192 protein-coding genes, 1 tRNA gene, 10 pseudogenes, 2 CRISPR repeat arrays and 3 riboswitches (1 of these 208 only partly in view) are annotated in these 225,648 nt (G+C 74.1%); of the genes and pseudogenes, 89 read left to right on the top strand and 114 right to left on the bottom strand.

Translation table 11 applies throughout. The features are described from left to right. Window positions 1-860 carry the 3' portion of a hypothetical protein gene (locus tag ABZW10_RS04060; RefSeq protein ID WP_355359510.1) on the top strand. The gene continues 568 nt to the left of window position 1, outside the view, so 860 of the gene's 1,428 nt are visible here — the last part of the coding sequence; the start codon falls outside the window, past its left edge; its stop codon occupies window positions 858-860. 99 nt (window positions 861-959) lie between these two features. Here the strand turns inward: ABZW10_RS04060 and ABZW10_RS04055 are convergent, their stop codons facing one another. The 9 genes and pseudogenes from ABZW10_RS04055 to ABZW10_RS04015 form a co-directional block, all read right to left on the bottom strand. Continuing rightward, complete coding sequence (locus ABZW10_RS04055; RefSeq protein ID WP_355359507.1) at window positions 960-1,424, bottom strand: flagellar hook-length control protein FliK; 465 nt, start codon at window positions 1,422-1,424, stop codon at window positions 960-962. Between the two features lie 29 nt (window positions 1,425-1,453). Continuing rightward, window positions 1,454-2,515: a prenyltransferase/squalene oxidase repeat-containing protein gene (locus tag ABZW10_RS04050; RefSeq protein WP_355359504.1), complete on the bottom strand. Its 1,062-nt coding sequence runs from the start codon at window positions 2,513-2,515 to the stop codon at window positions 1,454-1,456. Window positions 2,516-2,616: 101 nt separating this feature from the next. Continuing rightward, window positions 2,617-2,761, bottom strand: a riboswitch (cobalamin riboswitch). Window positions 2,762-2,907: 146 nt separating this feature from the next. Beyond that, the gene (locus ABZW10_RS04045) at window positions 2,908-3,636 is read right to left on the bottom strand and encodes an enoyl-CoA hydratase (protein WP_355359917.1); all 729 of its coding nucleotides are present in this window, start codon (window positions 3,634-3,636) and stop codon (window positions 2,908-2,910) included. 44 nt (window positions 3,637-3,680) lie between these two features. Then, entirely contained in the window at window positions 3,681-4,565 is an 885-nt protein-coding gene (mmsB, locus tag ABZW10_RS04040; protein ID WP_355359501.1) for a 3-hydroxyisobutyrate dehydrogenase, read from the bottom strand. Then, window positions 4,562-5,635, bottom strand: coding sequence for an enoyl-CoA hydratase/isomerase family protein (locus tag ABZW10_RS04035; RefSeq protein ID WP_355359498.1), 1,074 nt, complete (start codon window positions 5,633-5,635; stop codon window positions 4,562-4,564). Before ABZW10_RS04035 ends, mmsB begins: the two co-directional genes overlap by 4 nt. Then, window positions 5,635-6,783, bottom strand: a complete 1,149-nt coding sequence (locus ABZW10_RS04030; RefSeq protein WP_355359915.1) for an acyl-CoA dehydrogenase family protein — start codon at window positions 6,781-6,783, stop codon at window positions 5,635-5,637. Before ABZW10_RS04030 ends, ABZW10_RS04035 begins: the two co-directional genes overlap by 1 nt. Beyond that, a complete protein-coding gene (locus ABZW10_RS04025) occupies window positions 6,780-8,279 on the bottom strand; it encodes a CoA-acylating methylmalonate-semialdehyde dehydrogenase (protein WP_355359495.1) in 1,500 nt (499 codons plus the stop codon). Before ABZW10_RS04025 ends, ABZW10_RS04030 begins: the two co-directional genes overlap by 4 nt. 207 nt (window positions 8,280-8,486) lie before the next feature. After that, window positions 8,487-8,658: riboswitch (cobalamin riboswitch) on the bottom strand. A 198-nt stretch (window positions 8,659-8,856) separates the two neighbouring features. Then, window positions 8,857-9,082: pseudogene (locus ABZW10_RS04020) on the bottom strand (CbtA family protein); the annotation flags it as partial. 75 nt (window positions 9,083-9,157) lie between these two features. Continuing rightward, window positions 9,158-9,937, bottom strand: coding sequence for an adenosylcobinamide amidohydrolase (locus tag ABZW10_RS04015; RefSeq protein ID WP_355359492.1), 780 nt, complete (start codon window positions 9,935-9,937; stop codon window positions 9,158-9,160). Between the two features lie 284 nt (window positions 9,938-10,221). On the opposite strand from ABZW10_RS04015, the gene cobF reads away from it, so the two are divergent. Then, a complete protein-coding gene (gene cobF / locus ABZW10_RS04010) occupies window positions 10,222-10,983 on the top strand; it encodes a precorrin-6A synthase (deacetylating) (protein WP_355359489.1) in 762 nt (253 codons plus the stop codon). On the opposite strand, the pseudogene folP reads toward cobF, so the two are convergent. The 3 genes and pseudogenes from folP to ABZW10_RS03995 form a co-directional block, all read right to left on the bottom strand. Then, a pseudogene (gene folP, locus ABZW10_RS04005) lies at window positions 10,956-11,794 on the bottom strand (dihydropteroate synthase). The gene cobF and the pseudogene folP overlap by 28 nt on opposite strands. A gap of 46 nt (window positions 11,795-11,840) precedes the next feature. After that, window positions 11,841-12,524, bottom strand: a pseudogene (locus ABZW10_RS04000) (5-methyltetrahydropteroyltriglutamate--homocysteine S-methyltransferase); the annotation flags it as partial. A gap of 178 nt (window positions 12,525-12,702) precedes the next feature. Beyond that, window positions 12,703-13,533 carry a type II CAAX endopeptidase family protein gene (locus ABZW10_RS03995; RefSeq protein WP_355359486.1) on the bottom strand — a complete coding sequence of 277 codons (831 nt, stop codon included), beginning with the start codon at window positions 13,531-13,533 and terminating at the stop codon, window positions 12,703-12,705. Between the two features lie 447 nt (window positions 13,534-13,980). On the opposite strand from ABZW10_RS03995, the gene ABZW10_RS03990 reads away from it, so the two are divergent. Together ABZW10_RS03990 and ABZW10_RS03985 are read left to right on the top strand one after the other, a co-directional pair. Then, entirely contained in the window at window positions 13,981-14,364 is a 384-nt protein-coding gene (locus ABZW10_RS03990) for a tail fiber domain-containing protein (protein ID WP_355359483.1), read from the top strand. 115 nt (window positions 14,365-14,479) lie between these two features. Further along, complete coding sequence (locus tag ABZW10_RS03985; protein ID WP_355359480.1) at window positions 14,480-14,620, top strand: hypothetical protein; 141 nt, start codon at window positions 14,480-14,482, stop codon at window positions 14,618-14,620. Window positions 14,621-14,856: 236 nt separating this feature from the next. On the opposite strand, the gene ABZW10_RS03980 is transcribed toward ABZW10_RS03985, so the two are convergent. Next, on the bottom strand, window positions 14,857-15,393 hold the full coding sequence (locus ABZW10_RS03980; protein ID WP_355359477.1) for an RICIN domain-containing protein: 537 nt from the start codon (window positions 15,391-15,393) through the stop codon (window positions 14,857-14,859). 932 nt (window positions 15,394-16,325) lie between these two features. Here ABZW10_RS03980 and ABZW10_RS03975 point away from each other — a divergent pair. Then, window positions 16,326-17,276, top strand: coding sequence for an ankyrin repeat domain-containing protein (locus ABZW10_RS03975; RefSeq protein WP_355359474.1), 951 nt, complete (start codon window positions 16,326-16,328; stop codon window positions 17,274-17,276). Between the two features lie 443 nt (window positions 17,277-17,719). On the opposite strand, the gene ABZW10_RS03970 is transcribed toward ABZW10_RS03975, so the two are convergent. Continuing rightward, window positions 17,720-18,568 carry a transposase gene (locus tag ABZW10_RS03970; protein ID WP_355359471.1) on the bottom strand — a complete coding sequence of 283 codons (849 nt, stop codon included), beginning with the start codon at window positions 18,566-18,568 and terminating at the stop codon, window positions 17,720-17,722. Here ABZW10_RS03970 and ABZW10_RS03965 point away from each other — a divergent pair. Beyond that, a pseudogene (locus ABZW10_RS03965) lies at window positions 18,561-18,722 on the top strand (sulfite exporter TauE/SafE family protein); the annotation flags it as partial. The gene ABZW10_RS03970 and the pseudogene ABZW10_RS03965 overlap by 8 nt on opposite strands. A 43-nt stretch (window positions 18,723-18,765) precedes the next feature. Here ABZW10_RS03965 and ABZW10_RS03960 read toward each other — a convergent pair. Together ABZW10_RS03960 and ABZW10_RS03955 are read right to left on the bottom strand one after the other, a co-directional pair. Then, a pseudogene (locus ABZW10_RS03960) lies at window positions 18,766-19,889 on the bottom strand (MFS transporter). A gap of 9 nt (window positions 19,890-19,898) precedes the next feature. Beyond that, window positions 19,899-21,299, bottom strand: a complete 1,401-nt coding sequence (locus tag ABZW10_RS03955) for an NAD(P)-binding domain-containing protein (protein ID WP_355359468.1) — start codon at window positions 21,297-21,299, stop codon at window positions 19,899-19,901. A gap of 268 nt (window positions 21,300-21,567) precedes the next feature. Between ABZW10_RS03955 and ABZW10_RS03950 the strand changes: the two genes are divergently transcribed. Both ABZW10_RS03950 and ABZW10_RS03945 read left to right on the top strand, forming a co-directional pair. Beyond that, the gene (locus ABZW10_RS03950) at window positions 21,568-21,927 is read left to right on the top strand and encodes a metalloregulator ArsR/SmtB family transcription factor (RefSeq protein ID WP_355359465.1); all 360 of its coding nucleotides are present in this window, start codon (window positions 21,568-21,570) and stop codon (window positions 21,925-21,927) included. 61 nt (window positions 21,928-21,988) lie between these two features. After that, a pseudogene (locus ABZW10_RS03945) lies at window positions 21,989-22,293 on the top strand (N-acetyltransferase); the annotation flags it as partial. 100 nt (window positions 22,294-22,393) lie between these two features. Here the strand turns inward: ABZW10_RS03945 and ABZW10_RS03940 are convergent. Beyond that, on the bottom strand, window positions 22,394-23,197 hold the full coding sequence (locus ABZW10_RS03940) for an NAD(P)H-binding protein (RefSeq protein ID WP_355359462.1): 804 nt from the start codon (window positions 23,195-23,197) through the stop codon (window positions 22,394-22,396). Between the two features lie 108 nt (window positions 23,198-23,305). On the opposite strand from ABZW10_RS03940, the gene ABZW10_RS03935 reads away from it, so the two are divergent. Continuing rightward, window positions 23,306-23,992 carry an AraC family transcriptional regulator gene (locus ABZW10_RS03935; RefSeq protein WP_355359459.1) on the top strand — a complete coding sequence of 229 codons (687 nt, stop codon included), beginning with the start codon at window positions 23,306-23,308 and terminating at the stop codon, window positions 23,990-23,992. An 81-nt stretch (window positions 23,993-24,073) separates the two neighbouring features. Here ABZW10_RS03935 and ABZW10_RS03930 read toward each other — a convergent pair whose 3' ends face one another. The 3 genes from ABZW10_RS03930 to ABZW10_RS03920 all read right to left on the bottom strand — a co-directional run bounded on the left by ABZW10_RS03930 (window position 24,074) and on the right by ABZW10_RS03920 (window position 26,611). Beyond that, entirely contained in the window at window positions 24,074-25,051 is a 978-nt protein-coding gene (locus tag ABZW10_RS03930) for an NAD(P)-binding domain-containing protein (protein WP_355359456.1), read from the bottom strand. 121 nt (window positions 25,052-25,172) lie between these two features. Further along, a complete protein-coding gene (arsB, locus tag ABZW10_RS03925) occupies window positions 25,173-26,282 on the bottom strand; it encodes an ACR3 family arsenite efflux transporter (protein ID WP_355359453.1) in 1,110 nt (369 codons plus the stop codon). Next, window positions 26,279-26,611, bottom strand: coding sequence for a metalloregulator ArsR/SmtB family transcription factor (locus tag ABZW10_RS03920; protein WP_355359450.1), 333 nt, complete (start codon window positions 26,609-26,611; stop codon window positions 26,279-26,281). The genes arsB and ABZW10_RS03920 overlap by 4 nt, the downstream gene beginning before the upstream one ends. Window positions 26,612-26,769: 158 nt before the next feature. Here ABZW10_RS03920 and ABZW10_RS03915 point away from each other — a divergent pair, with 158 nt between their 5' ends. The 4 genes and pseudogenes from ABZW10_RS03915 to ABZW10_RS03900 all read left to right on the top strand — a co-directional run. Continuing rightward, on the top strand, window positions 26,770-27,198 hold the full coding sequence (locus ABZW10_RS03915; RefSeq protein WP_355359447.1) for an arsenate reductase ArsC: 429 nt from the start codon (window positions 26,770-26,772) through the stop codon (window positions 27,196-27,198). Between the two features lie 8 nt (window positions 27,199-27,206). Then, window positions 27,207-27,514: pseudogene (locus ABZW10_RS03910) on the top strand (FAD-dependent oxidoreductase); the annotation flags it as partial. A gap of 41 nt (window positions 27,515-27,555) precedes the next feature. Continuing rightward, window positions 27,556-27,666 (top strand): annotated as a pseudogene (locus ABZW10_RS03905) (thioredoxin-disulfide reductase); the annotation flags it as partial. After that, window positions 27,659-27,778, top strand: a pseudogene (locus ABZW10_RS03900) (thioredoxin-disulfide reductase); the annotation flags it as partial. The pseudogenes ABZW10_RS03905 and ABZW10_RS03900, both read left to right, overlap by 8 nt. Before the next feature lie 220 nt (window positions 27,779-27,998). Here ABZW10_RS03900 and ABZW10_RS03895 read toward each other — a convergent pair. After that, entirely contained in the window at window positions 27,999-28,772 is a 774-nt protein-coding gene (locus ABZW10_RS03895; protein WP_355359444.1) for a heavy metal-responsive transcriptional regulator, read from the bottom strand. 85 nt (window positions 28,773-28,857) lie between these two features. Continuing rightward, window positions 28,858-29,667 carry a sulfite exporter TauE/SafE family protein gene (locus ABZW10_RS03890; RefSeq protein ID WP_355359913.1) on the bottom strand — a complete coding sequence of 270 codons (810 nt, stop codon included), beginning with the start codon at window positions 29,665-29,667 and terminating at the stop codon, window positions 28,858-28,860. A gap of 154 nt (window positions 29,668-29,821) precedes the next feature. Here ABZW10_RS03890 and ABZW10_RS03885 point away from each other — a divergent pair, with 154 nt between their 5' ends. Together ABZW10_RS03885 and ABZW10_RS03880 are read left to right on the top strand one after the other, a co-directional pair. Beyond that, window positions 29,822-30,157 carry a metalloregulator ArsR/SmtB family transcription factor gene (locus ABZW10_RS03885; protein WP_355359441.1) on the top strand — a complete coding sequence of 112 codons (336 nt, stop codon included), beginning with the start codon at window positions 29,822-29,824 and terminating at the stop codon, window positions 30,155-30,157. Beyond that, a complete protein-coding gene (locus ABZW10_RS03880) occupies window positions 30,157-30,867 on the top strand; it encodes a cation transporter (RefSeq protein ID WP_355359438.1) in 711 nt (236 codons plus the stop codon). Before ABZW10_RS03885 ends, ABZW10_RS03880 begins: the two co-directional genes overlap by 1 nt. A 318-nt stretch (window positions 30,868-31,185) precedes the next feature. Here ABZW10_RS03880 and ABZW10_RS03875 read toward each other — a convergent pair whose 3' ends face one another. Further along, a complete protein-coding gene (locus tag ABZW10_RS03875) occupies window positions 31,186-32,154 on the bottom strand; it encodes a hypothetical protein (protein ID WP_355359911.1) in 969 nt (322 codons plus the stop codon). A 67-nt stretch (window positions 32,155-32,221) separates the two neighbouring features. On the opposite strand from ABZW10_RS03875, the gene ABZW10_RS03870 reads away from it, so the two are divergent. Continuing rightward, entirely contained in the window at window positions 32,222-32,944 is a 723-nt protein-coding gene (locus ABZW10_RS03870; RefSeq protein ID WP_355359435.1) for a TetR/AcrR family transcriptional regulator, read from the top strand. 504 nt (window positions 32,945-33,448) lie between these two features. Here ABZW10_RS03870 and ABZW10_RS03865 read toward each other — a convergent pair. The 3 genes from ABZW10_RS03865 to ABZW10_RS03855 are packed head-to-tail and all read right to left on the bottom strand — an operon-like array spanning window position 33,449 to window position 35,189. Then, a complete protein-coding gene (locus ABZW10_RS03865) occupies window positions 33,449-34,411 on the bottom strand; it encodes a pirin family protein (RefSeq protein ID WP_355359432.1) in 963 nt (320 codons plus the stop codon). 23 nt (window positions 34,412-34,434) lie between these two features. Then, window positions 34,435-34,884 carry an OsmC family protein gene (locus tag ABZW10_RS03860; protein ID WP_355359429.1) on the bottom strand — a complete coding sequence of 150 codons (450 nt, stop codon included), beginning with the start codon at window positions 34,882-34,884 and terminating at the stop codon, window positions 34,435-34,437. After that, on the bottom strand, window positions 34,881-35,189 hold the full coding sequence (locus ABZW10_RS03855) for a GNAT family N-acetyltransferase (protein ID WP_355359426.1): 309 nt from the start codon (window positions 35,187-35,189) through the stop codon (window positions 34,881-34,883). Before ABZW10_RS03855 ends, ABZW10_RS03860 begins: the two co-directional genes overlap by 4 nt. Before the next feature lie 587 nt (window positions 35,190-35,776). On the opposite strand from ABZW10_RS03855, the gene ABZW10_RS03850 reads away from it, so the two are divergent. After that, on the top strand, window positions 35,777-36,019 hold the full coding sequence (locus tag ABZW10_RS03850) for a hypothetical protein (RefSeq protein ID WP_355359423.1): 243 nt from the start codon (window positions 35,777-35,779) through the stop codon (window positions 36,017-36,019). 221 nt (window positions 36,020-36,240) lie between these two features. Here ABZW10_RS03850 and pepN read toward each other — a convergent pair whose 3' ends face one another. The 3 genes from pepN to ABZW10_RS03835 form a co-directional block, all read right to left on the bottom strand. Next, window positions 36,241-38,733, bottom strand: a complete 2,493-nt coding sequence (pepN, locus tag ABZW10_RS03845) for an aminopeptidase N (protein ID WP_355359420.1) — start codon at window positions 38,731-38,733, stop codon at window positions 36,241-36,243. Window positions 38,734-38,816: 83 nt separating this feature from the next. Continuing rightward, the gene (locus tag ABZW10_RS03840; protein WP_355359417.1) at window positions 38,817-39,302 is read right to left on the bottom strand and encodes a histidine kinase; all 486 of its coding nucleotides are present in this window, start codon (window positions 39,300-39,302) and stop codon (window positions 38,817-38,819) included. Window positions 39,303-39,512: 210 nt separating this feature from the next. Further along, on the bottom strand, window positions 39,513-41,210 hold the full coding sequence (locus ABZW10_RS03835) for a serine/threonine-protein kinase (protein ID WP_355359414.1): 1,698 nt from the start codon (window positions 41,208-41,210) through the stop codon (window positions 39,513-39,515). Between the two features lie 271 nt (window positions 41,211-41,481). On the opposite strand from ABZW10_RS03835, the gene ABZW10_RS03830 reads away from it, so the two are divergent. The 4 genes from ABZW10_RS03830 (at window position 41,482) to ABZW10_RS03815 (ending at window position 44,465) form a co-directional block, all read left to right on the top strand. Then, a complete protein-coding gene (locus ABZW10_RS03830) occupies window positions 41,482-41,979 on the top strand; it encodes a GNAT family N-acetyltransferase (protein WP_355359411.1) in 498 nt (165 codons plus the stop codon). A 49-nt stretch (window positions 41,980-42,028) separates the two neighbouring features. Continuing rightward, a complete protein-coding gene (locus ABZW10_RS03825) occupies window positions 42,029-43,063 on the top strand; it encodes an NUDIX domain-containing protein (protein ID WP_355359408.1) in 1,035 nt (344 codons plus the stop codon). Between the two features lie 131 nt (window positions 43,064-43,194). Then, a complete protein-coding gene (locus ABZW10_RS03820; protein ID WP_355359908.1) occupies window positions 43,195-43,788 on the top strand; it encodes a histone deacetylase in 594 nt (197 codons plus the stop codon). A gap of 170 nt (window positions 43,789-43,958) precedes the next feature. Further along, window positions 43,959-44,465: an anthrone oxygenase family protein gene (locus ABZW10_RS03815; protein ID WP_355359405.1), complete on the top strand. Its 507-nt coding sequence runs from the start codon at window positions 43,959-43,961 to the stop codon at window positions 44,463-44,465. Window positions 44,466-44,500: 35 nt separating this feature from the next. Here ABZW10_RS03815 and ABZW10_RS03810 read toward each other — a convergent pair whose 3' ends face one another. Then, entirely contained in the window at window positions 44,501-45,598 is a 1,098-nt protein-coding gene (locus ABZW10_RS03810) for an AraC family transcriptional regulator (protein ID WP_355359402.1), read from the bottom strand. A 153-nt stretch (window positions 45,599-45,751) separates the two neighbouring features. Here ABZW10_RS03810 and ABZW10_RS03805 point away from each other — a divergent pair, with 153 nt between their 5' ends. Continuing rightward, window positions 45,752-46,513 carry a CPBP family intramembrane glutamic endopeptidase gene (locus ABZW10_RS03805; RefSeq protein ID WP_355359399.1) on the top strand — a complete coding sequence of 254 codons (762 nt, stop codon included), beginning with the start codon at window positions 45,752-45,754 and terminating at the stop codon, window positions 46,511-46,513. Window positions 46,514-46,603: 90 nt separating this feature from the next. Here the strand turns inward: ABZW10_RS03805 and ABZW10_RS03800 are convergent, their stop codons facing one another. From ABZW10_RS03800 to ABZW10_RS03790, 3 genes are all read right to left on the bottom strand, one after another. Then, window positions 46,604-47,155 (bottom strand): anthrone oxygenase family protein, encoded by a 552-nt coding sequence (locus ABZW10_RS03800; RefSeq protein WP_355359396.1) that lies wholly within the window; start codon window positions 47,153-47,155, stop codon window positions 46,604-46,606. A gap of 100 nt (window positions 47,156-47,255) precedes the next feature. Next, complete coding sequence (locus tag ABZW10_RS03795) at window positions 47,256-48,119, bottom strand: NmrA family transcriptional regulator (protein ID WP_355359393.1); 864 nt, start codon at window positions 48,117-48,119, stop codon at window positions 47,256-47,258. Window positions 48,120-48,187: 68 nt separating this feature from the next. Next, a complete protein-coding gene (locus ABZW10_RS03790) occupies window positions 48,188-48,979 on the bottom strand; it encodes a putative protein N(5)-glutamine methyltransferase (RefSeq protein WP_355359390.1) in 792 nt (263 codons plus the stop codon). 451 nt (window positions 48,980-49,430) lie between these two features. Between ABZW10_RS03790 and ABZW10_RS03785 the strand changes: the two genes are divergently transcribed. After that, a complete protein-coding gene (locus ABZW10_RS03785; RefSeq protein WP_355359387.1) occupies window positions 49,431-49,751 on the top strand; it encodes a hypothetical protein in 321 nt (106 codons plus the stop codon). A 103-nt stretch (window positions 49,752-49,854) separates the two neighbouring features. Here the strand turns inward: ABZW10_RS03785 and ABZW10_RS03780 are convergent, their stop codons facing one another. Both ABZW10_RS03780 and ABZW10_RS03775 read right to left on the bottom strand, forming a co-directional pair. Continuing rightward, window positions 49,855-50,760 (bottom strand): PfkB family carbohydrate kinase, encoded by a 906-nt coding sequence (locus ABZW10_RS03780; protein WP_355359384.1) that lies wholly within the window; start codon window positions 50,758-50,760, stop codon window positions 49,855-49,857. A 3-nt stretch (window positions 50,761-50,763) separates the two neighbouring features. After that, entirely contained in the window at window positions 50,764-51,690 is a 927-nt protein-coding gene (locus ABZW10_RS03775) for a pseudouridine-5'-phosphate glycosidase (RefSeq protein WP_355359381.1), read from the bottom strand. 115 nt (window positions 51,691-51,805) lie between these two features. Between ABZW10_RS03775 and ABZW10_RS03770 the strand changes: the two genes are divergently transcribed. Beyond that, window positions 51,806-52,708 carry a LysR family transcriptional regulator gene (locus ABZW10_RS03770; RefSeq protein ID WP_355359378.1) on the top strand — a complete coding sequence of 301 codons (903 nt, stop codon included), beginning with the start codon at window positions 51,806-51,808 and terminating at the stop codon, window positions 52,706-52,708. Between the two features lie 14 nt (window positions 52,709-52,722). Here ABZW10_RS03770 and ABZW10_RS03765 read toward each other — a convergent pair whose 3' ends face one another. Further along, complete coding sequence (locus tag ABZW10_RS03765) at window positions 52,723-54,297, bottom strand: S8 family serine peptidase (protein ID WP_355359375.1); 1,575 nt, start codon at window positions 54,295-54,297, stop codon at window positions 52,723-52,725. A 220-nt stretch (window positions 54,298-54,517) separates the two neighbouring features. Here ABZW10_RS03765 and ABZW10_RS03760 point away from each other — a divergent pair, with 220 nt between their 5' ends. Together ABZW10_RS03760 and ABZW10_RS03755 are read left to right on the top strand one after the other, a co-directional pair. Next, window positions 54,518-55,282, top strand: coding sequence for a Crp/Fnr family transcriptional regulator (locus tag ABZW10_RS03760; RefSeq protein ID WP_355359372.1), 765 nt, complete (start codon window positions 54,518-54,520; stop codon window positions 55,280-55,282). Then, window positions 55,279-56,349 carry a hypothetical protein gene (locus ABZW10_RS03755; RefSeq protein WP_355359369.1) on the top strand — a complete coding sequence of 357 codons (1,071 nt, stop codon included), beginning with the start codon at window positions 55,279-55,281 and terminating at the stop codon, window positions 56,347-56,349. The genes ABZW10_RS03760 and ABZW10_RS03755 overlap by 4 nt, the downstream gene beginning before the upstream one ends. Window positions 56,350-56,367: 18 nt before the next feature. Here ABZW10_RS03755 and ABZW10_RS03750 read toward each other — a convergent pair whose 3' ends face one another. Both ABZW10_RS03750 and ABZW10_RS03745 read right to left on the bottom strand, forming a co-directional pair. Further along, window positions 56,368-57,006 carry a hypothetical protein gene (locus tag ABZW10_RS03750; protein WP_355359366.1) on the bottom strand — a complete coding sequence of 213 codons (639 nt, stop codon included), beginning with the start codon at window positions 57,004-57,006 and terminating at the stop codon, window positions 56,368-56,370. Between the two features lie 325 nt (window positions 57,007-57,331). Further along, window positions 57,332-58,714: an SMI1/KNR4 family protein gene (locus tag ABZW10_RS03745; protein WP_355359363.1), complete on the bottom strand. Its 1,383-nt coding sequence runs from the start codon at window positions 58,712-58,714 to the stop codon at window positions 57,332-57,334. 393 nt (window positions 58,715-59,107) lie between these two features. Here ABZW10_RS03745 and ABZW10_RS03740 point away from each other — a divergent pair, with 393 nt between their 5' ends. Continuing rightward, on the top strand, window positions 59,108-59,743 hold the full coding sequence (locus tag ABZW10_RS03740) for a hypothetical protein (RefSeq protein ID WP_355359360.1): 636 nt from the start codon (window positions 59,108-59,110) through the stop codon (window positions 59,741-59,743). Window positions 59,744-59,778: 35 nt separating this feature from the next. Next, entirely contained in the window at window positions 59,779-60,444 is a 666-nt protein-coding gene (locus tag ABZW10_RS03735) for a hypothetical protein (RefSeq protein WP_355359357.1), read from the top strand. Window positions 60,445-60,517: 73 nt separating this feature from the next. Here the strand turns inward: ABZW10_RS03735 and ABZW10_RS03730 are convergent, their stop codons facing one another. The 7 genes from ABZW10_RS03730 to ABZW10_RS03700 form a co-directional block, all read right to left on the bottom strand. Next, window positions 60,518-61,993 carry a dynamin family protein gene (locus ABZW10_RS03730; protein WP_355359354.1) on the bottom strand — a complete coding sequence of 492 codons (1,476 nt, stop codon included), beginning with the start codon at window positions 61,991-61,993 and terminating at the stop codon, window positions 60,518-60,520. Next, window positions 61,990-62,934, bottom strand: a complete 945-nt coding sequence (locus tag ABZW10_RS03725; protein WP_355359351.1) for a hypothetical protein — start codon at window positions 62,932-62,934, stop codon at window positions 61,990-61,992. The genes ABZW10_RS03730 and ABZW10_RS03725 overlap by 4 nt, the downstream gene beginning before the upstream one ends. A 4-nt stretch (window positions 62,935-62,938) precedes the next feature. After that, complete coding sequence (locus ABZW10_RS03720; protein WP_355359348.1) at window positions 62,939-65,011, bottom strand: dynamin family protein; 2,073 nt, start codon at window positions 65,009-65,011, stop codon at window positions 62,939-62,941. Further along, window positions 65,008-66,456 carry a hypothetical protein gene (locus ABZW10_RS03715; RefSeq protein ID WP_355359345.1) on the bottom strand — a complete coding sequence of 483 codons (1,449 nt, stop codon included), beginning with the start codon at window positions 66,454-66,456 and terminating at the stop codon, window positions 65,008-65,010. Before ABZW10_RS03715 ends, ABZW10_RS03720 begins: the two co-directional genes overlap by 4 nt. Window positions 66,457-66,531: 75 nt before the next feature. Further along, window positions 66,532-67,587 carry a hypothetical protein gene (locus ABZW10_RS03710; RefSeq protein WP_355359342.1) on the bottom strand — a complete coding sequence of 352 codons (1,056 nt, stop codon included), beginning with the start codon at window positions 67,585-67,587 and terminating at the stop codon, window positions 66,532-66,534. Between the two features lie 89 nt (window positions 67,588-67,676). Beyond that, on the bottom strand, window positions 67,677-68,573 hold the full coding sequence (locus ABZW10_RS03705; RefSeq protein WP_355359339.1) for a hypothetical protein: 897 nt from the start codon (window positions 68,571-68,573) through the stop codon (window positions 67,677-67,679). 156 nt (window positions 68,574-68,729) lie between these two features. Beyond that, window positions 68,730-69,932: an Hsp70 family protein gene (locus tag ABZW10_RS03700; protein WP_355359336.1), complete on the bottom strand. Its 1,203-nt coding sequence runs from the start codon at window positions 69,930-69,932 to the stop codon at window positions 68,730-68,732. A gap of 835 nt (window positions 69,933-70,767) precedes the next feature. Further along, a CRISPR array of direct repeats spans window positions 70,768-71,162; the repeat unit is 29 nt; unit sequence GGGACCATCCCCGCGTGCGCGGGGAGCAG. Window positions 71,163-71,425: 263 nt separating this feature from the next. On the opposite strand from ABZW10_RS03700, the gene ABZW10_RS03695 reads away from it, so the two are divergent. Together ABZW10_RS03695 and ABZW10_RS03690 are read left to right on the top strand one after the other, a co-directional pair. Continuing rightward, window positions 71,426-71,764: a hypothetical protein gene (locus ABZW10_RS03695; protein ID WP_355359333.1), complete on the top strand. Its 339-nt coding sequence runs from the start codon at window positions 71,426-71,428 to the stop codon at window positions 71,762-71,764. A 7-nt stretch (window positions 71,765-71,771) separates the two neighbouring features. Continuing rightward, window positions 71,772-72,008: pseudogene (locus ABZW10_RS03690) on the top strand (IS5/IS1182 family transposase); the annotation flags it as partial. On the opposite strand, the gene ABZW10_RS03685 reads toward ABZW10_RS03690, so the two are convergent. After that, complete coding sequence (locus ABZW10_RS03685; RefSeq protein WP_355359330.1) at window positions 71,995-72,300, bottom strand: ATP-binding protein; 306 nt, start codon at window positions 72,298-72,300, stop codon at window positions 71,995-71,997. The pseudogene ABZW10_RS03690 and the gene ABZW10_RS03685 overlap by 14 nt on opposite strands. A gap of 658 nt (window positions 72,301-72,958) precedes the next feature. Here ABZW10_RS03685 and ABZW10_RS03680 point away from each other — a divergent pair. Further along, entirely contained in the window at window positions 72,959-73,222 is a 264-nt protein-coding gene (locus ABZW10_RS03680; RefSeq protein WP_355359327.1) for a hypothetical protein, read from the top strand. A gap of 301 nt (window positions 73,223-73,523) precedes the next feature. After that, window positions 73,524-73,916: direct repeats of the CRISPR family, unit length 28 nt; unit sequence CTGCTCCCCGCGCGTGCGGGGATGGTCC. 333 nt (window positions 73,917-74,249) lie between these two features. On the opposite strand, the gene ABZW10_RS03675 is transcribed toward ABZW10_RS03680, so the two are convergent. Next, entirely contained in the window at window positions 74,250-75,344 is a 1,095-nt protein-coding gene (locus tag ABZW10_RS03675) for a hypothetical protein (RefSeq protein WP_355359324.1), read from the bottom strand. 212 nt (window positions 75,345-75,556) lie between these two features. Here ABZW10_RS03675 and ABZW10_RS03670 point away from each other — a divergent pair, with 212 nt between their 5' ends. The 3 genes from ABZW10_RS03670 to ABZW10_RS03660 all read left to right on the top strand — a co-directional run bounded on the left by ABZW10_RS03670 (window position 75,557) and on the right by ABZW10_RS03660 (window position 80,352). Further along, window positions 75,557-76,408, top strand: a complete 852-nt coding sequence (locus ABZW10_RS03670) for a hypothetical protein (RefSeq protein ID WP_355359321.1) — start codon at window positions 75,557-75,559, stop codon at window positions 76,406-76,408. Between the two features lie 169 nt (window positions 76,409-76,577). Beyond that, window positions 76,578-77,489, top strand: coding sequence for a hypothetical protein (locus tag ABZW10_RS03665; protein ID WP_355359318.1), 912 nt, complete (start codon window positions 76,578-76,580; stop codon window positions 77,487-77,489). Beyond that, entirely contained in the window at window positions 77,482-80,352 is a 2,871-nt protein-coding gene (locus tag ABZW10_RS03660) for a hypothetical protein (protein WP_355359315.1), read from the top strand. The genes ABZW10_RS03665 and ABZW10_RS03660 overlap by 8 nt, the downstream gene beginning before the upstream one ends. Before the next feature lie 69 nt (window positions 80,353-80,421). On the opposite strand, the gene ABZW10_RS03655 is transcribed toward ABZW10_RS03660, so the two are convergent. Beyond that, entirely contained in the window at window positions 80,422-81,165 is a 744-nt protein-coding gene (locus ABZW10_RS03655; RefSeq protein WP_355359312.1) for a hypothetical protein, read from the bottom strand. 146 nt (window positions 81,166-81,311) lie between these two features. On the opposite strand from ABZW10_RS03655, the gene ABZW10_RS03650 reads away from it, so the two are divergent. After that, window positions 81,312-82,889 (top strand): oxidoreductase, encoded by a 1,578-nt coding sequence (locus tag ABZW10_RS03650; RefSeq protein WP_355359309.1) that lies wholly within the window; start codon window positions 81,312-81,314, stop codon window positions 82,887-82,889. 288 nt (window positions 82,890-83,177) lie between these two features. On the opposite strand, the gene pgm is transcribed toward ABZW10_RS03650, so the two are convergent. The 3 genes from pgm to ABZW10_RS03635 all read right to left on the bottom strand — a co-directional run bounded on the left by pgm (window position 83,178) and on the right by ABZW10_RS03635 (window position 85,491). Further along, window positions 83,178-84,833: a phosphoglucomutase (alpha-D-glucose-1,6-bisphosphate-dependent) gene (pgm, locus tag ABZW10_RS03645; protein WP_355359306.1), complete on the bottom strand. Its 1,656-nt coding sequence runs from the start codon at window positions 84,831-84,833 to the stop codon at window positions 83,178-83,180. A 177-nt stretch (window positions 84,834-85,010) separates the two neighbouring features. Continuing rightward, window positions 85,011-85,310, bottom strand: coding sequence for a YciI family protein (locus tag ABZW10_RS03640; RefSeq protein ID WP_355359303.1), 300 nt, complete (start codon window positions 85,308-85,310; stop codon window positions 85,011-85,013). A gap of 101 nt (window positions 85,311-85,411) precedes the next feature. Continuing rightward, window positions 85,412-85,491 (bottom strand) — tRNA-Tyr (locus tag ABZW10_RS03635). A gap of 319 nt (window positions 85,492-85,810) precedes the next feature. On the opposite strand from ABZW10_RS03635, the gene ABZW10_RS03630 reads away from it, so the two are divergent. Then, window positions 85,811-87,340: an FAD-binding protein gene (locus tag ABZW10_RS03630; RefSeq protein ID WP_355359300.1), complete on the top strand. Its 1,530-nt coding sequence runs from the start codon at window positions 85,811-85,813 to the stop codon at window positions 87,338-87,340. Between the two features lie 132 nt (window positions 87,341-87,472). Continuing rightward, a complete protein-coding gene (locus ABZW10_RS03625) occupies window positions 87,473-87,811 on the top strand; it encodes a helix-turn-helix transcriptional regulator (RefSeq protein WP_355359297.1) in 339 nt (112 codons plus the stop codon). 73 nt (window positions 87,812-87,884) lie between these two features. Here ABZW10_RS03625 and ABZW10_RS03620 read toward each other — a convergent pair whose 3' ends face one another. Next, window positions 87,885-90,431, bottom strand: a complete 2,547-nt coding sequence (locus ABZW10_RS03620; protein ID WP_355359294.1) for a collagenase — start codon at window positions 90,429-90,431, stop codon at window positions 87,885-87,887. A gap of 295 nt (window positions 90,432-90,726) precedes the next feature. Continuing rightward, window positions 90,727-92,175, bottom strand: coding sequence for an MFS transporter (locus ABZW10_RS03615; RefSeq protein WP_355359292.1), 1,449 nt, complete (start codon window positions 92,173-92,175; stop codon window positions 90,727-90,729). 276 nt (window positions 92,176-92,451) lie between these two features. Between ABZW10_RS03615 and ABZW10_RS03610 the strand changes: the two genes are divergently transcribed. Continuing rightward, window positions 92,452-93,756: a serine hydrolase domain-containing protein gene (locus ABZW10_RS03610; RefSeq protein ID WP_355359289.1), complete on the top strand. Its 1,305-nt coding sequence runs from the start codon at window positions 92,452-92,454 to the stop codon at window positions 93,754-93,756. Between the two features lie 3 nt (window positions 93,757-93,759). On the opposite strand, the gene ABZW10_RS03605 is transcribed toward ABZW10_RS03610, so the two are convergent. Both ABZW10_RS03605 and ABZW10_RS03600 read right to left on the bottom strand, forming a co-directional pair. Beyond that, window positions 93,760-93,957, bottom strand: coding sequence for a DUF397 domain-containing protein (locus ABZW10_RS03605; protein WP_355359286.1), 198 nt, complete (start codon window positions 93,955-93,957; stop codon window positions 93,760-93,762). A 13-nt stretch (window positions 93,958-93,970) separates the two neighbouring features. Then, on the bottom strand, window positions 93,971-94,822 hold the full coding sequence (locus ABZW10_RS03600; protein WP_355359283.1) for a helix-turn-helix transcriptional regulator: 852 nt from the start codon (window positions 94,820-94,822) through the stop codon (window positions 93,971-93,973). Between the two features lie 191 nt (window positions 94,823-95,013). Between ABZW10_RS03600 and ABZW10_RS03595 the strand changes: the two genes are divergently transcribed. Then, the gene (locus ABZW10_RS03595) at window positions 95,014-95,340 is read left to right on the top strand and encodes a hypothetical protein (protein ID WP_355359280.1); all 327 of its coding nucleotides are present in this window, start codon (window positions 95,014-95,016) and stop codon (window positions 95,338-95,340) included. Window positions 95,341-95,348: 8 nt separating this feature from the next. On the opposite strand, the gene ABZW10_RS03590 is transcribed toward ABZW10_RS03595, so the two are convergent. From ABZW10_RS03590 to ABZW10_RS03580, 3 genes are read right to left on the bottom strand one after another with little or no spacing between them, the layout of a single operon-like run. After that, window positions 95,349-96,020 (bottom strand): HD domain-containing protein, encoded by a 672-nt coding sequence (locus ABZW10_RS03590; protein WP_355359277.1) that lies wholly within the window; start codon window positions 96,018-96,020, stop codon window positions 95,349-95,351. Beyond that, a complete protein-coding gene (locus ABZW10_RS03585) occupies window positions 96,017-97,237 on the bottom strand; it encodes an MFS transporter (protein ID WP_355359274.1) in 1,221 nt (406 codons plus the stop codon). Before ABZW10_RS03585 ends, ABZW10_RS03590 begins: the two co-directional genes overlap by 4 nt. A 59-nt stretch (window positions 97,238-97,296) precedes the next feature. Beyond that, window positions 97,297-97,770: an Rrf2 family transcriptional regulator gene (locus tag ABZW10_RS03580; protein WP_355359905.1), complete on the bottom strand. Its 474-nt coding sequence runs from the start codon at window positions 97,768-97,770 to the stop codon at window positions 97,297-97,299. Window positions 97,771-97,892: 122 nt separating this feature from the next. On the opposite strand from ABZW10_RS03580, the gene ABZW10_RS03575 reads away from it, so the two are divergent. Then, entirely contained in the window at window positions 97,893-98,735 is an 843-nt protein-coding gene (locus tag ABZW10_RS03575) for a MerR family transcriptional regulator (protein ID WP_355359271.1), read from the top strand. A gap of 84 nt (window positions 98,736-98,819) precedes the next feature. Then, window positions 98,820-100,928: a HEAT repeat domain-containing protein gene (locus ABZW10_RS03570; RefSeq protein WP_355359268.1), complete on the top strand. Its 2,109-nt coding sequence runs from the start codon at window positions 98,820-98,822 to the stop codon at window positions 100,926-100,928. Window positions 100,929-101,025: 97 nt separating this feature from the next. On the opposite strand, the gene ABZW10_RS03565 is transcribed toward ABZW10_RS03570, so the two are convergent. Next, complete coding sequence (locus tag ABZW10_RS03565; RefSeq protein ID WP_355359265.1) at window positions 101,026-101,742, bottom strand: NAD(P)H-binding protein; 717 nt, start codon at window positions 101,740-101,742, stop codon at window positions 101,026-101,028. Between the two features lie 93 nt (window positions 101,743-101,835). Between ABZW10_RS03565 and ABZW10_RS03560 the strand changes: the two genes are divergently transcribed. The 3 genes from ABZW10_RS03560 (at window position 101,836) to ABZW10_RS03550 (ending at window position 104,222) form a co-directional block, all read left to right on the top strand. Then, the gene (locus ABZW10_RS03560) at window positions 101,836-102,519 is read left to right on the top strand and encodes a TetR/AcrR family transcriptional regulator C-terminal domain-containing protein (protein WP_355359262.1); all 684 of its coding nucleotides are present in this window, start codon (window positions 101,836-101,838) and stop codon (window positions 102,517-102,519) included. Between the two features lie 462 nt (window positions 102,520-102,981). Further along, the gene (locus ABZW10_RS03555) at window positions 102,982-103,293 is read left to right on the top strand and encodes a hypothetical protein (RefSeq protein WP_355359259.1); all 312 of its coding nucleotides are present in this window, start codon (window positions 102,982-102,984) and stop codon (window positions 103,291-103,293) included. Between the two features lie 11 nt (window positions 103,294-103,304). Further along, window positions 103,305-104,222: a hypothetical protein gene (locus ABZW10_RS03550; RefSeq protein WP_355359256.1), complete on the top strand. Its 918-nt coding sequence runs from the start codon at window positions 103,305-103,307 to the stop codon at window positions 104,220-104,222. Between the two features lie 286 nt (window positions 104,223-104,508). Here ABZW10_RS03550 and ABZW10_RS03545 read toward each other — a convergent pair whose 3' ends face one another. From ABZW10_RS03545 to ABZW10_RS03520, 6 genes are all read right to left on the bottom strand, one after another. Continuing rightward, window positions 104,509-105,360: a LysR substrate-binding domain-containing protein gene (locus ABZW10_RS03545; RefSeq protein ID WP_355359253.1), complete on the bottom strand. Its 852-nt coding sequence runs from the start codon at window positions 105,358-105,360 to the stop codon at window positions 104,509-104,511. A 14-nt stretch (window positions 105,361-105,374) separates the two neighbouring features. Continuing rightward, window positions 105,375-105,914, bottom strand: coding sequence for a hypothetical protein (locus ABZW10_RS03540; protein ID WP_355359250.1), 540 nt, complete (start codon window positions 105,912-105,914; stop codon window positions 105,375-105,377). A 114-nt stretch (window positions 105,915-106,028) separates the two neighbouring features. Continuing rightward, window positions 106,029-108,866: a bpX6 domain-containing protein gene (locus ABZW10_RS03535; RefSeq protein WP_355359247.1), complete on the bottom strand. Its 2,838-nt coding sequence runs from the start codon at window positions 108,864-108,866 to the stop codon at window positions 106,029-106,031. Then, complete coding sequence (locus ABZW10_RS03530; protein ID WP_355359244.1) at window positions 108,863-110,524, bottom strand: hypothetical protein; 1,662 nt, start codon at window positions 110,522-110,524, stop codon at window positions 108,863-108,865. The genes ABZW10_RS03535 and ABZW10_RS03530 overlap by 4 nt, the downstream gene beginning before the upstream one ends. A 23-nt stretch (window positions 110,525-110,547) precedes the next feature. Beyond that, window positions 110,548-110,982 (bottom strand): hypothetical protein, encoded by a 435-nt coding sequence (locus tag ABZW10_RS03525; protein WP_355359241.1) that lies wholly within the window; start codon window positions 110,980-110,982, stop codon window positions 110,548-110,550. After that, entirely contained in the window at window positions 110,979-112,145 is a 1,167-nt protein-coding gene (locus tag ABZW10_RS03520; protein ID WP_355359238.1) for an AAA family ATPase, read from the bottom strand. Before ABZW10_RS03520 ends, ABZW10_RS03525 begins: the two co-directional genes overlap by 4 nt. Window positions 112,146-112,342: 197 nt before the next feature. On the opposite strand from ABZW10_RS03520, the gene ABZW10_RS03515 reads away from it, so the two are divergent. Beyond that, window positions 112,343-113,281, top strand: coding sequence for a CAP domain-containing protein (locus ABZW10_RS03515; RefSeq protein ID WP_355359235.1), 939 nt, complete (start codon window positions 112,343-112,345; stop codon window positions 113,279-113,281). Window positions 113,282-113,313: 32 nt separating this feature from the next. Here ABZW10_RS03515 and ABZW10_RS03510 read toward each other — a convergent pair whose 3' ends face one another. The 5 genes from ABZW10_RS03510 to ABZW10_RS03490 all read right to left on the bottom strand — a co-directional run bounded on the left by ABZW10_RS03510 (window position 113,314) and on the right by ABZW10_RS03490 (window position 120,614). Continuing rightward, window positions 113,314-113,832, bottom strand: a complete 519-nt coding sequence (locus ABZW10_RS03510) for a DUF4240 domain-containing protein (protein WP_355359232.1) — start codon at window positions 113,830-113,832, stop codon at window positions 113,314-113,316. A 107-nt stretch (window positions 113,833-113,939) separates the two neighbouring features. Further along, a complete protein-coding gene (gene narI, locus ABZW10_RS03505) occupies window positions 113,940-114,665 on the bottom strand; it encodes a respiratory nitrate reductase subunit gamma (protein WP_355359229.1) in 726 nt (241 codons plus the stop codon). Between the two features lie 14 nt (window positions 114,666-114,679). Continuing rightward, the gene (narJ, locus tag ABZW10_RS03500) at window positions 114,680-115,291 is read right to left on the bottom strand and encodes a nitrate reductase molybdenum cofactor assembly chaperone (protein ID WP_355359226.1); all 612 of its coding nucleotides are present in this window, start codon (window positions 115,289-115,291) and stop codon (window positions 114,680-114,682) included. Next, window positions 115,288-116,919, bottom strand: coding sequence for a nitrate reductase subunit beta (gene narH, locus ABZW10_RS03495; RefSeq protein ID WP_355359223.1), 1,632 nt, complete (start codon window positions 116,917-116,919; stop codon window positions 115,288-115,290). The genes narJ and narH overlap by 4 nt, the downstream gene beginning before the upstream one ends. After that, window positions 116,919-120,614, bottom strand: a complete 3,696-nt coding sequence (locus ABZW10_RS03490; protein WP_355359220.1) for a nitrate reductase subunit alpha — start codon at window positions 120,612-120,614, stop codon at window positions 116,919-116,921. Before ABZW10_RS03490 ends, narH begins: the two co-directional genes overlap by 1 nt. A gap of 161 nt (window positions 120,615-120,775) precedes the next feature. Here ABZW10_RS03490 and ABZW10_RS03485 point away from each other — a divergent pair, with 161 nt between their 5' ends. Beyond that, window positions 120,776-121,732, top strand: coding sequence for a tellurite resistance/C4-dicarboxylate transporter family protein (locus tag ABZW10_RS03485; protein WP_355359217.1), 957 nt, complete (start codon window positions 120,776-120,778; stop codon window positions 121,730-121,732). Window positions 121,733-121,766: 34 nt separating this feature from the next. Here ABZW10_RS03485 and ABZW10_RS03480 read toward each other — a convergent pair whose 3' ends face one another. The 3 genes from ABZW10_RS03480 to ABZW10_RS03470 all read right to left on the bottom strand — a co-directional run bounded on the left by ABZW10_RS03480 (window position 121,767) and on the right by ABZW10_RS03470 (window position 125,345). Further along, window positions 121,767-123,407 (bottom strand): MFS transporter, encoded by a 1,641-nt coding sequence (locus ABZW10_RS03480; RefSeq protein WP_355359214.1) that lies wholly within the window; start codon window positions 123,405-123,407, stop codon window positions 121,767-121,769. Between the two features lie 175 nt (window positions 123,408-123,582). Beyond that, complete coding sequence (locus tag ABZW10_RS03475; RefSeq protein WP_355359211.1) at window positions 123,583-124,419, bottom strand: ABC transporter permease; 837 nt, start codon at window positions 124,417-124,419, stop codon at window positions 123,583-123,585. Further along, on the bottom strand, window positions 124,416-125,345 hold the full coding sequence (locus ABZW10_RS03470; protein WP_355359208.1) for an ATP-binding cassette domain-containing protein: 930 nt from the start codon (window positions 125,343-125,345) through the stop codon (window positions 124,416-124,418). The genes ABZW10_RS03475 and ABZW10_RS03470 overlap by 4 nt, the downstream gene beginning before the upstream one ends. A 134-nt stretch (window positions 125,346-125,479) precedes the next feature. On the opposite strand from ABZW10_RS03470, the gene ABZW10_RS03465 reads away from it, so the two are divergent. Together ABZW10_RS03465 and ABZW10_RS03460 are read left to right on the top strand one after the other, a co-directional pair. Further along, complete coding sequence (locus ABZW10_RS03465; protein ID WP_355359205.1) at window positions 125,480-126,748, top strand: sensor histidine kinase; 1,269 nt, start codon at window positions 125,480-125,482, stop codon at window positions 126,746-126,748. Next, window positions 126,745-127,410 carry a response regulator transcription factor gene (locus ABZW10_RS03460; RefSeq protein WP_355359202.1) on the top strand — a complete coding sequence of 222 codons (666 nt, stop codon included), beginning with the start codon at window positions 126,745-126,747 and terminating at the stop codon, window positions 127,408-127,410. The genes ABZW10_RS03465 and ABZW10_RS03460 overlap by 4 nt, the downstream gene beginning before the upstream one ends. Window positions 127,411-127,640: 230 nt before the next feature. On the opposite strand, the gene ABZW10_RS03455 is transcribed toward ABZW10_RS03460, so the two are convergent. Next, window positions 127,641-128,828, bottom strand: coding sequence for a serine hydrolase (locus ABZW10_RS03455; RefSeq protein WP_355359199.1), 1,188 nt, complete (start codon window positions 128,826-128,828; stop codon window positions 127,641-127,643). A gap of 125 nt (window positions 128,829-128,953) precedes the next feature. After that, window positions 128,954-129,586 carry a TetR/AcrR family transcriptional regulator gene (locus ABZW10_RS03450; protein WP_355359196.1) on the bottom strand — a complete coding sequence of 211 codons (633 nt, stop codon included), beginning with the start codon at window positions 129,584-129,586 and terminating at the stop codon, window positions 128,954-128,956. A gap of 111 nt (window positions 129,587-129,697) precedes the next feature. Here ABZW10_RS03450 and ABZW10_RS03445 point away from each other — a divergent pair, with 111 nt between their 5' ends. From ABZW10_RS03445 to ABZW10_RS03430, 4 genes are all read left to right on the top strand, one after another. Next, a complete protein-coding gene (locus ABZW10_RS03445; RefSeq protein ID WP_355359193.1) occupies window positions 129,698-131,254 on the top strand; it encodes a long-chain fatty acid--CoA ligase in 1,557 nt (518 codons plus the stop codon). A 48-nt stretch (window positions 131,255-131,302) separates the two neighbouring features. After that, complete coding sequence (locus tag ABZW10_RS03440) at window positions 131,303-132,472, top strand: acyl-CoA dehydrogenase family protein (RefSeq protein ID WP_355359190.1); 1,170 nt, start codon at window positions 131,303-131,305, stop codon at window positions 132,470-132,472. Between the two features lie 132 nt (window positions 132,473-132,604). Next, window positions 132,605-133,975 (top strand): MFS transporter, encoded by a 1,371-nt coding sequence (locus tag ABZW10_RS03435; RefSeq protein ID WP_355359187.1) that lies wholly within the window; start codon window positions 132,605-132,607, stop codon window positions 133,973-133,975. 180 nt (window positions 133,976-134,155) lie between these two features. Next, the gene (locus ABZW10_RS03430) at window positions 134,156-135,268 is read left to right on the top strand and encodes a LuxR C-terminal-related transcriptional regulator (RefSeq protein WP_355359184.1); all 1,113 of its coding nucleotides are present in this window, start codon (window positions 134,156-134,158) and stop codon (window positions 135,266-135,268) included. Between the two features lie 88 nt (window positions 135,269-135,356). On the opposite strand, the gene ABZW10_RS03425 is transcribed toward ABZW10_RS03430, so the two are convergent. Both ABZW10_RS03425 and ABZW10_RS03420 read right to left on the bottom strand, forming a co-directional pair. Next, complete coding sequence (locus ABZW10_RS03425) at window positions 135,357-135,896, bottom strand: hypothetical protein (protein WP_355359181.1); 540 nt, start codon at window positions 135,894-135,896, stop codon at window positions 135,357-135,359. A 200-nt stretch (window positions 135,897-136,096) separates the two neighbouring features. Further along, window positions 136,097-136,471, bottom strand: a complete 375-nt coding sequence (locus tag ABZW10_RS03420; RefSeq protein ID WP_355359178.1) for a hypothetical protein — start codon at window positions 136,469-136,471, stop codon at window positions 136,097-136,099. A 206-nt stretch (window positions 136,472-136,677) separates the two neighbouring features. On the opposite strand from ABZW10_RS03420, the gene ABZW10_RS03415 reads away from it, so the two are divergent. Beyond that, complete coding sequence (locus ABZW10_RS03415; protein ID WP_355359175.1) at window positions 136,678-136,923, top strand: hypothetical protein; 246 nt, start codon at window positions 136,678-136,680, stop codon at window positions 136,921-136,923. A 12-nt stretch (window positions 136,924-136,935) separates the two neighbouring features. Continuing rightward, the gene (locus tag ABZW10_RS03410; RefSeq protein WP_355359172.1) at window positions 136,936-137,601 is read left to right on the top strand and encodes a transcriptional regulator; all 666 of its coding nucleotides are present in this window, start codon (window positions 136,936-136,938) and stop codon (window positions 137,599-137,601) included. A gap of 32 nt (window positions 137,602-137,633) precedes the next feature. Here ABZW10_RS03410 and ABZW10_RS03405 read toward each other — a convergent pair whose 3' ends face one another. From ABZW10_RS03405 to ABZW10_RS03395, 3 genes are all read right to left on the bottom strand, one after another. Beyond that, window positions 137,634-138,248, bottom strand: coding sequence for a hypothetical protein (locus ABZW10_RS03405; RefSeq protein WP_355359169.1), 615 nt, complete (start codon window positions 138,246-138,248; stop codon window positions 137,634-137,636). A 178-nt stretch (window positions 138,249-138,426) separates the two neighbouring features. Beyond that, complete coding sequence (locus ABZW10_RS03400; protein ID WP_355359166.1) at window positions 138,427-139,020, bottom strand: VTT domain-containing protein; 594 nt, start codon at window positions 139,018-139,020, stop codon at window positions 138,427-138,429. Beyond that, window positions 139,017-139,736: a methyltransferase domain-containing protein gene (locus ABZW10_RS03395; protein ID WP_355359163.1), complete on the bottom strand. Its 720-nt coding sequence runs from the start codon at window positions 139,734-139,736 to the stop codon at window positions 139,017-139,019. The genes ABZW10_RS03400 and ABZW10_RS03395 overlap by 4 nt, the downstream gene beginning before the upstream one ends. A 343-nt stretch (window positions 139,737-140,079) precedes the next feature. Between ABZW10_RS03395 and ABZW10_RS03390 the strand changes: the two genes are divergently transcribed. After that, the gene (locus tag ABZW10_RS03390) at window positions 140,080-140,547 is read left to right on the top strand and encodes a DUF6623 family protein (protein WP_355359160.1); all 468 of its coding nucleotides are present in this window, start codon (window positions 140,080-140,082) and stop codon (window positions 140,545-140,547) included. A gap of 65 nt (window positions 140,548-140,612) precedes the next feature. Here the strand turns inward: ABZW10_RS03390 and ABZW10_RS03385 are convergent, their stop codons facing one another. Then, window positions 140,613-141,830, bottom strand: coding sequence for an ROK family transcriptional regulator (locus ABZW10_RS03385; protein ID WP_355359157.1), 1,218 nt, complete (start codon window positions 141,828-141,830; stop codon window positions 140,613-140,615). Window positions 141,831-142,195: 365 nt separating this feature from the next. On the opposite strand from ABZW10_RS03385, the gene helR reads away from it, so the two are divergent. Beyond that, window positions 142,196-144,418: an RNA polymerase recycling motor ATPase HelR gene (helR, locus tag ABZW10_RS03380; protein ID WP_355359154.1), complete on the top strand. Its 2,223-nt coding sequence runs from the start codon at window positions 142,196-142,198 to the stop codon at window positions 144,416-144,418. A gap of 92 nt (window positions 144,419-144,510) precedes the next feature. Here helR and ABZW10_RS03375 read toward each other — a convergent pair whose 3' ends face one another. Beyond that, on the bottom strand, window positions 144,511-145,737 hold the full coding sequence (locus tag ABZW10_RS03375; RefSeq protein WP_355359151.1) for a C40 family peptidase: 1,227 nt from the start codon (window positions 145,735-145,737) through the stop codon (window positions 144,511-144,513). A gap of 124 nt (window positions 145,738-145,861) precedes the next feature. After that, window positions 145,862-146,707 (bottom strand): SDR family NAD(P)-dependent oxidoreductase, encoded by an 846-nt coding sequence (locus tag ABZW10_RS03370; protein ID WP_355359148.1) that lies wholly within the window; start codon window positions 146,705-146,707, stop codon window positions 145,862-145,864. 93 nt (window positions 146,708-146,800) lie between these two features. On the opposite strand from ABZW10_RS03370, the gene ABZW10_RS03365 reads away from it, so the two are divergent. Together ABZW10_RS03365 and ABZW10_RS03360 are read left to right on the top strand one after the other, a co-directional pair. Next, complete coding sequence (locus tag ABZW10_RS03365) at window positions 146,801-147,265, top strand: MarR family transcriptional regulator (protein ID WP_355359145.1); 465 nt, start codon at window positions 146,801-146,803, stop codon at window positions 147,263-147,265. Between the two features lie 109 nt (window positions 147,266-147,374). Beyond that, window positions 147,375-149,159, top strand: a complete 1,785-nt coding sequence (locus ABZW10_RS03360) for a SpoIIE family protein phosphatase (RefSeq protein ID WP_355359142.1) — start codon at window positions 147,375-147,377, stop codon at window positions 149,157-149,159. 99 nt (window positions 149,160-149,258) lie between these two features. Here the strand turns inward: ABZW10_RS03360 and ABZW10_RS03355 are convergent, their stop codons facing one another. Together ABZW10_RS03355 and ABZW10_RS03350 are read right to left on the bottom strand one after the other, a co-directional pair. Continuing rightward, window positions 149,259-150,452: an aminotransferase class I/II-fold pyridoxal phosphate-dependent enzyme gene (locus ABZW10_RS03355; RefSeq protein WP_355359139.1), complete on the bottom strand. Its 1,194-nt coding sequence runs from the start codon at window positions 150,450-150,452 to the stop codon at window positions 149,259-149,261. 191 nt (window positions 150,453-150,643) lie between these two features. Then, on the bottom strand, window positions 150,644-151,228 hold the full coding sequence (locus ABZW10_RS03350; RefSeq protein WP_355359136.1) for an NADPH-dependent FMN reductase: 585 nt from the start codon (window positions 151,226-151,228) through the stop codon (window positions 150,644-150,646). A 304-nt stretch (window positions 151,229-151,532) separates the two neighbouring features. Between ABZW10_RS03350 and ABZW10_RS03345 the strand changes: the two genes are divergently transcribed. Further along, window positions 151,533-152,225 carry a TetR/AcrR family transcriptional regulator gene (locus tag ABZW10_RS03345; RefSeq protein WP_355359133.1) on the top strand — a complete coding sequence of 231 codons (693 nt, stop codon included), beginning with the start codon at window positions 151,533-151,535 and terminating at the stop codon, window positions 152,223-152,225. A 97-nt stretch (window positions 152,226-152,322) separates the two neighbouring features. Here ABZW10_RS03345 and lepB read toward each other — a convergent pair whose 3' ends face one another. From lepB to ABZW10_RS03325, 4 genes are all read right to left on the bottom strand, one after another. Then, window positions 152,323-153,441, bottom strand: a complete 1,119-nt coding sequence (gene lepB / locus ABZW10_RS03340) for a signal peptidase I (protein ID WP_355359130.1) — start codon at window positions 153,439-153,441, stop codon at window positions 152,323-152,325. Window positions 153,442-153,584: 143 nt separating this feature from the next. Continuing rightward, window positions 153,585-154,664, bottom strand: coding sequence for a helix-turn-helix transcriptional regulator (locus tag ABZW10_RS03335; protein WP_355359127.1), 1,080 nt, complete (start codon window positions 154,662-154,664; stop codon window positions 153,585-153,587). A gap of 377 nt (window positions 154,665-155,041) precedes the next feature. Further along, entirely contained in the window at window positions 155,042-156,211 is a 1,170-nt protein-coding gene (locus tag ABZW10_RS03330; RefSeq protein ID WP_355359124.1) for a magnesium and cobalt transport protein CorA, read from the bottom strand. 360 nt (window positions 156,212-156,571) lie between these two features. Further along, window positions 156,572-156,754, bottom strand: a riboswitch (M-box (ykoK) riboswitch). A 190-nt stretch (window positions 156,755-156,944) separates the two neighbouring features. Beyond that, entirely contained in the window at window positions 156,945-157,871 is a 927-nt protein-coding gene (locus ABZW10_RS03325; protein WP_355359121.1) for an alpha-L-glutamate ligase, read from the bottom strand. 217 nt (window positions 157,872-158,088) lie between these two features. Here ABZW10_RS03325 and ABZW10_RS03320 point away from each other — a divergent pair, with 217 nt between their 5' ends. Beyond that, complete coding sequence (locus tag ABZW10_RS03320) at window positions 158,089-159,690, top strand: ABC-F family ATP-binding cassette domain-containing protein (RefSeq protein ID WP_355359118.1); 1,602 nt, start codon at window positions 158,089-158,091, stop codon at window positions 159,688-159,690. A gap of 82 nt (window positions 159,691-159,772) precedes the next feature. On the opposite strand, the gene ABZW10_RS03315 is transcribed toward ABZW10_RS03320, so the two are convergent. The 3 genes from ABZW10_RS03315 to ABZW10_RS03305 all read right to left on the bottom strand — a co-directional run bounded on the left by ABZW10_RS03315 (window position 159,773) and on the right by ABZW10_RS03305 (window position 162,162). After that, complete coding sequence (locus ABZW10_RS03315) at window positions 159,773-160,531, bottom strand: class I SAM-dependent methyltransferase (RefSeq protein WP_355359115.1); 759 nt, start codon at window positions 160,529-160,531, stop codon at window positions 159,773-159,775. A 245-nt stretch (window positions 160,532-160,776) separates the two neighbouring features. Continuing rightward, on the bottom strand, window positions 160,777-161,316 hold the full coding sequence (locus ABZW10_RS03310; protein WP_355359112.1) for a hypothetical protein: 540 nt from the start codon (window positions 161,314-161,316) through the stop codon (window positions 160,777-160,779). Window positions 161,317-161,439: 123 nt separating this feature from the next. Then, entirely contained in the window at window positions 161,440-162,162 is a 723-nt protein-coding gene (locus ABZW10_RS03305; RefSeq protein WP_355359109.1) for a lysophospholipid acyltransferase family protein, read from the bottom strand. A 170-nt stretch (window positions 162,163-162,332) separates the two neighbouring features. Between ABZW10_RS03305 and ABZW10_RS03300 the strand changes: the two genes are divergently transcribed. Beyond that, window positions 162,333-163,877: a phosphatase PAP2 family protein gene (locus ABZW10_RS03300; RefSeq protein ID WP_355359106.1), complete on the top strand. Its 1,545-nt coding sequence runs from the start codon at window positions 162,333-162,335 to the stop codon at window positions 163,875-163,877. A 9-nt stretch (window positions 163,878-163,886) separates the two neighbouring features. After that, on the top strand, window positions 163,887-164,744 hold the full coding sequence (locus tag ABZW10_RS03295; RefSeq protein ID WP_355359103.1) for a class I SAM-dependent methyltransferase: 858 nt from the start codon (window positions 163,887-163,889) through the stop codon (window positions 164,742-164,744). Window positions 164,745-164,760: 16 nt separating this feature from the next. Here ABZW10_RS03295 and ABZW10_RS03290 read toward each other — a convergent pair whose 3' ends face one another. Beyond that, the gene (locus ABZW10_RS03290; RefSeq protein WP_355359100.1) at window positions 164,761-165,678 is read right to left on the bottom strand and encodes a hypothetical protein; all 918 of its coding nucleotides are present in this window, start codon (window positions 165,676-165,678) and stop codon (window positions 164,761-164,763) included. A gap of 248 nt (window positions 165,679-165,926) precedes the next feature. Between ABZW10_RS03290 and ABZW10_RS03285 the strand changes: the two genes are divergently transcribed. Beyond that, window positions 165,927-166,136 carry a hypothetical protein gene (locus ABZW10_RS03285; protein WP_355359097.1) on the top strand — a complete coding sequence of 70 codons (210 nt, stop codon included), beginning with the start codon at window positions 165,927-165,929 and terminating at the stop codon, window positions 166,134-166,136. 117 nt (window positions 166,137-166,253) lie between these two features. On the opposite strand, the gene ABZW10_RS03280 is transcribed toward ABZW10_RS03285, so the two are convergent. The 3 genes from ABZW10_RS03280 to ABZW10_RS03270 form a co-directional block, all read right to left on the bottom strand. Next, window positions 166,254-166,799, bottom strand: coding sequence for a YciI family protein (locus ABZW10_RS03280; RefSeq protein ID WP_355359094.1), 546 nt, complete (start codon window positions 166,797-166,799; stop codon window positions 166,254-166,256). Between the two features lie 194 nt (window positions 166,800-166,993). Beyond that, window positions 166,994-168,127: a DUF6745 domain-containing protein gene (locus ABZW10_RS03275; protein ID WP_355359091.1), complete on the bottom strand. Its 1,134-nt coding sequence runs from the start codon at window positions 168,125-168,127 to the stop codon at window positions 166,994-166,996. Window positions 168,128-168,236: 109 nt separating this feature from the next. After that, complete coding sequence (locus ABZW10_RS03270) at window positions 168,237-168,563, bottom strand: hypothetical protein (protein ID WP_355359088.1); 327 nt, start codon at window positions 168,561-168,563, stop codon at window positions 168,237-168,239. Window positions 168,564-168,792: 229 nt separating this feature from the next. Here ABZW10_RS03270 and ABZW10_RS03265 point away from each other — a divergent pair, with 229 nt between their 5' ends. From ABZW10_RS03265 to ABZW10_RS03225, 9 genes are all read left to right on the top strand, one after another. Further along, window positions 168,793-169,746 (top strand): STM4015 family protein, encoded by a 954-nt coding sequence (locus tag ABZW10_RS03265; protein ID WP_355359085.1) that lies wholly within the window; start codon window positions 168,793-168,795, stop codon window positions 169,744-169,746. A 96-nt stretch (window positions 169,747-169,842) separates the two neighbouring features. Further along, window positions 169,843-170,799 carry an STM4015 family protein gene (locus ABZW10_RS03260; RefSeq protein ID WP_355359082.1) on the top strand — a complete coding sequence of 319 codons (957 nt, stop codon included), beginning with the start codon at window positions 169,843-169,845 and terminating at the stop codon, window positions 170,797-170,799. A gap of 10 nt (window positions 170,800-170,809) precedes the next feature. Next, window positions 170,810-172,117 (top strand): STM4014 family protein, encoded by a 1,308-nt coding sequence (locus ABZW10_RS03255; RefSeq protein ID WP_355359079.1) that lies wholly within the window; start codon window positions 170,810-170,812, stop codon window positions 172,115-172,117. 53 nt (window positions 172,118-172,170) lie between these two features. Then, a complete protein-coding gene (locus ABZW10_RS03250; protein WP_355359902.1) occupies window positions 172,171-173,013 on the top strand; it encodes an STM4013/SEN3800 family hydrolase in 843 nt (280 codons plus the stop codon). Beyond that, on the top strand, window positions 173,010-174,416 hold the full coding sequence (locus tag ABZW10_RS03245) for an STM4012 family radical SAM protein (RefSeq protein WP_355359076.1): 1,407 nt from the start codon (window positions 173,010-173,012) through the stop codon (window positions 174,414-174,416). The genes ABZW10_RS03250 and ABZW10_RS03245 overlap by 4 nt, the downstream gene beginning before the upstream one ends. A gap of 11 nt (window positions 174,417-174,427) precedes the next feature. Next, window positions 174,428-175,342, top strand: a complete 915-nt coding sequence (locus ABZW10_RS03240) for an STM4011 family radical SAM protein (RefSeq protein WP_355359073.1) — start codon at window positions 174,428-174,430, stop codon at window positions 175,340-175,342. 312 nt (window positions 175,343-175,654) lie between these two features. After that, a complete protein-coding gene (locus ABZW10_RS03235) occupies window positions 175,655-176,785 on the top strand; it encodes a class I SAM-dependent methyltransferase (RefSeq protein ID WP_355359899.1) in 1,131 nt (376 codons plus the stop codon). 108 nt (window positions 176,786-176,893) lie between these two features. After that, window positions 176,894-177,277 carry a VOC family protein gene (locus ABZW10_RS03230; protein ID WP_355359070.1) on the top strand — a complete coding sequence of 128 codons (384 nt, stop codon included), beginning with the start codon at window positions 176,894-176,896 and terminating at the stop codon, window positions 177,275-177,277. A 369-nt stretch (window positions 177,278-177,646) separates the two neighbouring features. Then, window positions 177,647-179,689, top strand: coding sequence for a PIG-L family deacetylase (locus ABZW10_RS03225; protein ID WP_355359067.1), 2,043 nt, complete (start codon window positions 177,647-177,649; stop codon window positions 179,687-179,689). Window positions 179,690-179,704: 15 nt separating this feature from the next. On the opposite strand, the gene ABZW10_RS03220 is transcribed toward ABZW10_RS03225, so the two are convergent. Continuing rightward, window positions 179,705-180,223, bottom strand: a complete 519-nt coding sequence (locus tag ABZW10_RS03220; protein WP_355359064.1) for a MarR family transcriptional regulator — start codon at window positions 180,221-180,223, stop codon at window positions 179,705-179,707. A 135-nt stretch (window positions 180,224-180,358) separates the two neighbouring features. On the opposite strand from ABZW10_RS03220, the gene ABZW10_RS03215 reads away from it, so the two are divergent. Further along, window positions 180,359-180,769 (top strand): organic hydroperoxide resistance protein, encoded by a 411-nt coding sequence (locus tag ABZW10_RS03215; protein ID WP_355359061.1) that lies wholly within the window; start codon window positions 180,359-180,361, stop codon window positions 180,767-180,769. 132 nt (window positions 180,770-180,901) lie between these two features. On the opposite strand, the gene ABZW10_RS03210 is transcribed toward ABZW10_RS03215, so the two are convergent. Next, complete coding sequence (locus tag ABZW10_RS03210; RefSeq protein WP_355359058.1) at window positions 180,902-181,303, bottom strand: SHOCT domain-containing protein; 402 nt, start codon at window positions 181,301-181,303, stop codon at window positions 180,902-180,904. Window positions 181,304-181,563: 260 nt separating this feature from the next. On the opposite strand from ABZW10_RS03210, the gene ABZW10_RS03205 reads away from it, so the two are divergent. Next, window positions 181,564-181,935 carry a hypothetical protein gene (locus tag ABZW10_RS03205; RefSeq protein ID WP_355359055.1) on the top strand — a complete coding sequence of 124 codons (372 nt, stop codon included), beginning with the start codon at window positions 181,564-181,566 and terminating at the stop codon, window positions 181,933-181,935. Window positions 181,936-182,017: 82 nt separating this feature from the next. Here the strand turns inward: ABZW10_RS03205 and ABZW10_RS03200 are convergent, their stop codons facing one another. The 3 genes from ABZW10_RS03200 to ABZW10_RS03190 all read right to left on the bottom strand — a co-directional run bounded on the left by ABZW10_RS03200 (window position 182,018) and on the right by ABZW10_RS03190 (window position 184,771). Continuing rightward, a complete protein-coding gene (locus tag ABZW10_RS03200; protein WP_355359052.1) occupies window positions 182,018-182,707 on the bottom strand; it encodes a beta-glucanase in 690 nt (229 codons plus the stop codon). A 161-nt stretch (window positions 182,708-182,868) separates the two neighbouring features. Then, complete coding sequence (locus ABZW10_RS03195) at window positions 182,869-183,606, bottom strand: CBS domain-containing protein (RefSeq protein ID WP_355359049.1); 738 nt, start codon at window positions 183,604-183,606, stop codon at window positions 182,869-182,871. A gap of 322 nt (window positions 183,607-183,928) precedes the next feature. Beyond that, entirely contained in the window at window positions 183,929-184,771 is an 843-nt protein-coding gene (locus ABZW10_RS03190) for an alpha/beta hydrolase (RefSeq protein WP_355359046.1), read from the bottom strand. A 263-nt stretch (window positions 184,772-185,034) separates the two neighbouring features. Between ABZW10_RS03190 and ABZW10_RS03185 the strand changes: the two genes are divergently transcribed. Next, the gene (locus tag ABZW10_RS03185; RefSeq protein WP_355359042.1) at window positions 185,035-186,573 is read left to right on the top strand and encodes an SDR family oxidoreductase; all 1,539 of its coding nucleotides are present in this window, start codon (window positions 185,035-185,037) and stop codon (window positions 186,571-186,573) included. Here ABZW10_RS03185 and ABZW10_RS03180 read toward each other — a convergent pair. The 5 genes from ABZW10_RS03180 to ABZW10_RS03160 all read right to left on the bottom strand — a co-directional run bounded on the left by ABZW10_RS03180 (window position 186,565) and on the right by ABZW10_RS03160 (window position 193,760). After that, entirely contained in the window at window positions 186,565-186,996 is a 432-nt protein-coding gene (locus ABZW10_RS03180; RefSeq protein WP_355359896.1) for a MarR family winged helix-turn-helix transcriptional regulator, read from the bottom strand. The genes ABZW10_RS03185 and ABZW10_RS03180 overlap by 9 nt on opposite strands. A 185-nt stretch (window positions 186,997-187,181) precedes the next feature. Then, window positions 187,182-189,377 (bottom strand): MMPL family transporter, encoded by a 2,196-nt coding sequence (locus ABZW10_RS03175; RefSeq protein WP_355359039.1) that lies wholly within the window; start codon window positions 189,375-189,377, stop codon window positions 187,182-187,184. A gap of 61 nt (window positions 189,378-189,438) precedes the next feature. After that, window positions 189,439-189,831, bottom strand: coding sequence for a hypothetical protein (locus tag ABZW10_RS03170; protein WP_355359036.1), 393 nt, complete (start codon window positions 189,829-189,831; stop codon window positions 189,439-189,441). A gap of 167 nt (window positions 189,832-189,998) precedes the next feature. Continuing rightward, window positions 189,999-190,373, bottom strand: a complete 375-nt coding sequence (locus ABZW10_RS03165) for a hypothetical protein (protein WP_355359033.1) — start codon at window positions 190,371-190,373, stop codon at window positions 189,999-190,001. A 264-nt stretch (window positions 190,374-190,637) separates the two neighbouring features. Then, window positions 190,638-193,760, bottom strand: coding sequence for a phosphocholine-specific phospholipase C (locus tag ABZW10_RS03160; RefSeq protein WP_355359030.1), 3,123 nt, complete (start codon window positions 193,758-193,760; stop codon window positions 190,638-190,640). A 589-nt stretch (window positions 193,761-194,349) separates the two neighbouring features. Between ABZW10_RS03160 and ABZW10_RS03155 the strand changes: the two genes are divergently transcribed. From ABZW10_RS03155 to ABZW10_RS03145, 3 genes are all read left to right on the top strand, one after another. Next, window positions 194,350-197,484: an amino acid adenylation domain-containing protein gene (locus ABZW10_RS03155; protein ID WP_355359027.1), complete on the top strand. Its 3,135-nt coding sequence runs from the start codon at window positions 194,350-194,352 to the stop codon at window positions 197,482-197,484. A gap of 159 nt (window positions 197,485-197,643) precedes the next feature. Then, complete coding sequence (locus ABZW10_RS03150; protein WP_355359024.1) at window positions 197,644-203,253, top strand: amino acid adenylation domain-containing protein; 5,610 nt, start codon at window positions 197,644-197,646, stop codon at window positions 203,251-203,253. Beyond that, window positions 203,250-206,444, top strand: a complete 3,195-nt coding sequence (locus ABZW10_RS03145) for an amino acid adenylation domain-containing protein (RefSeq protein ID WP_355359021.1) — start codon at window positions 203,250-203,252, stop codon at window positions 206,442-206,444. Before ABZW10_RS03150 ends, ABZW10_RS03145 begins: the two co-directional genes overlap by 4 nt. Here ABZW10_RS03145 and ABZW10_RS03140 read toward each other — a convergent pair whose 3' ends face one another. Continuing rightward, entirely contained in the window at window positions 206,445-207,092 is a 648-nt protein-coding gene (locus ABZW10_RS03140; protein WP_355359018.1) for an SRPBCC family protein, read from the bottom strand. A 68-nt stretch (window positions 207,093-207,160) separates the two neighbouring features. Between ABZW10_RS03140 and ABZW10_RS03135 the strand changes: the two genes are divergently transcribed. Further along, window positions 207,161-207,808, top strand: a complete 648-nt coding sequence (locus tag ABZW10_RS03135; protein WP_355359015.1) for a TetR/AcrR family transcriptional regulator — start codon at window positions 207,161-207,163, stop codon at window positions 207,806-207,808. A gap of 101 nt (window positions 207,809-207,909) precedes the next feature. Further along, window positions 207,910-208,449: a GNAT family protein gene (locus ABZW10_RS03130; protein ID WP_355359893.1), complete on the top strand. Its 540-nt coding sequence runs from the start codon at window positions 207,910-207,912 to the stop codon at window positions 208,447-208,449. 9 nt (window positions 208,450-208,458) lie between these two features. Here ABZW10_RS03130 and ABZW10_RS03125 read toward each other — a convergent pair whose 3' ends face one another. The 3 genes from ABZW10_RS03125 to ABZW10_RS03115 form a co-directional block, all read right to left on the bottom strand. After that, complete coding sequence (locus ABZW10_RS03125; protein WP_355359012.1) at window positions 208,459-209,361, bottom strand: zinc-binding dehydrogenase; 903 nt, start codon at window positions 209,359-209,361, stop codon at window positions 208,459-208,461. 426 nt (window positions 209,362-209,787) lie between these two features. Further along, window positions 209,788-210,231 carry a DUF4259 domain-containing protein gene (locus ABZW10_RS03120; RefSeq protein WP_355359009.1) on the bottom strand — a complete coding sequence of 148 codons (444 nt, stop codon included), beginning with the start codon at window positions 210,229-210,231 and terminating at the stop codon, window positions 209,788-209,790. A gap of 73 nt (window positions 210,232-210,304) precedes the next feature. After that, window positions 210,305-211,042, bottom strand: coding sequence for a helix-turn-helix domain-containing protein (locus tag ABZW10_RS03115; RefSeq protein WP_355359006.1), 738 nt, complete (start codon window positions 211,040-211,042; stop codon window positions 210,305-210,307). 108 nt (window positions 211,043-211,150) lie between these two features. On the opposite strand from ABZW10_RS03115, the gene ABZW10_RS03110 reads away from it, so the two are divergent. Beyond that, window positions 211,151-212,065 carry an NmrA family NAD(P)-binding protein gene (locus ABZW10_RS03110; protein WP_355359003.1) on the top strand — a complete coding sequence of 305 codons (915 nt, stop codon included), beginning with the start codon at window positions 211,151-211,153 and terminating at the stop codon, window positions 212,063-212,065. A gap of 44 nt (window positions 212,066-212,109) precedes the next feature. Here the strand turns inward: ABZW10_RS03110 and ABZW10_RS03105 are convergent, their stop codons facing one another. Then, complete coding sequence (locus ABZW10_RS03105; RefSeq protein WP_355359000.1) at window positions 212,110-215,430, bottom strand: AMP-binding protein; 3,321 nt, start codon at window positions 215,428-215,430, stop codon at window positions 212,110-212,112. Between ABZW10_RS03105 and ABZW10_RS03100 the strand changes: the two genes are divergently transcribed. The 8 genes from ABZW10_RS03100 to ABZW10_RS03065 all read left to right on the top strand — a co-directional run bounded on the left by ABZW10_RS03100 (window position 215,429) and on the right by ABZW10_RS03065 (window position 223,619). Continuing rightward, entirely contained in the window at window positions 215,429-216,688 is a 1,260-nt protein-coding gene (locus ABZW10_RS03100; protein ID WP_355358997.1) for a lipase, read from the top strand. The two genes, ABZW10_RS03105 and ABZW10_RS03100, sit on opposite strands and share 2 nt — an antisense overlap. Window positions 216,689-216,880: 192 nt before the next feature. Further along, window positions 216,881-218,152, top strand: coding sequence for an ABC transporter substrate-binding protein (locus tag ABZW10_RS03095; protein WP_355358995.1), 1,272 nt, complete (start codon window positions 216,881-216,883; stop codon window positions 218,150-218,152). Further along, window positions 218,149-219,069 (top strand): sugar ABC transporter permease, encoded by a 921-nt coding sequence (locus tag ABZW10_RS03090; protein ID WP_355358992.1) that lies wholly within the window; start codon window positions 218,149-218,151, stop codon window positions 219,067-219,069. The genes ABZW10_RS03095 and ABZW10_RS03090 overlap by 4 nt, the downstream gene beginning before the upstream one ends. Further along, window positions 219,066-219,899, top strand: a complete 834-nt coding sequence (locus ABZW10_RS03085) for a carbohydrate ABC transporter permease (RefSeq protein WP_355358990.1) — start codon at window positions 219,066-219,068, stop codon at window positions 219,897-219,899. Before ABZW10_RS03090 ends, ABZW10_RS03085 begins: the two co-directional genes overlap by 4 nt. A 9-nt stretch (window positions 219,900-219,908) precedes the next feature. Then, window positions 219,909-221,108 carry a sn-glycerol-3-phosphate ABC transporter ATP-binding protein UgpC gene (gene ugpC / locus ABZW10_RS03080; RefSeq protein ID WP_355358988.1) on the top strand — a complete coding sequence of 400 codons (1,200 nt, stop codon included), beginning with the start codon at window positions 219,909-219,911 and terminating at the stop codon, window positions 221,106-221,108. Window positions 221,109-221,240: 132 nt separating this feature from the next. Continuing rightward, the gene (locus ABZW10_RS03075; protein WP_355358985.1) at window positions 221,241-221,507 is read left to right on the top strand and encodes a GlsB/YeaQ/YmgE family stress response membrane protein; all 267 of its coding nucleotides are present in this window, start codon (window positions 221,241-221,243) and stop codon (window positions 221,505-221,507) included. A 97-nt stretch (window positions 221,508-221,604) separates the two neighbouring features. Then, window positions 221,605-222,348: a polyprenol monophosphomannose synthase gene (locus ABZW10_RS03070; RefSeq protein WP_355358982.1), complete on the top strand. Its 744-nt coding sequence runs from the start codon at window positions 221,605-221,607 to the stop codon at window positions 222,346-222,348. A gap of 20 nt (window positions 222,349-222,368) precedes the next feature. Next, window positions 222,369-223,619, top strand: coding sequence for an aromatic acid exporter family protein (locus ABZW10_RS03065; protein WP_355359890.1), 1,251 nt, complete (start codon window positions 222,369-222,371; stop codon window positions 223,617-223,619). Between the two features lie 28 nt (window positions 223,620-223,647). On the opposite strand, the gene ABZW10_RS03060 is transcribed toward ABZW10_RS03065, so the two are convergent. From ABZW10_RS03060 to ABZW10_RS03050, 3 genes are all read right to left on the bottom strand, one after another. Continuing rightward, a complete protein-coding gene (locus ABZW10_RS03060) occupies window positions 223,648-224,097 on the bottom strand; it encodes an SRPBCC family protein (protein WP_355358979.1) in 450 nt (149 codons plus the stop codon). 4 nt (window positions 224,098-224,101) lie between these two features. Beyond that, window positions 224,102-224,575 (bottom strand): VOC family protein, encoded by a 474-nt coding sequence (locus tag ABZW10_RS03055; protein WP_355358976.1) that lies wholly within the window; start codon window positions 224,573-224,575, stop codon window positions 224,102-224,104. Between the two features lie 104 nt (window positions 224,576-224,679). Next, the coding region (locus tag ABZW10_RS03050) for a phospholipase domain-containing protein (protein ID WP_355358973.1) at window positions 224,680-225,648 on the bottom strand (969 nt) is incomplete at its 5' end.

Raw genomic sequence — 225,648 nt, 5'->3', positions numbered from 1 at the left:
CGCAGGCCCTGTTGGACGCCTCCGTCACGGCCGTGCGGGCCAACCAGCACACGGACGGTGGCTGGAACTACACCAAGGCCGCCGGTGACCCCACCGAGCTCGGTACGGGCAGCGACATCGACATGACCGGGGCCGCGATGGCTTCCCTGTGCGTCGGCGGCGTCCCCAACACCGACCCGGCGGTCGTCGCCGCCAAGAACTTCCTCAAGGGCAAGCTGCTGGCTTCCGGGGCGTTCAACGCCATGTGGGGCGTCAACACCGACTCCAACGGCTGGGCCGTCTCCGGCCTGAACGCCTGCGGCATCAACCCCCAGGGCGCCGACTTCACCAGCGGCACCGGCAAGACCCCGATCGACTTCCTGATCTCCCAGCAGTTCAAGCCCGGCGGCGGCTTCAAGTACCAGCCCACCGACACCACCCCCTCCCCCTACGCCTCCGTCGACGGCCTGCGCGCCGTCGCCGGCGCCGGCTTCACCGCCGCCCCGCCCGCACCGGCCACCGCCGGCGAGCCGACCTGGTCGGCCACCACCGCGTTCACCTCCGGCACCGCCGCCAGGCTCGCCCTGGTCGTCGACGACGGCACCGGCGCGCTCAAGGTCTGCGCCGTCACCGTCAACCCGACCGGCACCACCGCGACGCTCGGCGACGTCCTCGACGCGGCCGCCACCGCCACCCCGGGCGGTTGCGTCACCGCCGTCACCCCCGCCACCGGCGGCGGGACGATCACCGCGCTCAACGGCACCGCCAACAGCGGCTCCTCCACCTGGAAGGTCAGCCTGGACGGCGCCACCGCCACCGCCGCCACCCGGGCCACCACCGTCCACGTGGGCGACACCGTCTCGCTGCGCTTCGGCAGCTGATCCGGGACCGGCCGCGCCGGACGGCCTGACCACCCCTGGAACCGCCGGTGCCCCGGTCTCCGTCGCGGAGGACCGGGGCACCGGCTGTGCGAACGGGTGTCAGGGCGCCGTGATACCCGGCTGTGCACCCGCGCCGAAGGCCCAGCCCTCGACATCGCCGGGGGCCGGGTTGTAGCTGCCGGCGCCGAGGCTGCTGTACGACCAGGGTCCGCCGTGCTGGGCGTGCCAGTACGACCAGTACGCGCTGCCGGTGGGGTTGGTGCAGGTCGTCGGCAGGGCGTTGATGGTGCAGACGAAGCCGGGGTAGCGCGGGTGGAAGGTGTACGAGAAGCCGGCGCCGGTGAGCGCGGCGAGGCCGCTGGCCGGGTCGCCGGGCGCGCAGCCGGTCTGGATGCCGCCGCCGACGGCGGTGAAGTCGACCACGACGGTGACGCCGGTGGTGCCGGTGCAGGCGGCAGCCCGGGCCTCGGGAGCGTGCACGGCGCCGGCGCCGAGGAGGCTCACGGTCAGCGCTGCGACGGCGGCGAGCGAGCCGAGGGTGCGGCGGGTCAGGTGCTCGGTCATCAGGTCTCTCCTCGTGCGGTCGCGGGTGGTCAGGGGGTGGCGGGCGCGGCGCAGGCCAGGGTGGGCGCGTCCGGGCGCGCCCCGGCGGCGGAGAGGGTGGCCAGCGGGGTGCCGGCCAGGCCGAGGACGGCCTGGCCGGTCGCCCGGGCGGCGTTGCCAGAGTTGAAGCCGGAGGCGTCGTAGGCGACCGCGCCGCGCACGGCCGGGTCGGCGTCGCAGCGCTGCTGGAACGTGACCAGGCGGCTCCAGCCCTTGAGACCGGCGCCGAAGCGGGCGTTGGAGAGCAGCGCCTGGGTCGCGAGACCGGTGGAGTTGGCGTTGGACGTGGTGGACCCGGCGGCTGAGAAGCCGCCGTCGGCGTTCTGGTGGGCGGTCAGCCAGCCGAGCCCGGCGGCCGCCTTGGCCGCGCGGCCGGTGGCGGCGAGCGCCTGGACGGCGAGGGCGGTGGCGTCCGTGTCGCTCGTGCAGGCGGCCTGGCCGAAGGAGACCGGGAAGCCACCGTCCGCGCACTGGCTGCCGGCCAGGAAGTCGACGGCGGCGGCCGGGGCGCCACCGGGGGTGCGGTGCAAGGCGATCAGGGCGAGCGACTGGCCGAAGGCATTGCTGTAGTCGCCCCACTGGGAGCGGTCGGAGAAGCGGCCGCTCGGGGCCTGGAGCGAGCGCAGCCGGGCGGGCAGGTCGACGCCGCCGAACGCGGTCGGGTCCGCGCCGCGCACCTCCGCGGCGAGCAGCAGCTTGGCGGTGGCGCCCGCGTAGGCCTCGGTGGTGCCGTCGCCGAGGTAGCCGGCGAGGACGGCCGACTGCGAAAGCCAGGCGGTCGCCTTGGCGGCGGCGGTGTCCGCGCTGCGGGAGGCCGCGAAGGCCAGGACGGCGTCGATGGTGAGGCCCTGGTCGGGGTAGGCGGTGCCGTCGAAGACGGACTCGAAGTGGTCGCCGTCGACGAGCTGGCGGGCCAGCCATCCAGCTGCGGCGGCGTCCGGACGGATCGTGGGCGAGTCCGCCCCGACCGGTGCGGCGACCGCCGGAAGGGCAGTGGCAAAGGCGATGGCCGGTATCGCGAGGAGTCCGAGGGTCCGGCGGAGCGTGGTCACGAGGTTCCTTTCCGGGCCTGGACGCAGGGGCCCGGAGGGAGCGTCGGCGCGTGCTGGGGCAGCCCTCGGAGCTCCGGCCCGCAGACCACGACGGGAGGAGTGGACGACACATCTCCGCCGACGGGTACTCGGGCTCGCCGCCGACACGGGGTCGACGGCCTACCGTTGCGGGTCAGCGCCGGATTCGGACCGGCTTCCCCCGACGGCGGAGTCGGAACATGACGGACCATCATGACGAGGCGTGAAACGAGGGTCAAGAGCCCAGTACGACCAATCGCGGGAGGACCCGTCAGGTCGTCGACGACCGACCTCCGGGAAAAACCGGACCGGTCCCGGACGTCCCACGACCGTGGTGCGGCGCCCCTCTACCGGGCGCCGCACCACGGCGGGCGTCAGCGGTGGTTGAAGACCGCCGGGCGCTTCTCGGCGAAGGCCGCCATGCCCTCCTCCTGGTCGGCGGTGGCGAACGTGGCGTGGAAGAGCCGGCGTTCGAAGCGGACGCCCTCGGCGAGGGTGGTCTCGAAGGCGCGGTTGACGCTCTCCTTCATCATGATCGCCGCCGGGGCGGACATCGCGGCGACCTTCTCCGCCGTCGCCAGCGCTTCGGCGAGCAGCTCGCCCGCCGGGACGACGCGGGAGACCAGGCCGGCCCGTTCGGCCTCCTCGGCGCCCATCATCCGGCCGGTGAGGCACAGCTCCATCGCCTTCGCCTTGCCGACCGCCCGGGTGAGGCGCTGCGAGCCGCCGATGCCCGGGATGACGCCGAGCTTGATCTCCGGCTGGCCGAACTTCGCGGTGTCGGCGGCGAGCAAGATGTCGCAGAGCATCGCCAGTTCGCAGCCGCCGCCCAGTGCGTAGCCCGCGACGGCGGCGACGACCGGCTTGCGGAGACGGCCGAGCTCGTCCCAGGCGGCGAACCAGTCGCCGAGGTAGGCGTCGACGAACTCCAGCGACCGCATCTCCTTGATGTCCGCGCCGGCCGCAAAGGCCTTCTCGGATCCGGTGATCAGCAGGCAGCCGACCCCCGGGTCGCGGCCGAAGTCCCGTGCCGCAGCGATGACTTCGTTCATCAGCCTGGTGTTGAGCGCGTTCAGTGCCTCCGGGCGGGCGAGCGTAATCATCCCGACCCGACCCTTGCGCTCCACCCGGATCGTTTCGTAGTCGCTCACGCGTGCTTCTCCCTGAGAGTGGTGATGATCGCCGAGAAGTCCAGACCCGCGCCCTCGCCGGCGGCGAAGTCCGAGTACAGCTCCGCGGCCCTACTGGCGAGTTCCACAGGCACGGCGTGCGCGGTGGCGGCGTCGGCGGCGAGGCCGAGGTCCTTGGCCATCAGGGCGGCGGCAAATCCGGCCGCGTAGTCGCGGTTGGCGGGGCTGGCGGGCACCGGGCCCGGGACGGGGCAGTTGCTGGTGAGGGCCCAGCACTGGCCGGAGGCGGTGGAGGCGACGTCGTACAGCGCCTGGTGGCCGAGCCCGAGGCTCTCCCCGAGCACGAACGCCTCGCTGACCGCGATCATCGAGATCCCGAGGATCAGGTTGTTGCAGATCTTCGCAGCCTGCCCGGCGCCGGAGGCGCCGCAGTGCACGACCTTGCGACCCATCGCCGTGAGCACCGGTTCCACCGCGGCGAAGTCGGTGTCGTCGGCACCGACCATGAAGGTCAGGCTCGCGGCCTCGGCACCGGGCACGCCCCCGGACACCGGGGCGTCGACAGCCCGGTGTCCGGCGCTCCGGGCCAGGTCCGCAGCGACGCGCGCGTCCCCGACGGCGATGGTCGAGCAGTCGACGAACAGCGCGTCCCGCTTCGCGGTGACCAACTCCCGGTAGGTTTCCAGGACATGGCGACCGCTCGGCAGCATGGTGAGCACCACCTCCGCGTCCGCGGCGGCCTCGGCTGCCGTGGCGGCGATCCGGACGCCGTGCCCGGCCGCCCGGTCGAGGGCTTCCGGTACCAGGTCGTATCCGGTGACGGTGTGACCTGCCCTGACGAGGTTCGCGGCCATCGGGCCGCCCATGTTGCCGAGTCCGACGAAGGCGATGCGGTGGGTCACCAGCGCTCCAGGGGGGTGAGGTCGGCGAGGCCGAGTTCGCGGTCGCCCAGCGGGGCGAACCAGCTCTCCACGGTGGCGGTTTCGACGGCTTCCAGCGTGGCGGGGCTCCAGTGCGGCGCGCGGTCCTTGTCGATCACCTGGGCCCGGATCCCCTCGGCGAGGTCCGGTGCGCGGAGCGCGGCGCAGGAGGTGCGGTACTCCTGGTCGAGGACGGCCTCCAGCGGGCCGAGCGACCGGGCGCGGCGCAGGGCCGCCAGGGTCGCCTTCACCGCGGTGGGCGAGTTGGCGGTGATCCGGTCGGCGGCCTTCTTCGCCTCCGGCTCGCCGCTGTCGCCGAGCCGGGCGAGGATCTCCTCGACGGTGTCCGCCGCGTAGCAGTGGTCGATCCAGGCGCGCCGGCCCGCGAGCGGGGCGGGCGGAGCGGGTGCGACATGGCGGGTGAGGGCGTCGTGGACGGGCGCCCCGGCGAGGTCGTCGAGCAGGGCGGGCAGCCGCTCGGCGGGGACGAAGTGGTCGGCGAGGCCGCAGAGCAGGGCGTCACCGGCGCCGGCCGACCCCGCCGTGAGGGCCAGGTGGGTGCCGAGTTCGCCGGGCGCGAGGGCGAGCAGGTAGGTGCCGCCGACGTCGGGGACGAAGCCGATGCCGGCCTCCGGCATCGCGACCCGGGTGCTCTCGGTGACGATCCGGACGCTGCCGTGGGCGGAGACGCCGACCCCGCCGCCCATCACGATGCCGTTCATCATCGCCACGTAGGGCTTGGGGTAGCGGGCGATCCGGGCGTTGAGCCGGTACTCGTCGCGCCAGAAGTCCTCGACGGCTGCCGCGTCACCGCCGGTGGCGGCGCGGTGGATGGCGACGATGTCGCCCCCGGCGCAGAACGCCCGCTCGCCCGCACCGGTGATGACGACGGTGGCGACCCGGTCGTCGTGCTCCCACGCGTCCAGGGCGGCGGCGATCCGTCGCACCATGGCGTGGGTGAGGGCGTTGAGGGCTGACGGGCGGTTGAGGACGATCAGCCCGGCCCGCCCCTCGCGCCGGACCAGAACCTCGTCGGTGGTGCTGTCGCTCATCACGCGGCTCCGGTCAGGCCGCGGGCGACGATGACGCGCATGATCTCGTTGGTCCCTTCCAGGATCTGGTGCACCCGCAGGTCGCGGACGATCTTCTCGATGCCGTACTCCGCCAGGTAGCCGTAGCCGCCGTGGAGTTGGAGCGCCTGGTTGGCGACCTCGAAGCCGGTGTCGGTGGCGTGGCGCTTGGCCATCGCGCACAGCTGCGGCGCCCGGGCGTCCCCGCGGTCCAGGGCATCGGCGGCCCGCCGGACCAGGGCCCGGGCGGCCTCCAGTTCGGTGGCCATGTCGGCCAGCCGGAACTGGAGCGCCTGGGCATGGAGCAGTCGGGTGCCGAACGCCTCCCGCTCGGCGAGGAAGGCCACGGTCCGCTCCAGCGCGCTCTGGGCCCCGCCGAGCGAGCAGGCGGCGATGCCGAGCCGGCCGCCGTTGAGCCCGCTCATCGCGATCCGGAAGCCCTCCCCCTCCGCGCCGAGCAGCCGGTCGGCGGGCAGCCGCACCCCGTCCAGCAGCACCTGCCGGGTCGGCTGGGCGTTCCAGCCCATCTTCCGCTCGTTGCCGCCGAACGACAGCCCGGGGTCCTCCCGGTCCACCAGGAACGCCGAGATGCCCTGCGGTCCCGGGCCGCCGGTGCGGGCCATGACCAGGTAGACCTGGGAGGTTCCCGCGCCGGAGATGAACTGCTTGACGCCGTCCAGCACCCAGTTGTCGCCCTCGCGCACCGCGCGGGTGCTGAGCGCCGCCGCGTCGGATCCGGCATCCGGCTCGGTCAGGCAGTAGCTGGCCAGGTGCTCGGCCGAGCAGAGCGGGGGCAGCCGGCGCGAGCGCTGCCCGTCGGTGCCGTAGCGGTCGACCATCCAGACGACCATGTTGTGGATCGACAGGTAGGCCGCGATCGAGGGGCAGCCCGTGGCCAGCGCCTCGAAGGCCACCACCCCGTCCAGGCGGGTGAGTTCGGAACCCCCGGTGTCCTCGCGAGCGTAGACGCCGCCCAGACCGAGGTCCGCGGCCTTGCGCAGCACGTCCACCGGGAAGTGCTTGGCCTGGTCCCACTCCACCGCGTGCGGGGCGAGGTGCTCGTCGGCGAAGGCCCGGACGGCCCGGGCGACGGCTCGCTGTTCGTCGGTGAGATCGTGCACGGCGCTCAGCCCATCGTCGGGATGGTGAAGCTGGCGCCCTCCTTGACCCCGGAGGGCCAGCGCGAGGTCACCGTGCGGGTGCGGGTGTAGAAGCGGATCGAGTCCGGGCCGTGCTGGTTGAGGTCGCCGAACCCGGAGCGCTTCCAGCCGCCGAAGGTGTGGTAGGCGACCGGCACCGGGATGGGGACGTTGACGCCGACCATGCCGGTGTTCACCCGGCGGGTGAAGTCGCGCGCGGTGTCGCCGTCCCGGGTGAAGATGGCCACGCCGTTGCCGAACTCGTGCTCGCTGGGCAGGCGCAGCGCCTCCTCGTAGTCGGCGGCCCGGACGACCGTGAGCACGGGCCCGAAGATCTCCTCCCGGTAGATCCGCATGCCCGGTGTGACCCGGTCGAAGAGCGAGGCGCCGAGGAAGTAGCCGTCCTCGTGGCCCTCCAGCCGGAAGTCCCGTCCGTCGACGACGAGTTCGGCACCTTCCTGGACGCCGGCCTCCAGATAGCCGCGGACCCGATCCAGGGCATCGCGCCCGACCAGCGGTCCGAAGTCCGCCGCCGGGTCGTCGGATCGGCCGACCTTGAGCGCGCCGATCCGCTCCACCAGCTTGGCCACCAGCGCGTCGGCGGTCTCCTCCCCCACCGGCACCGCCACCGAGATGGCCATGCACCGCTCGCCCGCCGACCCGTAGCCGGCGCCGATCAGGGCGTCCGCGGCCTGGTCGAGGTCGGCGTCCGGCATGACGATCATGTGGTTCTTGGCGCCGCCGAAGCACTGCGCGCGCTTGCCGTGCGCGGCGGCCGTCGCGTAGACGTACTGCGCGACCGGGGTGGAGCCGACGAAACCGACCGCCTGGACGCGCGGGTCCTCCAGCAGGGTGTCCACGGCCTCCTTGTCACCGTTGACCACGTTGAGCACGCCCGGCGGCAGTCCCGCCTCCAGGAACAGCTCGGCGAGCCGCAGCGGCACCGAGGGGTCGCGCTCGGAGGGCTTGAGGACGAAGGCGTTGCCGCAGGCCAGCGCGGGCGCGGCCTTCCAGAGCGGGATCATCGCCGGGAAGTTGAACGGGGTGATGCCGGCAACGACGCCGAGCGGCTGGCGCATCGAGTACACGTCGATGCCGGTCCCGGCGTTGTCGGTGAACTCGCCCTTCAGCAGGTGCGGGATCCCGGCGGCGAACTCCACGACCTCCAGGCCGCGTTGGAGGTCGCCGTGGGCGTCGGCGACGGTCTTGCCGTGCTCTGCGGAGAGCAGCCGGGCGAGTTCGTCCTTCTCCCGCTCGACCAGCTGGAGGAAGCGCAGCAGCACCCGGGCGCGGCGCTGCGGGTTCCAGGCCGCCCAGGCGGGCTGGGCCTGCGCCGCGTCGGCGATCACGGCCTCGGCCTCGGCGCGGGACGCCAGCGGAACCCGGGCCTGGACGCGCCCGGTGTTGGGGTCGTACACGTCGCCGAAGCGACCGGAGGTGCCGGCGAGGGGCTTGCCGGCGAAGAAGTGGGTCAGTTCACGGACCATCACGAACCTGCTCTCGTCAGGGCGTCAGGAGGATCCGAGGGAGGGGCGCACGGCGGACGCCCGCACGGCGCCCGGGCGGGCGGGGGCGTGAGGGGCTGCCGGGCGCGGCGGGCCGTCAGGGTGACGGGCGTGCCGCAGCCGTCGCAGGATCACCAGGGTCGGGAAGAGCGCAGACCGGTGCCATGCGTGTTTGCTCCATCCTCGTGGACAACACGGAACACCCGCAGTCGGTATCCTGACTCCCGGATCAGTGCACGTCACCCGGCCTTCCCGGCTGGCTGCCAGTGGCTGGTACTGCGGCGACGCACTCCCCGGTCACAGTGGCGGGACCGTGCCGGAGTCACACCGGCTTCCCTGCACTGCGGGCCTTGTCCACGACCATATAGTTGGACGTCCTAGTAAGTCCAGAGCGCCACTCGCCCGTGAAACGCCCGACCCCTCCGCCGCCCGGCGCGCGGAGCAGGCACCCCCAAGTGACCGGTGCGCGTGCGCAGACCCCGGCGACCTGCCCCACCTCTGGCACCGAACCCACCGAGCGGTGCAGCGGCCCCGCAACGCGACCGCGCACGACGTTGTCCGGCAGGACGAGGGCGAGCACGGCCATCACCACGGCGTAGCCGAGGCCGGCCGCGACGACGGCGTTCCAGGTGCCTCAGACGCGGAGCCAGGCGCTTGCCGAGGATCACCGCGGCGACGCCGATCAGCACGCTGAGCGCGATCATCAGGAAGAACAGCGCGGTGCGCTTCCCGATGGTGTCCGGGTTGCCGACCGCCGGCGGCATCGCCGGGTACTTGAGGAACGGTTTCGACGGCTCCTGGGTCGCGCACCCCGGCCGGTCGTCCTGAGGCTCCTGCGGACGGCTCATCGCCCGCCCCGCTCACCGGCCGACGTGCAGGACGTTCTCGCGGCAGCACTCGGGGCTCGGCCCCTGATGGGGTACGGCAGGTCCACGGTCCCGCCGCCGGCGGTCGCGCTCAGCCCCGTCGAGCACGGCTCGGTGCACGGCACGGGCCAGCCGGGAACCCCACACGGAGCGCGGGCCGCCGAACGGGTCGGCCGCCGCGGGCGTGTCCGGTGTGCGGACGGCCACGCACACCGCGTCGGACGGCGTCCCGGAACAGTCGTACCCGGCCTCCAAAAGGGCTTGCACCTTGGCCTCGGTGGCCGTCGCGAGCAGGTTGACCAGACCGCCGTCGGTCACTGGGGCCGGCACCACCGCGAGGATGTTGATCGTTCCGGGAACGAACGCGCCCGGCGCGAACAGGACGGGCACCGACGCGGCGGGGTCAGCGGCCCACGTCGGGACCCCGATGCCGGTCGTCACCAGGGCAACGACGCCACCGTCCTCGCTCCACGTGCAGTCGTCGACCTCGGCGGCGGTCATCAGGCCGACGCCCGGCCCGCTCAGGCCTTCGGCCGCCGCGAGCTCCGCCAGGTGCCGATCGGGGTCCATGCGGGAGTAGCCGGACCTGACCTGGGCGTTCAGCACCCAAGCGCGCTCGCCGAGTCCCCCGCCCAGGACGGCACTGCTGACCATCCGCCACCCCGGGCCGGCCTCCCACACCAACTGGTGGCGGCACGAGCCGTCCTCCGTCCGGGCGCGCCGCAGGACGACGGGTGGCCGCTGCTCCGGCACGAAGCTGTCCGTGGTACTCACCTCTCGGCAATCGGGATCCGCCCAGCCCTCCCCCGGCTCTCGGGCGCGCGGTGGCTGCCGGCCGGGGCAGCCGGGGCGGCCGGGGATTCCAGCGGCCCGCAGCATCCGCAGCCGTTCCTCCCCCGCCCGTATCCGCGAACGTATCACTGCCTCCGGTTCGCCGAATTCGCCGGAACCCACCCGCTCCCTACGAGGAATCCGCAGGTGGCGCGGCCCGCGGGGCGGTGTCCGGTCGCGGCCGATGCCGGCGGCCGCCGGGTCCGGGATCCGGCAGAATCGCGGTCATGCGGCAGATCATCGTCATCGGCATCGGTGCGGGCGACCCGGACCACCTCACCCTGCAGGCGGTCAAGGCCTTCGCCCGCACCGACGTCTTCCTCCTCCTCGACAAGAACGAGCAGCGCCAGGACCTCATGCGCCTGCGGCGGCGGATGATCGAGGAGCACGCCCGACCCGGTCATCGCGTGGTCGAGGTACCGGACGCCGAGCGCGACCGGAGCACCCCGGCGTACACCGAGGCCGTCGAGGACTGGCGCCGGCGTCGGGCCGAGCTGGTCGGTCGGCTCGTCGCCGAGGAACTCGGCCCGGACGGCACGGGCGCGCTCCTGGTCTGGGGCGACCCGAGCCTGTACGACAGCGTGACCGCCGTCCTCGACGAGGTCCTGACCGCCGACCCGGGCGCGTTCCGCTACGAGGTCGTGCCCGGGATCAGCAGCGTCTCGGTGCTCGCCGCACAGCACCGCACCACCCTCACCCGGGTGGGCCACCCGCTGCGGATCACCACGGGCCGCCGCCTGGCCGAGGACGGCTTCGGCCCTGGGAGCGAGGACACCGTGGTGATGCTCGACGGCCAGGCCGCCTTCGACCGGATCGACCCCGAGGGCGTGCACATCCACTACGGCGCCTACCTCGGCGCCCCGGACGAGATCCTGGTCTCTGGTCCGCTCGACGAGACCGCCGCGGAGATCACCCGCCGGCGCCGGGCAGCCCGCGAGCGCAAGGGCTGGATCATGGACACCTACCTGCTCCGCCGCACCGAGGACTGACCGGCCGGCGCCCGGCGGGCGCGCGGGGCCGCCTCGACGCGGACGGCGTCCGCGGTGGCCCGTCCCTCGTGGACACGCACGGCCCAGGCCCCCTGGGCGGCGGCCAGGACGGCCGCCGCCGCGGTGGCGTCGTCCCGCTCCCGGGCCGGACGTGGCTCTCGGGTGGCCGGGTCGGCCAGAAGTTCGCCGAGGAAGCGTTTGCGGGACGGTCCCACCAGGAGCGGTCGTCCCAGCGCGTGCCAGGAGTCCAGCGCGGCGAGCAGTTCCCAGTCGTGCTCGCGGCCCTTCGCGAAGCCGAGACCGGGATCGACGATCACCTGGGCCGGATCGACCCCGGCCGACACCACGGCGCCCATGTGGCGTGCGACCTCCGCAGCCACCTCCGCCACGACATCCCCGTAGTCGGCCAGACCGTCCATCACGTGCGACTGCCCCCGCCAGTGCATGACGACGAAGGGCACCCCGGACCGGGCGGCGGCCTTCGCCATCTGTTCGTCAGCCAGGCCTCCGCTGACGTCGTTCACGATCCGCGCCCCGGCGTCCACCGCCGACTCCGCCACCTCGGCCCGCATCGTGTCGATGCTCACCAGCACGCCCTCCCGGGCGGGGCCCCGCACCACGAGCAGGACACGGGCGAGTTCCTCCTCGACCGGCACCCTGCGGGCGCCGGGACGCGTCGACTCCCCTCCCACGTCCACGATGTCCGCACCCCGGGCAGCCCTCGTCAGTCCGTGTTCCACCGCGCGGCCGGGGTCCAGCCAGCTGCCCCGTCCGAGAACGAGTCGGGCGTGACGTTGAGAAGCCCCGTCACCGCGCAACGGCTCCAGACCGGAAGGCCTGGGAGGGTGTTCGACTGGTTTTCGTGCCGGGATCGCGGCCAGCCGGGTGCGCAGCAGCTCCACCACCTCCTCCGTGCTCGGCACGCGCGGGGGGCGGATGTCCCAGACGCCGGGGCCGACCTCGCGCGGGTAGCCGGCGGCGGCGAGTTCACCGGCCACCTCCATGTGGGAGCGGGTGGCCTCCAGGGAGATGACGTCGGCGTCGAGGTCGTCGATCGCGGTCATGATCGCGCCGAACTCGGCGTAGCACATGTGGGTGTGGATCTGGGTGTCGGCGCGCACGCCCGAGGTGGCGAGCCGGAAGGCCTCGGTGGCCCACGCCAGGTAGGCCGGGCGGTCGGCGGTGCGCAGGGGCAGGGTCTCGCGCAGCGCGGGTTCGTCGACCTGGACTACGGCGGCGCCGGCGGCCTCCAGGTCGGTCACCTCGTCGCGCAGGGCCAGCGCCACCTGGCGGGCGGTGTCGGCGAGCGGTTGGTCGTCGCGGACGAAGGACCAGGCGAGCATGGTGACCGGGCCGGTGAGCATGCCCTTGACCGGGCGGTCGGTGAGGTCCTGGGCGTAGCGGTACCAGTCGACGGTCATCGGGTGCGGGCGGGAGATGTCGCCGGCGAGGACCGGGGGCCGCACGTAGCGGGTGCCGTAGGACTGCACCCAGCCGTGCCGGGTGGCCAGGTAGCCGGTGAGCTGTTCGGCGAAGTACTGGCTCGGATTCGGTGCCGATGGTGTGCCGGCGCCGGGGTGGGCGGGGCAGATGGCCGACCGCAACGGGGCCTTCGTCGACCTGCTGTTCTCCTCCGGGGTACGGGTGGCGGAGGGCGCCGTGCGAACGAGTGATGCCCCCGCCCGGGTGGGCGGGGGCATCACTGGTGGATCGGCCGTGTCAGTGGCCGGCGGTGCGGTGGGCCGTCGGCGCGGACGGGGCGCCGGCCCCGGTGTAGGCCGGGGGTTCGACGGTGCGGCGCTTGACGATCACGAGGACGATCAGGGCGATCTGGAGCACGATCGGCAGGATCATCCCGGGGGACGCTTTGGGGTCGGTGCCGACGGAGTTGGAGACCAGGCTGAAGTCCCACAGGCCGTGGACGAGCATCGGCAGCAGCAGGACGCCGCCGACGCGCAGGCACAGGTAGAAGAAGTAGCCGGAGGTGGAGACGATCACGGCTTGGAGGATGGCCTGGGCGCCTTCTCCGAAGGCGTTGCTGACGTGGACGACGCCGAAGACCACGGAGGACCACAGGGCGACCTTGCCCTCGCTGAGTCCGGCGCGTTTGAAGACCTGGACGCCGATGCCGCGGAACATCAGCTCCTCGCCGATGCCGACGAGCGCGGTCATCGCGACCAGGGCGAGCACCAGGGAGGCCGGCTGGTCGGCGAGGTTGGGGTAGTTCACCGCCAGGACGGCGACCACCAGCATCGAGACGGGGACGAACCGCACCCAGCGCCGCACCGGCACGCGGTAGTTCAGGACGCTGCCCCACCAGCCGAGCCAGGTCACGACGCCCACGCCGAACAGCACCGACAGACCGATCGGGATCACGCCGTTGCGGACCACGGACTCGGTGGTGGGGAACTGGCTGTCGCCGCTGCCCCGCTCGACGCCGATGAGCGCGCCGAGCCCCTGGAGGATCGCGAGGTAGACGACGACCACGGCCAGGAACCACGGCCAGGTCAGCCTGCGCCCGGTGAGGGCGGGAGACGGTGGTGCGGACACGGGAGAACTCCTCGGAGGTGAGGGGAATGGTTGTTGCCTGAAACGTGAGGGCGGACAAACATTCTCACACGTATGAAATTTCACTAAGAGCACGTGATGTTTTCTCCATGGACACAGTCTGATGACAGGGCCGCTTCGGCCGATTCCGGGGCCTGCCCCAGCGATGAGGTGGCGGGCCGGTTCGTCTGCCTCGCGGGATGCTCGCGATCCGTCGGGATCGGTCAGTTTCGATCTTTCCCCGCGCACGGCCGGGCGGGCTGATGGAATGACCGGCGACCAAGGCCCTTCTCTGCATCGTGGAGTTCCCGTGAACTGGCTGGATGCCGTCCTGAAGATCATCACCCCCCTCGAACCGATCATCGTGCCGCTGATCACCAGCAACCGTGACGTGAAGCACGCCATCAAGCCGATCTCCTGACCCGCCAACCGCGACGAAGCGGAAGGGCCGTGCGCTTCACCGCCCTGCTCCTGCTCCGGGGGATGGCCTCGACGTTCCTTCGGCCCCGGCCGCCCAGGACCGAACGGGACCAGCCCCTCACCCGCGCCCAGATCCTCGCCCTCCTGGACGAGCTGCCCGTCAGCGAATGGCGCTACGACTGGGACCCCGACACCCTGCACATCGGCCCCATGGCCCAGGACTGGCGGGCCGCCTTCGGCTACGGCCGGCGCGAGACCACCATCGACGTCGTCGACTCCCAAGGCGTCCTGATCGCCGCCGTCCAGGAACTCTCCCGCCGCCTGCGCCACCTCGAACAGCAGCACGCCGCACAGCCGCCCTGCCGCTGCGCGCACGCCCACACACCCGAACCCGATCCCGCATCCGCACCGTGAAGGAGCACTCCATGCCGCTGACCCAGGCGATCATCGACCTGATCAACGCCCTCGGCCCCCTCATCACCCCGCTCTGACCACCCGACCACCCACGGCACCGAGAGGACCCGCCCCCGTGAACACCACCCGCCGCGCCGCGACCGCGGCCGCCGCGCTCACCCTGAGCACACTCGCCCTGCTCGGCTCCACCGCCGTGCTGACCTTCGGGACCTCCATCCCCCAGATCTTCCACCTGAGCGTCGGCATCGGCACCTGACCCGGCACACCACCCGGGACCGCTGGCGGACCGGCCGTGACCGTTGATCGGGAACGGCCGGTCCGCCGCTTGCGGGACCGGGCCCGCGGCCGGAAGGCTCCGGAGGAGTCGCGCTCCGGGCACCGGAGTGCAGCACGAGCAAGAGGGGCGGGGCAGAGAACGTGAGGGCTCGGGCAGATCGTCTGCCCGAGCCCTCACGTCGGTTCGGTACAAGATGGCACGGCCGTATCGGCGCGCTACAAAGTGAAAAGGTCGTTGCGTACCCCGGAGCCGGGGTAGTTGCACTTGTGGACGATGACCGGCGCACCGTCATTGAGGCTGGCGTCCTTCACATGCCAGCACTTGTCGGTAATCCTCCCCGATTCCATCGTCAGAAAACTCACGCCCGGATCAAAGGAATGCAGAATCGTGGTCTGGAACTTCTGGCTCCAGCCGCCGTTGCAGGTCTGCTGCTTCAACGGGAACTGAACGGCTCCAGACCCACTGTCGAGACACTTCCCGCTGAACGTCTCGTATCGGTAGACGGGCTCGTACGAGGCCTCCGTCCGGACTGCGGTGAACTTCTGGGACGGACTGCCGTCGCAGGTCGCTTGCACCAGGTCCGCGCCATTGGCGGCAGACTTGCCCGCCACGTCCAGACACTTGCCCGAGTGGGCTGCGGTCAACGTGAGAACCACGACCGCCGGGTACGTCTGAGCATGGGCGGGAGTCGAAGACGCAATCGGCGCGAGAGAAAGTGCAGCAGCCAGCATCGGGTAAATACTCTTACGCACTGGAGAGACTCCCGAGAGATGCACGAAAACAAATCGTCAGATCGATTCCGGATCGAACCGAGAGAATTCTAGGCCGCGATTCTTCTGTCCACAATTCCCCGCATGGATGAAGTTCCCCCTCGAAGATTGACCGTTACATCGCCCTCGGCGGCGGCGGTCCCCCTCACCGACGCCGACTGCACTCTCACCGGCCGACGCGATCTCATCGACCCGTCCCCGGCTGGTCCGTCGACGGGAAACCACAGGCAGGAGCTGGGAACCCCGGTCGACCAGCCCTCGCACTCCGGGCAGTTGTGGCCCGCCGCCGGAGGACTTGAGCCTCACGTTCACCGAATCGATGTTCACGTCGACCGACAGCACCGCGACACCCGCGACCGACGGAACCAGCAGTCCTCCAGCTGGGGCACCGGATAGTCCACGGTCTTGCCCTGTCGGCCACCACGATCCGGCCACAGGCGAATAATGAGACGACTTCTCGACGCCGACCACACCGCCACATCGTCATGCAGCGTGAGTAGGCGACAGAGGTTGAGCCAGAGCCACTTGTGGTTAAAGCCACTCAACACGCTGACTTGACAGACATCCCATGAGCTGGAGAGTCAAACGGCGAGTACGCGGGCCCTGTGATCGGCGAGCGGGGGCGACCGGTTTGAGAGCGGGCCATACGGGCGGGCGGAGAGGCGGTCGTCCTGGACTCCGGACGGTGTTCGGCCGGGTTCCTCGCCGTCTTGGCGCCCGGCCGCCGCCCCGCTGACGCGGATTACCAGGGCCCACACGGCGACTGTCCGGCGCTTCTGACGTCGCAGCAGGCACCCGGCCGACCGGATCGACGCGGACCGGATCGGCTTCGGAACGACGGCTGTCGGACCCGCATGCGATCGTCTGCGGAGGGGCTGACGCCCGCGCTGGTGCGGAGAGGACGGAGAGGCACGATGACGGGCTGGGCCGGTGAGACCTGGGAAAGCTGGCGAGACCACGGCGACATCCGCGCGCGGCTCAACGCGGGCGCTGACCCGGATGCGTGGGATGGGGGGCGCCCTCTGCACCGGGCGGCGGGGTTCGGCTCTCCCGAGGTGGTGGCCGAACTGGCGGGCCGTGTCTCGAACGTGGACGCGCTGGAGTATGGGACGACAGCGCTGTGGGGAGCCGTCATGGAGGACCAACCGGACAATGCCCGGGCCCTCGTGGCCGCCGGTGCCGATCCCTGGCAGCCCCAGCTTGGCGGCTGGTCGCCGGGCCGCCTCGCCCTGGCCGGGCCGGTCCCCGACCTGTTCGCTGTCCCCGACGGAGAACCCGGCCTGACGGCAGCCGAGCAGGCCACCGTCCAGCGCGGTCGGCAACTCGTCGAGGCCCTGGGCCGTTTCCATTACGAGGGCACCGGCCTCGCTTGCATCGCCGGCATCGACGCCGCCGAGGCGATCCGTCGCCTGGACGCGACGCCGGTGGACGAGGAGTCCATGGCGGACTTCCTCGACGACCCGTACGAGTACGACATGGACGAGAGCCTGCTCATCGCCGGCGTCACAACCGTTCCTGGCGGATGCATTGTCACCCAGCCCTGGGGCTACACCCCGTCCACCCCGGGTGCGATGGCCCGCCTGACCATCGGTACGTTCGGCTACGGCCTCTACGCCAACCCTAAGAGCGGCAACCAGGGCCGCATCGTCCGCAACAGCACCGTAGAAGCATGGGACCTCCACCCCGGCGGCGGCCCCCTCCCTGACGACACCCCTGAGGAGGTCCTGGCCAGCTATCTCTACCGCCATCACGCCGTCGCCTACGCCTGCGCCTTCGCGGGTCTCCGACCCACCAGCGCCCGCGCCGTCACCGGCCCCGCCGACACCTGGGTCCGGCTGCCCGACCTCGACTACTGGAAGCACTGACCTACCGCGGGCCCCGGATGGCAGCCACACGGCGGCGGCCCGCAGGATCGAGATGAAGCTCAGCACAATGAACTTGGCAGGGCGACAGCCTCCCACAATCGATGGTCGGGTGCCCGAGCTGTAGCCATGAGCACGCGGCGGCACCGTCAAGCGGCGAGTGCGTGGGCTTGGTGGGACCAGGCGGTCGCCTCGTCGTATGGTGTGCTGGTATTCACGCAACCGTGCAGGATGCCGACGAGTCGGTTGGCGAGTTGGCGCAGGGCGGCGTTGAATTCGATGCCGCGAGCTCGTTGCTTCTCGTAGTAGGCCCTGGCACCGGGGGAGATCCGAAGTGCGGAGAAGGCTTGGGCGATCAGGGCGTCGATGAGCCGGTCGTTGCGGACGTACCGGGCGGTTACGACCTTCTTTCTGCCGGAGGCGCGGGTGATTGGGCTGGTGCCGGCCTAGTTCTTGCGGGCCTTGGCGCTGGCGTAGCGGTGCGGGTCGTCGCCGAATTCTGCGAGGACCCGGGCGCTGAGCGTCGGTCCCAGTCCGGGCTGGGAGCGGATGATCTCAGCGTCGGGGTGCCGGCCGAAGTAGTCCTCGACCTGCCCGTGCAGAAAGTTGACCTGCTCGTTCAAGGTGACCAGCAGCGCGACAACAGCGCGCACCGAGTCGGCGTAGGCCGCGGCCACAGCGGCGGGCTGACCCAGGTGCTTGGCGCGCAGTATTGCCTGGATCCTGGTGGCCTTGTCGGCGATGTTGCGCCGACGGGCGCGCTTGAGGGCCGCACTGATCTGCATGGTCGTCAGCTTCGCTGCGGCCACCGGATCAGGCGCCTTGGCCAGCAGCTCCAAGGCGTCGGGGGCGTCCAGGTCCTCGAACGCCTCCAAGGCGGCGGGGAAGTAGTCGAGCAGAGCGTGCCGCAGCCGCTGCGTGGTGCGGGTCCGCTCCCAGATCAGGGTCTTGTGGATGCGCGTCACCATCTTGACCGCTTCAGCGTCGGCGGTATCCCCGGAGACCGGGCGCAGCTGGTGGGAGTCGGTGCGCACCATGTCGGCGAGCATGTGCGCGTCGGCCGCGTCACTCTTCGCCCCCGACACCGCCAAGCGTTCCCGGTATCGGGAGGCCTGCAGCGGGTTGACCGCGTACACCGTGTAGCCGGCGGCGATCAGCGCCTGCACCCACGGGCCCCGATCGGTCTCGATCCCGACCACCACCTGGGCCTTGCTGTCGTCGCCGAGGCACCGAGTCTGCCGAATGGAGCCTCGGTAGGTCTTATTAGGTCTTATTAGGGAAATCCCCGGCGACATCGCACCGCAGTGGGACCTCGGCCTGGCGTGCGGCCTGCTCGGCGGCTACCTCGGAGCACGCCGGCATCCCCGGATGCCGAAGAGCGCGCTGCGCCTCCTGCTCGGGGCTCTCGCGAGCGCGCTCGGATGCGTGTACGCCGTCCAGGCCCTGCAGCGACCGGCGCGGCCGGCCGATCGCGCCGTGGAGACCGTGCCGTTCAGGGGTGCGGCCCGGCGGGCAGGGCGGCGAGCAGAGCGGCGAGCAGAGCGGCGAGGCCGGTGAGGGCTTCGAGCAGGACGAACAGCTGCGGGTACCCGCCGAGCGGGCCCGCCAGCGCCGCTGCGGCCCAGGGCGCGAGGGCTCCGGCGATGGTGGCGGGGGCGGCGAGCAGGCCGCTGAGCCTGCCGCAGGCGGCACTGCCCCAGCGGTCGGTGACGGCGGTGGCCTGCAGCAGCGTCAGGTTCCCCCGGACGGCCCCGGCCAGGACGGCGATCGCCACCAGCAGGGGCAGCGGACCGGGTACCGCGGCCAACAGAGCGGTGGTCAGCCCGCCCGCCGCGACGAGCGCCACGGTGCGCACGCGCGCGCGGTGGTACGGCGGGCGAAGGACACGAACAGGGTGCGCCCGATGGTCTGCCCGAGCCCGCCGAGCCCCAGCGCCCAGGCCGCCGCCGCTGGGGTGGCGTCGCGTGCGACCAGCAGCGGCATCAGCGAGAACACGACCGCGTACATGGCGAAGCCCGACAGGGTGAAAGCCACCGCCAGCAGCAGGGACGAGGGGGGTCGGGCGGTCGCGCGCGGGTCGGCCACCGGGATCAGGACGGCCGACGGCGCCCGGTAAGCCTCGGGCCAGGGCGCGCGCAGGGAGAGCGCGTGGGCGGGCACGGTCACGACGGCCAGCAGCAGGGCCAGGACGAGGTAGGTGGCACGCCAGCCGAGATGCTGGGACAGCGCCTGCGTCAGCGGCGCGAACACCGTCGAGGCCAGCCCGCCGGCCAGGGTCAGCGTGGTCAACGCCCGCACATGGCCGGGTTGGTGCCACCGGGTGAGCGCGGCGAACGCCGGCTGGTAGAAGGTGGCCGCCATCGCCGTCCCGGCCAGGAGCCGGCCGACGGGGATGCCCATGAGCGCGGAGACGAGCAGGGCCGCCGAGAAGGCGGCCGTGGTCGCTGCGGCGGACCACGCGGTGGTCTCGGTGATGCGGGAGGACAGGACCGGGAAGGCGTAGGAGAGGATGCCCCAGCCGGTGATCTGGGTCAGGCACAGCGCCGGCAGCGCGGCGCGAGGCCGCGACGGGGCCGAGGTCCCGGTCGCGGGCCCGTCGAGGCGGGTGGTGGACACCGGCGCCGGTCAGCAGCCGCCGGTCGAAGGCTGGGTGGGCGCGCCGAGGCCGATGCTCAGGACCTCGGGCGCGGCCGGGACCGAGCAGCAGCCGCCGCCGGCCTGCTCGTCCTCGGGCTGGTCGAAGAGGCCGGCGCCGCCGCACACCCCGGTCTCCGGAAGGGTGAGCTCGACGCGGGCCGCGGCCTCGTGGTCCCCGGCGAGGGCGGCGGCGATCGAGCGGACCTGCTCGTAACCGGTCATCGCGAGGAACGTCGGGGCCCGCCCGTAGGACTTCATGCCCACCAGGTACACGTCGCTCTCCGGGTGGGCGAGCTCGGCGGCGCCGTGCGGGTAGACGGTGCCGCAGGAGTGCTGGTTGGGGTCGATCAGCGGCGCGAGGGCGGCCGGAGCCTGGAGGCGCTCGTCGAGGCCGAGGCGGACTTCGGAGAGGAACGACAGGTCTGGGCGCAGGCCGGTCAGCACCAGCACCTCGTCGACGGGCTCGCTGTGGCGGCCGTCCTCGGCGACCAGCACCAGCTGCTCGCCCTGCGACTCGACGGCTGCGGTGCGGAAGCCGGTGAGCGCGGAGGCGTGCCCGTCGTCGACGGCCTTCTTGGCCCGCAGACCGAGTGCGCCGCGGGCGGGCAGCTCGTCGGCCTCGCCGCCGCCGTAGGTGGAGCCGGTGATGCCGCGCCGCAGCACCCACACGGCGTGCGTGCCGGCCTCCTCCTCGGCGAGGTCGGCCAGGTAGGCGAGGGCGGTGAACGCGGAGGCGCCGGTGCCGACGACCGCGGTGCGCCTGCCCGCGTACCGGGCGCGCACGGCGGGGTCCTTGAGGTCCGGGACGCGGTAGGAGATCCGGCCGCTCGCGGCGCGCTCGCCGAGGGCGGGCAGGCCGTCGGCACCGAGCGGGTTGGGGGTGGACCAGGTTCCGGAGGCGTCGATGACGGCGCGGGCCAGGACGCGCTCCTCGCGGCCGTCGGCGTGCTCGATGTGGACGGTGAAGGGCTGCTCGTCGCGGCCGGAGTCGACGATGCGGTCCCGCCCGGCGCGTGCCACCCCGGTCACCCGGGAGTCGTAGCGCACGCGCTCGCCGAGGACGTCGGCGAGCGGCTGGAGGTGCAGCTCCGCCCAGTCGCCGCCGGACGGGTAGGCGGCGCCGTCGGGGCGGACCCAGCCCGTGGGGGCGAGGAGCTTCTCGGCGGCCGGGTCGACGACCTCGGCCCACGGGGAGAACAGCCGCACATGGGCCCACTCGCGTACCGCCGTCGCGGCCGAGGGCCCGGCTTCCAGGACGAGGGGCTCGATGCCCTGCTCGATCAGGTGCGCGGCGGCGGCCAGGCCGATCGGGCCGGCCCCGATGACGACGACGGGCAGCTCGGACCCGGCAGCGGAGGCATTCACAGCAGTTCTCCCTTGCTTCGACATCTGTCGATGACCTGTTGTGCTGCCAGCATGGCATCTTGCTTCGATGAGCGTCAACATAGGCATTCATCAAATCAAGGGTCGACTCCGGCGGCCGGAAGCCCCGACACCGCCGAAGTCCACCCCGCACGCACGCCGCCACAGCTCATCCGGACGGCGGCGCAACTCCACCCGGGCCGGAGCGCGGTGCGCATCGGACTCTCGCCTCACCGACCGCCCGCCTCGAAGGGCCCCGCTTCCCTCCTGATTCAACAAGTGTCAATATTGATGCATGTCGAATGTGAAGACGCTGCCGCCGGCGGAAGCGGCCGAGGTGGTGCCGTGCTGCCCACCGCTGACCTCCGCCGACCTCTCCGAGGCCGACGCGATCACGATGGCCGCCATGTTCAAGGCTCTCGCCGACCCTGTGCGACTGCGGCTCTTCTCCCGGGTCGCGTCCCATCCGGACGGTGAGGCCTGCGTGTGCGACATCCAGGACGTCGGGGTCTCGCAGCCCACGGTGAGCCACCACCTGAAGAAGCTGCGTGATGCCGGCCTCCTCTCGTCCGAGCGGCGCGGCACGTGGGTGTACTACCGGGTCGAGCCCGGTGTCCTTGCCGCCATGGCCGCCCTGCTCGCCGACCGGCACTGATCCGCAGGGCCCGCCTCCTGGTGCGGGCGGAGGCCTTCGGCACGGCCGCGACCGCCATGCCCTGGGGCGGGTGGTCATGTCGCGCATCTCCGACCGCTGCGCGTACGCCGGCGGCATCGGAGTGCTCCGTCTGTGCGGTGCCCCGGCCGCCCCGCGACCGGGGCACCGCTTCCACCCCCCTCTCGGCACTCATCGCCTCGACCGGGCGGGCCGGGATCTGGACCGTTCAGTCCGCGAGCTTCCCCGAGAACACCACCAGCCTCGCCCTGCACCGGCGCCCACGGTTTCCACTCCATCGGCATCCGCGAACGGTTCGGCCGCCATCGCGGCGTCCGGCGCGATGGCGCTCTCGTCGAACAGCGCAGTGGCTCCGCGGTGTGCACCAGGAGGGCCAGGGGCTCACCAAAGGAGAACGAGCTGTATCCCTTGGACTACCAGAGCCCTGGAGACCGTCGGCGGCGGTCGGTCACGGCATCGCCTCGAATGCCTCCCGATGGTCGCGTGCCCACTGCTCAAACGTGCCCGCCGGCCGGCCGAGCACCCGCGGCACGTGGTCGGTGACGTAGGCCGCACCGCCGGCTCGCGCCCAGCCGACGCCGGTGCGCATCCCGGCCGGCAACTGGTCGAGCGCGTTCGTGTCGGTGATCCTGACCGGCCGTTCCAGCACGCCCTCCAGGATCGCCGCCTGGTCCGCGAACGTCAGCAGCTCCGGCCCGGTCAGGTCGTACCGCTGCCCGTCGTGCGCATCGCCGGTCATGGCGGCGACGGCGACCGCGGCCACGTCCCTCGGGTCGACGATGGCCTGCCGGGAGTCACCGGTCAGGTTCGGGATCGGCTCTCCGGCCTGGATCAGCGCCCGATGCCACAAGACGTTCGAGGCGAAGCTCGGCGGGCGCAGCATCGTCCACACGAGCCCGCTGGCCTCGATCGCCTCCTCCGCGGCGAGGTGCCACGCGCCGACGGTCGCCCCGTCGAACCGCTCGCCGCTGCCGATGGCGGACAGCTTGACGATCTTACGGACGCCTGCCGCCCGGGCGGCCGTGACCAGGGCGATGTCATGGTCCGCTGTTGGTGCGGGGGGCACGGTTACGAGGAAGACCGTGTCGACGTCGGCCACTGCGCGCGCCAGCGACGCCGGGTCGTCGAAGTCGGCCCGCACCCCGCTGGGCTGCTCTCGGCGGGACATCGCCCGGAACGGTAGGCCGCGCTCGGTCAGCAGGCGGACGACGTGACTGCCGATGGTGCCGGTGGCACCGGTAACAAGGATCATGTCCCGACGATGGCAGCGCTCTCACGGCTCCTGATAGGAAGTTTCGGCACTATTGATTTCTCCGGGGTTGATGGATGACCCGACGAAATCAGCACTATCGTGGGCCGCGTGAGTTCTCTCGTCGTGCCGCCCACCCTTCTGCGGTGGGTGGCCGGGATCGATGCCGCTACGGCGGCCGGGTCGGCGGCGGTCGATGTGCCCGACCACGCCACCACACTTCTTCTGCGCACTGACAAGCGCGAGCTGGTCGTCATGGGCCCCCGCACCCGGGCCGCCTATCACGTCGCCGCGCCCGGCCACTCGTGCGTGCGGGTTCGCATGCGGCCGGGGCGTGCCCAGGCCCTGCTCGGACGTTCGCTGAATGGTCTCGCCGACGGTGCCCTTCCGCTCGGCGAACTACCGGGCCTGGACATCGGCCGGCTCGCCGCCGACCCGGTCACCGCTCTCGAAGAAGCATTGGCCGACCGCCCGGAGCCGTCGGAGCGGCTCGAAGAGGCGGCGCGTCTACTGGTCGCCACCACTGTCACCGCGACCGCGGCCCGGTTGCACATCAGTGAGCGCCGCCTGCACGCCCTGTTCACCGACGCCACCGGCTTGTCCCCCAAGCACTTCGCACGCATTGACCGCGTTCGCACCGTGCTCGCGGCCGATGCGGGCCGATGGGCGGACATCGCCGCGACGGCCGGCTACTACGACCAGTCCCACATGACGGCCGAGTTCCGCCACTTCATGGGTGTCCCACCGGCCGCGTTCACCGCTGGTCGGCGCCCCGCCGCGACTTTGTGCACTGCCTGAGTTCCAAGACACGGCACAGAAGCAGGTCTCCCGGTGATCACAGGGCGTCGCAACCCCGTGATCATCACGCCCTGCGCCTCTTCATCTCCCGAGGTGCCCCATCGCACCTATCTGCGCAACCTCTGAGCAAGTTGACGGTTGTGCAACTCTTCGCCCGCAGGGCGGACCACCACGCGATCTGACGGGTTGCCGGGCCGACTGTGGTGTCATGGAAGTCTTCCGGCCGCGTCTGCGGCGTACTGTCCTGGTCGTCTTGCTGTCCTGCAACGGGTGCGTTCTTCTGCAACACGCCGGCGACGGTGAGCCCTGGCAGCCGAGGCGTGTGGAGGTGCCCGCTGCGGATACCTTCCGGTCGCTTCTGAAGCGGTGGCAGGCGGAGAACCTACCGGCCGGAGTTGCGCGCAGGTATCCGGCGACCGGGCGCTTCGGTACGGAGTCGTCGGCCGTCGGCAAGGTCATGCGGGAGGAGCTCCTCCTGATCCTCCCGGCGCTGTCGAGGAGGTCGGCGGCGATCTGGGCGCCGGAGTTGCCTCCGCCCACCACGACGACCCGCTGCCCGGTGAAGTCCTCGGCGCGGTGGTAGTCGCGGGCGTGCAGCTGCCGGCCGGTGAATGTCTCCCGGCCGGGAACGGCGGGGACGAACGGGCGCGGCCAGGAGCCGGTGGCGCTGATCAGGGCCCGCGTGTGCCAGGTGCCGTCGTCGGTGCGGACCAGCAGGCCTCCGTCGCCGGCCTCCCCCACCGTGCGGACGTGGACGGGGCGGTGGACGGGCAGCTCGTACCGCTTCTCGTACTCGGTGAGGTAGTCGACGACGTGCGCGGCGTCCGGGTGTTCCTGCCCGGCCTGGTGGGGCATCGGGCGCCCGGGCAGGGAGGAGTACGCGGCGGGGGAGAACAGCCGCAGGCTCTCCCAGTAGTGCTGCCATGCCCCGCCCGGCGTCCGGGCGGCGTCCAGGATCGCGAAGTCGAGCCCGGCGCGCCGCAGGTAGTAGCCGGCGGCGAGCCCGGCCTGGCCGCCGCCGATCACGAGGACCTGGACGCGCCGTTCGGGGCCGGTCACCGGTCCGCCCCGGCGACCGGCGGGCAGCCGTTGCGCGGTGCTGCGGGTATGCCCGCGCCCTGCTGCCGGCAGGCACCGGCAGCGGGCGCGGGGGTACCCGCGTGTGTGCGGTCGAGGTGGGTCACCGGGAGGTCTCCACGGCCGGGGTGACCCGGGTGGTGAACGTGCGCCGCCAGGCGAGGGAGACGTAGACGAGGCCGATGAGGACCGGGACCTCGATGAGGGGGCCGACAACGCCGGACAGGGCCTGGCCGGAGGTGACGCCGAAGGTGGCGATGGCGACGGCGATGGCGAGTTCGAAGTTGTTGCCCGCGGCCGTGAACGCCAGGGTGGCGGTGCGGTCGTAGGCCATACCCAGCGCCTTGCCGAGGGCGAAGGTGCCGAACCACATCACGGCGAAGTAGACCAGCAGCGGCAGGGCGATGCGGGCGACGTCGCCGGGCTGGTCGGTGATGGTCTTCCCCTGGAGGGCGAAGAGGATCACGATCGTGAACAGCAGCCCGTACAGCGCCCACGGGCCGATCCTCGGCAGGAACGTCCGCTCGTAGGCCTCGCGCCCCATCTTCTGCTCGCCGAGGCGGCGGGTGAGGAAGCCGGCCAGCAGCGGGATGCCGAGGAAGATCAGCACGTTGACGACGATCTTGCCGACCGAGAAGTGCAGGTCGTCCTGGGCAAGGCCCAGCCAGCCGGGCAGGATGTCGAGGTAGAACCAGCCGAGCAGGCCGAACGCGACGACCTGGAACACCGAGTTGAGGGCGACCAGGACAGCGGCGGCCTCAGGGTCTCCACAGGCGAGATCGTTCCAGATGATCACCATGGCGATGCAGCGGGCCAGGCCCACGATGATCAGACCGGTGCGGTACTCAGGGAGGTCCGGCAGGAAGATCCACGCCAACGCGAACATCACCGCCGGACCGACCAGCCAGTTGATCACCAGCGAGGACGCCATCAGCTTCCGGTCACCGGTGACGGTGTGCAGCCGGTCGTAGCGGACCTTCGCGAGCACCGGGTACATCATGATCAGCAGGCCGACGGCGATCGGCAGGGACACTCCCCCGACCTCGACCTTCGCGAGGACGTCGTTCAGGCCCGGGATCAGCCGGCCCAGGCCGATGCCCAGGCCCATGGCGATCAGGATCCACATCGCGAGGAACCGGTCCAGGAAGGAGAGCTTGCCGACCAGCCCGGCCCCAGGGGAGTCCGGAGGGGCGTCGGTCTTGGTGGCGGTCACGGGCAGGACCTTTTCGTGTCGGCGCACGCGGTGGCACGGGCGGCGGAGGCGAGGTCGCCGAGGAAGCCTGCGAGGCTGTCCAGGACATCGGGGCGGAGCTTGTAGTAGGTGAAGCGGCCGCAGGGCTCGGTGTCGACCAGTCCGGCCTCACGCAGGATCTTGAGGTGGTTGGACAGGTTGGTCTGCCGGGCGCCTGTCTCCTCGACCAGGTGCGTGGTGCACAGGGCCTCGCGGGCGAGCAGCGTGAGGATCCGCATCCTCAGCGGGTCGGCGACGGCCTTGAGCACGTCCACCGCGTCTTTTGCATCACTGTCGACTGACATCACCATGCGGTGATACGTTAGCCGACGTCGGCGGAAGAGCCAAGCCCGCCACCGCAGAACAGCACTGCACCGGGCCCGCGCCGCCGATGCTGCGCGCCGCGTCCGAGAGCCGGCCGAGCCGATCGGACGCGCAGTGCGGCAACTCCGTCCCGAGGAAGAGCGAGATGACGACCCCCTCCCCTGCCGCGTCCGTCCTGTTCGTCTGCGTGCACAACGCCGGCCGCTCGCAGATGGCCGCGGGCTTCCTGCGCCACCTCGCCGGCGACCGCGTCGAGGTCCGCTCGGCCGGCTCGATCCCGGGCGACCGGATCAACCCCTCGGCCGTGGCCGCGATGGCCGAACTGGGCATCGACATCTCGGACCAGAAGCCGAAGGTGCTCACCACCGAGGCCGTCCAGGCGTCCGACTACGTGATCACCATGGGCTGCGGCGACGCCTGCCCCTACTTCCCCGGCAAGAAGTACCTCGACTGGAAGCTGGAGGACCCCGCCGGCCAGGGCGTCGAGGCCGTGCGCCCCATCCGCGACGAGATCAAGGGCCTCATCGAGGGCCTCATCGCCGAGATCGACGCCAAGCAGCAGACGGAGAGCTGATCACCTACATGAGTACGAACCAGGATGCCGCCGCCGAGGTGCGGGAGGTCGTCATCATCGGCTCCGGCCCCGCCGGCTACACCGCCGCCCTCTGAACCGCCCGTGCCCAGCTCAAGCCGCTGCTGTTCGGCAGCTCCATCTTCGTCGGCGGCTCGCTCACCACCACGACCGAGGTCGAGAACTTCCCCGGCTCTCCCAACGGCATCGACGGCCCGGAGCTGATGGCCAACATGCGGGCCCGGCCGAGCGGTTCGGCACCGAGATGGTCGACGACGACATCCTGTCGGTCGACCTCACCGGCGACATCAAGCTCCTCGGACTTCCCCGGCTTTCCCGTCGGTGGTGCCCGGCCCGGAGGTGCCCGGCCCGGAACTCTCCGACGACCTGCGGGCGCAGGCGTACCGCTTCGACGCCGAACTCGTCAGCGACGACATTCCCGCCGCCGACCTGGCCGGCACCGTCAAGACCGGGGGTGTTCGCCGCCGGGGACGTGGCCGATCCCAACCATCGGCAGGCGGTCACGGCGGCGGCCGGCGGCGGCCTGGCCGCCCTCGACGCCGAACGCCACCTCGCCACCCTCCGGAGCGCGAACGAGCGCCAAGCCGACCGGCGCTGCGACGGACGATGGGATGCACCGGCCGCCAGGACGGGCATCCACAGCGCGCCGACCGCGAAGGTCACGCCGATGCCGCCGAGGACGGCCAGGACCGGACCCGCACATCACACCGCGCAGGCCGCTGTCACGGCCGCGCCTGCGCCGAGCGTGGCCCGGAGCCGCGACGGCCGGGGAGCGGAGGAGGTCACGGGGTTGCTCCGAAGAGGTCGGCCAGCATCCCGGCGGCGGACTCAGGGGCCCGCACATCGAGCTGGAGAGCGGTCGGGGTCAGGTGCAGGGTGAAGTCGAGGAACGCGCAGCATCCCTGTTCCGCCGCGGCAAGGGCCGTGATCTCACCGGCGAGTTCAGGGTCGGCGGGGAAGGAGAGGCGCAGGCCGTCGGCGATCCCCCCGCGCCGCTCGGCCCGGCCGACCAGCCGTTGCCACTGCCCGGTGCGCTCCCCCAGCTCGGCGCCGCTCAGCGTGCAGGCCACCGGGACGTCCCGCCATGGCTCGCCTTCCCGGTCCGGGCGGGTCGGCGCCAGCGTCACCGGCACGGGTCCGGCCGCCGGCGTGCCGGTGGTCGTGCAGCCGCAGTCCGGACCGCACGCCCCGGCGGGCGTCGGGCCCGCCAACTCGGCGTGGACACCGACCAAGTGAGCGGAGAACGCACGCAGCTCGGCGATCCGGCTGTCGGTCGCCGTGATCCGCTGGGCGACCAGCGGCAGCATCCTCGCCCGGACCGAGGCGCACACCCCCTCCTGCCGGAGGTCCAGCAGCTCGCGGATCTCCTCCAGGGCCAGGCCCAGCAGCTTGGCCGAGGAGATGAAGGCCAGGCGCTCCACCGCGTCCTCGCCGTACACCCGGTACCCGGACGGCGTGCGGTCGGCGGACAGCAGCCCGGCATCCTCGTAGAAGCGCAGTGTCGTGGCCGGCACGCCGGAACGCTCGGCCAACTGCGAGATGCGGTACGTCGTCACACCGCCGACGGTAGACCTTCGACCCGACTCGAAGGTCAAGCACCGGCCCGCACCCAAGGCGCGGCCCCACCCTGCTCTCATGGCGTCAGTCGTGCCGGGCGAGCTTGACCGCGGACACCAGCAGGATCACCGCCAGCACCGGGACCAGCACCAGGTCCGGGAACACCCCGAGCAGCAGCCCGCCCACCACCGCGCCGGTGATCGAGCCCGCGATCATGACCAGCGTGAAGCGACGGTTGACGCCCAGCACCGCGAAGCTTCCGTCACGGCTGTACCGGGCGAAGGCCACGAGCATCGTCGGCAGCGACACCAGCAGGGAGAGGCTGCCCGCCGTCCTGATGTCGACCGCGAACAGCAGCACGATCGTCGGGATCAGCAACTCGCCCCCGGCAACGCCCATGACGGCCGCGACCACGCCGATGCCGAATCCGGCCACCACCCCGATCGGCACCTGGGCCCACAGCGGGAGTGCGAGCGTTCCCAGGGTGGAGATGTGCGTGGCGAGCAGGGCGGCCGCCATGAGCACCATCAGGGCGGCCAGCACCTTGTAGAGGGTGGAGCTGCGCATCCGTACGGCCCAGGTCGCTCCGGCCCAGGCACCGAGCAGGCTTCCGGCGAGCAGATTGACCGCGGCGGGCCAGTGCGCGGCCACGTCGGAGGCGGAGACCGCCGCCAGGCGGGCGGGCAGGGCGATGAGGACGACGACCAGACTCATCGCCTTGTTCAGGATGACCGCGGAGAGCGCGGCGAACCCGAACAGACCTATCAGCAGCGGCAGACGGAACTCCGCGCCGCCGAGTCCGATCATCCCGCCCAGGATCCCGATCGCCGCGCCCGCCCCGAACACCAGGGCTGCCCGATGCTTCGATCGTATGGGAGCCAGGCCCTTCTCCATGGTCACGGCAGGCATCCTCGTGGGTCCCGGCCCCTGCGCGCTACGGCTGAATCCCGGTCGTCCGCCAGGTCGGCAGGCGTCTCCCGTCGCGGGCTGAACACATCGGAAAGAGACAGGATTTCCTGAATTCAGAGTTACCTGTATCGTCATCGACGTGCTGACCCTTGCCTCCGAGGTCGAGGTGCTGGCCCGGTTCGGCCGTGCGCTCGCCGACCCGATCCGCTGCCGCGTCCTGCTCGCCCTGCGCGCCGCCCCCGCCTACCCCTCCGAACTGGCCGAATCCCTCCGCGTCTCCCGGACCCGGCTGTCCAACCACCTGGCGTGCCTCCGTGACTGCGGCCTCGTCGTCACCGTGCCGGACGGCCGCCGCACCCGTTACGAACTCGCCGACCCCCGTCTCGGCCACGCACTGGACGACCTGCGGACCGCGGTCCTCGCCGTGGAGACGGACCGCACCTGCTTGGACGCCGCCGAGAAGGGGTGCTGCTGATGAGCGTCATCTCCCTTGGCCCGACCCCGGCCCGCCGCGACGCGCTCACCAGGCGCATACGCCTGCTGGTCGCCGCCACAATCACCTACAACGCGGTCGAGGCGGTCGTCGCTCTTACGGCCGGTACCGTCGCCTCCTCCACCGCTCTGGTGGGCTTCGGCCTCGACTCCATCATCGAGGTCTCCTCCGCCGCCGCAGTCGCCTGGCAGTTCTCCACCCGCGACCACGCCGTGCGCGAGTCGCGCGAGAAGACCACCCTGCGGATCATCTCCGTCTCGTTCTTCGCACTCGCCGCCTACGTCACCGCCGACTCGATCCGGGCGCTGAGCGGCACCGGTGAGGCCGAACGCTCCCTCCCCGGCATCGTTCTGGCCGCCCTCTCCCTGGCGATCATGCCGTTCCTGTCCACCGCCCAGCGCAAGGCCGGCCGCGAACTCGGCTCCGCCAGCGCCGTCGCCGACTCCAAGCAGACCCTGCTCTGCACCTACCTATCCGCCGTCCTTCTCGTCGGCCTGCTCCTCAACGCCACCCTCGGCTGGTCCTGGGCCGACCCCATCGCCGCCCTCGTCATCGCCGCCATCGCCGTCAAGGAAGGCCGCGACGCCTGGCAAGGCAAGGGCTGCTGCGCGCCCACCGCCGGAACCGCCGTGACTTCGAGCCGGAGCGCCGATTCCTGCGGGTGCCGGCCGGGCTGCGACTGCTGCAACTGAACCGTCGGCGCCCCGGATCGCGAGCCACAACTGACCGCGCTAGGCAGGGATCGACAAGCCCGTATGCCCGTGTCCCTTCGAAGGGACACGGGCATACGGAGGTGCGGGCGTTGCTCCAGGTAGAGCCCGGTGAAGACCCCGTCGAAGCCGAGGGCAGTCCGGGCCTCGGTGGTCAGTACACCTAGTGGTCGTTGTAGAGCGAGGCCGGCACCAGGGTCGGGCAGCCGTGTCAGCGCCGCCGCTACTGCTTGCCGGGCCCAGTCACTGTTCACCAGAACCCCAGAATTGACAGCACCGCGACTCCTGGCAGCCGTGACGTCACGGAGCTGAAGTGACCGGCGGGTTGTCCAGTTCTTTGATGAGTTGCTGGTACGTCGCGAAGGCCGGCTTGGGGGTGTAGTCGTCGCGCAGCAGGCCGAAGTGGTGGAAGAGCCCTTCGGCGTTGCTGTCGGCGTCCCGCAGGGCGAAGAGCGAGTAGCCGTCGATGTTCAGGTCGGGGGCGTGGGCGACGACGGTCCGGATGATGGTGTCGAGGGAGGCGGCCTGTCGCTGTTCGGTGCGGCCGGGGCCGGTGGGCCAGCCGTTCTCGCAGATGCGGATCGGGACGGTGCCGGGGATGCCGGCCTGCGGCAGGCTGGTGCGGCGGAACGCCGTGAGGACCGCGGTGACCGCGTCTGCCAGTTGGTTCTCGGGAACGGGGTGGAACACGTCCGGGAAGAAGTCCAGGCCGACGTAGTCCAGGCTCTGCCGGAAGCGCGCGTCGGCCAGGGCGCCGAGGTTGGACCAGAAGGTGTCGGACGGGTCGAAGGTCGGCGCGGCGTTGAAGCCGACGGCCACGCGGTGGCCGAGGGAGCGGGCCTCCTGCTTGGCGGCGATGACACCTTGGACGAGTGCGTTCAGGACGTTGGGGGTGCTGCCGTCGACGGAGGGGAGGTTGAGGTTGGGCTCCTCGCAGATCTGGACGGACGTCAGCTCGCGTCCGCCTGCCCGGACGGCCTGGCGGACGAACTCCGGCCAGCCGTCCAGCACACCGGACGGCTCGCGGAACTGCAGCACGAGGTCCAGGGTGCGCCCGCGCTGGAGGTAGGCGTGCGGATCGGTGGGTGCGGGCTGCGGCGGTGTCACGGTGGCGGCGAACGAGCGGTAGGCGCGCACCGCCAGCGTGGCCGCGTTGCCCTGGAGTTCATCGAGGGCCTCGTTGATGTGGTCCGGCTCGTCCGGTCGGACCGGATGGATGATGCCCTGGTCGTCGCCCAGGATGCCGCCGGGATAGATGCCGAAGGTCATGGTCACGCCGTCGCCCCCAAAAATTCATGGTGTCACACCAAATTTGTGGTGACACTATCATGTGGGTATGGGCCTTCGAGAGATCAAGAAACAGCAGACCCGCACGGCGATCGCCGACGCGGCTCTGCCCCTCTTCCTGGAACACGGCTTCGACCAGGTCACGGTCGCCGAGGTGGCACGGCACGCGGGCGTCTCCACCAACACCGTGTTCAACTACTTCCCCGCCAAGGAAGACCTGTTCTTCGACCGCCAGGACGAGGTCGAGAACCACCTCGCCACCCTGGTACGCGACCGAACCCCGGGCACCTGCCCCATCGAAGCCGTCCGCGACGACCTGCTCTCCGCCCTACGGCAGGACCACCCCATGCTCGGGCTCCAGCCCGGAGCGCCCCCGTTCTGGCAGGTCATCCAGGACAGCCCGGCCCTACGCGCCCGCGAACGCGAGATCGGCGAACGCATCGAGGCCGCTCTGGCGACCGCGCTGACCGAACATCCTCCGAACGCCGCAGACACACCCGGCGATGCCGGCTACGCGTTGCCCCTGCTCCTCGCGGGCGCCATCGCCGGAACGCACCGCGCCGCCCTACGCGAGCTCCGACGACGCATCATGTCCGGCGAACCGCCCGCACGCGCCCGCGATGCCGTCGCCTCGGCGGCCCTCCAGGCATTCAACCTGCTCTGCTCCGGACATGACGCAGGTGACGAACGGACGTCGCAGGAGCCACAGCTCCCTCAGCAAGAGCCCCCGAAACGCAGTCCCGCTGACAAAGGCGCTGTCGAATACCCGTGAACAGTTCGACTCGCTCCTCGGCGCCAACTGCCTCCCAAACCCTTGAACATGTGCTGTCCATCTCGGACAGAGCCACCCCGCGCACGATGACCGCCGAAAACCTGGCTCAGTACTTCCGGCAGCGGGCCGACAGGGCGTCGAGGTCGGTCTGCATGTTGACGGGGAGCTGGTCGGGGACAGATTCTTGAACGAATCCTGGCGCAGGACACTAGCGGCACCGCGCCTCTGCTAGCCCTAGGGAACGCGACATGCGCGAGCCGGGAGCGGTGGCGGCGTCGCACCGAGAGACCTGACCCACCATCAGAAGAGTCAGCAAAGGGTCAGCATTAAGCTGATCAAACCCTGCGGCAGACAGTGACACGTGAGAATCAGGGCAGCGCCGATTCCGCGCGCTCCTCGAGTCGGGAATCGACGGACCGGTACCTTGCGCCAACGGCTCCAGCCGCCTGAAGTAGCCGACCAGCGGTAGAGCACCGAACGTCATATGCGCCGCGTCTCCGCAGGTCAGCGCACCCGTCCGCGTGCCTTCAGGGGGAGTGCCGGGAGGGCCGGGGCGTGGAGGCGGGCGCCGTCGTAGCCGTGGACCTCGCCGAAGCGGGTGCCCTGCTCCCAGTCGGTGCGGGCCTGGGTGATCTCGTCGCCGGTGCGGCCGATGAAGTTCCACCACATGACGAGTTTTTCGGCGAAGGGTTCGCCGCCGAGGAGGAGGAAGGTGGCGTCGGTGGTGGCGTGGAGGGGGAGGGTGCGGCGGCCGGTGCCGAGGTAGAGCATGGCGCCGGGGTCGAGGGGGACGGTGTCGACGTCGAGGGTGCCGGACATGGTGAGGACGGCGTACTCGAAGTCGGGGTCCAGCGGCAGGCGCAGGTCGGTGCCGGCGGTGAGGGTGAGGTCGGCGCCGACGAGGGGGGTGTGGGTGGTGCCCGGGGAGGTGGCGCCGTCGAGGGTGCCGAGGATGACGGTGGCGGACAGGCCCGGGGCGGTGACGGTGGGCAGGTCGGGGTGGTGTTCGAAGGCGGGTTCGCGGTGGCGGTGGGCGTCGGGCAGGGCGACCCAGAGCTGGGCGCCGTGCAGGAAGCGGGCGTGCGGGCGGGGGGACTCCTCGGAGTGGGAGATCGCCCGCCCGGAGGTCATCAGGCCCAGCTCGCGCGGGCGCACGGTCTGCAGGCTGCCGAGGCTGTCGCGGTGCAGGACCTCGCCGGCGTGCAGCCAGCTGACCGTCTGCAGGCCCATGTGCGGGTGCGGGGGCACCTGCATGCCCGGCTCGTCCGCGATGTCGTCCGGACCGTAGTGGTCCACGAAGCACCACGCCCCCACCATCCGCCGACCCAGGTTCGGCAGGAGACGGCGCACGACGGTGCTGCCGCCGAGGGCCGTCTCGCGCGGGGCCAGGAGTTCGTGGACGGGGCCGCCCGGGGTGTCGGCGCGGCCGCCGCGCACGGTCGGGGTGGCGAGGTCGGGTTCAGCCATGGTGGGCCTCGTTTTCCGGAGGGCTAGCCGCGCGGGGCGGCCGGGACGATGGGGGTGCCGGCGGAGACGGCGCGGGTGACCGGGGTCCGTTCGGCGATGTCGAGCAGGCGGGCGCGCTGGGCGTCGTCGAGGTCGCCGACGAGGTCGATCCGCCGGGTGATGCGGACGGCCTTCTCCGGGCCCTTCTCGTAGCCGAGGTGGACGCGCACGGTGGTCAGCGGCCACTGCTTGCGCTGGGCGTACATCCGCAGGGTGATCGCGGTGCAGGAGCCCAGCGCGGAGAGCAGCAGGCCGACCGGGGTGGTGGCGGTGTCGGCGCCGCCGGCCGACTCGGGCTCGTCGGCGGTCAGCCTGTGGCGGCCGGAGCGGATGTCGACGCGGTAGTCGTCGGTGGTGTTGGTGGCGACGGCGGCTGCGGCGCGGACGAAGCCGGTCTCGGTGTCCGGGACTCCCCCGGTGGCCGCGGCGGTCACAGGCCGAACCGCTCGTGCTGGGCGGCCGGGACGAGGTCGTGGTACTCCGGGTGCTTGGTCAGCCAGCCGCGGATGAACGGGCAGTACGGGAGCACCGCGAGGTCGTTGGCGCGGGCGTCGTCGAGCGCGGCGCGGGCGAGGATGCCGCCGAGGCCCTGACCGCCGAAACGCGGGTCGATCTCGGTGTGGATGAAGGCGATCTCGCCCGCGTGCCGGTGATACTCGGCGAAGCCGGCGAGTTCACCGTCGGCGGTGATCTCGTAGCGGGACTTCTCGGGGTTGTCGGTGACGGTGGGCGTCGTCATCGTGGCCTCCTACGGCTTCGGAGCTTGGCGTCAGAAGTAATTTAGCATTCAACTAAAGGCCGATCAAGGCCGCCCGGCGCGAACCGGGCGGTCGGGGGAAGCCCGAGGGGGACGTCGGGAGGGGACGTCAGGAGAGTGTGATCGGCGGGGGCAGGGGGTGGCAGCCGTCCCAGGAGGCGATCTGGCCGGGCGGGCAGGAGGCCGGGCGAGTCGGCAAGGTGGGTACCGGGCGTGGTGGTACGGTCCACTCCCCCGGGCCGGGGCCCTCGGGCGGGTCGGCGGTCGGCTTGGGCGCCGGCTTGGGGGCCGCGGGCGGGGCAACCGGCGGGGCGGCAGGCGGCTCGACCGGCGGGGGCGCGGGCGCCGCAGGGGGTGCGGGGGGCGCGGGCGCCGCGGGGGGTGCGGTCGGGGCCGCCTTCGGAGGGGCGGTCGGGCGCGGGGACGCCGGGGCCGGCTGAGCCGGTGGGGCGGTCGGGCGCGAGGCGGGTCGGACGGGCGTCGGCTCGGCGGCCGGCGGGGCCGCCGGCTCGGCCGCGGCCGGCGGATCCGGGATCACCGGAGCAGCCGGAACAGCCGGAGCGGAGGGGGTGTCGGACGGCGGGGCTTCGGACGGCGAGGTCTCGGACGGGGCCGGCGCCGCCGCCGTCGGGGACGTCGACACGGTCGGCGGGGCGGTCGGCGAGCCCGTCGGTGACGGCTGCGTGGTGTCCGCCCCGCTCATCGCCCAGCCACCCGCGCCCACCAGCGCCAGCGTGCACACTCCTGCCGCGACGCCGGCGGCGATGCGGCGGCGCCGGGCCGTGGCTCTCCCGTCCGGGTCCTGCGATTGATCGTGCGACTGCTCCTGCGGCTGTTCCTGCTTCTGTAGCTGGTCTTCCTGCACCGTGCCTCGCCCTGTTCGATCTTCGTTCGGAATGCGCGGATGCTAGCAGCGCACACCACCGCTTCCCCACCGTCGGCCGCCCGCTGCAGACGGCAGACGGCAGACGGGGGCCGACGGCGCTGAGCGACCACCCGGGTCGCCCAGCCGCCCGCCCCCGGCCGCCAGGTGCTACCGCTCGGCCAGTGCCCGCGCCCGGACCGCGCGGCGCAGCGTGTCCAGCTGGTCCACCAGGCCGCGCCGGGTCGCCGTCGTGAGGTCCGGGTCGGCCAGGCAGGCCTCGGCCGCCCGCGCCGTCCGGTCGGTCGCGGCGAAGGCGGGGAATCCGGCCCGGGTGAGCACCCGGGCGAGCGCGGGTCCGCGGCGGCCGGACGCCGGTCCCAGCTCCTTGAAGTAGCGCACGGTCAGCTCCTCCAGCAGCTCGGCCTGCTCGGGCTGCCACAGGCCGTCGGCGGTGGCGGTGGCCAGGTAGTTGGAGAGCTCGCCGTGGAACAGCGCCTGCCAGGCGGCCTCCTTGGCCTCCGGGTCGGGCAGCGCGGCGCGGCAGCGGGCGGCGCCCTCCTCGCTGGTGTCGCTGGGGTCGGCGGCGAACTCGGCGGCGATCTCCGGCTCGCCCGCCGCACCGAGCACGCACAGCCGCAGCAGCAGCCGCCAGCGCAGGTCCGGGTCGAGCGCCGGCCCGCCGGGCACCGCGCCGGCCGCCAGCCAGTCGCGCAGTTCGGCGGCCTGCGACGCGTCGGCGGCGGTGGCGATCACGCCGCGCGCGGCCACCAGGCGCAGACCGGTGCGGTCCGGCTCGCCCTCGGTGCGCCGCAGCAGGGTGCGGCAGACCCGGGCCAGCCCGGCCAGTGCCGCCGGGCGGTCGGCCGGCGGCACCGCGCAGTCCACCACGAACCCGTGGGCGAAGGAGAGCACCGCGTCCACCAGGTGCACGGAGGTCTCGCCGGGCAGGTGGTCGGCGACCAGCTCCAGGTACTCGCCGGGCGCCAGCTCCCCGTCGCGCACCTGGTCGCGGGCGGCGCTCCAGAGCACCGCGCGGGCCAGCTCCTCGGGCACGGCGCCGAGCGAGGAGCGCACGGTCCGCCAGGAGTCGGGATCGAGGCGGATCTTGACGAAGCTGAGGTCGGTGTCGTTGAGCAGGGTCAGCTCGGCGGCGGCCACCGGCTGCGGCACGGCGCCGTCCGCCGACAGGTCGAGCGGCACCCGGTCGGCCAGTTCCAGGGTGCCGTCGGCGGTGCGGCGGTAGTGGCCCACGGTCAGCTGGTGCGGGCGCGGGACGCCGTCGGCGGCGGTGTGCTCGATGCGGCCGTCGGCCACCCGCAGGGTGTCCACGCCGGTGGTGCGCAGCCAGCGGTCGGCCCAGCCGTGGACGTCGCGGCCGCTGGCCGCCGTCAGCGCCCGGAGCAGGTCGTCGAGGGTGGCGTTGCCGAAGGCGTGCGCGTCGAAGTGGTCGTTGACTCCGGCCAGGAAGGTCTCCTCGCCGAGCCAGGCCACCAGCTGGCGCAGCGCGGCGGCGCCCTTGGCGTAGGAGATGCCGTCGAAGTTCTGCAGCGCCTGCGCGGTGTCCTCCACCGTGGTGGGTGCCACCGGGTGGGTGGAGGGGCGCTGGTCGGCGTCGTAGCCCCAGGTCTTGCGGTTGGCGGCGAAGCCGGTCCAGGCGGCGCCGAAGCGGGTGGAGGCGGCGGTGACGCTGTAGGCCATGTACTCGGCGAAGGACTCGTTCAGCCAGAGGTCGTCCCACCACTTCATGGTGACCAGGTCGCCGAACCACATGTGCGCCATCTCGTGGATCACCACCAGGGCGCGCTCCTCGCGCTTGGTGTCGTCGACGGCGGAGCGGAAGACGTACTCGTCGCGCAGGGTGACGCAGCCGGGGTTCTCCATCGCGCCGGCGTTGAACTCCGGGACGAAGCACTGGTCGTAGCTGTCGAAGGGGTAGCGGTGCCGGAAGGCCCGGTGGTAGTGGTCGAAGCCCTGCCGGGTGATCTCCAGCAGCTCGGGGGCGTCGGCGTCCAGGTGGGCGGCGAGCGAGCGGCGGCAGTGCAGGCCGAGCGGGATCCCGTCGTGCTCGGCGCGCACCGAGTGCAGCGGGCCGGCCACCACAGAGACCAGGTAGCTGCTGATCGGCGGGGTGGGCGCGAACTCCCAGCGGCCGGGCGCGACCTGGTCGGACACGCCGTTGCCGACCACGGTCCACGGCTGCGGCGCGGTGACGGACACCGTGTACCGCGCCTTGAGGTCGGGCTGGTCGAAGGAGGCGAACACCCGCGGGCCGTCGTCGAGGAAGGACTGGGTGTAGACGTAGTCCTCGCCGTCGGCGGGGTCGGTGTAACGGTGCATGCCCTCGCCGGTGTGCGAGTAGGCCATGTCGGCCTCGACGGTGAGTTCGTTCTCGGCCGCCAGGCCGGTCAGCCGGAAGCGCCCGGCCCGCAGCGCGGCGACGTCGAGCTCACGACCGTTCAGCACGACCCGGTGGAGCACGGACGGCTTGACGTCCACCTGGGTCCCGGCGCCCGGGGCGGTGCAGCCGAAGCGGATCACCGTGGTCGAGCCGAACACCTCCCGACCGCGGGTCAGGTCGAGGTCGACGTGGACCGTGCGGACGTCGAGCAGCTGGTGGCGTTCGACGGCCTCGGCCCGGGTGAGTACTGAGGTATCAGACATATCGAGCATGTTGCTCCCTCCGGCGGCGAACGACACCTGGTTTTCCGTTCCGGGCGCACCGCGGTGCTCAGCGGCGCGGCGGGCTACTCGGCGGCGCGGCGGGCCGCCTTGACACGCTCGGCCAGTTCGGCGGCCGGGATGCGGCGGGGCGTGCTGCCGTGGCGGGCGGCCAGCGCGTCGGCGGGGTCCGGCGAGGTCTCCGCGAGGTCGAGCACCAGCATGCTGTGCCCCTCGTCCACCTCCTCGCTGAGCACGATCAGCCCGGCGCCGCCCTCGTGGTCGCGCCAGCTCTCGGCGGCGTTGCCGATCGCCGTCCCGGCGGCCCAGCCCAGCAGGACGCCGATCGGGCCGCCGAGCAGTCCGGCGAGGCCGCCGACCACGCCCGCGCCCACGGTCGGCGCGCCCGCGCCGCGCACCTGGCTGGCGGGGAAGTCCAGGGTGCCGTCGGCCAGGCGCTCGACGATCGCGGACTGGCGCAGGCCCGGCAGGTGGGCGGCCTCGTCGAAGGCGGCCCGGCAGGCGGCGCGGTCGGTGAAGTCGAGCAGCAGGACGTGGTGGTTCTCGCTCATGGTCGCGACGGCTCCTCGCTCGGCGGTCGGTGGGTCGGTCGGTCGGTGCCGGGGCGCGGCGGCGCGGCACGGGACCAGTCCAGCATCGTCCACCGCCGGGTCGCCCGCCCTGTGCTGGTGCACCGTCCGTGGTTGTCCCGGCCCCTCCCGACGCGTCCCGGTCGGGTGGCCGGCGCGCTGGCGGGCGCGGTGGCCGGCGCGGTGGCGGGCTCAGTCGGCGGCGAAGGTGCGGCGCACGTTCCCCTTGGTGTCCGCCAGCAGGTAGCCGCTGTTGTGGTACTCGTCGGAGAGGTAGACCCGGATGCTCGCCACACCGTCGCCCGGGAAGGTGTCGATGACCAGGTAGCGGCTGGTCGGGTCCTTCACGTTGAGGGTGTCGTTGGCCTTCTTCAGCAGGGCGGGGACGACGTCCCAGTCGTACTGCGCGAGGTCCACCGGCTTGTCCTTGCCCATCGGCCCGCCGGTGCGCTTGGTGACCTTGCCGTCCCGGTAGTCGTACCAGTCGTAGTTACGACCGTCGGCGGTCGGCACCTGGGCGTTGGCGTAGCCCGGGTAGACGTTGAGCGCCTTGACCTTCGTACCGCCGCTCTGCCCGGTGATCGCCGCGACGACGGTTCGGACGCCGTCCGGGGTCATCAGGTCCTTGGAGGTGTTCGCCGACGGCTTGGCGGCCGGGGTGGCGGAGGTGGTGCCCGCCGCGGGCGGCGTGAGGGAGGGCGGGACGGCCGGGCCGGTGAACGCGGTGGTGTCCCCCGGGACCGCCGGGGAGCCGGCCGCACCGGCGGAGGCCGACGACCCGCTCGGGGCGCCGTCCGTGCCGGCCGTGCCGCCGGTCCCGTCGGGGCGCAGCGCCCAGGCGAGCACGCCCGCCAGGGCGACCCCAGTGACGGCGAGGGTGACGGCGGCGCCGGTCCGGCGGCGTCTCGGCGGAGGCGGCATCGCGGCCGGGCCGGTCGGGCCGAGGTACTGGGTCCCGGTCCCGTCGGCGGTCCCGCCCCCGCCGGGCGCGGGGAGGTACGCCGTGCCCGACGGGCCGGCGTACTGGCCCGGGTACGGTCCGGCACCGGCGCCCGTCTCGGCCGCCGCGAGCGCCTGGTCGAGCTGCGCGGCATCCGGCCGCGCCGCCGGGTCACGGGCCAGCAGCGCGGCCAGCACCGGCCCCAGCGGCCCGCAGTGGGTCGGCGGCGGCAGCGGCTCGTCGAGCACGGCGGCGAGCGTGGCCAGCGAGGTGGACCGGCGCAGCGGGTGGTGGCCCTCGACCGCGACGTACAGCAGCATGCCGAGCGACCACAGGTCGGAGGACGGGTTGCCCTCCTCGCCGCGGATCCGCTCCGGCGCGATGTACTCGGGCGAGCCGATCAGCGCACCGGTGGCGGTGAGCGCGGTGGCGTCCTGCATCGCGGCGATGCCGAAGTCGGTGAGGACGGGGGTGCCGTCGGCGCGCAGCAGCACATTGGCGGGTTTGACGTCGCGGTGCTGGATGCCGGCCGCGTGCGCGGCGCGCAGCGCGGCCAGCACGCCGCGGCCGATCCGGGCGGCCTCGGGGACGGTGAGCGGGCCGCGGGCGATCCGGTCGGCGAGGCTGCCGCCGGTGGCCAGCTCCATGACCAGCCACGGGTGGGGGTGGCCGGGCGTGTCGACGATGTGGTGGATCACCGCGACGTTGGGGTGCTGGAGGCGGGCGAGCGCCCGGGCCTCGCGCAGCACGCGCTCGCGCAGTTCGTGGGCGGCGGCGGGGTCGGCCGCGGCCATGGCCGGATCCGGCGGGCGGACCTCCTTGAGCGCGACCTCGCGGTGCAGCATGGTGTCGCGGGCGCGCCAGACCAGGCCCATGCCTCCGCCGCCGAGTCGTTCCAGCAGTTCGAAGCGGTTGTCGACGAGCCGCGTCTCCGGCGCCCCAGTGTTCATGCCGGACATCGTAGGGGCCGCCATGGACAGCGGCGGCGGCCACCCGGACGGCCCGGCGCTCCGTGGACGCCCCGTCCGCGCCCGAGTCTGCGTCACGGCGGGCAAGGGGGGCGGGGCTCGGGGCGTGCAGGCCCGGCGGTCCGTCGGTCCGGGTCCTGCGGTCCCTGCTCAGCCGCCCCGCCCCGCCCGGCCCCCGGGGGTTCCGGGCCGGGTGCGGGCGGGTAGGGGCCACCAGCACCGGGGCAGCGCGCGACGGACGGAGGTGACCGGGTTGGGTCGGGACTCGGCGGGTGGCGGGGTACGGCCGGCCGGGCCCGGGGACGCCGACGAGTTGTTGCGGCTGCGGGTCGCGGTGCTGGACGGCGGACCGCTCGACGAGGCGTGGCGCACCACCTTCCGCGAGGACATGCGCGCCCGGCTGGGCCGCGACCCGGACCTGCTCGCCTACGTGGTGCCGGCCGACGGCGGCGGGCTGGCCGCCTGCGCGATCGGCATCGTCTACCGCGGCTACCGGGGCCCGACCCACCCGACGGGGCGGTGGGGGCGGATCCACACGGTGGTCACCGACCCGGCGCACCGGCGGCGCGGGCACGCCCGGGCCGTGACGGCGGCGCTGGTCGAGGCGCTCGGGGCGTGCGGCTGCGGGTCCATCGAGCTGCGGGCCACCGAGGCCGGGGCCCCGCTGTACCGGACGCTCGGCTTCGGGCCGGTGGACGGGTACATGCGGCTGGACCTCGGTGCCACACGACCACCGCCCGGCGGCCACTGACGCGCCGCCGGCCCGTGGGCCCACCCGTCCCGTCGAAGGAGGCCTCCAGGTGGAACGTTCGTCCCGCCCCTCGCCGCTCACCGCCGAACCCGCCGCAGCCGAACCCGCCGTCAACGTGCCCGCCGTCAACGTGCCCGCCCCCGCCGAGCATGCCGCCGCCGCGCTCGTCGCCGCCGTGCTCGTCACCGACACGCTCGGCCGGGTCCTGCTGCTGCGCCGTCCGGACGGCGGCTGGGAGCTGCCGTCCGCCCCCGTCCGCCCGGCCGAGACGCCGGCGGCGGCGGCCGTTCGCACGCTGGCCGAGGTCTGCGGGGTGACCGCCGAGGCGGTGCGGCCGGCCGGGGTGTTCGAGGACGGACCCGACGACGGCGGGCCCCACCCGGCGCGGCGGCAGGTGTTCGCGCTGTCGGCAAGCGCGCCCGGCGCGTTGCACCGGCTCGTGCTCCCCCGGCACGCCACGCACGCCTGGTTCTTCACGGACAACCTGCCCGGTGTCTCCCCCGCCACCGTCCGGTTCCTGCGGGCGCACGCTCCGGCCCGCCCGCACCTGCCGCGCCCCCAATGGCTGGCCACGACGCCGCGCGCGTGGCTGTGCACGGCCGCCGTGGTGACCGCGCCGGACGGCCGGCTGCTGATGGTCATGCCGCGGGTCCGGGAGCCGGACCGGCGGCCGGACGCCGGACGGTGGAACTTCCCGGGCGGTGTGCTCGACGCCCATGAGGACTCGCCGACCGGGGCGGCCCGTGAACTGCGGGAGGAGACCGGACTCGACCGGCCGCCCGGACCGCTGCTCGCGGTGGTCTGGCAGCATCCGGCCCCGGGCGCGGACCACCCCATCGTGCAGTTCTTCCACGATTTCGGGACCGCCGACCCCAGGGCGGTCCGGCTCCACTGCCCGGACGGGGAGATCACCGACTGGGCCTGGTTCCACCCGGGCGAGGACCTGGACGCCGCGGCCGGTCCGGCCCGGGGGTACGCGGCGCGGAAGGCGCTGGCGGCCCGCGCGGCCGGGCGCGCCGTCACCGCGAGCTACCCGCCCGGGCTCGGGTCTGTCGTCCGCGCTCCCCGCGGGTCGGGCGGGTAGCGTCACCGGCCGTGGAGCAGATCCGACCGCTCGTCGGCCCGCCGTCCGACCCCGTGCCCGCCGAAGCGCCGCCCGCCGACCCGCCCCCGGCCGCGCCGCCGCTGCTCTGGTACGCCGCGTACGGCTCGAACATGCACGCCGGGCGGCTCGCCTGCTACCTGCGCGGCGGGCGGCCCGAGGAGGGCGAACGGGACTACCCCGGCTGCCGCGACGCCCGGCCGCCCCGGCGTTCGGTGCCGGTGCGGCTGCCCGGGCTGCTCTACTTCGCCCTGGAGTCGCGGACCTGGGGCGGCGGCATGGCGCTCCACGACCCGCAGCGCCCCGGCACCGTGCCCGCTCGGGCATACCTGCTGACCGCCGAACAGTTCAGCGACATCGCCGCCCAGGAGATGGGCGGCGGGCCGGGCACCGACCTCGACCTGGCCACCGTGCTGCGGACCGGGCGCGACCCTCAGGGGCCGGGCCGGTACCAGACCCTGGTGTGCCCCGGCACGCTGGACGGCGTCCCCGTGCTGACGTTCACCGCCCCGTGGTCCCTGGCCGAGGCCCCGCTCAACCCCCCGCGCGCCCGCTACCTGCGCAACCTCGCCACCGGACTGGCCGAGGCGCACGGCTGGTCGCCGCGCCGCACCGCCGCCTACCTGAGCACCCGCCCGGGCGCCGCCGGGCACTGGACCGTCGACACGCTGCTCGCCGCGCTCGCCGGGCGGCGCACCGGAGGCTGAGCCTCCGCGGTCGGGTTCCGGCCGCCCGGCCATGACCATTCGTCATCATCATTGCCCTATCGGCCAATTCGGTGGGCAAGCGGCCGTTCGATGACGGATGATCGGCACTCGGGGCCGCTTCGACCGGGCGGCGCCGACCGAGAGGACGGGGGCAGGGCGGCATGGAGGCGATGCGGGTCTTCGCACTGGTGGCGGCGACCGTCACCACCGGAGTGACCTCCGGGCTCTTCTACACCTACGCCTCGCTGACTCCGGGGCTTCGCACGGCTGACAGTCTCACGGTGGTCCAGGTGATGCAACGACTCAACGTGGCCGTCCTCAACGGGTGGTACCTGCTGGGTTTCGTCGGCGCGCTGGTGTTCACGGGCGCGTCCGTCCTGCTGCACCTGCCGAGCGACGCACGCCAGGCGCTGCCGGCGTCGGTCGGCGCGCTGGTCTGCTACACCGGCTCGCTGGTGGCGACCAGGGTGGTCAACCTCCCGCTGAGCCAGGCACTGGCGGACGCCGACCGATCGGGCGGGGCGGGCCGGGAGGACCGGGCGTGGCACGCCGAGTCGTTCGACCGGTGCGGCGCGCGGCGGATGCGGTGGACCGCAGCGCGGGCGCTGCTGTCCACCGCGGCGCTCGGCTTCCTCTGCTGGGCGCTGGTCCTGCACTGCGACATGAGGCCGAACTGAGGCGCCCGGCAATCCGGTTGGACCCTCTTCGGCGCTCAGCCGGCCGCCAGCACCACCGTGGTGGGCCCGGGTCGGGACGATGACGCCCCGGCGCCCGCCGCCGCCCCGGCCGCCCCGGCCGCCCCGGCCGGAGCATCCCCCCGAGCGCTCCCCGGAACGCCGTCCGGGCCGGCGTCCGGAGCTCCGGCGGCAGCTAGCCGGCGGTGTTCCTGCGGGGTCAGCCCCCGCACCCGCTTGAACGCGGTGCTGAGCGCGAACGCGTCGCCGTAGCCGACCCGCCGGGCCACGGCCGCGATGGTGAGCTCCGGGTCGCGCAGCAGGTCGGCGGCCACCGTCAGCCGCCAGTTCGCCAGGTAGGCCATCGGCGGCTCGCCGACCAGCGCCGTGAACCGCCGGGCCAGCCCGGCCCGGGAGACCCCGACCTCGGCGGCGAGCGACGCCACCGTCCACGGCCGGGCCGGGTCGTCGTGCAGCAGCCGCAGCGCGGGACCGACCACCTCGTCGGCCTGGGCCCGCAGCCAGCCGGGCGCATCGGCGTCCGGGGCGGCCAGCCAGCCGCGCAGCACCCCGACCACCAGGAGGTCCAACAGCCGGTCCAGCACCACCTCCTGGCCGGGCTCGGCCCGGGTGACCTCGGTGGCGAGCAGCCGGACCAGGGTGTCCTCGGTGGTGTTCACCCCGGCCGGTCGCACCAGCAGGGTCGGCAGGTGGGCCAGCAGCCGGCGGCCGATCTCGTGCTCGGCCAGGTAGGTGCCGGTCAGCATCACCGACGGGTGCTCGTCGCCCGGCCGGCTCTCGCCCCAGGTCCGCACCCCGAGGGCCATCGAGGTGGCGACACCGACGCCGTCCTTGGAGCAGATCTGCCCGGGTCCGATGACGATCTCCGGCTCGGTCCGCGGATCGTCCGCGACGGTGTAGGCGTCCGGCCCGCGCAGCAGCGCGAGGTCCCCCGGCCGGACCAGCACCGGCTGCCCGCCGTCGGGCAGGATCCACGCCTCGCCGTCCAGCATGGTGAGCAGCGACAGTGGCGCGCGGTCCTCGATCCGCAGCGCCCACGGCGTGCTGAGGACGGAGCGCAGCACGAACGCGCCGCGGGCCTTGGGGCCGTCGAGCAGCCCGGTCAGGGTGTCCATGGCGGGCAAGCCTAGGGGGTCCCGACGTGCCGTGCGCGACAGTTGATCGACTGTCGCGCCCGCCCTGCGGCCCCGCCGCCCGGCCCGACCCCGCACCGTCGGTGCCCGGAATCGCGGGGCTCCGGGACCCGGGGTGTGGCCTATGCTCGCAGCATGGTGACGCGCTGGGGAGAGCACGTGCGCCGTCGCCCGGTGCTCGGGGCGGTGGAACTCGCGTTGGGGTGGCAGGGCGTGGTGGTGCTGGTGGCGAAGGTGCTGCCTGCGCTGACGCCGCACTGGTTCCCGCAGTTGGGTCCGACGGTGGTCAACCTGGTGGCCGCCGCGGCGGCACTGGTACTGCTGCGGGCCTGGGGGATGATGCGGGTCGCGGGGGTGGCGACCTGGGGCGGGCTCGCCCGCTGGCCGGTGCTGCTGCCGGTCGTGGCGGTGTCCGGCCTCGCGGCGCTGCCCAGTCTCGAAGGCGACACGCCGACGCTGATCGGCGGCGTGGTGCTCACCCTCGGCATCGGCCTCAGTGAGGAGCTCGGCTACCGGGCGCTGGTCCTCCAGGTCGCACGACCGCTGGGCGCGGTGCGCTCGGTGGTCCTGAGCGCGGTGCTGTTCGGGGCGGCCCACCTGGACAACTACCTGTTCTTCGGGGCGTCCTGGAACGACACCCGGTGGCAGCTGCTGTCCGCGGGTCTGTTCGGGTTCTGCCTCGGCGCGGCACGCCTCGTCATCGGGAGCGTCTGGCCGCTGGTCCTGGTGCACGCCCAGGCGGACTACCTGGGGATCTACTCGCCCGGCCGAACACCCGACTGGCTGCAGGGACTTGACATGATCGTCAGCCTCGCGCTGGGCCTCGTGCTGCTGCGCCGGCAGGTGCGGGGGCTGCCGGCACCGGAACCGGCCGGCGGTGCTCCGGTCCAGCTGTAGCCACGAGCCTTCCGCCCAGGTGTCGCGAACCACGGGTTCTCACCGGGGACGCCGCTCCACGACGGCGGGCGGGTCGGCGCGGCCGACCGCTCAGCGGCCAGGGCGGCGGTGGACCAGGAGGGCGCGGGTGAGGGCGGCCAGGGCGGCGGTGCAGAGCACGGTGCGGGCGATGTTGGCGGTCGTCCAGGTGGGCACGAAGGCGGCCCGGACGGCGGCGAGGTCGGTGATGGCGGCGGGGTCCCCGGCCGCGGCGAGCCGGTCGTTGAGCGGGATGTTGACGGCGGCGGTGAGGACGAGCGCGGCGAGGTAGAGGACGGTCGCCACGGCCGTCCACAGGGTGGCGGCGCGCCGCCCGGAGCGGTGCAGCAGCCAGGTGCCGACGGCGGGCATGGCGAGGGCGCCCACGAAGACCGCGCCGAAGACGGGGTTGGTGATGGCGGTGTTGATGTTCTGCATCGCGGTCACACAGGTGCGGTCGTCCCCGGCGGCGAGGCCGGGCATCACGGACACGTCGAAGGCGAAGAAGAGGCCGGACATCAGGCCCATCGCGGTGGCGGCGGTGGCGAGCACCGGTCCGGTGGCGGCGAGCTCGCGGGCGGGGGCGGCGACGGCAGCCGTGGCAGCGGCAGCGGTGGCGGGCATGAGCGGGCTCCAGGAGGTGTCGGGGCGGGCGGCGGCCCGGGGACCAGGTGCGGGATCCCCGGGCCGCAGGGTGCTGAACTGCGGGGCTCGGCAGGGGTGTTCAGACCTTCCAGACGCCGGAGGCAGCGGCGTCCCGGGCGAAGTCGGCGAAGTCGCGCGGCTCCCGGCCGAGCGCCCGCCGTACGCCGTCCGCCAGGCTGGCGTTGCGGCCGTCCAGGATCATCGTGAACAGGTCGGCGAAGTCGCCGGGCAGACCGAGGGCCGCCAGCATCGCGCGGCACTCCTCGACGGTGATCGCCGTGAAGCGGATCTCCCGCCCGGTCGCCGCGGAGAGTTCGGCGGCGGCGTCCGCGAAGGAGAGCAGGCGCGGGCCGGTCAGCTCGTAGATCTCGCCGTCGTGGCCGTCCTCGGTGAGCGCCGCCACGGCGACGTCGGCGATGTCGTCCGCGTCGACGAACGGCTCGACGGCGGTGCCGGTCGGCAGCGCCAGCTCACCCGCGAGCACCGCCTCCAGGAAGAAGCTCTCGGAGAAGTTCTGGGCGAACCACGAGCAGCGGACCACCGTCCAGCCGGTACCGGCCGCGGCGACCGCCGCCTCGGCGGCCTGCGCGGCCTCCTCGCCCCGCCCGGAGAGCAGCACCAGGTGGTCGACCCCGGCCTTGGCGGCGTGCCGGGCGAAGGCCCCGACGGTCTCGACCGCGCCGGGGAAGGCGAGGTCGGGGTAGTAGGCGAGGTAGGCGGCGCCGACACCGTCGAGAGCGGCGTCCCAGGTGGTGTCGTCGTCCCAGTCGAACGGGACCGGCGCGGTGCGCGAGCCGATCCGGGCGGTGTGGCCGAGCGCGGTGAGGCGCTCGGCCACGCGTCGGCCGGTCTTGCCGGTCCCGCCGGTGACCAGGACGGTCCGGGCGGCGGTGGTGGAGGTGCTGGGCTGCCGGGTGCTGTTCGCGTTCGCGTTCTCGTTCATGGGCATCAGTCAACTCCGCGCGCCACCGCCCGGACATGGCTGTCGCGCTCAGCCGCATGTGTGCGCGTCTACGGGCGGACGGCGGTGACCACGGTGGCGTCGAGGTCGTCGTCGTGGCCGAGGGCGGCGGTCAGGCCGGCGGCGGTGACCACACCGAGGGCGGTGGCGGCCTGCCGGCCGCTGGTCTCGAAGAGCAGGGCGCCGCCCGGGGCGAGCCAGTGCGGGGCGTCGGCGGCCACCCGGCGCAGCACGTCCAGGCCGTCGGCGCCGCCGTCCAGTGCCGGGCGGGCCTCGAACAGCCGGGCCTCGGCCGGCAGCAGCGCGATGTCGGCGGTGGGCACGTACGGGACGTTGGCGAGCAGCACGTCCACCCGGCCGCGCAGGCCGGAGGGCAGCGCGTCGAAGAGGTCTCCCTCGAACACCTCGGCGCCGCTCGACGCGAGGTTGCGACGGGCGCAGCGGACGGCGGCGGGGTCGAGGTCGGCGGCGTACAGCCGGACAGGGTGGCCCGCGGTGGCGGCGAGCGCCGCGCCGAGGGCGCCGGTGCCGCAGCACAGATCGACCACCAGCGCGTTCTCGCGGGCGAGCGCGCCGGCGGCGCGGGCCAGGAACTCGCTGCGCCGCCTGGGGACGAAGACGCCGGGGTCGACGGCGATCCGCAGACCGGCGAACTCGGCCCAGCCGGCGACGTGTTCGAGCGGTCGGCCGGCGGCCCGGTCATGGACCATGGCGGCGAGTTCGGCGGGCGTCGCGGCGGCGGCCAGCAGGATGCGGGCCTCGTCCTCGGCGAAGACGCAACCGGCGGCGCGAAGCCGGGCGGTGACGGTGGAGCGGAGGTCGGTGGACGGGTGGACAGGCAAGGGAACCCCTCGGAGCACAGGTGGGAGGACGTCGTCCGACCCGGGGCTCCCGCCCCATGCCTGGCCCGATGGCGGACGCTCCCGCGCGCTCCGGACTGCGGCCGGCGCTACGGCCGGGCGTGGTCCCGCACGAGGGTGTCGCCGTCGCGGCCGGGGAGCACCCGTTCCGGCACAGCGGTCATGGGTTCTCACCTCCCCGTCTCTACTCGCTCTCTTGTGGCGCCCGTCACCCTACCGCACCCGCGGCGCGGGTGCGCCCGGTTTTTCGCGGTGCTCGGGCCACCGACTCGGCGGGTGTCCGAAGCTCTTCGGGTGAACCAGCGGTCCCGTGCGGGCGGCCGGTACCGGGCCGGGGTACCCGTCACCGGGAGCGGCGAGGCGCCGACCGCTCGGGCTTCGGGCTTCGGGCTCCCGGTGACGTACCCCCATCGACCCAGTACGGGAGTTCCCCATGCGCATGCGTTTCGGTCCCCGCGCGGCCCTCGTGGCCACCGCCGGCGTCCTCGCCCTGTCCTTCGTCAACATTCCGACCGCCTCGGCGGCGCCCGGCGTCGTGATCCAGGAGAACGGCAGCCAGTTCAAGCAGACCCGGGACCCGCAGGGCGGCCAGTGCTACCCCGGCCTCGGCGCCGACACCGCGATCGCCAACCGGACCGGCGGCACCATCCTGCTGTTCCCCGACGGCAACTGTCAGACCAAGATCCTCAACCCCCTGGGCCCGGGCGAGTTCCGGCCGGACGAGCACGTTGGCAGCTTCCTGGCCCTGGACTGACGGACCGCGCCGCCCCGCCCCCTCGTACCGCCGAGGGGGCGGGGCGGCGTCGTGGGCGGCCGGCACCGGGCCGCTGCGGGTCGGCCCCGGTGGCGCGGGTGACTCAGTCCGGCGGGCAGGACGCACCGGGTGAGGCCAGCACCCGCGCCGCACAGCGGTGCCCCCGCGCTGCGGCCTCGCGCAGCCCGGCCTCGCCGAGCCCGGTGCCCGTCAGCCGGCCGTCCAGGAAGGCGGCGAGGAAGCCCGCCGCGAAGGCGTCGCCCGCGCCGGTGAGGTCGCGGACCTCGCCGGCCGGCGGCACCGGCACGGTGAACGGCCGCTCCCCCGGCACGTCGACGGTGGTCGCCTCGGCGCCGGACTTGGTGACCACCGTGGTGGCCGCCAGCCGGGCGCGCTGCGGCCCGGGGCGCCCGTCGGTGAGCAGCCCCAGGTACGCGGACTCCTCGCGGTTGGCGAACAGCAGGCTGGGCGCGAGGTCGGCGGCGAGGGTCAGGAAGCGCTCGCGGCCGAAGCCCTCCAGCATGCCGGTCGAGGAGGCGTCCAGCGAGGTGGTGCCGCCGGCCGCGCGGACCCGGCGCAGCGCGTCGACGGCCGCCGTGCCGACCGGCTCGCCGTCGAAGGAGTAGGCGGGCACGTGCAGGTGGGTCAGCCCGTCCAGCCAGGCGTCCGGGACGGTCTCCAGCAGGGTGGCCGCGCCCCGGTCGGGGAGCATGGTGCGCTCACCGGCGTCGTCGATGAGGACCACGATGCTGCCGGTCCGCCCGTGCCGCGCGACCCGGACGTCCACGCCGTGGCCGGCCAGTTCGGCGGCCAGGCCGTGCCCGGCCGGGTCGTCGCCGACGCAGCCGAGGAACCTCGTCGGGCACTGTCCGGCGGCGAAGGCGGCGACGTTGGCGGCGCTGCCGCCGCGCTGCCGGAAGACCCGGGCGTCGGAGTCGGTGCCGTGCCGCAGTGGGCCGGCCACCCAGACGACGATGTCCTCCACGAGGTCGCCGAGCACTCCGAGCACGGGTCAGCCCTCGTTTCGGGCGGCGGCCAGCGCGATGGCGATCTCGCCGCCCAGCCGGACGTTGCCCCGGTAGACCTCGACGTTCACCTCCAGGCTGCGCCCCTGGGTGTCGCGCTGGATGAAGTCGAGCAGGAACGGGGTGGAGGCGTTGCCGGTGACGCCCTGGCGCTCGGCCTCGGCCCAGGCGCGGGTGAGCAGCGCGTCCAGTTCCTTCGGCGGGAGCTGCTTGTCCGGGTCGACCGGGTTGGCGATCAGGACGGCCTGCGGCAGGTCCAGTCCGTCGCGGGCCTCGATCACCTTGGCGGCCTGCTCGGGGGAGTCGACCTGGTAGCCGATCCGGTGGCCGGAGTCGGTGACGTAGAAGCCGGGGTAGTTGCGGGTGCGGTAGCCGATGACCGGGATGTTGAGGGTCTCGAAGCGCTCCAGGGTGGCCCGGATGTCGAGGATCGACTTGACGCCGGCGCTGATCACGGTCACCGGGGTGGCGGCCAGGGTGGTCAGGTCCGCGGACTCGTCGAAGCTCTCGGAGGCACCGAAGTGGACGCCGCCGAGGCCGCCGGTGGAGAAGACCCGGATGCCGGCGCGGTGCGCGAGGAAGGCGGTGGCGGCGACCGTGGTGCCGCCGTGACGGCCGAGCGCGGCGACCACCGGGAGGTCGCGCAGGCTGGCCTTGTCGAGGTCGTCGGCCTCGGACAGTTCCTTGATCTGCCCGGTGGACAGGCCGACCGTGGGCACGCCCGCGTAGACGCCGATGGTGGCCGGGACGACGCCGGTGGACCGCAGCCGCTCCTCCGCCTCCAGCGCGACCTCCAGGTTGCGCGGCCGGGGCAGCCCGTGGGTGAAGATCGTCGACTCCAGGGCGACGACGGGGGCGCCGGCGGCGACGGCCCCGGTGACTTCCTCGGAGATGCGGATGGGCAGTCCGGTCATGGTGGCGTGCTCCCTGTGAGGCTGCCACCACGGTGTGGCAGCGGTGGCTTCAGCGTAGGGAGCGATCACATCGGGATCCAGAATGAATACCGGCCCTTCTCATAGACTTCCGGCTATGAGTCTCACCCTGCGCCAGCTGGAGGTCTTCCTCGCGGTGGCCGACACCCTGCACTTCGGCCGGGCCGCCGAGCGGCTGCACATCTCGCAGCCCACGGTCAGCCAGGAGGTCGCCCGGCTGGAGCGGACCGTCGGGGTGGAGTTGTTCGACCGCAGCCGGCGGGCGGTGCGGCTGACCTCCGCCGGGGAGGTGATGGCCGCCGAGTCCGCCGGACTGCTGGCCCGGGCCGACGCGCTGCTCGCCCGGGTTCGGCTGCACGAGGAGGCCCGGCTGGGCACCGCGCGGATCGTCGCCTCCCCCACCGTGGTCAACCGGCTGCTGCCGGCCGTGGTGAGCCGGGCCGAACGGGAGCTGCCGGAGCTGGTGCTGGCCGAGCTGTCGGTGGACACCGGGCGGGTCTCGCCGACGCTGGCCGCCGAACTGGCCGATATCGGCCTCGGCCGATTCCTCGACGACGTCCCCGGCTACCGGCGGGAGCGCATCGCGGACGAGCCGGTGCGGATCGCGCTCAGCCGGGACCACCCGCTGGCCGGGCGGGACGCCGTGCGGCTGGACGAACTGGGCGACCTGCCGCTGCTGTTGTGGCCGCGCGAGCAGAGCCCGCGCTACTACGACCACGTCCTGGCGCTGTGCGCCGAGCGCGGGGTGGAGCCGCCGGTCCTGGTGGGCCCGGCCCGGATCGTCGGCTCCCGGCTCTACCTGCTGGCGCAGAGCCGGGCGTTCTCGCTCGTCCCCGCCTCGATGACCGGCCACCTCACCGGCGACGTGGTCACCGTACGGCTGGCCGGCCGCGCCACCCTGCCGCTGGAGTTGCAGTGGCGCCTGGACGACCGCCGCCCCGCGCTCGCCGCGCTGCGCGAGCTGATCCGCGAGGAGGCGGCCGTCCTGGACCCGTTCTGACCTGCGAAGGACGCTCAGAACCGCAGCGACCAGCCGTTGACCGTGCCGGGGAAGTAGCCGCCGACGTCGGTCACCCGCAGCCGCCAGACCCCGGCCGCGGTGTGCGCGGAGGCGTCCACGCCGTAGACGGCGACGAGGTTCGTGTAGGCCTCTCCGATGTTGGTGTCGTGCAGCAGGAACACCGCGCCGTCCGGGGCGACCAGCTCGACCTTGAGGTCCCCGCGCCACCAGTAGGCGATGTCCACGGAGACGTCGAGGTCGCGGGGCGCCTTGCCGGCGACCCCGGTGACGGTGACGGGCGACTCGACCGTGCCGATCCCGTCGAAGGTCACCGGGCCCGGGGCGGCGAACAGCGGGCCGCGGGGCCGGTTCGCCACGGTGCCGGTGTACAGCAGGCGGTCCGGGGAGCCCGTGCCGAGACCGGTCAGCGAGCCGACGGTCGCCGCCGAGGTCAGCGCCGCGGACACCTGGGCGGGGGTGGCGCCAGGGTGCGACGCCAGGTACAGCGCGACGGCGCCCGCCGCGTGCGGGGCGGCCATCGAGGTGCCCGACATGTCGATGCCCAGACCGCCGATGTCGACCACGTGCCACACCGAGGTGATGTCCACCCCTGGCGCGTAGAGGTCCACCAGGGGACCGTAGTTGGAGAACGAGGCCTGGACGTCGCCCCGGTCGGTCGCGCCGACGGTGATGGCGCTCGGCACCCGGGCCGGGGAGTGCTGGCTCGCGTCCACGCTCTGGTTGCCCGCGGCGACCGTGTAGGTCAGGCCCGCCGCGATGGACCCCGCGACCGCGGCGTCCAGCACCGGGTCCGGGTCGCTGCCCAGGCTCATGTTGACGACGGCCGGGCGGACGGCGTTCCTGGTGACCCAGTCGATGCCCGCGACCACCTGCTCGGTGGTGCCCTCGCCGTCGTCGTTGAGCACCCGCACGGCGACGATCTTCGCAGCCTTGGCGACCCCGAAGGACGCGCTGGCGACCGTCCCCGCGACGTGCGTGCCGTGGCCGTGACCGTCGTCCGCGACGTTGTCGCCGTCGATCGCGTCGTAGCCGTAGGAGGCGCGCCCCTCGAACTCCTCGGCGGTGATCCGCACCCCGGTGTCCACGATGTACGCCGTCACCCCCGCGCCCGCCGTGTCCGGGTAGGCGTAGCGGTCGTCGTACGGGAAGCGGCGCTGGTCGATCCGGTCCAGGCCCCAGGACCCCGGCGCCGTCTGCACGCCGTCGGCCCGCACCCGGCGGTTCTGCGAGACCAGCGCCACCGACGGGTCGGCGGCCAGCCGGCGGGCCTGCTTCCCGGTGAGGCCCGCGGAGAAGCCGCGCAGCGCCGCGTCGTAGCTGCGGCGCACCGTTCCGCCGTAGGCGCGGGCCAGCGCCGCCGCGCCGTCCGCCATCGAACTCCCCTTCGCGGCTTCGGGCTTGAGCACCACCAGATAGCTTCCGGGGACGGCGGAGGGCGAGCCCTCGCCCTGCACCACCCCCTCCGGGGCCGCCGCCGCGGCGGGGAACACCCCGCCCGCCCCGATCGTCAGGACCGCCGCCGTACCGAGCACCGCGCAGACCCTGCGCAGCCGTTGCCCTGGAGTCATCGTCCCGTCCCCCTCCGATGTCGACCTACCGAAAGCCTGATGGATCGTCAGCTCCTAGGCAACCATTGGTCGTTGTCCTTACGCGGATGCGCGGTCCGGTGGAACGGGACGACGGCGGGAGCGCGACGCACCGGGCCTGACACCGCGCCGGGCGGTGCGCTATCTTCCGTACGGAATCGCCCCGTCGGGGCGGGTTGCCGACCGGGTGGGGGCAGGCACCATGCACAGCGCGCGCGACGTCACCGGACCCGACGGGGGGCCGGGCAGACCCGGCGGCGCCCCGGTCGCCCGCTTCGTCCGCGGTCCGTTCAGCGGCCTCGACGCCGCGGACCTGCGGGAACTCGGGCGGCTGGGCACCCGGCGGGTGTACGCCCCGGGCGAGGCCCTGATGATCGAGGGCGACCCGGGCGACCGGGCCGCCCTGCTGCTGACCGGCTGCGTCAAGGTGGTCGCCGCCGCGGAGGACGGCGGCGAGGCCCTGCTCGCCGTCCGCCTGCCGGGTGAACTCCTCGGTGAACTGGCCGTGTTGGACGGCGAACCGCGCTCGGCGAGCGTCCTCGCGGTGCGCACCAGCACCACCCGGGAGATCGGCGGCCCCGCCTTCCTCGACTTCCTCGCCGACCGGCCCGCCGCCGCCCTCGCCGTCCAGCGCTCGGTCACCCGCAAGCTCCGCTCCGCCACCCGCCACCGGGTCGACGCCGGCCACGGCACCGGCCTGGCCCGGCTCGCCCGCACCCTGCACACCCTGCTCGGCTCCTACGGCGCCCCCGGCGAGGACGGCCTGCGGATCGACATCCCGCTCAGCCACGCCGACCTGGCCGCGCTCGCCCGGCTCTCCCCCGCCAGCGTCGAACGCTCGCTGCGCACCCTGCGGGACCAGGGCGCGGTCCGCACCAGCTACCGCGAACTCGTCGTCCGCGACCCGGATCTGCTCGCCCGGGCGGCCGGCGTGCCGCTGCCGGCGGACGGCGGTGGCCGGTCATGAGCGACGCGGTGGCGCCCCGGCTGCGCCGGATCTGCCTGGTCGTCGACATCGAGGCCTACAGCGGCCGGCCGTACCGGGTGCAGCAGAAGGTCCAGGAGCGGCTGGACTGTGCGCTGGACCACGCCTGCGGCCGGGCCGGCGTCGACCGGGCGCGCTGCGACGCCCAGGACCGGGGCGACGGCCAACTGCTCCTGCTGCCGCCTGACGTCGACGAGGCGAAGGCGCTGCCGGGCCTGGTCCTCGGCCTGCGCGACGCGCTGCACACGCTCAACCGGGCACCCGGGACCGCCGGGCGGCTGCGGGTGCGGGCGGCCCTCGCCCAGGGCGGGGTGCAGCGGGCGGCGCTGGGCTTCGTGGCCCGCTCGGTGGAGACGGCCTGCCGGCTGCTGGACTGCCAGGAGGCCCGGGCCGCGCTCAAGGGCGCGCCGGACACCGACCTGGCGGTGGTGATCGCCGACGACCTGTTCACCGACACCGTCGCGGCGGGCGCGGACGGCGTACCGGTCGAGGAGTTCACCGAGATCACCGTGGCGATCCCGGCCAAGCGCTTCGAGGCGCGCGCCTGGGTGGGCACGCCCCGCTCGGGCGCGCTGGTGCCGCTGCCCTCGCCGGCCCCGGCCGGCTCCCGCCGCCGGGCGGCGGGCTCGGCGCTGCTGCGCGGGCTGGGCGACGCGCTGGCCGGCGCCGCCCTGGGCGTCGCCCCGCCGCACCACCACGACGACGGCCACCACGAGCATCACGGCCACCACGAGCCGGACACGCACCACGACCACGACCGGGACCACGACCGGGACCACCACCACGGGCACGACGACGGGCACCACCCGGACCAGCGGACCGACCACCTCCCGGACCACCACGACGACCACTGGCAGCACCACGACGGCTACGACACCGATGCCTGGTCCACCGACCCGCACCACCACCACGACCCGTACCACGAGGACGCCGGAACCCCGTACGACGACCACCACGACCCGCACGGCCACCAGGACCACCACGACCGGCACGGCCATGAGCCGCCCGACGACCCGTCGGCCCCCTGGGGCCACGGGCCGCACCACTGAACCGGTCAGCCGCCCGGGTCAGTGGCCGCCCTTCGGCTCCGAGCAGCCGCCGTCCAGATAGCTCCCGTGCGCCTCGACGGTGACGGCCTTCCCGACCCGACCGACGACGCAGGGGCCGGCGCCCGGGATGGTGAGCTCGAAGGACACCTCGCCGCCGCCCGTGACCACGAACTGGGCGCTGTTGCGCGGATAGCCGAGCGACTCCAGGATGCCCCGCACGGCGTCCTGGGTGAGCGGTGCCGAGCCGGCGCGCGCCTTCACGGCCTCGGAGATGCGCCTGCTGTGCGCCTCGCCCCGGCAGCGGTCCACCGCGTTGAGCGGCGCCATCTGCTTGTACATCGAGTTCTCGGCGTGCTTGGCCGCCCACCAGTCGGGCGTCTGGGACGCGGTGCCCGTACCGCCGGCGGAGGGGCTCGGCGGCACGGACGCGCAGCCCAGCGCCGCCACCGCGGGGAAGAGCCGGTCGTGCTCGGCGACACCCTTCCGCACCTCCTCGGCGTAGCCGGACGCGGCGGGTGCCGCGGATGCCGCCGATGCGGCGGTGGACGCGGCGCTCCCCCCGCCGCCGGTACCGGTGCTGCTGATGCTTCCGCACCCGGTCACCGCCACCGTGCCCGCCAGCACCCCCGCTGCCGCCGCCACCGCCAGTCGCCTCATCAGCCAGCCCTCCCCGGTCCCGACCCGCGCCCCGTCCGGACACTTCGTACGGACGCTTCGTACGGACGCTTCGTACGGACGCTTCGTACGGCGCCCATCATGCCGGACGCCCCGATCCGGCCGCCGGGCCGTCCGTCCACGGTGGCCCCACCGCCCCGGGCCGGCGAAGAACCACGGTCCGGATATCGGAGTGCGGTGGGCGAGGGGCGTCGTACCCGGGCCGCCGTCATCGCCGCCGGTCCGGCCGGTGTCCGCCCGGCCGGACCCGCCGCCGAGCTGGTCCTCACCCTCCGGGGCCCGGACGCGTCACCACCGCCGCCTCCTGCTACGACAGGGGGCCGAGGTCGCCGTTGACGACGGTCTCGGTGATCAGGGGGCGGCCGAAGAGCGCGAGGATCTCGTCCGCCAGCGCCATGACGGGCCGCGTGCCGTTCCTGCCGAACGTCCGGATCGCGGCCGCCGAAAGGCCGCGCGGAACGGCTCCGGCGTCGAGCAGGGCGCGCCAGTCCTCGGGAGCGAGTTCGAGGAACTCCAGCCCGGTCAGCGCGGCGATCTCCAGCGGGTCGGCCAGCGTGCCGGGGTAGGCGCACAGCGTGCGCAGGCGGGGCAGGCCGACGACGGGGGCGAGGCTCAGCGGTGCACCGGTCCACGCCCCGATCTGCAGGACCTCCAGCGCGGGATGGGCGGCGCCCTCGATGCTTCCGATGCTCCGGTCGTGGACGATGGCCGTGACCGGTCGCTTGTTCCCGCGGTATCCCTTGTACCAGCTCCGCTCCGGGCCGAGGACCAGGTCGGTGAGCGATTCGGCCCACAACGACGCGCCGACGCTCTGCTCGTGGTCGAGCACGATGACCTGGCCGAGGTGACCGCGGGGGCCCGGCGTGAGGTCGACGGCGACCTGGTCCCCTCCCCCGGTGACGCCGATGACGATCCATCCCGCAGAACCGACCAGGTCCTGCACCGCGTCGTCGGGCCCGGTGAGAGCCGCCTCCGTCGCCGCGTGCTCCCACTGGAACGACCAACGGTGGGACAGGTGGGCGACGTCGAGGTGTTCCGGAGCGACCGGTTCGAAGCCGAGCGTCGCCACGAGGCGCCGGCCGGCCTCGGGATCGGCCAGCCAGTCCTCCCACCCCGCACGCGTCACCCGGTAGAGCGCCTTGACCTCCTCGGCCAGGGGAAGGCCCAGACGCTGCTCGGCGGCGGCGATCTCCTCCTCGGTCGCGCCGATGGCGTCCGGCAGCCGTTCACGAAGCGCCCGTTCCAGCAGTGCCGCGTCCGCCGACGGGGCCGGGCGGGCCCTGTCCGACGGCGCGGGCAGGCGGCGCCACGGCTCGGGGACGGCGCCCTCGACCAGGGTCAGCGCGCCCACCGCCCTGCCGATGCCGGACACGGCCGCCGGCCCGTGGTCGAACAGCCGCAGCACCGCCGCTCCGTTCGGCGGGATCTCCGCGGTGAACTCGATGTCGCTCACCCCGGCCCCGGCGAGCGTGTCCCGCACCCGCTCGATCGCCTCGTGCTCCGCCCGGTTGTCCGACACCAGCATGGCCCGACCGGGCTGCGGGTAGCGCCACTTCACAGGCACACTGTACGAGCCGCGGCCGATGCTCCCCGCCACCTGGCCGCCCGGTACGGCCAGCGTCTGCGCGTGCGCGGCCCGCAGCAGCCGCAGCAGCGGTTCCCAGGTTCTGAAGTCGTACAGCGAGGACAAACGGGCCTCCGATGAGTGCGGTGTGCGCGATTGTGCCCGCCCCCTACGACAACCCCGTCGACCGGCGGACCCGAGGCGGCGGCCGGTCGGCGGATCGTCGTGGACTCGGGCCTCCCCTTCGAGACGGCCGGATCGGGTGGAAATCCGTCCGCCGCATCCTGGCAGCGACGGCCGCCGCGGGGACATCCCACGATCCTGGGAGGTACCGGTCCTGCGACGCTCCGAACCGATCTGACCCCGCGTCATCACACCTTCTGCCGAGGGGCGATGAAGCCCGGCGAGGCCGTCCGCTCGGAGCCCCGTCCTCCTCTTGACGGCGGCGGGCCGTGTCCACCATGGTGTGCACCACTCCCTCGCACCGCTGCCCCATCGGCACCCCCACCCGGAGACGGCATGCGTGCACCCGTTCACCCCCGCCCCGCCACCCGCCGACGCGGACACGGCGGGCTGCCCGTCGGCCTCGCCGTCGCCGCCCTCACCGCGGCCGCCTCGACCGTCGGCCTGGCCGTCACGGCGGCCGATCCGCTCCCGAGGGTCGACCTGATCCTCAACGGGGCCTTCGACTCGTACCCCTGGATCTGGACGTGCGACTCCGGCGTCCGGTCCAGCAGCATCCCGCACGACCACTACGTCACGGGTTCTCCGACCGCCACCGGCAACGCGCGGTGCGCCCAGCGGGTGCGGGTCCAGCCGAACTCCGACTACACGCTCTCCGCCACGGTGCGCGGTGCGTTCGCCTTCGTCGGCGTCACCGGCGCGGCCGGTGAGAACGCCTCCACCTGGTCGAGCCAGAGCAGTTGGAACAACCTGGCGGTGCAGGTCACCACCGGGCCGGCCACCACCGAGCTGACCGTGTACTTCCACGGCTGGTACGAGCAGGCGCCCTACGACGTACGGCGGGTGTCCTTCGTCGGCCCCGGGTTCGAACCGAGCCCGTGCGGCGAGTCGCCCGCCCCGTCGCCGACGGCGACCGACGGCCCCGCGACCCCCTCGCCGTCCCCCACCTGCCAGCGTACGTACATCCCCTGACGGCCGACCGCCCCCACCTCGCATCGGAGGATGCCATGCGCTCGTTCCGCCCCCGCCCCCGCCCCCGCCCCCGCCACGCCCATCGCGGCAGCTCCGTCGGCGCCGCCCTCGGCGCCCTCGTCCTGGCCGGCACCGCCGCCCTCACCGCGCACGGGACCGCCACCGCCCAGCCCGCGCCGCTGGACTGGATCCAGAACGGCAACTTCCGCCACCCGCTCTCCCTGGGCTGGAACTGCCAGGGCGAGTTCGTCCAGACCGGCCAGATCGTCGAGGGCCACCCCAGCGGAACGGACTACGCCGGCTGCACGCAGACGGTGCCGGTCGTGCCCGGCACCCGCTACCAGTTCTCGGCGTACATGTCCGGCCCCTACACCTTCGTGACCATCTCCGGGACCGGTACGGACACCGGGGAGGTGACGCTCTGGGACAGCGGGACGACCTTCAAGTCCCTGGCCACGACGCTCCTCATCGGCGACTCCCGGCAGGTGACCGTCACCTTCCACGGCTGGTACGGACAGGGGCCGTACCAGGTCAGCCAGGTCCAGATGATCGGGCCGATCTACCCGAGCGAGTGCGAGTTCCCCACCCCCACGCCGGGGGTGCCGGCCCCGACCTCCACCAAGCCCTGCATGCCCCGGCCGAGCACCCCACCGACCGGCCCCGGCGTCCCCACCCCCACCCCGACGCCCACCGGGCCCTGACGGACACAACCCTGACCCACGCGGCGCCGAGCCACGCGGCGCCGCCCCGCACGGTGCCTCCTCGCAGCGCGCGTCAGGCGGGCGGGGTGGCGAAGTAGATGCCCTCGCACAGTTCGCGGGCGATCCGCGCGTAGCGTCCGACGTCGCGCAGCGGACCGTCCTCCAGGCGGCGCCAGTCCCGGACGGCCCGCGCCGCCGCCCGGCGCAGGTCGGCGGGGCCGGTGTCGTCGGGCAGGCGCAGCCGGGCGGCGGGGGTGCGGCCGGTGGCGAGGGCGATCAGGGCGGCGGCGGTGTCCTGGTCGAGTTCGAGCCGCTGCCCGGCCACCGCGGCCAGGGCCCGCGCGAGTTCATGGCGGCGCAGCTCCGGGTGCCCGCGCAGCTCGCCGATCCGGGTACGGGCCTCCCGCAGGACATCGGCGGGCAGGCCCGCACCGGAACCAAGGGCCGTCTCGACGGCGCCCAGCGCGGCGGCCGAGCGCAGTGCGTCGGCGGCGTCGACGAAGCGCAGCCGCAAGTGCTCGACGACGGCGGCGATGCCGGAGGCCGCCCGGAACTCGGCGAGCAGGGCGGCGGCCCCGATCGGGCGGCCCTCCGCGCGGGCCCGGCGGGCGGCGGTCAGGGCGGTGTCGATGCCGTACACGCCGAGCAGGCCGAGCAGCCGCTCCCGTTCGGGGCGGGTGAGCGGCGCGTCGTCCCGGTCGAGGAAGCGCCGGCCGGAGTAGAGGGCGCGGCGCAGCGCGCCGGCGGGGGCCTCGGCGAGTCGGCGGACCAGGGCGGCGTCCGGTTCGGTGAAGTCGTCGCCGAGGGCGGTCTGGGCGAGCAGGCCGACCACCGGGAGCACCTCGTCGACCAGTCCGGCGAGCCGGCCGGCGTTGGTCGCGGCGACCTGCCGGGCGCGCGGCCAGGGGTCGCCGTGGCCCTCGCCGAGCAGGTCGATCCGGCTGAGCACGCCGACGGCGTTGAGCGCGGTCATCCGGCCGTCGGCCTGGGCGCGCAGGGCTCCCAGCGCCTCGGCGTCGCCCGCGCCGGGGTGCGGCATGACGTAGATCATCGCGTCGGCGCGGGCGAGGGCGTCCAGCGCCGGCTCGTCGAGGCCGCTGAGCGAGTCGAGGCCGGGGGTGTCGACGAGCACGCAGTCGCCGGCGGGCCGCAGTCCGGCGGCCTCGACGACGACCTCGGCGATCCGGTCGGTGCTCACGCCGAGGTCCCGGGGGTCGCGCGGCAGACCGCCGGCCTGCCAGTGGGCGGTGCCGTCCCGCTGCCGGACCTGGATCCGGTTGAGCCGGCCGGGCCGGAACCAGGCGACCACCGTGGTGCACTCGGTGGCGGCCGAGGCGGCGAGCCGACGGCCGAGCAGGGCGTTCACCAGGGTGGACTTGCCCGCGTTCATCCGGCCGCCGACGGCGATCCGCAGAGTGCGCTCGGCCAGCCGTTCGTGGACCGCCCGGACCGCCTCCGCGGCCGGCCCGGGCGGCAGCCTGCCGGCCAGCTCGGCGCAGAACGCGGCCACCACCGGGGCGAGTTCCGCGTCGGGTGCGGGGACGGTCACCGCCTCACCGCCCGGGCGGGCGCGCCGGCCGGCGGGGCGGTGCCGCGCTGCTCACGGTCCAGCAGCTTGGCCAGGCGCCGGGCCGGGCGGCTCAGGACGGCCAGCTCCTCCTTGCGCTCGCGCAGCTCCTCCTCCCAGGACTTGAGCCGCTTGGCCGCGCTCTCCACGCCCTTGAACCAGGAGACCAGGCTGTCGATGCCGTTGGCCTCCTTGCGCAGGTCCTCGACGAAGCCCTCCGCCGTCTCCAGGTGCCCCGCCACCTGCCGCTCCTGGTGGCTGAGCAGGGTGGACAGGCACCACAGCACCGGCACGGCGACGCCGCGCGGCGACGGTCCGCAGGAGACCGCGACCGCCGTCCCGCGGACCCGGCCGCCCTCGGCCACCAGCTCCTCCAGCGGGCCCATGGCCGCCCGGGCGCGGGCCCAGTCGGCGGGGTCCCTCACCAGGTCGGCCTTGGTGTAGGCGAGCACGACCGGCAGCGGCGTCCGCTGTCCGTCGACGGCGCGGTGCAGCAGGACGACGGTGCGGCGCACCTCGTCATGGGAGTCGGGGTCGGTGGCGAGGCGGTGGGCGTCGGCGAAGACGACCACCGCGTCCGCGTGGGTGAGCCGTTCCAGCAGCTGGGCGGTCTCCGGGTCGTCGGCGGCGGAGCTGGTGAGCGCCCCGCCCCGGTAGTCCGTCCACTCGAAGCCCATGATCTCGCTCCGCCCGTACCGCAGGCCGGCCGCCAGCTCGGTGCGCCGCGAGGACGGCGGCGGGTAGACCCCTTTGCGCAACTGGCGCCCGGTGGTGGTCAGTTCGTCGGCGGTGCGGCGGTCGGCGGTGACCAGCCGGAAGCCCTTGCGGTCGGTGGCGAGGTGGGTGAACATCGCGGCCAGGTAGCTGCTCTTGCCCGCGCTGCTGTGGCCGAGGGCGACCACCCGCAGGTTCATCAGGTCCATGCGGTCAGCTCCGGTACGGGTCGGGTGTGCCGGTGGTGGCACCGAGCGCGTGGGCGAGGGCGAGGCCCTCGTCGCGCAGGGCGGTGAGCGAGCCGATCCGCCGCTTGGCGCGGTCCCGGGCGGCGCCGAGGTCGGCCGCGGCGGTGGCCAGGTTGCGCCGGTGGTCGGCGAGTTGGCGCTCCAGCCGGATCCGCTCGTCGGCGATCGCCTGGTCGAGCGCGACGGCGAGCCGGTCGGTCAGTTCGTCGACGTGGGCGGTGATCTGGGCGGGGATCTCGGTGCTCAGCTCGGTGAGCACCCGGTTGAGGTGGCGGGTGGCGTCGCCGCGCACCCGGCCGAGTTCGGCGCGCCGGCGACGGCGGCGGGTGAGCACGGCGAGCATCGCGTAGCTGGCGACGGCGGGCAGCAGCACGCTGCTGGTGACCAGGGCGACCACGGTGCCGAAGGTGGCGGCGGTGCCGACCGACGGGATGACGCTCTCGATCACGCCCAGGGCGCCGCCGTCCCGGTGGGTGGAGTGCACCATCTCCGGCAGCGCGGCGCCGCGTTCGGCGCGGATCACGGCGCCGCCCTCGACCGCGGCGAGCTCCGTTCCGGGCCGTCCGGCGGACCCGCGGTCGGCGTCCGGCCGTCCGGCGTCGAGCACCGTGGCGCACTCGGTCCGCACCCGCTCCTCCAGGACGGCCAGACCGCGCCGGGCGGCGTTGTCGAGCTGCAGCCAGACCGCCTCCACCTGGGCCTCCAGCTCGGCCGGGAACTCCTGGGCCAGAGCCGCGGGTTCGGCGGTGGCGATCCTCGCCTCGGCGAGCTGGCGGACGTCGTTGAGGCTGCGCCGGAAGCCGAGTTGGAGGGTGTTCTTGAGGTCGCGGGCGCCCGTCGTCAGAGCACGCCGCCACTGGGCGCTCTCCGGCTGGAGCAGCCGCAGCGCCTCCTCGGCGCGCTCGACCTCGGCGGCCAGGGTCGGGTCCTGCTGCAGCGAGCGCAGGTGCAGCTCCTGGTCGGCGAGCGGGGCGGCGAGCGCGGCGAGGCCGACGTGCACCACGTTGGCGAGCCGCAGATCGGCGGCGCGGGCGGCGATCCGGCGGCGCAGCAGCGCGTCCAGTGGTTCGAAGCCACTCTCCTCCAACAGCTCTTCCGCGTCCTGGAGTTCGCCCGATCCGGCGGCGTCGGCGGCGTCCCGACGGGCCCGGTTGCTGACCGGGAACCAGGGGGCGTCGGCGTGCCGGGGAGCGTGCCGGGCGAGCAGTTCACGGTTGCGTTCGAGGACGGCGGGCCAGGCATCGTGGCTGTCGGTCTTGGTGAGCACGAAGACCGTCTCGGCGGTGCGCTCGGTCGCGCGGGCGAGGAAGTCCAGTTCGGAGCGGGTGAGTTCGCTGGATCCGTCGACCACGAAGACCAGCGCGTCGGCGTTCTCCAGGGCGGCCAGGGCGAGTTGGGCGTGGCCGCCGACCAGGCCGCCGACGCCGGGAGTGTCGACGAGTTCCAGGCCGGCGGCGAGCAGCGGGACGGGCAGTTCGACCTCGACGTGGTGCACGTCGGAGCGGTGCGGGCGGCCGGTGGCCGGATCGACGGCGGCGTACTCGGCGATCCGCTCCAGCGGGATCGGTTCCGGGAGCGGCGCGGCGGCGTCGGGGGCGGGGGCGGGGGCGGTCCCCGGCGTGCCGTCGGCCGGGTTGGTGCCGGGCAGCAGGAAGGCCTCGGCGCGCGGGCGTTCACCGTGGCGGACGACGACGTGGACGCCGGTCGCCACGTCGGCGTCGACCGGGAGGAGGTCCCAGACGCCGACCAGGCTGTTGATGGTCGAGCTCTTGCCGCGCTTCTTCTCGCCGACGACGACCAGGGAGGCGGCGCCGACGGCGGCCCGGGCGGCCTCCGCGCGGACGCGCCGGGCGCCGTCGGCGGCGGTGGTGGTGGTGCCGGTGCTGGTGCCGGTGCTGGTGCCGGTTCCGGCGCTCCGGGCATCGTCGGGGGTCTCGGCGGCGGCGGCCCGGGCGGCGCGTTCGAGGAGGTCGGCGGTGCGGGTCGCGAAGTCCAGCACGCGGGCGTGGGACGGGGCTTCGGGGCGGGGCGGGGTCATGAGGGTTCTCCCGTGGCGGGGTCGGTCCGGTCGGCGGAGTGGACGGAGTCGACGGGGTGGGCAGGGTCGGCGGGGTCGGCGGGGTCGGCGGGGTCGGCGGGGTCGGCGACCGGGGCTGGGGTCGTCGGTGCGACGGGCGGCGGTGCGACGGGCGGCGGCTCGGGCTCGTCGTCGAACTCGCCGAACATGCCCGACAGGTTGGCCTCTTGCGGGTCGACCGACCGGGTCCGCCAGCGCGGCACCGGGTGCCCCACCGGGCGCGCCGGTCCGGTGCCCGGCTCGCCCAGGCCGTCGTACGGGTCACGACCGGTGTCCGGGTACGGGCCCGCCGCCGGGTGCGGGCCGGTGACCGGGTGCAGGCCGGGCGGAGGCTCACCGCCGGGGCGCTTCCCCACGGCCGGCCGGTCGGGCTCCGACCGGCCCCAGCGCTTCGGTGCGGTGTCCCGGCGCTCCGGTTCGCCCCGCCCGGCCTGTTCCTCCTCGGGATCCTCCGACCAGAAGGCGTCGACCACGGCCCTCCGCAGCTTCCCGAGGCCGCGCGCCCCTCGCACCCATCCGGACGAGCCGGGCTTCGCTTCCGGCCCCTGCTCGGGCGCCGGTCCGGGCGCCGGCGGCGTCGGGGGTTTCGGCGGCGTCGGAGGCACGGGCGGGGTCAGGGACGGCGGGGGCCGCAGCAGCTCGTACCCGTGGCAGTCCGCGCTGGTCAGATGGGTGATCCGCCCGGCGTCGGCGTCCGAGCGCCGCCGCCAGCCGGTGACCAGCACGCACCTGCCGAGCCCTGCAGCGGCCGCCGCCCAGAGGCCGGGGGCGTCCGCCTCGGGCAGCAGGTGGCTCCCCGCCGGATGGGCGGGCCGCCAGGCCGGCGGCAGCAGCACCGGAGCCGCCGTCCCCGCTACCCTCGCCGTCCCCTCCGCGTGCTCCGGCCATGGGGCGGCGACCGGCCGGGTGGTGCGCGGCTCGGCCTCCTCGCGGCCGACCGCCTCCCAGGTCGGGGCGATCCACTCGGTGTAGACCGGTCCGGCCCAGTCGGCCAAGTGGCCTGCCAGCTCGTCGAGTTCGGGGATCCGCCCACCCGTTTCGGCAGGCGCGGCCCGGTACCAGCCGACGAAGCCGTACAGCGGTCGCCCGAAGCGGTCCTGCACCATCACCCGGCTGATCAGGCCCAGCTCGCAGGCGACCCCGACCAGGACGCCCCGGCCGTCGCGGTGCAACAGGAAGCGCGGGCCGTACTCCAACCGGCTCCCGCCGGCGACGGCGGCGCGCACGGCGTCCCCCACCGGCCCCTGCCGGTCGACCCCCGCGGGCAGCGCCCGCCACCACTGGTCGACCTGCAGGGTCCGGCCGTAGACGACCGCCGACCAGCCGCCGGGCGCGCCGCCTCCCGCCGCTTCGGTGTCGGCGGCGGCACGCTCGGACTCCGGCCCGTGGTTCGTCGTACTCGTCATGGCATTCGTCCGTCCGTCAGTCCTCGGTTCCACGGCCCGTCCGTCCCATCCCGCCCATCCCGCCCGTCCTGCCCATCAGTCCGTCAGCAGCCGGCCGTCGCGGAAGATCGCGACCCCGCGCAGTTCCTCGTCCAGCTCCCGGCAACGGTCCTGGGCCCTCTCCAGGTCGGCCGAGGTCGCCGAACTGCTCGCGACCAGCCGGTCGATCTCCTGCCGGGCGCTGTTCTTCTGCGCGCCCTTGAACAGTCCGCCGAACAGCCCCTGGCTGAGCGCCGCCAGTTCACCGCGTGAGGCGTCCAGGCTGCCGGCGAGCCGGTTCATCTCCTGCCGGTTCCGCACGATGCCCTCGCTGAGGTAGTGGCGGAGACTGAAGATGATCGGCAGGTGGAGGTTCTTGGGGGCGATCCGGCTGGCGTCCACGGTGGCCTGGGCCGCCGCGCCGAAGTTGCCCAGCTGGACGGCGCAGAGGGCCACCGTGACACCCTCGGCGTCGTCGCCCCCCAGCACCGGGACCAGCCTGGGGAAGTTCCGGCCGGCCGTCTGGAGCGCCTCGGCGGCCCGCAGTCCGGTGCGCTCGGCCAGCAGGTCCGCCTTGGTGAGCAGCACGGTGACACCGGGGACCGGCTCGCGCTTCGCCAGGCGCTCGCTGAACACCCGGGAGATCGCCCGGCTGAAACGGGAGATCTCCATCGGGTCGTCGTCCCGGTCGAGGTTGCCCGGCGCCCCGTGCTTGATCCACTCGGCCACGTGCTCGGAGTCCAGCGCCAGGATGATGCTGTCGGAGCGCATGAGCCGGTCCTCCAGCAGCGCGACGTCCTCGGCGGCGTCGCGGCGGTCCAGGGCGGCGTTGCCGCGGAAGTCGACGCAGTCGATCTTCATGAGGTCGCGCATGCCCCGGCGGAACACGAATTCGTAGGAGATCGGCCGGTCCGAGGTGGCCTTGGGCATGGTGCCGGTACGGCGCAGCCGGGCCCAGTCCTCGGCGAGGTCGAGGTCGAGGTCGGGGTCGGTGGTGTAGAGGTAGTAGCCCTGCACGCCCATGGAGAGGCGGTTGTACATGCCGTGCAGGTAGGCGGTCTTGCCGGAGCCGCTGGCGCCGAGCATGGTCATGGTGAGGGTGGGAACCGTCATGGTGCGCTGTCCTTCGTCTCGCGGGGTCGGGGGTGGCGCTGTTCGGTGTCCGGGGGCGGCGGCGCGGGTGCTCGGCCGCTCGGTGGCCGTCAGAACGAGAGGACGTCCTCCAGCAGTTCGCCGAGCCGGTCGGCGGGCTCCACCAGCGGTTCCAGGAGCGCCAGTTCGGCCGCGGCCCGGGTGCGGTCGCGGTCACGGATGGAAGCCCAGGACGGCTCCTCCTCCCACCAGCTGCTGATCCGGTCCCAGAGGGTGTCGCGCTGGTCTGCGAGTCGCGCCGAGGCCATCAGCCGCTCGATCGAGGCGGACAGCTCCATGGCCCGGCCGATGATGCCGAACCGCAGCGTCCACAGCACCGGCAGCGCCACGCCCTCCGGCTCCGGCCCGCAGACCAGCGGGATGAAGGCCCCCTGGATGTGCCGGGTCTCCTGGACCGCCTCGATCAGCGGGAGGAACGGGGCGAGGAAGCGCTCCTCCGCGTCGGGGGCGCCGAGGTCGACCAGGTCGGTCTTGGTGAGCGCGATCACCAGCGGGGTCACGCTCTCCTCGCGGTCGGTGACGGCCTGGTGGACGCGGACCACGAGCCGGCGCACGTCCTCGGCCGCCTCGGGGTCGGTGTCCAGGCGCAGGGCGTCGACGAAGAGCACGATGCCGTCCGCCGCGACCAGGTCGTCGTGCAGTTGGGCGGCCTGCCGGCTGGAGCGGCGGTGTTCGGTGAGCGCGCCGCCGCGGTGGTCGGTCCAGCGGAACGGGAAGATCCCGTCGCCGTCGTGGCAGAGTACGAACTCGTAGCAGCGGGGCCGGTCGCTGGCACGGGGGTAGCGACCGCGCAGGATGGCGCGGGCGTCGGCGAGCAGCGAACGGTGGGCGTCACGGTCGGCGGTGCGCAGGGTCATGCCCTCGACCCCGTCGCACATGGCGGCGTACATGAGGGAGAGGTAGCTGGTCTTCCCGGCCGCGCTGTGGCCGAGCATCACTATGTCCATGCGGTTCCTCGCGGTTCCTCGCGGTTCTCGCGGGTCCTCGGGCGGGCGGTCCGTCTTCGGGCGGTCCGCGCTCGTTCCGTCCGTTTTCGGGCAGGGCGGGGCCAGGCAGGATGGTGTGAGGTCAGGTGAATGCGGTGACGTGGACGGCGGACGTGCTCAGAACCAGAGTTCGGGATCGACCTCGTCCGGGTAGTGGGCGACGGTCCAGCGGCGGGAGCCGTCCGCCGACACGGCGTCCTGTGCGGCCTCCTCCCCCGCATCCGCTCCGGTGTCGACGCCGGCCGGGGCGGGCGGGTCGGTGAGCGCCCCGAGGGCCACGGCGGCCTTCGGGTCGGCGGCCAGGTCGGGGATCCGGCCCAGCCGGGCGGCGACCAGGTCGGCCACCGGCGGCGTCCTGCTGGCCGCACCGCAGAGCACGACGGCCCCCAGCTCGGCCGGGGTCAGCCCGGCCCGGGCGACGGTCCGCTCCAGCAACACGATCGAGGCGGTGAGCGCCGGGGTGACGGCCGCCCGGTACTCGCCGCCCTGGACCACGAACGGCTCCGGGTAGCCCGGCACCGCGAGGTACACCGTCCCGGTGCTCGACAGGGACTCCTTGGCCAGGGTCAACTCACGGGCGAGCTGGGAACGTTGATGGGCCGAGGCGGGCGTCCGGTCGCCCCAGAGGCGCTGCCACGGTTCGGGATCGAGGTCCAGCGCCCGATCGCGGAGCAGTTCGAACAGGGCCTGGTCGAGGTCGCGGCCACCGAAGTCCGGGTCCCCTGCCACCGCGACGGCCCGGAAGCCGCTCCCCTCGCGGCGCAGCACGGCGGTGTCCACGGTGCCGCCGCCGAGGTCGTAGACGGCGATCGGCCCGTCGCCCTCCGCCTGGACCTCCGCCGCGTGGAAGCGGGCGGCGGCCACCGGCTCGGGCAGCAGTTCCGGCGCGTCCAGCCCGGCCAGACGGGCGGCCTCGACCAGCCGGTCCAGATCGCCCGGGGACCAGTCGGCCGGGTGGGTGAGCACGGTGCGCACCGGTTCCGTCCCGCCACGCTGCGCCCGCGCCTCGTCGGCGGCACGGGCGAGCACGGCGGCGGCCAGCTCGGCGGTGGCCACCTCGCCGCCGTCCAGCAGCACGGCCGACTGCCGGAGCAGTGCCCGCTTGGGGTGCGACTCGGCGCGTTCCGGCCGCTGGGCGGCGAGTTGGACGGCGGCCCGCCCGGTGAGCAGCCGGCCGTCGTCGTCCAGGCAGACCAGGGACGGCAGGTAGCGGCTGTTCTCGATCTCGACCGCCGTCACCACCACGCCGGATGCCGCCGTGCCGGCCTGCTCGACGCGTACGGCCGCGGTGGTGAAACAGGTACCGAAGTCGATAGCCAACGACCAGTCAGACACGTGACCTCACAGGTGGGTTGCTGCGGCGCACGGGCGCACGGGCGGAGCGGGAAGTCGGGCCTCCGGCACCCCCGCCAGGATGGTAGGGCCCCGTGGGCAACTGTGGAGAAATTCGGCACATCTTGTAACAATGGCATGGCCATTGCCGGTTGAGCACGACCCGGACGCCGCGGTGAGCTGGCCTCTGGGTCCCCTCGGGTGGCACCCCGCTCCCCCGGGCCGGGGTGCCGCGACCAGTCTCGGCACAGCGTTCGACCGAAACACCGTCAGGTGACCGAATCCGCCCAGCTTCTTGTCAATTCGTCCTCTCGACCGGAGAACGCGGGACACACCGCCACCCCGCGCAGGAAGGTTCCGATGAGCACGCCCGCCCCGACCACCGTCCCCGGGGGCGCTCGCCACCGCGTACGGCGCCAGCGGACCCGCCGAACGCCGCTGGATTCGCGAACTCCTTTTTGTCTCACAGGAGTTCTTCGCCCGCTGGACGCTACACCCACCCGTCACATGGCCGCCCTCGCCCTACCGCCCGCGCGGACAGCTCACCGGCCGTGCTGCGGTGCATCACGGCCACCCCGAGACCGCCGAAGCCGTCCTGCTCCTCGACCACGACGAGGCGAGCGGCGCCCAGTTGCCGGAACGCCTCGACGTGTCCCGCCCACACTCCGCACTGGCCGACGACCGCGCCGCACTGCTCATCCTCGCCGGCCCGGAACCACTGGTCAGCGCCCAGGCTTCGACCTCCTCATCGAAGCCCTCAGGTTGGACCCTCGCCCGCGTCCCCCAGAACGCCCTCGTGGACGCGCTACGCGAAAGCCAGGCTGGGACCATCCCCGCGTGCACGGGGAGCAGAGCATGGAGCAGGTCGCCTTTGACCTCCGCCAGGGACCATCCCCGCGTGCGCGGGGAGCAGCCACCTCCGCGGCTGAGCCGGAAGGTGATGTCGGGACCATCCCCGCGTGCGCGGGGAGCAGTTCTTGAGGATCTCGCGCTGGGTCTCCGAGTTGGGACCATCCCCGCGTGCGCGGGGAGCAGGGCTTCCGGTGCGAGACGCTGGACGGGTACCAGGGACCATCCCCGCGTGCGCGGGGAGCAGTCCCAGGTCAGAGCGTTGTCCGAACTAACCCCGGGACCATCCCCGCGTGCGCGGGGAGCAGGCCGGCCACCAGGTGACGGTCAGCTGCGAGGTGGGACCATCCCCGCGTGCGCGGGGAGCAGAGTTCGTGAGCTGGGGGTTTATGCGGGGGTGGGGCGGGATTCTGCAACTTGTTGAGAATCAGGCATATCGGGCCTTCGGGATTCTTCATGATAGGTATGGGAGAACTCTATCCGGATGCGCCGAGACCCGGCCGGTGATTGCCAGGCCAAGGGCTGTCCCGTAACTGCTGGTCGAGTTGCTGAGGGACAGGCCGGGCGGCGACCAGTCGGCCGCGCCCGATATTCGCGCGACTCCAGCCAGACGGCTGTGGCAGCCTGCGGGCATGCCGGAGCTGCGAGAACATGCGGGTCGTCACTACGCCGTCCAGTTCCACTACGCCTTGCCCGACGACGCCTGGTGCGTGGAGCTGAGCGAGGCCGTCCCGGCGCCGGCCTCGTGGGCCGAGATCCCCAACACCGCCACCCACCTCCCTGGAGCCGCCTTCCTCGTGGCGGTGATTCCCGACGAGGATCCGGGTCTGGAGCCGACCGTCCACATCCACAGCCACGACGAGCACATCATCCCGTACGAGATCATGCGCTGGTTCATGGAGCAGGTGGCCGGGCAGGTGGAGCGGTGCCGGGCCGCACTGGCGCAAGAGGGCCCTGAAGCGGTGGGATGATTTCTCCGTGGCTGGTGTGATCACGGCGCCGCAGCCGTCCTGGATAGCTCTGTTCACCGGGCTGGGACCACGCGACTTCCAGAAGCTGATCACGATGCTCCGCCGCGAGGGAGCCGACACGGTGCGCCGGGGCCGCACCAACCTGATGCTGCGGCAGCTCGCGCCGCTCGTCGGGGTGTCCCAGTCGGCGGCCGACCGCATCATCGACCACATCGGCCCACTGCTCGCGCTCAGGCCGCGGCAACACAGGTCACACCCAAGTCGATTACGTCTTCGCCCGGCTGAAGACCTGGAAGATCCTCCGCGACCTTGTCGATAATGATCAGTTTGTAGCGAAGGATCTTCTTCACCTCGGCGTCGAGGCACGCAGCCTGCCGAACTGTCTGAAGGCAGTTGATCCCATTGTCGGCGGTGTCGAACAGGACCGAGTAGCGGGCGTGTGCGGCCTTGACTCCCAGTCCGATGGCCAGGTGGATTCTTGGCGATCCCGGGCGGGCCAAGCAAGACCAGATTCTCCGCCTTCGCGACGAACGCACCGGTCGTCAGATGTGCCAGGACGTCGCGCCGCAGCGACGACAGCTGGTCGAGGCTGGAGCTTCTTGACCTGCGGGAAGTGGGCGGTGTGGATCCGCATCATGGTGCCCTTGAACACCCGGTCGGCGACACCTGCCGCTGCGGCAGAGCTGCCAGATGCTGCTCGTGGGACCGTCCGGACGGACAGCAACGAAAAGCAGCCATCTCGGCGCGGCCCCGGACCCGGTCGCCTCCCAGGAGTACACAGACCGCTTCACCAACGCGGATCGGACCAGACCGGTAAGCGGGCGAACGGTGGCGCGCCCTTTGCGCCTTGACACTGAACGACGGCGCGGCGCGATGGCGCCGGTCCGCAATTCCGGCGGGCGGGTCGACCTCGGCAGCCCGACCCTGTGGCCCGGCGGTTGCGATCCGGCGGAACACCACGATCGCGCTCTGTCTCTTCGGCCCTGGGAGTGTTCGCCGCCGCGGTGTTCGACCTCCCGTCGCCGACGGAGCGTCGGCGCACCGTGATGACGGGCAGACCGTCCCGGCGGCCGCGCCCGCCAGGACGGCCCGCGCGGGCGCGGGCCAGGCGCGCCGGGCGCGCGCCAGCTTCTCTTCCATCGGCCACCCGTCCGTGGGCCGGAACCGGTCGGGTGACCGACCGGTTGCACTCGCGTGAACCACGTCCGCCGCGCCGTTCGCGGTACCGCACTTTTCGTCACCCGTATCTGCTCCGCCGTCGAGCGCTTCGACGCCCGCGCCGACGCCGCCCTGCGGGCTCGGCTGCGCCCGCTGGTCACACGCCTGGCCGGTCTGGTGCAACGGATGGCCGCCGCCAACTGCAGCGACGCCCTCACCCGTCACCTCCCCTGCCGCACCGCCCGCGAGCGCACCCCCGACCACTCCGCAGCCGCCGGCTCCCCGTCGCTCGACGACTGACCGCCGACGAGGTCTCGGCTCATCCAACCGAGGGTCGACAGAGTTCGCCCGCCGACCGGTCACGCCCTCCTTCACCCGCTTCCCAGTTGGCGGCTCCGCATGCCTGCTTACGGCGCCCTCCGCGCCCGGCGACCTCACGGAAAATCACATCAACCCGACACAACCACCGGCCGCGCCCACCCATCCCTGGATAGAGTTCTGGCACACCCACCACGAAGCACCCCGAAGGCCCGAAATGCCCGATTCCCAACAAGTTGCAGAATCCCGCCCCGCTCCCGCATAGACCCGCAGCTCACGAACTCTGCTCCCCGCGCGTGCGGGGATGGTCCCCCGCCCGTCGCCGGGTACGACGAGGGCGGTTTCTGCTCCCCGCGCGTGCGGGGATGGTCCCCAGCCGGACTGCCCGAACATGATCGAGTCGATCTGCTCCCCGCGCGTGCGGGGATGGTCCCTTCGGTGGGACCGGCTACGGGGTGAACCCGTCCTGCTCCCCGCGCGTGCGGGGATGGTCCCAGCAGCCCGAAGACGGTGCGGGTGCCGGGGGTCTGCTCCCCGCGCGTGCGGGGATGGTCCGCCTTCGTGCGGATGAACGCCGCCGCGGGCGGCTGCTCCCCGCGCGTGCGGGGATGGTCCCGACATGCGCAGCGGCGGCACCTACGTCGTGCACTGCTCCCCGCGCGTGCGGGGACGGGCCTGGGGAGGTCACGAGAGAGGAATCCGCCCGACCAACCGTGCCGATGGCACAGGTGGGCGGGATGCGGTTCGGGTTGGTCGATGGGTGGTGGTAGGTGCTGGCGTCGGTCGAAGGGGGACCAGTGTTGTCGCGCGTCGGTGTGGGCGCGGGTTCCGATCCCGGAGGGTGTTCAGGCGGCAGTGGGACCGGTCAGGGGAGGTGGTCATCTTTCCGGCCGTTGGCACCGGCGGGGATGGCGGTGCGTTCGTTGACGGTCGGCAGCTTGGAGTGGCTCCAGGGGCGAGAGGTCGATGATGTGGCCAGCGGCGGGCGGCGGGTCGAGGTACCTGGTCGTCACTCAACGCCCAGCACCCGGCGGGCCTCTTCCTCGTCCGCGCCCTCGACGGCGACGGTGCCCGCCGCCCGCAGCGTGAGGTGGGCGAAATGGGGTGCGAGGTCGGCCGCGCCCGCCGCCGGTATCGCGAGGTCGCGGACCGTCAGGGCTTCGAGCTGCGGCAGCAGCGGGGACTGGGCGAGGGCTGCGAGCACGTCGGAGGACGGGGCGTCGAACTCAACCCCGCCGAGGTCAAGGTTTCTGAGCTTGGGGTACCACCGCGCCGCGTCCGCGAGGTCGTCCAGTTGGTCCACGGAACACGCGCCCCCGAAGACGTCGGTCTCCAGCTCCAGTTCCAGGGACGTCAGCTCGGGGAGCCGCCCTGGCAGGAAGAGCGAACCGTCGGAGATCACGGCGCCACGGGTCCGCAGCCGGGTCAGGCCCTCGTGGTCCACCGACGGGAACAGGAACGCTCCCTCCAGTTCCAGGGTGCGCAGCGCCGGCAACGCCTCCCAGATCTCCGTCTGTACCAGCCCCTCGCCGTGGTGGTCCATCGGGTCGATGCGGCTGCCGGCCGACCCCTCGCCGTCCTCGAAGAGGTGCTCGAAGCCGTAGCCGAACGACAGCCGCTCCAGCCTGGGCCGCACCGAGCCGGCGAGCGCGGCCGCGACCCGTCCGGCGGAGTGGTGGTAGTCGGTCAGCCGGAGGTCGAGCGCCCGCAGCCGGCGGCTCGCGGAGTGGGCGAGCAAGGCGCCGGCCAGCACGCCCTCCCGCTGCTCGGGGTCGTCCACGTCGACGTCCACCGAGTCGACGTCCACCGGATGCCACGTCAGGAGGCGTTCCACCAGCTCCCGACGCCCCGGCCTTCCGCCCGGCGCCAGCCGGAAGGACGCCTCGTCGAGGAAGCCCCGCGACCAGCTGAACTGCCACGACCCGTCCGCCCGCAGCGCGTCCAGCCCCAGGCGCCGCTCCACCTCCGCATAGGCCTCGGCCGACCGGTCGCCGCCCCCGCACTCCAGCCGGATCGCCTCACCCCGAGGATCTCCCGCCGCCGTCAACCGCTCCGCGTACGCGAGCCACGCGGCCACGTCCTCGGTCTTCGGAACGTCCGTCATATCGAACAACTGCACAACGTGCTCCCGATCTTGCTCACGACGCCGGGGAGGGTCGGACGCACCGTGCGTCACCCGCACCCTAGACGCCGCCAGGCTGCGACGACCGGTTGGTGGGAGAGCCTGGCGGCCGGGATCCGCGAGCAGATCGACGGCCCACCACGCCCGGCGTGCCGCACCCGCGCCGGAGCGGGGCGGGCCCGTACGGTCGGCGCATGCTCTTCGGCCTGCTGGCGGCGCTGGCCGCCGCCCTGCTCACCGGGTCCGCCACCGTGCTCCAGGCGGTCGGGGCCCGTCGGGCCGCGGCCGGGCAGCGGCCGGGCGGGGCCGCCGCGTTGGCGGGGGCGTTCCGGCAGTGGCCCTTCCTCGCCGGGGTGGGGATGGACATGCTCGGGTTCGGCGCCGAACTCCTGGCGCTGGCCCGGCTGCCGCTGTACGAGGTGGAGGCGGTGCTCGCCTCGGCGCTCGCGGTGACCGCCGTCGGTGCGGCCCGGGTGCTGGACGTGCGGCTGCGGCGCAGCGAGTGGGTCGGGGTGGCGTCGGTGTGCGCCGGGCTCTGCGTGCTCGCGGTCAGCGCCGGGCGCGACGGCCCCGGCCACGGCACCCCGGCGCTGCGGCTCGGTACGCTGATCTGCTCGGTGCTGCTGATCGGCGCGGGCTGGGCGGCGGTACGGCTCGGCGGGAGTCGGCGGGCGCCGCTGCTGGGGCTGGTCGCCGGCCTGCAGTTCGGTGTGGTCGGCGTCGCCGTGCGGGTGCTGCCGGACGCCCGGTTCCCGGACCTGCTGACCGAACCGGCCGCCTACGCCATCGCGTTCGCCGGGCTGGGCGGGTTCGCGGCGCTGACCTGGGCGATGCAGAACGGGTCGGTCACGGCGGCGACGGCAGCCATGGTGCTCGGTGAGACGCTGGGCCCGGCCGTCGTCGGCGTGCTGCTGCTCGGCGACCACACCCGCCACGACCTCGAACCGCTCGCCGTCCTCGGCTTCGCGGCGGCGGTGTTCGGGGCGCTCACCCTGGCCCGCTTCGGGGACGCCGAACAGCCCGCCACCGCCGGGGCGGCGACCTGACGGCGTTGCGGCGGACGCGCCGCGCCGGTCACGGGCCGGGCGGACGGGCTGGGCGGACGGGCCGTGCCCGGTCACGGGGCGGTTGCGGTCCCGGCGGCAGCGGTTGCTCCGGCGGGTGGCCGGGTACCCCCGGGGCGGGGCGGGGCCCACCGGGACGGAGGGGACGACGATGGCGCTCCACTGCGAACTGTGCGGCAGCCGCACCGACGGCGCCGAGCGGCTCGGCCGCTACTGCCCGGGCGAGTACTGCGGCACCGATCTGCGGGCCGGACCGGACGCGGGTGTGCGGGCCTGGTGCGAACCGCCGCGCCGGTTCGGGACCGCCGGCGGCACGGTCCTCCTGGACCTGCTCGTGCACAACGCCGGGCCGCAGCCGACCGGTTTCCGGATCGACCCCGTCGAACCCGTCCGGGGGCGGCTGGACTTCGACCGGCGGGCCGTCGAGGAGCCGCTGCCCTCCGGCGCGACCCGCCGGATCGAACTGCGGTACACGGTGCCGTTCGACCTGGTCGGGCTGGGCCCGGACATCGCCTCCCGGTTCGGTGTCCCCGGGGCCGGTGCGGCGGGGCAGGTGCAGGGCACGCCGCACGCGCGGGTCGGGGTGGCGCTGCGGGTCTCCGCGCTCCCGGAGCGCCTGGGCGCGGCCTGCGCGGCGTTCGCGGTGGACGTGCCGGAGCGGCCCGCGCCGCCCGGGCGACCCGCGCACCCCGAGCGCCCTGAGCGCCCCGGCGCCGCCGCTAACGGACGCGCGGGGGCCGGGACCGGGAGCGGGAGCAACACCGGGGAGCCCCACGGCGAGCAGCCGCCCGGCCGACGGACCGGCGGCTGCGGGGCCCTCGCCCTCGCCGTGCTGGTGACGGTCGTCTCCGGACTCGTCGCGCTCGTCCTGCTCCTCGGCGAACGCCCCGGAACGGCCTCGCCCCGCCCGGACGCCGCAGCGGTCGGCCCACGGGCCACCGCTCCCGCGAGGACGCCCGGGATCGTCGACGCCCACCGGCTTGTGACACATCGTCAACTCCACCGAGGGCACCCCAGGATGCGACATGTCGGTGGAAGGTGCTTCCATACGGGCCATGTCTGACGATCTGCATGTCGATGGTGCCGGGGCCCACCCCGGGGAGATACCGGGAGGCCCGGTGGCCGGGACCGCGGACTCCGCGGCCGACCGGCCCGCGTGCGTCCCCCCGGAGGCCGAGTACCTCGAGGAGTGGGAGCTCTACGAGGGCGGCCCGAAGTGGCCGGCGTGGGCGGTCGGAGAGCGTGTCGGCGACGCGCTCACCGGCCGGTGGCAGCTGTGGCGCCCCGACGGGACGCCGCTGGAGGAGAGCAACTGGCGTGACGGCAGGCGCCACGGCACGATGCTGCGCTACCACGACGACGGCACCCTGGCCGTCCATACCGAGCACCGCGACGGCATGCCGGTCACGGTCACCGGCCACCGCTGCGACCTCCCGAGCCGCGACCCGTTCTCGTTCGACGACCTGGACCCGGTCCTCCGAACCGTGGTCCAGGAGTACGACGAGCAGGGCACGCGGATCCGTCAGGCCTGCTTCGCCGCCGACGGCACCGAGGTGACCAACGAGGGCGGGCCGGTACCGGAGCGTCCGGCCGGTGTGCCGGAGCCCGCCACCTTCTGGCCGGACGGCGAGTGGTCGGCTCCCCGCTGGCGGCAGGACGGCGTCCTCGAAGGCGTGGCCCGGCACTGGACGGGGGACGGCACGGCGGACCGGCTCGTCTACAACCGCGACGGCCGGGAGGTCGCCCGCTTCCCCCGGGGCGACGCCAAGACCTCCCCGCTGATCGAGGCCGCCCGCGACGGCGACGCCGCGTCGGTCGAGCTGTGCCTGGAGGCGGGACTCGGCGCCTCCCCGGGCGCGGCCCGGCACGCCGCCTTCGAGGGCCTGCCGGAGCTGGCGTTGCGGCTGCTGCGGTCGGAGCCGGCCGAGGCCGGGCAACTGGCCGAGGTGCGGACCCCGCCCGCGGTGCCGTCCACCGGCGTGCCCGAGGACGCGGTGTGGGTGGCGGGCCTGCTCGCGTTCGTCGACGGCGCCGTCGACGGGACGACCGGGGCCGCGGTCGGGACGTGGCGGCTGTGGGAGCAGGCGTGGGAGAGCACCTCCGACACGGAGGGGCCGAGCTACTACAGACCCGACAGCTTCTACCACGGCTACGAGGAGGCCGACTTCGCCGACGGCCGACAGGTGGAGCGCAGGAAGTACCTGAACGCCGGCACCCCGTACCGGCTGAAGCGCTACCGGCCGGACGGCGCACCGCTGTTGGATCGCGAGTACAAGGACGGGGTGCCCCGGCGGGAGCAGGAGTGGCCCGCCGACGGCAGCACGGTCCAGCGCCGGTTCCACGCCGACGGCGCCCTCCGCGCCGAACGCACCGAGCGGGACGGCGTGCTCGTCACCGAGCGCTGGTTCGGCGCCGACGGCACCAGGACGGCGGACGTCACGCCCACCGACGTCACCGTCGACGGGGCGGCGGTCGAACTGTGGCGCGCCGTGGACGCCGGCGGGGCGGTCATCGCCGAGGGGTACGTCGAGCCCGGCATCCGTGGCGGCCCGGTCGGGGACTGGCGCGTGTTCGACACCGACACCGACGCCGGCATCGACACCGACACCGACACCGGTACCGACGGCACCCGCACCCGCGCCCGCACCGAGCTGGGCACCGTGACGTTCGAGGGCCTCGACCTCGCCCGCGACGAGGACCTCGGCACGGCCGCCCGCACCCTCCACACCTGGCGCGCGGCGCCCGTGCCGAGCGAGCTGCACGGCGTCGAGGAGGTGCCGTGGGAAGGTCTCGAAACCTTCTACGGCGACCCGGAGGACGTGCCGTTCCTGCTCAAGGGCCTGGCCGTCGGCGACCCGGAGGCCTTCTACCTGGCTCTGGGCGAGCTGTCCGACCTGCTGCTGCACCAGCACACCATCACGGTGGCCACCGGTCCGGCGTTCCGGTACATGGCGGCGCTGGCCGACCGCGTCGACGATGCCGGGCCCCGGACCGCGCTGCTGGAGTTCCTGACCGACATCGCGACGCGCGACGGCAGCCTCGGAGCCGCCCGGGAACTCAAGCGCATCCTCGCCGATCTTCCCGCCGACGACACCGACCCGGACGAGCACTTCGCCGACCACGGCGCCGAGTCCGCCTACCACGAGGTCTACACCGTGCTCGCCGACACGGTCCCGACCTGGAGCGGCCAGGCCGCCCACGAGGACGCCGGGATCCGTCGCCTCGCCGTCGTCCTGCTCGCCGCGGCGCCGGGAGACGCGGCGGCGAGGGCCCTGCACGGGCGCCTCGCCGTCGAACCCGAATCCCGGATCCGCGCGGAGATCCTGCTCGGCCTGGCCCTGCACGAGGCGGGCCCCGACTCCCTGCGGGCGCTGGAGCGGAACCTCGCCGACGACGATCCGCTGCTCCGCTTCTGTGCCGCCCTGACCTGGGTGCGCACCCACCGCTCCCCCGCCCGTCGCGGCGCAGGGCCCCTTGTCGAGGCGCTCCGCGGCGATCTGGACGCCGCCGGCTTCGCCGACCTGTACCTCGGTTCGGGCGACCCGGCCACCGCCGCGGCCACCGCCCTGGCGCTCCTGCCGTCCGAGCAGGCCGAACCCCTGCTGGCCGAGCTGTGCGCCGTGCTGGACGAGGTCAACGCCATCGACGCCGTCTCCGTCGCCAACGCCCTGCTCGACATCGTCTTCCCGACCGAGGCCTACGACGACGGCGAGCCGCTCACGGACGCGCAGCGCACCGTGATCCGGGCGATCGCCGACAGCACCGGGGCCTGGGAGTTCAAACCCAACCTGTGCGAGGTGCTGGACGTCAACGGCCTGCCGCGCGAGGCCGGCGAGCTGCGGACCCTCGCCGACACCGCGCCCGCAGCCACGCCCGACGCCGCGCCCGACGCCGCGCCCGACGCGGAACCGGACGAGGCGCCGTAGCGCGGGGCCGAGCTCCTGTCCCGGGTGCGGCCCCGCACCCGGGTCAGGCGGCGGGCCGCACCGGGGCCGTCACCTCATCCGCCAGGCGCCCGTGATCCAGAAGACCGCGAACCCGGTCCACAGGACCATGAAGCCCCAGAGCAGCAGGGGTCCGCCGAACAGCGCCATGGAGCCGAGCATTCCGACCCCGGCGGCCACGAAGAGCCAGCCGAAGTTGGGGAAGGCGATCAGGCCCGAGAGCCGCCCGCTCACCGCTCCCCACGCGCCCGCCGCCAGGATCAGGCAGCCCAGCGCGATCCACATCAGGACCCCGCTCTCCGAGGAGGGCGCGTAGGAGTGCGTGTGGCCGCGCACCTTCAGTGCCACCACCTCGTCGCGCCACAGCCGGACCTCCGCGGGGTCTCCCGCGCGGACCTCGTCGTACGTCGCCGACGAGACGTCCAGCCAGGCGATCCGGCCGGGCCACTCGACCTTCACCTCGTGGTACGGCGTGCACGAGGTACCGCCCACGCCACCACCGGTCTCCGCACCGCCCGCGCCACCGCCGTTGGAGGTGCAGTGCTCGCCCTGCCGACGGTCGAGCACCGTGACCGCCCGGCGCCCCACGCACTCCTCCCCGTCGTTCCCCTCCCCCTCCTGGTTCCCGACCTCGCAGGCCGACGCGGCCCGGTACACCATGGTCGCCCGGTACCCCTCGGCGACCTCCTGACCGCAGAGAAGGACTCCCCACCCGGCCGCGAGGACGACCAGTCCGCGCAGCCAGCCGGGCAGCCGCCCGTAGTACCAACCCCGCCCGTACCCCCAGCTGTTCACCCCGTGGTGATTCCCCTCGGGCGAAGCCCCTATGCGGCGCGCACGGAGGGCCGTGTCCTCCCGTCCGCAGCCCGGAGCCGCGACTGCGGACGCTGGCGGTCGCCCTACTAGGCTGCCTCCGCGGATGATCACACCGAGGGGGCGGAATGCTGACGTACCAGGACCTGACCGGACCGGAACGGCGGGTGTGGGACGCCTGCGCCACGGGCGCGGCGGTGGACCTGCGCAGCGGCGACCCGGCCGCGGACGATCCGGTCGGCGGCACGGCCTGGGGCGAGGCACGCACGGTGCGCGCCGAGGTGATCACGACCGCCCTGCTCGGCAGCGCCGGACCGGTCGGCCCGGTCCGGACGCTGTACCTGATCGGCGCCCGCGTCGCCGGGCGCCTCGACCTGCGCGGACTGGCGGCGGCCGGTGAACTCCGCCTTGAGAACTGCTACTTCGAGGAGCAGGTGGTACTGCGGGACGCGACGCTGCGCTCCACCAGCCTGAGCGGCTGCCGGATACCCGGGCTGGACGGATGGCTGCTGAAGGTCGACGGCAACCTCTTCTTCGAGAACTCGGTCCTCGACGGGCGGCTGACCCTCACCCGGGCCCAGATCACCGGCGAACTGCGGCTCAGCGGCGCCCGGCTCACCGCCACCGAACTGCTCGGCGCCGACGGCGCGGACGGCGTTGACGGCACGGACGGTGCGGGCGGTGCCGATGGCGCGGTCCCGGTCCCGGACCCGGCGCGTGCCCCGGGCGTCTGGGCGCTCTGGGCGGGCGGCCTGGTGATGGACGGCGGCTGCTTCGCCCGCGACGGGTTCCACGCCCGCGGCGGCCTGCGGCTGGTCGGCGCCCGGTTCAACGGCGGGCTGTTCATGGAGCGGGCCCGGATCGACAACCACGGCGGCGACGCGTTCACCGGCGACGACCTCACCGCCTCCACCCTCGTCCTCGCCCGCGGCTTCACCGCCAACGGCTCGATCCGCCTCCCGGGCGCGGCGATCCGCAGCAGGCTCTCGCTCGACACCGCCGTGCTGGACGGCTGCGGCGCGGTGGCCCTGGACGGAAACCGACTGACCGCCGGCGACCTCCGGCTCACCCCGGCCGCCCTCCCGATCGGCACGGTCGACCTCCAGGACGCGCAGACCGTCGTCCTGCACGACAACGAGCACAGCTGGCCGGCCGACACCCGCCTGAACGGCTTCACCTACACCTCCCTCCAGACCTCCACCCCCGCCCCCGAACCCGTCGCCCGCCGGCTGGCCTGGCTGGCCGCGCTCCCCGGCTACTCCCCCCAGCCCTACGAGCAACTCGCCGCCTGGTACCGGAGGATCGGCCACGACGACGACGCCCGGCGGGTGCTCCTGGCGAAGCAGCGCCGTCGCCGCCGCACCCTGGGCGCACCCGGCCGGCTCTGGGGCCGCCTGCTGGACGCCACCGTCGGCTACGGCTACCGCCCCTGGCAGGCCGGGCTGTGGCTGGCCTGCCTCGCCCTGCTCGGCACCCTGGTCTTCCGCCACGGCACGCCCCACGAGGTCAAGGCCGGCGAGAGCGTCCCGTTCAGCCCGCTCGTCTACACCCTCGACCTGCTGATCCCCATCGGCGGCCTCGGCCAGCGCACCGCCTGGTACTGGACCGGGGCCCAGCAGTGGTTCGGCTACTCCCTCATCGCCCTCGGCTGGCTGCTCACGACGGCGGTACTGGCCGGCATCAGCCGTACGCTGAACCGTAGTTGACCCGTTGCCGACCCGTCGCGGGACCGGGGCCGACCCAGGCCGACCCATGGCCGCCCGCCGACGGGCAGCCCCCGTGCGGGGACTGCCGGGCTCCCGGACAATGCCTTGCGGGCGCCCGGCACCCGGTACTGCCCATGGGAATTCCGTAACCATCGCCGCGCGGGCGCGTTGAGCTCGGCCGGCCGCGGGCCGGGTCGCCGGCGGCCGGAGACCGTCCCCGCCCGAACACCGGGCCGCGGCCCCGGCGGGTCACCCACCGGGGCCGCGGCCGTCGCGGTGCTGCGCGGATCAGCCGTTCTCCGGACCGGCGGCCAGCACGCCGTTGACCAGGGTGCGCGCCTCCTCCTGGACCCGGGCGAGGTGCTCGGGGCCGTGGAAGGACTCGGCGTAGATCTTGTACACGTCCTCGGTGCCGGACGGACGGGCGGCGAACCAGGCGTTCTCGGTGCACACCTTGATGCCGCCGATGGCCGCGCCGTTGCCCGGGGCCTCGGTGAGCACGGCGGTGACCGGCTCGCCGGCGAGGTCGCCGGCCGTGACCTGCTCGGCCGACAGGCGGGACAGCAGCGCCTTCTGCTCCCGGTCCGCCGGGGCGTCGACGCGGGCGTAGGAGGGGGCGCCGAAGCGGTCGGTGAGGTCGCGGTAGTACTCGCTCGGGGTGCGGCCGGTCACGGCGGTGATCTCGGCGGCGAGCAGGGCGAGCAGGATGCCGTCCTTGTCCGTGGTCCACACCCCGCCGTCACGGCGCAGGAACGACGCGCCGGCCGACTCCTCGCCGCCGAAGGCGATCGAGCCCTCCAGCAGGCCGTCGACGAACCACTTGAAGCCGACCGGCACCTCGACCAGTTCGCGCTTGAGGTCGGCGGCGACCCGGTCGAGCATCGAGGAGGAGACCAGCGTCTTGCCGACGGCCGCGTCCACCGGCCACTCGGCGCGGTGGCGGTAGAGGTAGTCGACGGCGACCGCCAGGTAGTGGTTGGGGTTCATCAGACCGCCGTCCGGGGTGACGATGCCGTGCCGGTCGGCGTCGGCGTCGTTGCCGGTGGCGATGGCGTACTCGTCGCGGCGGGCGATCAGCGAGGCCATCGCGGCGGGCGAGGAGCAGTCCATCCGGATCTTGCCGTCCCAGTCCAGCGTCATGAAGCGCCAGGTCGGGTCGGTGGCCGGGTTGACCACGGTCAGGTCGAGGCGGTGGGTCTCGGCGATCCGGCCCCAGTAGGCGACGGACGCGCCGCCCAGCGGGTCGGCGCCGATCCGCAGGCCGGCCGCGCGGACCGCGTCCAGGTCGAGGACGGAGACGAGGTCCTCGGTGTAGGCGGTGAGGTAGTCGTGGCGGCCGGTGGTGGCGGCGGCCAGGGCGCGCGCGTACGGGACCCGCTTGACGCCGCGCAGGCCCTCGCGGATCAGGGCGTTGGCGCGGTCCTGGATCCAGCCGGTGGCCTCCGAGCCGGCCGGGCCGCCGCTCGGCGGGTTGTACTTGAAGCCGCCGTCGCGGGGCGGGTTGTGCGAGGGGGTGACGACGATGCCGTCCGCGAGCGACTGCGGGCTGCGCCGGTTGTGGGTCAGGATCGCGTGCGACACGGCGGGGGTCGGGGTGTAGCCGTCGGCACTGTCCAGCAGGACGGTCACGCCGTTCGCCGCCAGCACCTCGACCGCGGTGGCCCGGGCGGGCTCGGACAGCGCGTGGGTGTCGGCGCCGAGGAACAGCGGGCCGGTGATGCCCTGGGCCGCGCGGTACTCGCAGATCGCCTGGGTGGTGGCGGCGATGTGGTCCTCGTTGAACGCCGCGTCCAGCGAGGAGCCGCGGTGGCCCGAGGTACCGAACGCGACCCGCTGGCCCGGCTCCTCCGGGTCCGGGTGCAGCGTGTAGTACGCCGTCACCAGCCGCGCCACGTCCACCAGGTCGCCCGGCTGCGCCGGCTGCCCGGCCCGTGCGTGTGCCATCGTCTACTCCCACTGGATTTCTCGCCGTGCGCCGGACCGCGGCCCGGCGCTTCCTTGCCCCGTGCTCACCGATCGTAGCCAGTGTGCGACCGGGCTCCGAACCGGGGCGGGCCGTCCGGGCCGGTGGACGGCCGGACGGAGGATCAGTCGGGCATCAGGCGGGGGATCAGGCCGGGATCAGGCGGGGAGCTGCTGCCGGTGGGCTTCCAGGACGGGGGCGACGGTGGTGGCGAGGAACTCCGTCACGCGGTACTCGACCAGGCCCTCGACGGCGAACGGGTCGGTGCGCACCAGCGCCTCGACCGCCGCCCGGTCCTCCCCCACCGCGAGGATGATGCCGCCGTCGCGCGGCACCTTGCGGCCGGAGGCGAGGAAGGTACCGGCCTCGTAGTGCCGGCCGAGCCACTCGACGTGGGCGGGCAGCAGGGCGTCGATGCGGTCGAGCGGCGCGGTGTAGGTCAGCTCCAGAACGAACATGCGGCCGAGCCTATCCGGTGCCGGTCCGGTGTGGATCAGCTGCCCGCGGGGACCGGACGCACGCCGCCCCGGGCCGTGGTACGGCCCGGGGCGGTCCGAGGTGGGCGAGGATGGATTCGAACCACCACAGCCGAAGCGGGGGCTTTACAGGCCCTTGGGCTCTCCCAGGCCCAGCTCGCCCTCGGTTGTCGTTCCCTTGATCCCGACGACTCCACTCTCTCTCGATCACCACAGCCGGACAACCGGGTTTCCGGCCACCGCACCCGGCCGCCGGCGCCCAGTCAGCCGACGCCTTCCGCTGGTCAGGGACATGACGGCGGAGTGTCGCGACTGTCCGGATCTTGCACCCGCCCTGGCGGTGGTGTAGACCGCCCCCGTCCCGGACGCGGTGACGCCCGGGACGGAACGTCACCGAAGTGTTCAGGTCCGGCCCATTGCGCGTGTACGCGGCGACTGCGATACAACACTGCTCATATGACGATTGATCGGAGTTATCTGTAATGAGCAAGTCATCCCTGCCCCGTCGCAGCGTGATCGTCGGCGCGGCGGCCACCGTCATCGGCTGGAACACCGTCGGCCGCTCCTGGGCCGTGGAGGCCCCCTCCGGGGCCGCAGCCGACGCCCCCGCCGGCGCGGCCGGGGCCACCGCCGACGCCTCCCTCGCCGCGCTGCCCCCGCTCGACGGGAGCCTGGTGACCGACGCCGGGACGCTGGACCGGTTCGGCGGGGACTTCGGACACCTGGTGACCGCCGCGCCGCGCGCCGTGCTGCACCCGGGCTCGGTGCGTGACGTCGCCACCCTGGTCGGCTTCGCCCGCCGCCACCGCATTCCGGTCGCGATGAACGGCCAGAGCGGCACCGGCAGCGCCGCGGAGCTGGAGTCGCACTCCAGCTACGGCCAGGCCGAGGTGCGCGGCGGCGTCGCGATCGACTCGCGCGGGCTGAACCGCATCGTCCGGATCACCCCGGGCCGCGCCGTGGTCGAGGCCGGTGTCACCTGGGCGCAGCTGACCGACGCCGCGCTCGCCCAGGGCTGGATGCCGCCCAGCCTGACGGACTACCTCCACCTGTCGGTCGGCGGCACGCTGAGCGTCGGCGGCATCGGCGGCGGTGTGCAGCGCTTCGGCTTCCAGGTGGACACGGTCGAGTCGGTGGACGTGGTCACCGGCACCGGTGAGCTGGTGACCGCCTCGGCGAGCGCCAACCGCGAGCTGTTCGAGGCCGTGCTGGGCGGCGGCGGCCAGGCCGGCATCATCGTCCGGGCCACCCTGCGCCTGGTGCGGGCCCGCGAGCGGGCGCTGGTGCTCAACCTGTTCTACGACGACCTGGCCGACTACCTCGCGGACCAGCGGAAGCTGATGCTGGAGCGGCGCTTCGACCTGCACGTCGGCGATGTCTCGCGCAACGCCGCCGGCACCGGCTGGCGCTACAAGGTGGAGGGCGTCGTCCACTACGACGGCACCGCCGCGCCGGACCGGGCGAAGCTGGTGCGCGGCCTGCGCTGCGTGGCGGCCGACACGACGTTCATCGACCAGACGGCGCGCGAGTACGCGTTCCGGGTGGACGCCTTCGCCGGGTACCTGAAGGCGGCCGGCCTCTGGTCGCAGCCCAAGCCGTGGCTGAGCCTGTTCCTGCCGGCCTCGACCACCGAAACGTTCATGCGCGAGGCCACCGCGATGCTGACGCCGGAGGACCTGGGCGCCGGTCTGCTGCTCTTCTACCCGTTCCGCACCGACGTGTTCACCCGCCCGATGACCGTGATGCCGAAGGAGCCGGTCGGCTTCCACTTCGACCTGCTGTCCTTCCCGTTCCCGGGCGCCGACCACGCCGCCGCGCTGCGGCGCAACCGCCGACTGCACGACCTGGCGGTGCGACTCGGCGGCAAGCGGTACCTGATCGGCGCGATCCCGGACGTGACGCCCGCCGAGTGGCGCCGCCACTACGGCACCCAGTGGGGGCGCGCGGTGGCCGCCAAGCACCGGTTCGACCCGGCCGGGATCCTGACGCCGGGCCAGGGCATCCACTCCTGAGCCTGCCGACGTCCGGCCCGCCCCACGCCCGCCCCCGGGTGTGCGGCGGGCGGGCGTCGGACCGGCCGGTGCGTGCCGACCGACCGGCGCCGGGCCGGCGGCTGCCGTCAATCCTCGCGTTACGGTGGGGTCATGAGCTACCGCCATCCCGCCCGCGAGCAGATCCGGATCGAACACGTCCTGACCGCTCTCGGCAACCCCGTCCGTCTCTCCGCCGTCCGCGTCCTGAACGGCGGCGGGGAGCACAACTGCGGGAGCGTGCTCGCCGCGATCGGCATCACCGCCAAGTCGACGATGACCCACCACTGGCGGGTGCTGCGCGACAGCGGCGTCATCCACCAGCAGCCCTCGGGCCGGGAGAACATCCTCCACCTGCGCCGCGAGGACCTCGACGCCCGCTACCCCGGCCTGCTCGACGCCGTGCTGTCCGGCGCCCGCGACGACGAGCGGCAGGACTCCTCCGCCGACTGACGCGCAGCGGCCCGGGGCGGACGGCGTCTCCACCGTCCGCCCCGGGCCGTTCACACGGTGGCCGGTCGCCGCGTCAGTACTGGGTGGTGACGGTGACGCCGCTGAAGGCGGTCTTGCCGTAGAGGGTGATGTAGCGGTAGCCGGCCGTGGTGTTGGTGACGGTCACCGTCTGGGTGGTGCCGCTGTTCGTGGAGGAGGCGGCGTAGTCCGTGGTGGAGGCCCAGCGGTCCGGGCTGTAGTAGAGGTAGGCGGTCCCGGTGCCACCGGTGGTGGAGACGGTCAGGGTGGTGGTGCCGGCCGGCATGTAGATGTACATCTGGTCCAGGCTTCCGGCGTCGGCCGAGCGGCCGGTGCGGAAGCAGTTGTAGTCCAGCTTCCGGGTGTCGGGGTCGGTGCAGACCGCCGGTGCGGGCGGGGCGGTGACGGTGACGGTCCGGGTCGTGGTGGCCGTCTTGCCGTTGCTGTCGGTGACGGTGAGGGTGACGGTGTAGGTCCCGGCAGCGCGGTAGGACTTCGACGGGGAGGCCGCGGTACCGGTGGTGCCGTCGCCGAAGTTCCAGGCCCAGCCGGTGATGCTGCCCTTGCCGGCGGTCTCGGTGGAGCGGTCGGTCAGCTGGACGTTCAGGCCCCGCACCGTGGCGTCGAAGGCCGCCTTCGGGATGCCCGCGGTGAGGCAGGTGTCGGTGGCGCAGGTGTCGACCCACCTGGTGAAGTCGCCGTCGTAACCGGTGCCGATGGAGTTGTAGTAGGCGTAGCCGCGGGCGTAGTCGCCGGTGCGGAAGAGGCCGAGCATGGTCTGGACGACGCCCGGGAACCGCTCGATCATGTAGCGGGCGGCCAGGTAGCCCCAGTGGTAGGTGCGGACGACGTCGCTGTTCAGGTAGCTGCTCTGGAGCAGGGTGCTGAGCGCGTAGGTGTGCTTGGGGGCCTCGGAGACCGCGTTGAGGTCGGTGACGCCGCGGTAGGTGTAGGAGACGTACTCGGCGACGCCCTCGATCCACCACAGGTCGGGCACGCTGGTCTGCTGGTAGAAGTCGCCCTTGAGGTTGTAGCGGGCGTCCAGGACGTGGGCGTACTCGTGGTTGAGGTTCCAGATCCGGGCGGTGAAGCCGTTCTCGTTCGGGTGCCGGTACATGAGGGAGACCGGCTGGTTGGCCGGGTCGGTCGGGGTCCCGGTCAGGGTGACCCCGCCGTTGTTGGTGTTCGCCTCGTACATCGCGCCGGCGTAGGTCTGGTAGTCGGCCTGGCTCGCGAAGACCACGAGCTGCACGGACGACTCGTACTGGCCGGGGATGGGGCCGTTGTCGCGGACGAGGTTGTGGAAGTACGCGTCCTCGCCCTTGAGGTCGGCGCAGACGGCGGCGAGTTCGGCCGCGGTGAGGTCCTGGGCCAGGACGGTGAGGGTGGCGTTGCAGGTCTGCCTGATCGGCAGCACGGCCTTGGTCAGCCGCTGCTTCAGGTCGCAGACGCCGTAGTAGGAGCACTGGTCCTTGTCGAAGAAGGCGGCCGCGTTGGCCGTGCCGACCCACAGCGGGGCGGTGGGGCCGGTCATCGACGAGCTGTCGAGCAGGGCCTTGGCCAGCGGGCGGATCCTGTCCTGGAACGCCGGGTACTTGACGAACCGGGTCAGCTCGATGCCGGCGTTGGAGACCAGGAAGCCGGGGTAGGTGCCGAGCAGGTCGCGGTGGGTGCGGGTGAACGCGTCGAGGGTGTCGACGATGCCCGGGTCCGCGGTCACCGCGTCGACGAAGGCCTTGTTCTCGTGCCCCCGGTCCAGCGCGGCGAGGGCGCTGTTGACGTAGGTGAGCAGGTTCTTCGAGCCGTCGTACGCGCTGGTGTAACCGTTCAGCACCTGCCGGTAGGTGTTCAGGTAGCGGCCCTGCTGCCCGGCGCTGTCGGTGAGGATGATGACGTCGTTGGCGACCTGGCCGTTCGCGTCGGTGACGTCCGCGGCGTGCGGCCCGGCCAGGAAGGCGTCGATGCCGCGCGTCACGGCGGCGGTCAGTGAGGCGTCGTAGGGGCCGACGTGCGCGCGGTCCTTGTCCTGCACGTAGTAGCCCGCGCGCAGGTACAGGACGACCTGCCAGGTGGCGGCGGAGTTGTCGCCGGGGTAGGAGGCGGCGGCGCTCTGGAAGGCGTCGGCCATCGTCGCCATCTGGCTCTGGCGGAACAGGGCCGAGACGTACGGGCTTCCCGCGGTGTAGAACAGCGAGCCGATGCACTTGGGGGTCGAGGCCTTGACGTAGGACACCAGAGCGGCCCCGGTCCTACTGGCGAAGTCGGCCGGGGTGCACGACTGGGCGGCGGCCGGCTCCGCCGCGAGCGCACGCGGTGCGGCCTTGGCCAGGCCCTTGTCCGCGCCGGTCTCCGCCGGCGCCGTGACGGACAGCGGGTTGACCAGCGGCAGTTGCGCAGCCGTGAGCGGACGGGACTGCGGCGCCCCCGGGCTCTCGGGATCGGCGAACGGGCTGCCGGGCACCTCCGACGAGCTGCCGGAGGGCTGGTGCGGGCTCGATATGGCCGGTGCGGGAGTGGGGGCGGCGACTGCCAGGTTCGGGCCGGCGGCCATGCCGAGCAGAGTGGCACCTGCCGCGGCGACTGCGGACAGCAGTCTGGGCATGCGTGAGAGTGGACGCATCGTCATTCCTTCGTGGGGGAAGGGCATATGAACGCGCCTCGGGCGTGGGGGGAGGGAGGCCGTCGAAGCGCGTGACGAACCGTCTCACACGACCGACCGCGCATCAATAGCCTGTGACATGTCACATGTGCATCGTTATTCAGCCGAGCCATTCGGTGAATGCACTTGATCACACCAAGTAATCACGAGCGCTCTCCCGGCCGGGGACGGGGACGACGGACGGCCCGGGCCGGACGGTGGAAGCACCGTCCGGCCCGGGCCGCTCACGCGGGGGCGGTCAACCCGACACGGCCATGGGGCAGTCGGGGGCAACGGCCGTGGCGGCGTCCGCGCGCGCCGGGCGCAGGGTCAGCGCGAGCAGCAGGCCCAGCAGCATGCCCCCCGCCGTGAGCAGGACCACCAGGAACCCGCCGTCCGCCGTGGCGCGGGCCAGCCCCTCGCCACTCAGCCCGTCGGTGCCCGCGTCGGCGACGACGGTGAACAGCGCGAGGCCGATCGCGTTGCCGAGGTTCATCGTGGTCGACGCGGCGCCGCCGGCAATGCCCTGCTCATGCGCGGCGGTCCCGGCGGCCGCCGCGATCCACATGGCCGTCCAGACCACGCCCTGGCCCAGTCCCGAAACCACCAGCCCGGGCAGCAGCACGAGGTAGCCGGCGTCCGCGTCGAACCCCGCGGCCAGCGCGGCGGTCCCGACGGCGCCGACCGCGAACCCGCCGAGCAGGGTGGGCCGCAGGCCGGCCCGGGTGGTGAGCCGCTCGCCGAGCTGGGTCCCGGCGGCGATCGCGAGCGAGGGAGCGAGGAAGGCGAGTCCGCTCTGCAGCGCGCTGTAGCCGTGCACGCTCTGCAGCAGCACGGTGAGGAAATACGGCAGGACGCCGAAGGTGGCCATGTAGAGGAAGGTGATCGCCGCACCGGCGCTCAGGCTGCGGTTGCGGAACAGCCGGAACGGCATCAGCGGGTCGGCACTGCGGGTCTCGACCACGGCGAAGGCGGCGAGCAGGACGAGCGAGGCGGCGAGGGCGCCGACGATCCACGGGTCGGCCCAGCCGCGCTCGGGGCCCTCGACCAGCGCGAAGACCAGGAGCGTGGCGCCCGCCGTCACGGTCAGCGCCCCCGGCAGGTCGAAGCGGCGGCGCTCCGTCCGCGCCGGGTCGGGCGGGATGACGAACACGGCGGCGAGCGCGATGGCCCCGGCCAGCGGCACGTTGACGAAGAACACCGCCGGCCAGCCGAAGCCCTGGGTGAGCACCCCGCCGAGCAGCGCGCCCAGGGTCAGCCCGCTGGCACCCGCGCCGCCCCAGACGGCGAGCGCGCGGTTGCGCCGCGGCCCCTCCTCGAACAGCGTGTTGACCAGGGAGAGGATCGACGGCAGCAGCAGCGCCCCGCCGATCCCCTGGACGACCCGGGCGGCCACGATGACCTCGGGCGACCGGGCCAGCCCTCCGGCCAGCGAGGACAGCGCGTAGAGCACCAGCGCGCCGACGAACACCCGCCGCCGCCCGAGCAGGTCGCAGGCACGGCCCCCGAGCAGCAGGAAGCCCCCGGCGAACACGACGTAGGCGCTGACCACGAGTTGCTGGGTCTGGCCCGGGAAGCCGAGGTCGGTGCCGATCTCGGGTAAGGCGACGAAGACGATGTTGAGGTCCAGGGCGAAGACGGCCTGTCCCAGGGCCAGCAGGACCAGCGTCCAGCCCGGGCGGGCGGGAGCGATCGGTGTCACGGGCATGCGGAGGTGCTCCTCGGTCTCGGTGAGGCCACGACTGATAGTACGTATATTCACGTACGATCGAACAATCAGGCAACACCGGTCCACCCCGGCGGCACGGCCGGTGGCACGGCCGGGCCGAAAGACCAAGTCAAGCAACCTGACGATGATTTGATTCGATGTCATCCCCGCCGCCGATGCACGGCGCTGCCCCCGGAGGAGGACGTGCGGGGCGTACGGCGGGTGCGATCATGGAGCTGACGGCCCGGGGCCGCCGGGCGGGAAGGGGCGGGAACCATGACCATCGTTCAGGCTCGGACATCGCACCGGCGTGGCCGGCTGGGGAAGCGGCTCGCCGCCGTCGCCCTGGCCGGGGCCACCGTCGTCGCACTCGCCCCGGCAGCGGTGGCGGCGGACGTCCCGACCGCCGGAACCGGGTCCACGGTGGAACGTCGCCCGCGCGTCGACGGACAGCAGGAGCTGCGGGACCTCGTGGACCACGGCGGGATGACCGCCGCGCTCGCGGAGATCCGCATCCCCGGCCGCTCCCCGTGGCGGGGCGCCGCCGGAACCGCCGACTTCGCCACCGGACAGCCCGCCAAGCCGGACGGCCGGTTCCGGATGGGCAGCGTGACGAAGACCTTCGTGTCGACGGTCGTCCTCCAGTTGGTCGGGGAGGGCCGGCTCCGCCTGGACGACCCGGTCGAGCAGCACCTGCCGGGCGTCGTGCCGAACGGCGGGGCGATCACCGTCCGGCAGCTGCTCAACCACACCAGCGGGCTGTTCAACTACACGGACGACGAGCGGTTCAAGACCAGGACCGAGGCCGACCTGCAGGACTACGCGTACGGGACGACGCGCTACCGGGACTACAAGCCGGAGCAGTTGGCCGCCATCTCCGCCGAGCACCAGCCGTACTTCGCGCCCGGGCAGGGCTGGCACTACGCCAACACCAACTACGTCCTCGCCGGAATGATCATCCAGAAGGTCACCGGGCACAGTTGGCAGCGCGAGGTCGAGCGCCGGATCGTCCGGCCCCTGCACCTGGACAACACGGTGTTCCCGGGCTCCGAGAGCGGCCTCCGCGGCCCGCACGCCCACGCGTACCTCGCCATGCCGGCCGGGCCCGCCGACATCACCGGGTTCAACCCGACCCTCGTGGACGCGGCCGGCAACGGCATCTCCACCACCGCCGACCTCACCCGCTTCCACGCCGCGCTGTTCGGCGGCAAGCTGCTGCGGCCGGCCGAGATGGCCGCGCTGACGGACACGGTGCCGACCACGATCGAGGGCGGCCGGTACGGACTCGGCGTGCTCCAGGTCGACCTGGGCCCGGGCTGCGAACCGGCCTGGGGCCACGACGGCAGCCTCCCCGGCTGGAGCACCCTGCTGCTCGGCAGCCGCGACGGGCGCCGGCAGTTCGCCCTGTCGCACAACCCGTACGTGGGCAAGGACGACTCGGCGAGCGGACAGCCGATCGGCTCGCTCATCGCCAAGACCCTGTGCGACCCGGCGACGGGCACGAGTACCCTCGCGGCACCGGTCCCCCTCCCCCGCCGCAGCCCCGACCTCGCAGTCGAGGCCGCGGCGGGCATCGGCTGACGACTACCGCGCGAGGTGGTCGAACTCCCCTGCCTTGACGCCGGCCAGGAGCACCCGCAGCCGCTCCGACGTGGTGGTGAGGATCGTGTCGGGCTCGTCGCTCTCCCGGAGCTTGATGGCACCGTCGGGCGCAGCCGCGAGGTAGAGGCAGTTGGCGGTGTCGCCACTGAAGGAGGACTTCTGCCAGCTGTACACGGTCATGGTTCTTCCCGTCTCAAATGCTCTTGGCGATACGGCGGATGAGGTCGCGCGACGCGCCGGTGTCGAGCGCCGTGGCCTCCAACCGGTCCAGCACAGCCCGGTACTTGAACAGCTGCGGCTCGGTGTCAATGAAGTCGAATCTGTCCCCATCGACCTGGACGCTGTCCAAGCGCGCGACCTCGGCGATGAAGTACACGATAGCCGCGCCGGAGCCCGGGAAGCTCCCGGTCCCGAACGGAATCACTTTCAGGTCGACATGAGAGTGCTCGCTCGCGGTCAGCAGGTATTCCAGCTGACCGCGAGCAACCTCCGGACCACCGAAACCCATGCGCAGGGCGGTCTCGTGGACGACAGCCGACAACGGGGTCGGGCTCGCGCCGAAAAGCACCGCCTGCCGTTTGACGCGATGCGAGACCAGGTGCTCCACCTCGGGCGGTGATAGAGGTGGGACCACATCACGGAAGAGCGCGCGAGCATGCTCGGCGGTCTGGAGAAGACCCGGCATGTGAACGACCGAGGCGATCCGCATCGACGTCGCGTGATGTTCGAGTTCCGCCAGGTCGAGCGCTCCGGCCGGGAGGATCTCGCGGTACTCCTCCCACCACCCCCGCGTGCGGCCGCCGGTCATGCCGGTCAGCGCCTCGATCAGGGTGTCGTCGGCGCAGCCGTAGAGGCGCGCCAGCGCCCGCACGCGGTCCGCGCTCACCGGGTATCCGCCGGATTCGATGTTGCTGATGCGGGACTGCTGGGTGCCGTGAAGCTCCCCGGCCCGCGTGACCGACAGGCCCGCCTGCTCGCGCAGCCGGCGCAACTCCGCCCCGAGCCTCCGCTGCCGGATGCTCGGCGGGATCTTGCTGGGCGGCATCCGCTGCTCCCTTCCCTCCGACGCCATGACCGGCGGCGTTCACCCATGGGAGTGGCGGCGCCATGAATTCCCCAGATGCGGTGGACTACATACTACCGGCTGGCTATCTTTGATGCTGCGTCAGGGCCGCTCGCCGCCCGGGTTCTGCGACGGCGGCGTCGCGTCCGACTCCCCTCAGGTAGGAGACTTCCATGCCCGCTGCGCCCCCGCAAAACCCTCACTCGCCGTTCGATCGGGAACTGTGCGAACTGGTGCACGACACCGCCCCCAAGCTGTTCGCCGTCGTCCAGGTTCACCGGCCCGACGGCGAGGAGGCCGACGGGTGGGTGGTCGCCTGGGGGCTGGCCACGGAAGAGGGGCCGGCCCACGTCGTCAGCATCGACGGGCACACGCGCATGACGCTCGCCTCGCCCGAGCGGGCGCTGCGGCTGTTCACGACGCGACCGGACCTCACCAGCAGACTCGTGTGGCTCACGCAGCCCGGCGCCGCCGCCCTCGACCGGCTGGAAGCCGCCTGAAACCCGCCTCAGTTCGCGGTCGGCGGGGCGGGCCGGTAGCCCTCGTAGTCGTTCCACCCCGCCGACCGGGCGAGTTGCTCCCAGGCCGGCCAGCTCCCGCCGGTCGCCTGCCGGAGGAGTTCGCCCTGCATCGTGAACGGCGGTGCCTTCCGAGGCTTTTCGAGCGCCTGGCCGACGATGGCGTCGTGCAGCACCGCCGCCGTGTGCAGACGCGGCAGCGTCCGGTGGACGCGGTCCGCGTAGCCGGGCGGGAGCTTCTCCGGGCCGCCGCCCAGGTCGAAGCCCGCGCCGAGGGCGACGAGGGCGATCTCCGGGCGCTTGCGCTCCGCGATCTCGCGGTCCATGTGCAGCGCGATCGCGTCCCACACCACCTCCGTGCGGTCCGCCGCCACGCCCTCCCCCGCCAGGAAGCGGACGGCGAGGTCGGCTCCGTCCAGTTCGAACCGCTGGTCGCCGTTCCCCTCCGCGCTGAGCCCGCAGTCGTGCAGGACGCAGCCCAGGAAGAGGAGTTCGTCGTCGTAGTCGTGGTCCGGCCGCAGTCCGCGGCGCTCGCCGAGGAGGCGTCCGTAGAGGTAGGTCCGCACGCTGTGGTGGCACAGCGCGGGCGGGAGCAGGCTCCGCGCGAACGCCAGGGTGTGCCGCGCGAGATCCGTGCCGGGGAGCGCCAGTTCGTCGTTCACGAGGTGGTGGTCCGTTCTCCTGCCGTCAGCGACAGGTAGGCGAGCGCGAGGAGCGCCAGTCCGGCGGCGGCCACGTACATCGTGGTCGCCCCCGGGCCGGCGGTCAGGCCGCCGATCAGGGTACCGGTGCCGATGCCGGTGTAGATGGCGGAGGAGTTCAGCGCCACCACCAGCGGCGCCTCCCCCGGCGCGGCGGCGATCAGGCGGTGCTGCTGCGGGGGCGTCTGGCACCAACTGCCCGCTCCCCAGGCCACCATCAGCAGTCCGACCAGCGCCGGCGCGTGCGTGCCGCTCGCGGCCAGGGCGCCGAGGCCGGCGAGCCCTGCGGCCATCACGACGTAGCCGGCCCGCAGTACCCGCACGCCGCCCAGGCGGTCGGTGGCGAGCCCGGCGGCGAGGTTGCCGAGGATCGCGCCGACGCCGTAGAGGCCGAGCGCCCACGCCGTGTCGCGGGCCGTCAGGCCGACCGCCGCCAGCGCCGGCACGCTGTACGCGTAGACCGTGTACGCCGCCGCCATGCCGAGCACGGTCAGCGGCAGGATCGCCCGCACCGACGGGCGGCGCAGCACGGCGAGGCGTTCGCGCAGCGCAACGCGCGGGTTGCCCGGCAGGTACGGCAGCAGGGCGGCGACCGCCCCGGCCACCAGCAGGGCCAGCCCCGCCACCGCGCCGAGCGCCCAGCGCCATCCCGTCCACTGGCCGGCCAGGCCGCCCAGCGGCACGCCGAGCGCGGTCGCCACGGTGAGCCCGCCCACCACCACGGCCAGCGCCCGGGCCCGTCGTTGCGGGCGGACCAGGAAGGCCGCGACGGCGCCCGCGTTGGGCGTGAACGCCGCGGCGGCGGCCGCGGCGGCCACCCGGGAGGCGAGCAGCACGGCGAAGTCGGGCGCGAGGGCGGAGGCGAGGTTGGCCAGCGCGAGGCCGACGAGCGCGCCGACCAGCAGTCGGCGGCGGGGCAGCCGGGCGGCCAGGGTGGCGAGCAGCGGTGAGAGCAGCGCGTACGCGACCGCGAAGACGGTGACGGCCTGCCCGGCGGTGGCCGTCGGGACGCCGAGGTCGGCGGCGAGTTCGGGCAGGAAGCCCGCGACCACGAAGGCGTCGGTGCCGACCGCGAAGGTGCCGAGCGCCAGCGCCGGGACGGCGCCGAGCACGTCCCGCCCGGGCGCCTCGCCCGGCGTCGTGGCCTTCTTCGGTCCGCTTAACGAGACATTGAACATCCCGATTCCCCTCCACAGGAAGGCCCGGCCGCTCGGCCGGGCCGGTCGTCGATGTGCCGTCAGGACCCGAGGCGCTCGTGGTAGCGGCGGATCCGGTCCGGAGCGCCGGGCGGACTCACGGCGAGCAGGTCGGCGATCGTCTGCGCCGCCAGCTCCCGCCGCCAGGCGAGTTCGGCACGCCGCATCGCCCCGGCGACCCCGCACGGCTTCGCGAACTCCCCGCCCACCGCCTCCACGCCCGCACCGCGCTGCCGGATCTCGGTGCAGCGGAACGCCTCGGTCGCCCCTTCGACGGCCGCCACGACATCCATCAGCGTGATCCGCTCGGGCGCCCGCCCCAGCCGGTACCCCCCGCGCGCCCCCGCCACCGAGACGAGCACGCCGGCCTTGACCAGCGGCTGCAGCCGCTTCTTGAGATACACCGGCGGCAGCTCGAAGATCTCCGCCAACCGCCCGGCGGGAATCGGCGCCTGCTCATCGAGCCACGCCAGCGCCAGACAGCAGTGCAGACCCCACTCCACGCCTTCACCCATCAGCACAATCGGGATACTACATATCTCGATATCCCCCGTCACCCCGTGCCCGCCCGCTCCCGGGGCCGTTCCGGGACACCGGGCTTGACTCTCAGGTGGCACGAGACGGCACAGTCGACGCCGTGGACAGGAGAAACCTGCTGCCGATCGGGCAGTTCTCGCAGGCCAGCGGCCTCTCGGTCACCGCGCTCCGGTACTACGGCGCCAGTGGCGTGCTGGTGCCCGCGTTCGTCGACCCGGTGAGCGGCTACCGGTACTTCCGGCGTGACCAGGTACGGACGGCGCAGCTGATCAGGGCGTTGCGGCAACTGGACATCCCGGTCGAGGAGCTGAGCCGGCTGCTCGGTGAGGAGGAGAGGCTCGCCGCCGCCCTGCGGGAGCAGTTGCGGGCGGCCGAACGGCGGCTGGAGGTGCAGCGCTCCGTGGTCCACAGCCTGTTGAGCCGACTGACCGAAGGAGCAGAGATGACCCACCGTGTCACCGTCCGCCAGGGCGCCGCCGAACGGATCCTGGTCCGCGGGGCGACCCTGGACAACTCCGGGCTGGACGCCTTCCTGCGCGGCGCGTACCAGGAGATGTACGAGGTCGCCGGCCGCGGCCCGCTGACCTTCGCCGGGCCCGCCTTCGTCCGCTTCCACGGGGTGTGCGACGACGAGAACGCGACGCTCGTCGAGGCCTGCCTGCCGTTCCGGGAGGACGGCGCGCAGCCCGCGGACCTGCCCGAGGGCATGGCCGTGCGCGAGCTGCCCGCGAGCACCCTCGCCTGCACGGAGGTCGAGGGCGAGGCCGCCGCGTTCCCGCGGATCCTCGGGGCGTACGACGCCGTCGCCGGCTGGATCACCGAGCACGGCTTCGCCTTCGGGGGCCCGGCCCGGATGATCTACCGCCGCTGGACCGGCACGCCGGACCACCCGGACAACCGCCTGGAGATCGCCTGGCCGATCGCGGAGCCCGACGAGGGCTGAGTCCGCGGTCTCCACCAAGTCGGGCTCGGCGTCGGGGATCCGGCACCGGACGCGCTGTCAGTCCGGCCTGTGAGGATCCTGCCCATGGATCTCGCCACCGCCCTCGCCGGGCTCGACGACCACCCCTGGGCCCGTGTCACCGACGCCTACGGACCCGCCGACGGCCTTCCCGAGCTGCTGCGCACGCTCGCGGGCACCGACGACGAGGCGGCCGAGGGAGCGCTGTCCGAGCTGTACTCGTGCCTCCTGCACCAGGGCACCGTGTACCCGGCCAGTGCGGCCGCGGCGCCCTACCTGGCCCGGATCGCCGCCGCCGGGATCCGTCCGGTGGACGTTCTGCGCCTGCTGGGCGGGATGGCCGGGAGCGAGGACGAGTGCGGGATCGGGGAAGGCGTGGTGCGGGACGCGGTCGCCTCACAGCTGCCGCTCCTCCTACCGCTGCTGGCCGACCCCGACCCGGCCGTCCGGCCGGCCGCCGCCTGGGCCGTCGGCCACACCCGCCGCAGCGGGAGCGTGACGATGGCCCTCCGGGACCGCTGGACGGTCGAGACCGACCCGGGCGTGCGCGCCGAACTCCTCGTCGCCCTCGGCCGATCGGACCTCGCGGCGGCCTCCGCCGAGGCCGACGCGCTGCTCGGCGACGACACCCCCGCCCGGGTGCGGCTGGCCGCGCTCCTCGTCCACCTTGAGATCGAGGAACGGTGGACCACCGTCCACCACCGTGCCGTGCTCCGACTGCTACCCGCCGGGGAGCACGGCGTCGACCGGTACGGCCCCCACCGCCGCGCGCCCCTCGACACGATCGTCGACAACCTGCTGCAGCGTGACACCGACCGCGACCGCGAGGCGGCCCTCACCCTGCTGGAAGCCGCGCTGCGCGACCCGCGCCCCGGCGTCCGGGACGAAGCCCTGCGGGCGGCCGGCCACGCCTGCCGGCTCTCCCGCAGCGCCCCGGCGCGGCTGCTGCCGACCGTCACCGAACTCGCCGCCCACCCCGAGGCGCAGGACCTGCTCGGTCTGCTCGGCACCCTCGCCGCCGACGCCGCGCCCCTCCTCGCCGAGCTCGCCGCCGAGCCGGACGACGAAGCCGCCGACCGGGCCCTCGCCGCGCTGGTGCGCGTCGACCCCCGGCGGGCCGCCCCGCTGCTCGCCCGGCACCTCGACCGCCGCCCCCACAGCCTCGCCGCCGCGGGCCACCGCGCGGCGGCCGTGCCCTTCGACCCGGACCTGCTCGCCGCGGTCCGCTCCCACCTGGCCTCCGGGGGAATCGACGACAACCGGACGGCCGCCCTGGTCGGCCTGGTGCAACGGTGGGGCCCTCGTGCCGTCGCCGCCCTGCCCGAGCTGTCCGCGGTGCTCCCCCGCTTCCCCTACGCGGCGTCCGCCGTCGCCGCCGTCGCCATGGGTGCGCCGGCGACCGTCCGCGAGCACGCCGGAGCCGTCCTGGCAGCCGCCACTGGGCCGATCTCGGTGGCCCGCGCCCACTACGACGTCACGGGCGACCCGCGGGTGCTCCTTGCCGCCATCACCGAACGGCTCACCACGCCGAAGGCGCCCGCCGTACGGGAGACGACCGACGCACTGAACGCGGCCGCCGACCTCGGCCCGGCCGCCGCCGGCCTCCTCCCCGCCCTCGTGGCCCTCCAGGCGGCGGCCGACCAGGAGCGTCGGCCGGCCCGCCGCGCCCGGCAGGACAACGACGTCGCGACAGCGCGCGCCCTGTGGCAGATCGACGGCGACGCCGAACAGGCCGTCGACCTCCTCGCCGCCGTCCTCGACCGCACCGCCGGCGGCGAGCCGTGGCACCACCGGACCGTGGTCGGCGCGCTGCGCGCCGCCGCGTCCCTCGGCGTGGCCGGCCAGCCCCTGGTTCCCCGGCTGGAGAGGCTGCTCGACGACCCGCGGAAGGCCGCCGCCGCCGCGCTCGCCCTCCTCGACATCGAGCATCCCGACACCGTCGATCTCGGTCGGCTCGCCGACGCCGCGCTGCACGCCGTCGAGTCGGGCGCCGACACCGCGGGCGGCTGCGAGGCCCTCCGGGCCCTCGGCCCCGCCGCCCTGGACGGCGGCCGGCGGGGCGAGGTCGCGTACCTGGCCGAGAACGACCGCAGGATCGTCCGCCACGGCCTCGTGGACGATCTCATGGGCGAGGACGAGCGGCTGCGGGTCCTCCTGGCCGACCTCCTGGAGTGACGTCGACATCTGTGGTCGGGTCAGCGGCTTTCCGGGACGGTGACCGCGGTGACACGTCCGGACCGGCCGGAGGGACGACCGGAGCGCACGACGGCCCTCAGTCCTGGTCGCGGGTGGCGCCGGTGTGGGCGAGCGCGCTGGGGGTCAGGCGGCCGACGATCGCCGGGGCCTCCCGGACGAGGGCGTCCGTGGTCAGCGCCTCCACCATGAACAGCGCGAAGTCCACCCGGCGGGTCAGGTTGCTCGCCAGCACCGGGTCGCCCACGTGCCGGCTCCACACCGGCAGGCCCTGGCTCTCGCCCTCCTCCAGGTCGCTGCCGCGCACCACGGTCCACCGGGTGTCGCTGGCGAACACCCGCCGGCAGGCCTCCACCTGGTCGTCGATCTCGACCGCGCGGGCGAGCCTGCCCAGCACGGTGGCGATCCGCAGGCCCAGGGTGAACATCCGCGAGTAGCGGTCCTTGCCGTCGCGCGTGATGTGCCAGCCGCAGGAGAACACCAGGCGCGCGCCCGGCCGGGCGTGGTCGAGGACCGCCTGCGCGGTACCCGACGCGTACTGCCGCACACCCCAGGGCACCAGCACCGTCAGCACCCCGTCACACCCGGCGACCGCCCGGCGGATCACCTCCGGATCGTTCGTCGCCCCGGGCACGACGGTGATCCGCCCCTCGAACGCGGCCAGCTTCGGCACGGAGCGCTCCCGGCAGACGCCCACCACCTCGTAGCCGCGTTCCAGCGCGTGTCCGACCATGTACTGCCCGAGCTTCCCCGAAGCCCCGACGATGCAGACCTTCTCCATCCGATCCCCGCCCATGGCGCAGTCCCTTCGCCGACCTGGCGACCTTACGGTGTAAGGCACGTTAGCCTTACACCGTAAGGCAGTCAATGGACGTGGAGGAGGGGCCGGATGCCCGAGGGAGCCCAGGGCCGGCGCGGGAAGCCGGCCCGCGCACCGCTGAGTCGTGAGCGGGTGATCCGGGCGGCGGTGGAGGTGGCGGACGCGAAGGGGTCGGCCGCGCTCACCATGCGGGCCGTCGCCCAGCCGCTGGGAGTGGAGGCGATGTCGCTCTACCACCACGTGGCCGGCCGGGAGGACATCCTCGACGGCATGGTGGACGCGGTGTTCGGCGAGATCGAGCTCCCGCCGCACGGCACCGACTGGAAGAACGCCATGCGTGCCCGCGCGGCCTCCGCGCGGGCCGCCCTCCTGCGCCACCCGTGGGCGATCGGCCTCATGGACTCCCGCGCCCAGCCCGGCCCGGCGACCCTTCGCCACCACGACGCCGTCATCGGCGCGCTGCGCGCCGGCGGATTCTCCGTGCCCATGACCGCGCACGCGGTCTCACTGATCGACAGCTACCTCTACGGCTTCGTGCTCCAGGAGGTCAGCCTGCCGTTCAAGGGCGGGACGGAGTCGGCCGGGATCGCGGACGCCATCCTGAGCGGGATGCCCGCCGGCGCCTATCCCCACCTCGCCGAGCTGGCCACCCAACACGTCCTCAAGCCCGGCTACGACTACGCCGACGAGTTCACCTTCGGCCTCACCCTCGTCCTCGACGCCCTCCACCCGGACGAGAACCCGGACGGGTAGTCGGCGCCCAGGTGGTCGGCTAGGACTCCGCCCGATCTAGTGACTATCAACTGCCTTGCTTGTTGGTTCGGGCATGGGGTGGGGTGATCTGACAGATGCGGAGTGGGAGCGGCTGCGGTCGGCGAGATCGACTGGGAGGTCTCGGTGGACTCCACGATCGTGCGGGCCCTGAGCGCGGACGGCCGCTGCCACCCGCTGTCCCGCGTCGAGATCCAGCACGGCGACAGGTGGTCACCAGCGGGTCACTGCGACATGCGAACATAACACCGCGCCTTTAACCTTGTCGGTACCGGTGTCGTTCGCCTCGGATTCGGTCCGACGATGACGAACGACGGTAACCGAAATACAGCCCGGGAGCCGCGGAGCATTACGACAGCGATGGAGTCCGGCCCGCGGAAGCATCTGTCGACGTCACCGACGCTCGGCGCATATCACCTCGACGGGCAGAACGGAGGGTTCGACATGACCGAGGAAAAGGGAAACAGCTCAGCGCCCTACGGCGATGTGGTGGAGGTTCCGATCGGCACCTTTCGCCACTACATGAACTTCATCGTCAAGCACGACCTGTGGGACGACGCCACAAGCGCCCTCCAGGCGGCCGGTATCAACGGCGTCGTGCTCGGCGGTCAGCTTGTGAAAGTCATCCGAGAGTTCGTAGATGCTAAGGGCGCGGAACTCAACAATGACCCAACACACGCCGGCGCGCTGGTCGTGCCAGAATGCTCGATAGTCTGCCCGCAGCCGAAGACCCCCGCGAACCCCCCCAAGAAGTGAGGGCGTGAATCGTGTCGACCGGCGACAACCCACGTGACAAAGCCCTGGAGGCGGCTCGCGAGGCGAAGGAACGGTTCCGGCCCCAACTGCTCGGTCACCCCGACGTGCACGGTGTGGGCGTCGGGAAGCGAAGGCGAGCCGGTGAGAAGACCGACGAGTATGCCGTCGTCGTTCACGTGCACCGCAAGTTCGCGCTGAGCGAGATTCCGCAGGACCGGCGACTGCCCACTGAGTTGCGGTTCGAAGGCCGTCAGGGTGACGAGATCGTGGTCCGAGTCGACGTACAGGAACACCCCAAGCCCACGCCGGAGATCGGCCGTGTCAGGCCGGTCCCCGGCGGAGTGAGTGCCGGCTACTCGGGCACGCTCGGCGGTTGGGTGTGGGATGCGAAAACCAGCCAGGTGGTGGCGCTGTCCAATGCCCATGTCTTCGGAACGGATACCGGCGTGGCCATTTGTCAACCGTCGGTCGAGGACGGTGGGCGAAACGACATGGATTCCATCGCCACGGTCCTGAGGTTGGGTACCCTTGACGCAGCCGTCGCAACTCCGGTCGACCCGAGCATCGTGAGCAAATCGATAGTGAACGGGGGTCCCGCTGTCTTCGATGTCATGGAGGCGACGGTGGGTATGCACGTGCAGAAGACCGGCCGCGGGACCGGCCTCACCTTCGGCGTGGTGGACCTGATCGATTACGACTCCGACTATTTCGGTTCGCACTCTGATTTGTGGATAGATGGCGGCAGCGTTGACTTCTCGGCTGGTGGCGATTCGGGGTCGCTCTACCTTGAGTCACAAGGTGAAGCTGCCGGTCGGCGCCGGGTTATCGGCCTGCACTGGGGCGGCTCGCGCAACGACGGGGTGGGCCATCGCATCCAGAGTGTCTTCGCGGACCTCGGCTTGACCGTGCTTCCCACCGGTGATGAATAGCGGAAAGCACCTGTCCGACAGTCGGTGGCTGTCGGTTCGACGTCAGTGGGAGGAAGTACGGGGCTGAGCAGCGCACGGCAGGCGGATGTCGTCGGGTCGGTGTGCGGCGCGAGCGTGCCCCTGACCGCTGTCGATATCGATCAGGCCGTGAACCGCTGCGCAAACCGCTCGTGCAGCCCAGCCAACCCATCCGACCAGAAACAAGCATCGACCTCGGAAATGTCCCCACCCATGAACAGCCCAACGAGTGAACCCAACGGACGTCACGGTAAACACCGTTGCAGTACTAGCGACGGTACGCGGCTGTCGCGATCTCGACGAAGGAGCGGATCAGCGGGTTGGCGTCACCCTCGTTCCACACCGCCACCACCCGGCTCGGCGGCATGTCGGTCAGCGGCGCCACGGTCAACTGCGCGGCCACCTCGTGCCGGAGCGGGGCCAGGCCGATCGTGCCGTTCCAGAGCACGGCCTGCAAGCACTCCTGGACGGCGCGGACGACCGGGCCCTCGCGCGGGGTGCCGCCGTTCCAGTACGCCTGCCAGACCGGGTCGGTTCCCCGGGGGAACTGGAACCAGCGTCGCCCGCTCAACTCGGCCAGCCGCAGCCGGTCGCGGCGGGCCAGCGGGTCGTCGGCGCGCAGGACCACGCCGACCGGATCGGTGCGCAGCGTGCGCACCGTCAGGGCGGTCTCGTCGAACGGCGCCCGGGTCAGGGCGACGTCGACCAGTCCGGCGCGCAGGCCGCAGGTCGGGTCGGTGAGGTCGGTGTCGCGGACGCGGATGTCGACGCCGGGGTGGTGACGGCGGTAGGCGGCGGCGAGCCTGGCCACCGCCGGATCGGTGCCGTCGCCCAGGATGCCGACGGTGATGGTCGCGGCGCCGGTCGCCGTGCTCACACGGAAGCGGACGCGGTCGGCGTGGTCGAGCAGGGATCGCGCCTCGTCGAGCAGCACCGCGCCCGCCGGGGTGAGCATGACGCCACTGGGCGAGCGGACCAGGAGCAGGGCCCCGACGTCGGCCTCCAGCTGTTTGATCGCCCGGCTCAGCGGCGGCTGACTGATGTGCAGTCGGGTGGCGGCCCGGCCGAAGTGGAGTTCCTCGGCGACGGCCACGAAGTAGCGCAGGGTCCGTAGCTCCACGCTGCAACGATAGGTCAGTTGTCGTCGGTGACGGCCAGGGCTTCGGTGATCAGGCGGGTGGCGAACTCCTGGTCGTCGCCGACCATGCGGTTGATCTGCTCCGCCAGCAGGACGGCGGTGGCCTCCAGGGGGTTCATCTCGGCGCGGGTCCAGTCGCCGTACTGGGCGCGCCACAGGTTGGGGCTCAGGCCGGTGCCCGAGGCGATGAGGAGCCCGGCCATGGTGGGGATGACCTCGGGACGGAAGGTGTTGGGCATCATCCGCATCGTGGTCACCAGGGTGGGCACCACGTGCTCGATGACGTCCTTGTCGTGGCGCTCGCAGACCGTCCGCAGCCAGTCCATGTACATGTAGATGAGCGTGCAGACCCCGTCCAGCAGCGCGTCCGCGTCCTCCGGGCCCATCGAGGCGACGAACTCGTCGGCCAGTCGCTGCTGTTCGGGGTCGGTGCCGCTCTTGCCGTCGTAGATGGCCTTCAGCCGCGAGTCCATCACCATGACGGCGGTGCTCACATCGCCGGCGCGGGCGTAGGCGGGGTCACAGGGAGACGACACGGGAATCCTCCTCAACCGGCCGCACTGGGTAGCGGCGCATGTTCGTAGGGTAGTCCTCCCCGAGGGTGGGAATCCGCCGAATCCTTCTGCTCGCCGACCGGGGGTGGCGGCCCGTCAGCCGGTGGTCACCCGGAGGTTGGCGAGGAGGGCGGTGCCGTCGGCGGAGGTGGCGAGGACGCGTCCGGAGCGGTGCCAGTAGGTGACGGTGCCGGCGTGACGGCGCACGCCGATCCGGGGATCGGAGGCGTCGGGGACGAGCAGGGTGAGCGCGGGGGCGGCGGACGGGCCGGTGCCGGCGTGGACGCGCAGGTCCGACCCGTCCGGGACGGCCAGCGCCCAGTGCTCGCCGTCGGCGGCGGGGCCGGTCAACGCCCGGCCTTCGACACCCAGTTCGACGGCGGGGAGGTCGGAGGTCCAGCGCAGCAGGGTGCGCTCCGACTCCGCCGCGGAGGCGGTGAGCAGGCTGCCGCCGGCCAGGGCGACCGGGTCGAGCGGCGCGTCGGTGAGGGCCGTGCCGGCGAGGGTGTCGTCCACCCGCAGACGGCCGCGCAGCTCCCACCCGGGCAGGTCCCAGCGCCACACCTCGGTGAGCGGGGAACCGTCGGGCAGCGGCGAGCGGACGACGGCCGCGCAGCCGTCCGGGGTGCGGGCAATACCGCCCAGCAGTCGCTGCTCGCCGCCGAGTTCGCGCCACACCGCGGTCGGACGCGGGGTCAGGGTGTCGAGCACGACGAGGGCGCCCTCGTCCTCGGCGAGCAGGTGCCGGCCGTCGAAGGACGGCGCCACCCGGCGGGCCCGCAGGGTGGTCCAGGGCCGGACGGCGCGGGTGGCGAGGTCGAGGCGGGCGAAGGCGCTCGACTCCGGGCCGTGGTCGGCGACCAGCAGCGCACTGCCGCCGTGATCGGCGAGGACGAGCCGGTCGGCGGGGGTGTCCCAGCGGGCGCGGGTGCGGCCGTCGGGGGCGAGCAGCCGGACGCCCGCTTGGCCGCAGGCGACCAGCAGGGAGCCGGAGGCGAGCAGGGCGGCGTCCAGGACCGGAAGCGTGCCCGGACGGTCGGCGGCGGTGTACACCGGGGCGGCCGTGCGGAGGCGGGGCAGCGGCCGGGGGCGGGCCAGATCGGCGGCGGCCAGCGGGTCGGCGCGGCGCAGCAGCCGGTCGAACAGCGCCTTCTCGGCCGCGCCGCCCGGGCCGCTGCCGTCGGCACCGCCGAAGCCGCCGTCGCGGACGGCGGCCCGGGCGGCGGCGGTGGCGAGTTCACGGTCCGTGGCCGGGTCGGCGGCGGGCAGGTCGGCGAGCGCGGTCGCCAGGGCGGAGCGGCCGGTGGTGTGCGGGTCGCCGTCGCCGTCGAGGACGGCGACGGCCAGCGCGCGGGTGGCGTCACCGGCGTCCAGGGCCAGCAGGTACGGCAGGGCCCGGCCGCGGACGGGGCCGCCGAGGGCGACGGCGTCCCGCAGGTCGGCGGCGATCGACGGGCGCAGCGCCACGTCCGGCCAGGCCGCCTCCACGGCGCCGAGCCGGTCGCCGGCCGCGCGGCAGTGCTCGGCCCAGGCCGCGCGCAGGGCGCGGGCGGCCTGCGGGTCGACGGCGGCCAGGCGGTCGACGGCCGCGGCGAACGCGCCCCGGCGGTGGGCGGTGCGGACGGCGCGCTCGTGCTCGCCGGCCTGCCACCAGAGCCGGACCACCAGGTCGGCGGGCAGCTCGCGGCCCTCGGCGAGTTCGGCGGCCCGGGCGTGGCGGTCGTGCCGCTCCAGCAGGGCGACGGCCTCGGCGGGCGCGTCCAGCAGGTCGGCGAGGACGAAGGCGGCCTCGTCGATCCGCCCCTGCTGCTCCAGGCGCTCGGCGGCGGCCCGGTAGAGCGCGGTGAGGTGGGCGTGGGCGGTGGGGCCGTGGAAGGGGCTCGTCACCGTCCGGCGGCCGGTCGCCGGGGTGGGGCGCAGCGGGCCGGTGAAGCGCTTGGGCAGGGTGAGGGTGAGCCAGCCGCGGGCGGTGGCTGCGGTCCGCGGCCCGGCGGCGAGCGGGAAGGCGTCGCGCAGGGCGTCGTCCCAGCGGTGCTGCTCGAAGGCGCGGGTCAGCTCGCGCAGGTAGCGGGCGTGGCGGCCGTGGAGCAGGGAGGCGGCGGGGGTGCGCAGGGTGAGGCGGGCCAGCAGGTCGCCGAGCCAGGGGTGGCCGGTGCGGCGCGGCGCGGCCGACCCGCCGGTGGGGGTTTCGGCGGTGCCGCCGCTCCCCTCCCGGGTAGCCCTTTGACCGGAGAGCAGTCCGTAGACGGCGCCCGAGACGGCTGCCACGACCACCACACGGCCCAGGTGGAGGCCGCCGTCCGCGAGGAGTCCGACGCCGTAGAGCACCACGAGTACCAGCGGCAGCACCACCGTCAGGGCGAGGATGACCTTCGCGGTGCGGGGGTCCACGGCGAGCTGCGGGCCGCGCTGCCGCCGCGAGCGCGCGCCGGTGGCGGGCGGCTCCTCGGCGGTCAGCCGGCGGGCCCGGTCGGACGTCGGCGGGATGCCGGCCGACGTCCGCAGGTCCGGACGGGGCAACGGCGGCAGGGACTCCTCGACGTGCTCGGCGCGGGGGGCGGGTGCGACGCCGAGCGGGCGCGGTCGGTGCAGGGTGAGTCCGCTCAGCAGGAGCCAGTCGGCGGGGTCCACCGTCGGCAGCCCGTCGATGGAATGACGGACCGTCAGACCGGCCTGCAGCAGTACGAGACGGCCGGGTCCGGCGCCCTCCGATGAAGCCCCCGGGGCGGCCAGCGCACCGCTTCCGGTGCGCTCCAACGGCAGGCCCGGGGCCCGGTCGGCGCGCATCCGGACCGGCTCGGGCAGCGTCAACAGCCAGCGTCCGTCGGGAAGTTCGCGCAGCCGCGCACCGTCGCACCAGAGTGCCAGGACGCGGTCGGCGGCCTCGGCCGGGCCGATCAGCGGCACGTCGAAGACGAAGCCCGCGGCGTTCACTCGTCGCTCCCGAACAGGTGGTGGACCCGGCCGGTGGTGGCGTCGCCGACGACGATCCGCCCGGACGAGGTCTCGGCCGCGATCAGCGGCAGGGTGGGGTGCACGGCGGGCGGGACGGTGCCGCCGGAGAACCGGCTCAGGGTGCGGACGCCGTCGGCGCGGACCGCCCGGATCAGGCGGCCGCCGGCCGACCAGGTGATCAGCGCGGGCTCGCGGCCATCGTGCACCAGGCCGAGCACCTCGGCGTTCTCCCGGAAGGAGAGCCGCCGCTCGTCGCCGAGCCTGGTCCACACCGTCCAGTGCTTGCCGTCCTCCGACCAGGCGGCCGTCGCGCCCGCGTGCACCAGGTGCCGCGCGCGTTCGGCTTCCGGTCGCAGGGCGCGTTCGACCAGGCGCGGCTCGCGGAACCGGTCGAAGCCGCGCTCGCGTTCCGTCCCTCGGCCGACCGGCCCGTCGTCGGTGACCGTGCCATCGGGGGCGATCCGGCGCCAGCGCCCGGCGACCGGGAGGAGCAGATCGTCCCCGGCGCGCAGCAGCGGCAGCACGGGGCGCCCCGCGAGGCGTGCCACCAAGCCCTCGTCCAGGCCGAGTCCGGCCGGGTCGACGGAGAGTTCCGCGGGGCCGGCGAGCGGTCGGCCGCTGACGTAGCGGCGCACCCGGCCCTGGGCGAGGTGCAGGGCGATCAGTCGGCGGCCGTGCCGTCCGGCGGCGATCACCTGGCCGTTCACGCGGTGCGCCTTGGGTCCTACGACGCCGCCGTGCCGCCGCTCGATGTCGCGCACATCCACGGCGAGCAGCGTTCCGGCGTCCCGGCCGCGGGCGAGCAGGAACGGCGCCTCGGTGGTGAAGGCGGGCAGCCCCCGCCCGAGCGGAGCCGCCGCGGGCGACGGGGTGGCGGGCTTCGGGGCGGCGCGCCGGAACTCCGCGCCGCGCAGCGTCCGGACGGCGATGTCGGCGGCGGGCAGCGGCAGTTCGAACTCCGCGCGGTCGAGGCGGACGGTGACGTGGGTGGCGCCCGCCGAGCCCCAGCGGGTCGGCTCGCTCGCGAGGACCCTGGGCAGGCCGGGGAGCCGGTCGGCGAGCCGGGGCGAGGTGAGCACCCAGGCCCGGTCGGCGGCGTCCAGCGTGGCGGCGGCGAACTGCACGTCGTCGGGCGTCGGTTCGGCGGTGCGGCGGGCCGCCAGCCAGGCGGGCAGGAGGTCGGCGGGTTCGCCGCCGAACCAGTGCACGGGCTCGTCGCCGAGCACGCCCACCAGCAGCTCGCCGCCCCGGGCGGTGGCCCGGCGGTGCAGCACCAGCAGCGCGGCCAGCTGGACGAGGCGCCCGGCGCCGGCCTGCGACGGGCCGGCGTCCACCATCGCGACCGTCCGGCCGCGCGGCGCGGCGGAATGGAACTCGGGTGCGAGATAGAGGAGTTCGCGGTCGACGAAGCGGCGCAGGAACTCCTCGGGGCACTCCTCCGCGAGCAGCCACTCGGTGGGCAGCAGCTGGTCGGGGCGCCCGGAGCGGCCGAGCCCGCCCACGCCGTCGGGCTCGCCCGGCCCATCGGCCACCGGCTCGCGCGCACCGACGAGCGCGTCGAGGCGGCGCAGCAACGGGCCGAGGGCGGTGGCCAGTTCAGGGGTGAGCGCGGACAGCGCCCCGGCCCAGGGAGCCAAGCCGACCGGAAGCCGGGCGGCGCTCACCGCTCGGCCCGCCGGACGTAGGGCGTGAGCGCCTGCGGGTCGCCGACCGGGGCGGGCCGGGCGGCGACGAGGGCGTGGCCGGGGACGAGCACGCAGAGGTCGCCGGGTTCGGCGCCCAGCGCGGTGCGCCACAGGGCGGGCGCGGGCCGGGGGCGGGCGGTGGTGGGGACGAGCAGCTCGCCGTCGTGGCCGAGGTAGCGGGCGCCGTCCGCCCACGGGAGGTCGGCCTCCGCCCCGAGGACGAGCAGCGTGGTGTCGTCGGCGAGGACGCCGAGCCGGGCGCCGTCGGTGAGCCGCTCCCGGGTGGCGGTGGCCAGGGCGGGGACGGCGGCGCCGACGGCGAGCACGGCGGCGGCGGGCAGCGGCGGCTCGCGGCGCTCCCAGCGCAGGGCCACGGCGGGCGGCGCGAGCGGAACGGGGGCGGCCGTCACGAGGGCGCGACCGCCGCGACGAGCTCGGCCCGTATGCCGGCGAGCGCGGCGGGCAGGTCGGCCGGGGCGAATCCGGCGTCGATCTCGCGCAGCGCGGCCTCCAGGCGGAGCCGGGAGTCGCGCCCCTCGGGGAGGTCGCGGTGCTCGGCGAGCAGGGCGGCGCCGGTGCGGGCGAGGCGTTCGGCGCGCGCGGCGGTGCTGCGGGAGAGCTCCTCGGCGGCGTGCGCGAGGGATTCGTTGGCGGCCTTCCCGATGAGGTCGGCGAGGGTGTCGCGGGCCAGCCCCTGGGTGTCGGCGGTGGGGGCGATCAGCGGCAGGACCCACAGGTCACGGGCGCCGGCGACGTCCCGTCCGTCCAGGACGGCGGCGGCCGCGACCAGCCGCTGCGAGCGGACGGCCCGCCGGTCGCCGACGGGCACGCCGGCGGCGCGCAGTCGGCGCAGCGCGGTGGCGAGCAGCGGGGTGACGGCGTCGAGGTCGCAGGCGCGGGCGGCGGCGGTGAGCCGGTCGAGCGCGCCGAGCACGTCCGCGCCGGCGGCCGGAGCGGGCGCGGCGGGCCGTCGTCCGGCTTCCAGCAGCTCCTCGAGACGGGCGTCGGCGACCGGCTCGACGAAGACCCGGGCGAGGAAGCGGTCGGCGAAGGCGGCGAGCGCCGGGTCCTCCGGAAGGTGGTTGGCCGCGCCGACGCAGACCCGCAGCGGACTGGCGAGGACGGTGCCGCCGCGCCGGAAGACCCGCTCGTTGAGCAGGCCGAGCAGGGTGTTGAGGACGGCGGTGGAGCCGAGGAAGACCTCGTCGAGGAAGGCGATCTCGGCCTCGGGCAGCATGCCCGCCGTCTCGAACTCGACCCGGCCCTCGCGCAGGCCGCGCAGGTCGACGGGGCCGAACAGCTCGTTGGGTTCGGTGAACCGGCCGAGCAGGTACTCGAAGTAGCGGCCGCCGAGCTGCCCGGCCACCCGGCGCACGGCCTGCGACTTCGCGGTGCCGGGCGGGCCGACGACCAGCAGGTGTTCCCCGGCGACGGCGCAGAGCGCGACCACTTCGGCGACCGTCTCGCGGTCGACGGTGCCGCGCCCGGCGGCGGCGACGGCGGCGCCGATCAGTTCGGCGTCCGGTCGGAGCGCGGCGGAGCGGGCGTCGGGCGGGGTGCTGATGTGGGTCACGAGCACCGGAGTCTACGGGCCCCGGATCTGCCGTCACCAGCGGGTTTCCGTCGGCCCGGGCCGCGTCCCGAGCCCCCGGGGGCTTCGCCCGCCCGCGGCGTCTACGGATCGCTGACCGGTTGTAGACGCGCCGCTGGTGTCCTGCTCGGGCCCGTGGCCCCGACCGGACGCGGGCCATCGAACCGAAGGGGAACCCCGTGTCAGACACCTCCATCCGGGCCACCGGCGTCGGCGCCCGACGGGCGAGGCTGGCTCTCGCCGCGTGCACGCTGTCCGTGAGCGGCCTGGCCGTGCTCGCCGCACCCGCGGGCGCCGCGACCACGGCCGCCGCACCGGCGAGCGTCACGACGACGGCCGTGGTCGAGCAGACGATCACGATCCAGGACCACCAGAACCACCACGCGCTGGCCACCGCGGACGGGGAGGGCTCGCGGATCGTCGCGCGCGGCTACCGGGACGGCTCGACCCAGTTCTGGATCTCCAACAAGCCGAACGGCCGGGTCGACTTCGTCCGCTCCGTCAACGGCACCGAGCGCGTGATCGAGATGGACCTCAACGACGGCCGGACGACGCAGTTCATCCACTGGTGGGCGGGCGACAACCAGCAGTGGACCCTGGAGGACGCCGCCGAGGGCGGAACGTATCTGCACAACGCCCGGGGCGACCGTTGCCTGACCTACCACGGCCAGGACCGCGAGGTCACCGTCGAGACCTGCGACGGCAGCATGTCCCAGCGGTTCGACCTGGTGCCGTCCGGCACCACCACCCCGCCGCCGTCCTCCCCGGCCGAGCAGCGCTTCCTCCAGCGCCTCAACGAGCTGCGCGCCCGGTACGGCAAGGCGCCGGTGCGGCTCAACCCGACGCTCTCCCAGGCCGCCCAGTGCAACGCCGCCCAGATGGACCAGCGCCACGTCTCCGGCCACTTCTGCGACTCGGGCGCCATCGCCCGCGGTCTCGGGTACAACGCGCGGGCCTGGGGCGAAATAGCCTTCTACGGCCCCACCAGCATCGATGCCGCCTTCGACGGCTGGGTCGCGTCCTCCCTGCACCTCGCGATCATGGTCGGCGACTACAGCGAGGTCGGTCTCTCCCAGGTCGGCGCGGCCTCCTGGAACGCCGACTTCGGCACCCGCTGAGGCGCGTCCCCCCGACGGGCCGGCCGGACCTCCTACGCCCGGAGGTTCGGCCAGCCCTCGCGGTTCGAGCAGGACTCGTAGTCGAAGCGGGTGAGGTGGTCCCACTCCTCCCCCGTCGCGGTCTCGTAGGCCTCCTCGGGGGCGTGGAGCAGGGGCTCGCCGCTGCGGAAGGAGTGGCGGGCGAACAGCGCCGGGTCCGCGAGGACGCGCTCGTAGGCGGCGCGGCCGGCGGCGACCACGGCGGCGCGGCCGTAGAGGAAGCTGTCGTCGCTCAGCGGCAGGGGCCGGTCGCTCGGGTCGTCCGGGTCCGCGGCGAGCTGGGTTCCGTACTCCTCGCGGTCGAGCCGGTACAGGGCCTCGGCGAGGCGCTCGCCGAAGCCGGTGATCCCGTCCACCGGTCCGGCGGCGAGCGCCTCGGTGAGTCGTTCGCAGCCGGCGTCGAAGGTGGCGCAGACGGCGACGGCGGGCTCACCGCCGATCAGGTCGATCAGCTGCCAGAAGCGTTCCCAGGACAGCTCGGCGGGTGCCCCGTCGATGGCGATGGTGCTCACGGTCGTTCCGTTCCGTTGCGAAGGTGCGTCGGAACGGATCCTGGCACGCCACCGACAATCGGCCCCGGTCAGACCCGCCCGCAGCGTCACCATGAACATCATCACTGTCAGTCGTCGATCCGCTCCCAGCCGCGCCGCACCGGGCTGCCGGCCGGCTGCCGGGGGTCGCGGCCGCGGTAGACGATGTACGGGCGGAACAGGTACTGCACGGGGGCGCTGAACATGTGCACCAGGCGGGTGAACGGCAGCAGCGCGAAGAGCACCAGGCCGACCACCGCGTGCACCTTGAACGCGAGCGGCACGTCCGCCATCCGGCCCACGTCCGGGCTCAGGGTGAACAGGCTCCGGGCCCAGGGGGCGATGGTGGAGCGGTAGTCGTAGCCGGAGTCGAGCGAGGAGTGCATCAGCTTGGCGACCAGGCCGAGCGTGATCGCCGCGAGCAGCACGACGTACATCAGCTTGTCGTTGCGGGTGGTGGCGCGCAGCACGGCGGGGTTGCGGCGCCTGCGGTAGAGCAGCACGAGGATGCCGCCGACCGCCAAGAGGCCCGCCGCGCCGCCGGCGAGCAGCGACAGCAGGTGGTACGCGTGCTCGTCCAGGCCGACCGCGTCCGTCCAGGAGGCGGGCACGAACAGGCCCATCAGATGGCCGACCAGGACGAAGAGGATGCCGTAGTGGAACACCGGGGAGGCGATGTTCAGCAGGCGGGACTCGTAGATCTCGGAGGAGCGGGTGGTCCAGCCGAACTTGTCGTAGCGATGGCGCCAGACGAGGCCGGAGACCAACAGCGCGACCGCGATGTACGGCAGCGCGCCCCAGAGGAAGGTGTCCATCGGCGGATCTCCGGTCATCGGGTGGGCAGGACGGGCAGCAGGCCGAGGTGCCCGTACGGCGGGGTGTCCAGGCCGACCTGTTCGCGCGGCGGCCCGCCCCGGGCGAGCGCCAGCGCGGCGGCCCGGTCCCGGGGGGACGGTCCGGGCAGGGTGGCGCAGACGGCGGTGAGCACATCGGCGTACGGCGTGCCGTGCTCGGTGAGGGCGAGCCGCAGCAGTTCCAGCGCGGGCCGGTGCCCGCGCAGCAGCGTCTCGTCGCCGGTGGCGGCGGTGAACTCCAGGACGGCGGGCAGGAAGTCGGGCAGGTCCTCGCCGGCGAACTCCAGGCCGTGCGCCCGGTAGGCGGCCTTGAAGCGCAGCAGGGCCTCGCCGCGCCGGCGGGTGTCGCCGTCGGTCCACCAGCTGAGGTGCAGGCTGTGCCGCTGGGTGAAGTCGAAGACCTCGACGTAGTGGCGGGCCAGTTCGCCGGCGGGGCGGTCGGCGGCCCAGCCGAGGAAGGCGCGCAGCGGCGCGGCGGCGGCGTGGCGGACCGACCGGAGCGCGCCGGCCGGCGGGAGCGGGGTGTCCGGGTAGCAGAGGCACTCGGCGGCGGCCCGCCGGAGGAGCGCGCGCGGGTCGGCCGTCACCGCGGGGGCTCCTCGCGCGCGGCGGCGGTGTCCTCGGGCGGCTCCGGGTGGTCGGCGCTCTGGCGCCGGCGCAGCCCGTGGAAGCTCTCGACGGTGACCAGCGGCAGCGAGCGCCGTCCGGATCCGGCGCCGAACGGTCCGTCGGCGCCGCCGGGTGCGCCGTCGGTGTGGTCGAGGCCGCAGCCGGCGGGCAGTGCGGACTCCTCCAGCCGTTCGGCGTCGGCGCGGGCGGCGGTCGGGATGACGTAGCGGTCGTCGTACTTGGCGACGGCGAGCAGCCGGAAGAGGTCCTCGACGGAGGTGGCGTCGAGTCCGACGGCCTCGGCGGCGGCGTGGTCGGGCGCGCGGCCGAGGTTGACGGCGCGCATGTGGGCGCGCATCGCGGCGAGCCGGTCGAGGGCGGCGCGCACCGGTCCGGGGTCGCCGGCGGTGAAGAGTCCGGCGAGGTACTCGACGGGGATGCGCAGGGCGTCGATCGCGCCGAAGAGGTTCCCGGCGTCCTCGCCGTCGTGGCCGGCGGCGGCGACCTCCTCGACGACCGGGGAGAGCGGCGGGATGTACCAGACCATCGGCAGCGTGCGGTACTCCGGGTGGAGTGGCAGGGCGACCCGGTAGGTGCTGACCAGCGCGCGCACGGGCGAGCGGCGGGCGGCCTCGATCCAGTCGTGCGCGACGCCGTCCCGTTCGGCGGCGCGCCGCACCTCGGGGTCCTCCGGGTCCAGGAAGACGCCCAGCTGGGCTTCGTAGAGGTCGTGTTCGTCCTCGACGGAGGCGGCGGCGGTGACCAGGTCGGCGTCGTAGAGCAGCACCCCGAGGTAGCGCAGCCGCCCGACGCAGGTCTCGGAGCAGACGGTGGGCAGGCCGACCTCGGTGCGCGGGTAGCAGAAGGTGCACTTCTCGGCCTTGCCGGTGCGGTGGTTGAAGTAGATCTTCTTGTACGGGCAGCCGGTGACGCACTGGCGCCAGCCCCGGCAGCCGTCCTGGTCGACGAGGACGATGCCGTCCTCGACCCGTTTGTAGATCGCGCCCGAGGGGCAGGCGGCGGCGCAGGCCGGGTTGAGGCAGTGCTCGCAGATCCGCGGCAGGTAGAACATGAAGCTCTGCTCGTACTGGAAGCGGATCCGCTCGCCGACCTCCCGGCGCATCCGCTCGACGTTGGGGTCGGCGCCCGCGTGCTCGGGGGCGCCGCCGAGGTCGTCGTCCCAGTTGGGCGACCACTCGACGGCCATCGGGCGGCCGGTGATCAGCGAGTGCGGGCGGGCGACGGGGTAGTCCTCGCCGAGCGGGGCGTCGGTGAGCGCGCGGTAGTCGTACGTCCAGGGCTCGTAGTAGTCCTGGAGGGTGGGCATCACGGGGTTGGCGAAGATCGAGGCGAGCTTGCGGAGCCGTCCGCCCTGGCGCAGCTTGAGCCGTCCGCGCCGGTCGAGCCGCCAGCCGCCGCGCCACGTCTCCTGGTCCTCGTAGCGGCGCGGGTAGCCGAGGCCGGGGCGGGTCTCGACGTTGTTGAACCAGACGTACTCGGTGCCGCGGCGGTTGGTCCAGGTCTGCTTGCAGGTGACCGAACAGGTGTGGCAGCCGATGCACTTGTCGAGGTTCATCACCATGGCGAGCTGGGCCATCACCCTCATCAGTACTCCACCTCCTGGGAGCGGCGCCGGATCACGGTGACCTCGTCACGCTGGTTGCCGGTCGGGCCGAGGTAGTTGAACGCCCAGGAGAGCTGGGCGTAGCCGCCGATCAGATGGGTGGGTTTGAGCAGCACCCGGGTCAGCGAGTTGTGGATGCCGCCGCGCCGGCCGCCGGTCTCGGCGCGGGGCACGTTGACGGTGCGCTCCTGCGCGTGGTGCATGTAGACGGTGCCGGGCGGCATGCGGTGCGAGACGACGGCGCGGGCGACGACGACGCCGTTGCGGTTGACGGCCTCGATCCAGTCGTTGTCGGCGACGCCGATGGCGGCGGCGTCCTCGACCGACATCCAGATCACCTGTCCGCCGCGGGAGAGCGCGAGCATGAACAGGTTGTCCTGGTACTCCGAGTGGATCGACCACTTGTTGTGCGGGGTGAGGTAACGGACCGTCACTTCCCGTTGCCCGTCCGGGCCGAGGGCGGGCTCGCCGAACAGCCGGCGGATGTCCAGCGGCGGCCGGTAGACCGGCAGGGCCTCGCCGAGTTCGTGCATCCAGTCGTGGTCGACGAAGAAGTGCTGGCGTCCGCTGAGCGTGTGCCAGGGTTTGAGGTGCTCGGTGTTGAGGGTGAACGGGCTGTAGCGGCGGCCGCCGGCTTCGCTGCCGGACCACTCGGGCGAGGTGATGACGGGGGCGGGGGCGGCCTGGGTGTCGGCGTAGGAGATCCGGCGGCCCTCCTGCTCGGCCGCCAGGTGCGCCAGCTCCCTTCCGGTGCGCCGCTCCAGGGTGCGGAAGCCCTGGGTGGCGAGCCGGCCGTTGGTGGTGCCGGAGAGCGCGAGCACCGTGTCACAGGCCTTGACGGCGGTGTCCAGGGCCGGGCGGCCGTCGGCCGGGCCGCCGCGGACCACGCCGTTGCGGGCCTTGAGCTGCTCGACCTCCTCCCCCGGGTGCAGCACCACGCCCTTGGCGGGCAGGCCGAGTTGCTCGACGAGCGGGCCGAGCGAGGCCATCTTCGCCGCCACCGCGGTGTAGTCGCGTTCGACGACGGCGAGGTTCGGCAGGGTGACGCCGGGGACGGGCTCGCAGGCGCCGTCCCGCCAGTCCAGGTCGGTGCCGCCGGGCTGGGCGGTCTCCCCGGGGGTGTCGTGCTGCAGCGCGGTGGCGACCAGGTCGTGGCGCGTCCCCAGGTGCTCGCGGGCGAGTTCGCCGAACCGCGCGGCGATGGCGTGGAAGGCATCGAAGTCGGTGCGGGCCTGCCAGGGCGGGTCGACGGCGGGGGCGAAGGAGTGCACGTAGGGGTGCATGTCGGTGGAGGACAGGTCGTGCTTCTCGTACCAGGTGGCGGCGGGCAGCACGACGTCGGAGAGCAGGGTGGAGGAGGTCATCCGGAAGTCCAGTGAGAGCAACAGGTCGAGCTTGCCCTCGGGGGCCTCGGCGCGCCGGCGGACGTCGCGCGGGCGCAGTTCCTCGCCGGCCTCCCGGGCGCGCAGCGAGGAGTGGGTGCCCAGCAGGTGCTTGGTGAAGTACTCGGCACCCTTGGCGGAGGAGCCGAGCAGGTTGGCCCGCCACAGGGTGAGCACCCGGGGCCAGTTGGCCGGGTCGTCCGGGTCCTCGCAGGCGAACTTCAGCCGCCCGGCGCGCAGTTCGGCGACGACGTGCTCCCCGGCGTCGCGGCCGGCGGCGCGGGCCTCGTCGGCGAGGTCGAGCGGGTTGCGGTCGAAGGTCGGGTAGGAGGGCATCCAGCCGAGGCGGGCGGAGCGGGCCAGCAGGTCGACGGTGGCCAGGCCCCGGAAGCGGCCGGTGCCGAGCGGGGAGGCGAGCACGTCGGCGGGGTAGGTGTCGTAGCGCCACTGGTCGGTGTGCAGGAAGAACCAGCCGGTGCCGATGGCCTGCCGGGGCGGGCGGGACCAGTCGGTGGCACCGGCCAGGGTCGCCCAGCCGGTGAGCGGCCGGCACTTCTCCTGGCCGACGTAGTGCGCCCAGCCGCCGCCGTTGCGGCCCTGGCAGCCGGTCAGGGCGAGCAGCGCCAGGAAGGTGCGGTAGATGGTCTCGGAGTGGAACCAGTGGTTGGTGCCGGCGCCCATCAGGATCATGCAGCGGCCCCGGGACTCCTCGGCGGTGCGCGCGAACTCCCGTGCCACCCGGACGGCCTGGGCGGCGGGCACCGAGGTGTGCCGCTCCTGCCAGGCGGGGGTGCCGGGGGTGTCCGGGTCCTGGTAGGAGGCGGGCCAGCGGCCGGGCAGCCCCGGGCGGCCGACGCCGTACTGGGCGAGCAGCAGGTCGTAGACGGTGGTGACCAGCGTGCCGCCGTCCAGGCGCAGCGCGGGCACGCCCCGGCGCACGGTGTCGCCGCGGCCCTGGCCGTGCTCGCCGCCGTCGGTGTCGAAGCGCGGCAGCAGCACCTCGGCGGGGGTGGTGCCGTCCTGCCCGTGCAGGGTCAGGCGCGGGCGCAGGCCCTCCAGGTCGAGGTTCCAGCGGCCCTCGCCGGAGGCGGTCCAGCGGAAGCCCAGCGAGCCGTTGGGCACGGCGGGGCGCCCGGTCGCCTCGTCCAGGACGGCGAGCTTCCAGGCCGCGCCCTCGCCGGTGTCGCCGAGGTCGCTCGCGCGCAGGAACTTGGCGGGGGTGAAGGCGCCGTCCCGTTCGGTCAGGGTGACCAGGAACGGCAGGTCGGTGAAGCGGCGGACGTAGTCGTCGAAGAACGGCGTGGTGCGGTCGACGAAGAACTCCCGCAGGATGACGTGGCCCAGGGCGAGGGCGAGGGCGCCGTCGGTGCCCGGGTGGGGGTGCAGCCACTCGTCGGCGAACTTGGTGTTGTCCGCGTAGTCCGGGGAGACCGCCACCACCTTCTGGCCCCGGTAGCGGGCCTCGGCCATCCAGTGCGCGTCCGGGGTGCGGGTGACGGGCACGTTGGAGCCCCACATCACCAGGTAGGCGGCGTCCCACCAGTCCCCCGACTCGGGCACGTCGGTCTGGTCGCCGAACACCTGCGGGGAGGCCACCGGCAGGTCGGCGTACCAGTCGTAGAAGGAGAGCATGGTGGCGCCGATGAGCGAGTGGTAGCGGGCGCCGGCCGCGTGCGAGACGATCGACATCGCCGGGATCGGCGAGAAGCCGGCGATCCGGTCCGGGCCGTGGCGCTTCACCGTGTGCACCTGCGCGGCGGCGACGATCTCCACCGCCTCGTCCCAACTCGCCCGCACCAGGCCGCCCTTGCCGCGGGCCCGCTGGTAGGCGCGGCGGCGCTCGGGGTCGTCCTGGATGTCCGCCCAGGCCGCCACCGAGTCCCCCAGCCGGGCCCGCGCCTCCCGGTACTGCTCCAGCAGCACGCCGCGCACGTACGGGTAGCGCACCCGGGTGGGCGAGTAGGTGTACCAGGAGAAGGCGGCGCCGCGCGGGCAGCCGCGCGGCTCGTACTCAGGGCGGTCGGGGCCGACGGACGGGTAGTCGGTGGCCTGGGTCTCCCAGGTGATGACGCCGTCCTTGACGAAGACCTTCCAGCGGCAGGAGCCGGTGCAGTTGACGCCGTGGGTGGAGTACACGACCTTGTCGTGGCTCCAGCGGTCCCGGTAGAAGGCGTCGGCGGCGCGGCCGCCGGTGAGGCGGACGCTGTGCAGGTCGGGCGCGGGCGTCCCGGGGCGGAAGAACCGGCCCGCCTTGAGGAACGCGGCTCCCGGCTCGCTCGTCGGCTCCTCCCGCACGTGGCACCCTCCGTCTCCGGGCCGGACCGTGTGCCCATCGAAACCGCGCGGGCGCGCCGCCGCACCCGGGAGGCGTCCCCCCGGGTGACCGGGCCCCGGGCCGCGCCCTGGTCCGGCGCCGCCCGGTGGCCGGGCCGGCGTCCGGGCGCTGCCATGGAGCCATGAACGTACGGAGCCGCCCGCGGTGGGACGCGGTGCCCCCGGCGACCGGCGCGGCCGTGATGGCGACCGGCATCATCTCGGTCGGCCTGCACCTCACCGGCTTCGACGCCCTGTCGGCCGCCGGCCTCTGGATCGCCGGGCTGCTCTGGCTGCTGCTGGCCGCGGCCTTCCTCGCCCTGCTGGTCGGCGACCGGCGCGACTGGACGGCGCGGGCGCGGACCCCGCCCGCGCTCACCGCGGTGGCCGCCACCACGGTGCTCGGGGTGCGCCTCGACCAACTGGGCCGGACGGTCGCGGCGGAGGCGCTGCTCGCGGTCGCGGCCCTCGTCTGGCCGGTGCTGCTGGCCTCCGTGCTGCGCCACCTCGGCCGGAGGCTGCCGGGCGCGGCCTTCCTGATCTGCGTCGCCACCCAGGGCCTGGCCGTGCTCGCCGCCACCCTCGCCCCGCACACCGCCGACTGGCTCGCCCGGGCGGCGCTGCCGGTGTTCGTGCTGGGCCTGGTGCTGTACGGGGACGCGCTGCGCCGCTTCGACCTGCGCCAGGTGACGGCGGGGGCCGGCGACCAGTGGGTGTCCGCCGGGGCGCTGGCGATCTCCGCGCTGGCCGCGTCCAAGCTGCTCGCCTGCGGCGTGTGGAGCGGCGGGGCGCACACCGCGCTGCGGGTGGTGACGCTGGTGCTGCTCGGCCTCGCGCTGGCCGGGTACGCGGTGCTGGCCGTCGCCGAGGTGCTGCGGCCTCGGCCGCGCTACGACCTGCGCCGCTGGTCGACGGTCTTCCCGCTGGGCATGACGGCGGTGGCCTCGCTGTCGACGGCCACCGCCGCCCGCGTGCACTGGCTCGACCCGCTCGGCCGGGCGCTGCTCTGGGTGGCGGCGGCGGTCTGGGCGGTCGTCACCGTCGGCGCGCTGCGCCGGCTGCGGCTGCCGCGGCGCGGGCCGGGCGCGGCGGGCGGGTGACGTCCGACGGGCGGGCGCGGACGGCGGCGCGGTCTCAGTGCCCCGCCGCCGGCGGCAGCGGCCCCGCCGAGACGTCGAAGGCGTGCGTGACCTCCGGCGCGGTCCCGGGGCGCAGCAGGGCCCGGGCCTGCTCCTCGTCCCGGCGGTCGGTGGCGGTGAGCCGGCCGCCGTGCTGGGCCAGGTGCTCGGCCCAGGAGGAGACCAGGTAGGTCTCGACGAACCGCTCGGGTTCGCCGCCGTCCTGGTAGAGGCCCCAGCTGAGGGCGCCGGTGCGGCGGCGCGAGGCGGCGACCCGGCGCATCCGCGCGGTGAACGCGGCCCGGTGCTCCGGCTCCACCCGGTACGCGACGGTGACCAGCACCGGTCCGTCCGCGGCGCCCGGTTCGACCACCAGCGGCGGACGCGGCCAGTGGCCGGACGGCGTCGGGTCGACCCGGTCGCCGTCGTACAGCGGCAGCCGGCGGGCGCCGAGCGCCCCGAGCAGCAGCACCGCGCCGGCGGTCAGCAGCGCGGCGCCCGGGCCGTGACGCTCGGCCAGCACGCCCCACAGCGGGGCCGCCAGGGCCTGGCCGCCCTGGAAGACCAGCAGCTGGACGGCCAGGCCGCGGGCCCGCACCCAGCCGGGGAGCCGGGTCTGGACGGCCGCGTTGAGGGTGGACAGCACCCCGATCCAGGCCACGCCGGCGGGCAGCAGGGCGAGGCCGACGAGCCAGGGCAGCCGGACCGTCGCCAGCACGGCCAGCACCCCGGCGAGCGCGACGGTCCCCGCCACCAGGGTGCCGTTGGCCCCGAGCCGGCGGCGCATCGCCGGCAGCGCGAACGCCCCGCCCACCGCGCCGACGCCGACCGCGCCGAGCAGCAGTCCGTAGCCGCCGGGGCCGAGGCCCAGCGACCGGCGCGCGACCAGCGGCAGCAGCGCCCACAGCGCGCCCGCGCCGGGCACGAACAGCGCGGTGCGCAGCAGCACCCGCCGCACGCCCGGCGCGTGCCGGACGTAGCGGCGGCCCGCGTGCACGGCCGCGAGCAGTCCTTCGCCCCCGCCGGCCGGCCCGTCCTGCGGCGCGCCCCGGTGCCAGCGCAGCAGCACGACCAGGACGCCGAGGTAGGAGGCGGCGTTGAAGGCGAACACCCAGCCCGCGCCGGCCGCCGCGACCACCGCGCCGCCGATCGCCGGGCCGACCGCCCGCGCGAGGTTCATGTTGACGGCGCCGAGCGCCGCCGCCTGCCCGAGCTGCCGGCGCTCCACCAGCTCCGGTTGGACGGCCTGCCAGGCCGGGCCCATCACGGCGGTGCCGCAGCCGAGCAGGAAGGTGAGGCCGAGCAGCGGACCGGGGGTCAGCGCGCCGGCGAAGGCCAGCACCGCGAGGACGGCGGCGACGACGAGCATCACGAGCTGCGAGGCGACCAGCACCGAACGGCGGTCACGGCGGTCGGCCAGCACCCCGGAGGGCAGCGCCAGCAGGACCACCGGCAGACTCGCGGCCGTCTGCACCAGCGCCAGCAGCGCGGCGTCGTGGCCGACCAGCAGCCACTGGGCGCCGACGGTCTGCATCCAGCTTCCGACGTTGGAGACGAGTTGGGCGATCCACAGGGCGCGGAAGACCCGGCCGGCGAGCGGGGCCCACGCGGAGTCGTCCGCCGGGCGCCGGGCGGGGGTGGTGGTCTCTGTGCTCATACCGGTCCGTTGCGGGAGAGGGTCGGGGGCGCGGCCCGACCCGGCGGCCGTGGGGGTTGCGGCGGTCCGGCGTCGGCCGTACGGAGGCTAGGACGGGCCGCGCGCCCCGGTCCGCCCGCGGGCGCACGGCCGCTGCCCCGGGAGTGCACGGGTCCGCGCGGCCCGTCCGCCGGCCTCAGACGTCCCGGCGGTGCGCGGCGGCCGTCGCGACCAGGACCGCGCCCACCGCCCAGCCCGCGAAGGCGAGCCACGATCCGAGCACGGTGGCCTGGTACGGCGGCGGCAGGACATGCGTCGGGTCGGGCGTGGCCAGCCGCCGCCAGGCGATGAACGGCATGGCGTGCGCGACCACCGCCGACCAGCGGTGGTCCTCGTTGAACGAGGCGGGCAGCAGGAACAGCACCAGCACGGTGGTGACCACGCTCGCGGCGGCGTGCCGCACCAGCGTTCCCAGCCCGAAACCGATCAGCGCGCAGACCGGGGCGAGGGCGGCAGCCCCGGCAACAGCCTGCAGCACCCCGGGATCGGCGAGCGACACCCCGGCGTGCCGTCGGCCGAGCAGGGTCTGGGCGAGTCCGAAGGAGACACCCGAAGCGCACACGCCGAGGCCGAGCATGACCGCCGCCAGCACCCCGGCCTTGGCCAGCAGCACCGCCCGGCGGTCCGGGACGGCGGCGAAGGTGGTGCGGATCATCCCGGTCGTGTACTCGCCGACGATCACCGCGGCGCCGACGCCTCCCGCGAGCAGCATCAGGAGGTCGGCGGCCAGCCCGGTGAACGAGACGCTCACCGCCACGGCGACGGCTCCGGAGCCGGGCGGCGGGCCACCGGGCTCGGTGTGCGTGTAGGTGTAGTGCGCGGCGTTGAGGTTGACGGCGACCAGGACGAGCATGCCGAGGCCCAGCACCCAGGGCATCGAGCGCAGGGACCAGAACCTGATCCACTCGGCGGCGAGGAGGTCGCGCAGGCGCGGCCGGGGGTCGGTGGCGGCGCGGGTCGGGGCGGTGCTCATCGTGCTCCTCCGGCGGGGTGGTCGACGCGGTCGGCGGTGAGCGCCATGAACGCCTCCTCCAAGGAGACGGTGCGGGCGGTCAGTTCGATCAGCGGGATCCGGTGGTCGAGGGCGAGCACGCCGATCCGCGCGGCGTCCAGGCCGGTCACGGCGAGCGCGCCGGCCCCCTCCGCGCGCGACACCGTGCCGCCCGCCGCCCTCAGGACACCCGCCAGCACCTCGGGTTCGGCCGCGCGGACGGTCACCCCCGGCCGGGAGCCGGCCGGCCCCGTGCCACGGGCGGCGAACTCGGCCACACTCTCGGCGGCGATCAACCGACCGCGTCCGATGACCACCAACCGGTCCGCCGTGTGCTCCATCTCGCTCATCAGGTGACTGGAGACGAACACCGTCCGCCCCTCCGCCGCCAGATTCCGGAACAGACCGCGCACCCAGCGCACCCCCTCCGGGTCCAGTCCGTTCAGCGGCTCGTCGAACAGCAGCACCGGCGGATCGCCGAGCAGCGCCGCCGCGATCCCGAGCCGCTGCTTCATCCCGAGCGAGTACCCGCCGATCCGCCGCCCGGCCGCCCCGGCGAGCCCGACCGCCTCCAGCACCGCGTCCACCCGGGCGCACGGCACGGCGTTGCCCCGGGCCAGCGCCCGCAGATGGGCGCGGCCGCTGCGCCCGCCGTGCACGTCGCCCGCGTCCAGCAGCGCGCCGACGTGCCGCAGACCGCGCGGCCGCTCCCGGAACGGGCGGCCGCCGACGGTCGCGGTCCCGCCGGTGGGCTCGCTGAGGCCCAGGATCATCCGCAGCGCGGTGCTCTTTCCGGCACCGTTCGGCCCCAGGAACCCGGTGACCTGACCCGGGTGGACGGTGAAGGTGAGGTCGTCGACGGCGGTGGTGCGGCCGTAACGCTTCGTCAGTCGGTGCACTTCGATCATGCCGTCCACGGTGCGGCCGAACGGCCGGGCGGCACATCGGCCCCGGGCCGACACCCTCCCGGCCCCGCTGTCACCCCCGGTCGTACACCCGTGGTCCGATACCGCGCCGGACGCCGCCTCGTTACGATCACCGCATGTCCGCCACGCCCCCGCCACCGCCGCTCCTCCCACCCCGGCTCCGGCGGGTGCCGCCCGGCGCCTGGACGGCGCTCGCCTGGTGCGTCTCGCTGCTCTACCCCTCCCTGGTGCTCGGCTCCGGCCCCGGCCACCGGACGTCGGTACGCCGCGGACTCGCCCCGCCCGCCCCGCAGGACTGGGTGATGGCCGCCTTCACCACTCCTGTCGCGTTCCTCGCCGCCGCTCTGCTGCGCCGCCGGCCGCGCACGGCCGTCGCCCTGCTGCTCGCCGCCACCGTGGCGCAGACCAAGGCCTGGCGCTGGGAACTCGAACTGCCGCCGACCGCGCTGCTCGCGGTCGCCGCCGCCCTCTGCCTGGTCACGGCCGCCGAACCGCGCCGGACCTCGCGTGCCGCACTGGCCATGGTGCTGGGCGTGCTGACCTTCCATCTGATCCTCTCCCCCGCCCTCGGCGGCGGCCTGCTGCTCACCGGCACCCGGATCGGCGCCAATGACGCGGGCGTGCTGGTCGCCGTCATCGCCTGGCTGGTGGGCCGCTCGGTGCACCAGTCCCGGGAGCACGCCGAGGCGTTGAGCACCCGGGCGGCAGCCGAGGCGGTCACCGCCGAACGCCTGCGGATCGCCCGCGAGATGCACGACACCGTGGCCCACAGCATCGGCATCGTCGCCCTCCAAGCGGGCGCGGCCCGCCGGGTCATCGACACCCGGCCGGACCGGGCGCGCGAGGCCCTCGGCGAGATCGAGACCGCCGGCCGCGAGACCCTGGCGGGCCTGCGCCGGATGCTCGGCGCGCTGCGCCGGGCCGACGACGACGCCGAGCCCGTGACCGCCGCCCTGCGTCCACCGGGCCTGGCCGACCTCGACGCGCTGGCCGCCGCCACCACGGCGGCGGGCGTGCGGGTCGACGTCCGGTGGCAGGGCGAACGGCGGCCGCTGCCACCGGAGATCGACCTGGCGGCGTTCCGGATCGTCCAGGAGTCGGTGGCCAACGTGGTCCGCCACGCCGCCGCCCCGTCCTGCCGGGTCACCGTCGACCACCGGCGTCCGGCGGAACTCTCCATCGAGGTCACCGACCGCGGCCGTGGCCACGGCACCGACCCCGGCGCCGGCTACGGCCTGGCGGGCCTGCGCGAGCGGGTCGCCCTGCTGCACGGCGGGTTCGACGCCGCGCCGCGCCCCGGCGGCGGCTTCCGGGTCGCCGCCCGGCTGCCGGTCGTGGAGAACACCGTCACCGCAGGGACCGTCACCGAGGGGGCCGCACGATGACCTCCACCGTCCGCGTCGTCCTCGCCGACGACCAGCCGCTCGTCCGCGCCGCGCTGGAGATGGTCATCACCGAGGCGCCCGACCTGGAGGTGGTCGGCGAGGCCGCCACCGGCGCCGAGGCCGTCCGGCTCGCCGAGGAGCTGCGGCCCGACGTGGTGGTGATGGACCTGCGGATGCCCGTGCTCGACGGCATCGAGGCCACCCGCCGGGTGACGGCCGGACCGGACGCGGCCCGGGTCGTCGTGCTGACCACCTTCGACGAGGACGAGAACGTGCACGCGGCCCTGCGCGCCGGGGCCTCCGGCTTCCTCGTCAAGGACATGGCCCTGGACGACATCCTCGGCGCGATCCGCGTGGTCGCCGCCGGCGACGCCCTGATCGCCCCGAGCGTCACCCGCCGTCTGATCGCCGAGTTCGCCGCCCGCCCCGCCACCGCGCCCCCGGCCGACCGCCGTCTCACCGGCATCACCGACCGCGAACGCGAGATCCTCACCCTCGTCGGCCGGGGCCTGTCCAACACCGAGATCGCCGGCGAACTCGTCCTCAGCACCGCCACCGTCAAGACCTACATGACCCGCCTCCTCACCAAGCTCGCCGCCCGCGACCGCGTGCACCTGGTGATCCTCGCCTACGAATCCGGCCTGGTCGGCGCCCCCCGATGAGGGCCGGATCCCTCGGCCCGCCGGCCGAGAGGATCACGCCCACCGGCTGACCGGCCGCCGTCGGCCACCCGTTCCCCGTCGACCGGCGGGCCGAGCCCGGCCGGCGCGAGCCGAAGACCACCCTGGGCCCGGACCCACCTTGAAGGCCGCTCCGGGGACCGGCCGGCACCGCCACACCACCGCCGCCCGCCGCCTCGTGCCCCCGGCCCGGAGCCGCCCCGAAGCTCCTGCTAGCTGTTCAGATGGCTCCCGATCGCCAGGAAGGCCTGGACGAGGGGGACCTGGGGGACGGCCGGGGAGACGATCTGGGAGGCGTAGTGGACGACGACCAGGTCCAGCGCGGGGCAGATGAAGAGCCGCTGGCCGTGGATGCCACTCGCCATGAACGAGCCGTACGGGTCGTTGGGGATCCACCACAGGTCGTGGTACGAGAGGGTGGCCGGCGCGTCGGCGGGCGCGGCGGGGAAGCGGACGCTCCGGGGATAGCCGTCCGGGACGCCCGAGACGATGGTCGAGGCGACGGCCTCGGGGATGACCTGCCGGTCGCCGACGGCGCCGCCGCAGCGGATCATCTCGCCGAGCCTGGCCACGTCGCGCGCGGTGGCGCTGAACCCGCCGCAGGCCGCCTCGGTTCCCTCGGCGTCGACGATGTAGTAGGCGTCCTCCTCCGCGCCGATCCGGGTCCAGATCGTGTCGGACAGGTGCGCCGAGGTGGTGGTGCCGGTGACGCGGCGCAGGACTTCGGCGAGCGCCTCGACGTTGCCGTTCTCGTAGCGGAACTCGGCGCCGGGCGCACCGGTCGCCCGGGCCGTCGCGAGGTGCTCGCGGATACTGGCGGGACCGCTGTAGCCGTAGGGCCGCAACTGGGGTGCCAGGACGGCGAAGTAGCGCTGGGCCTCCAGTGCCTTGTCGTAGCGGCGGCCGGCGTAGCTCACCCGGGTGCCCATGTGCAGGAGGTGGTCGACGGTGGCCTCGCCGAAGGCGGTGCCCGCGAGTTCGGGGACGTACTTCACCACCTCGGTGCCGCGGTCGAGCCGCCCTTGGTGGATGAGGACGGCCGCGAGCAGACCGAGGTAGGACTTCGCGGCCGAGGCGTTGAAGTGCGGCACGTGGGGTTCGTAGCCGTGCAGGTACTGCTCGTGGACGATCCTGCCCCGGTGCAGGACGAGCAGGGCGTCGGTCTCGGCGTCGGCGAGCAGTTGCCCGAGTCCGAGCGTACGGCCTCCCGGTCCGGTGAAGGCGAGGCCGTCGAGGGCCCCGGGCGGTGCGGTGGGAAGGTCCCGGGGGCCGCCGCGGCCCCGCCAGACGGCGCGGCTCGGAACGGTCTCCCGCCCCGAGGTCGTGTGGCGGCGGGCCCAGGTCGGATCCGTGAATCCGCGGGCCCAGGCCAGGTCGGACAGGGGCGGCATGGCAGTCATGCGGTAGCTCCGCTCTCTCAGGCGTGCCTTCCAAGGGTCGTTACCGTACATCGTGTTCGGTAAATCGACCAGAGTCGCCCCGGGGCGCGGAGGCGGAGGCGGGCCCGCCGGTGCGCGGACGAGGCCTATGGCATCAGGTCCAGGGCCCCCGGGGCGTCCGAGGGGGCCAGTCCGGTGGCCCACACCCGCCCGTAGACGGACAGGTCGCGCAGGTGGGCGGTGATCTCGGCGGCGCTGTAGCCGGTGCCGCCCTCCACCCACCAGGACAGCAGGCCGACGAGTTCGCCGGTCCACGCCCGCGCGACGAGGTCGAGCGGGATCCGCGGCGTCGCCCCGAGCTGCGCGGCCCGGTCGCGGAACGCGGCCTCGGCGCGCTTGCGGATGAGCTCGGTGAACTCCCGCAGCGCCCGCCCGTCGCCCTCCCCCCGCAGGATCACCTGGTAGACCGGGCGCTCCTGCTCGGCGTGCTCGAAGATGTACTTCACCGGCAGCCCGGTGAACCCCTGGGCGTGCGCCTGCCGCACCGCCGGCAGGAGGCGCTCGCGATCCTCGGCGAGGTCGCGGACGATGCCGACGAGCAGGTCCTCCTTGTCGCGGCAGTGCGCGTAGAAGGTGGCGCGGCCGACGTCCGCCCGCTCGGTGATGTCCTCGACCGTGATCGCCTGGAACCCCTTCTCCAGGGTGAGTTCGACCAGGGCGCGGCGCAGCGCGGCGCGCGTGCGGCGGACGCGGCGGTCTCCTGCGGGCTTCGTGTCCACGTTGTCTTCCTTCTACTCCGGACCGTTGACCTGACCCTAACGCTGCCCTTAGGTTGCCGGACACCAAACTACTTTCCGAACAAAGAGTTCGGAATCCTTGTGGAGGTGCCCATGAATCTCGGGCGGTACGTACGCCGGACGGCCGGCCATCACCCGGACGCCGAGGCCGTGGTCTGCGGCTCGGTCCGGCTGACCTACGCGGAACTCGACGACCAGAGCGACCGTCTGGCGACCGCGCTGCGCGGGATGGGGCTGGACAAGGGCGACCGCGTCGCGACGCTCTCGGCCAACCGCGCCGAACTGGTCGTCACCGAGGTGGCGCTGTACAAGGCCGGACTGGCCCGCGCACCCGTCAACGCCCGCCTGGGCGACGGCGAGGTGGCGCACCTGCTCCGCGAGTCCGGGGCCCGCGTCCTGCTCGCCGACGCCGGCCATCTGGAATCGGCCCGCGCGGCGGTCCCCGGGACGAGCGTGGAGACGGTGCTCTGCTACGACGGCCCCGGGGAGCTGGGCCCGGGCTACGCGCGGACGCTGGCCGACACCGCCCCCGACGCGGTCGACGTCGAGTGCGACGAGGGGGACACCGCCGTCCTCCACTTCACCTCCGGCTCCACGGGCCGGCTCAAGGCCGCGGTCCAGACCTACGGCAACCGGCTGGCCCTGATGCGCAAGTCGGTGATGAACGCGGACACCCGGGTCGGCCCGGGAGAGCGCCAGATCCTCGCCGGCCCCGTGACCCACGCCTCCGGCATGCCCCTGATGGGCGTCTTCTTCGCCGGCGGCTGCGCGATCGTGCTGCCGCGCTGGGACGCCGAGGAGTTCCTCGCCACCGTCCAGCGGGAGCGCGCCACCCACGCCTTCGTCGTACCCACCATGGTCAACACCGTGCTCGCGCTCCCGAACGCCCGCGACTACGACCTCTCCAGCCTGCGCCGGCTGGTCTACGGCGCCGCGCCCATGTCCCCGGCCCGCATCCGCGCCGCCTGGGACCTGTTCGGGCCCGTGCTCTCCCAGGGGTACGGGTGCGGGGAGACCACCTCCGGCGTCCTGTTCCTCTCCACTGAGGACCACCGGCGGGCGATCGGCGGCGAGGACGAGGAACTGCTCCTGTCCTGCGGGCGCCCGGTCGCCGAGGCCGACGTCCGGATCGTCGACGACACCGGCGCCCAGGTGCCCGACGGCGCGATCGGCGAGATCACCGTCCGCGGCCCCGACGTCGTTCCCGGCTACCACAACGAGCCCGCGCTGACCGCCGAGTCCTTCCGCGACGGCTGGTTCCTCACCGGAGACCTCGCCCGCCGCCGCTCCGACGGCTACGTCTTCATCGTCGACCGCAGGAAGGACATGATCATCTCCGGTGGGTTCAACATCTACGCCGTCGAGGTGGAATCCGTCCTCCACCAGCACCCGGACGTCTACGAGGCCGCCGTCGTCGGCGTTCCCGACGAGCAGTGGGGCGAGGCCGTCAAGGCCGTGGTCGTCCTTCGGAACGGGGCCGAGCTCACCGAGGCGCAGCTCGCCGAGTTCTGCTCCGAGCGCCTCGCCCGCATGAAGAAGCCCCGCTCCGTCGACTTCGTCACCGCCCTGCCCCACAACCCCAACGGCAAGATCGACCGCCGCGCGATCCGCGAGCCGTACTGGGCGAACGCCGAGCGCCGCGTCCACTGACCCGCCTGCCGCAGCAGCAACAACACCACCAGGAACAGGAACCGCCCCGTGCCCTACACCCTCACCCCCTCCTACGACGACAACCCCCGCCTCCAGGACCTGGTCGTCCGGCTGCGCGGCTACCTCGCGGACGAGCTGATCCCCTACGAACGCGAGCACGGCATCACCCCCGAGAGCAAGCTCGACCGCGCCACCCTCGAACGCGTCTGGAAGCGCAGCACCGAACTCGGCTTCTACGGCATCAGCCTGCCGCCGGAACTCGGCGGACAGGGCCTGACCCTCACCGAACTGTGCGCCCTGAAGGAGGAGCTGACCGCCTCGGGGGCCGCCCTCTCGCATTCCGTCCTCGGCGACATGGGCGGGCCGCTGCGGGTGGGCGCCATCGTCAAGTACGCCACCGAGTGCCAGCTGGAGCGCTACCTCCTGCCGGTGATCCGCGGCGAACGCGCCTGCTGCTTCTCCCTCACCGAGCAGGACGCCGGCTCCGACGTCCGGCGCATGACCACCACCGCCACCCCCGACGGCGACGGCTACGTCCTCAACGGGCACAAGGTCTTCAGCTCCGCCGCGCCCTTTGCCGACTTCGCGATCGTCGTCGCCCGGATGGCCGGCACGGACGAGGCCTACAGCGTCTTCCTGGTCGACCTCGACACCCCCGGCTGCCGAGTCCTCGACGGCGAGGTCCCGATGTCCGGCCAGCAGATGGAGGGAGACCTGCTCCTGGAGGACTGCCGCGTCCCGGCGGCCAACCTGCTCGGCGCGATCGGCGAGGGCCTGCGCATCGGCATCGGCCGCGTCACCCTCAACCGGCTGCTGCACTGTCCCTCGCTGATCGGCGCCGCCCGGCGCGCCTGGGACCTCTCCGTGGCCCACTCCAAGGACCGGATCGCGTTCGGCCGGCCGCTGCTGGCGCTCCAGGCCATCCAGCACAAGCTCGCCGAGATGGCCACCGACATCTACGCGGCCCGCTCCATGGTCATGGCCACCGCCGGCCGCGCCGACAGCGGTGCGAACATCGCGGTGGAGGCCAACATGTGCAAGCTGTTCACCTCCGAGGCGTGCTTCCGCGTGGCGGACCAGGCCGTCCAGATCCACGGCAAGGCCGGTCTGACCCGAGGTCACGAGGTCGAGCAGATCTTCCGAACCCTGCGGATGTTCCGGATCGTCACCGGGACCACCGAGATCCACAAGAACGCCATCGTCAAGGCGCTCGTCTGACCGACGCCCTCACGGAGTGCGGGGCCGCCGACCACGCGCCCCGCACTCCCCGCGCCCCCGCGCTCCCCACCGGTGCGACCGCGCCCGCCGACGTCACGACCCCCTGCTCCACCCCACCCGCAGGAGTCACCCATGGCACCCCGCCCCCTCGCGCCCCCGCTCGGCCGCACCGGCGCCCCGGCCACCGACCCCCCGTACGACCGCCGCCGTGCCTGGCTGATCACCGCCATGATCGTCGCCTTCATGGTCATCAACTTCGCCGACAAGTCCGTCCTGGGCCTCGCCGCCGTCCCGATCATGGACGAGCTGGACATCGACAACAGCACCTACGGTCTGGTCTCCAGCGCCTTCTCCCTGCTCTTCAGCCTCTCCGGCCTGCTCGTCGGCTTCCTCTCCACCCGGATGTCCAGCCGGACGCTCCTGTTCGGCATGACCCTGCTGTGGGCCGTCGCCCAGCTGCCCGTCCTGCTCGCCGCCACGGTGCCCGCGCTGATCGCCGGCCGCGCCCTCCTCGGCGCCGCCGAGGGGCCCGCCGCCTCGATGTCCATGCACGCGCTGTACAAGTGGTTCCCCCCGCACCGCCGCGGCCTCCCGTCGGCCCTACAGATCGGCGGCGCGGCCCTCGGCACCCTCATCGCGGCACCCGTCCTCACCTGGCTCATCACCGCGTACGGCTGGCGCTCGGCCTTCGCCGCCCTCGCCGTCGTCAGCGCGCTCTGGGGCCTGCTCTGGTGGCGCGTCGGCCACGACGGCCCCTTCGACCACGCCCGGGCCGCCCCCTCCGCCGACGGCACACCGGCAACCGGCCCGCACCACCTGCCCTACCGCCGGCTGCTCACCACCGGCACCGTGCTCGGCAGCATCTCCAGCGCCTTCGGCGCCGCCTGGGCGCTCTCCCTCAGCCAGGCCTGGCTCCCCTCCTACCTGCGCACCGAACTCGGCATGGGCCCGAGTGCCGCCGCCACCACCATCAGCGCCGTCTCCGCCTTCAGCCTCGTCCTGCTGCTGACCGTCTCCCCGCTCATGGACGCGCTCAAGTCCCGTCGTTTTTCCAGCCGTTGGTCAACCGGAGCCGCCCAGGGAACGGCGGTCTGCGTGGCCGGCTGTGCGATGGCCGCCTTCCCCTTCGCCAACGCCGCCGTACCCCGCCTGCTCCTGATCGCGCTCGCCTTCGGCACCGTCGCCGTCGCCATCCCCCTGCACTACATGACCGCCGCCGAGGTCGTCCCGACCGCCCAGCGAGGCGCCCTCTTCGGCATCGTCGCCGCCACCGGGACCCTTCCCGGGCTCCTCGCCCCCTTCCTGACCGGCCGCCTCCTCGACACCGCGGGCGATCCCGGCACGGGCTACCGCACCGCCTTCCTCATCGCCGCTCTCGTGATGACGGTGGCGGGAGCGATCGCGCTCGTCACCATCCGCCCCGAGCACGACGCCCGACGCCTGGGCCTGGGACCGGAACAGGCACCGGGCCCGAGCACACCCGGACGCCCCGGACGCCCCTGACGGCCGCGGCCCGCCGGGGTGCGCCGCGCGACTCGGGCCTCGGAGCCGTGCGGTGGGTCGTCGAACGGACCAGCGCCCGGATTCCCCGCCGGCGGCAGGTCCCCGGTACGCCGGCTGGCCGTTTATCCGATGTCCAGCGGCCGGGTGCACCATCGGCGGCCACGGCGGAGAGAGGATCGCATGGACCGCACTTCCCCCTCGGCCGCGCGCCGGAGCCTGCCGGCAGCCCTGCGGCGGGCGGTGTACGCCGCCCGCCGGGCCGCCGACTCGGTGGCGGTGTTCGAGGATGCCGTCCCCGCACTGGCCCGGGCCCTGCCGTTCGACCTGTGGGCCGGCGTGCTGCTGGATCCGGTCACCCTGCTCAACATCGGCGGCAGCTTCCGGCACGGCGTCAGCGCCGAGTGGATGCCCCGGATGCTGGACATCGAGTACCGGGTGGGCGACGCCAACCAGATGCCGCACCTGTCACGGATGAGCACTCCCGTGGGCAGTCTGATGTCCGCACTGGACGGGCGCCTCGACCGCAGCGTGCGCTACCGGGACATCTACCGCCCGCTGGGGCTGGCGGACGAGATGCGGGTCCTGCTGCGGGACGCGGGCCGGGTGTGGGGCGCGCTGGTCCTGGTCCGCGCCGCGGACCGTCCGCCCTTCTCCCAGGCCGAGCTGGATCTCGGCGGCGCCCTGTCCGATCCCCTGGGGCGCGCACTGCGACGCTCGCTCGCGGCCCCGGCCGGCGGGCCCACCGTCAACCCGGCCGCCACCGGGCCGAACACACTGGCCCTGCTGTCGGAGGAGTACTCGGTCGTGTCCCAGAGCCCGGGCGCCGAAGCCCGGTACGGCGAGCTCACCGAGGCCGGCGCGCACGGGACGGGCCTGCCGGCCTCGGCCTACGGCGTGGCCGCTGCCACCCTGCGGAGCGAAACCGGGGGCAGCCGGGTGTGCGTGCCGACCCGCGGCGGCGGCCTGGCCGCCATCGAGGGCTGGCGGCTCGACACCGCCGACGGCACCCGGGTGGCCCTGAACATCGGCCCGGCCATGCCGTCGGACCGGATCTCCTCCTTGATCCACGCCTACGGACTGACCCCGCGCGAGTGCGACATCCTCGCCCACGTACTGCGGGGCAGCCCGACGGCCGAGATCGCCCACCACCTCGCGTTGTCCCCCTACACCGTGCAGGACCACCTCAAAGCGGTCTTCGACAAGACCGGGGTGCGCTCGCGCAAGGAGCTCGCGGGTCAGATCTTCTTCCGGCACTACCTCCCGGAGCTCTCCCTCACCGGCGGACCTCGGTGACCCGCCCCGGGCCGTCGGCTCCCGTCGCACGGGCAGGGCGCCACGGTGCGGGCGTCCGCGAAGGCGGGCGCCCGCACCGGAACCGGGATCAGACGGTGTTCGTGAAGTTCAGGTTGAGGGTGGCCCAGTCCTTGCCACCGTTCTCCCCGTTCTTCAGGTACACGGTGTAGGGCAGCGACTGGCCGGCCGGGACCTGGAAGCGCAGGCCGGTGACCTCGTCGTCCAGGTCGGTGGTCCGGTCGTTGGTGCCCTCGAAGAACAGGGCGTCGAGACCGAACTCCAGGGTGCCCGCAGCGTCGATCACGGTCGCGAAGGCGTGCAGCTCGACGCGGATCTCGCCGCCGCAGTACGTGCGCCACCACTCGTAGGGGCCCGTCGAGGTCTCCGTCCAGTTCACGGCCTCGATGTCACCGCGGCAGTACGTGCCCGCCGCCCACCCCTCGTCGTCACGGATCGTGAACGTCCCACTGATGACGGCCTTGCGCTGGAGCCCGGCGACGGAGGTCTGCCCGTCGGCGGACGCGGGCGCCGCGACCGCGGAGACGGACGGTGCGACGACAGCCCCCACCAGCAGGGCCGCGACGGCCGAGGCGCGCGCCAGAGAACCGAAGTGCTTCCTGAGGAACATGAGTTGATCCTTCCTCGTGTTGTGGACACCGGGCCCGGGAGAGCCCCGGGCCGGTGCACCCCACACTGGTCGCGCGCCGCGGCGGCGAACATCCCAGAAGTCTGGTGGGAAGCCTCCGGAGCGTGGAGGGGCTGACACGAGGCTCGGACACGTCGGTGGGCGCCCACGCGGCGGGCCGGTTCGAGGAAGGACCGTGGAACTCAGGTGTGCGCGACCACCAGGAACTCTCCGTCGCCGGAGCCGACGGGTTCGCGGTGCCATCCACCGTAGATCCGCTCGACGGTGAAGCCCGCGTCCCGCAGCGAGGCCCGGAGGTCGTGCTCGCCGCGGAAGGCGAGCGTGCCCGTGCTCAGCAGTTCCCCACCGTCGGCGAAGCGGTAGTACTGGAAGAAGCTCACCACGCCGGGCCGGTCCTCGGTCACGTCGTTCCACAGCGCGGCCTCGCCCGCCGCGGGGCGGGGCCGCTCGGCCGGCTCCTCGACGATCGAGAGGAAGAAGTCGTCCCGGTACGACCAGGGAAACTCGGCGTCGTACACGGCCACCAGCAAGGGATCACGGAACTCGGCGTGGAGCATGACCGGATCGTCGACGGACCGTCGTCCGGGCCGCCACGCATGATCCGCTCCGCCGCCCCGGGGCGCTGCGCGACGTACGGCCGAAGGCGGATGCCACGAAGTGCCCGCCTCCGCCCGCGCGGTTAGCGTGAGGAAGCAGCCGGCTCGGCGGCCGGATTCCCGCGCCCGCCGCGGCCGGACCCGTGCAGCGAGAGGATCCTCCGCAGATGGCTTTCGTGACCACCGAGGACGGCCCGTCGATCTTCCACAAGGACCGGGGCAGCGGCCGGCCGCCGAACGGTGCCGCCGGGGATCCGCAGGCCGCGTTGGTGGCCGGCCACGGCTTCCGGGCCGTCGCCCACGACCGGCGCGGGCACGGACGCTCCTCGCAGCCGTGGCACGGCAGCGACCTCGACACCTACGCGGACGACCCGGCCGAGCCGATCGTCAAGGACTCCACGTTCACGGGCTAACGGAGGGCGGCCATGCCGATCGACCAACCGGAGTTCGCGGCCGAGCGGCGGCTCCATGACCTGCGCGCCGAGTTGACCCCGGCGGACGAGGCGGATCCCGCCGTCGTGACCGGGTTCACGGCGGGGCGGGGGCGACTCGCGGTGCTCGCCGAGCTGGCGGCGCAGCAGGAGCGGGTCATCGCCTCCGACCGGCGCAGCCTGCTGCTGCTCGCCACCCGGTGCGCCGACGGGCCGCTGGGCGCGTGGTTCGCCGGGCTGGCCGAGGGCGAGAGCGCCGCGCTGCGCACGCTGCCCGCGCTGGCGGCCGCCTGCGGCACCGCTCCCACCGGGGCGCCGCTGCCGGGGTGCCAGGCCTACCCGGCGTACCTGGCCTGGCTGGCGCTGAACGGGCGGCCGGCCGCCGTGGCGGCGGCGCTGGTGGCCAACTTCGCGGCCTGGGGCGGGTACTGCGCGACGCTGGCCGGGGCGCTGCGGCGGTTCCACGGGTTCGGCGAGGAGGCGTGCGCGTTCTTCGACTTCTTCGCGCGGCCCGCGACCGCGCTGGAGCGGGCGGCGGCCGAGGCCCTCGGACCGGCGGGGCTGACCGCCGGTCCGGAGCTCGACGCCGCCCGCGAGTACGGCCGGCTGCTACAGGCGTACGAGCGGCTGTTCTGGAGCACGCTCGCCGAGCTGCCCTGAGCCGCGTCCGGGCGCGGGAACGGGAGCCGGGCTCACGCCTGCCAGTGCGGCTTACCGCTGACCATCACGCAGCTGATCACCCGGCCGCTCGCCTCGTGGGTGCTCTTGCCGAGGTCGTCGTTGCGGCAGAACTGGCCGGCCTTGTAGCAGTTGCCGGCGTTCGACTTGATCTCGCAGTCGCCGGTGGCGGCCGCGGCCTTGGTCTCGGCGGCCTTGGTCTCGGCGGGCGCCGGGTCGGGATCGGTCGGCGGCTGGGCGGTCGTCACCTTGGGCTGCGGCTCGGCCTTGGTGGGCGTCGGCTGCGGCTTGGGGGTGTTGGCGGGGGCGGCGGTCTTGGTCGGCTGCGCCTTCGGGCCGACCGCCGGGGAGGTCGGCGCGGGCGCCTCCGCGGTCGGCTCCGGTGCCGGGGGAACCGGCGGCGGCGTCTGGACGGGCGCGGCCGGCGGCGGGGTGACCACCGGCGCGGGCGGCTCCGGAGCCGGCGCGGCCGGGGTGGTGGCCGCGACCGTGACGGCGGGTGAGGAGGCCGCGGTGGTCGCGGCATCGCCCGTCGTGGGGTCGCAGCCGGTCAGCGCGAGGCCGACCGTGAGGACGAGTCCGGCGACAGCAGCCAGGCCGCGACGACCGCCGCGCATCCGTGAAGGCATGGACGTGAACGCTCCGTTCCGCTTGGAAGAGGTTCGCGAGTCAACCAGATAAGCCACACGATCTGTCCATAGTTCAAGCACTTGTAAGCAGATCGAGATCTGATGATCACGGAGCGTCGATCAGTGGAGAGTTTCGATCACATACCGCCTCATTCGCTCCAGCTGAGTCATGGAGCCGTCAGTACCGCTTCCTCACCCAGAGAACCGCGCCCGTGACCACCAGAACGGCCACCACCGCGAGGACGGGGCCGCCGACGGTGAGGAGCCGCTGGAGGGAGGTCGCCGCAGCGTATCCGGTACCGGCTTCGGCGACGGCCCACAGTCCGGCGGCGCAGGCGCTGTAGGGGGCGATGCTCCGGTAGGACAGACCGGTGGCACCGGCCAGGTGGGGAGTGAGGGTGCGGACCATGGGAAGGAACCGCCCGAGGAACACGGCCCGCCCCCCGTGGCGGGCCATCAGCCTCTCGGCGTGCTGCCAGGCCACGGCGGGGATGCGCCCCCCGAGGCGGCCGGCCCGCAGGCGCTCGCCCATCACGCGGCCAGTGCGATGGGCGAGACAATCGCCCGCGAGCGCTGCCACGGCGGCGGCCGTGATCACCAGCGGCAGGCTGACGTCGCCGGCGCGGGCCAGGGCGCCGGCGGTCAGCAGGAGGGCGAGGGTGGGGGCGAACGCGCCCAGCACCAGGACCGACTCGGCACAGACGGTCAGGGCCACCACCGTGTACACCGCGATCGGCGACAGGCGGCCGAGGGCGTCGGTCAGGACGTTCACCTCCGGGCACCGGCCTGCTCGCCCGTCGCCCCGGGGCGCCGGAGTTCCCACACGTGGGCCGGGGGCAGATTGGCGAGGACCGTCCAGCGACCGGTGGCGTAGCGGCGCCGGTAGGCGGCCGTGACCGCGTCGACGGCGGCGTGGCGGCGGACCTCGGCACGGGAGGCGAGGAGGGTGCGGGCCCGGCGGGTGCCGAGGTAGGCGAAGTAGGAGAGGGTGCCGCCGGGGTGGAGCAGGTCCAGGTAGCGGGCCATGATCCGTTCGACCCGGTCGGGGGTGAAGTTGGTCAGCGGCAGGCCGGAGACGATGACGTCGTAGCGCTGCTCGGTCTCCAGGTCCTCCACGTAGGCCTGGTGCACGGTGACCCGGATGTGCCGGGCGGGTGGGGCCGGGTGCGCGTCGAGCAGCTCGTGGAGCCGGGCGACGAAGCGGGGGTTGGCCTCCACGATGTCGAGGCGGCTGCCGCGCGGCAGCTGGGGCAGCAGGGCACGGGTGACCGCACCGGTACCGGCCCCCGCCTCCAGGACGGACAGCGGTCGCGGGGCCCGGACGCGGATCGGGTCGGTCACGGTCCGGGCCAGGGCTCTGCCGCTGGGGGCGACGGCGCCGGTGGCCCGCAGATCCCGCACGGCCTCCCGCAGGAACGTCCACCCGTCCGCACGGCCGAGTGTCGTGGAGGGGCCTCGGTCCGCGGCCTGCCGGTCGGTGTGCTTCATGGACTCGACGGTAGGAAGCGCCGGGCCGCCCCGGGACTGCCATTGTGCGACGCGGTCCCCCGACGAAAGTGGGGGCCGCCCCATCACCACGGCGTGACGGTGTCGGAGGCGTACACCGTGGTGGGCCGACCCGTACCGGCCGACAGCGAGGTGATCCTGACGGCGTGGGCCATGACGGCGGCCCCGCACCGAAAACGGTGCGGAGCCTTCGCATTGACCATGACTGTACGAATCGGTAATGGGTCCGTGATAGCGGAAAGTATGCGGGGATCGGCTCTTGAAGCCGTGACATCGGAGTGTGAGACTACAAGAAAAGAAATAACCTGCCGAGGAGGTGGGTCTTGTGGCATTGCAAGCGAGTTGGGTCCACGGGAACGCCATGGTGGTGGAGAATCCCGAGAATCTCAGCCGCAACGGACACTTCGGATGGGGTTCCGATGTGGACATCACACCGGGGAAGTCCAGCTGGTTCCACGTCGCCGTGCCGACACCGGTGATCGTCAATGACGCCCGGACGAACCTGGTCAGGGTGTTCGTCCTGTTCAAGACCGACGTCGGATTCGGCCGGCTCACCCGGGTTCACGTCTGGGACGGCTCCGGAGGGCCGCTCCAGCAGTTCGAGAATCTCGCCTCCGAGGGCGAGCACCGCACCGGACTGGACGGTCAGAACACGTTCACCCTCGATCAGCCGCATTCGGTGGCCTTCGGTATCGGAATATCCTTCTTCGTCGTCGCGGCGATCGGGTTCGACTCGCCGATCGCCCCCTCGCGCCTGATCCTGGGAACGGCGGGCGGTGATTTCACGACCTGACACGGCCTGACACGATCTGACACGGCCTGGCCGGAAACCTGATGGGAAATCAGAATCCCGGCCGCTCAGTCCACCGGCGCCGAGCGGCGTTCGAAGACCTCGGGACGGGCTCGGTCGAGGGCGGTGGCGACGGCGCCCAGGAGGACGGCCTCCTCGCCGAGGCGGCTCGGGGCGAGGGTGGGCCGCATGGGACTGAGGTGGCCCAGGGCCTGACCGAGGGGGTCGAGAAGCAGGTCGGCGCCGGCACCGATGCCGCCGCCGAGGACGATCAGGTCCGGGTCAAGCACGGCCGACAACACGGCCACGGCGTAGGCGAGTTGACCGGCCTCGCGGTGCACGGCGGTGGCCGCCAGAGGATCGCCGGAGCGGGCCGCGTCGAACACTCCCTTGGCCGTCAACGGGCCGGTCATGCCGAGGTCCAGGGCCGTACGGACGACCGCGTCGGCGGCTGCCGCCTGCTCGACGGTGCCGCCCGGCGTCCCGTCGGCGTGCGGCGGGAGCGGGACCAGGCCGACCTCGCCCAGCGCGCCGTGCGCACCGACCAGCGGTTCGCCGTCCTTGACCACGCCGACGCCGAGGCCGGTGCCGACCAGCACATAGGCGAACATCCGGCTGCCGCTCCCCCGCCCGGCGCCGAGCGTGTACTCGCCGAGCGCGGCGAGGTTGGCGTCGTTGCCGACGGTGATGGTGGTCGACAGTCCGGCCGCTATCCGGTCGAACAGCCCGGGTCTGCCCCAGCCGGGCAGGCTGGTGGCGTACCGCACACCGCGCCGCCGCTCGTCCCAGACGCCGGGCGTGCCGATCACCGCGTGCACGATGTCGGCCGCCGCGACACCGGCCTCGGCGATGGCCTCGTGGGCGGCGGCCACCACCGCGTCGGCGACCGCGTTCGCCGTCCGCCCCTCGTTGGGGACGGAACGGCGGGCCACGATGTCCCCGGCGAGGTCGGCGACGGCGACCCGTAGCCGGGCCCGGCCGATGTCGACGCCGAGGACGTGCCCGGCGAGCGGGTCGGGTTCGTACAGCACGGCGGTGCGCCCGCGCTCGGGAATGAACCGCCCGGCCTCGCGGGCCAGGCCGGCCTGTTCGAGGGCGGCCAGGGCGGCGGAGACGGTGGGCTTGGACAGGCCGGTGTCGCGGGCGAGTTGGGCCCGGGAGGACGGTCCGCCGAGGCGCAGCCGTTCGAGCAGCAACCACTCGTTGTTGCTGCGCAGCCGCTGCCGGTTCCACGGCTGCGCCGGCGCGGGGCCCGGCGGAACGGTGGTCGGCAGGTCGCGGCTCATCGGGTCCTCCGGTCTCGGGCGCGGCGGTGGGGCGCGGTGGGGCGCGGCCAGGCAGGCGCGGTCCGGGATGCGCCGGTCGGCGCCCGGGCCTGGGCATCAGCCAGTATGACCGGTCGTCAGGGCGCTCAGTCAGGGCGCTCACCGGTGGGACTTCCCGCGCGCACGGACGGGAACGGAGGGAGGAGGGCAGGGAGCGGAGGGACGGCACACTCCTCCTGCCACTCTCAAGCTATAGCGCACGGGGGGTCTTGCCGCAAGGCCCCGGTCCTGGCGCACAATCGTCGGCCGAAGCCGGAACCAACCCCCCTTGGGAGTTTTGCGTAGTGCATCAGCTTGTGCCGGATTCCAGGACCGGAGCCGCCGCCATGACCGCCCCCGCCACCAGTGCCCTCGCCACCAGTGGGTTCGCCACCAGCGCGTTCGAGCTCCCCGACCGCCTTCGCGCCAAGGCCGACCCGGCGCTCGTCGCCCAGGACGAGCGGCACTTCGCGGCCGTCGCGCGGAGCCTGGAGCGGGCGACCGCCGAGGTGTCCGAGCTCCTCGACACCGCCCGGCGGGCGCCCGGCGGCGCCGGCCGGGCCGCGATGGACCGGGACATCGAGGTCCACCGCCTGACCGGCCGGCTCCGCACGCTGCGCCGCTTCGGCCTGGACCTGTGCCTGGGGCGCATCGTTCCGGCCGACGGCGGCGAGCCGGTGTACATCGGCCGGCTCGGCCTCACCGACGGCGAGGGCCGCCGGCTGCTGCTCGACTGGCGCTCACCCGCCGCCGAGCCGTTCTTCGCCGCGACCCACGGCGACCCGATGGGCCTGGCCAGCCGCCGCCGCTACCGCTGGACGGACGGGCGGATCACCGACTACTGGGACGAGGTGTTCGCCGCCGAGGGACTGGAGGGGCATGCCGCCCTCGATGACCAGTCCGCGTTCATCGCCACCCTGGGCGGCAGCCGTTCGGCGCGGATGCGGGACGTGCTGGCGACCATCCAGGCGGACCAGAACGCCATCGTGCGGGCCGGCTCGCGCGGCGCGCTGGTCGTCGACGGCGGCCCCGGCACCGGCAAGACGGTGGTCGCCCTGCACCGCGCGGCCTATCTGCTCCACGCCGACCCGCGGCTCGGCCACCGCCGCGGCGGCCTGCTGTTCGTCGGCCCGCACCAGCCGTACCTGGACTACGTCTCCGACGTGCTGCCCAGCCTCGGCGAGGAGGGCGTGCGGACCTGCACCGTACGGGACCTGGTCGCCGAGGGCGCGGACGCGGCGCCCGAGCCCGATCCGGAGGTGGCACGGCTGAAGTCCTCGGCGGCCATGGTGCGGGCGGTGGAGCAGGCGGTGCGGATCTACGAGGAGCCGCCGACCGAGGGGATGACCGTCTCGACGGACTGGGACGACCTCTGGCTGAGCGCCGAGGACTGGGCCGAGGCCTTCGAGGCACCGGATCCGGGCACCCCGCACAACGAGGCGCGCGAGGAGATCTGGGCGGAGCTGGCCGAACTGCTGCTGGCCAAGCTGGACGGCGGCGAGGAGATCCCGGTCGAGACGTTCCTGCGCTCGCTGCGCCGGGACGAGGAACTGGTCGCCGCCCTGCACCGCGCCTGGCCGCTGCTGGAGGCCGCCGACCTGGTCGGCGACCTGTGGACGGTGCCCGCCTACCTGCGGCTGTGCGCCCCGTGGCTCGCCCCCGAGGAGGTGCGCCGGCTGCGGCGCGCCGAGGCGCAGGCCTGGACGCTGTCCGACCTGCCGGTCCTGGACGCGGCACGCCGGCGGCTCGGCGACCCGGAGACCGCCCGACGCAAGCGTCGCCAGGAGGCCGCGCTCGCCGCCGAGCGGGCCCGGATGGCCGAAGTGATCACGGACATCCTCGCGGCCGACGACGACGGCGAGGGGGCGGTCACCATGCTGCGCGGCCAGGACCTCAGGGACACCCTGGTCGACGGGAGCGCGCTGCCCGCCGTCGACCCGGACCGACTGGCCGGGCCGTTCGCCCACATCGTCGTGGACGAGGCGCAGGAGCTGACCGACGCCGAGTGGCAGATGCTGCTGGCGCGCTGCCCTTCGCGGAGCTTCACCGTCGTCGGGGACCGCGCCCAGTCCCGGGACGGCTTCGCGGAGTCCTGGCGGGAGCGGTTGGCGCGGATCGGCCTGGACCGCGCCGAGGTCGCCTCGCTGAGCGTCAACTACCGCACTCCCGAGGAGGTCATGGCGGAGGCCGAGCCGGTCATCCGGGCCGCCCTGCCGGACGCCAACGTGCCCACCTCGGTGCGGCGCAGCGGGGTGCCGGTCACCCACGGGGCGGTCGCGGAGCTGGACAGCGTGCTCGACGCCTGGCTCGACGCGCACGCCGAGGGCACGGCCTGCGTGATCGGCGACGCGGCGTTCACCGCGGTCTTCGCGGAGACGTTCGGGGAGGCGTTCGCGGAGAGCGACCGGATCCGCTCGCTCACGCCGGAACTGGCGAAGGGCCTGGAGTTCGACCTGGTGGTGCTCGTCGACCCGGCGTCCTTCGGCGAGGGCGTCGCGGGCGCCGTCGACCGCTACGTCGCGATGACCCGGGCGACCCGGCGGCTCGTCGTGCTCACCGGCGGCGGCTGAGGGCGGGCGGGTGCGGAGCGACCCTGCCGGTCGCAGCCCGACGTTCAAGGCCGCGACCGGCACGGTCGGCATCCGTCCGTCCCGAGTGCGTCCTAGCAGTCGGGGATGGTGGTGCCGTTGTTGTCCCTGGCGGTGTCGTTGCCCCACCGGGACAGGTAGAACGCCGACACCCACTGGCCACGGGGGCCCGAGTCCGGGTCGGTCTTCAGCCACCAGTGGTTGAAGCTGCCACCGCTGGACACCTCACGGCCCCACGCCTTGCAGTACACGTAGTTCGTCCCCTGGTACAGCGTCCCCGTACTGCTGGTCGACGTCGGCGAACCGTACACCGGGGCATTGGAGAGCGTGTCCACCCAGTACTTGCCGGCGGCGGGCGAGGTGCCGCCGCCCGGGCAGTCGGGGACGGTGGTGCCGTTGTTGTCCTTGGCCGTGTCGTTGCCCCACCGGGACAGGTAGAACGCCGACACCCACTGACCGCCCGGGCCGACGTCCGGGTCGGTCTTCAGCCACCAGTGGTTGAAGCTGCCACCGCTGGACACCTCACGGCCCCACGCCTTGCAGTACACGTAGTTCGTCCCCTGGTACAGCGTCCCCGTACTGCTGGTCGACGTCGGCGAACCGTACACCGGGGCATTGGAGAAGGTGTCCACCCAGTACTGGCCACCGCCCGCCGGGGGCGTGGTCGGAGGCGTGGTCGAGGAGGAGCCGGATCCGTACAGCCGGATGGCGCCGTAGTAGTCGCCGTGCGAGGAGAGCGCCGCCACCTGGACGTAACCGCCCGAGTACGGGGCCTCGACGATCCAGCCCTGCCCGAGGTACATGGCGACGTGGTGGATGGTGGAGGCGGTGTTGCCGAAGTAGACCAGGTCGCCGGGGAGCAGCGGCGCCGTTCCGTCCGCCCGGTAGTAGCGGGCGACCGCTCTGGAGGTCGGCCACTGGGTGCGGGTGGTGCCGTTGATGACGTCCTCGCCGACGGCCAGGTCGTAGGCGTAGCGGACCATGCCGGAGCAGTCCAGGCCGCGGACGTTGCAGTCGTTGGGCGCGCCGTTGGCGGGGTCGCAGAGCCCGTACGTCGGGCCGGGCGTCGCGCCGTGGCCGCCGCCCCACGAGTACGGGGTGCCGATCAGCCCGCAGGCGGAGCGGACGGCGGCGGTGGCCTGGGGCGCCGCACCGGTGGAGAGCACCCCGCAGGCGGGCGCCGCCTGGGCCGCTCCGGCGCCGGCGAAGAAGACCCCGACCGAGACCAGCACGGACAGCAGGGCCGCCCACCGTAACGGGGAGATCAGCCGACGTGACAGAAGGTTTACGCGCGTAGTCATGACCCCGAATCGTTCCAGCGACACTGACGGCGGGTCAATGATCTTTAGGTGAACATGCTGAAACGGGGCAGGCGGCGCGGGCGCAGGCTCACGCGCAGGCCCAGGCTCAGGCGCAGGCCCAGACTCAGGCCACCCAGCCGCCCGTCACACCCTGAACGGCGGAACCGTCGAGGTCGGCGAGCTTGGCGCCGACGAAGGCGCGGGCCCGGTCGGAGGTCTGCAGGCGGAACGGCGGCCGCTCGGCGGTGAGCGCGTCGAGCACGGTCTCGGCGGCCTGCTCGGACGTCTGCGCCTGGTCGAAGGCCGCCCGGGTGCGCGCCGCATAGGCCTCCAGGGCGGGCGCGTACGGGCCGGCGGCGGCCAGCAGGGCGGGCAGGTCGATGCCCTGGCTGGCGACGAACTCGCTGGCCACCGCGCCGGGTTCGACGACGGAGACGGACACGCCGACGGTGGCGGCGACCGGGGCGAGCGACTCCATGAACCCCTCGACGGCGAACTTGGCCGCGCAGTAGGCCTCGTTGAACGGCTGGCCGACCACGCCGCCGACGCTGGTCACGGTGACCACCCGGCCGCCGGTGGCCCGCAGGTGCGGCAGGGCGGCCCGGGTCACCTCGACGACGCCGAAGAAGTTGACCTCCATGACCTCGCGGACGGGGAGGAGCCCGTCCTGCTCGACGGTGCCGACCCGCCCGGCGCCCGCGTTGTTGACCACCGCGTCGAGCCGGCCGTGCCGGTCGAGGACCCCGGCCAGGCACTCGGCAACGGAGGCGGCGTCGATGACGTCGAGCCGGGCGAGCTCGAACCGGCCGGCAACCCCGGCCGCCTCGGCGGCCTTGAGCAGCGCGCCGGAGCGCCCGGTGTCGCGCATGGTGGCGATGACGCGGAAGCCCGCGCGGGCCGCCGCGACCGCGGCGGCGAGGCCGATGCCGCTGGAGGTGCCGGTGATGAGGACGATCCGGTCGCCGGCCATGAGGGCTCCTTCGTGCTGGCTTCGGCTTGCGTGCGTGCACACACACCATAGCAAGATGTGTGCGCGCACACGCACAAAGGTAGGCTGACGGGCATGGCGCAGCGCACCGACCTCACCCTGGGAGACCTCACCGCCCGCGATCACGCCTTCTACGGCCTGGTCTGGGCCGGCACCACCCTCAGCACCCGGGTCGACCAGGCCCTCACCCGGGCCCACGACCTGCCGCTCTCCTGGTTCGAGGTGATGCTCTGGCTGCACGCCCAGGACCGGCCGGTGGCCGCCTCCGACCTGGGGGCCAAGACGCTGCTGAGCCGCAGCCAGGTCTCCCGGGTCGCCGACGCCCTGCAGGCGCGCGGCCTGGTCGAGCGCGCCCCCTCCCCGACCGACGCCCGCTCGGTGCGGATCGCGCTGACGCCGGAGGGCCGGCAGTTGTTCACCGCCGCCGACGCGACCCGCCGCGCCGCACTCGCCGAGGCCTTCGACGACCGCCTCGACGACGCCGACATCGCCGCGCTGGAGAGGGTCTGGGCGAAGCTCAAGCACCGCCCGGAAGCCTGAGGCATCCCCGACCCGGTCGCCCTACGGTCGCATTATCGGAAACCCGTCGACCGGTCAAGCACCCGCCACTCCGTGGGCGCGCCGCGCCCCGGGGCGTGATCATGGGGCTATGCGGTTCCGACACGGCAGCGGAGGAGGAGAGGGCGGCACCCCGACGGGCGCGGACACCGGCGCGCTCACGGCGGCGGCCGCGGCGCTCCGCGGGAGGGCCTACGGCGCCACGGAGGGCGACGGTCCGGATCCGCTCGGTGAGCTGATCGGCGTCCTGCCGGCCGGAGTGGCGCTGCTCGACGCCGAACTGCGCTGGCTCTACCTGAACCCGGCCTTCAGCACGGTCACCGGCCTGCGCCGGGCCGACCTGCAGGGCCGGCCGGTGGAGGCCACGGCGTTCGCGGACGCCGTCGGCACGCTGCGCCGCGTGCTGGCCGACGGGCGGGACCGCGAGCGCACCACCGGCGGACCGGACGGTCCGGGCGCGCCGGTGCCGCCCGGCCTGCGGGTGCGCTACCGGCCGCTGACCGCCGACGGCCGCACCGCCGGCGTGGTGGTCCTGGTCCTCGACGACCCCGACCCGGACCAGGAGCTGCGGCGCGAGCTCGCCCAGGCGCGTACCCGCCTCGCCCTCCTGGAGGCCGCCGCCGAACGGATCGGCACCACCCTGGACGTCGACACCACCTGCGCCGAGCTGGCGGCGTTCGCCGTGCCCCGGCTGGCCGAACTGGCCACCGTCGACGTCCTGCCGCCGGACGCCGACGCCCGCACCGGCCGGGCGCCGGGCCGTCGCTTCCACCGGGCCGCGCTCGACTGCGCGGAGGGGCTGCGGCCGGCCGCGGACCGGCTGCCGCGCCCGGGCGAGTCGGTGCGCCACCGGGAGGATTCGACGGCGGCCCGGGCCCTGGCCTCCGGGGTCGCCGTGCTGGTCGCACCGCGCACCGCCGAGGAGCTGGCCGAGGCGGCGCCCGACCGGGACAGCGCGGCCGTGTACCGGGTCGCCGGGGTGACCTCGCTGCTGGTGGTGCCGCTGACGGCGCGCGGCCGGCTGATCGGACTGCTGACGCTGGCCCGCACCGCCGCCTCCCCCGCTTTCGGGCCCGACGACGCGGTGCTGGTCGGCGACCTCGCCGCCCGGGCCGCCACCGGCATCGACAACGCGCGCCGCTACAGCCGTTCGCAGGGCATCGCGCTCGACCTCCAGCGCGCGCTGCTCAGCGAGCCCGGCCACCCGCACCAGAACCTCGAACTCGCCTCCCGCTACCTGCCGTCCGGCAGCAGCTCGGTGGTCGGCGGCGACTGGTACGAGACGGTCCGCCTGCCGTTCGGGCGCACCCTGCTGGTCATGGGCGACGTGATGGGCCACGGCGTCGAGGCGGCCGTCGACATGAGCAGCTACCGCGCCACCCTGCGCGACGTCGCCGCGATGGACCTGCCACCGCACCGGATCCTGCGCCAGCTGGACACCGTCATCGCCGCCAACGAGTCCGCCCGCCCGGCCACCTGCCTGCTCGCCCTCGCCGACCCGGGCCGGGGCCGGTGGACCTTCGCCAGCGCCGGGCACCTCCCGCCGGCCCTGATCACCCCGGGCCGGCCCACCGAACTGCTGCGGCTCCCGACCGGGCCGCCGCTCGGCACCGGGCTCGGCGGGTACGAGCAGGCAGGCCGCGACCTGCTGCCGGGCGAGACCCTGCTGCTGTACACGGACGGTCTGGTGGAGCGGCGCGGCGAGGACATCGACGCCTCGCTGGCCCGCCTCGCCGCGCTGCGGCTGCCGGCCGCCGGGCCGCTGGAGGACCTGCTGGACGCGGCGCTGCGCGGCGTCGGCCCGGATGCGGGCCACCCGGCGGAGGACGACATCGCCGTGCTGGCGGCCCGGCCGCGGCCCCGGCCCGCGGCGTAGGGTCGCGGCGGAGGGTCACAGCGTAGGGTCACGGCGGAGGGTCACGGCCGGTGATCCCCGCCCCCGACCGCTCCCCGACCGCCCCCCGACCGGCGCCGGTCAGAGTCCGGCCAGAGCCTGCTCCAGATCGGCCCAGAGGTCCTCGGGGTGCTCGATGCCGACGGCGATCCGCACCGTGCCGGGGCCGATGCCCGCGGCGGTCAGCTCGTCGTCGGACAGCTGGCGGTGGGAGGTGCTGGCCGGGTGCAGGACCAGGGTGTGCACGCCGCCCAGCGAGGGCGCGAGCGAGGCCAGACGGACCGCGCCGACGAAGACGCGCGCGGCCTCCCGCCCACCGGCCAGGTCGAAGGCGAACACCCCGCCCTGACCGTCCGGCAGCAGTCGGCGGGCCCGCTCGTGGTCGGGGTGGCCGGGCAGGCCCGGGTGGTGCACCGCGGCGACCGCCGGGTGGGCGGCGAGCCGCCCGGCCAGGTCGAGCGCGACCTCGTTGTGCCGGCGCATCCGCAGGCCCAGGGTCTGCATCCCGCGCAGCGTCAGCCAGGCGGCGAACGGGTCGAGCGCCGCCCCCTGCTCCAGGGCGTGGTGCCAGACGCGGCGGTGCAGCCCGGCGTCGGCGAAGACGGCGAGCCCAGCCAGGACGTCGGAGTGGCCGCCGAGGTACTTGGTGGCCGAGTGGAGCACGATGTCCGCGCCGTGCTCGATCGGGCGGCAGAGCAGCGGCGTGGTGAAGGTGTTGTCCACCACGCTCAGCACACCGGCCTCGCGAGCCGCGCCGATCAGCGCCGGCAGGTCGGTGACGCGCGCGACGGGGTTGGAGACGGTCTCCAGGTACAGCAGCCGGGTGGTCGGCCGCAGGGCGGCCCGCACCTCCTCCGGGTCGTCGCCGCGCACGAAGGTGACCGTGACGCCCCAGCGCGCCGTCAGGTCGGCGAGGGCCGCGAAGGTGCCGCCGTACAGGCTCTGCTGGGCGATCACGTGGTCACCGGAGCGGAGCAGCGCGAGCAGCACGGTGGTGATCGCGCCCATGCCGGAGGAGGCCGCCAGCGCACCGCTGCCGCCCTCCAGATCGGCCACCGCGCGCTCCAGCGAGCGGACCGTCGGATTGCCGAACCGGCTGTAGAGGAACGCCCCGTCGGGGCCGCCGAAGGCGTCCGCGAGCGTGTCGCTGTCGGGGAAGGCGAAGACGTGGCCCTGGTGCAGCGGCACGCCCAGCGGGCGGCTGCCGGTCACCTCTTCGACGGGCGGGTGGACGATCCGGCTCTCGGGGCGCAGCGCGCGGTGGTGGTCGCTCATGCCGCCCATGCTGGCGGGGCGTGGCGCGGCGGGAACAGGTCCAATCCGGGCCCTGTGGCCCCGAGACGGCCCCCCGGTCACTCCACCGGCCGAGGACGCCCGGTCTGCCGAGCGGCCCGGGCGGCCCGGGCTTGCCGGGTCTGCCGGGTGCGCCGGGTGCGCCGGGTGCGCCGGTCCGGCGGCGTCGCGGTTCAGCTCGCCGCGCGGGCCGCCTTGGCGTCGATCTTCTCCTGGAGCGCGACGAGCAGTCCCTGGAGGAGCTCGATGGTGGTCCCGTCGGTCAGGTTGCCGTTCTCGTCGAAGCGCTCGTGCGCCCGGAAGACGATGACCTCGGGCTTCACCACGACGTCGGTGTCGGTCCAGACGAACACCTGGCGCAGCGCCAGCTGGGCCCGGACGGTGCCGAAGTTGGTCGGCGCGGCGCCGAGGATCGCGGCCGGCTTGCGGTGCAGCGGCAGGCCCTCGCTGCGCGTCCAGTCGGTGCTCAGCCAGTCGAGGGCGTTCTTCAGGACACCGGGGACGGAGTAGTTGAACTCGGGGGTCGCGATCAGCAGGCCGTCGGCCTCCTGGACCCGGCGACGCAGGTCCTGGACGACGGCCGGCCGCAGCTCGGGGGTGTCGAGGTCCAGGTCGTACGGCGGGATCTCGCGCAGGCCCTCGTAGATCTCGATCTCCTGGCCGCCCGGGTTGAACTTCTGCGCGGCACGCAGCAGGCGGGTGTTGTGGGAGTCGGCGCGCAGCGAGCCGGAGATGGCGAAGATCTTGGACGCGGTCATGAGGGGCTCCTCGGACGTGGTGCGGGTGATCGGGCTTCCGTTGGGCGTCGGGCTCGCCGACATCGAGAAAACTAAACGGATCAGTTCAGTCTGTCAACTGAACAGTTCAGTCTTGACTGCAGACCGGTCCGTATAGTTCAGTCGGTCCGAGACCCGAGGCTTTTGCGTACCGAACGGTTCAGTTCATAGGCTGACCTGTGCAGTCCACCGAACGGACCGTCCAGGACAACGGACCGGACCGGTCAGTACCCGGTCGGCACTCCCACCCTCAGCACTCCCCCACCCGATGAAAGGGCGGCCGCACATGGCAGCCGAGCGCCAGGACGCCACCGACGAGTACGGCATCCCGATCATTCCCGACCCGGGCGACGCCGCGACGCGCAAGCGACAGGCCATCATCGACGCCGCGCTCGCCGAGTTCCTCGCCGAGGGCTACTCCGCCGCCTCGATGGACACCATCACCGGCCGGTCCGGCGTCTCCAAGGCCACCATCTACAAGCACTTCGGCAGCAAGGAGCGCCTGTTCCTGGCCGTCGTCGGCGGCGTGCTGCCCAAGACCTACGCCGATCTGACGCCGCCCGCCCGTACCCTCGCCGACGCCCCGGACCTGCGCACGGCGCTCGTGCGCCACGCCACCGCGCTCGCCCGCATCCTGCTGCGCCCCGAGGTGATGCTGCTGCGCCGTCTGGTGATCGGCGAGATCGACCGCTTCCCGCAGCTCGGCCAGCTCTGGTACCGCGTCACCTACGACATGAACAACGGCCCGCTGGTCGACCTGCTCACCGAGCTGACCGACAGCGGCGCGCTGCACGTGTCCGACCCGAAGCTCGCCGTCCAGCAGCTGGTGGCCAGTACCGTCGGCATCCCGCAGCTGGTGTACACCTTCGCCCCCGCCACCCCCGTGGACGAGGCCGAACTCGCCCGGGTCATCGGGGCGGGCGTCGACCTCTTCCTCGCCCGCTACGGCACCGCCCCGCGCTGGCACGGCCCGGCGTGAACGGACCCGCCGCCCCCGACCCCGGAACGACCGGGACGGAGGCGGCGGCGGTGACCCGATGACCCGGTGACCTGTCCGGCCGGAACCGGAGCCGACGTCAGCGGCCCCCGGCCCCGGCCCGCGCGGCCCGGCGCCGCTGCCAGTGCGCGAACGGCACGGCCGCGGCCACGGCGGCGGCCTCGGGCGCCGAAGGCTCGGCCGGCCGGTCGCCGCCGGGCCGACCGCTCCCGGAGTCCCCGACGTCCCCGGCGACCCGGGCAGGCGCGCCGGACGCCAGACCCTGCTGCCCGAAGGTGTCCGGCACCGGCAGGGTGTCCCAGCGCGACAGCGGCCACGCGATCACGAACGCCCGGCCGATCACGTTCTTCACCGGCACGAACCCGTTGCCCGGCTCGTTGACGTGGAAGCGCGAGTCGCGCGAGTCGTTGCGGTGGTCGCCCATCACCCACAGATGGTCCTTGGGGACGGTCACCTCGCCCACCGGCGCGTCGTCGCACGGCGTGGCGCCGGGGAACAGGTACGGCTCGTCCAGCGCCACCCCGTTGACCTTCAGCGGGCTGCCCTGCCGGCACTCGACGGTGTCGCCGCCGACCGCGATCACCCGCTTGATCAGGTCCTTCTCGTTGTCGGACGGCAGCAGGCCCACGGTGCTGAGCACCGTGCGGATGCCCTCGACGACGGCGTTGCCCTTCTCCCGCGGCACCGAGTCCAGCCAGCCGCCCGGGTCCTTGAAGACCACCACCTCGCCGCGCTCCGGCTCGGCACCGAACCACGGCGTGAACTTGTCGACCAGGACCCGGTCGTTCTTCTCCAGCGTGTGCTGCATCGAGCCGGACGGGATGGAGAACGCCTGGACGAAGAAGGTCTTGATGCCCAGTGAGAGCAGCAGGGCGATGCCGATGAGGATCGGCAGCTCCTGCCAGAGCGGCCGCTTCTTCTTCGCCGCTTTGCCACGCCGGCCGCCGTCGGCCGCGCCGCTGCCCTCGCCGTCCGCCCCCGGCCCTTGCGGCCCGTCCGGACCGTGCGAGCCGTCCGGCCCCTCCGGTCCCTCCGGTCCCTGCGTGGCGGTCGCGGTGCCCGCGGCAGCCGAGGCCGCCGGGACGGCGGACGACGCCGCCTCCCCCGTCCCCGCTGCGCCCGCCGGGCCGCTCGCCGGGCCGGCGCCCGCACCGGCCTCACCGTTGCCCGCCGAACCCGCGGTCTCCTCGATGCTCATCCCTGGCCCCCTCCGGACGGCCCGGCGGGCCCCGCCGCGGGACCCCCCGTTGTCAGCTAACGAACGGTGGTTCCCGCCGACCCGTCAGAACGTACACCCGCGACCCCGTGCCCAGGCAGGCCACCCGACCGGGTCGCCCCCTGCTACGCCGTCCCGCCGCCGAGCATGATCCGCGCCACCAGCTCACGGCGGCTGGCCACCCCGGCCTTGGCGAACACCGACTTCAGGTGGTCCTGCACGGTGTAGGGCTTCATCGCCAACAGCCGCGACACGTCCCGGGTGTCGCACCCGCGCACCAGCAGCAGCGCCACCTCCTGCTCACGCGCCGTCAGCCCGTACGCGGAGAGGTAGAGCGGCATCGCGTCGGCGGGGGTCGCCGGGGCCGCGACCACCGTCACCTCGCCCTCGCTGCCGCCCTTCAGGGTCGAACCGTGCAGCACGTACCACCGGCCGTCACCGTCCTGCACCCGGATCTTCGACTGCGGCGTGGCCAGCCCGCGCGCCGCCCGGCGGGCCTGTTCGGCGGCCACCGCGAACGCGGTCGGCACACCGAGCGAGGTCCGGCTCGGGTCGGCCAACCGGCCGAGCAGTTCCTCCGCCGGCCCGGACAGTGCCAGCGGCCGGTTCGCCGGACCGAGCACCACCACGGCCGGACCGTCGTCCCGCGACCAGCCCGGCTCCGCCTCCCCGCGGCCCTCGGCGACGGCCGGCGGCACGTGGCAGGCCCGCAGGGCATTGCCCAGGTGGCGCGCGGCGAGGTCCGCGAGCTCCCGCTGCTGGGCCAGGAACGGCCCCCGGTCGGCGGCCCGCATGAACGCCGCGCAGCCCCACATCCCACCATGTGCGTCGAACACCGCCCGCAGTTCGTCGCCGAACCCGGCCGGGCCGATCAGTTCGCGGAACCGCACACTGTCCGCCGGCCGGCCCTTGGTCGCCCGGCTGAGCGTCTCCGCGCGGACGCCACTGCGGCGGATCGCGGGAAAGGTCGCCACGTCGTCCGCCCACACCTCCAGACGCACGGCGTTCTCGAACCCCACCAGGCTGAGGTCGTCGCTCAGCACCGAGGTCACCAACCCGGTCGCCGGGTCCGCCGAGTGCCAGCAGACCGCGTCGTACTCCAGGAGCGTGCGCAGCAGTTCGTCGGCCCTGCGGAACACCTTCTCGGCCGTCAGCCCCGCTCCGACGAGTTCCCGGAGCCCCTCGATCGCCTGTTGCGCCGCCATCCCACGTGCTCCACGTGATCCCATGGTCCGGGAAATTAGCAGGCACACCGACTACCGGCCCATGCACCGACAGGCGGATCCTCCCTCCGCCTCCGGTCGGGCCCCCGACCCCGGCCCCTCATCCTCCTGAAGGTCCGCGCCACCGCCGACAGCACCGCCACGGGCCTTGACACGAAGGCTTCGCCTCCCAACCAAGTCGCCCACTCCATCCCTTGACTGACGCCAGGTCACCTCCCGCCGCAAGGGACCGCGCTCGGACCAAGCGCGGCGCTCCCGAATCGTGACCATCCGTGGGCGCCCCGTCGGCAGACCTCCTATCGCGAAGCGCCGCCGGCGGCCATCCTCCCCTGGTACCCCTTCGTCGCCCGCCGGAGGCGTCAGAGCCAGTTGCGGCGCTTGAAGATCAAGTAGAGGCTGGTGCAGACGAGGGCCATCAGCGCGATGGCGAAGGGGTAGCCGAAGGCCCAGTGGAGTTCCGGCATCTCGTCGAAGTTCATGCCGTAGACGGTGCCGATCAGGGTCGGGGCGAAGAGGATGGCCGCCCAGGAGGAGATCTTCTTGATCTCGTCGTTCTGGGCGTGGCCGGCCTCGGCGAGCTGCTTCATCTCCTCGTTCTGCCGCTGGGAGACCAGGGTGGCGTTGACGGTGAGGATGTTCTGCAGCATCTGGCGGAAGCCGTCGACGCGCTCGGCGGCGTAGGTGGCGTGGTCGGCGACGTCGCGCAGGTAGCGCTGGAGCTCCTCGTCGGTGCCGTACTTGCCGAAGCCGGCCTCCAGGCTCTTCATGATCTCCAGCAGCGGGCGGGTGGCGCGCTGGAACTCGATGACCTCGCGGGAGAGTTCGTAGATGCGCCGGGACACCTGCGGGTCGCCGCCGAAGACCTCGGTCTCGATCTCGTCGATGTCGTGCTGGAGGCCGGCGATGACCGGGGCGTAGCCGTCGACGACGGCGTCGAGCACGGCGTACAGGACGGCCTCGGGGCCGAGGGCCAGCAGTTCGGGGTCGGCCTCCACGCGGCGGCGGACGGCGGAGAGGTCGGGGGCCTGGGAGTGGCGGACGGTGAGGACGAAGTCGGGGCCGACGAAGAGGTGGATCTCGCCGAAGTCGACCTCCTCCACGTCGTCCAGGTAGCGGGCGGCGCGCAGGACCACGAAGAGGGTGTCGCCGTAGCGCTCCAGCTTGGGGCGCTGGTGGGCGACGATGGCGTCCTCGACGGCCAGTTCGTGCAGGTTGAACCGCTCGGCGGCCTCCAGCAGCTGGGCCTCGGCGGGGCGGTAGAGACCGATCCAGGCCATCGTGCCGGGCTTGCCGGGCAGTTCGCGGTAGACGTCGGCCAGGTTGGCGGCCGACTGCACCCGGTGGCCGTCGCGGTAGACGGCCGCGTCGACGACGGAGCGCTCCAGGCTCACGTGCTCGACCGGCTGGTCCGGGCGCGGGTCCATGGAGTGCTCGGGGGCGGGCTGGGCGGGCGCGCCGCCGGCCGGGGTGACGGGACGGGTGAAGGGACGCTTGCTCGCGCGCACAGCGCGCACACGCCAGTCGGACATGACGGGGTACCTCCGCGGTTCGGGGGCCGCCGCACCCGGGGACGTGGCACGTCGCGGGGTGCGGGGCGGGCGGGAGGCGCCCGGCCGTCCTCCACCACGCACCGCGCCCGGGCCGCGCGCGTCCGCGCCGGGGTCAGCGGCGGGCGGTGCGGCGGGGGTCGGGAGCGGTACGGGAGGAGGGGTGCCGGGTGCCAGGAAGAGTGGGGGACGTCCTGGGGCGGGGCCGACTTCGACCCGGACTACCGCACTCCACTGCTCTCACCTCCTCGCCGTCGGGGCGCCCGCGCGGGGTCGCCGTTACCGGGCCACCAGGAGGCTCCACACCGCCGAGCGGGCGCGCACGGGCGCCGCGACGTCGGGTGGGCACCCCTGAATCTCGTCAGAGCTTTGGCACGCCACGGCGTAGCGCCCCGGGATTCCGGGATGCAGCCACTTGGGGTCACCCCTTAGGCCGGGGAGACCTGTCCTGACCCTGGGCGTCTCTCGACGTCGTGGGGTCAGTGGCCTGTGTCCATGGCGACGCCTCACCGAACGAGGTGCCTTCACAACCTCCCCGAGTCTAGTACCCCCGAAAGGGGTCCTTCGACCGGGGGTCCTGCGGTGACCCGGCAGGGGCGCGCAGCGGCGGCGGGCACCGCTGCGTGCGGTTTTCCGACGCCGCGTCACGTTCCTTGGGTGGACCGAGGGTCGGGCCGGAGCCGGATCGGGAGCGGCTTCGGGGGCGGCTCCGGGGTCAGTGGGAGGACCCGAGGTGGGCCGCCACGTACGGCACGGCGACCGCCTCCAGCGCGCCGGGCGAGCCGAACGCGGGGTGGACGTTGACCTCGAAGACCACGCCGCCGCTCTCCGCCGCGAGGTCGACGGCCGCGAACGGCAGCCCGACCGACCCGGTGGCCGCCACCGCCAGCTCCGCCAGCCCGGCGGGCAGCTCCGCCAGCGGCAGCGGGGTGGAGACGGCGCCCCGGGCGAGGTTGCACGGCTCGTCCGGGTCGTCCTGCACGTGTTCGACGGCGCGCAGTGCCCGCCCGCCGAGCACGGTCACCCGGTACTGGTGGCGGCGGCCGTCGGCGGTGAAGTTGCGGGCGTCCCGGGCGAGCAGCCAGTCGGTGCCGGCCTGCGCGTAGCACTCGGCCGCCTCGGCGAGCTGGGCGTGGGTGGTGACGTGGAAGACGTCCTGCCCGCTCATACCGACGGTCGGGCGGGCCCAGACGTCGCCGCCGAGCCGGTCGAACACCTCGGCGGCCTCGGCGGCGGTGGGCCGGGAGAGCGTGACGGTGGGCATCTGGCGCACGCCGTCGCGGGCGAAGCTCTCGACGGTGAGCCGCTTGTCGCTCGCCGTCCGCCATCCGTCGGCGGCGGTGCCGAGCGAGCGGACACCGTGCTCGCGCAGGATCCGCTGGCAGCCGACGAGCTCCGGGCGCCGGTGCGGCGGTATCTCGTAGAGGATCACCGACCAGGCGGTCACCGCGAGGCCCTCGGCGGGAACCTCCAGGGCGACGCCGTCGCCGGTGCCGCGCACCCGGCCGCCGCCGGCCGGCCCGTCCGGTCCGCCGGTCATGAAGTGCCGCGCGTCGAGCAGCACCGGTGCCCGTCCGGTGAGCCGCCGAACGGCGGCCGCCAACGCCTCCCGGCTGCCTTCGGTCGAGCTGTGATCGGTCATCAGAACGAGCTCGCTACGCCCCATGGGCACATCGAACATGTCACGGACATGCCCGGGCAAGGACTTTCCGGAATGTCGGTCCCCCGGTAAATCGGGATGCGCCCGCCGGGCGCCGCGGGTTAACCTCGGCGCCATGTCGACGCCCCGCATCTCCTAGCTGACGGACCCGCTTCCACGCCACCCGTGTGTCCGCTAGCTGTTACGGAGCGTCATCCCCTTGATCACCATCCGTGGTGTCGACGTGCGCGTCGCCGCCCGCCTGCTGCTGTCCGACCTCACCCTCCACATCGCCCCCGGCGACCGCATCGGCCTGGTCGGCCGCAACGGCGCCGGCAAGACCACCCTGCTCGCCACCCTCGCCGGGCAGCTGCGCCCCGCCGCCGGCACCGTCACCCGCACCGGACCGGTCGGCTACCTGGCGCAGGACTCCCGTACCGGTGACCCGGCCGTGACCGTCACCGGGCGGATCCTGTCCGCCCGCGGCCTGGACACCGCCGTCCGGGGGCTGCGCGCCGCCGAGAGCGCCATGGCCACGGCCGGCGACGAGCGCGCGCAGCGCCGCGCGATGACCGCCTACACCCGGGCCGAGGCCGAGTTCCAGGCCCGTGGCGGCTACCCGGCGGAGGCCGAGGCCGCGCGGGTCGCGGCCGGCCTCGGCCTGCCCGACCGGCTGCTGGACAGCCCGCTCGGCGCGCTCTCCGGCGGCCAGCGGCGCCGGGTCGAGCTGGCCCGGATGCTCTTCGCCGACCACGCCACCCTGCTGCTCGACGAGCCCACCAACCACCTCGACGCGGACGCCGTCGCCTGGCTGCGCGGCTACCTGGCCGGCTACCCCGGCGGCCTGGTGCTGATCAGCCACGACGTGCCGCTGCTGGCCGGCACCGTCAACCGGGTGTTCCACCTCGACCCGCAGCGCGCCACGGTCGACGTCCACAACACCGGCTGGGCCGCCTACCTGGCACAGCGCGCGGCCGACGAGCGTCGCCGCTGCCGCGAGCGGGCCAACGCCGAACGCAAGGCCGCCGCCCTGCACGCCCAGGCCGACCGGATGCGGGCCAACGTGGCGACCGCCGTCACCGCCCGCTCGATGGCCCGCCGGGCCGACCGGATGCTCGCCGCCCTCGAACCCGTCCGCCAGGCCGAGCGCACCGCCCGCATCCGGCTGCCCGAGCCGGCGCCCTGCGGGCGGATGCCGCTCGGCGCGGTCGGCCTCACCAAGTCGTACGGCGGGCGCACCGTGCTCGACGGGCTCGACCTCGCCGTCGAGCGGGGTAGCCGGCTCGTCGTGCTCGGTCCCAACGGGGCGGGCAAGACCACGCTGCTGCGGGTCCTGGCCGGCCGGCAGACCCCGGACGGCGGGCGCGTCGTCCCCGGTCCCGGACTGCGGCTCGGCTACTTCGCCCAGGAGCACGAGACCCTCGCTCCGGGCCGCACCGTCCGGGAGAACCTCGCCGCGGCGGCGCCGGCGCTCACCGACGGTGAGGTGCGGCAGGTGCTCGGCGCGTTCCTGTTCCGGGGCGACGACGCGGACAAGCCGGCCGGGGTGCTGTCCGGCGGCGAGAAGACCAGGCTCGCCCTGGCCGGGCTGGTCCACTCGGGCGCCAATGTGCTGCTGCTGGACGAGCCCACCAACAATCTCGACCCGGCCTCGCGGGACGAGGTGCTGGCGGCGGTGGGCGGCTACCCGGGCGCGATCGTGCTGGTCACCCACGACCCCGGGGCGGTCGAGGCGCTGCGGCCGGACCGGGTGCTGCTGCTGCCCGGCGGGGACGAGGACCTGTGGAGCGAGGACTACCTCGACCTGGTCGCCGCGGGCTGACCCGAGGCCCCGGTGACACCGCAGGCCGGCGGAAGCCGGTGGAAGCCGGCTGAGGCCGGCGGCATCGGGGACTGCGGTGGCATCAGGGCTTGCGGGCCTCGATGAGGAACCGGGCGGAGTGGGCGACGAACGGCCCCTCCGCCCGGATCAGGGCGTCCAGCTCGCGCAGCCGCGCCCAGTGCGCCTCCACCGTGAAGCCCGGCACCATCCAGATCACCTTGCGCAGGAACCAGACCACCGCACCGATGTCCAGGAACTCCACCCGCAGCCGCTCGGACCGCAGGTCGACCACCTCGAGACCGGCGGCCCGGGCGGCGTCCGCGGCGTCCTCCGGCCGCCGGGCCCGGCGCGCCTCCGGCTGCGGCCCGAGGAAGAACTCGACCAGCTCGAACACCGAGGCCGGACCCACGTGCTGGGCCAGGTAGCTGCCGCCGGGGCGCAGCACGCGGGCGACCTCAGCCCACCACACGGTCACCGGGTGACGGCTGGTCACCAGGTCGAAGGCACCGTCGGCGAAGGGCAGCGGCGGCTCGTCCGGATCCGCCACCACGAGCGCGCCGAGCGGATGCAGCACGGAGGTCACCCTGGCCGCGTTCGGCGGCCACGCCTCGGTGGCGGCCATCGTGCGCGGGAAGCGGTCCGCCACGCCCGCGAGCACCTCCCCGCCGCCGGTCTGCACGTCCAGCGCCGCCGACGCGAGCGCCAGCCGCTCCCCCAGCAGCCGCTGGTACCCCCAGGACGGGCGCTCCTCGGAGGCCCGGCCGTCCAGCCAGGAGAAGTCCCACCCGTCGACCGGAGCCTCGGCCGCCTCGTCCACCAGTTCCTCGAAGGTACGCTCCATGCCGCCCATCCTGCCGCGTCCGCCGTCGGCCCGCCCTACAGCTGGGCGGCGATCAGCTCGTTGCCGTAGAGGTCCCGGAAGTGCAGCGAGCGCCCGGTCCGCCGTCCGGCGCACCGGGGCGGACGGGCACACCGAGCTGCGTCGGCCTGACCGCCACCCGGTCGAGGTCGTCGGTTCGTCGTTGATGCCGCGAACCGTGGACCACCCCGCTGACACCGGTCCGGCCGCGCCGAGGACGGCAACGGTCACCGACCTCCGGTACCGGCCAGCCAGATGTCGATGACCCGCTTCGCGATGTCGCCGACCTGCTGGTCACTCGTGTCGATGACCACCGTGGCGGTCGAGTCCGACCGCCCCATCCGGTCGAGCTGCCGGATCGTCCTGCGGAGTTGGTCGTCGGCGCCCGAACCGATCTCCCGGCGGAAGATCCTGGCCTCCAGGGTGGGGAGATCGGCGATCAGGCGGACGGGCGTGATCTCGGCGTCGGGGACGGCGTCGGAGATCCAGCGGAGTTCGTCGTCGAGGGCGGCGAACACCCCCGCGATGATCAGCCGCGTATGGCCGAGGGCCGCGAAGTTGGCCCAGAGCGCGGTGAGGTTGCGGCGGGCCAGCTCACTGGGTTCCCGCCCCTCCGGCGGCCAGGGATGGACGCGGTCCAGTTCGTCGGAATCGATCAGGGCGTGGGGGATGTTCCGCTCGGCGAGCAGACGGGCGACCTCGTAGGCGGTCGAGGACTTGCCGACACCTGCGGGACCGCAGATCACCAGAACTGTCGTTGTGGGCATGGCCGGGATTGTGACGGGGATGTCCTCCGTCCACCACGCAATTTTTCCTGGCGGTGACGGACAGCGCCGGCTGCGGGGGCGTAGCCGGACGACGGATCACCCGGTCCCGCGGGGCAGGTCGACTCACGTCGGCCGACGTTCCCCGGCCTCCCTCTCGGCCCGGCCGGCGGCGACCTTCCAGGCGGCCGTGACGGCGTGGTGGACCCGAGCGGTGGCCTCGGCGGTGTCGGGCGGCAGGTGCAGCGGGCTGCCGAGGTGGACGTGCAGGGCGGGGCGGCGGACGGGGGCGGTGGCCAGGCCCGCGAGTTGCTTGAGCGGCCCACCGGAGGTCAGCCGGCGGGCGCCGGCCTGGCCGAGCGGGACGACCGGGGCGCCGGTGGCCCGTGCCAGCCGGGCCAGGCCACTGCGGAACGGGCCGGGCGGCAGTTCCCCGGAGTCGCGGCGGCGCGGCAGCCCGCCCTCCCCGTAGATCAGCACGACCCGCCCGGCCGCGAGGGCTTCGGCCGCCGCGTCGAGCGACTCGGCCGCCCGCGCGGTGCCGCGGTGGACGGCGATGTACCCCTCCCGGCGCAGCACCGGTCCGAGCACCGGGACCCGCCAGAGCCCGGCGGTGGCCAGGACGACCGGGCGGGCGCCGAGCCGGTGCAGGGCGGCGAGCACGACGGCGGGGTCGGCGAGCGAGGTGTGGTTGGCCGCGACGATGCTGCCCGGCGCGGGGCGGCCGGCGTCAGTGGCATTGGCGGCACCAGTGCCATTGGTGGCATCAGTGGCGTCGTCGGCGGCGGCGGTGGTGATGTGCAGGCGCCCGAAGGCGGGCACGAGGAGGGCGGAGGCGCGGCTCAGCATGGTGGTGGCGTAGGTCCTCGGTGACGGCGGTGCGGGTCGTGCCGACCAGTCTGCGCGGGACCCGCCGCGGGGCGCCTGAGTAGCTGTACTCAGCCTGCTGCGAATATCCCCCGGGCCCCTCGCGGCCGCTCGCCGAGCGCGGGGAACCGACCGCGTCTAGGCTCGAACGAATGAGGCGACTGGACGTCATCGACCGGGCTCTGTTCCACCGGGTCGCCGCGGCCGACCGTCCGTTCGGAACGGGGTCACTGACCGGCCGCTGGCTGCGCCGGTTGAGCCGGGCCGCCGACCACGGGATGCTCTGGTTCGGCACGGCCGCCGCACTCGGGGCTGTCGGCGGGCGGGCCGAACGGCGGGCGGCGCTGCGCGGGGTGAGTTCGCTGCTGCTCGCCTCCACCGCCGCCAACATCGCGGCCAAGCAGCTCACCCGTCGCCCGCGACCCCCGCTCGGCCCGGTCCCGGCGACCCGGCGGTTGCTCCGCCAGCCGGTCACCACCTCCTTCCCCTCCGGCCACTCCGCCTCCGCCGCCGCCTTCGCCACGGCCGTGGCGATCGAGTCCCCGGCCGCCGCCGCCCTGGTGGCACCGGCCGCGCTGGCCGTCGGCGTCTCCCGGGTGTACACGGGCGCGCACCATCCGGGCGATGTCCTGGCCGGATTCGCGTTGGGTTCCGCGCTGGCGGTGCTCACCCTCCGGTGGTGGCCGCGCGCCTCCCACCTGCGGCCGGCCGCCGCACCGCCGCGCCGCCCGGCCCCGGCGCTGCCCGAGGGGGCCGGTCTGTCGGTGGTGGTCAACTCCGGTTCCGGCAGCGGCGCGTTCTCCGGCGACGGCCCGCAGGACACGGTCGCCGCGCTGCGCGACCTGCTGCCCCGGGCCGACGTCCGGCTCTGCGAGCCCGGGGACGACCTGCCCGCCCTGCTCGCCGAGGCCGCCGACCGGGCCGCGGCGGCCGGCGGCGCGCTGGGAATCTGCGGGGGCGACGGCAGTGTCAACCTCGCCGCCGGGCTGGCTGTCGAGCGGAACGTGCCGCTCGCGGTCTTCCCCGGCGGCACGCTCAACCACTTCGCGCTGGACCTCGGCATCGACGGCATCGAGGCGACGGCGGCCGCCGTGACCGCCGGCCGGGCGTGCGGGGTGGACCTCGGCGTGGCCGCCGACGACACCGGGCGCCGGCACTTCCTCAATACGTTCAGCCTCGGCGTCTACCCCGAACTGGTCCGGCTGCGCGAGGAGTTCGAGGGCCGGATGGGCAAGTGGCCGGCGCTCGCGGTGGCGACCGCCCGGGTGCTGGCGACCGCCGGGCCGGTCACCGTCCGGGCCGGCGGCCGCGACCGCCGGCTCTGGCTGCTGTTCGCGGGCAACGGCGTCTACGACCCGCCGGGCTTCGCCCCGACCCACCGGACCGGGCTCGCCGACGGCCTGTTGGACGTCCGGGTGGTCGACGGCGGGCGGCCGTTCGCCCGGACCCGGCTCGCCGCCGCGTTCCTGTCCGGCACGCTCGCCCGCTCGCGGGTCTACCACTCCGCCCGGATCCGCGCCCTCGACCTGGACGCTCTGGGCGACGCCGGCCGGATTGCCGTCGACGGCGAGTCCGTGCCCGCCACCGGCGCGCTCCGGCTGGCGAAGGACCGCCGGGCGCTGACGGTCTACCGGCCCGGGACGGACCGGGCGGGGCCACCGGAAACCCCCGGGACGGGCCGGCCGGGGTTTCGGTAGCGTGACCGCATGAGCGAACCGACCGTCCCGAGCACCGCGCCGTCCGAGGCTGCGCCGACCGGCGGGTCGCTCCACTCGGTCGCCCGCTTCTACGACCAACTGGCCGCCGACTACCACCTGGTGTACGCGGACTGGGCGGCCAGTGTGACCCGGCAGGGCGCGAGCCTGGACGCGCTCCTGCGCGACCGGCTCGGCGACGCGCCGGCGGAGGTGCTCGACTGCTCCTGCGGCATCGGCACCCAGGCGATCGGCCTCGCAGCGCACGGCCACCGGGTCACCGGTACCGACCTCAGCCCGGCCGCCGCCGCCCGGGCCGGCCGGGAGGCGGCGGCGCGCGGGCTGCGCCTGCCGACCGCGGCCGCCGACATGCGCCGACTGCCCTGCACCGACGGACGGTTCGACGCCGTGGTGTGCGCCGACAACTCGCTGCCGCACCTGCTCACCGCGGCGGACGTGCGCGCCGCGCTCGCCGAACTGCACCGGGTGCTGCGTCCCGGCGGTCTGCTGATGCTCTCCACCCGGCCGTACGACGAACTGCGGCGCAGCCGGCCGACGTCCACGGCACCCCAGCCGTCCGTGGACGGCTCGGGCCGACGGACCGTCACCTTCCAGCTGTGGCACTGGCACGAGGACGGCGAGCGGTACGACCTGGAGCACTTCCGGCTCGCGGAGCGGGAGGGCGGCGGTGCGGGGTGGGGCGAGGTGAGCGTGCGCCGCAGCTCCTACTGGGCGCTCACCCAGGACCAGATCGGCGGGTTCGCCGCCGGGGCGGGCTTCACCGACGTGGAGTGGCTGCCACCCGCCGCCAGCGGGTTCTTCCAGCCCGTCCTGCTCGCCCGCGCCGCCGCGCCGGGCCGCAGCCGCTGAAGACCGTCTTCAGCGATCACGCCCCGGACGGACCGGACAGACCGGACGGCCCGGCCGCGTCGAGCGGTCCGAGCGGTCCGAGCGGTCCACGGAACCCGACCCCGTGCCGGCGCCGCAGCAGCACGATCTCGATCACCGCCGTCACCGTCACCCCGACCGGGCCCGCGAGCAGCGCGACCAGTGCCGGGCCGTGGGTGGAGGTCCCGTCCCTGTCGACGAACAGGACGTGCCCGAGCGCGGTCAGCCAGACCAGCAGTGTCGCCACCAGGGGCCTCACCAGTGGATGCGCCCGCACGGCGAAGGAGTTGCGGTGCACGAGGTAGAGCACGCACAGGTTGAACGGCGCCAGCCACAGCAGGAGCACGCCGGCCGACGGAAGGAGGGCCGACCGCATCATGACGACGAACACGACGGCGGTGAACACCCCCACCAGGAGTGGCCGTGCCACCAGCCGCCCCACCTGCCGCCGGGTGCCCGGATAGGCCAGGAGAACCAGCGGCAGACAGCCCAGCAGCAACGCGATCGGACCGGTGAGCAGCATGACGACGCTGTCCTCGCCGATCAGCTCGATGAGCAGGTCGCCGGAGGTCCAGGTGCCGGTGACCGTGCGGACGAGGAACAGGACGATGCCGAGGCCGAGGAGGGCGCGCGGCATGAGCAGGCGTTCGACGACCGGGTCGAGCGTTTGCGCGGCGACCCTGGTCACGACCGGTTGGGCGTACGGGCCGAGAACCTCGGCACCTACGGCCGCGGTGACCCCGGAGGCGGTCAGCCGCATCATCCGGTACGGTCCGTAGACCCGGCCGGCCAGCCGCCAGGGCAGCAGCACGTCCAGGACCAGCTGGTGACTCTCCCGTGCCGGCGGCGACGGCATCCGGTAGGGCGGCCGGGCGTAGGCCGCCGCCAGTTCAGTGGGCGATCGCGACGCCGTCACGGGCGCTCCCCCGTCCCCCGTTCCCGTTCCGGTCGGAGCTCGACCGTAGGTGCACTGTGACAGCGCGCCGGTGGCCCCGCAATCCGGTTTTCCCGATGCGCGCCCCCCTGATCGGCGCCATTCGGACGCTAACGACGGACAAGGTCAGATGACACGCACATCAACCCCTTCGGGTGACATGCCTATCTTTGACGCGGCCCCGGTATCTAGGGTTTGAAGCACCGTTGGTTCACGAAGGGATACCCACCATGTACCGCACCGTCCGTACCTTCGCCGTCCTCATCGCCGCCATCGGCGCCGTTTCCCTGCCCACCACCCAGGCCTTCGCCGACGAGGTGACGGTCAACACGACGACCATCACCGTGATCGGCACCGGCAACCAGCTCGCCGGTGGCGAGATCACCAACGTCGGCGGCGACGCCATCATCGGCTCCTTCGACGGCATCGACGTCCACTGACCCCACCGCAGCACCGAACACACAGCATCGAACACGCACCGCCCGCGCCCGTCCCAGGCGTGGGCGGTGCCGCGTTCACCCGCCCGGACCCGCCGGGACGGGTCAGCGCCGGGACGGTCAGCGCCGGCCGCCGAACTCCCAGCGGTGGACCTCGACGGCGGCGTAGTGGTGCGGGGTGAGGACGGCCCGGGCGGCGTCCGGATCGGGGGCGCGGAGCAGGGCGGCGGTGCCCAGCCAGCTGCCGGCGTCGTCGGAGAGGAGCGGACCGTAGGCGATCAGCTCGTCGCGGTCGGGCGGGGGCGTGAGGTCGGCGGGCCGACCGGCGCCGAGGCCGAGCACCAGGTAGCGTTCGCCGCCGGTGGGGCCGCCGGGGAACTCCGCCATGGTGCGGCCGAGGAGGTTGCGCCACCGGCGCACCAGGACGTCCCGGTAGGCGCCCGCCTGGTAGCAGGGCTCGTCGAAGGCGAACGCGCGGGCCGCGGCGGGGTCCGGCAGGTCGAGGACGTGGACGCTGCCGGTGGGGGTGTCGGCGTCGGTGAAGGTGGGGCCGCGGGCGATCATCTCGGCGGCGAAGCCGTCCATGTAGGACCAGTGCTCCTCCCGCAGGTCGTGGCGCAGCGACCTGGAGTGCGGCCGGTCCCGGTGGTAGGTGAAGAACTCCATGCCCGCAGGGTGCCGCCCCCGCATCGGCGCGTCGACCCGATTTCCGCCACGGCCCCGGCAGCCCGGCCCGCGCGGCATCGGCTCCCCTGGTGAAGCGGCCCTTCGACGCTTCCCTCTGCTGTTGTCAAGGAACGAGGACGCCCCGGGCCGCACCGCCGTCCGGGACCGGCTGCCCCGCGCGAAGCACCACGCGCTCAGGTCTGACGCTGCGGGTGGTACTCCGCCTCGGGTATGCCGAAGGTCCAGGCCACCCCGGCGCGGGCGGTGAGCGTGCTGGGCGGCACCCGCAGCCAGTAGGTGCGGAAGGTGCCGTCGGGCTCGGCGGTGGAGTTCACCACCTCGACCATCACCACCGCCTCGTCGTCGGGCAGCTCGATCCGCCAGAGCACCCCGGTCTCGTCCTGGTGCACCGGGACGGCGCCGGAGTCGGCCAGGTACCGCTCGTAGCCGTAGTGCTCCAACAGGACGCGGCGCAGCTCGGCGTTCTCCTCGGTGCGGATCCGCTCGACGGTGACGGTCCCGAGCCCGGCGAGGAACTCGGCGGGCACCGGCATGCCCCGCCAGGCGTGCAGGGCGAAGCCATCGGAGTACGCCAGGGCCGGGCCGTCGGCGCGGTCGAGCCGGCCGGCCTCGTCGCGGTGCAGCGCCACCGGGCGCTCGCTGACCAGCGCCACGTCCGCGTACGGCCACCACCAGCCGGCGCCGCCGGCGACCTCGGCCAGCGCGGCGATCGCCTCGCCCGCGGGGCCGCCCGGCACGTCCGACGAGGAGCCGAGCACCCCGGCCGCTTCGAAGGCGGCGAACCAGGGGGCGTCGTGCTGGCCGCGGACGGCGTCGAGCAGCGCGATGCGGACGGCGGTCCGGCGCTCGCGGGCCGCCTCGGCCACGTCGTCATCGTCGTTCTCGGTGTCCGGCTCGGGCGCGAGCCGGTCCAGGACGGCGCCGCGGATCCGGTCGGCGAGCGCGTTGGTCACCGGGCCGAGCTCGCCGCCGGTCAGCGCCCAGAGCGGCGCCCAGCCGGCCGCGCCGGTCCGTTCGACGGCCTGTCGGCGCACCGCGTCCCAGGGCAGGGTGCGGACCGCCTCGCGCACCGTCACGGCGCCCGCCTCGCGCAGCTCCAACGCCGCCTCGACGGCCGCCTGCGGCGAGCCGAACCACCGCACCGCCGCGGGCTCGGCCAGGCCCGCCGCCCGGTACGCGGCCCGCACCGCCCGCTCGACGCCGGCCCGGTCGGCCGGGCCGGTGGCGGCGGCCGCAACCCGCCAGCGGGCCGTCACCTCGGCCGGCCCGCCCGCCACGGGGGCCGGTGCCGTCTGTCCAGTCACCATCACACTCTCCGTTCCCGGCCGGGCACCCCGCCCGGCCGTGCCGCGGGCGCCGCGCGCCCGCCCCGATCCTCGTCCCTCGTCCGCGCGCCCCGGCGCGCGCCGCCGTCCGTCAGTCCGCGACCATGCGCACCGCGCCCGGCGCGTACTCGCGCTGGCGGACCACCCGGTACCAGCCCTTGGGCAGCGGGATCGCCGCGTGCTCCTCGTGCACCACCCGGCCGCCCTCCGGCAGGTGCAGCCACGCCGTGCCGAACGGCCCCGACTCGCGCCGCAGCTCCCCGGGGCCGACCACGGCATGCGCGTGCCCGGTGACCTCGCCCAGCGCCAGCACCAGCCGGCCCCGCGCGTCCCTGGGCTGCGCGGCCAGCGAACCCACCCGGCCCGGCACCGCCGGCTCCTCCACCGGCACCAACAGCACGTCTCCCTGACGGAACATCAGCTCTCCCTCGCCGACTCGACGACGCATCGGAATCCCACGCCACGGACCATAGGGCAAGGGTCTGACAACGACGCCCGGTGCCCGGGTGGCGGCTGTGCCGGACGGGGCCGGTGGGGCGTGCGGAGAGCAGAGTGCAACGCGCCCGGGCGACGCCCCGGGCACCGGATTGTCGGTCCGGGCTGGTAGACACTTGTTCGGCCCGCACCGACCCTCCGAGGAGCAGCGCATGACGGTCAACAACCACATCGAGGAGTTCCACGGCCTTCCCGTCTTCGACTTCGTCGCCGCCGTCGACGAGGGCGCCGCGCTGCCCGAGCCCGCCGCCGTGGCCTGGAAGATCGCCGTCGAGTTCGAGGCGGACCAGGACTGGGCCGCGCGCTGGCAGCAGTTCCTGGAACGCGTGGACACCGCCCGGGTGACCGCCGTGGTGGTCGGCGAGTGGTCGCAGGACGGCCCGGAGAGCTTCGCCGGACCGCTGGCCGCGATCCTCGGCGCCGCCGGCCGGCTGCCCGCCCTGCGCGGCCTGTTCATCGGCGACATCACGTACGAGGAGAACGAGATCTCCTGGATCCAGATGGTCGACGTGACGCCGGTGCTGACGACCTTCCCGCAACTCACCGAGCTGGTCGTGCGCGGTGCCTCCGACGAATCGGGCGGGGGCGAGGGCATCTCGCTCCGGCCGGTGCGGCACGAACACCTGCGGGCGCTGCGGTTCGAGTCGGGCGGCCTGCCCAGCGAGGTGCCGAAGGCGGTCGCGGCGAGCGAGCTGCCCGCGCTGGAGCGGCTGGAGTTCTGGCTCGGCGTGGCAGGCTACGGCGGCACCACCCGGCTCGCCGACCTGGAGCCGTTCCTGGACGGCACGCGCTTCCCCGCGCTGCGCCACCTCGGCCTGCAGAACAGCGAGATCGAGGACGAGATCGCCGCCGCCGTCGCGCACGCCCCGGTGGTGCCCCGGCTGGAGTCGCTGAACCTGTCGATGGGCGTGTTCACCGACCAGGGCGCGACAGCGCTGCTGGAGGGCCAGCCGCTCACCCACCTCAAGGCCCTCGACCTGCACCACCACTACCTCACCGAGGCCATGCAGCAGCGGCTGGGCGAGTCCCTGCCGGGCGTGGTGATCGACCTGTCCGGGGCCGGCCGGCCCGACGACCAGTGGCGCTACGTCGCCGTCGCCGAGTAGCCCGCGCCCACGCCCGCGCCCACGCCCACCCGTCCGTTACCCGTATCCGCTCGAGCACCAGCGCCAGCGCCAGTCATGCCGCCCAGGGGGGCACCCGTGTTCATCACCGAATCCGTCGACCGCTTCCTCCACCTGCCGGTCGTCACCTTCTCGCTCAACGAGCCCCACCGGGGCGAACGGCACAGGCTGATCGACGAGCTGCCGGCTGCGGACGCCGCCGCGTGGCGGCTGGCCGTCGGCTACGGCTCCAAGGCCGGCTTCGACGACGTCTGGTCGGCCTTCCTCGCCGCGGTCGACCCGGCCGCCGTCCGCGCCCTGCTCATCGGCCCCTGGTGGATGCGGGACTACGTGCCGGTGGGCGAGACGCTCGCCCGGATCGTCGCCGACGCCGAGCGGTTCCCCGCCCTGGAGGCGCTCTTCATCGCCGACGTGACGTCCGAGGACTGCGAGATCTCCTGGCTGGAGATGTCGGACATCACCCCGGTGCTGAAGGCGTTCCCGCAGCTCACCGACCTGGTGGTGCGCGGCGGCAACGGACTCGTGCTCCACCCGGTCCGGCACGACCGGCTGACCGGCCTGCGCTTCGAGAGCGGCGGGCTGCCGGACGACGTGGTGCGGGCGGTCGCGGCGAGCGAACTGCCCGCGCTGGAGCGCCTGGAGCTGTGGCTGGGCGTCGACGAGTACGGGGGCGACGCGACGATCGACGACCTCGCGCCGTTCCTGGCGGGGACGCGGCTGCCGTCGCTGCGCCACCTCGGCCTGGAGAACAGCGAGTTCCAGGACGAGATCGCCGCCGCCGTGGCGCACGCCCCGGTGGTGCCGCAGTTGGAGTCGCTGAGCCTGGCCATGGGCGTGCTGAGCGACGAGGGCGCGGCCGCGCTGCTCGACGGCCAGCCGCTCACCCACCTCAAGTCCCTCGACCTGCACCACCACTACCTCACCGACGCCATGCAGGAACGGGTGCACCAGGCCCTGCCGGGCGTGGAGGTCGACCTCTCCGACGCCGAGGAGGACGACGAGGACGAGTGGCGCTACGTCGCGGTGGCCGAGTAGGCGGGCTCCGATGCTGACGACGACCCCCCAGACCGCCGGCCAGGCCGCCCCCCGGGCCGACGACCGGGCCGCCCCCCGGGCCGACGACCGAACCGGGGCCCGGGCTCCTCGCCCGGCCCGGCCGGAGCACCGGCTCCCGCCGGACGGGCGGCTGACCGTGCTCGGCAATCCCGGCCACCGCCGGGTGACGCTGTTCGCGGCCGCCGCGCGGGCCGCCGGCCTGCCCGAGCCCGCCGTCCTGCCCTGGATCGACCTGCTGCGCGGTGCCTACCGGCTGCCCGAGGGCACCGTGCTGCGCATCGAGTCGCCGGGAGAGGAGGAGGCGGTGGACGCGCTGCTGCGCGGACCGGCGCTCGGCGCGCAGTACGCGCCGACCCGGGTCGAGGGCGGCGCGGCCTGGTACGCCGGGGTGACGGCCGCGCTGCGCGCACTGGCCGGGACTCCCGGAGTGCGGCTGCTCGGCGACCCCGAGGAGATCGCCGTGATGTTCGACAAGCGGCGGACGCACGCACTGCTGTCGCGCGCCGGCGTGCCGGTGCCGCGCGCCCTCGGCGGGGCCGCCGTCACGGGCTGGGAGGACCTCCGCACCCGGCTGGACGGCGCCGGGCTGCGCCGGGTCTTCGTCAAACCGTCCCACGGCTCCTCCGCGTCGGGGGTGGTGGCGCTGGAGTTCGGACCGCGCGGCCAGCTGCGGGCCACCACCTCGGTGGAACTCGCCGACGGGCGGCTGTACAACTCGCTGCGGGTGCGTCGCTACCGGGAGGAGCGGCTGGTCGCGGAGTTGGTCGACCGCCTCGCCCCGGACGGCCTGCACGTCGAGCAGTGGGTGCCGAAGTCCTCGCAGTCGGGGCGCTCGGCCGATCTGCGGGTCGTGGTGGTCGCCGGACGGGCCACCCACGCGGTGGTCCGCACCAGCGCCCAGCCGATGACCAACCTCCACCTCGGCGGCGCCCGGGGCAGCCTCGACCTGGCCCGAGAGGCCGCCGGACCGGCCTGGCCGGACCTGCTGGAGACGGCGGAACGGGCGGCGGCCTGCTTCCCGAACTCCCCGGCGGTCGGCGTCGACGTGCTGCCGACCGCCGCGTGGCGGCGGACGGTGGTCGGCGAGGTCAACGCCTTCGGGGATCTGCTGCCCGGCCTCACCGGCCTGCCCGGCGGCCCCGCCGAGGGCCTGGACACCTACGCCGCCCAGCTCGCCGCCCTCGGCGCCGCACCCGCCCACGGCTCCACGCCCGCACCCGCACCCGCACCCGCACCCGCACCCGCACCCGCACCCGCACCCGCACCAACGATCCACCCACGTACGGAACAGCCCTGATGAACCACCGCCCCAGCACCCCCGCCCCCGCCGTCCCGGCCGACTCCCCCGACATGAACGCCGTGGTGGGCAGCCACGACCTGCTGCTCGTCACGCTCGACACCCTGCGCTTCGACGTCGCCGAGGAACTGGCCGCCGCCGGACGGATCCCGCACCTGGCCGCCCACCTGCCCGGCGGACGCTGGGAGCGACGGCACTCCCCCGGCAGCTTCACCTACGCCGCCCACCAGGCGATCCTGGCCGGCTTCCTGCCGACCCCCGCCTCGCCGAACGGGCCGCACCCGCGCCTGTTCGCCGCCCGGTTCGCCGGTTCGGAGAGCACCGCGCCGCGCACCTGGGTGTTCGACGCCCCGGACCTCCCGACCGCGCTCGCCGGCGCCGGCTACCGGACGGTCTGCATCGGCGGGGTCGGCTTCTTCAACAAGCAGGGCCCGCTCGGCTCGGTGCTGCCCGGTCTCTTCCAGGAGAGCCACTGGTCACCGGAGATGGGCGTTCCCTCGCCGACCTCCTTCGAGGAGCAGGTCGCCCGCGCCGAGCGGGTCGCCGCCGAGCAGCCCGCCGACCAGCCGCTCTTCCTCTTCGTCAACGTCTCGGCGCTGCACCAGCCGAACTGGTTCCACCTGCCCGGTGCCACGCGCGAGCACGGTGACAGCCGGGCGAGCCACGCCGCCGCCTTGGAGTACGTGGATGCCCACATCGGCCGGCTGTTCGCGGCGATGAGCGCCCGTCGGCCGTGTTTCGCGATCGTCTGCTCGGACCACGGCACGGCCTACGGGGAGGACGGCTACACGGGCCACCGGATCGGCCACGAGGTGGTCTGGACGGTCCCGTACGCGCACTTCACGCTCCCCGCGAGCACCCCGCCGTCCGCCGCGCCCGCCGAGGAGACCGCATGACCACCGCCCCCGCCCGGCCGGCCCACGACCCGGCGCCCGCGACCCCCTCCGCACCGACCGCCGAGCCTGCCGCCGAGCCGCCGTACGCTCCCCCGTACCAGTCGTACGTCTACGCCTACCCGCACAAGACCGCCTACCGGGAGCTGCCGGACCGACCGCCGCTGCGCGAGCTGTGGGCGGGCGAGGCGCAGCACGCGCTCTCCCTCTACCTGCACATCCCGTTCTGCGAGGTGCGCTGCGGCTTCTGCAACCTGTTCACCCGGATCGGCGGCCCCGACGGTCTGACCACCGCCTACCTGGACGCGCTGGACCGGCAGGCCGTGGCCGTGCGCGCGGCGCTGGACGAGGGCGCCCGGTTCGCGCTCGCCGCGTTCGGCGGCGGCACGCCGACCTATCTGAGCGCCGCCGAGCTGGAGCGGCTCTGCGACATCGCCGAGCACCGGATGGGCGCCGACCTGCGGTCGGTCCCGCTGTCGGTCGAGGCCTCCCCCGCCACCGCCACCGCCGACCGTCTGGCGGTGCTCGCCGAGCGGGGCACGACCCGGCTGAGCCTGGGCGTGCAGTCCTTCGTGGACGCGGAGGCCCGCTCGGCGGTCCGCCCGCAGAAGCGCGCCGACGTCGAGGCCGCGCTGGGCCGGATCCGCGACGCCGGGTTCCCCGTCCTCAACATCGACCTCATCTACGGCATCGACGGCCAGACCGAGGCGAGCTGGCTCCACTCGCTGGACGCCGCGCTGGCCTGGCAGCCCGAGGAGCTGTACCTCTACCCGCTCTACGTGCGCCCGCTGACCGGCCTGGCCCGGCGCGGGGAGGCGGAGGGCCCGGCCGAATGGGACGCCCGCCGGCTGGCCCTCTACCGGGCCGGGCGCGACCACCTGCTCGCCCACGGCTACCAACAGGTGTCGATGCGGATGTTCCGCCGCGCGGCCGCGCCGCAGGCCGGGGTGAGCGAGTACGCCTGCCAGACCGACGGCATGGTCGGCCTCGGCTGCGGTGCCCGCTCCTACACGTCCCGGCTGCACTACTCCTTCGACTACGCGGTGGACGCGACCGAGGTGCGCCGCATCATCGACGACTACGTGGCGACCGAGTCGTTCGACCGGGCCGTGGTCGGCCGGGCGATGACACCGGCCGAGGCACGGCGACGGCACCTCGTGCAGTCGCTGCTCCAGGCCGAGGGGCTGGCGCTCGACGACTACCGGGCCCGTTTCGGCGGCACGCCGGCCGAGGACTTCCCCGCCGAACTGGCGGAGTTCGCGGCCCGCCGCTGGCTGGCGGACGACACGGACGCGGCCCACCGACTGCGGCTGTCCCCCGAGGGGCTGGCGCACTCGGACGCGGTCGGACCGATGCTGTTCTCGCCCGAGGTGCGCACGCTGATGGCCGGATACGAGGCGAAATGACCTTCCTCGGCATGCCCACCGCCGGTCGGCCCGCCGTCGGCCCGACCTCCGCCGACGCCGCTCCCGATCGGCCCGTCGACCTCGGCATCCTCTACCGGGGCCCGCTGGCCTCCTGCGACTACGACTGCCCGTACTGCCCGTTCGCCAAGCGACGCGACACGCCCGGGCAACTGCGCGCCGACCGTGCCGCGTTGGAGCGGTTCGCCGACTGGGTGGCCGGCCGCGCCGGCACCGGCGACACCGTCTCGGTGCTGTTCACCCCCTGGGGCGAGGCGCTGGTGCGGTCCTGGTACCGCCGCGCCATGGTGGAGCTGAGCCACCTGCCGCACGTCCGGCGGGTCGCCGTCCAGACCAACCTCAGCTGCCGCACCGGCTGGCTGGCCGAGGCCGACCTCGACACCCTCGCGCTCTGGGTCACCTACCACCCCGGCCAGGTCGACCACGACCGCTTCCTCGCCAAGTGCCGCGAACTCGACGCCCTGGGCGCGCGGTACAGCATCGGGGTGGTCGGGCAGCCGGAGCACCTGGCGGCGGCCCGGCGGCTGCGCGCCGAGCTGTCCCCCGCCGTCTACCTCTGGATCAACGCCGCCGAGGGGTACACCTACACCGACGAAGAGGCGGCCGACTGGACCGCGCTCGATCCGCACTTCGGCTTCAGCCGCCACGCCCACCCCAGCGCCGGCCGCCCCTGCCGCACCGGCGAGTCGGTGCTCTCGGTCGACGGCGACGGCACCGTCCGCCGCTGCCACTTCGTCCGCGAGGAGCTGGGCAACCTCTACGACGGCTCCTACCGCGCCCGCCTCGCCCCGCGCGCCTGCCCGCTGCCGGTCTGCGACTGCCACATCGGCTACGTCCACCTGGAGACCCTGCCGCTGTACGACGTCTTCGCGGGCGGTGTCCTGGAGCGCATCCCGCACGCCTGGTGACGGACCGCCATCGGGCAGAAGCCGGTTGCGGGACGACCACAGCACGTGACACCGTGACCGTGATCCCAAGAAGGTGATCTCAGGGAAGGGGCTGCTCATGGCAGGCTGCGCCGTACCGGGCCTGGTACTCGGCGACTCGTCGGTCCGCACGTCGACCGGGGAGCCACGTCTCGTCTGACCCACCGTTGTTCCCCTCCTCGTCGGCGTGTCCTTCGTGTCCGTTCGCACGTTCGACCACGAGGAGTCCCGGTGCCCGCAACCACCCGCACCGACGTCACCACGACCGTCACCGCCCTCACTCCTGCTGATTCCCTGACCGCCCGCTGGCACAGCGAGACCAACGCGCCGCCGCCAGGCCGCGTCGTCCTCGCCGACGACCGCCTGCGCGCCGACACCGCCCACCGGCTGGTCTCCCAAGGTGCCGCTGTGCTCTGGCAAGGCGACTACCACGGCGCCCGCCAACTGCTCGCCGCGCTCGCCCGCCGAGCCGAACGCGAGGAACGCCCGCCTCGAACGGGCGACTCGACCACCCCGGGCGAGGCGTTCCGGGAACAGCGGTGCGAGCGCGCCCGGACCGCGGGCCTGCTCGGCCACCTCGTGGTGCGGTTGGAGGCCGACCACGCCCTCCTGCTGCCTCGCGCACCCGACGTCCGGCAGGCCTGCCGCGAGGCGTACGGACCGTCGGACGGGCCGCGACTGGTCGCGCTCCGGGAACTGCTCGGCGTCCTCGGCGCGTGGCAGTGGCACCAGCGGGGCGTGTATGTGCCCGCACTCGGCGCACGTGTCCATCCGTGCTACGGCGTGTTCTCCCCGGTCCGCGGCGAGTACGTCGATCTGGTGGCCCGGGCGCCGATGCCCGCCGCCGTGCTCGCCGGCGGGACCGTGTTCGACCTCGGCACCGGGACCGGAGTACTGGCCGCCGTCCTGGCGCGACGCGGGGCCGGACGGGTACTGGTCACCGACGTGAATCCGCGAGCCCTGCTCTGCGCCCGCGACAACGCGCGACGCCTGGGCCTGGCCCACCACATCCGAGCGGCCGGGACCGACCTCTACCCGCCCGGCGACGGGCGGGCCGGTCTGGTGCTCTGCAATCCACCGTGGCTGCCAGCCGAGCCCACCTCCGTTCTGGAGCAGGGCGTCTACGACTCCGGCGGCCGAATGCTGCACGGCTTCCTCGGCGGGCTGGCGCAGCGGCTCGCGCGCGGCGGCGAAGGCTGGCTGATCCTCTCCGACCTCGCCGAACACCTCGGTCTGCGGTCGCGCGCCGACCTTCACGCGGCCTTCGCCGCCGCCGGTCTGCGCGTCGTCGGCCGCCGCGACATCCGCCCCCGGCACCCCCGCGCGACCGGGGCCACCCGGCGCACCGGTGTCCGGAGCATCGATCCGCTCCGTGCCGCCCGCGCCGCCGAGGTGACATCGCTGTGGCGCCTCGCCCCGGTGTGACGCCCCGTCGTCCGTCGAACACGCCGGGCCATGCCCGGCGTCCGGCAGTCGCCCTGCGTGGCCGAGGCCGGTGCCGCGTACCTACGCTGGAGGGAGGAGGCGATCAACATGCTTGGAGACGCACCCCTGGTGGCGATCATCCCTGCCGTCGACCTGGCCCGGGCGAAGGCCTACTACACCGACACCCTCGGCCTCAAACTCACTGATGCCGGTCCGGAGGGCGACCTGACCTTCGAATGCGGCGGCACCGAGTTCGGCATCTACGAGACACCCAGCGGCGGCCAGGCCGCCCACACCCTGGCCAGTTTCAAGGTTCCCGATCTGGACGCGGAGATGGCCGCGCTGCGCGGCAGGGGCGTCGAATTCGAGGACTACGACATACCCGGGCTGAAGACCGTCAACGGCGTCGCGGAGGCCGAGGGCATGCGCGCCGCCTGGTTCAAGGACAGCGAGGGCAACATCCTCTGCCTGAACGAGCGGACCAACGGCTGACGGCCGCCGGATCCGACATTCGCGCGCCCGGCCGGGACGATCCCGGCCGGGCGTCGGCGTGCCCGCCGCCCCCGGACCGCCCACGGCAGCCTCCGGTCACCCGAAATCGACCCCGCCCGGATTTCCTCCACCATGCCCCGCCCGCCCATTGTCCGGTTTGTAGCGGTACTGAGCGCTATGCGAGCAGTGATCAATTTCATCCGTTCTTTGTGGGATTCATCACGAGGAGTCCGGCCCGCACCCCCGACGATCGGCGGGGTTCGCCGACCGGGATTTGACGTCGGCCGATCGCCTTGGGGATAGTCCGTTCCGGACCGACCGGGCGACACCACCGATCTCCTGCTCGGGGGCGAGGAGAGCGGGGGCTCGATGCGATTTCCGAAGGTTGTGGGCACGCTGCTCGTGGCAGCCCTGAGCGCGCCCCAGGCGCCGATCGACGCCACCCCGAAGGACCTCACCGAGTCGGCAACCACGGCCGTCGCACCCGCCGCATCGGGCGACGAATCGTTCCTGCAGATCGTCGCGCACCAGGACGACGACATCCTCTTCATGAACCCGGACCTGAACCGGCAGTACGCGGCGCCCTCGGTCACCGTCTACCTGACCGGCGGCGAGACACCGGGCACCTCGCTCGGCAGCCCGTGCGCCTACTCCGAGAGCCGGAACTCCGGCGCCAGGGCCGCGCACGCCCGGCTGGCCGGGGTGGCCGAGCCGACCTGGAGCACCACCGCCCTACGGCTGGCCGGCGGGAAGACCGTCCAGGTCGACACCCTGGACCAGGCGCCGCAGATCAAGCTGGTCTTCCTCAGGCTGCACGAGGGCGGCGACTGGAACTACCCCGACGGCCACAACCGGGCCACCCTCGACACCCTCTTCACCGAGGGCTCGGGCGGGCCCTCCCACCAGTCCACGCTCGGCAGCCTGCCCGCCGACGGCGAGTGCGACCCCGCGTACGCGCACCAGGACTACACCCACGACGAGCTCGTGGCCACGCTGACCGAGCTGATGGAACGGTTCCGCCCGACCGTGCTGCGCGCCCAGGACCCGCGCGTGCCGTACGGCTACAGCCGCGATCCGCTCAATCCCGCCGACCACGCCGACCACATCGCCACCGCGCGATTCGCCGGAAAGGCCGCGCTCGATTATCACGGACCGGACGGAAGCGGCCGGGTGATTCTCCGGAACTACCGCGACTACAACGTGCGCATGGAGCCGCCGAATCTTCCCGCCAGTTCCGCGAAGGAGAAAAGGAAGACCTTTCTCGCCTATCTGGGACCGAAACGCCCCGGAACCTACAGCGGATATTCCGGCGCGTACGACCCCGAGGCGAATCCGGACGAGGCGAATTTCTACGCGGACTTCCCGTCCCGGCAGTATCCGCGCTGGTCGAACGGCACCGCATGGGCGGCGCAGGACGGCACCGGCGCGCTGAACGCCTTCGCCGTGCTCGACAACCGGGTGCAGTCCTGGCGCGAGTCCGAAGCGGGCGGCGCATGGAGCGGACCGGTGCCCGTGCCCGGCGGCGAGGGCCTCGCGGCCGCGCTCGGCGTGGTGCGGGACACCGCCGGGCTGATCCACCTGTTCGGGGTCCGGCTCGACGACGACCGGATCGTCACCGTCGCCCAGACCGCCCCGGGCAGCTGGGGCGACTGGACCGTGCTCGGCAACCCCGACCCCGTCACCCCGGGGTTCATCGGCAGCCCCGTCCCCGTCCTCGGCGGTGACGGGCGGCTGACCGTCTTCGTCCGCAACACGGGCGGCGGCGTCAGCGCGCTCGGCCAACTGCCCGACGGCGGCTGGCCCGCGGACTGGACCGACCTCGGCGGCACCCAGGTGCGGGACGGCCTGGCCGCCACCCTCGCCGCCGACGGCCGGGTCGAGCTGTTCGCGCCGACCAGGGACGGGATCGGGCACTGGCGGCAGTCGGCGCCCGGCGGCCCCTTCGTCCGGGACGCCGCCTTCCTCGGCCCGCCCCCGGCCGGACCGCTCACCGCGAGCCGCACCGCGGACGGCAGGCTGGGGCTCTTCTTCCACCAGGCCGGCACCGGACAGGTCGTCACCCGCTACGTGCGGCCGAACGGCTCCTGGACCACCGCACCCGAGTCGCTGGGCGGCCCGGCCGGTCTGGAAGGTGTCGCCGCGGTGACCGGCACCGACGGCCGGACGACCGTGGCCATCCGCAACGGCGCCGGTGGGATCAGCCTGGCCTCGCAGCCGGCCGCCAACCGGGGCTCCGCCGCGGTGTGGTCCGACCTCGGCCGGCTGATCGTCGGCGCGCCGACCGTGGCGCTCGACGCCGTCGGCCACCGCGTCGTCCTGGCGCTCGGACCGGACGCCGTCCTGCGCACCGCCCGGCAGAGCGGCCCGGGGGCCGACAGCCCCTTCGACCCTTGGCAAGCGGCCGGGAGCTGAGCCCGGCCGCGGGGCTCAGTGCTCGGCGGCGAGCCCCGGGACGGCGGTGTCGAGGGCGAGGGTGAGCCGGTCCAGCAGGGCCCGCAGGGCGGCGAGTTCCTCGACGGGCAGGCCGGTGGCGGCAAGCAGACGGCGAGGCACCAGGCCGGCGCGCTCCCGCAGGGCCGAGCCCTCGTCGGTGAGGCGGACAGTGACCGAGCGTTCGTCCTCGGGGCTGCGCTCGCGGCGCACCAGGCCTGCCGCCTCCAGCCGCTTGAGCAGCGGGGACAGGGTGCCGGAGTCGAGCCGCAGGCGCTCGCCGATCCGCTTGACCGGCAGGTCGCCGTCCTCCCAGAGGACGAGCATGACCAGGTACTGCGGGTAGGTCAGGCCGAGGTCCTTGAGCAGCACCCGGTAGACGCCCCCGAAGGCGCGGGAGGCGGCGTTCAGCGAGAAGCAGATCTGCCGGTCCAGCCGGAGCAGATCGGCGTCGTCGGGCAGGTCGGAGAGGTCGGGCACGTCAGGCAGGTCGGACAGCGCGGTCGGCTCGGTCATGGGTCCATGGTAGCGAGGACCCATGCGCGATTAAGTTGTGCGCAATTTAATTGCGTGCTCTACTTGTCTCCGGCAGGCGGCCCGCCCGGGCCGTGCCGGACCGAGACTTCGAACGCAGGACGGAAGGGAACGGACATGGACGCGCTCTACACCGCAGTGGCCACCGCCAACGGCCGGGAGGGCCGCGCCGTCAGCTCCGACGGGCAGCTCGACCTCGCGCTGGCCATGCCGCCCGGCCTCGGCGGCAGCGGTCAGGGCACCAACCCGGAGCAGTTGTTCGCGGCCGGCTACTCCGCCTGCTTCGCCAGCGCGCTGAGCCTGGTCGGCCGGCAGTCGAAGGTGGACACCGGTGACATCTCGGTGACCGCCGAGGTGTCCATCGGCCGCGACGGCGAGGGCTTCGGCCTCTCGGTGGTGCTGCGGGTCGAGCTGCCGGAGGCGCTGGCGGGTGAGACCGGCGAGCTGCTGGTCAAGAAGGCCCACGAGGTGTGCCCGTACTCCCGCGCCACCCGCGGCAACATCCCGGTCGAGCTCGTCGTCGAGTAGATCACGCAGGTCACGCAGGTGACGTAGATCGAGCCGATCGAGCAGGTCACGCAGGTCGAACCGATCGAGCAGCCGCACGATCCGAGCGGTCGGCGGGGCCCGTCGCGCAGGTGCGCGGCGGGCCCCGCCGCGTCAGCCGCCCGGCCCTTCGGGCGGACGCGGCGGCGGAGGCGGGCCGGGTGGGGCGGGCGGAACAGGCGGCGGCGCACCGGGCGCCGGTCCGCCGCCCGTGGAACGGAGCACGTCGAGACGGTGCCGGTACTCCTCGGCGTCGATCTCACCGCGCGCGAACCGCTCCGCGAGGACCTGCTCGGGCAACGGCACCGGCGGTGCCCCGCCCGGCGGACCGGGTGACCCCGGCGGGCTCGCGGCCCACGCGCCCTTGGACGGCGGCCCGGGCGCCCGCGACTGCCGGACCAGGACCACCGCGACGGCCACCAGCGCCAGCACCACCAGCAGCAGCCCCAGCGCCATCAGACCCAGGCCCCAGCCGCCGAACCCATGGCCGTAGCCATGGCCGTTCCAGTACCTCATCACGACCTCCTCACCACCCCGGCCGGGCGGGTGGCGGCCGTGACGGCCGGCCCGCACCGGGGCGATCGGCGCCTCACCACCATCGTGCGCCCGCGCCCGTCGGAGCGGCGTGAGGAACGGGGGCGGCGACCCGGGGACGGGGGCGGAGGCCACGGCGCGCGGAGAGCCGACGAGCATGCGTCGGCGCCCGCCCGGCGATCCGGGAATCCTGCGGGCCCGGGCCCGGGCCCGCCCGCACCGGGCCGGGTAGCGTTCGCCCCATGAACCACCACCCGCCGGCCGACGACCGTGAGCGCCTCGTCGCGGCCGGGGTGCTGCTCCGCTACCAGGACCACCGCCCCCACCCCGCCCTCGGCCACTCCTCCATCGGCTACGTCTCCACGGTGCTCTGGTTCGAGCTCACCGCGCTGGCCATCTCGCCCGACGCCGCGGCGACGACCGCGCACGCGCTGCTGCGGGCCATCGCCGCCAATGCGGTGGACGCGGCGCTCGCGCCCGGCAACGAGTCCGCGCCGCGCAACGACCTCTACGTGACGTATCCCGCGCACATCGGCCCGTACCGGCGGGTGGTCTGGTTCCAGCGGTCGGGCCCGCGCGGCCTGATCACGGCGATGTTCCCGCCCGAGCACTGACCGCCCGAGCACCGCCCACCCCAGCACCGACCACCGGAGCACCGACCACCGGAGCACCGACCACCACGGCACGACCCGCCGGTCACGTCCGCCCCGGCGCTCCCGCGCCCGCACCCGGGCCGCCGCGCTCCACCCACAGGCTGTGGCAGGTCCAGCCGAACCGGTCCGGCCCGTAGGCCGGCGGGCGGGCGTGGTACGTGCCGTCCGCGACCGAGAGGTTGACGATCAGGTAGGCGTGCCAGTCGGAGCCGACACCACGGCGGTCGGCGTGGATGAGGGTGTCGTCGACGAACCAGTCCACCGAGTACGCGCCGAAGACGGCCCGCAGGCCGAAGGTGGCCCCGGGGGCTATGCCGGCGTCGGCCCCGTGCCAGTACCGGTAGCCGCCCCGGACGTGGTTGGAGATCTCCAGCAGGTCCGGATTGTCGGGGTGGTACTCGAACACGTCGATCTCGTTGCCGCCGTCCCGCCACGTCCAGATCGCCGGCCAGGCGCCCAGCGCGACGGGCAGGGTGACCTGCGCGCTCAGGGTGTCGCCGGTGCGGAGCTGGAAGCCGTCCGGGCTGCCCTCGGTGGTGAGCAGGTTGCACGTCCACAGGTCCCCGCCGTGCCGCCGGGTGGCGGTGAACAGCCCGTCGGGGCAGTAGGCGCGGCTGAGGAAGTCGAGTTTGTGGTCGCCCCGGTTGGTCGGCCCCATCCGGGGATAGGCGCTGCTGCGCCCCGCGACCCACTGGCTGGTCGATGTGAAGTCCGCGTCGAACACGACGGCCACGGCTGCCTCCCCGGTAACCGGCGGCGCGGCGGCCCGCTACCGCCGCACACGCCGAGTGAGATACCCGGTGCGCAGCGCGATATTCGAACCGGACGCTCCGGGTCCAGCCGGGCGTCCGGTCGAACGACGCGGAGGCGGGCCCGGTGCGCGGGCGTGCGGGTTCAGGCTATGGATGCAGGCGCGTCGCTCCCGCGCGCGCCATCACCGCCCACGCCCCCCGACCCACCGATTCCACCGATTCCGTCGTCTGACGCGACCGGGGAGCCGCCGTCCGGGCCCACGCCGCCGAAGATGTCGGCGCTCAGCCGGTCGGTCACCGACACCACGCCGTCGACCGAGCGGCAGAGGTTCAGCACGATCGGGACGAGATGCGGCTCGGGCACCGTACCGCTGAGCACCACCCGCCCCTGGTCGACCTCGACGCCCACCTCGGCGGGGCTCACGCCCTCGATCCGGCCGAGCACCTCCTCCACGATCTCCCGGCGGATCACCCGGTCCTCGCGCAGGAAGACCCGTAGCAGGTCGCCCCGGCTGACCATGGCGAACACCCGGCCGTCCTGGTCCAGCACCGGCAGCCGCTTCAGGCCGTGCCGGCTCATCAGCCGGGCCGCCGCGACCACACTGGCCTCCGGGGTGGTGCAGATCGCCGGGCCAGTCATCAGATCAGCGGCGGTGACCGCGCCGCCCGGACCGGTCCGGGGGAGGTCCGGCGGCGGCATGTGGCTCCCCGGGTCCTCCTGGGCCGCCAGGGTGAGCAGCAAGTCGGCCTCCGAGACTATGCCGAGCGGCCGGCCGTCGCCGTCCACCACCGGCACCCCGGTGATGTCGTACTCGGCCAGTAGCGCGACGATCTCCCGGAAGCCGGTCTGGGGAGCGACCTGGACCACGGGACTGGTCATGACTGATTCGACGGTGGCATGCCGCACGCCGGTTCACCTCGTCCGAAGGCGCGGTCCGACCGGACAGACCCCTGTCGTCCGATCGGCTGTACCAGCGAGCATCTCCCCCGACCGGGCGATCCGCCAGGGGCCAAGGGGCTGAATCGACGGGACCAAGGACCTCCCCGCCCTACGCCGTTCAGACCCGGACCGCACCGGGCCGCCCCGCCCGCGCCCCGCCACCCGGGACGGCACCACTACGCCGGACGGGCGACACCGGGCTGCACCGGCCTGCCGACCTCTTTGCCGGCCCTCCCGGTCACCCGCCGGGGCCGCCCGTCCGCTACCGGAGCGCGAGCATCGCCGCGGCGACCTCGCCGACCGCCGTGCCGGGGATCGCGGTGGCGGCCTCGTCGAGGACGAGCAGCCGTGCCCCGGGGATCTCGCGGGCGAGTGCTTCGCCGTTGCCGACGGGGAAGAACGGATCGCGGCGGCCGTGGACGACGAGGGCGGGGGCCGCGATCTCCGGCAGGCGCTCGCGCCAGCGGGGCGCGCAGTCGAGCCCGGAGAACACCAGGCCCAGCTGGTTGGCCAGTTGGACCGGGGGCGTCGTGCCGGGCGTACGGTCCCAGACGCGCGCGGCGACGGCGCGGGCGGCGGCGGGGTCGTCGCCGCGGATCTCCGCGCCTGCGGCGGCAAACGCGGCAACCGCCTCGCGGTCGGCCCAGTCGGGCATCGGGCGCGCGAACAGCCGGCTCATCGTCGCCGGGTCGTGGTCGGGGAGGTCGTCGTCGGCCGGGCCCGGGGCGACCGGCCGGGTACCGACCAGGGTGAGCGCCGAGAACGCGCCCGGGTGGTCGAGCACGGCCACCTGGGCGACCATCCCGCCGACGCCGATGCCCGCGAGGTGCGCGGGTCCCCCACCGAGCACGTCGACGAGGGCCGCCGCGTCCGCGGCGAGGTCGCGCAGGGTGTAGGCGGGCGCCTGCGGATCCGCCGCCGTCGACTCCCCGCTGTCGCGCAGGTCGTAACGCACCACGCGGCGCCCGCCGGCGGCGAGCCGTTCGCAGAGCGCGTCGGGCCAGGAGAGCATCGTCGTCCCGCCCGCGAGCAGGACGAGGGGCGCGTCGTCGTCACCGAACGACTCGATGCCCAGGGTGATCCCCTTGGCGTTGACTGTGGTCATCGGCTCACCGGATTACGTCGTCGTTCAGGTGCGGCGCGGTCGGCGCCGATCGTACCCTCCGGCGCGGCGGCGACGTCGGCGGCCTGCGCCGGAGCACCGGCAACCACCGGCTGACGTGCGGGGCCAGGACGGCGGCGGCCGACGGTGCGGGTGCGGGTACGGCCCGGCGCGGAGATCATCGTGGCGACCGCCGACCACCGAGCACCGAGCACCGAGCACCGAGCACCGACCCACCATCCATCACCCACCACCCGGGAGCCACCGTGACCGCTGCCGCCGACCCCGACCCCGGCCCCGCTCGCCCGCTGCGCTGCCTGGTCACCGGGGCCACCGGCTACATCGGCGGCCGGCTGGTGCCGGAGCTGCTGGCGGCCGGACACGGCGTCCGGTGCCTGGTCCGGGATCCGGACCGGCTGCGGGACCACCCGTGGCGCGAGCGGGTGGAGGCCGCCGCCGGGGACGTCACCCGCCCGGAGAGCCTGGACGGCGCCTTCGCCGGGATCGACGTCGCCTACTACCTGGTGCACGCCCTCGGGACCGGAGCCGGGTTCGAGGCCACCGACCGGGCCGCCGCCGCGGCGTTCGGACGGGCGGCGGCCCGGGCCGGGGTGCGCCGGATCGTCTACCTGGGCGGACTCGCCCCCGCCGGGGTTCCGACCGGGCGGCTCTCCCCGCACCTGCGCTCACGGGTCGAGGTCGGCCGGGTGCTGCGGGACAGCGGCGTGCCGACCGCCGAGCTGCGGGCCGCAGTGATCATCGGTTCGGGATCGGCTTCCTTCGAGATGCTCCGGTACCTCACCGAGCGCCTGCCGGTGATGGTGACCCCGCGCTGGGTGGACACCCGGATCCAGCCGATCGCCGTGCGGGACGTGCTGCGGCTGCTGGTCGGGGCCGCCGGCCTGCCGCCCGAGGTGAACCGCGCCTTCGACATCGGCGGACCGGAGGTGCTGACGTACCGGCGGATGATGGAGCGCTACGCGGCGGTGGCCGGGTTGCCGCGCCGGCTGATCCTCGCCGTCCCGGTCCTGACCCCTCGGCTCTCCAGCCTCTGGGTCGGCCTGGTGACGCCGGTGCCGGGGTCGCTCGCCCGTCCGCTGGTGGAGTCGCTGCGGTACGAGGTGGTGCGTGGTGAGCACGACCTCGACCGCTGGCTGCCGGAGCCCCCGGGCGGCGGCATCGGCTTCGACGCGGCGGTGGGGCTCGCGCTGCGGAGGATCCGGGACGCCGACGTCGCCACCCGGTGGTCCTCCGCCTCGCTTCCCGGCGCCCCGAGCGACCCGCTGCCCACCGACCCGGACTGGGCCGGCGGCAGTCTCTACCAGGACGTCCGGGAGCTGCGGGTGGACGCCGATCCGAGGGCGCTGTGGCGGGTGGTGGAGGGGATCGGCGGCGAGAACGGCTGGTACTCCTTCCCGCTCGGCTGGGCCGTGCGCGGCTGGGTCGACCGGCTGGTCGGCGGTGTGGGGCTGCGCCGGGGGCGGCGGGACCCGGCGCGGCTGCGGGTCGGCGAGTCGCTGGACTTCTGGCGGGTGGAGGAGATCGAACCGGGGCGGCTGCTGCGGCTGCGCGCGGAGATGCGGCTGCCCGGCCCGGCCTGGCTGGAGCTCACGGTCGCCCCGGACGGCGCGGGCGGCAGCCGCTACCGGCAGCGGGCGCTGTTCCACCCGCGCGGGCTGGCCGGGCACGCCTACTGGTGGGCGGTGGCGCCGTTCCACGCCCTGGTGTTCGGCGGGATGGCCCGGCGGATCACCGAGCAGGCGGCGCGCGAACCGGGCGGCGGGCCGGCGGCCGGCTCAGCGTGAGTGGCGCAGGTCCTCCAGCTCGCCGGTCATCCGGTCCAGGAAGCGGGCCACGGCGGCGAGCTCGCCGGGCGTGAACTCGGCGCGGACCGTCTCGGTGCGGCGGGCGACCGGCGCGAACCACTCGGCCGCCATCCGGCCGGCGCCGGGGAGGTAGTGCACCAGGACCAGCCGCCGGTCGGCCGCGTCCCGGGTACGGCGGACGTGCCCGGCGCGCTCCAGGCGGTCCAGCACCGCGGTGACCGCGCCCGAGGAGAGGCCGAGCTCCTCGCCGAGCCGCCCGGGGGTGATCCCCGGGGGCGGGTCGGCGGGGCCGTCCTGGGCGCCGTGCGGCGTCGGACCGGCGCGCATGATCGCGAGCAGCGCCTGGACGTCGGTGGTGTGCAGACCGCTCGCGGCGGCGAAGCCGTGGCCGAGCAGGTTCATCTCGGAGGCGAGGTCCTGCAGCAGACGGCCGAGTTCCGGCGTACCGGAGCCCTGCGGTTCCCCCTGCTCCGCCTGTTCCGCCTGTTCCGCCAAGGCGTGTTCTCCGGTTGCGTGCGACGTCGGGCTAACCCGTTCAGCCTAACGGTGCCGCCCGCCGCCCGCCGCCGACTGCCCACCGCCCGCGCTCACACCCCCGGGCCGACCCGTTCACCCGAGGGCTCCGGCGCCGCGGGAACCGACCGCGGGACCGCCCGCCCGGTCCGGGCCGGCCACCAGACCCGGTCGCCGAGGTCCCGCACCAGGGCGGGCACCAGCAGCGAGCGCACCAGCAGGGTGTCCAGCAGCACCCCGAACGCCACGATGAAGGCGATCTGGGCGAGGAAGGCCAGCGGGATCACGCCCAGCGCGGCGAAGGTCGCGGCCAGCACCACGCCCGCCGAGGTGATCACCCCGCCGGTGGCGGTGAGCCCGCGCAGCACCCCCTCCCGGGTGCCGGAGCGCAAGGCCTCCTCGCGCACCCGGGTCATCAGGAAGATGTTGTAGTCGACCCCGAGCGCGACCAGGAACACGTACCCGTACAGCGGCACGGACGGGTCGACGGCGGAGAACCCGAAGACGTGCGGGAAGACCACCGCGCTCACGCCGAGCGTCGCCAGGTAGGAGAGCGCGACGGTGGCGGCCAGCAGCATCGGTGCGAGCAGCGAGCGCAGCAGCAGGACGAGCACGGCGAGCACGCACAGCAGCACCACCGGTGTGATCAGGGTGCGGTCGCGCGCGGCGGTGGTCCGGGTGTCCTCCTGCTGGGCGGTGTAGCCGCCGACCAGCGCGTCCGCGTCCGGGACGGCGTGCACGGCCTGCCGCAGCCGGTGGACGGTGGCGATCGCCTCGTCGCTGTCGGCCGGGTCGGTGAGCGTCGCCTCCAGCCGGACCCGGCCGTCGACGACCAGCGGCGCGCCGCCCGGTGCCCCGGCGGTGGTGGCGCGCACGCCGGCCACCCCGGGGACGGCGGCGACCGCCGCGGTCACGGCCTCGGAGCGGTCGGCGGCGGCGATCACCACCGCAGGGTTGCCGCTGCCGCCGGGGAAGTGCGCGGAGAGCATCCGCTGGCCGGCCGCCGAGGGCTGGGCCTTGACGAACAGTTCGCTCTGCGGCACGCCACCGGCGTCCAGGGTGGGCGCGAGCGCGGCCAGCGCCGCCAGCACGGCCAGGCTCGCCGCCCACAGGGCGCGCGGGCGGCGGGCGACCAGCGCCGCGGCCCGGCCCCAGACGGCGTGCACCGGGGCCCGGCCGTCGGCGGTGGGCCGGGCCGGCCAGTAGGCGGCGCGGCCGGCCAGCACCAGGGCGGCGGGCAGGAAGGTGAGCGCGGAGAGCACCGCGCAGCCGATGCCGATGGCGCCGACCGGGCCGAGCGCCCGGTTGTTGGTGAGGTCGGAGAGCAGCAGGACGAGCAGGCCGAGCGCGACGGTCGCGCCGGAGGCGGTGATCGGCTCGACGGACCGCCGCCAGGCGGTGCGCATCGCGGCGAACCGGTCGCCGTGCAGGTGCAGTTCCTCCCGGAAGCGGGCGCAGAGCAGCAGGCCGTAGTCGGTGGCGGCGCCGATGACGAGGATCGACAGCAGGCCCTGGACCTGGCCGTCGACGGTGACCAGGCCGTGGTCGGCGAGCAGGTAGACCAGGGCGCAGGCGATGCCGAGGGCGAAGACGGCGCCGAGGATCACCAGCAGGGGCAGCAGCACGGCGCGGTAGACGGCGAGCAGGATCAGCAGGACGACGCCGAGCGCCACGCCGAGCAGCAGGCCGTCGATGCCGGCGAAGGCGCCGCCGAGGTCCGCGAGGATCGCGGCGGGTCCGGCGAGGCCGACGGTGCTGTCGGGGACGCGTTCGGCGAGGGCGCGGACCGCGCGCACGGTGTCGCCGGTCTCCCGGCCGAGGTCGGCGCGCAGTTGGACGACGCCCTGCAGGGCGTGGCCGTCGGCGGCGGGGAGGGCGGGCGAGACGCGTCCGGTGGCGCCGGGCAGCGCGGCGGCGGCGTGCAGGGCCTGTTCGGCGGCGGCGCGCCGGGTGTCGTCGACGGGGCCGGTGCGGCTCTCCCAGACGACGATCACCGGCAGGGCGTTCTCGGCCCGGAAGTCCGCGCCGAGCCGGGCGGCCTCGGTGGACTCGGCGCTGCGTGGCAGGAAGGCGGCCCGGTCATTGGTGGCGACCTCGCCGAGCCGGCCCGCGTAGGAGCCGAAGGCGCCGCCGAGGCCGAGCCAGACGACCAGCAGCGCAAGCGGGACGAGCAGCCGGGCGCGGCGCCGCCGGGCGGACGAAGCGGATGAGGCGGACGAATCCGCCGGGGAGGCCGGTGGAGCGGCGGAGGCGGGACGGTCAGCGGGCATGGCGAGGCGCCCTCCGGGCTGGGGCGGGGTGGCGGACAGCCCGGATCATATCTCTCGACCGTCAAGAGACTTGACGGGTGGAGAGATCGCGGGGCCGCGCCAGGAGCCCGGCCACCGAGAGCGCGCCCCAGCCGACCGAGACGACGACCGCCATCACCCGGTGCCGCCGGGCGGGAAGGGCGGCGGCGAGCAGCGCGGCGTCGCCGAGGTCGGAGGCGATCCGGACGGCGGTGGCGGTGCGCAGCGCGGCGTCGTTCGGGGCGAGGGCCATGGCGAGGCCGCAGGCGGCGTCGCGCAGGGCGAGCGGGCGCAGGCAGGCGGCGACCGGGGCGGGCACCGAGCCGTCGGGGGCGGTGAGGCCGGAGGGGCGGGCGAGCAGTGCGGGCCGGCGGGCGACGGCGAGTCCGTAGACGGCGGTGGCGGCGCCGGTGAGGCGTAGCAGGGGCGAGTGCATGACGGCGGACCTCCGGGACGGGTCGGGGACGGCGGGGCAGAGGCGGCGGGTCAGGGACCCGGCCCAGTCTGGCGCCGTCCGGCCCGCGACACGCCGATGGCCCACCGGTGCGGGACCGGTGGGCCGTCGGCGGCTGCCCGCGGGGGGCCCGGGGCGTCACCGGGGCGTCAGGAGACGCGCTTGATCTGCCAGGCGTTGTTGTTGAGGCTCGGGACGGCCGAGTAGTTGCAGCTGCTGTTGTAGAACGAGGAGAGCTGCACCCAGCCGGCCGGCTGGTAGGTCGACGAACAGACGGTGAGCGTGGTGCCGATCGGCAGACCGGCGATCTGCTTGATCTGCTTCTTGTTCGGACTGAAGGTCGACGAGCAGCTGATGTCGTTCCACCACTGGACGTCGACCCAGCCGGTCGGGGTGAGCTGGCTGGCGCAGACGTTCTGGGTGTCGCCGGGGGCGGCGTGCGCGAGGGTCGCGGTGGTCGTGGTCAGGGTCAGCGCGGCGGCGGCGCAGCCGATGGCCAGGGCGGCGGCACGAAGACGGGACACGGAGCGGCTCCTCTCCACGGCGCGGGCTCTCCGCGCCGGCTCCCATTCCTACCGGTGGGAACATGGACACGGACAGTGACTTTCCGGTCCGGTGCGCCGCCGTGCACGTCGCATTCGCACCCGTTGACAGTGCGCCGACACACTTGTTTCCGGCATATGCCCCGTCAGGAGACGCGCTTGATCTGCCAGGAGGCGGACGCCCGGAAGCCCGTCCGCGCCCCCAGGGAACGGGGGCGCGGACGGGCCGGGCGGAATGGCGGGTCGTCAGCCGGTGATCGGCTTGACGTCCAGGCGGATGTGGTCGACGGCCCAGAACCAGTTGTTCCCGGCGTCGTACATCCGGAACTTCAGCGTCACGCTGCGCGCGCCGGCCGGGACGGCGAACCGCTTGGCGACGAAAGTGTTCTGGACGTCCTTGCCGGCGTTGTCGTTGCCAGTGGCGTCGGAGCTGTAGAACACCAGGCGGGTCTCGGTGCCGTTGTCGAACACCGCGGTGACCGCGGCCTTCTGCGGGGCCTCCTGCCGGTAGTGCGAGTCGAAGCCCAGGTACAGGGTGGTGGCGCCGTCCGGGACGGGCACGGCGGGCGAGACCAGGGTCGAGTCGAACACGCCCTTCTTGGACGGCGAGCCGGTGTCGTCCCAGTCGTCCGGGTCGGCGACGGCCAGGATGCCCAGGCCCCGGGTGAAGTTGCCGCGGTCCTGGCCGGCCGGGCTGGACCACTCGCGCTTGGTGTGGAAGGTCCAGCCCTGGAGGCGGGTGGTGCCCTGCGGCATGCCCGGCGCGTTGGCCACCGACCAGCCCTGCGGCGCCTGCGGCGTCCAGCCGAGCACGCCGCCGACCGGCTGGAGCACGCCGGCCAGCGACTCGAAGTCCTCGCCGAGCAGGTGGCCGGCCATCACCGGCGCAGTGCGGGCGGCGAGCTCGCCGTCGGCGACGGCGAAGCGGTCGCCGGCCTGCGCCCGGGCGGTGACCAGGACGCGGTGGGTGGCGCCGTCCGGGAGCTGGGCGGGCGGGGTGACGTCCCACTCGGCGGTGGCGGTGGCCCCGGCGGCGAGCGCGGCGGGCGCGGCGGTGACGGCGGCGACCGTCCAGCCGGCCGGGACGACCGGCTGCGCCTCCAGCGCGGTCAGCGCGGTGGTGGCGGTGAAGCGGGCGGTGACCCGGGCCGGACGGCCGGGCAGCAGGATCGCCTCGTCGATGGTGGTGGAGGCGGCCTTGAGGGCGACGTCCACGGCCAGCGGGTCGGCCAGGCCCATCGCCGGGTCGGTGAGCAGGTGCTCGCCGTCCCAGGGGAAGCGGCCGGCGATCCGGCGGCGGAAGCCCAGTTCGCCGCGGACGCCGACGGCGACGTCGTACCAGCCCTCGGGGCCGACCTTGACGTTGACGGTCCGGTCGTCGCCGGCCGCGACCCGGACCTCGCGCAGGCCGTCGCCGTAGGCGAGGTCGCCGACCAGGAAGGTCTGCGCGGTGCGCGAGCGGTTGATCACGTCCACCTCCAGCACCTTGCCGTCGTGCTCCTCGGAGAGCGAGATCTCGTAGGGCGCGTCGACGGTGCCGCGCAGGTGCCAGAGCGCGCCGTTGGGGCCGTGCACCCGCAGGTCGTAGCCGTCCTGGCCGACCGTCCAGACGTCGGAGAGCCGGGACTTGGCGCCGACGGTGTAGTGGCGCGGCGGGGTGCCGGGCTCCGGGTAGACCGCGAGGACGGCGCCCTGCTTGCCCTGGTTGATGAAGTCGATCGTCAGCTGGTCGCCCTTGAGGCGCGGCTTGACGACCAGGTCGTACGGGGCCGGGCGGGCGGCCCGGGTGCCGCGCTCCTGCCGCGGGAAGACCTGCGGGTCGGGCACGGTCGGCGCGGGCAGCTTGCCGGTGTCGGTCACCTTCTGCCGGTTGCCGCTGGTGTCCGGCAGCGCGGGCCAGCGCGGGTCGCGGCCGGAGAAGTCGAAGACGTTGGTGAGGTCGCCGCAGACCGAGCGCCGCCAGGGGCTGATGTTGGGCTCCTGGACGCCGAAGCGCTGCTCCAGGAAGCGCAGCACCGAGGTGTGGTCGTAGACGGTGGAGTCGACGACGCCGCCGCGGGTCCACGGCGAGACGACGACCATCGGCACCCGCACGCCCAGGCCCATCGGGTAGGGGCCGGAGACCAGGGTCTCGCCGGCGGGCAGGGTGTCGGACCACGTGAGCGAGCCGTCGGCGGCCCTGACCCGGTACCTGCCGTCCTGGCCGACCACCCGGTGGTAGCTGGAGCCGCCCTTGCCCACCCGGACGACGACCTCGCCGTCGACCGGGACGGTGGACTTGCCGCGGCCGGTGGCCAGCGGCGGGACGGGCGGCAGCTGGTGGTCCATGAAGCCGCCGTGCTCGTCGTAGTTGAGGATGAAGACGGTCTTCTGCCACACCTCGGGCTTGGCCGCGAGCGCCGCCAGCAGCCGGGCCGTGAGGTGCTCGCCGTTCGGCGGGGCGTAGTTGGCGTGCTCGGAGAGCGCGGCGGGGGCGACGATCCAGGAGACCTGCGGGAGGGTGTCGGCCTGGACGTCGGCGGCGAAGGCCTCGACCAGGGCGTCGCCCATCGCGAAGGGGTCGTTCTTCTTGGCCGGGTCGCCGACGGCGCGCATGCCGCGCTCGTGGAGCGGCTCACCGGGCTTGGCCTTGACGAAGGGGGTGAACCAGGCCAGCGCGTTGTCGTCGAAGTTGTCCAGCGCCTGGTAGGTCCGCCAGCTGACGCCGGCCTTCTCCAGGCGCTCGGCGTAGGTGGTCCACTCGTAGCCGCCGGGGATCTCGGTGTTGTCGGTGACCGGGGTGTCCCGGACGGTGCCGCCGCTGGTGCCCGTCATGAAGTGGTCGCGGTTGGTGTTGGTGTTGCACTGCACCGACGCGTAGTAGGCGTCACAGGTGGTGAACACCGAGGCGAGCGCGTGGTAGAAGGGCATGTCGGCACTCTCGTAGTAGCCCTGGCCGAGCCAGCCGCCGGAGCGGCGGGTGACCGAGCCGTCGGCGAGGCCGTCGTTCCAGGCCTTCATCGAGTCGACGAAGCCGAACGCGGGGGCGCCCTGCTGGTAGGCGTTGGTGTGGGCGGCGTTCATCGCGAAGGGCAGCAGGTAGCCCTCCTTGCGGCCGGGGTCGGGCTGGTGGAAGACCGACCGCCCGTTGACGCCGCGCACCGCCGTGCGGTCGCCGAAGCCGCGGACGCCGGCCTGGGTGCCGAAGTAGTGGTCGAAGGCGCGGTTCTCCTGCATGAACACCACGACGTGCTGGATGTCCGCCAGCCGGCCGGGGCGGGCCGGGGCGGCGAGCGCCTCGCGCACGCTGAGCGGCAGGGCGGACAGCACGGCGGCCGCCGCCGCGCCGCCGAGCAGGGTACGGCGCGACAGTTCGGGCTTCGGACTCATCGGGGGTGGCTCCTTGTACAAGGCGGGGGTGATCGGACGCTTTGGTCCAGACCCGTTATGTGTACGGGCCCCAGGTGGACGGGAGCGGCGGGTTCGATGGCGCGCCAATGACGGACAGTGAACCCCGAGCTGTACAGACAACTTGCCCCACGCCGGCCTCCCCCTGCGACTCCCCCCGCGACACCCGCCGCCACGTCCGCCGGAGCACCTTCCGCGAGCCCTTTGACAGCACCCCTTCAAATTCCCGGGAATGCCGGAAACAAAAGGTAGTTGACGAACCGTCGGCAGTCACCGGCCAGGTCGTGGACAACCCTTGACGAGGCATGGGGTCTGTGGAAATCTCTCGGCAGGTCCAGGCCAATGATCTTCGAACGGGGGAGAAGATCGAACCGCCTGACGCATCAGGGGGGAAATCCTGGGAGTCGGGTCCGGCCGGGCCCCGGCGTCCTGCCGACCGGTCCGCGGGGCGGACCGGCCGCCCTTCGGCAGTCGCGCCGTCCGACCGCGCCGTGCCGCGTCCGCGCCGCCACGGCCACCGCTCGGACGGGTGCCCCGCAGCTCCGTATCCGACTCCCGAATCGAGCACAGCATGTCCGAGTCCCCCAACCGGCCCGACCCCGCCACCGCCGCCGGGGAACCCGCGAGAAGCACGGACGCCGCCGGGCCCGCCTCCCCCGCCCAGCACGGGATCTGGCTGACCGGCAGACTCACCCACGTCCCCGAGGTCTTCCACCTCGCGCTGCGCCTCACCTTCGACCGGATCGACACCGAGGCCCTGGCCCGCGCCGTCACCGCGACCGCCGCCCGGCACCCGGCGCTCGGGTCCGCCCTGGTGGAGCGGGACGGCGTGGTCCACCTGATACCCGCCGCCCGGACGCCGGAGCTCACCGTCCTCGACACCGCCGCCGACAGCGGCGAGGCACTGGCCAAGCGGCTCGCCGAGGAACTCGCCCTGCCCTTCGACCTGGCCACCGGACCGCTCGCCCGGTTCGCCCTGCACCAGCGGCCGGACGGCGGCGCCGAACTGCTGGTGGTCGCCCACCACGCGGTCTTCGACGGGAACTCCAAGGACGTGCTCGCCGCCGACCTGGCCGCCGGGTACGCCGCCGCGCTCGCGGGCACGGCGCCCGCCGGAGCCGTCGCCGACGACGCCCCGCCGGTGCCCGACGCCGCCCTCGCCGCGTCGGCCGCCGCGTTCCACGGCCCCCGCTGGGCCGCCGCCACCGACCCGGTGCTGCCCGGCGGCCCTCGGGCCACCACCGACGCCGGCCCCGGCGAGGCCGTCGACTGGCGGCTCGACGGCCCGGGCCGGGACGCCCTCGCGGACGCCGCCCGGGAGGCCGGGGTCACCGTCTTCGAGTTCCTGCTCGCCGCCCTGCACGGCCTGCTGCGCCGCTACGGCGGCGAGGCCGTACCGGTCGCCGTCCCGTTCTCCACCCGCCGCCCCGGCCGGCACGAGGCGATCGGCCTGTTCGTCAACGAGCTGCCCGTGTACGCACCGGACGGCGCCGACGAGCGGACCCCGTTCGCCGAGTACGCCCGGGCCGTGCGCGCCGAGGTCCGGCTGGTCGCGGCCCACCGCGGTGTCCCGTTCGGCACCGCCGTGCCCGGGCTCACCCCGCGGGCCGGACTCGCCCCGGTCTCCTTCGGCTACCGCCGCCGCACCACCGCCGCCCCGCACTTCCCGGGCAGCAGCACCCGCGTCGACTGGACGGTCTTCCACCACGCCTCTCGCAACACCCTGCACCTGCAGGCCGTCGAGGACGCGGACGCGATCGACTTCTCCCTCCAGTACGACCCGGCCGTCCTCGCCCCGGCCGCCGCCCGGCGGATCGCCGGCCACCTCGCCACCCTGCTCGCCGCCGCCACCGCCGAGCCCGGCACGGCGCTGGGCGAGCTGCCGCTGCTCGACGCGGCCGAGCAGCGCCTCGTCACCACCGCCTGGAACGACACCGCCCGTGCCCACCCGGCCGCGCGGACCGTGCTCGACCTGGTCCGGGAGCAGGCCGCCGCCGCGCCGGACGCCCTCGCCGTGGTCGCCGGCGAGCAGCGGCTGACCTACCGCGAGCTGCTGCGGCGCGCCGAGCGGCTGGCCGGCGCGCTCACCGCGGCCGGCGTCGGCCGGGGCGACCTGGTCGGCCTGCACCTCGCCCGCACCGCCGACCTGCCGGCCGCCCTGCTCGCCGTGCACACCGTCGGCGCCGGCTACCTGCCGCTGGACCCCGGCTACCCGGCCGAGCGGCTGGCCTTCGTGCTCGCCGACTCGGGCGCCGCCCTGCTGCTGGCCGACCGCGAGCCGGCGCCCGAGGTGGCCGCCGCCGCCCCGGCGGTGCTCCGCCTCCCGGAGGCGGCGGACACGCCCGGACCCGCGGACACGCCCGCGCCGGCCGGCGCCACCCCCGGCCCGCTCGCCTACGTGCTCTACACCTCCGGCTCCACCGGCCGCCCCAAGGGCGTGGAGATCGGCCACCGGGCGCTGGTCAACCTGCTCGCCGCCTTCGCCGAGCGGCTGGGCTCCGGCCCCCGGGACGTCTGGCTCGGCCTCACCTCGCTCTCCTTCGACATCTCCGCCCTCGAACTGCTGCTGCCGCTGACCACCGGCGGACGGCTGGTGCTGGCCCCGGACGGCCTGGCCGTGGACGGGCCGGGGCTGCGCGCCCTGGTCGAGCGCGAGGGCGTCACCCACGTCCAGGCCACCCCCTCGGGCTGGCGGGTCCTGCTCGGCGCCGGGCCGCTGCCCGCCGGGCTGACCGGCCTGGTCGGCGGCGAGGCCCTGCCGCTGCCGCTGGCCCGGCAGCTGCGGGCCGGCACCGAACGGCTGCTCAACGTCTACGGGCCGACCGAGACCACCATCTGGTCCACCTGCGCCGAACTCCCGGCCGCACCGGAGGCCGTCCGGATCGGCCGCCCGATCGCCAACACCCGCGCCTACGTCCTGGACGCCCGGCGCCGCCCGCTGCCCATCGGGGTGCCGGGCGAGCTGTACCTGGGCGGCGACGGGCTCGCCGAGGGCTACCTGGGCCGGCCCGAACTGACCGCCGAACGCTTCGTCGACGACCCGTTCGGCGCGCCCGGCGAGCGCCTCTACCGCACCGGTGACCTGGTCGCCTGGAGCCCCGAGGGCGAACTGGAGTTCCTCGGCCGGCTCGACGACCAGGTCAAGATCCGCGGCCACCGGATCGAGCTCGGCGAGATCGAGTCCGCGCTGCTGACCCACCCGGCGGTCGCCGAGGCCGCCGCCGCTGTGCACCGGGAGGAGGACGGCGAGGAGCCGTTCGTCGCCGGGTACCTCGTCCCGGCCGCCGGGAGCAGCGCCCCCGCCCCCGCCGAGCTGCGGGCCTTCCTCCAGCGCTCGCTGCCCGGCGCCGCCGTCCCGCAGCGCTTCCTGGTGCTGGACCGGCTGCCGCTGACGCCCAACGGCAAGCTGGACCGGCGCGCGCTGCCCGTCCCCCCGGTCCCGGTCGAGGCCACCGCCGCCGCGCCGGCCGACGTCCAGGACCGGGACGAGGTGCTCACCGCCGTCCTCGGGATCTGGTCCGAGGTGCTGCGGCTGCCCGACCTCGGGCCCGAGGAGGACCTCTTCGAGCTCGGCGGGCACTCCCTGACGATCATCCAGATCACCGCCAGGATCCGCGACCTGCTCGGCGTCGAGCTGGACTTCGACGTCTTCTTCGCCACTCCGACCCCGGTCGGCATCGCCGCGGCCGTCCGCGAACTCCGCTGACCCCCGGGCGGCGCGGTCCCCCCGCGCCGCCCGGCGGCCGCTCCCCGTCTCCCTCCCTGCGCCCTCGCCTCCCCTCCCCCCGCGGTGGCCCGGCCGTGCGGCGACCCCGCCCGAAGGCCCGACGCCCACCGCCCCGACGTGCGCCGAATGGAACACCCGATGACCGACCTCCAGGACCCCGCCCCCGGGCTGTCCGCGACCAAGCGTGCGCTGCTCGCCCAGCGGCTGCGCGCCGCCGCGGCCGGATCCGCGGACGCCACCGGACCCGCCCCCGCGAGCACCGTCCCCGCCCGGCCCCCGGGCACCGCGGTACCGCTCTCCAGCGGCCAGGAACGGCTCTGGTTCATGGACCAGTTCGCCCCCGGCTCCACCGCCTGGACGCTCGCCCCGGCCCGCCGGCTGCGCGGTCCGCTCGACCGCACCGCGCTGGACGCCGCCCTCACCGCGCTGCTCGCCCGGCACGAGGCGCTGCGGATGACCTTCCCCGCCACACCCGAGGGCACCGCGTCGGTCCGGATCGCCGAACCGGCCCCGTGCGCCGCCGAGTTCGTCGACGCCTCCGCCGACCCGGACCCGGCCGCCCGCGCCGCCCGGGAGCTCGGCGAGCGGGTCGCGGAGCCCTTCGACCTGGCCGGCGGCCCGCTGCTGCGCGCCCTGCTGGTGCGCACCGCCCCCGACGAGCACGTGCTCGCCCTGGTCATGCACCACATCGTCAGCGACGGCTGGTCGCTCGACCTGCTGCACCGCGAGCTCGACGCGCTGTACGCCCGGCACGCCCACGGCACGCCCGACCAACTCCCCGAGCTGCCGGTGCAGTTCGGCGACTACGCACTCTGGCAGCGGGAGCGGCTGGCCGGTGAGGCGCTGGCCGCCTCCCGCGCGCACTGGCGCGAGGAACTGCGCGACGTCCCCGCCCTGGAGCTGCCCACCGACCGCCCCCGGCCGCCGGTGCTGACCTTCGAGGGCGCCGCCACCGAGTTCCACTGGAGCCCCGAACTCGGCCGGGGCGTCGCCGCCCTGGCGCGCGCCTCGAACGCCTCCGGGTACATGGTGCTGATGGCCGCGCTGCAGACCCTGCTCGGCCGGCACGCCGGACAGCGGGACTTCGCGATCGGATCGGCCGTCGCCGGCCGCCTGCACCGCGAACTCGAGGGCGTGGTCGGCCTGTTCGTCAACATGCTGCCGATCCGGGCCCGGCTGGAGGGCGACCCCTCCTTCACCGAACTGCTGCGCCGGGTGCGCGGCACGACGCTCGACGCGTACACCCACCAGGAGGTGCCGTTCGAGCAGATGGTCGCCGACCTGGACATCGAGCGCGACGTCAGCCGCTCCGCCGTCTTCCAGGTCAGCTTCGCCTTCCAGAACTACGGCGACCGCAGCGCCACCACCTCCGCCGGTCCGGACGGCTCCCCCGGCGCGCCGGCCGCCGAGAGCTTCGGGCACGAGGCCGCCACCACCCGCACCGACCTCGCCTTCTACCTGCGGGAGAAGTCCGACGGCGGCCTGTACGGCCTGCTCACCTACCGCACCGACCTGTTCGACGCCGCCACCGTACGGCAGCTGGTCGAGCGCTTCGAACTGCTGGTCGCGGCGGCGGTGGCCGACCCGGAACGGCCGGTCTCCCGACTGCCGCTGCTCACCCCCGGCGAGCGGCGCGACGTCCTGGAGCGGTGGGCCGCCGGACCGGCGCTGCCCGACCTGGCCGACGGCCCGCGCACCCTCACCGCCCTGCTCGCCGACACCGCGCGCGCCCACCCGGACCGCCCGGCCCTGGAGTTCGAGGGCCGCACCGTCGACTACCGCGAGCTGGACGAGCGCGCCACCGGCCTGGCCCGGCGGCTGCGGGCGCTCGGCGTCGGACCGGACGACCGGGTCGCGGTCTGCCTGGAGCAGTCGCCCGAACTGGCCGTCGCCCTGGTCGGCGTGCTGAAGGCCGGCGGCGCCTACCTGCCGCTGGACCCGGAGCAGCCGCCCGCCCGCCTCGCCCACCTGGTCGCCGACGCCGACGTGCGGGTGCTGCTCACCGACTCGGCGCTGTACGAGCGCTTCCCCGGCCACCAGGGCGCCACGCTGCTGCTGGACACCGACCCGGCGCAGCGCGACCCCGAGCCGCTGGAGGAGACCTCGGGCCCCGAGCAGCTGGCCTACGTGATCTACACCTCCGGCTCCACCGGCACCCCCAAGGGCGTCGCCGTCCAGCACCGGCAGATCCTCAACTACCTGGCCGGGGTGCGCGAACGGCTGCGGATCGAACCGGGCGCCGGCTACGGGCTGCTGCAGTCGCTCTCCTTCGACTTCAGCATCACCATGCTCTACCTGGCACTGAGCACCGGCGGCCGGGTCCACCTGCTGCCGCGCCGCATCGCCGGGGCCGAACTGGCCGAGCGCATCGAGGAGTTGAAGCTCGACTACCTCAAGATGACGCCCTCCCACCTGGCCGCGCTCGGTTCCGACGCCCCGATGGAGCGGCTGCTGCCGCGCCGGGCGCTGGTGCTCGGCGGCGAGGCCTCGGCCTGGCCGTGGGCCGCCGAACTCGCCGCCCTCGGCCGGTGCGCGGTCTTCAACCACTACGGTCCCACCGAGGCCACCGTCGGCGTGACCGTGCACGAGGTCACCGCCGAGGCCGCCGGCCCCGGCAGCACCCCGATCGGCACCCCGCTGGCCGGGGCCCGCTGCCACGTCCTCGACGAGGCGATGCAGCCGGTGCCGCCCGGCGTCACCGGCGAGCTGTACCTCGGCGGCGACCGGCTGGCCCGCGGCTACCTGGGCCGCCCCGACCTGACCGCCGAACGCTTCCTCGACGACCCGTTCGGCGCGCCCGGCGACCGGCTCTACCGCACCGGCGACCTGGCCCGCTGGCGCACCGACGGCACGCTCGACTACCTGGGCCGGGCCGACGACCAGATCAAGGTGCGCGGCTACCGGGTCGAGCCGGGCGAGGTCGAGGCCGCCCTGACCGCGCTGCCCGGCATCACCCAGGCCGTCGTCATGGCCCGCGGCGAGGGGCTGCGGCAGACCCTGGTCGCCTACCTGGAGCACCCCGGCGACGGCCCCGCCCCGGCCGCGGCCGAGCTGCGCGAGGCCCTCGGCGAGGTGCTGCCCGACTACATGGTCCCGGCCCGCTTCGTGGTGCTGGAGCAGCTGCCGCTGCTGGCCCACGGCAAGGTCGACCGGCGCAACCTGCCCGAGCCCGAGGAGCCCGCCGCGAGCGGCGAGTTCGTCGAACCCGAGGGCGAGGCCGAGGAGTTCGTCGCCACCCTGTGGGCGGAGCTGCTGGGCGTGCCCCGGGTCGGCGCCCTGGACGACTTCTTCGAACTCGGCGGGCACTCCCTGCTGGCCACCCAGGTGGTCGCCAAGCTGCGCCGGGCCTACCCCGAACTCCCCACCCCCGTCGGGGTGATGGACCTCTTCAAGTACCCCACCGTGCGACGGCTGGCCGCGCTGGTCAGCGACCCGCACGCCGACCGCGGCCCGCGCAGCCTGCTGCACCTGCTCACCCCGCCCGGCCGCAAGGTCGGCGCGAGCCTGGTCTGCGCCCCGTACGGCGGCGGCAGCGCGCTCATCTACAAGCCGCTCGCCGACGCCCTGCCCGCCGACTGGGCCCTGCACTCGCTCGCCGTCCCCGGCCACGAGCTGGGCGAGGAGGCGATGGACATCGACGAGGTCGCGGCCGGCTGCGCCCAGGAGATCCTGGACAACGTCGAGGGCCGGATCGTGCTGTACGGCCACTGCGGCGTCGGCGTCCGGCTGGCCGTCGAGATCGCCCGGCGGGTGGAGGCGGCCGGGCGCGAGATCGACGCCGTCCACCTCGGCGGCATCTTCCCGTTCGCCCGGCCGCGCGGGCGCGGCGCCGCCGTCGGCGAGTGGTGGGCCCGCACCGCCGACCGGCTGCGCAGCGACCAGGGCATGATCAACGCCCTGGCGGCGGCGGGCCTGGAGACCGACGAGGTCGGCACCGAGCAGCTGCGGCTGATGGTCGCCAACCGTCGGACCGGCACCCGGGAGGCCGAGCAGTACTTCACCCGGCTGTTCGAGAGCGAGGACGGCCGGATCGCCGCCCCGGTGTACGCGGTCTGCGGCACCCAGGACCCGGCCACCGAGTTCTACGAGGAGCGGTACCGCGAATGGCACCGGCTCAGCGACACCACCGGTGTGGTGGTGCTCGACGAGGCGGGCCACTTCTACCTCAAGTACCGGGCCGCCGAGCTGGCCGAGATCCTGACCACCGTGCACCGCTCGGTGGCGGAGGGCGAGGAGGAGCGGCACGGGCGCACCGAGGGCGCCACCTGGTGGCTGGCCGGGCTCTCCCGGTCCGGGGACGCCGCCGAGGCCGCTTCGGCGGCCACCCGGACGGTGCGGCCGACCATGCGCCGCTTCCTCGGCGTCGCGGCCGGCCAGCAGATCTCGATGATCGGCTCGGCGCTCACCGAGTTCGCCCTGCCGGTGTGGATCTACCTGACCACCGGTTCGCTCGCCCAGTTCGGCCTGCTGGCCGCCTGCGGCCTGGTCCCCGGCATCCTCACCGCGCCGGTCGCGGGCGCCCTGGTGGACCGCGGCGACCGGCGCCGGATCATGCTCTACGGCGACGTCGCGGCAGGCCTGACCCAGGCGGTGATGCTGCTGCTGTACCTCACCGACTCACTGGAGATCTGGCACGCCTACGTGCTGATCGCGGTGCTGTCGACGGCGCTCACCTTCCAGCGGCTGGCCTGGAACTCGGCCGTGCCCCAGCTCGTCCCGAAGCGCTTCCTCGGCCGGGCCAACGGCGTCGTCCAGATGGCCTTCGGCCTCGCCCAGTTCCTGGTGCCGCTGTTCGCGGTCGGTCTGCTCTCCGCGCTCGGCCTCGGCGGCATCCTCGTGATGGACGTCGCCAGCTATGTGATCGCCACCGGTGTCACGCTGGCCGTGCGCTTCCCCGACGTGATGGCCGCGCGGCGCCGCGAGAGCGTGACCGCCGAGATCCGGGCCGGCTTCCGGCGGGCGCTCGGCAGCCGGCACTTCCGGGCGATGCTGCTCTTCTTCGCGGTGCTCAACATCTTCCTGTCGCCGCTGTTCCTGCTCACCACCCCGCTGGTGCTCTCCTTCGCCCCGCTCGCGGCCGCGGGCTGGGTCTCGGTCGCGGCCGGGCTCGGCGCCGTTCTCGGCGGTCTGACCCTGCTGGTCTGGGGCGGGCCGCGCCGGCTGCGGCTGCGCGGCGTCCTCTTCTCGACCCTCGGTCTGGCCGCCGCCTGCCTGGTGACCGGCCTGCGCCCGAGCGTCTGGCCGGTGGCACTCGGCGCCTTCGGCATGGCGTACGGGCTCGGACTGGTCAACGGCGTCTACGCGACGATCGTGCAGACCAAGGTGCCACTGCGCTTCCACGGCCGGGTGATCGCGGTCAACACCATGGTCGCCTGGTCCACCCTTCCGGTCGGTTTCGCCCTCGTCGCGCCCCTCGGACCGCGCCTGGTCCAGCCGCTGATCGACGAGGACGGCGCGCTGGCCGGCACCGTCGGCCGACTGATCGGCACCGGCGAGGGCCGCGGCATCGGCCTGCTCTACCTGCTGTTCGGCCTCGCCATGGCGCTGCTGGTGGCCGTCTGCCTGGCGGTCCCCGCACTGCGCCACTTCGACCGCGACGTCCCCGACGCCGAGCCCGACGACCTGGTGGGCCTGGCCGCCCTCTCCGCCCGCACCGGGGCCGTTCCCCCGTCCGAGGCCCCCTCCGCCGAACCCGCCGCATCCGCCGCGTCCGCGCGCCGTACCGGAACCGAGGCCGCCGTCCGATGACCACCACCGACCGCAGCACCACCAACCGCAGCACCACCGACCGGACCGCCGGCGCCGCCCGCCCCGCCGAGGCCGTCCACCCGCTCACCGAGGAACAGCGCCGGCTCTGGTTCCTGCAGCAGCTGCACCCCGCCGACGCCGGCTTCAACATGTACCTGTGCCGCCGGTGGAGCGGCCCGCTGGACGTCTCCGCGCTGCACACCGCGCTGGAGCGGCTGACGGCCCGGCACGAACCGCTGCGCACCCGCTTCGCCCTGGACGGCGAGGCGCCCGTCCAGCTGGTCGAACCGCCCGCGCCCGTCCCGCTGGAGCAGCTCGCGCTCGCCCCCGGCGCCGCCGAGCAGGACTTCACCGAGGCCTGCCGTCCGGCCGTCAACGCGCCCTTCGACCTCGCCGGGCGCCCGCCGCTGCGCGCCGTCCTGGTCTCCGCCGGGCCGGAGGAGCACGCGTTCGCGCTGGTCGTCCACCACATCGTCTCGGACGGCTGGTCGTTCAAGGTCCTCTGGCGCGAACTGCTCGCGCTGTACCGGGAGGCGCTCGGCGAGGAGCCGGCCGGGCTGGCACCGCTCGCCCTGTCCTACGGCGACGTCGCGCGCGCCGAGCAGGAGCGCGCGGCGGCGGGCGGCGCCGAGGCGGCCTTCCGCTACTGGGCGGAGAAGCTGGCCGGCACCGGCCGGCTGCGGCTGCCGCTGGACCACCCCCGCCCGGCCGAGCCGGAGCACCCGGCGGGCTTCGCCACGGTGGCGCTGGACCCGGAGCTGACGGCCGCCCTGGACGCGCTGGCCCGGCGCGAGCGCTGCACCCCGTTCATGGTGCTGCTCGCCGCCTACCAGTGCGTGCTGGCCCGCTGGACCGGCAGCACCGACTTCGTGGTCGGCACCCCGCTCGCGGGCCGCACCGAGGCGGCGCAGGAGGCGCTGGTCGGCTACTTCGCCCGCACCGGCGTGCTGCGCGCCGACCTCACCGGCGAGCCCGGCTTCCGCACCGTGCTGCACCGCGTCCGCACCGCCACCCTGGGCGCCCTGAGCCACCAGGACGTCCCGCTGGAGCGGCTCGCCGCCCATCTGGACCTGCCCGCCGAGGCCGGCGCGGCGCCGCTCTACCAGGCGGTGTTCGTGCACCAGAGCCAGTACGACCTGACCGGGGAGGACGGCGGCGCGCCGCTGCCCGCCGGGGTGCGCACGGCCTCCATGGACTCCGGCTTCGAACGCGCCAAGACCGATCTGCTGCTGGACAGCTGGCGCACCCCCGACGGCGGGCTGACGCTCTCGTTCTGCTTCGACCGGGAGGTCCTCGACCCGGCGACGGTGGCCGCGCTCGGCACCCGCTGCCGCGCGCTGCTGACCGCCGCCGTGGAGGACGTCGAGGTGCCGCTGTACGGCGAGTGGCTGATCGGCGCCGAGGAGCGCGCCGAGCTGCTCGCCCTGGGCGCGGGTCCCGTGGCCGCTTCCGCCGCCCGCCCCGTGCTCGCCCGCTTCGCCGAGCGGGCCGCCGCCACCCCGGACGCGCCCGCCCTGGAGTGCGAGGGCGAGGTGCTCTCCTACGCCGAGCTCGACCGCCGCTCCGGCGAACTGGCCGAACGGCTCGGCCCGGTCGCCGGACAGCTGGTGGCCGTCCGGCTGGCGCCCTCCTTCGAACTGGTGACGGCCCTGCTGGCGATCTGGAAGGCCGGCGCCGGCTACCTGCCGCTCGGCCCGGCCCACCCGGAGGAGCGGCGGCGCCTGATGGTCCGCGAGTCCGGCGCCGTCCTGCTGCTGACGGACGAGGACGGCGAGGGCCTGCGGCTCGTGCCCGCCGCCGATCCGGTGGCGTCCGAGGAGCGGGCCGGGCACGCCTACGTGCTCTACACCTCCGGCTCCACCGGCACGCCCAAGGCGGTGGCCGTCGACCAGACCGCGCTGGCCGCCCGCGTCGACTGGATGGCCGGCCCGGACGGCTACCGCCTCGCGGCCGGCGACCGGATCGTCCAGTTCGCCTCGATCGGCTTCGACACCCACGCCGAGGAGCTGTGGCCCGCCCTCGCCACCGGCGCCTGCGTGGTGCTGCTGCCCGGCGGCGGCCGCACCCTGCCGGAACTGCTGCGCGGCCCGCACGGCCCGTCCGTCACCGTGCTCGACCTGCCGACCGCCTACTGGGAGGAGCTGGTCTCGCACGACGAGCGCACCCCCTGGCCCGCCGCCCTGCGGCTGGTGGTGCTCGGCGGCTCCGAGGTCCGCGCCGACGCCGTCGCCCGCTGGCGGGACCGGCACGGCGACACCGTCCGGCTGGTCAACACCTACGGGCCGACCGAGGCGACCGTCATCGTCACCGCCGCCGACCTCGGCGCCCCGGACGCCGGGCGCCGCCCGCCGCTGGGCCGCCCGCTGCCGGGCGTGCGGCTGTACGTGCTGGACGAGCGCGGCGCCCTGCTGCCGCGCGGCTCGGAGGGCGAGCTGCACATCGGCGGCGCCGGCCTGGCCCGCGGCTACCTGGGCCGCCCCGACCTGACCGCGGCGGCGTTCGTGCCGGACCCGTTCGCCGGCGGGACGATGTACCGCACCGGCGACCGCGCCCGCTGGCGCACCGACGGGAGCCTCGACTACCTCGGCCGCGCCGACGAGCAGGTCAAGCTGCGCGGCTACCGGATCGAACCGGCCGAGATCGAGGCGGCCCTGACCGGCCGTCCGGACGTGCTGCGGGCCGCCGCCGTGGTGCTCGGCGGGCGCCGCCTGGTCGCGTACGCCGTCCCGGCGCCCGGCGCCGAGCCCGACCCGGCCGCCCTGCGCGAGCACCTCGCCGTGCGACTGCCGGCCTACCTGGTCCCGGACACCGTCGTCCTGCTCGACACCCTCCCGCTCACCCTCAACGGGAAGCTGGACACGGCGGCCCTGCCCGAACCGGACCAGGCCTCCGCGCGCCCGTACGTGGCCCCGCGGACCGACGCCGAGCAACTGGTCGCCCAGCTGTGGCAGGAGGTGCTGGGGGTGCCCCGGGTGGGGGCCCTCGACGACTTCTTCGAACTCGGCGGGGACTCGCTGCTGGTCACCCGGGTGGTGGCCCGGATCCGGGCGGGCGTCGGCCTGGACGTCCCGATCCGCGACGCGTTCGAGCTGTCCACGGCCGCCGCGCTCGCGGCCCGCGTCGAGGAACTCCTCATCGCGGAGATCGAGGCCCTGAGCGAGGACGAGGCCGCCGACCGCCTCGGCGGCTGATCACGACCGGGGCGCGGGCGTCCACCCGGACGCCTGCGCCCCGGCGGCGGCCCTGAGGTCGGCCAGCCAGCCGTCCAGGCCCGCCTTGAGGATCGCGGTCGCCACCGGCACATCGGCGTCCACCTGCGGTCCGGTGTGGGTCTCCTCGGTGCTGACCTTCACACCGCCCTTCGTCTCGGTGAAGTTCCAGACGTGCACGCCGTCGATGTGCACCCCCTCCCCGACCGCCGGACCGGTCCAGCGGATGCACACACCCTGCTTGACCTGCCGCACGGTCGACGTGATGTCCAGGCCGGTCGCCGGGATCCCGGTCCCGGGCGGCACCGGCGTCGTCCAGTGGAACGCCGACCCGGCCCGGAAGGGGCCGTGGTCGAGGCGCTCGGCGCTGGTGACGGGCTGCTGCCAGGAGGGCCAGCGGTCCACGTCCGTCTGGAGCTTCCAGATCACCTCCAGCGGCGCGTCGATCACCGCCTCCGTCCGGTACCGCACCTGCGCGCCGGGGTCGACCCCGGCGCCCCGGCAGGTCAGCCCCTTGGCGGGCTGCGCTCCGGCGGGCACGGCGGCGCCGGCGAGGATCCCGACGACCAGCGGGACCGTGATCGCGGCGGCTCGGATTGCAGTCACGCCATTCCCTCCTCTATATCCCATCGCTTCCGCTACAAGTTCTAACTCTTCCTATTCAGACAGTCAATAGCTTCCGTGATAGGTTCTAACCCATGGCGAAGAGCGACCCCACCACCCCCCGCGAGCGCTACCGCACCCAGGTCCGCGCCGAGGTCATGGAACGCGCCTGGGAACAGATCGCCACAGCAGGCGCCTCCGCGCTCTCCCTCAACGCCATCGCCAAGCACATGGGCATGAGCGGCCCCGCCCTCTACCGCTACTTCGCCAACCGCGACGAGCTGATCACCGAACTCGTCCGCGAGGCCTACCGCAGCCTCGCCGACACCCTCGCGGCGGCCGCCGCCGACGGCGCCGACCTGGCCGGCCTCGCCCACGTCCTGCGCACCTGGGCCCTCACCGACCCCCAGCGCTACCTGCTGGTCTACGGCACTCCGATCCCCGGCTACCAGGCCCCCGAGGACACCACCGCCATCTCCCAGGAGATCGCCACCACCCTCCTGGACGCCTGCGCCGCCGCCCTCCCCCCGGCCGCCCCCGCCTCCCCCCTCGGCACCCACCTCGCCCAGCACCGCGCGTGGGCCGCCGACCACCCCGCCCCGCCCGAGGCGCTCGCCCTCTTCCTCACCCTCTGGACCCGCCTCCACGGCGTCCTGTCCCTGGAGCTCGCCGGCCACTTCACCGGCATGCAGTTCGACCCCGAGACCCTCTTCGACGCCGAACTCGCCGCCCTGCTGCCCTGACGTATTGGCGCAGACTGAGGACGGCACGCCTGCCGGTGAGCCGCAAACACATCTCACGCCTGGAGCCTGCCATCGACACCGGGACTGACCCGATCATCTGGATCCGCGACGGCGGCTGCGGCCTCGGGCCCTATCGTGCCGATCTCGTCGAGACGTACTGGCGCTGGGAGCAGCATCCGGCCTCGCTGGTCGGGTACGGGCGGCAGCAGCCGGAGTCGTTGGAGGCCCGTACGGAGGGGATGGATCGGCAACTACGCGGTGACAACATCCGGTTCACCGTCTACGAGCTCACGGGCGACGCCGACGGCGTGCCGGTCGGCGTCGCCACGCTTCTACCGGATTCCGCCGTCCGGACGGCCGAGTACGTGGTGATGGTGGCCCCGGAGGCGCGGGGGCGGGGGCTGGGGACCACGGCGACGCGGCTGGTGCTGGACTACGCGTTCCACATCGCCAATCTGCGGATGGTCTGGCTGAAGGTGCTGGCGCCCAACCGGCCGGCTGTCCGCGCGTACGAGAAGGCGGGGTTCCGGACGGTCGGGGCGCTGCGGGAGGCCGGGTACTGGCTCGGGCAGGTCTGTGACGAGGTGGTGATGGACGCCCTCGCCACGGAGTTCACCGGACCTTCGGTGGTCACCGGGTAGCTCAGGTCCTCACACCAGCACCAAGGTCTTGCCGAGGGCGGTGCGTTGCTCGATGGCGGCGTGGGCGTCGGCGGCGCGGTCCAGGGGGAAGGTCTGGCCGATGAGGGGCCGGACCCGACCTGCTGCCGCTTCAGCCATGATCTCGCGGGCCCAGCGGTTGACGTGGGTGCCGAAGCCGAAGAGCTGGTCGATACCGATGACTTCCACACCCGCGCGGCGCGCGACCGCCGGATCGATGGAGGTGGCCGCTCCGCTCGCGGCGCCGTGGACGGAGAAGCGTCCGCCCCGGGCCGTCACCGCGAACGCCGCCCGGCCGATGTCGCCGCCGACCCCGTCGAACACCACGTCCGCGCCGGCACCGGCGGTGAGGGCGCGCACTTCGCCCGTCCAGTCGGGTGCGCGGTAGTCGACGGCGGCGTCGGCACCCAGCTCGCGGACGACGTCGAGCTTCCGTGCGCTTCCGGCAGCGCCGATCACCCGGGCGCCGGCGGCGCGGGCGAGTTGAACGAGGAGGCTGCCCACCCCGCCCGCCGCGGCTTCCACCAGGACCCAGTCCCCAGGACGGATCCGGGCGTATTCGACCAGCCCCTGCGCCGTGCTGCCGTCGCTGTAGAGCGCGACCGCCTCGGGCAGGCCCAGGCCGTCCGGCGCCGGGAAGAGCGCCTCGACCGAGCCCACCGCCCGCTCGGCGAAGCCGCCGGTCTCCCCGGTCCACGCGAGGACCCGCCGCCCCAGCCAGGCCTGGTCCACCCCGGGACCGACCACGTCCACCCGGCCGGCGACCAGGCCACCCGGCACGTACGGCAGCACCGGCGGCTCGTGCCAGGGATCGGTGCCCCGCCTGATCTGCGTCTCGATGAACGTCAGCCCGGCCACCTCCACCGCCACCACGACCTGCCCCGGCCCCGCCACCGGATCCGGCACCTCCCCGATAACCAGTTCCTCGGGCCCTCCGAAACGGTGTACCTGTACGGCGCGCATGCTGCCTACCCCCTGCTCGTGTGTCAGTGCGAACAGTCCGATCGTGCAAGATCAACCCGACTTGAGGTCAAGCGCGTTCGGCACTGTTCAGGAACTTGATCAGTCGTGCTTCCGAACGTAGAAGCCGCTCACGCTGCTCAGGGGGCAGAGGGGCAAGGGCGTCGACGAGGGCTTGCTCCCGTGGGATGTGCACCAGGCTGCTGGCGTAGATCCTGCAACCGGGACACCATGCGAGTCCGATGCAGCGCTCGAACATGGAGGACTCAGGCGGATGGAAGCGGTACTGGTACAGGCGGACGGATGCTCCGCAGGCGACACAGAGATCACCCCGAGATCGACCCCCAACGCCCCTGGGGGTCAGACCTCGAACAGCGCCTCCCCCACGGGCTCTGGCTCGGGCCTCAGGACGGCGCGGAGGTCCTTGACGGTGCGGCGCCAGGCGGGGCCCTCCTCGGTCTCGTCCCAGAGTTCGGCGAGTTCGGACTCCTCGGCGAGTACGCGGTCCAGTGCCTTGGCGGCGAGCGGGCGCAGGTCGGCGGGGAAGGCCGGGAGGGGCTCGTCGGGGCCGTAGCTGGTGGTGACGGGCTCGCCGCCGGGGCACTGGGAGGCGACGAGGGCCGCGGCGGCGACGGCCTCCACCGCCTCGTCGCAGTCCAGGTAGTCCTCGGCCCCGGTGTCGGCGGCGAGCGTCAGGACGCGGCGGACCACGGCCTCCCGTTCGGCCAGGGGCGTTTCGTCCAGCGTGCCGGAGAAGTCGGCGGCGGTGTCGTTGTCGAAGTGGCCGATGTCCCAGGTACCCATGGTGATCTCCTCAAGTCGGTGACGCGATCCTCGCACCGGCCACTGACAATCGGGCACACCGGATGTGCGCAGGTCAGCCCGCGAGGCGCCGGCGGTGGGCCCGCTGGCGGCAGGTGGCGCCGCAGTAGCGGACCGGGCGCCCGGTGGGCCGGACGGCGATCGCGGCCCCGCACTCCTCACAGGCCGCGGCGGCACCGTGGCCGCCGCGGCCGTCACGAAAACCGTGTGATTCCGTGACAGGAGTGGAAGGATGCAGTCCGTCCAGGGTCAGCTGGACGAGCTTGAGGCCCGCCGACCGGTCACGGCGCGCGTCGAGCGTCGAGACGCACCCGAGGGTGAGCGCGGCGACGTCTTCGGGGCCCACGTCGGCGCGGACGCCGCCGACCCGCTGCGCCGCCTCCAGCAGCGCCGCCAGCACCTGGCGGAACCTCAGCACGGCGGCCGTGAGCACCGGGCGCGGCCAGCTCGCGTCGGCGGCCACGACGTCGCAGAGGGGGCCGCGCCGGTGCGACGTCTCCACGACGTCCTGGAGGAACCCGAAGAACGCCTCGGTGGGCGCGAAGCGGGCCATCCGCCGCTCGCCGGAGGCGACCAGGTCGTTCAGGTGCTGGGCGAACACCGCCTCCAGCAACGCCTGCTTGCTCGGGAAGTGCCGGTACACGGTGCCGGCGCCGACGCCCGCCCGGCGGGCGATCTCGCCCAGCGGGACGTCGAGTCCCTGCTCGGCGAACGCCTCGCCGGCGGCGGCCAGCACCTTGGCCCGGTTGCGGCGGGCGTCGGCCCGGTCACCACTGCCGATCACTGCGGTCATGTCACGAAACCCCTTGCCCCCTGGGAGCCAACCGGGTTGGAGTATTCCAGATACCTCGGGCCGATCGCACCGGTTCCGCACCGGGCCCCGAGGAAAGAGGAGGGCACCATGACGACAGACACCGACACCGCCTGGGGCACCGTCGCCGTGACCGGCGCCACCGGCAAGCAGGGCGCCGCGACGGCACGACGGCTGCTGGCCGGCGGCCGGGCGGTGCGCGCGCTGGTCCGGGACCCGGCCGCGCCCGCCGCCGTGGCGCTCGCGGACGCCGGGGCCGAGCTGGTCCGCGCGGACTTCGACGAGCCGTCGAGCCTCGCACCCGCACTGGCCGGCACCACCGCGCTGTTCGCCGTGCCGCCCGTGGCCTACGGGCCGAAGGGCACCGACCAGGAGCTGGAGTTCACCCGCGGCCGGGCGCTGGCCGACGCGGCGGCGGCCGTGGGGGTCCGCCAGGTGGTGTTCACCGGCGTCGCCTCGACCTCCGGCGCCGCGTTCGCGGCCCCGGGGAAGCGCCGCATCGAGCAGTACCTGCGCGAGCGTTTCCCGCTGGTGACCGTGCTGCGCCCGGTGCGGTTCATGACGAACTACCTCGGGACGACCGGCGTCGGCCTGGACGGGATCGTCGACGGCGTCCACCGGCACCTCTTCACCCCGCACGATTCCCTTCAGGTCATCGCCCTCGAAGACATCGCCGAGTTCGCGGCCCTGGCCTTCGAGCAGCCGGAGCGGTTCGCCGGACGGACCCTGGAGCTGGCCGGCGACGACCTCACCCCGGTCGAGGCCGCCGCCGCGATCAGCACCGCGATCGGGCTCCCGGTGCGCTACGACTACGTCACCCACGAGGAGGCGACCGCGCTGAACCCGGACTTCGCCGAGATCCGGCAGCAGTGGGCCGCCGGACACCGCTGGCACGCCGACATCGAGGCGCTGCGCGTCATCCACCCCGGCCTGCGCACCCTGGCGGACTGGCTCGCCGAGACCGGCGCCGCCGCCCTGCGAGCCCGGCTGCTGGACACCCCGTAACAACGGGGTGTCCAGCAGCCGGGCAGGCAGCCCCGGCGGCGCGGTCAGCGCCCGGCGGCGGCGGTGATGCGGGCCTCCAGCGCAGCGGCCAGCGACTCGACCGCGGCCGGGGTGAAGGCGTGCTCGTTGTAGCGCAGCCAGCAGACCAGGGAACCGTCGGGCTGCTCGGTGGCGGCGAGTTCGGGCACGTGACGGTCGCCACCGGGCAGGGGGTAGGGGACGGTGGCGCTGCGCGGGACCTCCCAGGCCGTGCAGGCGAGACCGGGGAGCTGGGCGGGGGCGTTCCAGCTCTCGTAGCGCAGCCAGGCGGCGAACGGCGCCAGCGGGCTGAACTCCGCGAACGGGTAGAGCTGGTGGTCCAGCGCCGCGGTGGCGGTGTCCCGGACCCGGGCGAGGAGTTCGGCGAAGCCGGGGGCGCCGGAGGCGTCGACCCGCAGCAGCAGGGACTGGACGAAGCAGCCGACGGCCTGTTCGGCCTCGGGGGTGGTGCGGCCGGGGACGGGGGTCATCAGCACGAGGTCGTCCTGGCCGCTGCGCTCCGCCAGCAGGCCGAGCCAGACGGTGGCGAGGGCCTGGAAGGGGGTCGCCCCGGCCTCGGCGGCCCGCTCGCGCAGTGCGGCGGCCCGGGCGGCGGGGACGGTGAGGCGGTGGGCGGCGCTGAGCACCGTCTCGGTGTCGGCGCGGCCGGGGAACGGGTGCACGGCCTCGGGCGCGCCGGCCAGGGTGCGGGCGAAGTGGGCCCGGGAGACCGGCCAGTGGGCGTTGGCGCCGGCGACCAGTTCGCCGAGCGTCGGCATCGGGCGCGGCGGGGGCGCGGGACGGCCTCGGCGCAGCGCCGAGTAGATGACGCCGAGGTCGCGCAGCAGGACGCCGACCGACCAGCCGTCACCGACGATGTGGTGCACGGCGAGCAGCACGGCGTGGTCGTCGGGGGCCCGGCTGACCACGGCCAGGCCGGTCATCGGGCCCTCGCCGACGTCGGTGAGCCGGTCGCGCACCGCGATCAGCCGGGCCGACACCTCGTCGTCGCTCTCGCCGGGAGCGTCGACCAGGATGGCCTCGACCTCCGGCTCGGCGTCGACGACGGCGCGCCGGATCCCCGGTGCGGCGCCGGGCACCGGCACGAACCGGGTCCGCAGCGCCGGGTGGCGGCGCACCGCCTCGTACAGGGCCTCGGTCAGCAGGCCGGGGTTCAGTGCCTCGGTGACGCGGAACATGACGGCGACCGAGCCGACGTTGCGGCCCTCGGCCTCGGCCATCCAGCGCAGGAAGTTCTCCTGCTGGGAGGTGAGCGGGATGTCGTGCGGCTGGGCGCGCAGTTCGCGCAGGAACGGGGAGAGGTCGGCGTCGTGCACCGGGAGCGGGGCGTCGGTGTTCTTCGGGGCGGCGGCGAGCCAGGCGGCCTGGGCGCGCAGCGAGGGGCGTTCGAAGACCAGGGCGGTACCCGCGGTGACGCCGAACTCGGCGGAGACGGCGGCGGCGAGCTGGACGGCGCGGAAGGAGTCGCCGCCGAGGGCGAAGAACTCCTCCTCCACGGCGTCGACGGGCCGGCCGAGGACCCGGCGCCAGACGGCGGCGAGGGCGCGTTCGTGCGCGGTGGCGGGCGGGGTGCCGACGGCGGCCGGGGCCGGTTCCTCGAAGCGGGCGCGCAGTTCGTGCTTGACGACCTTGCCGCTGGGGTTGCGGGGCAGCCGGTCGGTGACCAGGATGCGGACCGGCAGTTCGGCCCGGCCGAGCCGTTCGGCGAGGAAGAGCCGCAGTTCGTCGAGGTCCAGGCCGTCGGCGGCGGGCACCACGGCGGCCACCGGCACGGCGCCCATCACGGGGTGCGGCAGGCCGAGCGCGGCGGCGTCGGCGACCCGCGGGTGGGCGTGCAGGACGTCCTCGATGCGCAGCGTGGAGACCTTGAGGGCGCCGGACTTGATGACGTCGCTCTCGCGGTCGACCAGGTAGAGGTAGCCGTCGGTGTCCAGCCGGCCGAGGTCGCCCATCCGCACCCAGCCGTCCCGGAAGACGGCGGCCGAGGCGGCGTCGCCGGCCGTGTAGCCGCGCGGCGGGCCGGGCTGGCGCAGCCAGACCTCGCCGACGGCGCCCGGTTCGACGGGCCGGCCGTCCTCGCCGAGCAGCCGCAGGTCGCCCGGGTTGGCGGGGCGGCCGACCGAGCCGGGGCGGCGGGCGTCGACGACGGCGGATATCTGGGCGGGGGACGCCTCGGCGGAGGTGTAGGTGTTGACCAGGGCCGCGGTCGGCAGGGCCGCGCGCAGGGCGGTGGCGACGGGGGCGGGCAGCGCGGCGGCGGAGGAGCTGATCAGCAGGACGCTGCCGAGGTCGTGCCGGGCGGCGACGCCCGAGTTGAGGAGTTCGACGGCCATCGACGGGACCAGGAAGACGGTGCCGACCCGGTGCTCGGCGACGGTCCGGCCGAACTCCTCGGCGTCGAAGCGCGGCAGGCAGATCGTCGCGGGCGCGGCGACCAGGGCGTTGACCAGGACCACCTGGGCGGCATTGGTGCCGATCGGGAAGGCGTGCAGCGCGTGCGCGGAGTGGGCGTAGGGGCGCGGGCGCGGGTCGAGCTTCTGGCCGGCGGTGAGGCTGGCATGGGCGGCGTGCACGCCCTTGGGCGCGCCGGTGGTGCCGGAGGTGCCGATGACCTGGGCGAGGTCGCCGGGCCCGGGGCGGTGCGGCGGTTCCCCGTCGCCGTCGCCGCCCGTCTCCAGACCGGCGAGCCGCAGGGTGCGCAGGCCGGCGGCGGAGGCGCGCTCGTCCTCGGCCGAGTGGGCGACGGCGAGGGCCGCGGCGCTGTCACCGGCCAGCCGGGCGGTGTCCTCGGCGCTCAGGTCCTCGCGGACGACGACGCCCGCCGCGCCGGCGTAGTGCGCGGCCAGGAAGGCCACCGCGTAGTCGTCCCAGGCCCGGTTGGGGAAGAGCAGCAGCACCCGCTCCCCCGGCCGGACGCCGGCCCGGGCGAGCCCGTGGGCGGCGCGCACCGCGCGCTCGCGCCAGGTCCGGTAGTCGAGCGCGGGGCGGCCGGGGACGAGCAGCGCGGGCCGGTCGGGGTGCCGCCGCGCCCGGTCGTCGAGCAGGTCGGGCAGGGTGAGCGCGTCGAGCGCCGTAACGGCGTTGGCAGGAGGGGCGCTGACGGTGGATCGGGTGCTGATGACGACTCCCGGGAGAGGCCAGGACGGGGCCGCGGCCGATCGGCCGGACAGGTGGCTGGTCCAGACCGTAGCGGCTCGGCGCCGTCGCCCGCCAGAGCCGCAGGACCGTTCCCAGCACCCGGTACGGGGGTGGGGCCAGCCCCAGCACGGATACACCCGCTGGCCCGACTGCGGCGCGGAGGTGACGGTCCATAGCCTCGGAGCCATGAAATCCACATACCTGGCGGGCGGACTGCGGTCCGCGCTTCGCAGGCTGAGCGCGGTGGCGGCGCTGACCGTCCTGGCCTCGGCGACCGTGGCGGCGGGGGCCGCGTCAGCGGGGACGGCGCGGCCGGACGATCGCGGCCGCCTCCTCTCCGCCGTGCGGACGGGCACCCTGGCCACGAAGGAGGACGTCGCCACGGCGCTGACCGGCGCCGCCTTCGACGCGGGTGCGGTCCGGTTCGGCGTGGACACCTACCGGCTGGAGTACCGGACGGTGGACCCCGCCGGACGGCCGATCACCGCCAGCGGGCTGCTGGTGCTCCCCCGCGGCGGCGCGCACGAGCTGCGGACGGTGTCCGTCGCGCACGGCACGACCAGCTACCGCGCCGCCGCCCCCTCCGCCGTGGCCGGGGCGGCTTTCGCGTCCTCGCCCGCCCTCACGTACGCGTCCGCCGGGTTCGCCGCCGTCGCCCCGGACTACCTCGGCCTGGGCACCGGCCCGGGCTTCCACCCCTGGATGGACGTGCCGTCGGAGACGACCGCCTCGCTGGACATGCTCCGGGCGGCCCGCGCCTTCGTTCCGGGCACGGGCCGGGCACTGGGCCGCGAGGTGCTGGTCACCGGGTTCTCCCAGGGCGCCTCGGCGGCGATGGGCCTCGCGCGTTCGCTCCAGGCGGGCGGCGACCGCTGGTTCCGGCTGCGGGCCGTCGCACCGGTCAGCGGCGGCTACGACTTCCGGAACGCCGAGCTGCCGGCCCTGCTCGGCGGCTCCCTCGAACCGAAGTCGAGCGTGCTGTACGCGGCCTACCTCCTCGTCGCCTGGAACCGGCTGCACCCGCTGTACGACTCCCCGGCCGAGGTCTTCCGGGCGCCCTACGACAGCACCGTCGAGGCCCTGTTCGACGGCGTGCACACCGGCTCCCAGCTCTTCGCCGGCACGCCCGACACCCTCGACGCCCTGCTCACCCCGCACGCCCTCGCGATGCTGGCCCACCCGACCGGCGCCCTGGCCGAGGCCCTCCGGGTCGCCGACAGCACCTGCGACTGGGCACCGCGCGTCCCGGTCCGCCTGTACGCGGCCGAGGCGGACGAGCAGGCGGCCAACGCCAATACCGACCACTGCGAGGCCGCCCTGCGGTCGCACGGCGTGAACCCGGCGGTCGTCGGCCTCGGCACCCCGGACTTCGCCGGCTCCCGGCACCTCGGCTCCAACGTCGCCGCCACGGCCGCCATCGTCCGCTGGTTCGGCGAACTGCGCTGACCGGCCGCCCCGAGCGGCATCCGCGGCGCCCCGCCGCCCCGCTCAGCCGTCCGGCCGCCAGGCCGCCCGGGAGAAGACGGCGTAGGCCGCCCGGGCGGTCTCCGGGGTGTCGCACGGGGCCGGTCGGCGCGCCGGGCGGTCGCCCGGCCTACCGTGGGCCCGCCGCGGGCCGGTCCACCGGAGGGAGTAGCGATGCCCAGACCGAACCACCGGGTCGCCCTCGCCCTGGTGCTGCTGCTCGCCTGGGCGCTGGCCGGCTGCGGCAGCGGCGGGGGGTCCGGGGGCGGCGGGGCGGTGGTCCTCGACTGGTACAACTTCCCCGACGACTCGGGCGCGTTGCAGCAGGCCGCGGACAACTGCGGCCGCGACTCCGGCGGGCGCTACTCGATCCGCTACAACAAACTGCCCCGCACTTCCGACGGCCAGCGCCAGCAACTGGTGCGCCGGCTGGCCGCGCACGACACCGGCGTGGACATCATGGGCCTGGACGTCACCTGGACGCCCGAGTTCGCGGAGGCCGGCTGGGTGCGCGAGTGGACCGGGCCGCTGCGCGAGCGGGCGAGCACGGACACCCTGGCCGCCGCGCTGCGGACCGCCACCTGGAAGGACCGGCTGTACGCCGTCCCGTACAACTCCAACACCCAACTGCTCTGGTACCGCGACGACCTGGTGCCCACCGCCCCCGCCACCTGGGACGAGATGCTCGCCGCCGCGCGGCGGCTGGCGGAGCAGGGCAAGCCGCACTTCGTCGAGGTGCAGGGCGCGCAGTACGAGGGCCTGACGGTCTGGTTCAACACCCTGGTGACCAGCGCCGGCGGCTCGATCCTCACCCCCGACGCCATGGCGCCCTCGCTGGGCGAGCCGGCCGTCACCGCCGCGCGGGCGATCCGGGACCTGGCCACCTCCCCCGCCGCCGACCCCTCGCTGTCCAACCAGATGGAGGACGAGAACCGGCTGGCGATGGAATCCGGCACCGCCGCCTTCGAGCTCAACTACCCCTTCGTCTATCCGTCGATGAAGGAGAACAAGCCCGAGCTGTTCCCGCACTTCCGCTGGGCCCCCTACCCCTCGGTCGTCCCCGGGCGGCCGGCGACGGTGACCATCGGCGGCATCGACCTCGCGGTGGGCGGCTACTCCCGGCACCCGGAGGCCGCGCAGGAGGCCGTCCTGTGCCTGCGCAACCGCGAGAACCAGCTGACCAACGCGCTCAAGGGCGGCCTGCCGCCGTCGCTGCGCAGCCTGTACACCGACGCCGAGCTCACCGGGAGCTACCCGTTCGCGGCGGACGTGCTGAAGGCCCTCGACTCCGCGTCGGTGCGGCCGCAGACACCCGCCTACCAGAACGTCTCGATCGCCGTCGCGCACGCCCTCTCGCCGCCGTCGTCGGTGGATCCGGAACGCACGGTGGCGGACCTCTCCGGCCAGATCAGGGACGCGCTCGGCTCGAAGGGGTTGATTCCATGACCGCGACCAGGACGAGGCCCGCGGGAGCCGGCCGGCTCTCCGAGGGCTCCCGGCAGGAGCGGCGGCTCGGCTGGCTGCTGTGCGCCCCCGCCGTGCTGGTGATGCTGCTGGTGACGGCCTATCCGGTCGGTTACGCCGTCTACCTCTCCTTCCAGCGCTACGACCTGCGCTTCCCGGACCGCTCCGCGTTCATCGGCTTCGCCAACTACGGCGCCGTGCTGACCTCGACGTACTGGTGGCAGGCGCTCTGGGTGACGGTGGTGATCACCGTCGTCTCGGTCGCGGCCGAGCTGGTGCTGGGCCTGGCGCTGGCGCTGGTGATGCACCGGGCCGTGGTCGGACGGGGCCTGGTGCGCACGGCGGTGCTGGTGCCGTACGGCATCGTCACCGTGGTGGCGGCCTACTCCTGGCAGTACGCCTGGACGCCCGGCACCGGGTACCTGGCGGCGCTGCTGCCGGCGGACAGCGCCCCGCTCACCGAGCACTGGCCGGCGATCGGCCTGATCGTCCTGGCCGAGGTGTGGAAGACCACCCCGTTCATGGCCCTGCTCCTGCTGGCGGGCCTGGCGCTGGTGCCCACCGAGACGGTGCGGGCGGCGATGGTCGACGGTGCCGGCTTCGGCCAGCGGCTGCGGCTGGTGGTCCTGCCGCTGATGAAGCCGGCCATCCTGGTGGCGCTGCTGTTCCGCACCCTGGACGCGTTCCGGATCTTCGACAACATCTACGTGCTGACCGGCGGCGCCAACAACACCGGCTCGGTCTCGATCCTCGGCTACGACAACCTGTTCACCGCGCTCAACCTGGGCATCGGCTCGGCGATCTCGGTGCTGGTGTTCCTCTGCGTGGCGGCGATCGCCCTGGTCTTCGTCAAGGTGTTCGGCGCCGCCGCGCCCGGCGGTTCGGCGGAGCACCGGTGACCGCCCGGCGGGCCCGGGCCGGAGCGGGCTGGGGCGTGGTCAACCTGGTGGTGGTGCTGTACGCGCTGTTCCCGGTCTGGTGGATCGCCGCGCTGTCGTTCAAGGACCCGTCCACCCTGACGGACGGCAACTTCGTGCCACGCGTCTGGACGCTGGAGAACTACCGCGGCATCTTCCACACCTCGGAGTTCACCCGGGCGCTGGTCAACTCGATCGGCATCGCGGTGATCTCCACCACCATCGCGGTGGTACTCGCCACCATGGCGGCGTACGCGGTGGCCCGGCTGCGCTTCCCCGGCAAGCGGCTGCTGATCGGGATGTCGCTGCTGATCGCGATGTTCCCGCCGATCTCGCTGGTCTCGCCGCTGTTCGAGATCGAGCGGACGCTGGGGATCTTCGACACCTGGGCGGGGCTGATCATCCCGTACATGACCTTCTCCCTGCCGCTGGCGATCTACACCCTGTCGGCGTTCTTCCGGGAGATCCCGTGGGAGCTGGAGAAGGCCGCCAAGGTGGACGGCGCCACGCCCGCCCAGGCGTTCCGGATGGTGATCGCGCCACTGGCGGCGCCGGGTGTGTTCACCACCGCCATCCTGGTCTTCATCTTCTGCTGGAACGACTTCCTCTTCGCGATCTCGCTGACCTCCACGGACGCCGCACGCACCGTGCCGGCCGCGATCGCCTTCTTCACCGGCAGTTCCCAGTTCCAGCAGCCGACCGGCTCGATCGCCGCCGCGGCCGTGGTGATCACGGTGCCGATCGTGCTGTTCGTGCTGTTCTTCCAACGCCGCATCGTGGCCGGTCTGACCGCCGGCGCAGTGAAGGGATGACGCGGACCGATGGCGGAGATCGTCCTCGACGGCATCAGCAAGCGCTACCCGGACGGCTCGGTGGCCGTCCACGACCTCGATCTGACCGTCGCCGACGGCGAGTTCGTCATCCTGGTCGGCCCCTCGGGCTGCGGGAAGTCCACCACCCTGAACATGATCGCGGGGCTGGAGGACATCACCGGCGGCACCCTGCGGATCGGCGGGCAGGTGGTCAACGACCGGGCGCCCAAGGACCGGGACATCGCGATGGTGTTCCAGAGCTACGCGCTCTACCCGCACATGACGGTCCGCCAGAACATGGGCTTCGCGCTGCGCCTGGCGAAGACCGACAAGGCGGTGATCGCCGCCAAGGTGGAGGAGGCCGCCCGGATCCTCGACCTCACCGAGCACCTGGACCGCCGGCCCGCCAACCTCTCCGGCGGGCAGCGCCAGCGCGTCGCGATGGGCCGGGCGATCGTCCGCGACCCCAAGGCGTTCCTGATGGACGAGCCGCTGTCCAACCTGGACGCCAAACTGCGGGTGCAGATGCGCACCCAGATCTCCCGGCTGCAGCGGCGCCTGGGCACCACCACCGTCTACGTCACCCACGACCAGGTGGAGGCGATGACGCTGGGCGACCGGGTGGTGGTGCTGCGGGCCGGCGTGGTCCAGCAGGTCGGCCCGCCGCAGCGGCTCTACGACCGGCCGGCCAACCTGTTCGTCGCCGGGTTCATCGGCTCACCCGGCATGAACCTGCTGCACGGCCGGCTGGAGGAGGACGCGCTGCGCACCGCGCTCGGCGAGCTGCCGCTGGGCGACCGGCTGCGCCGGCGGCTGACGGCCGCGAACGCGCCGCGCGAGGTGGTGGTCGGCATCCGCCCCGAGTACTTCGAGGACGCCGCGCTGCTGGAGCACCCGGTCGGCGGCACGACCGTCACCGTCGGGGTGGAGGTGCTCGAATCGGTCGGCTCCGACGTCTACGCGCACTTCACCGTGGAGGGCGACGCGGTCTCCGGCGGCGGCCTGGAGGAGATCGGCGCGCGGCAGGCGGAGGCGGGCGCGGGCGCGCCGGGCCGGGAGGTGGTCGCCCGGATCGGCACCACCACCCGGGCGGCCGAGGGCGCCCCGCTGGAGCTGTGGATCGACACCGAGCGGTTGCACGTCTTCGATCCGGACACCGGGGCGGCGCTCAGTGGCGAGGCGGGCGAGGAGCGGGAAACGGACGGTTAGGCCCTCCCTTCGGGATTACGCCGGGCAGGAAGGGGCAGGCGGGGGCGCGACCGACCCCGCTCCCCCGCTGGACGTGCCGTGCCGGACGGTTCGGGCGATCATGGGGGAACGCGCCTCGAAAGGTGGAATGCGATGTTCCAGCTCCTGTGGATTCTGCTCATCGGCTTCGTGCTCGGCGTGATCGCCAAGCTCATCCTGCGCGGCCCGCAGTCCATTCCGTGGTGGCTGACCATGCTGCTCGGCGCCGCCGGGGCCTGGCTGGGCAACGCGGTCTCCGGATGGATCGGCGTGCGGAACACGTCCGGGATCGACTGGATCCGCCATCTGCTCCAGCTCGGCTTCGCCGTCGCCCTGGTCGCGGTCGTCGCCCCCGCCTGGAGCACCCGCCGGACCAGATGACGGTCCGGCGCGACGGCGTCCGCGACGGCGCGGCTAGACTCGCACGGCCGTACCGCGGACCGGCCGCGGTGCCGCCGAACTCGCGAGGGAACAGAAGATGGTCGAGGCCTCCCCGAAGGTCGTTGTGGTCGTGCCCACCTACAACGAGCGGGAGAACCTTCCCGTCCTCGCCGGACTGCTGGCCGACCTCGACCTGCCGAACCTGCACCTGCTGGTGGTCGACGACAACTCCCCCGACGGCACCGGCGAGGTCGCCGACAAGCTGGCCGCCGAGTCCGGCGGCCGGATCCGGGTGCTGCACCGCACCGAGAAGGACGGCCTCGGCCGGGCCTACGTCGCCGGCATGACCAGGGCCCTGGAGGAGGGCGCGGACGTGGTCGTGCAGATGGACGCCGACCTGTCCCACCCGGCCTCCGTGCTGCCGCTGATGGTGACGACCCTGCTGGCCGACGACACCGCGGTGGTGCTCGGCTCCCGGTACGTGCCGGGCGGATCGACGGCCGCGGAGTGGCCGTGGCACCGCAAGGCGCTCTCCGCCTGGGCCAACCTCTACGTGAACACCATCCTCGGCCTCGGCGTGCGGGACGCCACCGCCGGCTACAAGGCCTGGCGCGCGCAGACCCTGCGGGCGATCGACCTGCCGTCGGTGCAGAGCAACGGGTACTCCTTCCAGGTCGAGCTGAACCACCGGGTGGTGCGGCAGGGGCTCACCATCAAGGAGGTGCCGATCCGCTTCGAGGAGCGGGTCGAGGGCGCGTCCAAGATGAGCCTCGGGGTACAGGTGGAGTCGGCGCTCGCACCGTGGAAGCTGCTGCGCGAGGGGCGCCGCGACAAGCCGTAGGGAAGGAGGGCCGCGTGGTCCTGGCGCCCGACCGGGCCGCCGCACTGGTGCGGCGCGCCGCCCGCGAACCCTTCGCCGTGCAGACCGCCCGGGCGACCGTCGCCGCCACGCTCTCCTACGTGGTGGCGACCTGGCTCAGCAGCGAGCCCGCCCCGCTGACCGCGCCGCTCACCGCGCTGCTGGTCGTCCAGGTCACCGTCTACTCCACGCTCACCACCAGCATCCGCCGGGTGAACTCGGTGGTGGTCGGCGTGCTGATCGCGATCGGCTTCAGCACGGTGGTCGGGCTCTCCTGGTGGAGCCTCGGGCTGATCATCCTGGCCTCGCTGGTGATCGGCCGGTTCGTCCGGGTGGACGAGTTCGTGCAGGAGGTCGCGATCAGCGCGATGCTGATCCTCGGCGTCACCCAGGTGACCTCCCGGGCCTGGGACCGGGTGCTGGAGACGATGATCGGCGCGGGCGTCGGCCTGCTGTTCAACCTGGTCTTCGCGCCACCGGTCTGGGTGGACACCGCGGGCGAGTCGATCGAGGACCTCTCGCGCCGGGCCCGGCACCTGCTGCTCGACCTCTCCGACCAGCTCGGCCGGCCCACCCCGGTCGCGGACGCCGCCGAGCGGCTGCACGAGGCCCGCCGGCTCGACCAGGCGATCGCGGACGTCGACGCGGCGCTGCGGCAGGCCGAGGACAGCCTGCGGTTCAACCCCCGGATCAGCGAGGGGCTGCTCTCCCGGCTGGTGCTGCGCACCGGGCTGGACACCCTGGAGATCTGCGTGGTGGTGATCCGGGTCATCTCGCGCTCGCTGACCGACCTCGCCAAGCGCCGCGCGCCCGGCGAGCCGCTGGTCGCCCCCGCGCTGGCGGTGGCGATGGAGGAGCTGCTCGCGCACGTCGGCGGCGCGCTGGTGAGCTTCGCCGTGCTGGTGACCACCCAGGTCAGCCTGAACGCCGAGGAGGCCGAGGAGCGGCTCAACTCCGAACTGGCCGCCGCCTGGGCGAGCCGGGAGAACGTCGCCCGGCTGCTGCTGGAGCAGGTGCGGGCGGACCCGGACGCCTGGCACCTGCTCGGCTCGCTGCTGACCGAGGTCGACCGGATCCTCGACGAGCTGGACCTGGAGCACCGCTCCCGGCGGCTGATGGAGGAGCTGGACCGGGCGTCGGTGGCGAGCCGGGAGCGGTTCTCCCGGCTCGGCCGGCTGCGCCGGTGGGTGCGCGGCGACCGTCCGGGGTTCGGCCGGGCGCGGCGCCGGCGCAAGCGGGCCGGGCAGGGCTGAGGCGGACGCCGGGAACGGGCCGGGCGGATCAGGGCATCGACCAGGGGTCCTGCGGGAGCGGGTGGCCGGTCTCCAGGTAGGTCTTCAGATTGGACAGCACCGCCGACCAGCCCGCCTCGGCGTCGGCACGCTCGGCCTCGTCGGCCAAGTTGTCGTGGGTGACCGTCAGCCGGGTGAGGTCCCGGTGGGAGCGCAGCTCGAAGGTCACCCGGGAGGGCCCGGTCGGCCGCTGCTGCCCGGGGCCGGACCAGGTGGTGACCAGGCGGTTCGGCCGCTCGGCCACCTCCACGGTGCCGAAGGCGTCGGCGACGCCGGAGCCGTCCGCGCGCCGGTGCTCCCAGCGGGCGCCCGGCTGCCAGGTGGAGACGTTGCGGTGGCCCCAGTAGAGGCCGGACTCGTCCGGGTTGGTGAGCGCGTGCCAGACCCGTTGCGGGGTGGCGTGCAGGTAGCAGATGTGGCGGTAGGCGGGGACGGCCATGTACTCACCCCTCGGCCGCGTCGAGCAGCTGCCGGATGTCGATCCTGCGCATGGTCAGCATCGCCCGGGTCACCCGGGCGGCCTTCTCCCGGTCCGGGTCGGCGATCAGGTCGATCAGGATGCGCGGGGTGATCTGCCAGGAGAGGCCCCAGCGGTCCTTGAGCCAGCCGCACCGGCTCTCCTGGCCGCCGCCCTCCAGCAGCGCCGCCCAGAGCCGGTCCACCTCCGCCTGGTCGTCGCAGTGCACCTGGAGCGAGACGGCCTCGGTGAACGGGAAGACCGGGCCGCCGTTGAGGGCGACGAAGGGGCGGCCGTCGAGTTCGAAGGCGACGGTCACCACCGTGCCGGGCGTGCCGGGGCCCGCCTCGGTGTAGTGGGTGACGCCGGTGATCCGTGAGTTCGGGAAGACCGAGGTGTAGAAGCGGGCGGCCTCCTCGGCCTGGTCGTCGTACCAGAGGCATGGGGTGATCTGCTGCATGGAGCCGACGGTAGCGGCGGGCCCCGGCCGGGCGGGCGCGCCACGGCCGGGGGTCACCGGTTCGGCGCCCCCGGGCCGCGGCGCGGGCCGCCGCTACCGGTGGCTCAGTGCACCCAGCCCGCGTAACGGCGGGCGAAGCGCTGGCCGGTGGCGGCGGTGACCACCACGTCGTAGCGGCCCTGCTTGTCCAGCGGCCAGGTGAGGTTCGTCTGCTTGCCGGGCCGCACCCAGACGGTCTGCGCGGTGCCCGCGAAGTCGTTCGGCGCGACGGAGAAGCAGACGTCGGTCATGCCGTCGTTGACCAGCTGGAGGGTGAGCCGGCCGGACATGGAGAGGTCGGCGGTGACGATCGGGATGCCCATGTCGTTCTGGCCCTCCGGGACGCTCGCGCTTCCCGCGCCGTCGCGGATCACGGTGCCCGCGAAGCGGCGGACGAAGCCGTCCGGGCCGTGCACGGTGAAGTCGTAGCGGCCGTTGGTCGCCGCGGCCTCCCAGACGTAGGTCGCCGAGGCGCCCGGCGCCACCGTGAACGGCGTGCCGGCGAACGGCAACGCGATGTTCGGGTAGACGGTGTACGGGAAGGCGACGGCGCCGTCGTTGCTCATCGTGCAGGTGACCCGGCCGGTGCGCCGGTCCACCTCGGCCTCGGCCCAGGGCTGGTACGGCAGATGGCGGTGCGGGCGCTCGCCGCGTTCCTGGACCGGCATCGACTGGGCACCGACGGCGGGGAGTTGCACGCCCGGCAGCTTGGTGCCCGCGTCGGCCCTGGCCATCAGGGCGTTGGTGTCGGGGAGTTGCGGGATCGAGTGGTCCGGCGCCGCGAAGTCGAAGCAGCTGGTGAGGTCGCCGCAGACGGCGCGGCGCCAGGCGGAGATGTTGGGCTCGGCGACGCCGGTCACCTGCTCCATGAAGCGCAGTACCGAGGTGTGGTCGAAGACCTGGGAGTTGACCCAGCCGCCGCGCGACCAGGGCGAGACGACCCAGAGCGGCACCCGGTTGCCGAGGCCGATGGCGCGGCCCTGGGTGAACTCCTCGGGCGTGCCGGGCTCGGGGGTGGGCGGCACGACGTGGTC

Source organism: Kitasatospora sp. NPDC004723 (genome assembly GCF_040609255.1).
In the GTDB taxonomy this organism is placed as follows: domain Bacteria; phylum Actinomycetota; class Actinomycetes; order Streptomycetales; family Streptomycetaceae; genus Kitasatospora.
The sequence above is the reverse complement of the archived record's forward strand: the minus strand, read 5'-3'. Positions and strand labels throughout refer to the sequence as shown.

What these genes read in the sequence shown, in the direction of transcription:
- ABZW10_RS04055 (WP_355359507.1), bottom strand. Translation starts at nt 1,424, where the DNA reads ATGACCGAGCACCTGACCCGCCGCACCCTCGGCTCGCTCGCCGCCGTC.
- ABZW10_RS04045 (WP_355359917.1), bottom strand. Translation starts at nt 3,636, where the DNA reads ATGATTACGCTCGCCCGCCCGGAGGCACTGAACGCGCTCAACACCAGG.
- ABZW10_RS04035 (WP_355359498.1), bottom strand. Translation starts at nt 5,635, where the DNA reads ATGAGCGACAGCACCACCGACGAGGTTCTGGTCCGGCGCGAGGGGCGG.
- ABZW10_RS04025 (WP_355359495.1), bottom strand. Translation starts at nt 8,279, where the DNA reads ATGGTCCGTGAACTGACCCACTTCTTCGCCGGCAAGCCCCTCGCCGGC.
- cobF (WP_355359489.1), top strand. Translation starts at nt 10,222, where the DNA reads ATGCGGCAGATCATCGTCATCGGCATCGGTGCGGGCGACCCGGACCAC.
- ABZW10_RS03975 (WP_355359474.1), top strand. Translation starts at nt 16,326, where the DNA reads ATGACGGGCTGGGCCGGTGAGACCTGGGAAAGCTGGCGAGACCACGGC.
- ABZW10_RS03970 (WP_355359471.1), bottom strand. Translation starts at nt 18,568, where the DNA reads ATGTCGCCGGGGATTTCCCTAATAAGACCTAATAAGACCTACCGAGGC.
- ABZW10_RS03955 (WP_355359468.1), bottom strand. Translation starts at nt 21,299, where the DNA reads ATGTCGAAGCAAGGGAGAACTGCTGTGAATGCCTCCGCTGCCGGGTCC.
- ABZW10_RS03950 (WP_355359465.1), top strand. Translation starts at nt 21,568, where the DNA reads ATGTCGAATGTGAAGACGCTGCCGCCGGCGGAAGCGGCCGAGGTGGTG.
- ABZW10_RS03940 (WP_355359462.1), bottom strand. Translation starts at nt 23,197, where the DNA reads ATGATCCTTGTTACCGGTGCCACCGGCACCATCGGCAGTCACGTCGTC.
- ABZW10_RS03920 (WP_355359450.1), bottom strand. Translation starts at nt 26,611, where the DNA reads ATGGTGATGTCAGTCGACAGTGATGCAAAAGACGCGGTGGACGTGCTC.
- ABZW10_RS03915 (WP_355359447.1), top strand. Translation starts at nt 26,770, where the DNA reads ATGACGACCCCCTCCCCTGCCGCGTCCGTCCTGTTCGTCTGCGTGCAC.
- ABZW10_RS03890 (WP_355359913.1), bottom strand. Translation starts at nt 29,667, where the DNA reads ATGGAGAAGGGCCTGGCTCCCATACGATCGAAGCATCGGGCAGCCCTG.
- ABZW10_RS03880 (WP_355359438.1), top strand. Translation starts at nt 30,157, where the DNA reads ATGAGCGTCATCTCCCTTGGCCCGACCCCGGCCCGCCGCGACGCGCTC.
- ABZW10_RS03875 (WP_355359911.1), bottom strand. Translation starts at nt 32,154, where the DNA reads ATGACCTTCGGCATCTATCCCGGCGGCATCCTGGGCGACGACCAGGGC.
- ABZW10_RS03870 (WP_355359435.1), top strand. Translation starts at nt 32,222, where the DNA reads ATGGGCCTTCGAGAGATCAAGAAACAGCAGACCCGCACGGCGATCGCC.
- ABZW10_RS03865 (WP_355359432.1), bottom strand. Translation starts at nt 34,411, where the DNA reads ATGGCTGAACCCGACCTCGCCACCCCGACCGTGCGCGGCGGCCGCGCC.
- ABZW10_RS03855 (WP_355359426.1), bottom strand. Translation starts at nt 35,189, where the DNA reads ATGACGACGCCCACCGTCACCGACAACCCCGAGAAGTCCCGCTACGAG.
- pepN (WP_355359420.1), bottom strand. Translation starts at nt 38,733, where the DNA reads ATGTCTGATACCTCAGTACTCACCCGGGCCGAGGCCGTCGAACGCCAC.
- ABZW10_RS03840 (WP_355359417.1), bottom strand. Translation starts at nt 39,302, where the DNA reads ATGAGCGAGAACCACCACGTCCTGCTGCTCGACTTCACCGACCGCGCC.
- ABZW10_RS03835 (WP_355359414.1), bottom strand. Translation starts at nt 41,210, where the DNA reads ATGAACACTGGGGCGCCGGAGACGCGGCTCGTCGACAACCGCTTCGAA.
- ABZW10_RS03820 (WP_355359908.1), top strand. Translation starts at nt 43,195, where the DNA reads ATGCACGCCGGGCGGCTCGCCTGCTACCTGCGCGGCGGGCGGCCCGAG.
- ABZW10_RS03815 (WP_355359405.1), top strand. Translation starts at nt 43,959, where the DNA reads ATGCGGGTCTTCGCACTGGTGGCGGCGACCGTCACCACCGGAGTGACC.
- ABZW10_RS03810 (WP_355359402.1), bottom strand. Translation starts at nt 45,598, where the DNA reads ATGGACACCCTGACCGGGCTGCTCGACGGCCCCAAGGCCCGCGGCGCG.
- ABZW10_RS03805 (WP_355359399.1), top strand. Translation starts at nt 45,752, where the DNA reads ATGGTGACGCGCTGGGGAGAGCACGTGCGCCGTCGCCCGGTGCTCGGG.
- ABZW10_RS03800 (WP_355359396.1), bottom strand. Translation starts at nt 47,155, where the DNA reads ATGCCCGCCACCGCTGCCGCTGCCACGGCTGCCGTCGCCGCCCCCGCC.
- ABZW10_RS03795 (WP_355359393.1), bottom strand. Translation starts at nt 48,119, where the DNA reads ATGAACGAGAACGCGAACGCGAACAGCACCCGGCAGCCCAGCACCTCC.
- ABZW10_RS03785 (WP_355359387.1), top strand. Translation starts at nt 49,431, where the DNA reads ATGCGCATGCGTTTCGGTCCCCGCGCGGCCCTCGTGGCCACCGCCGGC.
- ABZW10_RS03775 (WP_355359381.1), bottom strand. Translation starts at nt 51,690, where the DNA reads ATGACCGGACTGCCCATCCGCATCTCCGAGGAAGTCACCGGGGCCGTC.
- ABZW10_RS03770 (WP_355359378.1), top strand. Translation starts at nt 51,806, where the DNA reads ATGAGTCTCACCCTGCGCCAGCTGGAGGTCTTCCTCGCGGTGGCCGAC.
- ABZW10_RS03765 (WP_355359375.1), bottom strand. Translation starts at nt 54,297, where the DNA reads ATGACTCCAGGGCAACGGCTGCGCAGGGTCTGCGCGGTGCTCGGTACG.
- ABZW10_RS03760 (WP_355359372.1), top strand. Translation starts at nt 54,518, where the DNA reads ATGCACAGCGCGCGCGACGTCACCGGACCCGACGGGGGGCCGGGCAGA.
- ABZW10_RS03755 (WP_355359369.1), top strand. Translation starts at nt 55,279, where the DNA reads ATGAGCGACGCGGTGGCGCCCCGGCTGCGCCGGATCTGCCTGGTCGTC.
- ABZW10_RS03750 (WP_355359366.1), bottom strand. Translation starts at nt 57,006, where the DNA reads ATGAGGCGACTGGCGGTGGCGGCGGCAGCGGGGGTGCTGGCGGGCACG.
- ABZW10_RS03740 (WP_355359360.1), top strand. Translation starts at nt 59,108, where the DNA reads ATGCGTGCACCCGTTCACCCCCGCCCCGCCACCCGCCGACGCGGACAC.
- ABZW10_RS03735 (WP_355359357.1), top strand. Translation starts at nt 59,779, where the DNA reads ATGCGCTCGTTCCGCCCCCGCCCCCGCCCCCGCCCCCGCCACGCCCAT.
- ABZW10_RS03725 (WP_355359351.1), bottom strand. Translation starts at nt 62,934, where the DNA reads ATGGACCTGATGAACCTGCGGGTGGTCGCCCTCGGCCACAGCAGCGCG.
- ABZW10_RS03720 (WP_355359348.1), bottom strand. Translation starts at nt 65,011, where the DNA reads ATGACCCCGCCCCGCCCCGAAGCCCCGTCCCACGCCCGCGTGCTGGAC.
- ABZW10_RS03715 (WP_355359345.1), bottom strand. Translation starts at nt 66,456, where the DNA reads ATGACGAGTACGACGAACCACGGGCCGGAGTCCGAGCGTGCCGCCGCC.
- ABZW10_RS03710 (WP_355359342.1), bottom strand. Translation starts at nt 67,587, where the DNA reads ATGACGGTTCCCACCCTCACCATGACCATGCTCGGCGCCAGCGGCTCC.
- ABZW10_RS03705 (WP_355359339.1), bottom strand. Translation starts at nt 68,573, where the DNA reads ATGGACATAGTGATGCTCGGCCACAGCGCGGCCGGGAAGACCAGCTAC.
- ABZW10_RS03695 (WP_355359333.1), top strand. Translation starts at nt 71,426, where the DNA reads ATGCCGGAGCTGCGAGAACATGCGGGTCGTCACTACGCCGTCCAGTTC.
- ABZW10_RS03675 (WP_355359324.1), bottom strand. Translation starts at nt 75,344, where the DNA reads ATGACGGACGTTCCGAAGACCGAGGACGTGGCCGCGTGGCTCGCGTAC.
- ABZW10_RS03670 (WP_355359321.1), top strand. Translation starts at nt 75,557, where the DNA reads ATGCTCTTCGGCCTGCTGGCGGCGCTGGCCGCCGCCCTGCTCACCGGG.
- ABZW10_RS03665 (WP_355359318.1), top strand. Translation starts at nt 76,578, where the DNA reads ATGGCGCTCCACTGCGAACTGTGCGGCAGCCGCACCGACGGCGCCGAG.
- ABZW10_RS03660 (WP_355359315.1), top strand. Translation starts at nt 77,482, where the DNA reads ATGTCTGACGATCTGCATGTCGATGGTGCCGGGGCCCACCCCGGGGAG.
- ABZW10_RS03650 (WP_355359309.1), top strand. Translation starts at nt 81,312, where the DNA reads ATGCTGACGTACCAGGACCTGACCGGACCGGAACGGCGGGTGTGGGAC.
- pgm (WP_355359306.1), bottom strand. Translation starts at nt 84,833, where the DNA reads ATGGCACACGCACGGGCCGGGCAGCCGGCGCAGCCGGGCGACCTGGTG.
- ABZW10_RS03640 (WP_355359303.1), bottom strand. Translation starts at nt 85,310, where the DNA reads ATGTTCGTTCTGGAGCTGACCTACACCGCGCCGCTCGACCGCATCGAC.
- ABZW10_RS03630 (WP_355359300.1), top strand. Translation starts at nt 85,811, where the DNA reads ATGAGCAAGTCATCCCTGCCCCGTCGCAGCGTGATCGTCGGCGCGGCG.
- ABZW10_RS03625 (WP_355359297.1), top strand. Translation starts at nt 87,473, where the DNA reads ATGAGCTACCGCCATCCCGCCCGCGAGCAGATCCGGATCGAACACGTC.
- ABZW10_RS03620 (WP_355359294.1), bottom strand. Translation starts at nt 90,431, where the DNA reads ATGCCCAGACTGCTGTCCGCAGTCGCCGCGGCAGGTGCCACTCTGCTC.
- ABZW10_RS03615 (WP_355359292.1), bottom strand. Translation starts at nt 92,175, where the DNA reads ATGCCCGTGACACCGATCGCTCCCGCCCGCCCGGGCTGGACGCTGGTC.
- ABZW10_RS03610 (WP_355359289.1), top strand. Translation starts at nt 92,452, where the DNA reads ATGACCATCGTTCAGGCTCGGACATCGCACCGGCGTGGCCGGCTGGGG.
- ABZW10_RS03605 (WP_355359286.1), bottom strand. Translation starts at nt 93,957, where the DNA reads ATGACCGTGTACAGCTGGCAGAAGTCCTCCTTCAGTGGCGACACCGCC.
- ABZW10_RS03600 (WP_355359283.1), bottom strand. Translation starts at nt 94,822, where the DNA reads ATGCCGCCCAGCAAGATCCCGCCGAGCATCCGGCAGCGGAGGCTCGGG.
- ABZW10_RS03595 (WP_355359280.1), top strand. Translation starts at nt 95,014, where the DNA reads ATGCCCGCTGCGCCCCCGCAAAACCCTCACTCGCCGTTCGATCGGGAA.
- ABZW10_RS03585 (WP_355359274.1), bottom strand. Translation starts at nt 97,237, where the DNA reads ATGTTCAATGTCTCGTTAAGCGGACCGAAGAAGGCCACGACGCCGGGC.
- ABZW10_RS03580 (WP_355359905.1), bottom strand. Translation starts at nt 97,770, where the DNA reads ATGGGTGAAGGCGTGGAGTGGGGTCTGCACTGCTGTCTGGCGCTGGCG.
- ABZW10_RS03570 (WP_355359268.1), top strand. Translation starts at nt 98,820, where the DNA reads ATGGATCTCGCCACCGCCCTCGCCGGGCTCGACGACCACCCCTGGGCC.
- ABZW10_RS03565 (WP_355359265.1), bottom strand. Translation starts at nt 101,742, where the DNA reads ATGGGCGGGGATCGGATGGAGAAGGTCTGCATCGTCGGGGCTTCGGGG.
- ABZW10_RS03560 (WP_355359262.1), top strand. Translation starts at nt 101,836, where the DNA reads ATGCCCGAGGGAGCCCAGGGCCGGCGCGGGAAGCCGGCCCGCGCACCG.
- ABZW10_RS03555 (WP_355359259.1), top strand. Translation starts at nt 102,982, where the DNA reads ATGACCGAGGAAAAGGGAAACAGCTCAGCGCCCTACGGCGATGTGGTG.
- narI (WP_355359229.1), bottom strand. Translation starts at nt 114,665, where the DNA reads ATGGACACCTTCCTCTGGGGCGCGCTGCCGTACATCGCGGTCGCGCTG.
- narH (WP_355359223.1), bottom strand. Translation starts at nt 116,919, where the DNA reads ATGAGGGTGATGGCCCAGCTCGCCATGGTGATGAACCTCGACAAGTGC.
- ABZW10_RS03485 (WP_355359217.1), top strand. Translation starts at nt 120,776, where the DNA reads ATGAACGTACGGAGCCGCCCGCGGTGGGACGCGGTGCCCCCGGCGACC.
- ABZW10_RS03480 (WP_355359214.1), bottom strand. Translation starts at nt 123,407, where the DNA reads ATGAGCACAGAGACCACCACCCCCGCCCGGCGCCCGGCGGACGACTCC.
- ABZW10_RS03475 (WP_355359211.1), bottom strand. Translation starts at nt 124,419, where the DNA reads ATGAGCACCGCCCCGACCCGCGCCGCCACCGACCCCCGGCCGCGCCTG.
- ABZW10_RS03470 (WP_355359208.1), bottom strand. Translation starts at nt 125,345, where the DNA reads ATGATCGAAGTGCACCGACTGACGAAGCGTTACGGCCGCACCACCGCC.
- ABZW10_RS03465 (WP_355359205.1), top strand. Translation starts at nt 125,480, where the DNA reads ATGTCCGCCACGCCCCCGCCACCGCCGCTCCTCCCACCCCGGCTCCGG.
- ABZW10_RS03460 (WP_355359202.1), top strand. Translation starts at nt 126,745, where the DNA reads ATGACCTCCACCGTCCGCGTCGTCCTCGCCGACGACCAGCCGCTCGTC.
- ABZW10_RS03455 (WP_355359199.1), bottom strand. Translation starts at nt 128,828, where the DNA reads ATGACTGCCATGCCGCCCCTGTCCGACCTGGCCTGGGCCCGCGGATTC.
- ABZW10_RS03445 (WP_355359193.1), top strand. Translation starts at nt 129,698, where the DNA reads ATGAATCTCGGGCGGTACGTACGCCGGACGGCCGGCCATCACCCGGAC.
- ABZW10_RS03435 (WP_355359187.1), top strand. Translation starts at nt 132,605, where the DNA reads ATGGCACCCCGCCCCCTCGCGCCCCCGCTCGGCCGCACCGGCGCCCCG.
- ABZW10_RS03430 (WP_355359184.1), top strand. Translation starts at nt 134,156, where the DNA reads ATGGACCGCACTTCCCCCTCGGCCGCGCGCCGGAGCCTGCCGGCAGCC.
- ABZW10_RS03425 (WP_355359181.1), bottom strand. Translation starts at nt 135,896, where the DNA reads ATGTTCCTCAGGAAGCACTTCGGTTCTCTGGCGCGCGCCTCGGCCGTC.
- ABZW10_RS03420 (WP_355359178.1), bottom strand. Translation starts at nt 136,471, where the DNA reads ATGCTCCACGCCGAGTTCCGTGATCCCTTGCTGGTGGCCGTGTACGAC.
- ABZW10_RS03415 (WP_355359175.1), top strand. Translation starts at nt 136,678, where the DNA reads ATGGCTTTCGTGACCACCGAGGACGGCCCGTCGATCTTCCACAAGGAC.
- ABZW10_RS03410 (WP_355359172.1), top strand. Translation starts at nt 136,936, where the DNA reads ATGCCGATCGACCAACCGGAGTTCGCGGCCGAGCGGCGGCTCCATGAC.
- ABZW10_RS03405 (WP_355359169.1), bottom strand. Translation starts at nt 138,248, where the DNA reads ATGCCTTCACGGATGCGCGGCGGTCGTCGCGGCCTGGCTGCTGTCGCC.
- ABZW10_RS03395 (WP_355359163.1), bottom strand. Translation starts at nt 139,736, where the DNA reads ATGAAGCACACCGACCGGCAGGCCGCGGACCGAGGCCCCTCCACGACA.
- ABZW10_RS03385 (WP_355359157.1), bottom strand. Translation starts at nt 141,830, where the DNA reads ATGAGCCGCGACCTGCCGACCACCGTTCCGCCGGGCCCCGCGCCGGCG.
- helR (WP_355359154.1), top strand. Translation starts at nt 142,196, where the DNA reads ATGACCGCCCCCGCCACCAGTGCCCTCGCCACCAGTGGGTTCGCCACC.
- ABZW10_RS03375 (WP_355359151.1), bottom strand. Translation starts at nt 145,737, where the DNA reads ATGACTACGCGCGTAAACCTTCTGTCACGTCGGCTGATCTCCCCGTTA.
- ABZW10_RS03370 (WP_355359148.1), bottom strand. Translation starts at nt 146,707, where the DNA reads ATGGCCGGCGACCGGATCGTCCTCATCACCGGCACCTCCAGCGGCATC.
- ABZW10_RS03365 (WP_355359145.1), top strand. Translation starts at nt 146,801, where the DNA reads ATGGCGCAGCGCACCGACCTCACCCTGGGAGACCTCACCGCCCGCGAT.
- ABZW10_RS03360 (WP_355359142.1), top strand. Translation starts at nt 147,375, where the DNA reads ATGCGGTTCCGACACGGCAGCGGAGGAGGAGAGGGCGGCACCCCGACG.
- ABZW10_RS03355 (WP_355359139.1), bottom strand. Translation starts at nt 150,452, where the DNA reads ATGAGCGACCACCACCGCGCGCTGCGCCCCGAGAGCCGGATCGTCCAC.
- ABZW10_RS03350 (WP_355359136.1), bottom strand. Translation starts at nt 151,228, where the DNA reads ATGACCGCGTCCAAGATCTTCGCCATCTCCGGCTCGCTGCGCGCCGAC.
- ABZW10_RS03345 (WP_355359133.1), top strand. Translation starts at nt 151,533, where the DNA reads ATGGCAGCCGAGCGCCAGGACGCCACCGACGAGTACGGCATCCCGATC.
- lepB (WP_355359130.1), bottom strand. Translation starts at nt 153,441, where the DNA reads ATGAGCATCGAGGAGACCGCGGGTTCGGCGGGCAACGGTGAGGCCGGT.
- ABZW10_RS03335 (WP_355359127.1), bottom strand. Translation starts at nt 154,664, where the DNA reads ATGGCGGCGCAACAGGCGATCGAGGGGCTCCGGGAACTCGTCGGAGCG.
- ABZW10_RS03330 (WP_355359124.1), bottom strand. Translation starts at nt 156,211, where the DNA reads ATGTCCGACTGGCGTGTGCGCGCTGTGCGCGCGAGCAAGCGTCCCTTC.
- ABZW10_RS03325 (WP_355359121.1), bottom strand. Translation starts at nt 157,871, where the DNA reads ATGACCGATCACAGCTCGACCGAAGGCAGCCGGGAGGCGTTGGCGGCC.
- ABZW10_RS03315 (WP_355359115.1), bottom strand. Translation starts at nt 160,531, where the DNA reads ATGGAGCGTACCTTCGAGGAACTGGTGGACGAGGCGGCCGAGGCTCCG.
- ABZW10_RS03310 (WP_355359112.1), bottom strand. Translation starts at nt 161,316, where the DNA reads ATGCCCACAACGACAGTTCTGGTGATCTGCGGTCCCGCAGGTGTCGGC.
- ABZW10_RS03305 (WP_355359109.1), bottom strand. Translation starts at nt 162,162, where the DNA reads ATGCTGAGCCGCGCCTCCGCCCTCCTCGTGCCCGCCTTCGGGCGCCTG.
- ABZW10_RS03300 (WP_355359106.1), top strand. Translation starts at nt 162,333, where the DNA reads ATGAGGCGACTGGACGTCATCGACCGGGCTCTGTTCCACCGGGTCGCC.
- ABZW10_RS03295 (WP_355359103.1), top strand. Translation starts at nt 163,887, where the DNA reads ATGAGCGAACCGACCGTCCCGAGCACCGCGCCGTCCGAGGCTGCGCCG.
- ABZW10_RS03285 (WP_355359097.1), top strand. Translation starts at nt 165,927, where the DNA reads ATGTACCGCACCGTCCGTACCTTCGCCGTCCTCATCGCCGCCATCGGC.
- ABZW10_RS03280 (WP_355359094.1), bottom strand. Translation starts at nt 166,799, where the DNA reads ATGGAGTTCTTCACCTACCACCGGGACCGGCCGCACTCCAGGTCGCTG.
- ABZW10_RS03275 (WP_355359091.1), bottom strand. Translation starts at nt 168,127, where the DNA reads ATGGTGACTGGACAGACGGCACCGGCCCCCGTGGCGGGCGGGCCGGCC.
- ABZW10_RS03270 (WP_355359088.1), bottom strand. Translation starts at nt 168,563, where the DNA reads ATGTTCCGTCAGGGAGACGTGCTGTTGGTGCCGGTGGAGGAGCCGGCG.
- ABZW10_RS03265 (WP_355359085.1), top strand. Translation starts at nt 168,793, where the DNA reads ATGACGGTCAACAACCACATCGAGGAGTTCCACGGCCTTCCCGTCTTC.
- ABZW10_RS03255 (WP_355359079.1), top strand. Translation starts at nt 170,810, where the DNA reads ATGCTGACGACGACCCCCCAGACCGCCGGCCAGGCCGCCCCCCGGGCC.
- ABZW10_RS03250 (WP_355359902.1), top strand. Translation starts at nt 172,171, where the DNA reads ATGAACGCCGTGGTGGGCAGCCACGACCTGCTGCTCGTCACGCTCGAC.
- ABZW10_RS03245 (WP_355359076.1), top strand. Translation starts at nt 173,010, where the DNA reads ATGACCACCGCCCCCGCCCGGCCGGCCCACGACCCGGCGCCCGCGACC.
- ABZW10_RS03240 (WP_355359073.1), top strand. Translation starts at nt 174,428, where the DNA reads ATGCCCACCGCCGGTCGGCCCGCCGTCGGCCCGACCTCCGCCGACGCC.
- ABZW10_RS03230 (WP_355359070.1), top strand. Translation starts at nt 176,894, where the DNA reads ATGCTTGGAGACGCACCCCTGGTGGCGATCATCCCTGCCGTCGACCTG.
- ABZW10_RS03225 (WP_355359067.1), top strand. Translation starts at nt 177,647, where the DNA reads ATGCGATTTCCGAAGGTTGTGGGCACGCTGCTCGTGGCAGCCCTGAGC.
- ABZW10_RS03220 (WP_355359064.1), bottom strand. Translation starts at nt 180,223, where the DNA reads ATGACCGAGCCGACCGCGCTGTCCGACCTGCCTGACGTGCCCGACCTC.
- ABZW10_RS03215 (WP_355359061.1), top strand. Translation starts at nt 180,359, where the DNA reads ATGGACGCGCTCTACACCGCAGTGGCCACCGCCAACGGCCGGGAGGGC.
- ABZW10_RS03210 (WP_355359058.1), bottom strand. Translation starts at nt 181,303, where the DNA reads ATGAGGTACTGGAACGGCCATGGCTACGGCCATGGGTTCGGCGGCTGG.
- ABZW10_RS03205 (WP_355359055.1), top strand. Translation starts at nt 181,564, where the DNA reads ATGAACCACCACCCGCCGGCCGACGACCGTGAGCGCCTCGTCGCGGCC.
- ABZW10_RS03195 (WP_355359049.1), bottom strand. Translation starts at nt 183,606, where the DNA reads ATGACCAGTCCCGTGGTCCAGGTCGCTCCCCAGACCGGCTTCCGGGAG.
- ABZW10_RS03190 (WP_355359046.1), bottom strand. Translation starts at nt 184,771, where the DNA reads ATGACCACAGTCAACGCCAAGGGGATCACCCTGGGCATCGAGTCGTTC.
- ABZW10_RS03180 (WP_355359896.1), bottom strand. Translation starts at nt 186,996, where the DNA reads ATGAACCTGCTCGGCCACGGCTTCGCCGCCGCGAGCGGTCTGCACACC.
- ABZW10_RS03175 (WP_355359039.1), bottom strand. Translation starts at nt 189,377, where the DNA reads ATGCCCGCTGACCGTCCCGCCTCCGCCGCTCCACCGGCCTCCCCGGCG.
- ABZW10_RS03170 (WP_355359036.1), bottom strand. Translation starts at nt 189,831, where the DNA reads ATGCACTCGCCCCTGCTACGCCTCACCGGCGCCGCCACCGCCGTCTAC.
- ABZW10_RS03160 (WP_355359030.1), bottom strand. Translation starts at nt 193,760, where the DNA reads ATGAGTCCGAAGCCCGAACTGTCGCGCCGTACCCTGCTCGGCGGCGCG.
- ABZW10_RS03155 (WP_355359027.1), top strand. Translation starts at nt 194,350, where the DNA reads ATGTCCGAGTCCCCCAACCGGCCCGACCCCGCCACCGCCGCCGGGGAA.
- ABZW10_RS03150 (WP_355359024.1), top strand. Translation starts at nt 197,644, where the DNA reads ATGACCGACCTCCAGGACCCCGCCCCCGGGCTGTCCGCGACCAAGCGT.
- ABZW10_RS03145 (WP_355359021.1), top strand. Translation starts at nt 203,250, where the DNA reads ATGACCACCACCGACCGCAGCACCACCAACCGCAGCACCACCGACCGG.
- ABZW10_RS03140 (WP_355359018.1), bottom strand. Translation starts at nt 207,092, where the DNA reads ATGGGATATAGAGGAGGGAATGGCGTGACTGCAATCCGAGCCGCCGCG.
- ABZW10_RS03135 (WP_355359015.1), top strand. Translation starts at nt 207,161, where the DNA reads ATGGCGAAGAGCGACCCCACCACCCCCCGCGAGCGCTACCGCACCCAG.
- ABZW10_RS03120 (WP_355359009.1), bottom strand. Translation starts at nt 210,231, where the DNA reads ATGGGTACCTGGGACATCGGCCACTTCGACAACGACACCGCCGCCGAC.
- ABZW10_RS03115 (WP_355359006.1), bottom strand. Translation starts at nt 211,042, where the DNA reads ATGACCGCAGTGATCGGCAGTGGTGACCGGGCCGACGCCCGCCGCAAC.
- ABZW10_RS03110 (WP_355359003.1), top strand. Translation starts at nt 211,151, where the DNA reads ATGACGACAGACACCGACACCGCCTGGGGCACCGTCGCCGTGACCGGC.
- ABZW10_RS03100 (WP_355358997.1), top strand. Translation starts at nt 215,429, where the DNA reads ATGAAATCCACATACCTGGCGGGCGGACTGCGGTCCGCGCTTCGCAGG.
- ABZW10_RS03105 (WP_355359000.1), bottom strand. Translation starts at nt 215,430, where the DNA reads ATGGCTCCGAGGCTATGGACCGTCACCTCCGCGCCGCAGTCGGGCCAG.
- ABZW10_RS03095 (WP_355358995.1), top strand. Translation starts at nt 216,881, where the DNA reads ATGCCCAGACCGAACCACCGGGTCGCCCTCGCCCTGGTGCTGCTGCTC.
- ABZW10_RS03090 (WP_355358992.1), top strand. Translation starts at nt 218,149, where the DNA reads ATGACCGCGACCAGGACGAGGCCCGCGGGAGCCGGCCGGCTCTCCGAG.
- ugpC (WP_355358988.1), top strand. Translation starts at nt 219,909, where the DNA reads ATGGCGGAGATCGTCCTCGACGGCATCAGCAAGCGCTACCCGGACGGC.
- ABZW10_RS03075 (WP_355358985.1), top strand. Translation starts at nt 221,241, where the DNA reads ATGTTCCAGCTCCTGTGGATTCTGCTCATCGGCTTCGTGCTCGGCGTG.
- ABZW10_RS03070 (WP_355358982.1), top strand. Translation starts at nt 221,605, where the DNA reads ATGGTCGAGGCCTCCCCGAAGGTCGTTGTGGTCGTGCCCACCTACAAC.
- ABZW10_RS03060 (WP_355358979.1), bottom strand. Translation starts at nt 224,097, where the DNA reads ATGGCCGTCCCCGCCTACCGCCACATCTGCTACCTGCACGCCACCCCG.
- ABZW10_RS03055 (WP_355358976.1), bottom strand. Translation starts at nt 224,575, where the DNA reads ATGCAGCAGATCACCCCATGCCTCTGGTACGACGACCAGGCCGAGGAG.